Consider the following 230,686-nt stretch of genomic DNA (forward strand, 5'->3'; position numbering starts at 1 on the left):
TTTGTTGACGGTTTTAATGTTTGACCAGTTTGAGGAGTTTTTCTTTGTTTATCCAGACCAAGGACAAAGACGAGCATTTTATGATTTTTTACGAGTTTGTCTAGATATTCCTTTTGTTAAGGTAATTCTGTCTTTGCGGGAAGATTATTTACATTATTTGTTAGAATTAGACCGTCTATTTAATTTGACTGCAATTAATAATAATATTCTCGATAAAAATATTCGCTATTATTTGGGAAACTTTTCGCCAACAGATGCTAAAGCTGTTGTGCAGAGTTTAACAGAACGCTCTCACTTTTATTTAGAGCCTGCATTGATTGATGAATTAGTGCGGGATTTAGCAGACGAACTTGGCAAGATACGCCCCATTGAGTTACAAATCGTCGGAGCGCAACTCCAAACAGATAAAATTACAACTTTAGAACAATATCTTCAATCAGGAACAAAAGAAAAACTGGTTGAGCGATTTTTAGAAGAAGTTATTAAAGACTGTGGTTCTGAAAATGAACTCTGTGCCAGAGTAGTTTTATATTTACTAATAGACGAAAAAGGTACTCGTCCTATCAAAACTTTCGACAATTTAGTAGAAGATTTAAAAACAGCAGATATTGTCTCAGAAGAAAAAAAATTAAATATAGTCTTAAAGATTTTAGTTGATTCGGGGCTTGTGTTAAATATTCCAGAAGACTCTGCTGACCGATATCAACTGGTTCATGACTATTTAGTGTCTTTTATCCGGCAGTCCCAACAAGCAAGAGAATTAGAAAAACACAAAAAGGAGAAAGAAAAACGACAACACACTGAAGCAAAACTCAATCGTGTTCTCAAACGACAACGAAACTTAGCCATCGTTGGAGGCACTATGATGTCCATTCTGGCAGTTCTAGCAGTAGGATTGGGAGTGTGGGCAGAATCTGCAAGGCAAAAAACAGAATCTGAAAGGCAAAAAACAGAACAAGCTGAGACAATTGCTATTAGTAAAGCTTCGGAAGCACTTTTTGCCTCAAATCAAAGGTTTGAAGCACTTAAACAAGGCATCAGAGCAGGTAAAAAACTCCAACCTACAGCCTGGGGAAAAACCGATTTTGAAATTCGTACCCAAGTTATAACGGCATTACAGCAGCCAGTTTACTGGTTAGTAGAGCGCAATCGGTTGGAAGGGCATGAAGGTCTTATTTGGGGCATCAGTTTATCACCTGACGGTAAGATGATTGCCTCAGCTAGTTATGACAACACTGTAAAACTGTGGAAGCCTGACGGTACATTACTAAAAACCCTCAAAGGGCACAAAGATAAAGTCTTAAGCGTGAGTTTTTCACCTGATGGTAAAATGATTGCTTCAGGCGATTTCGATGGCACTGTGATACTTTGGAACCTCAACGGTATTCTATTAAAAAAGTTCAAAGCTCACGATACAAAAGATAGCAACGGAATTTATGGGCTAAGTTTTTCTCCCGATGGTAAGATTTTTGCTACAGCGAGTCGGGACAAGACTGTAAAACTTTGGCGGAGCGACGACGGTAGCTTCATAAGAAAACTCCAAGGATATAAAGATGGAGTCACAAGCGTGGCTTTCTCACCTGATAATCAGACTATTGCTACGGGTAGTCGAGACAAGACAGTGAAATTGTGGACACGCAGCGGTAAACTACTCAAAACTTTTAAGAATGCCCATGACGATTTTGTCTGGGCTGTAGCTTGGTCTCCGGATGGCAAGACAATTGCCACTGCTGGTCGGGATAACTTTGTGGAAGTTTGGAAGCCAGACGGCACACTGCTAAAACTTTTTAAGGGACATACAGACAGAGTTTTAGATGTCAGTTTTAGTCCAGATGGCAAGATAATTGCTTCTGCCAGTCAAGACAAAACAGTGAAGCTTTGGAAGCTTGACAAAAAGCCTGACGGAAAACTTGACGGTACTTTGCTGGCAACCCTTTCAGGACATACTAATGGGGTTTATGCTGTTCGTTTCTCACCTGACTGTAAAACTCTTGTTTCCGCAAGTGCTGATACTACTATAAAAATTTGGCAACTTGATGCTGGAAATTCCTCAGTCACTTGTGCTAACACTACAATTAAAGGTGGTCGGTTGGGAAGTGGCGTATTAAGTATCCTCAATTCTCATAGCAATAAGGTTAGTAAGGTGAGTTTCTCACCCGATGGCGAAATAATTGCCTCTGCCAGTTATGACAAGACGGTGAAACTTTGGAAACCTGACGGCACCTTAATCAAAACTCTTGAGGGACATAATAATGAGGTTAATAGCGTAACTTTCTCACACGATGGCAAAATAATTGCCTCTGCTAGTACAGATAAAACTGTGAAGCTCTGGAAGCGGGACGGTAGTTTTATTAAAACCCTTAGTGATTATAGCGACAAAATATTGGATGTGAGTTTCTCACCTAATGGTAAGTTCATTGCTGCGGGTGGCGTGGATAATACTGTGAAAATTTGGCAGCAAGATGGCAACGGCAATTTTGAAACCTTGCCTTACCGAACTCTCAAAGGTCATCGTGATTGGGTAAGAGGTGTAGCTTGGTCGCCGGATGGTAATTTAATTGCTTCAGCAAGTGATGACAACACAATAAAACTTTGGAAACGTAATGGCAAGGAGTTTAAAATCTACAAGACTCTGACGGGGGAGAATGGGCATAAAAGTTGGGTCTACAGCGTTAGCTTTTCACACGATGGCAAAATGATTGCCACGACCAGTAATGACAAAACGTTGATACTTTGGAAGCAGGACAGTCAGGGTGAGTTTCACTGGTACAAAAAGTTGAATGGGCATAACGATGAAGTCAAGAGTGTTAATTTCTCAGACAAGGATAAAATCATTGCTACAGCCAGTGATGATAAAACTGTGAAACTCTGGAAGCCAGATGGCACCTTGATCAGAACTCTTACTGGGCAGGGAAATGAGATATTAAGTGTGAGTTTTTCTCCCAATAGCGACATCCTTGCCTTGGGTAGTGCTGATAACACTGTGATTCTGTGGCATTTAAAGCAGCTAGATTATTTAGATAAGCTAGATAATCTATTGGCACGTGGCTGTGATTGGTTACATGATTATTTGCAGAATAACTCGAAAGTGAGTCAGAGCGATCGCCATCTCTGCGACGATATCAAGTAAAAGTCAAGGTATGTCTGGCGACAAATTGAGTCAGCGTCTACGCACCTTCTAAAATTATCTCAGGCGATCGCCATCTCTTCTCTAACCCCCTTCTCCTCTCATGGGATGATGAAGTAAAAAGGGCTGGGGATTGGGGATTGAGTAATGTAAATAAGCAGGGGGGCGGGGAGCAGGGAGCAGGAGCAGGGGAGAAAAACCACGCACAAGGGGTGGGGCTTTTACCAAGGGAGAAAAGGAGCATGGGTGCTTTCGCGCCACTTGCGGGCGAGGTTTGTACCTTTTTTCCTGCCCCCCTGCCCCTGCCTCTTATCAACAAGTGCCTAAAATTACAGCCAATCATTTTTAAAATATTCTCTAAGTAAGAGATAATAAATAGGACACCTGTTTTATGCTAATTATCCTATGAGGATATAAATACACAGATGTCTGTAACAAAGCGGCTGGAAATTAAACCTCTTGCAAAAATCCTTGAATCACCCCTCCCCAACCCTCCCCTTGTAAAGGGGAGGGGGCAAGATTTCAAGTTTCCCCCCAATATATCGGGGGGAAAAAGGGGGGTCTATTCGACTTATGCAAGAGGTCTATTTTAGATTTCATTTGGAAACTTCATCAGCAACTCAATCTTTCTCAGAAACAGTTTGCTGCTAAAGTAGGAGTTTACTTTAAAACAGTTAATCATTGGAAAAATGAGCATACAGTCCCTTCACCCATAGCACTAAAACTAATAGAAGAAATGTTACGGCAGATGGGTGAACCCGGCAAAAGGCTGCTAAACCAGTATTTTCCAGAAGCAGAGTAGAGTTATGGCTCATAAAGTCAGAACAGCTGAACCCAAAAAGATTTTTGCTGGCGGTAGAAACAAGGGCGCAATCATTCGGGAGCAACTGCTGCACTATAGTATTGCTTTGCTATCCGTTGCCTTAGCAGTGGGAATAACGCTGCCGCTCCGTCCATATTTCACCGCAGCACCTGCGGCACTATTTTTGGCTGCGGTGATGGTGAGTGCCTGGTACGGGGGTTTCGCACCAGGACTACTTGCAACTGTTTTGTCTACTTTGGTAATCAACTACTTGTTTCTTCATCCGCTCTCTCCGCTGAAGATTACAAATCTGGAGATTTTAGTGCGGCTAGTCGTGTTCATGATGACAGCGGGGTTAATCATCTGGCTCAACGAATCACGCCGCACAGCCCAAAGAAAAGCTGAAGCGAGCCTGAAGTCACTACGCGAAAGCGAGACACGGTTTGGTCGCTTAACCGAGTCTAATATTATTGGGGTAATTGTGGCCGATCTCAACGGCTTAATCATTGAAGCCAACGATGCCTTTCTACAAATGCTCAATTATACACGCGAGGATTTGCGTTCTGGTCGAATCCGCTGGGGCGAGATCGTTCCACTCGAATACATTGAGGTAAGTGAGCGATCGATTCAAGAACTGACAATTACTGGGAGTTGTAAGCCCTTTGAGCAGGAATACATCCGCAAAGACGGCTCTCTAGTTCCGGTTCTACTTGGTTTTGCTAAACAGGGAGATCGGACAATCATTGGTTTTGTTCTTGACTTAAGCGAACGCAAACAAGCCGAAGCAGAAGCCCAGCATCGCTCCCGCCAAGCAGAAGTTGCCCAGAGCATTTTGCAAATGCTCCTAGAACATGTCCCAGAGGGAATTACGATCGCTGGCGGTCCCCCTGATTTCCCAATCATTGCTAACAGCAAACTCGCGCAAGAGCTTTTGGGCAGAGCGAGTGAATCTCTCGTTGGCATATCTTCTGAGTCTTATGTTCAGCTCTACAATCTGTTTCTCGCTGATGGTGTAACGCCCCTCACCTTAGAGCAACTACCTTTATACCGTGCTACGCGCTATGGAGAAATAATCCGCGATCAAGAATACATCATTGAACGTCCAGATGGTACTACAATTACAGCGATCGCTAATGTCGTACCAATTCGAGATTCCCAAGGTCAGATTATTGGTGCAATAGATTGCTGGCGCGATATCACCAACCGTAAGCTCATAGAAGAAGCACTGCGGCAACGAGAAACAGAACTTCGTTTAATTACAGATACGCTGCCAGTTCTGATTTCCTTTGTAGATTCAGAACAACGCTACCGCTTCAACAACCGAGCTTATGAAGAGTGGTTTGGGTATCCGGCGGCAGATATCTATGGAAAGCATCTTTGGGAAGTTGTGGGTGAACCCGCTTATGAATTGCTTCGTCCTTATGTGGAACAAGTACTAGTAGGAGAGCAGGTAACATTTGAAGGTCAAATTCCCTATAAAGATGGTGGCACGCGTTACATTAATGCCATTTATGTTCCCCAGTTTAATAAACAGGGAACAGTTGAAGGGTATGTGGCATTGATCACTGACATTAGCGAACAGCAAGCTGCGCGACGCGAACGCAAGTTGGCAGAAGAAGCGCTTCGTGACAGTGAGGAGCGATACCGAATTTTAACGGAAGTGTCGCCACAAGCAATTTGGATGGGCGATCGCGATGGTGGTATTACCTATTGCAATCAATACTGGTTAGACTATACCGGACTGACAATGGAGCAGACCGCTGGCTATGGCTGGATTTATGTGATTCACCCCGATGACCGCGATCGCGTCTTAAAAACTTCGATGCAGGCTGTTGCTAACGCTACAGACTACGAAGTAGAAATTCGCTTCCGTCAAGTTTCTGATAGTAGCTATCGTTGGCATATTGTCCGGGGTTTACCATTTCGAGATCAAAGCGGACAGATTCTCAAGTGGGTGGGCATCGCTAGCGACATTCACGATCGCAAAGTTGCCGAAGCCGCCCTGCAACAACTCAATGAAATGCTAGAGCAACGAATTCAAGAGCGCACTGCCCAACTCGAAGCCGCGAATAAGGAACTCGAATCCTTCTCCTACTCAGTTTCTCACGACTTGCGGGCACCACTGCGCCACATCGCCGGATTTGTCGAATTGCTTCAGAAGCGCCATAGCTCAACAAGCTTAGATCAAACCAGTCAGCGTTATTTGAAAATAATTGCCGAAACTACCAAACAGGCAGGAATACTGATCGATGAATTGCTGACATTTTCTCGGATGGGGCGCACGGAAATGCGCTATATCAACCTGAATATGGAGGAATTGGTACAAGAAGTAAAACGCGACTCGATCGCACAAACCCTAGGACACACAATCCATTGGCACATCGAGCCACTGCCAGAAGCGCAGGGCGACCCCTCCATGCTGCGACTGGTGCTTCGCAACCTGATAGGCAATGCCGTAAAATATAGCCAGACTCGAAATCCAGCAGAAATTACTGTTGGAAGTACTGACAATGAAAACGAAGTTGTCTTTTTTGTACAAGATAACGGCATAGGCTTTAATATGCAATATGTTCACAAGCTATTCGGAGTATTTCAACGCCTGCATAGCGACCCACAATTTGAAGGAACAGGTGTTGGATTGGCAAACGTGCAACGCATTATTCATCGGCATAATGGTCAAGTTTGGGCAGAGGCTGTAGTTGACAGTGGCGCCACTTTTTATTTCTCACTGCCTAAGTTGTTGAGAAAGGAGAGTGAATGAAAGAACTCAAACGAATTCTGCTGATTGAAGACAGTGCCAACGATGCAGAGTTAATCCTCGCCGCCTTGTCAGAAAACCATCTCGCCAATGAAGTAGTGGTGGTACGTGATGGAGAGGAAGCACTGGATTATCTTTATCGCCGGGGGTTGTTTCGGTTGCGGATGGAAGGGTATCCTGTTGTAGTACTGCTCGATTTAAAACTACCTAAAATCGATGGACTAGAAGTGCTGGCAGAACTCAAATCTAACCCAATAATGCGAGTGATTCCAGTCGTGGTACTTACCTCTTCCCGTGAGGAGCCAGACCTACTTCGATGCTACGAGTTAGGGGTGAATGCATACGTTGTTAAACCAGTAGATTACCATGAGTTTGTCGATTCTATTAAAGGTGTTGGACTGTTTTGGGCAGTGATCAATCAGCCTCCCGTTGGTGCTTTACCTCCAGCGCCTCATCGTCAACAGGAGAGCAACTGATGAATGTCCTCCGTTTTCTCCTTTTGGAAGACAGTCTGTTAGATGCAGAGCTAGCCCAAGCGATGTTAACTGAAGGGGGAATTAATTGCGAACTGATCAGAGTTGAAACCGGCGCTGATTTCCTAGCTGCTCTGGAATCAGAAACTTTCGATTTAATTCTTGCCGATTATGCCCTGCCATCTTTTGATGGAATTTCTGCCTTGGAAATTGCCCGAAATCGTTGTCCAGAGGTTCCTTTTATCTTTGTTTCTGCTGCACTGGGTGAAGAATTAGCGATCGAAGCTTTGAAGAACGGTGCAACCGATTATGTATTAAAGCAACGACTAGGGCGGTTAGTTCCCTCGGTGCAACGGGCATTACGGGAAGCGAAAGAGCGGCGTAAGCGCAAGCAAGCAGAGGAGTCTTTACAGAAGAGTGAAGCCAAGTATCGCCGAATTGTTGATACCTCTTATGAGGGAATCTGGATGATTGACTCTGAAGCCCGAACAGAGTTCGTGAATCAGCGAATGTTGCAGATGTTGGGTTATCCGGCAGCAGAAATACTCGGTCGTTCTATATTTGATTTTATGGAGCGGGCTGATGATATAGCAGCAGCCGAAGCGAAACTGGAGTGGTTCAGGGGAGAAGAGAGCGATCTCAAAGAAGGGCGATTACGCTGCCAGGATGGTTCGTACATCTGGACACTGATTTCTGCGAGAGCGATTTTGAATGAACAGGGTGAGTGTTTAGGTGCGATCGCCATGCTAACTGACATCACCGATCGCAAACGCACCGAATCAGAACGCGATCGCCTTTTGCAACTTGAGCAAAGAGCCAGGGCGGAAGCTGAGGCTGCTAATCGAATCAAAGATGAGTTTTTGGCAGTACTTTCCCACGAATTGCGATCGCCATTGAATCCAATTCTCGGTTGGGCAAAACTGTTACAGAGCCGGAAATTTGATGAGGCATCGCTCAACAAAGCCCTGAAAACTATTGAGCGCAATGCCAAATTACAAGCTCAATTAATTGAAGACTTATTAGATGTTTCTCGCATTCTTCAAGGCAAACTCAGCCTTAACATGATCCCAGTCGATTTGGTATCTACCTTTGAAGCCGCAATGGAAACAGTGCATTTGGCAGCAGAGGCTAAAACCATTGCGATTGAGACGATGCTCGATCCAACTGTAGGGAAAGTTTTGGGTGATTCAGCCCGCTTACAGCAAGTTTTCTGGAACCTTCTATCGAATGCCGTCAAGTTTACTGAGACTGAGGGAAAAATAAATGTGCAATTGCAGCGCATCGATGCTGAAGCGCAGATTACCATCAGCGATACAGGTAAAGGCATTCACCCTGACTTTTTACCTCATGTATTTGACTATTTCCGTCAGGGTGATAGTACAACAACTAGAAGGTTTGGTGGATTAGGGTTAGGTTTAGCGATCGCTCGTCACTTGATTGAGATGCACGGGGGAACGGTTGGGGCGGAAAGTGCTGGCGAGGAGCAGGGAGCGATTTTCACAGTTAGGTTGCCGCTAATCAAGGACGGTGCGATGCTCGAGGATGACACAAATACTGATTCCTCAACTGTCGCTTTTCCCTCCTCTCCCCTGATGGGTTTACAAGTGCTGGTTGTGGATGACAATGATGATACCCGCGACTTTTTCAGCTTTGTACTGGAACAGTTTGGCGCGATCGTCACCGCAGTAGCATCAGGATATGAAGCATTACAAGCGCTAACCCAGTCAAAGCCAGATATCTTACTCAGCGATATTGGGATGCCAGAGATGAACGGCTATATGCTGATGCAACAGGTGCGGAATCTGGAAGCAAAAATTGGAGGAAAAAAGATGCCTGCGATCGCTCTGACTGCTTATGCAGGCGAAATCAATCAGCAGTACGCACTAAGAGCAGGGTTTCAACAGCACATCGTTAAACCCGTAGCACCAGAGGAATTGCTCATGGTGATTTCTAACTTAGTCCAATCTACTTAGGCTTTGTGATCAACCTGAGTAATTAGATGAACTGGCTTAATGTTACAGATTTTAAATTATTCTTCACAAGTAATATCATGTCCGCATAATTAGTTATGATTCCCACAGTCATTGCACCCCACACCTTAATCCCCTCCCGAAGAGTGGGGAGGGGTTCCGGTTATTATGGTTAGTTACCCAGACATCATATGATTCCATTGCTGTAAGAATTACGCATTTCCCGAAAAATCAGAGTACACGTCAGCGCTCAGGAAAAATACAGCTAATTTTTCCGGAATCTTCAGAAGTATTTAACGAAAAAGCTTGATGGTAAGCCGTTTCGTATTGTTTAAGACTCTTGCCCGTTTTTATAACACAACTTTTAGAAAATGTTCCCTATTCCCTATTCCCTCTATGGGAATAACCAACTTCCGCTATTGCTGTAGAACTGAAAGCGTCCAAAGCCAAGAAATTGACCGTGAGACTTTTCACCCACAGGGAATGCTGTAACACCCAATAAGTAAACACCAGAAAAGCTCGGATTACTTACAGGGCGGAGGGCGATGGTAATTGTCTGTCCTGGAGTTACAGGCGGGTCAAAGTTTACAGAAACCGTGCGTGTGTCGCGCTCGTTTGTGACTGGGCCTAGTTTCAGTTGTGTTTCTTTGTGAGCGCGTGTGCCGACAAATGCACGGGTATCATCAAGATGGTAGCGGATGTTTTCTGATCCCTCTTTTTGGGCGATCGTTACCTTCTGGAGGGATTCTCCAGCATTTTCTGGCACATTGATGGTGAAATAGTAAGTTGCGCTCAAAACATTAACATCTTTGTAAGTAGTTATCGCTTCAACAAGTTTCGGCGGTTGGACGAAATAGACAAGGCCATCTCTAAGCTGCACAGCTTGAGTCACCGGAAGCGTAACTTCTCCAATGCCTATTGCTAACGAGAGTGTTATTCCAAACAAAGTTGTGAGGCGCATGATTCAGATATAAAAAAACGCACTTATTCTCATTCTAGTTCCTTGGGAATCATTGACTTAGGAATGATAGAAGCATGTTTTTCCCCAAACGAAGATTTTGTGTACCACCAAGCCCAAGCAATTAAAACGGCTTGAAAAGGAAGTCTAATTACGTGTACCCAAGGTGAGTTTGGTATATGTTCTAGCTGAATGTGATTAACCGCCATATTGATATTGGCAGGGAAAACCGCAATAAAAAGAGCAATAAGTCCCCAAGCAGCAGCTTGACTTACAGGCGGAACTAATAACCCAATACCACCCAAAATTTCATAAAAGCCACTGAGATAAACTAATCCTAAAGGGTAAGGAAGTTGGGGTGGCATAATTTTGACATAAGGTTCTGGAATTACAAAGTGTGTCACTCCAACCACAATGATCGATATAGCAAGGATCACACGTAATATTTCCTTATACTTCTTCATGGTTTTTGCCTCATTATATACTTGCTCTATTACTTCAGTTTGACTGACGGATGTTAATCTGCATTGAGTCAATAGGAGTAAAAACTGAAAATACTCATTCCCTCATCTCTAAAGCCAACCAGCACAGCTGTTCCATCTTTGACGAAAAGTGGGCGTTTGAGCAGCATTGCGTCGTGAGTGAATGCATCAACCCACTGTTCATCAGCCCAAGTCTTCTTTTCATCTCCTAAAGCGCGGTAGGATTGACCAGAGGTGTTTCGCATGGGAGCAAAACCCAAAGACTTTACCCAGTTTTGAATCATCTCACGAGTCGGCGGAGTATCTTTGGTGTTGATAAACTCATGGTTAATGTTGTTGTGTTGGAGCCACCTCAAAGCTTTTTTGCAAGTGCTGCAATTGGGAATTCCGTAGACTTGAATAGACATAAAACAATTAAGCAACAATCTTCATATATGACATAGTAGGTGGAACTTCTGCCACCAATGCTCTTGTCGTAGATATTCTACGATAGAAATTTAAGGGTAGCGATCGCTTTTAGCAATCGGTAATTCCAAGCATGGAACTCTCTGAAATACCAAGGAGTAATTTTACTAACACTTTCATCCATAAAAAATATGAGCGATGCCTTTAGCCGACTTGCACCCTTCATCCAAGAATATATTTATCATCACCAGTGGACTGAATTACGTCCAGTTCAAATTGCCGCTTGTCAAGTTATATTTGACACTGAGGCTCACTTGCTAGTTACTGCTGCAACTGCTGCTGGTAAAACAGAAGCAGCCTTTCTGCCAGTTTTGACTCTATTACATGCCAACCCTTCGGCCACAATTGGCGCATTATATATTAGTCCAATCAAAGCTTTAATTAACGATCAATTTGAGCGTCTCAACGACTTACTCAAAGAAGCAGATATTCCAGTTTGGCACTGGCATGGCGATGTTTCACAAACTCGAAAAAACAAGCTTTTAAATAATCCTCAAGGCATTCTCCAAATTACCCCAGAATCTCTAGAAAGTTTGTTAATTAACAAAAATCAAGACCTACCTCGCTTATTTGGTGATTTAAGGTTTGTCATCATTGATGAAATTCACGCCTTTATGGGTTCAGAACGCGGTTGTCAAATTGTTTGCCAATTACAACGTTTAGCAAAATTGACGCAAAAACAACCGCGTCGTATTGGTTTATCAGCAACTCTTGGTGATTACTCAATAGCTGAAGAGTGGTTGCGTTCAGGAACAGATAAGCCAGTTATTACACCCAAAATTGATGGCATCAAACGGCAAATAAAACTAGCTGTAGAACATTTTTATATTACTGATGAAGTAGATGAATCAGAGGTGACAACTGATGAACAATATATTTTCAACCTTAGTAAGTCTCGCAAATGCCTGATATTTGCTAATAATCGCACACGAACCGAATCTGTAATTGCATCTTTGCGACAAATTGCCACAGAACAAGGATTACCAGATATATATCATGTGCATCATGGGAGTATATCTGCTAGCTTGCGGCAAGCTGCTGAAAATGCAATGCGTGAACCCAATAATCCAGCTGTTACCGCCGCCACTCTGACTCTAGAATTAGGCATAGATATCGGGAATTTAGAGCGAGTGATTCAGTTAGAATCACCCTTGTCTGTAGCTAGTTTTTTACAGCGCTTGGGACGCAGTGGTAGAAGAGGTGAAGCTGCTGATATGCGTTTTGTATGCGCTGAAGATAAGCCATTATCAGAAGCTTCTCTCCCAGAACAAATCCCCTGGCAACTTTTACAGTGTATTGCGATAATTCAACTTTATTTAGAGGAAAAATGGATTGAACCAATTAGACCAATTAAATATCCTTTGAGTTTGCTTTATCACCAAACAATGAGTATTTTAACAGCTGCAGGAGAAATTTCAGCTAATGCCCTAGCTAAACAAATTTTTAGCCTGCCGCCCTTTGCTGCCATTTCCAAAGAGGATTTACAACTATTACTACGCTATTTAATTGATATTGGTCATATTCAGCATACTGAACAAGGTAAATTAATTCTGGGTTTGGCAGGAGAAAAGGTGGTGAGAAAATTTCAGTTTTATGCTGTCTTTGCTGAACAGCAAGAATACATTGTTAAGCAAGGTGCAACAGAAATTGGCAGTATTGTCACACCGCTTCCTGTTGGCAATCAATTTGCTTTAGCTGGCAGAACTTGGGAAGTCGTAGAAGTTGACTTTAAAAAGAAGGCTATTTTTGTTAAGCAAGCTGAGGGTAAATCTAGTATTTATTGGCGTGGTGGTGGTGGAACTATTCATACCAAAGTTTTGCAACGAATGCAGCAAGTATTATTGGAAAATATTGAGTACAGTTACTTGCAAACAAATGCTTTGCAACGTTTACATCAAGTTCGCCAATTGGTGCAGCAAGTTGGATTAGATAAGCGGAATGTTTTGCAATTGGAAAAAGGGAAATGCTGTATTTTTTCTTGGATGGGTACGGTTGCTTATCGCACCTTAGAAAGATTACTCAACTCGTACTGCCGGGAATCGTTGGAAATTACAAGTATTGGTGGAGTAAATCCCTATTATTTGACAATTAAATTAGGCAAGGATAAATTTAAATATCTTTATCGTGAGATTACTTCCTTATGCAAACAAAGAATTACTTCAGAAGATTTAGTTAGTACTTCAGAAGCACCAGAAATTCAAAAATATGATGGTTTTATTCCTCATCCACTTTTACGGAAAGCTTTTGCTAATGATTATTTGGATATGATAGAACTGAAACAGCAAGTGGCACTGTGGAGAGATTAAATTAATCCATCTTTAAGTTGCATAATCCTTAGCCTCAGAAATACGCTCTTACGCAGAGAATGGGAGACACTAGGATGCGGAATGATTATTAGCTTAAACTCCCTATGTCTTTACATACGCCGTTCATACAGCATATCGCTCATTTATTAAGAATCTCAAAAATTCTATTTTTTCGTTTACGTATTTTTATTGATTTCAGTGCTTATTGAAGGTGACTACGATAGAGCGCATAACAAATATGACATACACTCCATTCTGTAGCGTGTTTGTTATCACTCAACTGCAAATAGGTAAACTTCTTGGTTAATTCTAATAGAAAACTAGGTTGACCAAATCTATCTTCAAAACTATCCAAGTCAAAAATTAAATAATTACTGGTGAGGTTTTTTATAAAAACCCAGTGCCATAGGTAATTATTTTTTGTTGATATCTACAATTTTCCACTTATTTGAAAGTAACAATAAACAGATTGCTTACTTGGTGCATCCATTTGCTATAAATAGGAAGAAAAAATTATGGCAGTTTCACTAACAAAAGGACAAAGAGTTTCACTTGAAAAAGTTGCTCCTGGCTTAACAGATGTCTTTATTGGACTTGGATGGGACGTTAAAGCTACAGATACAGGTTATGACTTTGATCTAGACTCCTCAGTATTCATGTTAGGTATTAACGAAAAACTTATTTCTGACAACCACTTTATTTTTTATAATAACCTCACAAGTCCTGACTCTGATAAATCACTTCAGCACTTGGGAGATAATCTTACTGGTGCAGGTGAAGGTGATGATGAAGTCATCAAAGTTGATCTTAAAAAAGTACCAGCAGATGTTCAAAAAATAGTTATTACTGTAACTATTCATGAAGCACAGCAACGTAATCAGAATTTTGGTCAAGTCAAAAACGCCTTCGTGCGTATTGTCAATGCTCAAACAAAACAAGAAGCAGTCCGCTATGACCTTGTTGAAGACTACTCTGTAGAGACAGCATTAATCATGGCAGAACTTTACCGTAAAGACAGTGAATGGCGTCTTAATGCTGTAGGCTCAGGCTATCAAGGAGGATTACAATCACTACTTGAACGCTATAGCTAAGAAAGATATTAGAGAGTTATAGTATCTTTTTGAAGATTCATGAAAATTTTAGCTTTTAAACTTATATCACTCTATATTTTATAGTTTTTAAAAAGTAGTATATTTAATACTTTTAACATTAAATATATAGAGCAAAGTTTAGATATAATCTTGTCAATTAAATATACCTTGAAATAACTTACATGGGAATCAACCTACAAAAAGGACAACGCATCTCACTTTCTAAAGAAGCTCCTGGGCTAACAAAACTGATGTGCGGACTGGGCTGGGATATAGCAAAACGTTCAGGTGGCGGTTTTTTTGGCGCTTTTAGCAACGCTTCAGACTTTGATTTAGACGCCTCTGTAATCTGTTTAGATCAAAATGGCAAAATAACAGATATAGGCAATCTTATTTACTTTGGTAATCTATCCCACAAATCAGGAGCTATTACCCATTTGGGTGATAATCTCACAGGTGCAGGAGAAGGTGATGACGAGCAGGTTCTTGTAGATTTAGCTCGTCTACCAAAAGAGATTGTAAAATTGGTTTTTACAGTTAATATTTATGATTGTATTATTCGGAAGCAAGAATTTGCACAGGTAAAAAATGCCTTTGTACGCCTAGTCAATACATCTAATAATCAAGAACTCGCTAAGTATCATCTATCGGGTTCTGAATATAAAGGAATGACCGGAATGATTATGGCTGAAATTTACAATCATAATAATGAGTGGAAATTGGCAGCTGTTGGTAATGGCATTAACGTTAATGGTTTAGAGGGACTTGTAAAAGTTTATGCTTAAGTAGATATTAAGTTACTCAAATCCATAGAAATTCAGAATCTAATTCATTTACAAAAATAGGTAATAATTATGTCAATTAACCTCAGTAAAGGTGAAAGAATCAATCTTTCAAAAGAAGCACCAAGTTTAAAAAATGCTGGAATTGGTTTAGGATGGGATATCAATGTTACAGATACAGGTTCAGCTTTTGATTTAGATGCTTCTATATTTATGTTAGGTAGTAACGGAAAAACTCCTAATGAAAAATATTTTGTATTTTATAACAACTCACAATCACCAGATGGTTCTGTAAAACACGAGGGAGATAGCAGAACTGGAGAGGGTGTAGGGGATGATGAAACGATTCAAATTGATTTGAGCAAAGTGGATGCTTCAGTTCAAGAAATAGTTTTTGTCGTCACTATCCATGAAGCAGAGCAAAGAAAGCAAAACTTTGGGCAAGTCAGAAACTCGTTTATCAGAATTTATGACAATGCCACAGAAAAACAAATTGCTAAGTATGAATTAGATGAAGATGCTTCTGCAGAAACTGCAATTGAGTTTGGTAAACTTTATCGAAAAGATGGAGAATGGAGATTCCAAGCTGTCGGTGCTGGTTATAAATCAGGGCTGCAAAGTTTTGTAGACCGATACGCTGCTTAGTATATATCTCAAAAGTTAATAAAAAGGGGGTATTCATTGTTGTTACTCCCTTTTTTCGCATAAATAATTAACAAAGTTTTAATTGATAGGATGTGTATAAAATGGAAATTGAATTAAACAAAGGTGGTAGGTTTAATCTTTCTAAAGAAGCTCCAAATTTAAAGAAAGTAGCTATTGGCTTGGGTTGGCAAGTAAATCAAGCTGGGCAAAGCTATGATATTGATGCTTCTGTGTTTATGTTAGGTGCAGATGGTAAAATCCCCAATGATAAATATTTTGTCTTTTACAATAACCTTCACTCACTTGATGGATCTTTAAAACACTCAGGAGATAATAGAACTGGGGAAGGTAATGGAGATGATGAAACAATTTATGTTGATTTGGCAAAAGTCAATCCAGCTATTCAGGAGATAGTTTTTGTTGTCACTATTCATGAGGGGCAAGAAAAAAATCAAAATTTTAGCCAAATCAAAAAGGCCTTTATCAAGATTTACAATCACGAAAGCAAAAATTCTCTGGCTCGGTACAACTTAAGAGAGGCTTTTTCTCAAGAGACAGCTTTAGAATTTGGACACTTGTATAAAAAAGAGAATGAATGGAGATTTCAAGCGGTAGGAGAAGGCTATAGTTCTGGACTACAAAGTTTTGTAGATAAATATATTACCAAGACTAAACAGGAGAAACAGAAAGAAGATTCTAAATTAACCATTTATGAAAATAGCCATAAAAATTATAATAATATGGCTATTCAACTTAGAAAAAACGGTGATTCACACAATATTGACCTCAAGAAGTTGAGTGATTCCCCACAACTGATGATTCATGTCAACCTTAACTGGAATAGGCAGGAAAGCAATATTGGTGGATTATTTAAAAATATACTTGGTGGTAACAAAGCACCAGACCTTGACTTAGGGTGTATGTATCAGATGGTTGATGGTCAAAAAGGAGTTATTCAGCCTTTGGGAAACAGCTTTGGCTCAAAAACTTCTTCACCGTATATTATTCTTGATAAAGATGACCGTACTGGAGCAGCGGCTAATGGTGAGAATATTTACATTTTTCGACCTGATTTGATTAAACGGGTCATGTTCTTTGCCTTTATCTACCAGGGGACACCCGACTTTAAATCTGTGCATGGGCGTATATTTTTCAAAATAAGCAACGGCGAAGAAGTATTCCTGGAACTCAATAACCCAGATAGTAATCGACGTTTCTGTGCTGCTGCAATGATTAAAACCATCAAATCTGAGGTTATCATCACCAAGGAAGAGAAATACTTTTTAGGACATGAACAAGCTAGTAAAAACTATAGGTTTGGTATTGATTGGACTGCTGGATCTAAATAAATGTCTCTCTACGATCGCCTGGATTTAACTAGATCCAATCGCAAGCTCAAAGTCCCGATTTGGGAACGCATAGACTTGACTAGACCTGTTAAACTCCGTTGTCAGGTATGTCGTTCGCGCATTCAGTCTCAGTGGGAGTTTTGCCCTTCCTGTGGAAGAATTCTCATAGAGAGAAATAGCGAGTTTCGCCGTTGCATCTGGGTAGACGTTTCGGGAATGGATATCGAAGAGGAAAATAGAGAAGTAATCAATAGTATTCTCAGTGATGCCTTTTCTAAGCTCTACGGTGCATTTAGAAGTGTTAAAGTATTTTTGACATCAGATCCACCTGAACCCAAGGAGTGGGGAGATAACTTTACTCACGTCTATATATTTGCTGATAACCAACCAGTTGACTATCTAGGAATAGCTACTTTTAAATTAGGAATGGTTACAAACCGTGCGATTATCCGCATCGATCAAGTATGCTATGCTTCTTACAATGCCAGTCTTCATATTAATCAATTGTCTAACTTAATTGCCAATACCATAGCCCATGAAATTGGACATACATTAGGACTCGATCATTCTGCACTATCAACAGATGTAATGCATGATGGACTTGACCATGTAATTCATAGCTCAATGCCGCCATCGTTTCACGCATCGCAAATCAACTCGATGAATCATGCCATTCGCAGAGAAGCGGGATGGAAATAATTCGTAATGATTAAAATTAGCTATTTTTTAATTAATTTTTGGAGCGATCGCAAATTATAATTTAAGATTTTTCTAGCATTCAAAAGTTGATATCCAGCGAAAAATAAAGCAGATGCTGCCACAAAAACTAAAAGATTAACTGACGCAAACACATTACCAGTAAAAGCTATGACTACAATTCCTAGCGCTATCAAAATCCATCCTAAGTTAGGGTTTATTCGCTGCTGACAAAGGACGAAAATACCGGAAATACATAGTAATAAACCAGGAATACCAAAAAATATACCAACATGAATATTTGCAGTTAAAATGATGATGCCTGCAACCATCAAAGCAAAACCTATATACCTGTTTGTTTGATTTACCAGAGTTTGTCTGCTGTTCAGAGGAATTTGAGCCTGCATTTTTGTAGAACTTGCAAGCAGAAGAAGATTTTGTTGAGATTGTATCTTATCTTGAAATATAAATGTGACTTTTTCTCCTTGACCAAGGTCTATTCTATCTCCTATATTTATTTGGCAGGGTGTTCTAGGTTCTAATCTAGTGTTGTTGACAAATGTCCTATTAGAACTTCCTAAATCTTCAATAAAGTAATTATTTATATGGACTTGAATCCGTGCATGGATGCGAGAAACTACATCTACATCTGGCAAGTTGGAAACATCAATATCCGGCGGAATTTGGTCATTGGGTTTACCGATATGAAACACCGCAGTATTTGGTGATAACTCAAAAGCAGTGTTGGTTTGGACATAAAAAAGCTCTAAACTCAATCTTATAGCGTTGGATGTACTTAAATTTTGCATAGTTTTTAGTCAATAATTTCTCTAGACTTTTGAGTCTTGCAAATTAGTAAACAATTTAAATCCGTTATGGCTTACCGATTCCCCGATCTGATGCAAACAAAGGAATCTCAATCCAAACAAAACTCTATAGTAATTGGGGATAATGTTGCTGATAAAGGTGCAAGAGAGTTAACATCTCTTGAAAGTATTCGTTAGCATAGGTTAAGTTACCATGAATAAAACTAACTGGATTGTTAATTTCATGGGCCACTCCAGCGACTAATTGTCCTAAGCTAGACATTTTTTCATTTTGGATCAGTTGAGATTGAGTTTGTTGCAATTTATGCAAGGTTTCGGTGAGTTTTTCAGCTTGAGTTTGAGCCTCTAAAGTAGCAGCGCGACTTTGGGTATAAAGTTGTGCATGATCGATAGCGATCGCTAATTGATCGCAAACAGCTTGTAGCAGGCTAATTTTACTGTTATTCCAAACGTGATCGCCACTACAATGACTGCACACAATTGCCCCAATCTCAGCAGAATTACTCTTAACTGGTAGCATTAGTTGAGATGTGATCCCAAACTCAGTTAAAAGTTCTTGCATATCATAATCAAGTGGTGATTTCCTATTAATATTTTCTATACAAATTAGCTCTTGAGAGAGAAGAGTTTGGGTTAAAAAAGTACTTTTTTGCAGTGGAATACTGCCTAACATACTTGCCAAGTTAGGGTTTCGTGCTTCATAGGTAATAGTCAGGCTTGGTTGGGATGGATGCGGTAAGTAACAAAGAAAGTAGCAACGGTCAATTTGTAATAAGCTGCGAATTTCACTCACAGCAGTTTCTAAGATCATATCTAGGTTAAGAGAACTGTGGATTTGGCTAGCTAAACGTAGTAATAAGGCTTCCCGACGGCTGAAGAGTTCTTCTCGCGCCCAGATTCGGTCAATAGCTACAGCAATATTATTAGCAATCCAATTTAATAGGTTATGAGTTGGTTCGGTAAATAATTGCTTGCTAAATAAAGCCATTATACCGATTATTTGCTGCTCTACTATCAGAGGATAAGCAGAAAATTGAGAAATTGAAAATGTCGAATCAATAAGTTTGTCTGAGTGATTAATTGATAGTTCTTCGTTAAAAATAGCTTGATGATTTTGAATCATTAAGCCAATAATATTATTGACTAAAGCGATATGTTCTGGGAAATCTTGGGTATCGCTCAAAGCACTACAAGTAATATCTGTGCAATGAACACCAGCTTGCAATTGTAGCTGCTTTGTCTGGTCTTCAAATGTCCAAATACAAACAAAGCCGATATCAAGGTATTGGGAAAAGGTTTCCCTAAAAAGCTGTAAGGTAAACAGTTAGATTTTCAACTTAAGATAAGAAGTATTACGTAAATTTTTATTTGTCATTGTCCTTAAGTAGCTAAGGTATTAAGACCGTAAAGCGTAATTCTTAGTTAAGAATTCAATTAGGAATTACGAATTATTTTAAGCAATACTCCCACGCTTTCTGGCTTCTTTGTAGGAAGTTCCCACATTTTTTAAACCAGCTTTAATCATTTGTTGTTCGAGTAGGGCAAAGAAACGCGCTTTATCGCCACCTTTTACTACTGCTTGATTATGCGCTTCAGCGATCGCTACAGGATAACCATACCCTTTTTGAACTTGTGCTAACATCAGTCCCAGTGCTTGATCTAACATGGTTGCATTCTCTGCTACCCATGCTGGAACTTCGATCCGGGCGATTTCAGTGCCAACGTGGACATAGCAAAAGTAAATAGTTTGATCGCCATAAAGTTCCAAAATGGGGGAATTACTGCGCCACAAGGTACTACGTTGTCCTGGTTTAAGTTTGGTTGCCCAAATAGAAGTATCTCGCAACTGTTCAAAAATTTTACAAGGTACTTTTTCTAGCTGATTTGGGCAATGACTTTTACAGTCTGGCACTGGATGGGGACAAGCTAATAACCGTAAAAAGTTCATTGTTTCGATGCTACGAGAGGCGCTAAGATAGCCCATCAACGGAATTCGAGCATCACGCATCTGCTGCCAAGCTTCCAGGATGGGCGGTAAAATGCGATCGCGTGCATCCATCGGCAATTGTTCTAAAAACCAGTAAATTAGCGAACCATCTACCATCGCTAGCGCTGGCGTTTCCCCTGGCGCTGCACTACACGCCAGTTCTGCTAACACCGTTGTTTCGGAAGCAGTGCGGCGAAAACTCATCCATTCCTCAGTTCTAATTCCCCACTGCCGAGACATATATAAATCTTCTGGGCGGTAAAATACTTCTGGCAAACTATCGAGTAGCGGATGGCGATTTTGTCCATAGTGCAAGACGACTCTGCCAATATTTAGCAGATAACAGTAAGCAATTTCATGATGGTTGGGGGCAATTTGGGAACCATCAGTAGCGATAACAGTATGAATTTTTGGGGGAACTGGGATATCGATGCAGGTTTCTAGCGGCTCAATTGGGGTAGCATTAGCAAAGAGAATGCGATCGCGCCATTTTTCCTGGCGATCGATTAAATCTTGTTGACACTCATAAGCATTTTTTAAATGTTGTTGTGCCAGTTCTAAACGCTGACGACTGGCAGCAGCTTCTAAGGTAAGATGCTGACTTAAACCCTGCATTTGTCGCGCCAGTTTTGTTAGGTCAAGCATAAAAGTAAGTGCGAAGTGAGGAGTGAATAGTTGTAAGTTATTATTTCACCTAAATTTACAAAATACATAATTTTATTTAGATAGATACATCCATAAATTAGATATGTATTATTCAGAACTATTGTAGAGACGTAGCACTGCTACGTCTCTTTTTCACTAGATATTTAATATATTAAAGCCAAGCTGAGAAATCTTTGGCAAACTGAGAAAGTGATAACAGCTGAATTCGCGGATCGTTTTGAGCAGCTTCCCTTTCTGCTTGGGTATTATAGCCCCAATCTGCAAGAAAAAGTTTCACATCCTCAAGGTCTGCTTGTTGTTGGACTAACTGTAATGTCTTGAGTCTATCTTCTACAAACCAGAGACTAACTGACTTGTCTCCTGTTGACTGAATTAATTCTCGCAAAATATCATATTTGGGACGCTTGACTTCTTTCCCAAAGATTGCTTCTGGTGGTAAATTCACTCCTTCTTGTTGCAACAACTGCTGTACAAAACGCCCTTCTTTAGTTGTCACAATGTATAGCTTAACTCCACTGTCAATAGTTAATTTGATTTTTTCTACTACAGCCGGATAAAATCTATGCAGACTCAGCCAACTATCTAAATCAGTAGTAATCCATTCATCTCGCTGCTTATCTAGTTTCGCACCAATTTCTTTGGCTTGTAACTTGTCATTTAACAAAATTTGTGGGGCAATACTTACCCATTCATGAAGAATCTTTTCGTCAGGAATTCCATCTATCAAGGCTTTAATTAAAATGGGCATTTCCCAACCCGTTTCAATAACAGGCCTTAGACGATAGAATCTCAAAGCTAAATCATCTGGCGGTGTGTCGTTAGCAGAAGACCAAATTTTACAGTAGGTACGCCATGCTACCTCAAAATATTCAATTAATCCGTCGCAAATCACTCCATCAAAGTCCAGGGCTAAAATTTTGGGACTACTTGCGGTCATTGGTTTGAGAATAAAACTGCTGTTGTCAGCTTACCCGACAAATTTAAATCATGCAGTAATTTTTGTTAGTCTTTTATAATTTATAACTTGCTGAAAAAGTATGGTGGAATTGTGACATTTGATTGGTTATTAGTAGATTAACGAGGATCTACAGCAGGTTTGCGATCAACTAAACGAATTTGGTTTTCCTTGACTAATACGGTGATTAGTGGTATAGAACGTTTAGCCGGGCTGCAACAACTCGACCCTGAGAATCGTATTGAGATCCATGACAAGGACAAATAAAGTGATTCTTCTCAAAATCCCACTTGACTATACATCCTAAATGGGTGCAGATTGGCTTGATAGCATACTCAGCAATTTGTGGCCCCACTTGAATAATCAGATAATCAATGCTACGGTCTGGCAAGCCTTTAACGAGAATCGGAATTTCTGGCTTTGCGGTTGTTAATAGTGCATTAGCCTCAATTTCCTTGTCGTCTTCAGCTAATGCCACCGATTCTGGAAGATAATTTTGACAGCGTGAATTCTTGGGATAAAGCGAGCAAAGGGTTTCTAGGTCTATCTCACGACTTTGGCTGACTTTGGAAATAGATATCCGATAGCTACTGATACAACGGTAGTACCTGGCATATAGGTTAAAAAATCCCGGCGCGTTTTTATCCTCGCTGGAATTTTGCTATTATTTAGTAGAAGAATGTTCCATGATAATTCGATATTTCTCAACAAAGGTCTTCTACTATACTACGGTGTGATCGCATTAGGATTAATATACATTTGTGTTTACTGTTGGTTAATTTTCAGAAAATTTGCTTTTTTTAAGAGTTGCTCCTCAACTTTAATTTTTAATTACTATTTATTTCTGGAGTATGAGGTTATTTATCAACTTCAGAGCTAGGCTATAACCTAAGATATGTTATTCAAAAAATATCTTCAAAATATATTTTCAAACTCTCTCCAGAGAGAGAATTCTTTATACCTTTAATTTTTTAAGCTGTTGTTAGTCGAGTTCCATATTTTAACAACTGAAAGCGCCATGAGTGAGAAAAATCAAGAAAATCAAATTAATCAACCAGTAACTGAAGACCGGGATTCTCGTGAGCTAGACGTAAACAAAGAAAATTTAACCGCGAATCCAGGAGATAGAATTTCTGATAAGCCTCAATCAATTGAAGAGAAGGCTAAACAGGCAGCTATTGATGATGTACCAGACATTACAGGCGAGAGAATCACAGTCCCTACTTACTTCGTTGTCGATGAACCCGATGGCGAAAAAAAGGCACTTCACCACGTTAAAGATGCTGAAGAAATTTCCGACGTAATTCGGCAGGCACGACTTGACGAAAATGGAAATCGAATTTGGTAGTTGTTGTTTATGGAAGACGCAGAGAGACGGAGAAGTTATCAAATACTTTCTCCGTTTTTTTGCATCTCCCACTCACTCGATCTTCTTTATGCTTGCACAAATTCCTAGTCTGGATAAGCTTCAGCAAATGCCCGCACATACTTGAGGTTGCGAACCGGAAATCCCTTCATCTCTAGAAAAGCTTTCTGCGAGTCATCTGTCAGACGATTAATAATCTTTGTGCCCCAACCCTGCTACTGTTGGTGATTAAGAATATCTCGAAATAATGGTTTCCATGCTCAAAGGCTGCGACGGGAACTAAAATTTACACTTTATCGGAAGGCGATCGCCAATTGCAAAATAATCATCCTGAATATGCAATTACTGCATAGGTACGGATTTACAATAGCTTCATAGATGTCATTCTAAATGAGGGAATAAAGATGGATAACCCCTGGTCAGCACCAGGGGCTTTTTATTTAGGGACTTCCAGAAATTAAATTATTCAATGAGAGTGAGCGAAGACGATCGTTAGATTCTTCCTCCCCTGCTTCCCCTGCTCACCAAAGCGATGGGTATTTTTTTAGTTGGAAGTCCCTTAGCAGCTACGCCTTAAACGTCAATACCAGACTCAACTGCGCCACAACGTCTACCATTTCTGCTTCAACTTACACATCAATATCACTTGTGGATACCCTATTTATATAGTATTTTTGTACTATATAATAGCGATCGCACCCTTGGAGCTTTTGTAAAAAGCCACGTATTGTTTTGATTTCGAGCTTAGTTAGGGAATACTAAACTAAGCACTGAATCTATCTATGACCTTTTTACACAAAATTACTAAAAAATTTTCCCGTAATAACTCTCAAAATGTTTCTGGGATAAATCCATCTGTAATCAGCCAACAACCTATAGTGCTGAAGCAATCAGCAAAACCATCAAAACCAAAAACTCTAGCTGAATTAGAACAGGAAATAGCAGCACAAGGGCAAGTTAGCAGTATATCCCATCAAAAAAGACCTATTAAAGCCAACAGAGGTATAGGTACTAAGTTGATATGGATAGCAATACTTATCGGCATTCCCACAGGTGTAATTTGGATGGCGAATCTGCCTTACCCAATAATTCGCCGGACTGTGGTGCAAAATGCGCCTTTTTTATTGCTACCCAGTTACATGAGTGTGGAACAAAACTATCGGCAGGCGTTGGTATCACTTGAGCAAGCTGAATACTTGATTGAAAAACCCACTAGTGCAGCAGATTTAGTGTTGGGTGAACAGCAACTGCAACAGACAAAAACACATTTGGATAACTTGCCAGTTGGGTTGGTTGACGATTGGCCGGAATACAAATATTGGTGGTACAACTGGCGGTTTAGCGTTTACGGTCTGAATGCAGCACGTCGTCAAGTAGGACAACTAGAAGCCAAGGTTTTTCAAGAAAAGAACGCTCAAACCTTGCTCAATGATAATAGTCAAGCATTATTGAATGCAAAACAGCAGTATCAAATTGCTACAACAGTAACCGATAAAAAGTTGGCGATCGCAGCTTGGCGTTCAGCACTGGATAAGTTAGAAGAGATTCCCGGACAAACCTTAGCCGGAAAAACTGCTCAAAATCAACTAGATGCCTACAAGCGTGATTTTAAAGAAGTTGTAGGATTAGCAGCGGGAAATGAACGCGTCAGTGCTTTAATTACCGCAGCACAGCAATTTTCTTGGCAAGCTGCAAAAGCTGGTCAAAATCCACCGCACACAGTCACCGAATGGGAACAAATAGAAAATTTATGGTCAGAAGCCATTAATCGGTTAAAACAGATTTCTTCTGAAGATTTGGTAGGTTATGCAGAGGCACAAAAGTTATTAGCAACTTATGAGACTAATTTGGGTCAAGTCAAAGTAAGACGACAAGCTGAGTCCAGTTCTGTACAGGCTTTAGCAATAGCACAACAAGAAATAGAAAGTTTAATGGCTTCAATTCCCACTGACCTAAAAAATTTGGATCGCAATCGTATAATTAGTCAGTTACACAGGATTATTAACCAATTAGAAAAGGTAGAAAAAGGTACAACTGTTTATTTAAAAGCTCAAGAGTTATTGCTATCAGCAAATAATAAATTCAAGCAACTCCAGTGAAATTTTTCAACTGTCAACAACTAACTTCATCCTTTTAGCAACAGGACAAGCACAAAGACCATTAGGAAGCGATTGAGTCAATTTAAAAATTAGAAATTTTATTCATCTGCATTCTTCGACATTCCCATTAATAATTCCGACATCTTCCACAGGTATTTATTCCTGTTTAAGTAACTAGCTGCTGATATCACTCACTGATAGCAACAATTTATCAACCAAGGGTATAAAAGCGAAGCAACCAGCGATAAAACTGACGAATTTGCTATCAGCCGTTGCCACATTGCTATTTTTAGCTCATATAGCTAAGAAACTCTGGATGACAATCTTGTTGTAGTACGTTGTATTTTTGATGGGCAACGTTACTCAGTCAAACCAAAGTTGTAAAGAAATTTGAAGTTTAACGAAAAACTTTTAAAAATCTCTAGACTCTCCAGCCGGCTGGAGAGTCTAGGATGAATTTAAGGCGACTCTCAACCAGAAATTTCTGATGTGTGAGGGATACGTCTCAGTCATCCAGCTCGATCTGGCTAGGTTGTTCATTTTATCCCGTAAATCTATGACTCTCCAACTCACAGTTCCCAACATGGCTTGTTCTGCTTGTGCAAGCACCATCACTAAAACACTTCAGGCAGTCGATGCCAATGCTAGTGTTCAGGCCGATCCAACAACCAAGCTTGTCAGTGTAGAAACTCAGGCATCAGAAACAGCAATTAAGGAAGCGTTAGCTGCTGCGGGTTATCCAGTTGCTTAATTTTTAACAAGACAGGAGGCAGAAGGAATAATGCTCTGGAGCCTCCTGGCGCGTTAAGTCCCCAATCAAAATTTATGATTTGGTGGCTTGGAATTAGATGGAGTTGAGAACAACAGATAATATACCTGCCTCCTGCCTCCTGCCTCCTGCCTTCTTCACGCTCCTCCTACACCAATCACAGGGGTTCATCTAGTTATGGATACTCTCACACTCAAACTTCGAGGCATGAGTTGTGCCGCTTGCGCCAACAATATCGAAAAGGCAATTCGCTCTGTTTCTGGGGTAATTGACTGCAACGTTAATTTTGGAGCCGAACAAGCTACCATCAAATATGATCGCTCTTTAACCAATTTAGAGAAAATCCAAGCTGCGATCGCAGCTGCGGGATACTCTTCTGACTCACTCCAGGAAGAATTACTTTCCGAAGAAGATGATGCTGAAAAAGCGAGTAGGCAAGCATTACAACGCCAACTCTCTCTCAAAGTAGTGGTGGGAGGTGTAATCAGCATTTTCCTAGTTTTGGGGTCGTTGCCCATGATGACTGGGCTGAACTTGCCCTTGATTCCAAGCTTCCTGCAAAATCCTTGGATACAGTTAGTGCTGACAACACCCGTCGTGTTCTGGTGTGGTGGATCTTTTTACCGCAATGGCTGGAAATCCCTCAAGCGCCATACGGCGACGATGGACACGCTGATTGCTTTGGGCACAAGTGCAGCATATCTATATTCTTTGTTTGTCACCATTTTCCCAAGATTTTTTATTACTCAGGGCTTGATACCTCATATTTATTATGAAGTCGCCGCCATTGTCATTACCTTAATTTTGTTGGGGCGATTGTTAGAAAATCGCGCTAGGGGACAAACTTCTGAAGCCATCCGCAAACTCATCGGACTGCAAGCTAGAGATGCCAGAGTTATCCGTGATGGTAGAGAAATTGATGTTCCCATCGCCGAAGTCAGAATCAACGATGTGATTTTAGTGCGTCCTGGTGAAAAGATTCCGGTGGATGGCGAAGTGATTGCAGGCGCTTCGACAGTAGATGAAGCGATGGTGACGGGTGAAAGTTTGCCAGTCAAAAAGCAGCCAGGAGATGAGGTAATTGGGGCGACGATTAACGGTGCGGGTGCATTTCAGTTTCGGGTGACGCGAGTCGGAAATGATACATTTTTGGCTCAAATTGTCAAACTAGTGCAACAAGCACAAGGTTCTAAAGCACCAATTCAGCGTTTGGCAGATCAAGTGACAGGATGGTTTGTACCAGCTGTAATTGCGATCGCGATCGCCACTTTCATCATTTGGTTTAATTTCACAGGCAACCTTACCCTCGCAACAATGACAACAGTGGGTGTACTGATTATCGCTTGTCCTTGTGCTTTGGGTTTAGCTACCCCCACATCTGTAATGGTGGGGACGGGCAAAGGTGCGGAAAATGGCATTTTGATTAAGGGTGCAGACAGCTTAGAACTAGCGCACAAAATTCAAACTATCGTTTTAGATAAAACGGGCACTTTGACTCAAGGGAAACCTACGGTTACAGACTTTGTAAGTGTCAACGGCACAGCTAATGGTAATGAAATCCAGCTTTTACAATTAGCAGCAACGGTAGAACGCAATTCTGAGCATCCTTTAGCTGAAGCGGTTGTAAAATACGCCCAGTCTCAAGAGGTGAGTTTAATAGATGCAAAGAACTTCGTGGCTAATGCAGGTAGTGGTGTGCAAGCAGTTGTTGCAAATCAGCTTGTGCAAATTGGTACACAACGCTGGTTAGCAGAACTTGAAATTAACACCATGAGTCTCCAGCAATATAAAGATGCTTGGGAAGCGGCTGGTAAAACAGTCATTTTGATTGCTGTAGATGGTGAACTACAAGGAATAATGGGTATTGCCGATGCCCTCAAACCTTCGTCAGCAGCAGTGGTGAAAGCCTTACAGAAGTTAGGTTTAGAAGTAGTAATGCTTACCGGAGATAATCGTAAAACTGCTGATGCGATCGCTCTACAAGTTGGCATCCAGCGAATCTTTGCCGAAGTGCGTCCAGATCAAAAAGCGGCGATTATCCAATCTCTACAAGGGGAAATAGGGTACAGAGGGGCACAGAGAAAGAATTCTCATAAATTCTCACTCCTCACTTCTGACTCCCCACTCCCCACTCCTAACTCAGCACGGGCTAAACGCCCCGCTACCGCTAACAGCACTCAGCACTCAATTGTTGCAATGGTAGGTGATGGGATAAATGATGCGCCAGCCCTAGCACAGGCTGATGTCGGAATTGCCATTGGGACGGGAACAGATGTAGCGATCGCAGCTAGCGATATCACCCTAATTTCTGGAGATTTGCAAGGAATTGTGACAGCAATTCAACTAAGCCGCGCTACCATCAACAATATTAAGCAAAATCTCTTCTTTGCCTTTATTTACAACGTCATTGGTATTCCTATTGCGGCGGGAATTTTGTTCCCCATCTTTGGTTGGTTACTCAATCCAATTATCGCTGGGGCGGCGATGGCTCTTTCTTCGCTTTCTGTTGTTAGCAATGCCCTCAGATTGCGTAACTTTCAACCAAAAACTACCTCATAATTGCAGGGTAATTTAGGAAATGTTCAGTCAAAAAACGCTTTGGGGAAGCCTGATAGCTTTAGTGCTTCTCACTGGAACGTCAGGTATAACATTAGTAGAAATACCAGCCCATTCATCAGAGCAAAGCAGCCAATTTCAACGCATTGAGCAACCTTTGGGCTTGAAAGTTGGTGTTGCGATCGCAGGTTTAGCTTTAATTGGACTAGAGTTGTGGTGGTTTCTTCTCTATAAAAGTCCTGATTCCTGATCAGTGTCAGTCCTGAGAGGTGTTTTGAATAATCGGACAAATTTTCTTCTCATGATGGTCGCTAATATTCTTCCAGCCTGAAAGTAATCCTTTTATTTCAGAGCGTAAGGTTAACAGCTGATCGATTTGGCGATCGATCTGCAAGACTTTATCTTCAAGCTTTTCTTTGATTTCACCACAGGGAGTTTGCCCTTGGTCATAAACCAGAAGAATATTTCCAATCTCTTCTAGGCTAAGACCAAGATTTTGCGCCCTTTTAATGAATGCTAGACGAGTTAGCACATCCAATGAAAACTGGCGAAAGCCTCCCTCTGTTCGTCTCAATGAATTGATTAAACCTAAACTCTCGTAATAACGAATTGTCCTGATGGGTATTCCAGTTAAATCTGTTACCTGACCAATTAAAAGCAGTTTTTTATCTTGAATTAACATAGTAGATTTTCCCAACTCTTGTAATTATTATTACATATTTTGCTAAATATCAAGTGGTTTGAGAGTTAAGCCAAATATTAGCAACAGTATTGAAACTTTTTATCTAATTAGAGATTTTACTAAGTTTTAAATTTTCAAATATCTATTCTAAATGGATGTTTGGGATTTAACTGATATTAAAATAGCATCATTTTGACATTTTTAATAATATTTGTTCAAGATTTTACCTGATGATTTTTATCAATTTATTGGGTAGCTGTTTCTCATGGTACTGAAAGTAACTGTTTTTTTGGAGTTCCCATGTTACTTCTAGATCAACTGCTTCACTTCAAGTGAAACCATAAAAATGAATCTCAACTCGCAGACTTTTAGCTCAATCCGTAAACCTAAAATTTTCAATAATCCAGAGCGTTTTATTGAGGGATGGTATTGGGTAATACCCTCTCAAAATCTGCGGGTGGGTGAAGTAAAACCTGTCACGATTTTGGGTAGAGAATTAGTAATTTACCGTGGTAAAGACAAAAGAGTAGTTACCTTTGATGCCTACTGTCCACACATGGGCGCTCACCTTGCTGAAGGCAAAGTTGAAGGTAATGCACTACGTTGTTTTTTCCACCACTGGAAGTTTGATGCTGAGGGGATGTGTATTGATATCCCATGTTTAGATGTACCACCTTCCCTAAAATTACAAACTTGGCCCACTGCTGAGAAGTATGGGATGATTTGGGTTTGGACTGGAGAAATACCGCAACAACCTCTACCTTTTGTTCCAGAGTTAGAACAAAAAGAGTGTCATGTCGCCATCCATTCCCACTTCTTGCTGAACTGTCACCCCAATGTGGTAATGATTAATGCAATTGATGCTCAACACCTCAATACAGTTCACAAATTGCCACTAGAAATTATTTTTGAAAGACAAGAACTGAACGAAAATGCAATTATCTTCAGTAATACTACACCCATCAAAGATAATTTCTTGTTCATTAAGCTCATCCGTCTTTTCTACAAAAATGTCATAACTTACAGTATTTGCTATTGGTACGGTAGCATTGGCATTGTCACAATTGGCCCTGATTTCTTCCATGTCCACATAATGGTTGCGGTTCGCCTCCACGAAGGGGGAAAAACTGAAGGTCAAGTTCTGTTGATGACTAAAAAACGTAAAGGAATTTTTGGTTGGTTATGCAATCGAGTTGTGCTATGGCTGACTAAGATTACAGCTAAATACTTTCTCATGGGTGACATCAAAATTCTCCAAACAATTCAGTTTGATTTGAAAACTCCCATCAAGCCAGATCAGTCAATTATGCAGTTTATTAACCATGTTGAAAAACAGCAATCCCTAATGTGGGGGAGTTGGCAAGAAATGCGATCACGCGATGTGGAGAGCAAGCCCAAGCGTGAGAGATGGCAAGATACAATGAGTAATGACTAACATCATGTCTATATGACCAAAATTCCGTCAGACTGCTTGGCCAATTAAACGCACGCAATATCACTAACTATTGTCAACAATCTTTGCAACAGATGAATCGTTTATAGGGGCGTATAGATGTACGCCTCTAGCAATGAATGTCTAGCATATATTTTGCGAAATCGTATAACAATTAATAAAGGTTAAAAGTTCAATAAAATTACTTTTAACTTTTAATCGATTTTTTATTGGACTACTAGATAAATAAAAAGAAGTGGCAAAGCCACTTCCTAATTCCCAGGTAGAACCTAAGTTATGAGTATAACGACTACAAAAAAGTGAAATAGTATAAACAAACACCAATTAACTGAATATCTCTATTTTCCTTGTTTCTAGGTGAGTAAATTCTGATTTTTATGTACCAAATAACTGTATATTTACATAAGTTTCATGATTGTAATGCAGACTCAAGTTTATCAAGTTCATCCTTAAGATATGCTAGTTTTGCCTCTTCATCAAGAAGTTGCTGTTCTAATTGAAACTTGATTGCTGTACCAGCCTCAATAGCTACAGCTTTCTTCATCTGCTTAAACTTCTCGCTGCGGATGTCAAATTCTGCCTGAAGTGCGTCTAGTTTTTGTTGCGATCGCCGTCGCTCTCCAACAGTTAAACTAGTAGAAATTGGACTAGTTTCCATAGTTGCTGCTTCACGAGGCAAAAATTTACTTCCACCAGGGTAATAGCAAAGGGGAAAATTATCGCCCAAATCCAGCACTTTATTTACAAACGGGTACTGTGAACTTGATGCTCTTTTTGGCACTTCCAATCACCTAAGTGATCTTAATGCAAATCTTTCTGGTGAAGGTGACCACAAGTTGTGTGGCGATGATTGCCGGAGTAACCTAATTCCCTAGCGTTCACGCCAGCAGGCGTTATATTTAATGAATTTATTTTACTTAGATAGTAGAAAGCCAGCAAATACAGTTATTTCTTTAACAAAATCTGTTGTTAATCTAACTAGTAAAGCAAAACAGGTTATTTTTAGTTAAAAAGCAACAGGAGCAACTAAAGATCCTAAAATAGAGCAAAATACACTTCTGTATCTAAAATCTTTAGAAAATTCTACTCAACATGAATTAAACAATAATTGCTCAGAAATTATCTATTCACAACTTAAGACTTTATTTATAGCTGGCAAAGAGGAGTATTTTGAAGACGGTTTTGAAAGTGATTTTTCAAGAATCACCTAATTTTTTACGTAACTCGCTCAAAGGTGTTCCTACTCAAGAGTGAGAAGTACTCATAGTTTAACTACTACAATTTCCCAATTATAGATTCCCAATTTTCAAAAAATTTTATTTTATCGCTCTAGTTGCGTTTAAAATTGCCAGCATTGCTACTCCAACATCAGCAAATACAGCTTCCCACATTGTCGCTATCCCTAAAATACCCAATCCAATAAATACACCTTTAATTGCTAAGGCAAACCCAATATTTTGCCAGACAATTTGCCTTGTTTTTCTGGCGATTTGGATTGCTTCTGCCACTTTGGATGGTGCATCTGTCACGATTACAATATCGGCAGTTTCGATCGCTGCATCTGAGCCTAATCCGCCCATTGCTATGCCAACATCTGCTCTAGCAATCACTGGTGCATCATTAATTCCATCCCCAACAAAGGCAACTTTACCATACTTGCTGGCGGTGCTGAGTAATTTCTCAATGGCATTAACTTTTTCTTCTGGTAATAACTCTGCCTCGTAGGTATTTATGCCAAGCTGTTCAGCAATTCGGGAAGCGATCGCTTGATTATCTCCTGTCAACATTACTGTTCTCTCTACACCCATTTGCTTGAGTGCTTGAATAGCAAGTCTCGCATCTTCTTTGAGTTCATCAGCAATGACAATATATCCAGCATAAGTATTATCCACTGCTAGATGAATTACTGTTCCCTCTAACTGGCAATTATCGTGAGAAATATTCTCTCTATGTAATAGGCGATCGCTTCCCGCTATTACTACCCTATTTTCAACCTTGGCTTTAATTCCATAGCCTGCTATTTCTTCATAATCTCTGATCTCAAATTCATCAAATTTTCCACCATAAGCCTTGCAGATAGATTGAGCGATGGGATGATTTGAGTGCGATTCTACTTTGGCAGCTAATAGCAGCAGTTCTTGTTCATTCCAGCCATTTAATGGGACTATTTCTACTACTTTGAATACCCCTTTAGTTAACGTTCCAGTTTTATCAAAAACAACTGTATTAACTGCATTTAAAGTATCTAAAAAAGTAGAGCCTTTAACCAAAATACCGCGTTTAGCTGCACCTCCCACACCTCCAAAGTAACCTAATGGAATACTGATAACGAGTCCACACGGACAGGAGATAACTAGTAAAATCAGGGCACGATAAACCCATTCCGAAGAAGTTGCACCCGAAATGAATAAAGGAGGTAATATTGCAACTGCTAGAGATGTAAAAACTACTATTGGGGTATAATATCGGGCAAATTTAGTAATAAACTTTTCTGTTGCTGCTTTTTTACTTTTGGCATTTTGCACCAAGTCTAAAATTTTGGCAATGGAAGATTCATCAAATAGTTTTGTGACTCTAATGACGAGCGCACCTATTTTATTGATCGTCCCAGCAAAAACTGTTTCTCCAATTCTTACCGTTCGTGGTACAGATTCTCCAGTTAATGCAGATGTATCAACTTGCGAATTACCATCTATAATTTCGCCATCTAAGGGAATCTTTTCTCCAGGCTTTACAACGATAATATCCCCAATGTTTACTGTTTCTGGTGATACTTTCTTCAGTTCTCCTTCTATTTGGATATTTGCATAGTCTGGGCGAACTTCTAATAATGATTTGATCGAATTACGGGAACGACTGATAGCAATATCTTGAAACAATTCTCCAATTTTGTAAAATAACATGACTCCGACCGCTTCGGGTAATTTATGAATTGCGATCGCGCCTAATGTTGCTACTGTCATTAAAAATGTTTCATCAAATACTCTACCTTTGACTATATTGCGCCCAGCAGTTTTTAAAACACTCCATCCACTTAATAAATAAGCAGGAATGAAAAGCAGATATTCACCTATTGAGTAGAATGTATTGTGTAATTGATTTTCAAAAATTACACCAGGCGCATATAAACTTAAAATTGCTACTAAAGGCAATACCTCATTTTTCAGATTGAATTCTTCCCCATGTTCATGATTGTGGTCATGGTTATGATTCTCATCATGATTGTGATTATGAACATGGTTATGATTCTCGTGATGGTCATGTTCACAGCTGCAACAATCTGAAGATTCTGAATGTACTTTCTGTTTCATTTTTTCTATGTAGGCTAGTAAATTAATTGAGATATGAGCTTTTTTTTAATGTAATGAAAAAAAGAAGTTTTTACAAGTTTATATTTTAAGAACGAGAATCTATCTCAAATTTATTGCTAAATACATACACTATCTTTTGATTAAAATTAAGATTTATAATCTTCTAAAGATAGCTATAGCGGCTTTCAATTGTATAAAATTATGTAAGATATAACTTTTGTTCGTAGTGAGCGATTTATTGCTCTGTATAAGAATTTAAAGGGCTAGAGCCGCTAATTACTAGCTCTAATTTAATTAAGCTCTTATACTTACATCAAGCAAATAATAACCGTCTTGGAAATATACAGGGAATTGAAATTTGCTGAATTACATAAAGTTGCGTCTAAAAGCTAGACATCAAGCCTGTTTGATTGCTGAATTATGATGTAGTAAATAATTTCCGATCAAACTGGTGAAGAGATGGAACTTTCTTGGGTAACATAGTGTCTATCTAGCTATTCTCAGGGAAAATTCACTTGAAGTTTGAAAGTTAATCGAATACTCTAATTTAGTAGACAATTTTCTCAAGGAAATCTATGAACAAAAAAATTCTCCTGAATTTGCTTTCCAGTTCCTCAATTTTTGTGTCGATGATGTCTACGCTGGTGGCATTTCATCCTGCCCATGCTAGTGGTAGCATTACACAGCGATTACTGCACACACAAGACGGTCGTACCTGTATCACTAACCCACATGGTGGACAAGATTTCGTGTGTATTCGAGATTCAGAGAGAAAGCGTCCGTATACCTCTAAAAGTTCCTCAACTATTGTCACATCAGTATCAGATCGGAATATTGCCATGTTGAACTTTACTGAAGAGGAAAGCGATGCTGCAATTAGGGTATTTGGCTGCGACTGTCCATTATGTATAAATTCTTTGCGTCAGTTGCAGGGTACTGGAAACTTAGTGTACTAAGATTGAATAGCGCTGATAGCGACTATAACTTTTGTTAGATACACGTGATTAATCACGTATATAAAGATATACGAAACCAAAAAAGCATTTTTAACTACGTACCACTACTATTATTTGGTCAAATGTAAATTGATTGTTGGGGCGGTTTGTAGTAATACTTCAAACCCCTCAAAAGTCTACCTTTACCTGTTATCGAAGATTTGAGCGAAGCACTGTTAGATTTTACTAGTATTGCTGATGTGCAGGCTTGGCTAGAAGCGCGACAATCAAATAGCTCCAAGGCAAGTCCTAGTCCTTTCAAACATTGCAACACGTTGTTCAACCGATTGCCAACACCACAGCGAGTTAAAGCTCCCAACGAATAGAGCCGATGATTGTCAAGGGCGCACCTCTTTCAAGACCTAAAGTGTAACCGTAGGTAGAACTGAAATAGTCTGTATCAAATAGATTACGAATATTGATCGCAGTGTTAAAGCGATCTCTACGGTAGAAAATCGCCGCATCGGTACGCAAGTAATTGGGTAGTTCAACCGAGTTGTCTAAAAGTGCCGCCCGCTCACCCACATAAAAAAGCCCTAAACCAAATCCCAAACCTTTGAGATTGCCCTTCTGGATTTCATAAGTTGTCCAGAGGCTAGCTTGATTTTCTGGCACACCCAGCAATTTATTACCTACAGAAATATCAATATCCTCGGTAACTTCTGCATCAGTATAGGCATAAGAACCGATCACCCTCCACCCTGGTAGAATCTCACCTGCGACATCTAACTCAATCCCTCGACTCCTTTGCTCCCCCACTTGAATCTGGGAATCACGGTCATTTTGATCCTGTATTGTAACATTTGTTTTGGTAATTTGATAAACTGCCAATGTTGTTGAAAGCTTTCCATCTAGAAAGTCAGTTTTAATGCCTGCTTCATATTGGGTTCCTTTGGTCGGCTTAAACGCTCTACCATCAGGATTGAATCCAGAGGTAGGAAGAAAAGATTGAGTATAGCTGGCTCGTGTAGAGAGAAACCGATTTACTCGGTTGATACACCAACCCAACTCGGGGGCTGAAAGCAGTATCATTCTGTTCGGGAGAATCGATTCCGCTATTTGTCACATTCTGTGAAACCCAATCTAAGCGCCCGCCAACCAATAGCTTCAGGTCATCTAAAATACTAATTTGATCCTGAAGGTAAGCACCATAAAATTGGGTAGATGAATCGAAACTATAATTTGTAATATATACGGGGTTTGAAATGTTGTAATCTGGATTGAAGATATCTAGATTAGGAAGAGCAGGATCAGCTCTCAAAGATTCAAAAGTCTGACCATTGCGATTGAAATCAAAACCCACTAAAAGTTGGTGCGAAATCGATCCCGTCTGAAGCTTTCCAAGCAAATCGATCTGTCCAAAATAGTTATCTATTGTGTATTCACGTTTTTGAGTGTCAATACCTACTAGAAAACTATCGTCGACTATATCTGATCCTGAGGCAAATCCGTCTCTAGTTCTAGTAGTAGCCACTGAAAAATTGTTACGAATCTGCCAGTTGTCGCTAAACTTATGATTCAGGGTGTAGCCAAATTTTTGAGTCGTAGCATCAATAAAGGTTAAATTAGGATAACCGAGAAACAGATTCCGAGGCAGGAAGCTACCATCACTGAAAAACCAACTGCCAGACAGATTCGGATATCCATTATAGTTCGTGTATTCATAGTATAGATTCAGGTCTGTCCGATCGCCCAATTTCAAAGTGATTGAGGGTGTGATCGTAGTTATATTTGTGTTGACGAAATCTTGAAACCCCTCCGAACTTTGATAGCTAGCAATAAAGCGATAGAGCACAGTTTTATCGACATTTAATGGGCCTGAGAAATCAATCCTGGGCTGATAATAGCCAAAATTCCCCGCTTCAAATCCGAGACTGTAGTAAGGTTCACTCAAGGGTTGTTTGGTGATAACGTTGACGATTCCACCCGGTTCTACAGCGCCAAATAGAACTGAAGCGGGGCCTTTGAGAACTTCCACTTGTTCGATCGTCCTAATGCCTGTCAGCGTAAAGCTATCATTTGTATCTCGATAGCCATTGCGGAAATTTCCGATCTGCACAAATCCTCTAATGACTCTGCCTCCTGAAGGCGCACCGAAGTTGGTTCCTCCATCAACAACGCCACTGACTGTTTCCACTGCCTCTTTTACACTTGTTACCTTGCGATCTTCCAGCACCTGTCGCGGCACCACTTGAATCGATTGGGGAATATCACGTAATGGTGTGTCAGTTTTAGTGGCAGTTGACGAATCTGGTACATTATACGTATCTTGCTCCCCCGTCACCACCAACTCAATCGGCTCATCCTGCTGTGTCTCGCTTGCTGGCTTTTTTTCGGCTTCCGATGTTTGGGGTTGCTGTGGTGGCTGTGTCGCTGTTGCAGCAGATGCTACTGCAAAAACCAGCCCTGCATTATCATCAAATAACTCAACCGTAGGCAAAGCTTTTTCACCCACCACCGTCACTCGCACAGTATTTGCATCAATGTTTGTGACTGTTATTTCAATAATTCCCGTAAGGGGTTTTTCTGATTGGAAGGTGAAACCCTCGCCCGATGGTAAACTCAATTGGGTGTTAGGAATATCGGTAATAAAATTATTACCAGCACTGCGGTTTATGAGTTGTAATTTTTCCCCTTGAGTGGTTTGTAAAATTACCTCCACACCTTTTTCTGTAGGGTTTGCTTTCACCCCTGTTATTTGTGTAATTGTTGGCGCGGGTATAGTTTGCGGTGTGGGCAACTGCACTAGCAATTGTTGAGCGCTGGCGATGGAGGTTTCTAAGTCGCTCAGTTGCCGGATTTTTTGATACCCCCCCTTTGTCAGGCGATCGCTCAGTGCAGAAGAATCTATTTGTTGAAGTAAACTATCAATAGCTTTTTGAGACAATTTATCTCTATTCTCAAGTTTCGTTTCTGCCCAAGCAGGTTGAGTTACCAAAGTACTGATAATTCCGACCACAGTTGCTGCTAGCCATAGATAGATATTGGGCTGCCAACTTTTCATACCGCTCCCCACACCGTTTTAATTAAAATGCTTATTGCATATATTTATTAATTGCAATATTGGCTGAGTATAGAGAAGCGATCGCGGGTGAGTCTATATCCAAAACGGCATTAAGAGTCGGAAATATTCTTTTTACCTGACAAACATTCACTGGGTGTAATGCTGAACTTGCGTTTGAAGGCGATCGCAAAGTGTCCCTGTTGGGCATAACCCACTAAATTGGCAATCTGAGTCACAGTTAACTATACCAGAGCGTAATAGTTTCTCGGCTTGTTCCATACGTTTACTGGTAAGATAACCAAACACCGTTGTGCCAAAGAGTTCTCTAAATCCATGACTGAGAGTGCGATGGCTCACTCCCACAAGTTGCGCCAATTCCGGTATCAATGGCGGATTCTCCAGACGGGAAAGCAAAATATCCTTAGCGTGGTGAATACGGATAATGGTTTGAGCCTTTAGTCGTGGGTATGGTTGCAGTCCATCCGACTCTGCCAGAATGGGAGCTAACTGCAACGCCATTAATTCTTGGATCTTTGCTTGCAAATACATCCGCTTTATCATCCCTTGGTAGGGACAGTTAACGATTTGCTGTGCTACTCCTTGAATAGCGGTTGTAATTTCCGGGTAAATTAATGTCTGCCAATCATTACCCTTTGTGAGAAACTTCAACTGGGGAGAAATATCTCCATCCTCTGTGGGGAAAAAGGTTCTGAGTAAATTAGGTGTCATCTCGATATCAACACTTGTGTACTGACCTTTTGGAGTAGCCACTAACCTTGTTCGTTGCACGCCGCTACCAGAAATGAGTGTGTATCCTTCCCCAACCTGTCCTCCGTATTCGTCTAGACTTTTGCCTGAAAGGGTAACTTTAAATTGCACGGGATGATCCCATTCAGTAATTTTTCTTAGCAAGTCATGGTGAAATTCTATGTCCGTAATACAAAGTGAGAGATTGGGATGCACTTTAATCTCTCGCTCATATCCTTTACCCTCCCAACTAGGCACTTGATAAATAAACTCATCTGGCTCTGGGTTTTGCAGGTTATTCATTTCAGCTTCTGCCTCCTCCTTCCAGCGCTGTCATGGTAATAGTCATGGTAGGTGGTAGAGATTAATCAAACCAAAAATTATTGAGATTAATTATTACTTGTTTCTTAACCTCATACAAGTTGAACTACTGACATTTATAAAACAAGGGCAGGGGGAGACAAGTACTAATTCGTAATTCGTAGGGGTAGGTTGGGAAGCCACTGCGCCCTTGCGTTTCCCGACTGGTTTGCTTTTAGCGTTCCCGCTTTCTTAGCAAGTGGCGTTTGAGGAACGAAACCCAACATAAAAAATCCTTGGTTTTGTTGGGTTTCACTTTGTTCAGTTCAATCCAACCTACATTTTGTCTTTTATTAGAGTCATAAAAGAGCGCTAATTGGTAATTTGTAATTCGTAGTGAAGAATTCAATTACGAATTATTTTAAATACTCTCTGTACGTCTTTGTGTAAAAGCGTAAGAGCATCCTGGTTATTCAACCACCTCATTTACAGGGAATCTATCAATCAACTGCATCGCCCGATAGGCATTACGCTGGAAAGAGTCTCGCAAATGGGGAATGTGGGGTATCTGCGACAATAAATCCAAAGTCCGGCGTAAAATTCTCACTACATCGCCTTCATCCAAGGTGGTGTTTTCGCAGAGTTCTATCCACTCCATTCCTAGTGCCCATTGTTCCACTATGGCAATTAACTCAAATTCCAACCATATAGGCAGCGCTACGTTATACCGCCGTTGTCGTTGGAACATTTGGTGGCGAATTCCCCGCAATTTTTTCAAGGCTTCTGCCACTTCATTACTAAGGTCAAAGTTAACCTTGCTATCTGGACGGGGTGTTTCCATCACCAAAGCCGCTGCTGCTGCTGCTAAATGGTGCGGATCTAAGTTGTCCAATTCACCACTAGCGAATACTAAACCCAGCCACAATTCATTTTCCCCGCGAATGGCGGCAGCGATTTGCCCTAATTGTGTGGGGACTAAGTTATCCAAAGCGTCAAAATGTTGCAGAATGGCGATTAAATTGAGAAATTCTTCCCAATGACGTTGTGACTGTTGCTCTATTTGCCCTTGCAACTGTTCGAGTTCAGCTTCTAGTTCGACATAGCGGGACCGACGTTTGAAAAGCGTTGCAGCATTGCCTGATTGATGTAGGGGATGAGCTTCTAATTGCTCTTGAACAGCGGTAACATGACTGAGTTGTTCTGCTACTTCTGGTGCTAGATGCAAAGATTCTATCGGATTGGGAATACGCACAGCGATCGCAAAGCTTTCTTCGTTACCACGGCGCGACTGTCCTGGCTTCAAAGGCATCTCTGGCGGTGGTAGTACATCAGGCGGCACTTCAATTCGCGGCAGTTCGGCATACAAATCGACTACATCCCCTGTGGTTGCCACATACCAGCGGTTATCGTGCCCCAAGCATACCAAGTAAGGAGCTTGACCAGAACCAGGCGATTTTCCCACTAACACTGCGGTTACAGGGGAAGACACTGTGATATTTTTGCCCTTGAGACTCAACAGAGTTCCTGACACTGCAAAGCCCAACATCATTACCAATTCCTCTTGGCGGTTTGACTGTGCTTGCTCTTGCAAGGTTTTCAATATCTGGCGTTCCACCTTTAGGCGTTGCCGCAATTTTTCATAAACAGCCAGTTCATTTTCATTAACTGCGGCGATTTGTTCATGAAGTTGAGCTAATTGGTTTTGCAATTCGGCAATCTCATCGTATTCTGGCCGTAAATGCAAGGTCGCCATGTACTGCCCAAAACTGCGCTCTATCAGTTCCCTGGTTTGCTCTAGGGTGTGAGTTTGCAGCAAGTTGAGTACCATGCCGTAACTGGGCGTAAACTGGCTTACTAGAGGGTCTGGCTTGGATGTTCCCAAATATGCGGCTTCTTTGGCTCCTTCAAAGGGAGTTTGGACTGTCACCACATGACCTTGCTTATCCATCCCCCGGCGGCCTGCTCGTCCAGCCATTTGCAAAAATTCGGAAGCGTTCAACAGGCGGTGTCCGGTGTCAGTCCGCTTGGAAAGGGTAGAAATTACCGTTGTCCGGGCGGGCATATTAATTCCCGCTGCTAGTGTCTCGGTAGCAAATACTACTTTAATCAGCCCTTGCTGAAATAGTTCTTCTACCAATGCTTTCCAAGCAGGTAAAATCCCAGCGTGGTGGGCAGCAATTCCCCGATACAGGGGTGCAATTTGTCCAGAACGCCCTGCTTCAGGATTGCGAGCTAAAAAGTCATCAATTTGTTCCCGTAAAATTTGGGACTCTTCACTATTTACCAGCCATAAATCACCTACTTCCGCCACTGCTTTATCACATCCTCGGCGGCTGAAGATAAAGTAAATTGCTGGGAGCATATCGCGTTGCTCTAACTGGCTCAAGGTATAAATTATGCCTGGAGCTTCAGGTCTGCCATTTCTCCCCCGATCTCTTTCTCCCCCTTTCCCCTTTTTCTTCTGAAGCCGGGGATTGATTTTGGTTTTGCTATCATTCAGTAGGGGAAATAACCCTTTAGGATTGCAGAAGTGAAATTCTAAGGGGACTGGGCGAAAATCGGAGTAAATCAGGTCTGTTGGGCCGTGAACGCGATTTAGCCAGTCGGTGAGTTGATCGCTATTGGCAACCGTTGCTGAGAGGGCTGCCAATTGCACTTCACGGGGACAATAGATAATTGATTCTTCCCAAACAGTACCGCGCTGGCGATCGTTCATGTAGTGGCATTCATCAAGTATTACCGCTTCAACGTCTACTAATGAGATGCCGATTTGCCCAATGGGTGTACCATAGAGCATATTTCGGAAAATTTCTGTGGTCATCACCAAAATCGGTGCATCTCTGTTAATGGAAGCATCTCCAGTTAACAATCCGACTCGATCGAACCCGAATTTTTCTCGAAAGTCACGTAATTTTTGATTCGACAGCGCCTTTAGGGGAGTGGTGTAAAATACACGTTTTCCTCGCGCTAGGGCGCGATAAATGGCGTATTCCCCGACTAATGTTTTGCCCGAACCTGTGGGGGCACATACGACTACGGAGCGCCCAGCGTTCAGGGACGCGATCGCTTCTTTTTGAAACTGATCCAGTTCAAAGGGAAATATAAACCCTAAGTCAAGTTCTGGAGACGGTGCAGGATAATTCACTCAATCACATTTGCAACCAGATTGTTTACTATACTAACGAGTCTTTTGTCAACTTCGTTAGGTTAAGAGTTAGGAGTTATGAGTTATGAGTTAGAAGTTAAAACTCATAACTCATAACTCCTAACTGCTAACTTTATTTTCCCAGCTCTTGCGATCGCTCTGTGGCAGCTTTGACTGCTTCAATTAAAGCGGATCGAAATCCTGCCTGTTCTAGCTTGGCAATTCCCGCAATGGTTGTACCACCAGGACTGGTAACACGATCTTTGAGTTCTGCTGGGTGCATTTTGGTTTCCTGCAACAGTTTCGCTGTTCCCAGTACGGTTTGCAAGGCTAGTTGATTGGCAATTGCTCTAGGTAAACCTGCGGCGACTCCGCCATCTGCAAGTGCTTCTACCACGAGCGCCACGTAAGCCGGGCCGCTACCAGATAGCCCTGTAACTGCATCCATCAGCACTTCTGAAACTTCCACTACTTCGCCCACAGCAGAAAAAACTTGCTGTGCTATTTGGTAATGCTTGGCATTGGTATATGCACCTAAACAAATCGCGGTAACTCCTGCTCCCACAGTGGCCGGGGTGTTGGGCATTGCTCTAATCACTGGCAATTGCACAAATGCTGCTTCTAGCTGACTTAAGGGCACACCCGCCAAAATAGAAATGATTAGAGGTGAATGTTCTCTATTAAGAATATCAATATCTGCTAATTCTTGAGCGATCGCACTAAATACCTGCGGTTTCACTGCCAAAAATAGAACTTCTTTTGCTTCGGTGAAAACCTGGCTATTATCTGTCGTCACAGCAACACCGTATTGCTGTTTTAAAAAATTTAGGCGTGAAGATAGCGGTTCGCTAACTATGACTTCTGATGATTGATAAATTCCACGCGCAATAAGGCGGGATAAGAGTGCTTCTCCCATTACCCCACCACCAATTAAGCCAAATTTTATAGTCATTAGTCACTTGTACTGAGCGAAGCCGAAGTATTGGTCATTAGTCATTAGTCGTTTGTCATTTGTCACTACGATCAAAACCCAGGACAAATGACAAAGGACAAACGACTAAAAACTAATTTAACTTTATTGTGCCATCCGGTTAGTTTCGTTGCCCCAGGTTTGATTTGGAGTACCTGTAGGACGAGATGGACGTGCTGGTGGTTGTGGTACTTCATGAAGAACACCACCTTGGGTACTAACTTGGACACAACTTGGTGTAAACAAAAAGATGCTTTCACCGATGCGCTCTTGATGTCCATCTAGTGCGTAAGTACCACCTGCAACAAAATCTACTGCTCGTTGAGCTTGATCTGGGTCCATGATTGTCAGATTTAATACCACTGACTTGCGTTCTCGCAACGCTTGAATTGCCTGGGGCATTTCTTCAAAGGTGCGTGGTTCGAGTACTAAAACTTCCGAAATTCCGTTAATTGCTCCTGGCATACCAATCACATTCCCCATTGGCTTTTGACCTGCTGTCATATCATCTCCCATTGTAGGCACTGGTTCCCGCCAGCGTCGATTTTGAGCGGCTGTACTCTCTTGTGGTGCTGGTTGGGGATTTTCTTGCTGATACAGATTTTGGTAATTATTATCTGTTTCTGGTTCTTCTTCGTAATACTCGTATTCAACTTGCTCATTTAGACCCACAAAGTCTCTGAGTTTGGAAAAAATGTTGTTCATTGCGTGTGTACTCTCCTGGTGCGAATAGCCAGTATTGACTTGGCTGAGGATTGATTGAGCTAGGAGCGATGCCTACATCAGTGCATACTTCAGCAACTGTATTGCTAGTTGTAGCCTATACTACGGGTTTTGGCGATGAACCGACACTTATTGGAAAGGTCTGTGCATCGCCTAAACATAATAATGAGTCAAGATTATATCCTACGGTTTATCCGAAGGAAACTTCTTTATACCCAATTTTCTCTTGGCGATTGCTCTTGTCAATACTATATCCTTTGTTTCAGATTGCACCAGTCTGTTACAAAATTCTTGTCATCAAATCTTTAGCTTCGATTAATACTGCCCTACAAGGCTGATGATTAATCGGCTAAGAGCGATCGCCAAACAAGATTGTTCCTAATCGCACCATTGTTGCGCCTGCTTGCACTGCCAGTTCGTAGTCGCCTGACATACCCATAGATAGGTGCTGCATTTTAATATGCGACCAGTTTTGCTCCTGGATTTCTTTGGCTAGCTGACAATTGAGATTAAACACATTGAGAATTTCGGAATCATTTAATCCTGAAGGCGGAATTGTCATCAAACCTTGAATTTGTAAATTTTTGTAAGAATTGAGTATGGGTAAATCAGCCAAAAGTTCTGGCACACTCCAACCAGACTTATTGGGATCGGGGAGAATTTTCACTTGCAAGCAAATCTGGGGACTCACTCCTAGCTGTTGCGCCAATTGGTCTAAGCGCTGTGCCAGCTTCAAATTATCCACGGAGTGAATCCAAGGGAAATGCTCGATGGCTTTTTTGGCTTTATTGCTTTGCAAATGTCCAATAAAGTGCCAGGTAATATCCGGTAAGTCTTGCAACTCGGCTTGTTTGCTGGCAGCTTCTTGGATACGACTTTCCCCAAAATCACGAATTCCTGCGTTGTATGCAGACCGAATGGCCTGGGCAGAAACTTGCTTGCTAACAGCAATCAATTTGACTGAAGTTGGCAGAGAGGAACGAATAGTAACAATACGTTCGGAAATCGAACTGTTCATTGGAAGGTGCGCTGGAAAACACTCTGAAGCTGATCGTACTCCTGAGAATGCCCACTGCGCCGCAGGGTACGTAAGCGATTTTCCAACATCATTCTCGCCTCAGTACGCCCTAGAGACTGGAATTTAACACCTTTAACGTCATTTGCCACCAAAAAAAATAAGCGCTGGGCATAAAGTGTGGTGAACAAATCCTGGTTCTCATCAACCATACAGATTTTGTAGAGTAAACCCCAAGTTGGATGGTTTATGTAAGTTTCTGCGTTTTCTGGATTCATTTAAGAGTCAAGGTGTAGTCAAGGTGGAAGTATATATATCTTTTCGCAGTGAATTCCAAACATTCAGACGATAATACCAACATTCGTCAGAATATTTGGTTAAGATGCGAAACTGCGGTTACGAAGACCTTGATCTAGTTCCTAATGGGCAGATGAAGCTAGTGGTAGTGAAGCGCAATGGTATAACAAAAGCCGCGAAGCGTAGATTCAAAGAGTAGAGGCTGTTCGACAAATATCACCATCTGCTTTGGTGACTTCAATTTACTAATCTGTGGGGACAAGGCACAAAATATTCCTGATCCTCTGGTTGAAAGTTCGACGTGGGAAGGAAAAACACCCTTTGAAGTTCCCAACAGCAACAGCGAATTTTTCAACTTCTTTCCATACTGCCACAACTGTCGCCCAATGGCACAAAATTGGGGACTGGGGGCTAGATACTGGAAAGAAAACTATCTTTTATTATTAAACTTCTTACAAAAGTCCCTAACACCCCACCCCCAACTCCTCCTCGCAGGCCTAGGGTGTATTGCTCATTGGTGTCAACTTAAGCTAAAACTCCTTTAAAACCTCGTTTCCAGCCTCTGGCTGGAGATGCACCTCATTGCGGCTCTGCTGCAAGTCAAGAGGCAGAGCCTCTTATAGGCATTCCCAGTCCGAGACTGGGAAAGAGACAGTTTTTGATTTATGCAAAAGGTCTATTGACTATCTAGCATTTTCAGTGGTGCAATATTTATGCCTGAGCGTTGTGCAGAGATTCATAAATAAATCGGTAAAAAATATTAAGATTAGTTTGTAGTGTTCGCATAACCCTGGTTAATACCAAAAATCTACGCTAAATGGTAGGGGATCAATTTTATGGCTGGGTAGCTGTTTAATTTCCCATACCACATCGTTACCTATCGCTCAATACGTTTCAATTAAGGCTTAACTCTCAAAGTCAATTTTTGAACGTAGACGCAAAGCTGCTTACCGCAAGCTACCACAGAGGCATAGAGAAAATCGAGAGAAGAAGAATGTTTTACTTCTGACCGGAGGCGGAGCGTCTCCGGCTTTGCTCCTGAATTCTGCTGTATTACCTCTTACCATTTTCTCGGTGCAAAATTAAACCTGAGTTCCTATAGCTAGCCGTATTCCCCAGAATAAAATTAAAGTTGCGATCGCCAGCCAGTCACGCCCTTTTAATCGTAAGTCGTGCCACTGGACTCGATGCTCATTGGGACTGGTAAAACCCCGCACCATCATGGCATTCGCCATTTGATCGGCTCGTAAGAGCAGATTTTCTAAAAGTCTTTCTGCGACTGTCATCCAAACCTTGAATGCTCCTTTTAATCCCAGCTTTTTCCAATTAATTGCCCTTGTCATCACGGAGCGAAATAAGTTTTGCACTTCTTCTAAAACCAGGGGAATAAAGCGTAAGGATAAGGTTAAAGTTAAAGTAATTTCTGTAACGGGCAACTTGAAGCGTCGCAAGGGTTGCATTAGACTTTCTATCCCAGATGTGATTTCTTCTGGTGCGGTTGTCAGCAGATAGAGGTTGGTGCTGTAAATGACGGTAAATATAAGTGTACTCAGGCGTACTGCCAAACTCAAGGAGTAACGAGTCACTTTGACCGGGCCTTTGTGAAATAGCACGTAGCTGTATGCTTTTTTCTCGTCTGCTGGCTCTTTAATATTATTGGAGTTGGCTGGCTGGGTTAAAATTTGTTCATTAGCTGGCAGACGTGACTGATAATCTACACCCAGACCATCAGGACTGATGGCTGCGATCGCTAACACAAAAAACGATAGCATTAATAGCCAACCCATTTGCTGCTGCCATACGCGTCGAGGAATTCTCGCAATCAAGGTGGCAATAATCAATATTACCACCAGCAGCACCCGCCAATTGTTGTTGGCTAAAACATAGCTTGTTAAAAAGCTCATCAACCAAGCGAACTTGACTCGCGGATCGATTTTATGCAGCCAAGTTTGGGGTTGTTCTAAATAAAGTCCAAGTGGCAGCGATCGCAATAAATCCATTTTAGAGTTACGAGTGAGGAATGAAGAGTTAGGAGTTTTGACTTTAACTCATAACTTTTACCTTGTGCCCCTATGAAACTCAAGTCAATAGGGTTCTGTAGTTAGTAATTTTGGCTTTAACTCATAACTCTTGTACAGACATGATTAATCGCATCTCTCTTGCACAGACGCGATGAATCGCGTCTCCTAACTTATTTTGACGCGAGTTGCTCTATTAACATTACCACTTTCAGCATCACGGACTTTTTTGCTCCGCCACAGTAAAATAATTGGTGTGCCTTTAAATCCTAGCTGTTGCCGGAATTGGCGTTCAATGTAGCGGCGGTAGTTGTCGTTGAAGCGTTTGGAGTCGTTGACAAATAGGGCGATCGTTGGTGGTTGGCTACTTACTTGTGTACCATAATAAATCTTACCCTGACGCCCACCACGAGATGCTGGGGGTGAATGCCAACTGACGGCATCTGTTAAGACTTCATTAATTACTGATGTGCTGACACGGCGTTTATGTGATTCAGCGGCCGTTTTCACCAATTCTAAAATCTTTTCTACCCGTTGTCCTGACAAGGCACTCACAAAAATTGTTTCTGCCCATTCGGTAAAATGTAACCGTGATTGCAGAGTTTTTTCGTAGTCGTAGATTGTGTAAGAGTCTTTTTCGACAGCATCCCACTTATTAACGACGATGATGCAAGCTCGACCTTCTTCGATAATCCGCCCAGCTAATTTTTGGTCTTGCTCGGTGACTCCATCTACGGCATCTATTACTAATAAAACCACATCAGCGCGGCGAATCGCTTTGAAAGCACGGTTAATACTAAAAAATTCTGTACCGTATTCGATGTGTTTCTTTTTGCGAATACCGGCGGTATCAATCAAACGGTAGGTTTGTCCGGCTCGTTCAATGACAGTATCAATAGCATCGCGCGTAGTGCCGGAAATGGGGCTGACAATTGCCCTTTCTTCCCCAACAAAAGAATTGAGTAAGCTCGATTTGCCCACATTCGGGCGTCCCACAATTGCTACTTTAATTTCATTAGTTTCTGGGATGTCTTCAATCGCAGGTATGTGATTAACTAATTCGTCGAGTAACTCTCCAGTACCACTGCCATGAATCGCGGAGATCGGGTAAGGTTCGCCCAATCCCAATTCCCAAAATTCCGCAGCTTGCATTAAGCCTTGTTCTGGCGATTCACATTTATTTACAGCTAGTAGTACAGGTACGGGTTGTTGGCGCATCCATTCGGCGATTTCTAAATCTGCCGATGTGGGGCCTGTTTGACCATCAACGACAAAAATAGCGCCACACGCTTCTGCAAGGGCTGTCATTGCCTGCTGGCGAATCAGTGGTAAAAATTCGGTATCATCATTAAAAACTAAACCACCGGTGTCTACTACTAAAAATTCGCGGCCATTCCAGAAAGCTGGCAAATAAGTGCGATCGCGTGTCACTCCCGGTTCATCATGGACAATCGCCGTTTGTTCCCCGGCGAGTCGATTAACCAGGGTGGATTTGCCCACATTTGGGCGTCCGATAATTGCAACAATTGGCAGTGCCATAAAACCAGGGTAAGTGAGAGGTGTAGTATATCACGTCCTTACATTTTACTCACTTTAAACTTGAAGTTTTAATAATTTCCCAATCATCTGAAGCGATCGCTATACTTCGGGCAAAACTGCTTTTTTGGCGCTCTGCTTCGCGCCTTTGCAACGGACATTTTGATGCTACTTGCTTCTCCCAAGGGGAGACGCTGCGCGAACAACGGAGAAAATACACACAGCAGGTGTCTTTGCCTTGGCGCGAGACAAAAAATGTTATCCGAAAAATACCCGTGAGGGTACTTTTTAAATTTAATTGAATATTTTATACTCATGATCAAGGTTTTGGTGAATGTCTTAAAACCTAGATATCCGGTTATCTTGTGCATAGAATAAAGACTTTCAACCAACATAAAAGTGGGGAAATAAACCAAAATCCCAATCATTATTATCTGAGCAGTTTAGAAATCATAGCTTCAGGAATATGAATAACCATGACTCGTAACTTATACGCTCTGCTTATTGGTATTGACAATTATCCTAATTTAAATAATCACCTCCAAGGTTGTGTAAACGACATTACAGCAATAGAAGAGTATCTTAACGAACGATTCGATCAAAAAGAATACCAATTACATTTACAAACGCTTAAGGATAACCAGGCAACCCGTAAGGCAGTCATTGATGGTTTTCGGAAGTATCTTAGTCAAGCTGGACAAGATGATATAGTTTTGTTTTACTACAGTGGTCACGGTTCTCAGGAGTTGGCACCAAAAGAATTTTGGCACTTAGAACCTGACCATCTTGATGAAACCCTAGTCTGTTATGACAGTCGTACTGAAGGCGGCTGGGATTTGGCAGATAAAGAATTAGCAAAACTTATTGCCGAAGTAGCAGAAAAAGACCCGCACATTACCATTATTTTGGATTGTTGCCACTCTGGTTCTGGCACTAAAGACCCATTGCAAGAGACAGGAATACGTCGCCTCCCTACAGACAAGCGAGAACGCCCACTGGATAGTTTTATTTTTTCGCTAGCCGACTTAACGCAACTTTCAGATTCCCGTGACCCTGAAAAACACCCCACTGGCTGGAAGATACCGAAAGGTCGTCATGTACTTCTAGCAGCTTGTCGAGACTACGAAACCGCGAAGGAATACTACGGGAGTGACAAACACCGGGGTAGTTTCTCTTATTTCTTGATGGATACACTTGCTAAAGCCAGTGGCAAATTGACTTATCGAGATTTGCTTGGGCGGACAAATGCGATCATCCGCAGTAAAATTACAGCCCAGTCTCCTCAGTTGGAAGTGAAGAATCCTGATGATGAAAACAAATTTTTCCTTGATGGAGCGATCGCAGAACGTTACCCCTACTTTATTGTTAAAAATGACCCAAACTATGGCTGGGTAATTGATGGTGATGCTGTCTGCGGAGTGCAACCGCCCAAAGACGGGGAAACCACTTTACTAGCACTGTTTGCCTTTGATGCCAATATCCAAGACCTGCGTGACCCAGCAAAGTCTGTGGGTACAGCAAAAGTGACTAGCGTACTAGCAACGCAGAGTCAGGTAGATATCAAAGATGTGCCAAACCTCACTGCTGATGATACTTCTTTTAAAGCAGTTATTACCAGCCTACCGCTACCACCTTTAGGCGTTCATATTGAGGGAGATGAAGCTGGTGTAACTCTCGCACACCAAGCACTAGCAACAGCTGGACTTGATGGTAAAGCTTCACCCTATGTACGCGAGGAGAAAGAAGTTGGTAAAGCCGAGTTTCGCCTACTTTGTCGTCATCAACAGTATTTAATTGCCCGACCTACAGATGACCGACCTTTAGTAGCTCAAATTGATGGCTATAGTCCAGATAATGCAAAACAGGCAATTCAACGTTTGGAACATATTTCCCGTTGGACAACAATTGCAGAACTCTCAAATCCAGCAACTAATATTAGAGCCAATGATGTAGAGATGAAACTCATCTTTGAAAATGAAGAATCATCTCAATTGCAGCAGATGCGTTTGCAGTACACGTATAGGGATGGTAAGTGGCAAAATCCAGAATTTAAACTGAAACTCACTAATAAAAGTCAGAACCCACTTTTCTTTGGCTTAGTCAACCTTTCAGACAGTTTCGCTATTAGCGCCCCATTTTTTGAAGCAGGTAGCATTAGGCTACAACCAGGAGAATCAGCACTGGCTCTAGACGGCGAAAACTTGATACTCGAAGTGCCAGACGAGTTGTGGTTACAGGGGATTACTGAGTACAAAGACATAATTAAATTGATTGTCAGTAACGAGGAATTTGATGCTAGATTGCTGATTCAGGATAAACTTGATGCTCCTCGTCTACCTGTCACAAGAGATTTAGAATCTGCAAATCAAAGTAGCCTTGAGCGTTTGATAAATCGAAGTCAAAATCGTGAAATCAAAGCCAAAAGTGCAGCAAAGTATGACGATTGGTATGCACAAGAAATTACCATTACCACTGTACGTCCCTTAGACTCTACACCAGTTTCTCAGACAGAACAAAAATTATTAGGAGCAGGGGTGAAATTACAGGTGCATCCTAGCTTGGTGGCAAATGCTCGCCTAACTACCACACCGCAAGTCAGCCGAGATTTAGGAAATCAAATTTTGCCCCCTATCCTGCGGGAAGATGCAGAAGTTACTCGACCTTTCCAATTTACTACCAGTCGAGGTACCGACCCTGGATTAAGTATATTGGAATTGAACGAAATTCAAGATTACACAGTTGTCACCCCAGATGCACCTTTGAAGTTATTAGTAGATGCACCGTTAGCAGACAATGAATACCTTCTTGCTGTTGGCTATGATGGGGAATTTTTCTTGCCTTTAGGTCACGGTAAAACAACTCAAGATAGCAAAATAGAAATTGACATAGAACGATTAACAGCTCCAGTTAGTCAGGGAGAACGTAGCCTACAAGGGTCTATTCGCATCTTCTTTGAAAAAGTAATCAGTCGCCATTTTGGACGGGAATTTAAGTATCCCATTTTAGCAGTGGCTGAGGTAGGAGATGATAATAAAGTAACTTATAAACGCAATGTGATTGATGTTCAGCAGCGAGTAGCAAAAGCAGAAAGAATTGCCCTCTATATACACGGTATTCTTGGCGACACTGAAAGTTTAATTAGTAGCATTAATCAAGCAGTATTGCAACCAGATGGGCAAAAGCTTTCTATCAGCGAACTTTACGACGTGGTTCTGACCTTTGACTACGAAAATCTGAATACTTCAATTAAAGAGAATGCTGAAAATTTGAAACAGCGACTAACAGAAGTGAGTTTAGGAGCAAACCACGGTAAAGAACTGCACATTATTGCTCATTCAATGGGAGGTTTAGTTTCCCGCTGGTTTATTGAACGAGAAGGAGGTAATAAAGTTGTCCAACATTTAATTATGTTAGGTACACCAAACGCCGGTTTTCCTTGGCCAGTTGTTGAAGATTGGGTCAAACTCACTTTGGGTATTGGACTCAACAGACTTTCTACAGTTGCTTGGCCTGTAACAGTGCTGACAGGTTTGATGGGAATTCTGGAAAAAAATATTAGAGTAGCTCTAGCTGAGTTAAACCCAAACTCTGATTTTCTCAAATCTTTGGCAGCAAGTGAAGATCCTGGCATTCCCTACTCAATTATCGCTGGCAACACATCTATTATTCCGGCAGCATTGGAGCAACAGCTAGAGAAAAAATCTAGTGTTTTAGAACGGTTACAGCAAAGTTTATTTAAGAAAGTTGTAAATTTACCTTTCTTTGGTGTACATAATGATATTGCAGTCACTGTAGATAGTATTGAGAATATTCCAAAAGGGCGATCGCTTGCACCCTTTGTTCAACAAGTAGCTTGCGACCACTTAAGTTACTTCAGCATCGAATTACCAGAAGTCGGGTTAGACGCTTTGATTACAGCGATCGTCGCCCAACAAAAGAAGCAAACAGTTGAAAGGCAAAAATAAGTATTTATTTTTGTTCTTGTTGCCTTGATAAATTATATACCAATACAGTTAACTTAAGGATTGTTTGTAGAGATTTGATATGTGTTGAGAGGTTGCAATGTAACGTCTTAAAGCGAAGTTATCAGTCGTACAAGTTATCTTAATCTAAAAGTATTGTGTTAAATGCATCAGATTTGATGCTGTCTCTGTGCAAGAGATTTTCATAATTATTCAACTGGAATTGATATTAGATGAGGCCTACTAATGTCTAAGCATAAGTTCAACCAGAATTTTGCGATTATTATTGGTATCAATGACTATGTAAATGGTATTAGAGAGTTAAAAACAGCAGTTCCTGATGCTCAAAAACTTGCTCAAATTCTCCAAGAGCAACATCAGAATCTCAAACAGCAATATCAAGCAGAAAATAAATATGAAGTCCAGTTGCTATTGAATAAACGTGTTACCCTTAGCAAACTCAAAGAACTGATTGAAGACTTCAAACAAGGACAAATACCTTTTGACAACGAAAAAGTGGCAATTACCGAGAGCGATCGCATCCTCTTCTATTTTGCTGGACATGGTATCGCTTTAGAGGCTCTAGAAAATCAAGAGGGGCCAGTAGGTTATTTGATTCCGCAAGATGCCACTTTAGGAGATAGTAGTACCTACTTGCCGATGCAGGAGTTACATGATGCCCTGAATGCACTCCCTTGTCGGCATCTGTTAACAATTTTAGATTGCTGTTTTGCAGGCGCTTTTCGTTGGGCAAGTCTCAAGCGAGAGATTCAGCCCAAAGTCACAGTCTATAAAGAACGCTACGATCGCTTTATCAGCGATGCCGCTTGGCAAGTAATTACTTCTGCTGCAGACGATCAAAAAGCTTTGGATTCTTTGGGTGTGCGGGGGGAAGTAAAAGAAGGTAACGAGATTCACTCTCCCTTTGCCAAAGCGCTTTTTGATGCCCTACGTGGAACTGACAAAAAAGCTGACTCGAATGATGATGGCATCGTTACGGCAACTGAACTGTACTCATATTTGCGAGATCAAGTTGAAGTTGTCACAGAAAAGAATTATAAGCGGCAAACTCCAAGTCTGTGTCCCTTGAGAAAACATGACAAAGGAGAATTCATCTTCCTACTACCTAATTTTGACCGAGATAAATTGGAGGATGCACCACCACTTAATCTCGAAAATAATCCTTATCGAGGATTGCAATCTTATGACGAAAAAGACAGTAACTTGTTTTTTGGTAGAGACAACCTAATCAAACAGCTTTATCAGCAAGTCGTTTCCAATAAACAAACGTTGACAGTGGTACTAGGCGCTTCTGGAACAGGTAAATCCAGCTTAATGAAAGCCGGGTTATTACCGTGTCTGCGTGATTCCCAGGAGCATAAATTTCAGATTTTAGACCCCATGCGTCCAGGGGAAACTCCTTTGCAGGCTTTAGCACAGGTGTGTTTAGCAATTGCAACTACAATTACTGTTGCAGAATTAGCAAAAGACGAGCAAGCTTTAGCAAACATCGTTGAACGTTGGAGCCAGACTAATCCCCAGATTAAACTATTGCTAGCAGTCGATCAGTTTGAAGAGTTGATTACCCTGTGTAAGAGTGACGAACAACGAGAGCAATTTCAGAAATTGATCGAGAATGCGATCACTAAATATCCCGACAAAATCCATGTAGTTATCACCTTGCGACTCGACTTTGAGGGTCAGTTTCAAAACTCTATACTCAAAGACTTTTGGAATGATGATACCCGATTTGTCGTCCCACCAATGACCCAAGATGAATTCCGGGAAGCAATTGAGAAACCAGCATCTGAAAAAGTGGTATATTTCGACCCTCCCAGCTTGGTGGATGAACTGATCAACGAAGTCGTACAAATGCCAGGTGCTTTACCCTTACTTTCTTTCACCCTCAGCGAATTGTACCTGAAATATTTAGAGGAACGAAGGGACAACCGCGCCTTAAAAAAGGAAGATTACGAAGAGTTGGGAAGAGTAGTTGGTTCTCTAACCAAACGTGCTAACCAAGAATACGATCGACTAGTTGCTTCATCTCCCGCTTATGAAAACACAGTACGGCGGGTAATGCTGCGAATGATTTCATTGCAGGGTGGCGACTTAGCAAGGCGACAGGTTCCCAAGTCTGAACTAATTTACGCCGATGAACAAGAAAGCGATCGCGTGCAAACAGTCATCAAACGTTTTTCTGAAGCCCGCTTAATCATTGAAGGTTCTAATTCTCAAGGCGAACCGTATGTAGAGCCAGCCCATGATGCTTTAGTGGAGGGATGGGATAAATTACTCAAGTGGAAAAAAGAAGAAGACATAATTTTACAGCGGCGGTTAACAGCAGCTGCCGAAGAGTGGGAAAGTGTCGCCAGCAAAAAACAGCCATCAGGTTTGCAAGCCAAAGCTGAAACTGTAATTGATTGGTTAGATCGCAGATTATACGTTGCTGAAAACTTATTTAGCAAAATCCCGACTCGGCTTGTTCAAGGATTACAGCAAAGACAGCATCAACAAGAGGGTTTGAGAGAGAAACCTATACAGTTTCTTTGGAATAGTAATCCTTATCTTGATGTATTGAATCAGGAACTCCAGTTAAATGACAATTGGTTTAACCAGTTAGAAACAGAATTTGTCCAACAAAGTGTTTTACAGAAACGCCGGAACATTAGTTGGCGATGGCGGATTGCGATCGCAGTTATCTTAGGTTTAAGCGGGTTGACTCTTTGGGCGCTGATTAGTCAAAGAAGTGCAAAGATTGGTGAAACCAGTGCTTCTAGAGAAACGGCAGAAGCAAAGCTACAGCAGCAAGGGTTAGATGGGTTAATTTATAGCTTACAAGCAGGAAGGTCACTGCAACACCCACTGTTGCGATTATTTAATCCAGGTGAACAGCTACAAAATCAAGTCACAGGAACGCTGCAAAAAGCAGTTTTTTCAGTCCGAGAACGCATTCGCATGGAAAGGCATAAAGGTACAGTCAGAAGCTTTCTTAGTCCAGATAATAAGTTTCTGGCTAGTGCTGGAGATGACGACACTATCCGCCTATGGGATTTAAAAGGTCAGCTTGTAAAAGAATGGCCAGCAGATCAAGGCTTGGTCAATAATCTTACTTTTAGTCCAAATAGCCAACTAATAGCTACTGCTGGCCGCGATGATACCGTCCGCCTGTGGGATTTAAAAGGTCGTCTTGTCAAAGAATGGCAAGCACAGCAAAGCTTTGTCAAAAATATCAGTTTTAGCTCCAATGGTCAGCTTTTAGCTACCGGAGGAGCAAACAATACTGTCCGCTTGTGGGACTTACAAGGCAATCCCATTGGGCAACCCTTCGGAAGGATTGTGCTTCAAAAACAAGAAGAAAAGCTGGTTTGGGGGGTAGCATTCAGCCCGGACGATAAAATCATCGCTAGCACTGGCGATGACGGTCTTGTTAGCTTGTGGAACCAGCAAGGTAAGCTGTTGAGAGAATGGAAAGGGAATCAAGACAGTATCAGCAGCATCAAATTTAGCCCGGATGGTCAGCGACTAGCAACAGCAGGAGAAAATAAGACTGTCCGCTTGTGGAATTTACAAGGTCAGCAATTGGGAGAACCATTGAGAGGGCATGAAGGCAGGGTCTGGGATGTGGCATTCAGCCACAACGGTCGGCAAGTAAGTAGCGTTGCTGGAGATGGGAGTGTCCGTGTGTGGAACTTACAAGGCAAGCAGTTAGATAAATTTCAAGGGCATGAAGGGCCAGTCAGAAGCGTCAGTATCAGCAAAGATGGACAGCTAATAGTTAGTGCTGGCGATGATGGTACTGTCCGTGTGTGGAACTTAAACGATCGGCAGGCACAATTCACAAAGCATCGAGGCAAAGTCAACAGCGTCAGTTTTAGTCGAGATGGTCAGCGAATAGCCAGCGCCGGAGATGATGGTACTGTCCGCTTGTGGAACTTGCAAGGTCAACAATTAGCACAGCCATTTCAAGGTCATCGAGGCATAGTCAACAGTGTCAGTTTTAGTCCGAATGGTCAGCAAATAGCTAGCGCCGGAGATGATGGTACTGTCCGCTTGTGGAACTTGCAAGGTCAACAATTAGCACAGCCATTTCAAGGTCATCGAGGCATAGTCAACAGTGTCAGTTTTAGTCAAGATGGTCAGCAAATAGCCAGCGCCGGAAAGGATAGTACTGTCCGTTTGTGGGACTTGCAAGGTCAACAGTTGGGAGAGCCATTTCAAGGTCATCTAGGCCCTGTTTATGCTATAGCGTTCAGTCCCAATGGTAAGCAAATAGCCAGTGCCGGAGATGATGGTACTGTTCGCTTGTGGAATTTGCAAGGTAAACAGTTGGGAGAGCCATTCCAGATATCTGGCTTCAAACTAAAAGCGGTGGCGTTTACCTCCAATGGCAAGATGATTGTTGGTAGCGGGGACAAAGGTACTGTACAGTTGTGGGATTTACAGGGTCAAAAGTTTGCAGATTGGACAGGGCATCGAGGTTCTCAAATCGAGAGCGTTAGTTTTAGCCCCAATGGAAAGTTCTTAGCTACTGCAGGTGATGATGGTATCGCTCAACTGTGGCGCATTCAATCATTCGATGAGCTGATACAAGGGGCTTGCGATCGCCTTGGTGACTATTTGCAGAATAACCCTAATGTGGAGAGCGATCGCCATCTCTGTAATAATTTACCATCAACCCCTGCAAATCCAGACAAGTAAGGTAAAAGCGATGTCTACAACGAGCTACGCCGACGCTATATTTTTATAAATAAATAAAAAAGGTAGGAAATCCTACCTTTTACCCAAAAAAAGCATTTTGTAACCAAATACCAATTTCAATATCACACAAGCTTTTGACGTATTTATTGCAAACCTATGACGAGTGTATGACGTTTAATTTGTAATTGACTTCGCTATTCCTCCCAGTTGCAACCCAGGCGGATAGCTACCTTCTTCCTTGATGCGCTTAATTTCAGCATCGGTTATCTGCAAATTTAACTTTTGTCCTAGCGATCGCACAATATCTCCTCGGTCAATTACACCAGCTACGGCACCAGCGGGAGAAAGTACGGTAATTCTAGGTAACTGCTCATTTTCTAATTTGTTAATTACCTCAGCAATCGATGTTGATTCTGCAACGGTAGGTATTTCTGTCAGCGGATGTACAATGCTATGTAAAGTTTCAGTTTCCCATTCACTCCTTTGGGTTAAACGAAAATCGTCAATGGAAACTAGACCCCGATAACGACCATCAGAAGCAGCAAAATAAACCTGTGAGGGAGTAGTTTCTAAAAGGTATAAATCGGCAAAGGAACGCAATGTCTGGTCAGCATCAATTACCCGAAAGTCACGAGTCATCGCATCGGCCGCCACCACCTTGAGTAGGCTTTCTTGCAATGTAGTCATGTTGTCATAGGTGTTAGCGTTGCGGACAGCAAACCAACCTAACAGCGCAATCCACAAACCAACTACTAACTCTCTGGTAACAAAATCTACAACAAATCCGAAAGCGATCGCACTATAACCCAATATTTGTCCCGCCTTTGCAGCCCAGTGTACGGCTTGAAAACGATTACCTGTGATTTGCCATAGTGCTGCTTTTAACACTTGCCCCCCATCTAGAGGTAAGCCGGGAATCAAGTTAAATAGAGCCACCACTAAGTTAATTCTCGCCAAATCTCCAACCATGACACTGAGGGGATTAGTATCAGGTATCACAAAAGCTGCCAGACGGAGCAGAAAAAATAGGATGATACTCACTAAAGGGCCAGCGATCGCTACTTGAAAGGCTTTGAAAGGAGTTTTAGATTCTTCTTCAATAGCAGCAATCCCGCCAAACATAAATAGGGTAATTGAATTAACTTTAATGCCTTGCGATCGGGCTACCAAGCTATGACCCAACTCATGCAATAGCACCGAACCAAAAAGCAGCAGTGCCATAACTATTCCAGCACTCCAAGCTATAACATTTCCCCATTCTTGGTAAGCTACCCCAAAATTCAGGGTTGCTAACCCTAAAATCACAAACCATAACGGGTCTAAAAACAGGGGAATTCCAAATAATGACCCAACTCTCCAATTTGTTTGCATTACACTGCCCTAAAACTAGATATTATCAGTACTTTTTATACCAAAATACTATGTATATTCGTATATACATTTATATTGAGCATCAATTCGGTAGTAACAAGTGATGAAATGCTCTTATTTCTAGAATAGACAATTAATGCCTATGAGCAAAACTCTGGAATTGGGAATTGGGATGGGCAAAACAGTTCAGAATTCCGTTAGCGGATAGCTAAGGTTTAACCCGTGCTGAGTAGGGAATCTCACTTTTTTACTCAGCACTTATTAATCAGCACTATTGAGGGGCATTGGGCATGGGTCATAAGTTATTTCTTTCCTACTCCCCCTGCCCAAAATCATTTGTAGGAGTTTTGCATTGATAGTGGGGTTACAAGTAACACCTCTGTCATTACAAAACTACAGGCGACCGATGTTAGTCAGTCCTAAAACAATGCCAACGCCAATAATATGACCAAAAGCCATTGCTGCAACGAATGTTGGAATACTAATCGGCAGGATAGGGAACTTGGGGCCAACTAAGGGTTTTTCAATCTTAGTACTTAACAAAACAACTACTAAGCTACTGACGCTGATGATGATGCCTACTATAGGATTCCACGCAGGTGTTGCGGGAACAGTTGCAGCTGCTGCTAATAAAATAGAGTTAATCAAGCTTTTATCTCCTGAATGGAAAAGTTAATGTAGACCTACAAGATTATAAAATTACAAGGCCCAAAAATTTTTTAGATAGTTTAGACTTTTCAGATGATTAGTTTAAATTTGTTAAATATTCATGCGCGTTAAGATTTGCGGCATTACTCAACCACAGCAGTCTATAGCGATCGCCTCTCTAGGCGCAACGGCACTAGGATTTATTTGTGTACCAAACTCACCTCGTTACGTAAGTACATCTCAAATTCGGGCAGCAGTGGCAGAACTCCCAAAAAATATTGACACAATTGGGGTTTTTGCCAATGCCAGTATCCTTGAAATCAGTCAGGTAGTTGCTGATTCTGGGTTGACTGGTGTGCAGTTACACGGTGATGAATCACCAAATTTTTGCTACCAAGTACGTCAAGCCTTACCAAATGTCGAAATTATTAAAGCATTGAGAATTCGTAGTCTTGAGCATCTTGACACAGCGGTTGATTACACCAAATATGTAGATACTTTGCTACTTGATGCCTACCATCCGCAACAATTGGGTGGTACAGGCAAAACTTTAGATTGGACGATGCTAGAACAATTTAGCCCTAGTTGTCCTTGGTTTTTAGCAGGAGGACTAACAGCCGATAATATTGTGGAAGCCCTAAATCAGGTTAATCCTAGCGGCGTTGATTTATCTAGTGGTGTGGAACGGACACCAGGAGATAAGGATTTAGATAAAGTAGCACTCCTATTTCACAGTCTAAAAAACATTGATTTATTTAGAAGTTAGGAGTAATGAGTTGTGAATTAACTCCTAACTCAGCACTTAAAAGAACGCTGCTTGGTGGCGAATCAAGTTAAAAAATTCTTCGCGGGTTTTGTGTTCGTCTTGAAATACACCAACCATTGCACTAGTGACAGTCCAAGAACCTGGTTTCTGAACGCCACGCATTACCATGCACATGTGGCTAGCTTCCATCACTACAGCAACGCCTTGAGGTTCAAGAACCGTCTGGATTGCTTCAGCAATTTGGCGGGTAAGTCTCTCTTGTACTTGCAAGCGACGGGAATACATCTCAACAATCCGGGCCAGCTTACTCAGTCCGACAACTTTTTGGTTGGGAATATAAGCAACGTGCGCTCTACCCATAAATGGCAGCATGTGGTGTTCGCACAGACTAAAGAAATTAATATCTCTAACTAGTACCATCTCGCTATGCCCTTCATCAAAAATGGCATCGTTAACGAGTTCTTCAAGAGATTGGTTGTAACCACTGGTAAGAAACCGCATTGCTTCAGCCACTCGCTTGGGTGTTTTCAGGAGTCCTTCGCGTTCGGGGTCTTCGCCAACTCCCAATATTAGTGTCCGCACGGCGTCCTTCATTTCCTCCAGCTGTTCCTCTGTTGGCGGGGACACATCCACTTGTCGCCCGTTATTAGTATTGCGATCGGGTCTAGGAGTTATGGCTTCTGCCAAGTCGGGAATCAGAGGCGATTGAGAGCAATTGGAACCGTTGGAACTAGCAATAGTCATGATTCAGTCTTGGTTATGGTTTTAATTTAGTTATGAGTTAAAAGTTATGAGTTAGGAGTTATAAATTTATCACTCCTAACTCATAACTTCTAACTTCTAACTTCTAACTTCGCAATTAGAGTGCGCCAGCACTGGGCATCAGGGTCAATTCATCAATAACTGCTTGTTGTGGTAACAGAACTGTGTAGAGAATTGATTCAGCCACAATTTCCGGGGTTAACATTTTGGAACGGTCTAAGTTGACATGGACTGTTTCTGTATCCCAAAGTTCGGTATTGACTGCACCGGGACAGATAGCTGTGACACGAATGCCGTGAGTGCGTTCTTCTTGTGCCAGGGTTTGAGAGAGGGCTATCAAACCAGCTTTACTGACGCTGTATGCTCCCCAACCGGGAAAGGGTTGCTTGGCGGCAATTGAGGCGACGTTGATAATTGTGCCTGTGCCTCGATCGCGCATTGAAGGTAAAATCCCCACAATGCACTGAAACACGCTGGTGAGATTCAAGTCAATTACCTGCTGCCAGCCCTCTAGGGGGATTTCGCTCAAAGTACCTGTATAGGCGATGCCAGCATTGTTTACCAGAATGTCTATATCACCAAAGTCAAGAGCGATCGCTCGGATCTTTTCTTTAACTTCCAAGATCCGCGCTAAATCTACAGCGTAAGCTTTCGCTTCCACCCCAGTATGCTGTAGAGCTTGTCTTACCGCCTCCAACTTATTCAAAGAACGGCTGACTAAGGCGACATCTATTCCCGCTTTCGCAAAGGCTAAAGCCGTTGCTTTCCCAATTCCACTACTTGCCCCTGTAATCAGGGCACGTCGTTGTCGTTTTTGCTCAACATTCATGGTGTCTCCCAATTTTTTGGCAGTTCCCAAAGCCTATTACCATCCCATTATTCACACTTCTCGGTTTGGATAGATTAAAGTAATCTAAAAATCTGATGATTTTCATTAAGCAAATGCTATGATGCAGCACAACAGTCCCCATATTGTGGGAGCAGTAAATACAAGAAATTGTTGCCTGGAAAACCACGCCGTACATTCAAATTAGATTATTTACATAATACAAAACCCACTCAATCAAATTGAGTAGATTTGCCAAATATGCAAATGCCTATGGCTAGATTGTTAAAAATCTTTAAGCACATAGGCAATTATAGCATCGCTGCTTTGCTAATCAATCATTATGCGGTGCTGTTAGTGGGCAACTTCTGTAAAAACACCAATTTTGCGGAATTTTTCATAGCGCAGTTGGCGGCGTTCTGGAGCGGTTAAACGATTGAGTTCGTCTAAATTTTCCATCAGCACTTGCTTGAGAGTGGTAGCGGCTTTTAAGGGGTCGGAATGAGCGCCACCAGTGGGTTCAGGCAGTATTTGGTCGATAATTCCCAACTTTTTCAGGTCATGGGAAATAATTTTTAGCGCCACGGCGGCTTGGGGAGCCTTACCAGCATCTTTCCACAAAATGGCGGCGCAGGCTTCGGGAGTGGCGACGGTGTAAACGGAGTGTTCAAACATGAGTAGGCGATCGCCTACACCAATACCAAGGGCGCCACCGGAACCACCTTCACCAATGACTGTGCAGATAATTGGCACATCTAAGCAAAACATTTCCCGTAAGTTGTAAGCGATCGCTTCTCCTTGACCTTGGTGTTCTGCTTCTACCCCAGACCAAGCTCCTGGCGTGTCGATAAAGGTTAGTATTGGCATACTAAACTTGTTGGCGTGTTCCATCAACCGCATGGCTTTGCGATAGCCGCCAGGGTAAGGCATTCCAAAGTTACGGGCAATATTGTCTTTAGTATCGCGTCCTTTTTGATGACCCAACATCACCACAGGTTGCCCACTCAGACGACCAACACCACCAACTAAAGCTGGATCGTCACCACCACAGCGATCGCCATGCAATTCCATCCATTCATCACTAATTGCCTGAATGTAATCGAGAGTACTGGGGCGACGCGGATGACGAGCGACTTGCAATCGCTGGGACGGGGATAGACTAGTAAAAATTTCCTCACGTAGTTGCATGGCGCGTGCTTCTAGTTGACGAATTTGACCAGAAACATCGACGCCATTTTCTTCTGCAAGTTGCCGAATTTGATCGATTCGGGTTGCAAGTTCTGCTAGGGGCTTTTCAAAATCTAACAGTAGCGGTTTACGCTCGGTAGTTGCCATCGTAGGGGTTATAAGTACGAGTTATAAATTATCTATCCTTTGTTCTTTGTCCTTTCTTTGTCTTTTGTCCTTTGTCCTTTGCAAATAACAAATGACTAATGACCAATGACTAATGACTAAACCAGCAGCGGTCTAAATCCATGCTTCACAGATACCTTACCAATCTGCTCCATTTTGTCTACGGTAATCTGATTCCGTCCCCACGAAAAGTTCGTGTATAACTTCTCAAATTCCAGCAGCATTGATTCGGCAAAACAAGCAAACAACTGGCGGGCTGGCACGTCCATATTGACGATTTTCATAATTTTCCAGTCAATATCCAGGGAATGCTCTACAATTCCACCATTTAACACATATACACCAGGATGCTGAACTTTTGTTGCTAAGTTTTTAGGATAGCCACCATCAATCAATAAACAGGGTTGTTTCAAAGTGGTGGGGTCAATTTCCACGCCTCTGGGCATACTAGCAACCCAAACTACAACGTCAGCTTCAGGCAATGCTTCTGTCAAACCCATGATTTTTCCTCGCCCCAGTTCGCCTTGCAGTTCTTTGAGGCGTTCTTGATCGCGGGCGATCAACAAAAGTTCTTTGACATCTGTTTTCGCATCTAGCCAGCGGGTAACTGCACTACCAATATCTCCAGTTGCCCCACATATTGCAACAGTCGCTTTTGACAGATCGATTCCCAGTTGTTTTGAGGCTTCTTCCACCTGTTTACAAATAATGTAGGCAGTATGTGTGTTTCCTGTGGTGAAACGTTCAAACTCTAGTTTAATGTTGCGGACTTGGCTAAACTGGTCTAACTTAAAGTTTTCAAAAATAATCGACGAAAATCCGCCTAAAGCTGTAATGTTAATGCCATGCTTTTGTGCGTGAGCCATCGCGTTGAGGATTTTGCGCGTTGCGGCTTTGATGCGCCTACTGGCCAGCATCTCCGGCAAAAAGCAAGATTCTACATACCGTCCTTCAATTTTTTGCCCAGTTACACTGGTGACAATAATGGTATCGACAATTTGCGGTGGGGCGCTGCACCAAAAGTCTAGCCCTTGATCGGCATATTCTGGGTATCCCAATTCTTTAGCTACCGATTGAGCGTGTTCTAAACTAGTCAGATGTCCAATTAGACCAAACATGTAGTGATTATTAGGCTTATGCTGTCTTGAGGGGGTGGAATTTAGTAGAGTTAGGAGTTAGGAGTTCGTTCGACTTATAATTTCTCACTGATCATTCCTCACTCCTAACTTTTTTAAGCGGCTATGAGTCCGTAGGCTGACAAGCGCATGATATCACGAGTGGTGAAACCTATGTTACTTAATGCTTCACCGTATTGGATCATAAAGTCTTCTACCAAAGCATCTTTTTCCATTGCCATTGTGTGGGCATCACCCTCTACTTTGTTAAGCATTTTCCAGACGATGGGTAGGTTCTGGCGATTTGCAAGTTCAAGTTCAGCTTTGGATTCTGTGAAATGCTCTTTCAACCAAACTTCTCCAAAGTTGAGGTGGCTGTATTCTTCTTTTACTACTCCTTCCGTGATTTTGCGGGCAAAAGCGTCGGCGACGGGGATGTAAATGTTATATGCTGCGATCGCAAAACATTCGATAATCAAAGACTGAATCAACAGACAAGTGACGACCTTCCCGGACGCTGCTGCTGTTTGGAAATTCTGGTGTAGTCCAGAGAAAAATTCCTTGGCAAATTGCAAATCTGGGGTAACATTCAAATTGCGTCCACAAGCTTCAAATCCTTTCTTATGACGGCTTTCCATCTTGGATAGGCGAATCAATTCATCATGAGATTCTGGCAGCAGTTCGGCTAATGTGATGTAATTTTCATGGGCTTCTTGTTCCCCTTCAATCACGATCGCATTAATCCGGCTATAAGCATCTTTGTATGTTTCGCTCTTGAAATCTAATTCTTTAAATTGGTCTGCAAGCTGCTGCATGGTTATGTTTACTCCTGTAAACTTGAATTATTTGACACCAGGATTGAATTTACCCTATGAACTGAGGGTAACAATTACTGTGGTTTAATTTAACTTAACAAGTAGACTATGTTTATAGATTAATTGTTGCTGGGGGCAATGCTCTAGTACTAGCGAAATAAATGCTTTGCGGCTCAAGTTATGTCGAAACCAAACCCGAATGTAAAATCTGGTGATTTTTTGAGCCTAGTAATCTTACTGCTAGGGGCATTTCTCGTTCTACTACCACTATTTGTGGTCTTTCTCACCTCCTTTGTACCGACAGCCGCCAGTCCAGAAAATTTGTCCAAAAATAACTGGTCTTTAGCAAATTACCGCGTTGCGTGGCAACAGGGTAAATTTTTGCTGGCGTTTGCTAATTCTACCTTGGTAGCGATCGCTGTGACGGCGTTTCAGATTGTCACTTCTGCTTTGGCTGGTTACGCCCTAGCACGGTTGAAGTTTCGGGGACGCCAAGCACTGCTATTATTCGTTTTAGCAACTTTAGTGATTCCCTTTCAGTTATTGGTAATTCCCATCTTTTTGGTGTTGAAGTGGGGACACCTGATAAATACATACTGGGCGCTCATTCTACCCACTGCGGTTAGCGGATTTGGGATTTTCTTATTACGTCAGTATTTCCAGACAATTCCTGTAGAGTTAGAGGAAGCAGCAGCGATAGATGGCGCGAACCGACTGCAAATTTTGTGGCGGGTGATGTTACCTTTAGCCCGTCCGGCCTTGCTAACGCTGTTTTTGTTCACCTTCATTGGTGAGTGGAATGATTTGTTTAAGCCTCTAGTATTTACAACAAGACCAGAATTAAGGACAGTACAACTAGCGTTGGCTGAGTTTCAGGAGCAATTTACGAATAATTGGCCCTTGATGATGGCAGCAGTGACAATAGCGACAGTTCCAGTGATGGTATTATTTCTCATCGGTCAGCGTCAATTTCTTCAGGGTATTGCTGCAACGGGGATTAAGAATTAGTGGGGAAACAGGCGGTCACGTCACTTCTCTACGAGACGCTGCACGTAGCAAGATCCCCAAAGGGGTACGCTCCGAATTCAAAATTCACGCATTCAAAATTCTTGCATTATTGATCCCCATAAATAAATTTAGTTGCTCTGTAAACGGACTTCGTATTTCTTGCGCTATGCCACTCGTTATATATTTTTTTGCTTCTCCATAAATAAATTTAGGGGCTTGTATCATGAGTCGTTTTTGGTAAATGGAAGCCCGATTGTAGTTACTAGACGTGATGCCCACTCTACAATAAATAATTTGAATTGGTATTATCTCAAAATAAGTTGCAAAGGAAATCCCGTCGGAAAACATGAACTTTTATGACACTCAGCGTAATCATCGCTAGCTAAACTGAAGCAATAATTATACACATACCGTCAGGAACGAAAACACTTATGAGTTCTCAACAAGTCATAGACCCTGAAATATTACAGCAGTTACAAGAAGAGATTCAGCAGAAAATGAATGAAAGCCTAGAAAACGCTGACTTGCACTCAGTGCTTGAAAAGCACGGCTTATTAGAATATAGAGTCTTGAGAATTCATTGGCAGTGTAATCTCGACCCCAATCAACTCAAATCTAATGATACAGTTGATGAACAGCAACCCAATGCATTATTGGCAGAAACTTCAACAGCTTCAATACCAGAAATTGTCTTAGTCAAAAAAGCATTGTGTATTCCTTGCCCATCAACTGGCAACCCAAGGGGCTGTAACTGCTAAATAATTTTATCTTAGGACTGCAAAGAGTTTATTCTAGTGAATGTAAAATACTAAACTTTGCATTTATGTAGTAGTTAGGTTACAGAGATAACATCAGCGTACTAACATCACTAATTAGTAAAGAGCAGTATTTTAATAAACTCTGATTTTTTGAGCGCCAGTTTTTCATGTCTCAAAATCGAAGCAGTTACCACTGGAAGTTAGGAATAGTGAGTACTTTAGTGATTGCTGGAGTACTCACTTTTGCTGAGAATTTTGCCTTAGCTCAAATTCAAACAGATACCACGCTCGGATCTGAAAGTTCAATCATTACACCAAAGCTAATCGATGGTCAGCCTACAGACCAGATCGATGGTGGAGCAGTTCGTGGAACAAGTTTGTACCACAGCTTTGAACAGTTTTCTGTCTCTGCGGGAAGGACAGCCCATTTTAACAATGCAATCAATATTCAGAACATCATCAGTCGGGTGACAGGCAATTCTGTTTCTAATATAGATGGCATTCTCAAAGCTAACGGCATAGCCAATGTATTTCTGATTAATCCTAACGGCATTGTTTTTGGGCGCAATGCTTCTTTAAATATCGGTGGTTCATTTGTGGCTAGCACGGCAAGTAGTTTGAACTTTGCTGATGGTACAAAGTTTAGTGCTATATCTCCTCAAACTGAACCTCTACTCAAAGAAAGTGTTCCTATAGGTTTACAATTCGGAACAACTGCTCGACCTATCCGCAATCAATCCCAAGCAAGTCCAAATAATGCAATTAATATCTTTGGGCAAGGTGTTGGTCTACAAGTGCAGCAAGGCAAAACCTTAGCACTTATAGGCGGTGATATAACGCTAGAGGGCGGAGATTTAACGGCAAGTAGGGGAAGAATTGAGTTAGGAAGTGTTGCTGGTAATAGTTTGGTTGGTCTAAATTCAACGAATCAAGGTTGGGCATTCGGATATGAAGGTGTTCAAAATTTTCAGAACATCGAACTAACCCAGCGAAGTGAGATTCCATCTAATGTAGATACCAGTGGCAAAGGTGGTGGTAATATCCACCTGCAAGGACAGCGTGTACTGGTAACTGACGGTTCACAAATTTTGGCTCTTACTTTGGGAGCGCAACCAGGAGGAAATTTGACAGTGAACGCTTCCGAGTCTGTAGAACTTGGAATAAATGCATTCTTGTCTACTGGAACTTTCGACACTGGAAACTCTGGAGATATAAATATCACTACCAGAAAGTTGATTGTCAAAGATGGAGCGCAAGTCTTAATGTTCAATGTTGGTTCAGGATTGGCAGGGAAATTGACCATAAACGCCTCAGATTCCGTAGAACTAATCGCAGGCATCCCCATTTCTCCTTTGCTAGATGGTAGTGATTTAATATCTAGTGGATTATTTAGTGCAACTTATGGCGCTCCAAATGCTGGCAGCATAATAATTAATACTGGAAAGTTACGTATCGAGGGAGGGGCAGCAATATCAACAAGTTCTGAGGGTATACTTGGACGTTTTTCTAACCAATTTATACCAGCTACAGGAAATGGAGGTGATTTGACAGTGAACGCCTCTGAATCTGTAGAATTAATGGGAACCTCAGCAAATGGTTCTAGGCTCAGTAGCTTGTTTGCTGGCACTCAAGGGCCTGGAAATGGCGGTAACTTGACCCTAACTACAGGGCGATTGGTTATCAAAGATGGGGCGGCAATAACTGTGAGCAGTGAAGCTCGAAAAAATGCTAACTATCAAGGGGGTGTACCCAATTTAGGTCTAGCAGGCGAACTCAATATAAGTGCTCGTTCCATCCTGCTGGATAAAGGAAAACTCACATCTGATAGTGAGTCAGGTAAGGGCGGTGACATTGCGGTACAGGTGCAGGACTTATTACTGATGCGTCGCAACAGTCAAATCTCTACTAATGCCGGAGGTGATAAAACTGGCGGTAACATCACCATCAATACACCTAATGGCTTTCTCGTCGCCACTCCTTTCGGAAATAGCGATATTACCGCCAACGCCAACTTTGGTTCTGGTGGTAAAATCGCAATCACCGCTAAGAATACCTTTGGGTTTGTTTCACGCACTCGTGCAGAGGTGGAGAGGCTCGATCCAAAAGATATAAACCCGAATAACATACCAACAAGTGACATTACTGCATTTTCTCAGCAAAACCCTTCATTAAGTGGCACTGTACAAATCAACTCACCAGATGCTGACCCCAGTAAAGGATTAGTGGAACTACCCGTAAATCTGGTTGATGCTTCGCAGCAAGTTGCTGCTAGTTGTAGTTCTGGTGGAAAAATAGGAAGAAGTTCATTTGTTACTACTGGGCGTGGAGGAATACAAGCCAATCCCACAGAGCCATTGATAGCTGATGATGCAGTAGTGGTAGGTTGGATCGCCCTACCTCCAAAGAGTCAGAATCGGGCTGAGGGTATTCAGAAAAGAGTGGTTATTCAGGCGCAGGAATACACAGAAGATAAATCACAGAAGATTAATTCTGTCAATGAGCCTACTCAAATTGTAGAAGCCCAAGGGTGGATTTTAGATGCCAATGGGAACGTGGTTCTGGTTGCTCAAGTACCCACTGCATCGCCCCATAACTCCTCGCTCGTCGCTACATCTTGTGTTGCTAATTAAAATTTGAGATTCTCGTAACTTCTGTTGGTGCATTGGTGTAGTTTATGTAATATTATTTACAAGCCGATCGCGAATTATTTGGAGTTGGTCTTGAGTTTTAATTGGCTCTCGCGGTGCTGGCAATTCAGTATTCGGCCAGTTAGGTAAATCATTGCAGGGACATACCAACGCCGGCATCCCGACGTTTCGCGCGGCTATTGGCATACTGCATCGGCTGCAAGGGAGCATAGCCCATGCTGGTGTCAACAATTCAGCAATGGTTTCGTATGTACCCTCAAGGTAACAATCACCCGATTCCGGTGAAATAATTTTTTGCCAGCACTCTTCAAATTCTTCACTATAGCGATCGCCATTTAGCACCGATAGCGGAGCGTTAGCGAGTCCACGTTCGCGCTGCGTCTCGTAGAGAGCGTCTTGGGGCAAAATTGCCTCACCGTTGCCCGTAATCACTTTCTTACCCAACTGAAACCAGTAGGCAAGGTATCTTTTAACTTCTTGTTTGGTTGCCATAAGACAATTCTAGATTTTAGATTTTAGATTTGGAATTAATTTGAATCAAGAGTTAAGAATCTTGACTTCTGAATGTTCCAGCATCTCCTTTATTTGGCAATGGCGAACCAAGGATGCTGAGATTGAGAACATGGCCACCAGTCACTAAATAAACAGTTTCGCTAAGTGTTGCTAGCTGGCGTACTAAAGAACCAAGGCGATCGCGGAACATCCTTCCCAGGGGATAAGCTGGTATCACACCCCAACCCACCTCTTCTGCTACAAACAGCATATCAGCAGCAACCAGTTCCACTGTCTCCAAAAACTCTGCAAGGGCATTTTTCCAGCTAGATTCGTCCTGTTCTAGGAGATTAGCAACCCAAGTTCCTAAAGAATCAACTAAAAGACAGGTATAGGGTTTGGCATCAGCAAGGGTAGCAGAAAGTTCCACAGGTACAGATAAAGTTACCCAGTCTTGGGGACGACGTTGTTGGTGTTCTAAAATGCGTTGATGCCACTCTTGGTCATCAGGGTTATCGGTGGCTGTTGCTACATAAACAACTGCTTTTCCTGACTGTATGGCTAAAGTTTCTGCCCATTCACTTTTACCAGATCGTGCTGGCCCTGTTACTAAGATGATTTTACCCAAAGTTTTTTACTGAGTATTTTAACAAGAGAGGCAGGAGGCAGAAGGAATATTGCCGTTGCCTCTTGCGGTTATTATCGCAAGTGAGCCGGCGGTTTAAGTCCTCCAGTAAAATCTACAAAATCGTAGATTGGAATTAGATGGGGTTGAGAGCAACAGATAAATTCTAACCTCCTGCCTCCTGCCTCCTGCCCTCTGCCTCCTCCACATACCCACGGTTACAATTTATCACCACAATTTTTTACTTCATCGGTGAGATTTTTGGTTTCAAATAACTTTTAAGGGATAAAATTAGCACCAGCATCATTGATGCTACAACTGGCAAAAGCCAAAAATCCCAACAACCCCATTCTCAATTATTCAATACCACTGGGGAAAGCAAACTTTAGGATATCTTTATGAACCCAGGTTTAAAACGCATTGAAGCAACTCTACACGATTTAGGGAATCGCGGCACTGCCTCTACTGCCGAAACAGGTGATTCGACGACACAACGGCCTTTCTCTTTTAGAATCAGCGTCGGAGCCAACGAACCCACAGAAAGTACACAAATTCCATCCTCTCAGGATGAGAAACTCGTTGAATTGGGCAAAGAGACTGAGAGTGATTATTCTTCTGAACAAAATTTCTTTCCTCACCATGACTCTGTGCAGACCTTTCAAGCAGAAGAAAATGGTGGCAAAACACCCAGCCTACCCAAGTTGAAAACTCCAAGCTTTAGTAGCCATCGCCACGGTGCGAATCCAGCATTGGCGATGAATCTATTACAAGAAATTCAGGAAACTGTCGCTGGTTGGCAAATAGAATTGCAAAATATTTTGAAGCAAATCCAGGATATTTACTTAGAAGGGCCAATTGTCAATGGCTGGTTAGAATCCAATCCCACCGAACCAGAATCGGGAGGAACCGCGACACTTCGCCATGCAGAAGTTGACCGCTTAATGAACTACGTAGAAGAAATTTGCGCCACTGGTGGAAAAGTATCTTATCAATCATCTATTACTGGCTATCGCCTCTGTGGTGTAGACGATACTGGTAAAGTTTGGTCACGCCCATGTCCACCGGATCAGGTTCCGAATGTTAGTATGGCGATCGCTCGTTACCAAAAGTTACGTCAACTGTTAGGGCGCAAGCAATCTTTGGAAACCCGCCTTAGTCAACTGGCACAAACTCTTGTAGTTTTACACAGTCATATTCAACAAACGTAAAGTTTTAAAGATTATTTCCGAAGAAACTCGGTTGGTAGGTCGGTAACTTTTGGTTTAGATTAACTCTCAGCAGTTATGCGTTGGATTTAGATTTTAATCTAAAATCGTTCGACTGAGCGTAGCCGTACCCCTCCGGGGAAGCAAGCTATGCGTAGCGTTCCGCAGGAAAGTCCCAAATCTCAAATCCAAAATTCAATCTATGCCAGACATCCAAATCTCTGCCATTATCTGTACTCACAATCGAGATACCTATTTAGGGGCTGCAATTGATAGTCTTTTAGCACAGGATTTTGCTGCTGACTTTGAAATTGTGATAGTTGATAATGGATCTAGCGATCGCACTTGTGAAGTTGTAGAACAAAGAACCCACAATCCGCGCCTGAAGTATGTTTTTGAACCCACCATTGGTTTATCTGTCGCCCGTAACACAGGTGCAAAGGTAGCCAGTGGTGATATTCTTGCTTATCTAGATGATGATGCCGTTGCCAGTAAGGGCTGGCTACAAGTTTTATATTCTGCCTATTACAATAATTCTAAGCTAGCGATCGCAGGTGGCAAAGTCACTCTCCTGTGGCCCTCAGGAATTCAACAACCACAGTGGCTATCTCCGGGGCTAGCTGCGAATCTGGGTGCATACGACTTAGGTGACAGTAACATCTACATTGAGCAACCTGGCTCAACACCCAGAGGCTTAAATTACTCCATCTGCCGCAGTTTCCTAGAAGAAATTGGCGGTTTCGATCCTCATCTCGGTCGAGTGGGTAAAAATTTATTATCTAATGAAGAACTGCAAATGACCGAATTCGCCCTACAGCGTGGTTGGCAAGTCGCTTATCTTCCCAAAGCACTCGTCGCTCACAATGTAGCCCCAGAGCGCCTCCAACGCTCCTGGTTTTTAAACCGAGGCTGGTGGCAGGGTATCAGTGAATGCTATCGAGAACAACTCGCTGGTAAAGCTGGGATCGCTCAATTGCAGCGAGGTAGCGAAAGGTTTGTCCGAGGCTTGTATAAGGCATTACAATATTTCTCCGATCCAGCAGAACGGTTTGACAAACTGGTGTATGCTTACGGTCAGATTGGTTACTTAAATGCTGCTATTCAAGGTCTTTTATCTACATCAAATAAGAAATAACCAGTAACATAATTTCTACTCAATATGTCATCTAAAATACCAGTTTCAGTACTAATTCCGGCAAAAAACGAACAAGCTAACTTGCCTGCTTGCCTTGCTAGCCTCAGCAGAGCAGATGAAATATTTGTAGTAGATTCTCAAAGTACCGACAACAGCATTGAAATTGCTAAAAGTCACGGTGTAAATGTCGTACAATTCAACTTCAATGGACGCTGGCCCAAAAAGAAAAATTGGTCTTTAGATAATCTACCTTTTCGTAATCAATGGGTGCTAATTGTAGATTGTGATGAGCGCATCACCCCTGAACTTTGGGAAGAAATTGACCAAGCAATTAAAAATGATGAATATACAGGTTATTATCTCAACCGCCGCGTATTTTTCTTAGGAAAATGGATTCGTTATGGTGGTAAATATCCTGATTGGAATCTACGTTTATTTCAACATAAAAAAGGTCGCTACGAAAATCTAAATACAGAAGATATTCCTAATACTGGTGATAACGAAGTTCACGAACATGTGATTTTGCAAGGAAAAGTTGGGTATCTCAAAAATGATATGCTCCACGAAGACTTCCGTGACCTTTATCACTGGTTAGAACGCCATAACCGTTATTCAAACTGGGAAGCCAGGGTTTATTTGAATATTCTTACAGGTAAAGATGATAGCGGTACTATCGGCGCTAATCTATTTGGTGATGCCGTGCAACGCAAACGATTTTTGAAAAAAGTGTGGGTACACCTACCATTTAAACCGATTTTACGATTTATTTTGTTTTATATAATTCAACGCGGTTTTTTAGATGGCAGAGCAGGATATATCTATGCACGTTTGCTGAGTCAATATGAATATCAAATTGGCGTTAAACTTTACGAATTACGCAACTGTGGTGGTCACTTAAATACTGCAACTATCCTGAAGGATGGAGCAGGGGAGCAGGGGAGCAGAGAAGCAGAAGCAAAGCTATTGACCATTGATTCCTGATAATGACTAATGACCAACCTTTTGTAGATTTACGCAAATATGACCAATCTTGGTTTGACCGGGGGCGTCCAAGTTGGTATGTTTTATTATGGTGGTTTGTACAAGCGATCGCCTTTCCTCTAACTCCTCAACCGTTAAATATTCTGCGTTGTGCTTTGCTACGATTATTTGGCGCTCATATCGGCAAAGGTGTACTAATTCGACCCACAGCCCGCTTCACTTACCCCTGGAAAGTCACTATTGGCAACTACAGTTGGATTGGAGATAACGTAGTTTTATATAGCCTCGATCAAATTCACATTGGTGAACATTGCGTAATTTCCCAAAAAAGTTACCTGTGTACTGGTACTCACGATCTCCAAGATCCTGCCTTTGGGTTGAAAACAGCGAGTATTACTATTGAAAATGGTGCATGGGTAGCGGCAGATTGTTTTGTAGGGCCAGGAGTGCAAATCGGGGCTAATGCTGTGATTGGCGCTCGGAGTAGTGTTTTTACTAATATGCCTTCTGGGCAGGTTTGTTGGGGAAGCCCCTGTCGCCCCAAAACGGCTCGGCTAAAACTTGATCCCTCCACAACGCCGTGATTTTATAGGTAAACGTAGTAAGGGCGTGCAGCTAGCTGTGCGCTCTTAACTTTTCCACATATTTATTTGTTTTTGGGAAGAGAATAAAAGTGAGATTGTCATTAGTTATTTGTCATTTGTCATTAGTGAATAACCAATGCCCCATGCCCCATGCCCCATGCCCAATACTTCGATTACGCTCAGTACAAGTGCCCAAGCAAAATGGTAAGTAGCAGTGGTAATATGTTTTCATGGCTGCTCTAATCCTTGCTATTGATGAACAAACTATTGGATGAAACGCTGTCAATCAAAATTGCTGAACAGATAAACAGCAGAGCTAGCACTCCGTTTGATAATGCTTATAAAGCAGCATTATTTACTGAGGGAGCAAGGTATATTCAGGGATTTTTAGCTTTTGCTGGGAAACCATATAGACCTATTGAACACAGTTGGATTGAGCTAGACGACGCCTCCGATATCCGCATTATTGATCCCACATTACCTTACCTGAACAAAAATCCCCAAGAAATGTGGTATTTTGCAGCACATAGTCTGACTGTTAAAAAACTGAAAGCCATCATTGAAGAATCAAAAGAAGATTATCCAGAAGACGATCCATTGCCAATTTATGGCGATCCACCTTATGAATATTACGGTGATGTAATGTTGGGTGGTCAAGACTATCTGGCAGCATATCAAGCCGCAGAGACTAAGTGCAGAGAAATCAACGAACTCAACCCTGAGAGTAACTAATAAAAATCAATTAAGTAATTCATAATTACGAATTATTTAATACGATTTACCATCGCTGCCAAAGTATTCTCTATAGCCACAAATTTTGTCTTCACGCACATCAAATGAAACCGCTACCCGATTTCTGTAAGGCTGTCCGAATAAAAGACCCTCGTCCCGAAACTCAAAGACAGCAGTCGTTTCATTACTGGTAACACGGTCTAGACCAGTCAGCTTCAACCCAGGACTAAAGGATTCAGAAACGTACTCGAAAAATTCTCTAGCTCGCTCTTTTCCCACGTTTAAACCGTGGAATTTTGCCATTGGAAACCAAAGGGTGAAATCTTCTGTGAGCATATCTAACAATGCTTCCCACTCTCCTGTTGCCATCCCATGTGTAAGATGCTCAAATGCCTGTTGAGCAACTTTTAAAGTATTTTCTGAATTTTGTGTCATTCTCACCACCCATTGAGTATAAGCTGATACCATGCTAATTAAAATTTCACAACTACTTTGCCACAATTCTGACCACTGAGAAGATATTCTACAGCGTCGGGTATTGATTGTATGCCTTGAAACTGTGTCGGGTCAACAGCAACTTTGAGTTTGTCTGTATAGAAGAGGTAAAAGATGCGATCGCGTGCCTCTGCCATATATTCTTTATAATGAGGCATGAGAAAGCCTCTCACAGAAGCAGCTTTCCAAAATAGCTGGTGATAAAGGCGTGGTTGTGTAATTTGTTCTAAATTTTTTGCGTATTCGGAGATGAAACCAACCACTACTAAGCGTCCCCGCACTGCCAAGTTTTCAACGCAGGTATCAAAAACCTCTTTACCTACACACTCAAAAATTAAATTAATCCCATTGGGGTATTCTTGCTTGAGGACTTGATTGAGGTTTTCTGTGCGATAGTTGATAATGCGATCGCACCCTAATTCTCTCAGTAACTTTGCCTTTGCCTCAGAACTGCAAGTACCAATGACATGATTACCAGCTAGCTTTGCCAATTGCACCGCAATATGACCAGTTCCCCCTGCTGCTGCTGTCACTAAAACCACTTGATTACTTTTCATCTCTCCCACTTGTTCCAATGCCATTAAAGCTGATACACCTGTAGGCATTAGTGTTAGCAACTCTGGCGTTGCTTCTTGCAGCTTCACTGCTAAGTTTGCATCGATAAGCTGATATTCTCGATAACCGCCACCACGCGCCGTAGTTATTACAGCATCATCTATTTGAAAATCTTTAACATTCTTACCCACAGCAACAACTTTTCCCACTGCTTCCACACCCAAATCAAAGGGAGGAATCAAGTTAACATAGGGAACATCACCACGACAAAGTAAAGTATCAAAGCCACCGTTAACGCCAGCAAATTTGTTTTGAATTAAAAGTTCATTAGCAGCAGGTTTAGAAAGAGGGACTTCGACAATTTCAACGGCAGATTTAAAATCTGTATTCAGTTGCTTTGCTATTAACTTTTTGTAAGTTTTTGCGTTCATTTACCAATATTATTTAATAAATATAAATATAGGGTGCGCTATGCTTTTAGCTAACGTACTATCAGCAATCTCAGCCTATAAAGCTTTATCCCACTCTAACTGATGAGCTAACCCATACTTAATATTTTTGTGCTATGGTTTGTAACCATTCAATCAGGGGTCTTAAGGTTCCTGGTAATGCTGACTCACTGACAGTCACCGTATGGTGCTTACCGTTATCTTCTATTGTTAACTTATACTGAAAGCGATCGCTCTGGGGATTTGGCGAAGTTATTTGTTCAGGTAGCCTAAATAAATCAGCAGCTTCTACTAGTCGGGAAAGTGTGCTGGCTTCGTTTGGTGGGAGATCGTCTGTATCAACGCTTGTTTTCTTGGTAATCCCAGCAAAGCCGCCCGTGCGTTCAAACGATATCCGCATTTTTTTGCTCTCTGTTGTGCTATTTAGTTGGGATAAATACAGAAACTAGGAGATGATAGTTTTCACCTCCTAGTTTAGCAACAACAAACAACACGTCTAAAAAAGTTAGGAGTTAGAAGCTAAAAAAACTCCTAACTCTAGATAACTCCTACCTTTTGCCAAGCGTTCTGCACAGCTTTTTGCTCATTACTGTCATTACCGTAGAGTTCGCCAGCAACTTGAATGGTGACGTTGGCAGCTTTTTTAAAATCTGCTTTGGGACGCAAGCGATCGCGTAAAGCCACATACCATATTTTGCCAGCTTTTTCCCACGCATACCCATCAATCTCAACAGCCGCTAGATAAAAGGCATGGTTAGGGATTCCTGAGTTTATATGCACTCCAGCATTATCTTCAACACCAGTATATTTATCTTTCATGTGGGCAGGTTGGGGATCTTTACCCAATACCGAATCATCATAAGCTGTTCCCGGTACTTTCATTGACCGGAGGGCAACACCTTTGACAGTCGGTACTAAAAGACCTTCACCAATCAGCCAGTCTGCCTCTTGTGCAGTCTGATTTTTGGACTTTTGTTTTACCAAAGAACCAAAGACATCAGAAAACGATTCATTTAGTGCCCCTGGTTCGCCATAATACTGCAAACCCGCTTCATACTGAGTTATCCCATGAGCTAACTCATGCCCAATCACATCAATTGATTTCGTGAAGCGCTGAAACATTTCTCCATCGCCATCACCATAAACCATTTGGTCACCGTTCCAAAAGGCGTTGTCATATTTAACGCCATAATGCACGGTGGAGTCTAAACGTAGTCCTTTGTCGTCAATAGAATTGCGATCGAATATTTCATGAAATAAGTCATAAGTAGCACCAGCTGCATCGTAGGCTTCATTTACTGATGCATCACTGCTTGGTGGATCTCCTTCAGCACGCACCAATGTGCCAGGGAGTTGCTGGCCATATTTGGCATCGTAGATGGTGCGGCGCTTCTCACCTGGAGAAGGTGCAAAGGAGATATTACCTATAACATCTCTGCGTCCACGAAGTTGTGCTGAAACATTTAATGTATGAAAAGCCCAACTCCGCTGCTGAGGATTGCCATTCACCACGACATTTTCCAACATGTGAGGCGGGATAATACAACAAATAGGGCATCTAGAGACAAGTGGATGCTCATACTTAAACCCGGCTGATTTCTTTTTATTTCGAGCCATCCAAGATATTCTCCTTTTGAAACTAAGTGATGGCAAACAGTGGCTTGAACTCCACTGGAGAAAGGAGCAGAAAAACGAATCCAAATCGTGTGTTTCTGGTTTCTTTTCTGAAGAAAATTTTCTACTCTGTATTTTCGGATAGGTCTTTAGAGGATTGATAGTACCCTCATGGGTACTTCTGATGTGGAAATATTGTATAAAAACACAAAGTCAGCTTAATTACCGCAAGTTTCAGCCAAAATCCTTGTGTGAGTTAGCAAAACCTCCTTTACATACCTAATGCGTTTATATATTAGTTCTTATCAAGATAAATAATATTATTTATTGCTGTTTTGTTACTATCAAGTTGTTAATGCTATAAATGCCTATTGGAGACAGGCGAATCTCAAATCTAGGCATCCAAAACCGAAAATTTTCACAAACAGCCACCAAATACCGCCGTCTTTCTTTACGAGGAGAGTTACTTGTTGTAGTTTATACATAACGTCAATTCAATATTCGCATTATCAGTTGCCGCCAAGCCACAAAAGCAGAACGGAAAGTTTATGAACAAAGTTAATTCTGAGCAGCCTGATATCACGGATAACGATATGCTTCCAGAGTACGATTTCACTGATGGTGTTCGTGGAAAGCATTACCAAGCTTATCGGCGTGGATATACTGTTACCATTCATCAAGCAGATGAGACAACTGTTGTACAGCACTTTACCCTTGAAGATGGGACAGTAATGCTTGATCCCGATGTACAGGAATATTTTCCTAATGGAGAAGCTGTCAATCAGGCTTTACGCACATTGATTAGTCTGTTCCCGAAAAATAACGAATCGATTACAACTCAATCTGTTGAATAATCTGCATTGTCTCTACGCTGACGGTGCAGACTCTTTGTAGTAAATCAATCACTTGTTCTTTGTAATCTGCAAAGCGATATGTATTGAATTTTTCAGCAATAGTAGGGTCTTTAGGTTTCTTTTCTTTGTATTGATCTAAAATCCATTCTAAAGCACAACGGTTGCCAAGGCGATATTCCCAAGCAATTTTGGGGACACCTTCTAAAGTTGTGACATCATCTAAAATAATCGTTCCATTGGCTGCATCGGCTTTGAGTTTTGCCTTTGGTCTCCTGTTATTATCTTTAGCCAAAAGTAAATCAATTCGTTTTAAAGGATAGGGTTTGACAGTTTCATAATTGATGTGCAAATCCATCAACTGTTTACCCCAATTAACCCATTGGTGAAAGTCATCATAGAAAGGTAATCGGGGAAATTCTTCTTTCAGTTTGAGTTCGTATTTAGTGCGATATGCGGGATTGTGCAAGACTGCGTATGTGTAGAGAAAAATATCTAATTTGGTAATTGTTAAGTCGTTGTAGTGAGTTTGGAATTGTGATAATCCCCAGTCGGTAATGTTGTCGATGCGGTTCCCTTCTTTGTCATAGCGGTAGAGTGATAATCCTTGAGTACCTCTTGAACCTAAACCAGCATCAAACAGACAATCTGTAGCTTGAACAACAAAAGGAACTTGTTGATGAACTGTTAAGCAGATAGTCAAGTTTTTTTTACTACAGTTTTCACCAAATAATTGAGTATGAATAGAGGTTAATCCATCACTTAAAATAAAGTCTGCATAGTAATAAGTTTTGAAGTACGGACGATAGTTTTATGAGACTATATTTTCTTCTTTAAAAGTTACTATTTTTCTATTATTAACACTATATTTTAAATACTTACTCCATTTAATGGAATAATCTAAAAAAATATTGGCTTGTAGCGAAGACCAACTATTTTTAATAATATCCTGTCTTTACTTATTGTAAATATTAGAAAACAATTCTATTTTAGCAATTAAACAATTTGGGTCGAAATCATAAACCCACTCATCTCTATTGGTAGAAACTCCAAAAGAAAATATTTTAAATACTGCTTTTTCCTCTTGCTCAAGATTAGTAGCTTTTGTTTCCTTATCAGTCAATGGTATTAAGCTATAAAAATCACTATAATTAAGGTTCATCCACTTATTGTTATTATCAGGTGTAATATGTTCAAAAGAAATTGTATTAAATTTGTTAGTTGCTATGAAATTTAATTTTTCATCACTAGTTTCAAATTCTGATCTTCGGGTGTAAAAGATTTTACAACGATTACTATCATTAAGCTCTTTCTTCACCATAAAACTTATAGCTACACCTGCTTGAATACCAAAAACATTATGCTTTGTGCCTGAAATTTTTGGATTAGACCTAACATCTCCACCTAAATCAATAATATAAATCTCACTAAATTCATCAGCTACTACCTTTCTAAAACTGTCAGCTTCTCCTGAATGGATAAAAGAAGAGTTAGTAATAAAAGCTAAAATTCCATTTTCATTCAACCTATTTGTTGCCCAACGTAAGAAACGGGAATACATATCGTAGTGTTTGGTTTTTCGAGCATTGCTATATTTGACATAACTTTCTTTAATCAATTTATCTATCTCTGAATAAGAGCGATTTTTATTATTATAGTTTTCATTAGCCTGATTTGCATTGTAAGGAGGATTGCCAATAATCACCGATATCTTACTTTCATTCTGCCTTTTAATCCTTTCAGTATTTTCTACACTCATTGCAAACAAATTCATTTGCTTGCCTGCAAACGATGTATGATCTAGGGTATCGACAAAACAAATATTTTCAAACTCCTCATATACACCCATTTTTTGTTTATAGGTGTATTCAATATTTAAGTTAGCGATGTAATAAGGCAAAATTACCACTTCATTACAATGAATCTCATGCTTATATTTATATTTCAGACTATTCTTAGGCAAATAATCAATTAATTCGGTAATAAAAGTGCCTGTTCCTGTAGCTGGATCTAAAATTTCTACATCTTTATCTGCAAGCAGCTTACCAAAATGTTTATGGGTTAAATAATCTACACTTTCAATCATAAAGCGCACAATTTCATTTGGCGTATATATGATTCCCAGTCTATCAGCTGCTTTGGGATTGTATGCTTTGTAGAAGTTTTCATAAAGCGCTTTTAAAAACTTCTGCTTTTGATGATGATTGTAGATATTTGCCGCAGTTCTTCTAATGACTCCATAGTAACGTTCAATCGTACCAAGAGTATTCTTTTTAGTGCTACCTGTAAAAAAGGTATCTATCACCCCTTTTAATTCACGAGCAATATTATTTTCTCGATGAAACTGAGATTCATTAAAGATGCTGATAAAGATATTTTCAGTCAAAATATGCTGAATCATCATTTCTCTAACATCCAGTAAAGTAACTTCAGGATTAATTGATTCTTTGCAGATACCCCAAAATTTATCCCTTGCTGTTTTAAAAGCTGTGTTTGTTTTAATTTGACTCTCAATCAAGTCACGTAAAGCATTTAAAACACTGGGTAAGTCTTCCTTAAAAGTTTCAATCGCCTCACGAAAATCCTTAACTTCTGGGCGAATATAATTTATAAAATATGTAATTATCTCATGTAGCGCGTCAGGATCTTTCATCGGGACGCGCATAGTTTCCTGTCCACGCTGAATTAAAACCGCTGTTTGCGAGTCTTCAAACAGAATGTTACTATCTGGATAACCTCTTATTAGCTTTTGGAAATTTCTTGGTCTAAATTGTCATATTCATCTTTACTTTCCCAGTATCCCCAATCCAAACGCAAAGCATCTTTAACAGTGCCATCTGGATAAACAACTTTGCCGCTAGGTGTTTTATAATCTAGTTCTGGAATAAGTCTAAATTCTCTGGGTTTGCAATATTCGTTGACTAAGTTTTGAAATGCAACCCGAATCGATTTTTCTTTACGTGAACCGCCATACTGGATAATTCTTTCTACTTCTGTGTGATATTGGCTAACTAGAAGCTTGGACATACTTTATGAAATTTTTATATTTTTTAGGTCATGCTCAATGTAACCTCAGTAAAAAAAATTACAGATTGCTGATAGCACGGATTTTATATACGGTAGTACATCTATACTCTTGTAATGATACTGATGCAAATATTTGCAAATTAGAATTATATAAAAAGTAGAAACATTGTGTTTGTTGCGTCTTTTAATAAAGTTAGATAAATAAAATAATAAGAAACTTGAGGATATTGAGTTATCTTACTCTGTAACCACAATCTACTCGGTTAAGCGATCGCTCTTACCTCTATGATGAAATAAGCTCATTTGCATTTAAATTGCAATAAACTGACTGAGCTAAACTGATTAGTTCAGCAATCAGCCGTCTTTTCACTAACCTCCATCTTCTGTCACTTGCAAACTTGACATTAAATGCACTAAGCTAGCTTTAGCGCAAGGGGCTTCGCGCTGACTGTCTTTGGTTGGGCAAAAAATGGATTTTAGTCAGACTCTAATTGCGAAAAGCGATGCCATTCTCGATCAATGGGTTGAAGCGGTTTACCAGGATGAACAAATTGAAGCTACTAATGAACTTACTTTCAAAGCTGTAAAGGATAGCTTACCTCGCGTTTTGAAAGCATTGGCAACAGTACTTTCTGAATCTGAAACGAGCGATTTGCAAACAGTAGTAGATGCAAGTTTAGAACACGGTACACTTCGCGCCCAACAGGGATTTGAACCAGAGGAAATTGCGCGAGAGTATCGTTTACTCCGGTTTGTGATTTTTTCCTTTTTAGAAGAAGATTTATTACAGGGATCTGCACAAGAGGTGCTAAGGGCTGTTCGCCTGATTGATACAGTAATTGATGAAGCGATCGCCCGTTGCTTTAACAGTTATACTCAAGGACGATTACAAGAGCTTAAACAACTCCAAAGTCAGTTGCGGTTGACTAACCAAGAGCTAACTCGTTTGGTTAGCGCTAATAAAGATAATCTCTCTCATTTGGCTCATGAACTGAAAACGCCCCTGACTTCAATCATCGGTTACGCAGACTTATTTCTGCGTCAGCAGCGTCAACAACCAGAACTCAAAGACACCTATGCAAATCTTGAAAGTATTGAGCGAGTTCTCAAGAGTGGTAGACTTCTTGTCCGCTTAATTAACGATACTTTGGAAATTTCGCGCTGTGATGCCGGACAGATGAAATTGCAGCCAACTTTAACCGATGTGCCTAGTTTAATCAACTTTGTTTTAGAGATCATAGACCCACTAGCGCGTGCTAAAGAATTATCCTTGATTGTTGAATGCGAACGCGCCCCAAGTCAAGTTATCACAGATCCTCTTCGGCTTCAACAAATTCTGACAAATCTGCTGAGTAACGCAATTCGCTACACAGAATCTGGTTCAATTCATTTGCAGTGCTGGACGTTATCTCAACAGCAGTGGGCTATCTCCGTTACTGATAGTGGTATTGGTATTTCTCCAGATGCCCAAGCACAAATCTTCAATCCTTATTTTCGGGAAGTAACTTCTCCAAAAGTGCAAAGTTCTGATGGTACAGGATTAGGTTTAGCAATAGTCTCTCGATTGGTTCAGTTAATGGATGGTGAAATTAAAGTAGATTCACAGCTAGGAAAAGGGTCTACATTTACAGTAATTTTGCCATTAGAAGCAATCGCCCAGGTATGACTAGGACTGACTATTTCAACGAAACTTTAAAGTGAAATCGCAACTAAAATTGGTGCGTTACACTGCGTGAACGCACCTTACCAATTAAGATACCTACTCGTCAATTTGACCGACGCGGCGGATATTCAAAATGTCGCTCATTTTCTTAATTTGGACGAAGACTTGCTCTAGTTGAAAGCGATCGCGTATATCTATTCCTAAGTCGATCAATGCAGGTTGACCAACAGAGGTTTTCACCTGGGCATGACGGACGTTAATCCCTTGGTCGCTTAACCGTGACAAAATATCCTTTAGCACCCCTACGCGGTCAAGGGCTTCAATTTGAACCTCTACTGGATACGTGTGCGGACGACCACTATTTTCGGCGGCTGGGTTCCATCTAACTGGTACTAAGCGCTCATACTCCACAGGTTCCAGATTATTGCAGCCTTGGCGATGAATTGAAATCCCCCTACCTCGCGTCACCACACCAATAATTGGTTCGCCAGGAATCGGGGTACAACACCCAGCTAAATAATATACCAAACCTTCCACCCCAAAAATTGGCGAATCACTGGAGCGTGAGGTAGTTGGAGGTGCATCTCGTAAAGCTTTTGATGTACTTAATTCTTTGGGAATAAATGGCGAGACAATGGAAACTGGTTGTTGTCCCTTTGCTACTTCTCGCCAGCGATTTAATACTAGGTTCAACGTAATTTCTCCGTAACCCAAACCGGCAAGTAAATCGTCCACGCTGTGGTAGTTACACTTTTCGGCGACAATCTGCATCGCATCCGACTTCAGCAGACTATCAAAACCAGTTTTACCGAGTTCCTTTTCTAACAACTCTCGTCCACGGGCGACATTTTCTTCCCGGCGCGATCGCTTGTACCATTGTTTTATGCGATATTTCGCCGCCGAAGTTCTGACAAAGTTCAACCAATCTAAACTCGGATGGCAGTTCTTTTGGGTGAGAACCTCTACAATATCGCCATTGTGTAGCCGCGTTGACAAAGATACCATCCGCCCATTCACCCGCGCCCCTGAACAATGGTTTCCCACTTCTGTATGAATGCGATAAGCAAAATCTACAGTCGTAGCACCAGGGCTTAAAGGAACAACATCCCCCTTAGGGGTGAAGACATAGACATCATCTTCAAATAGATTGTCCTTGACGCTATCAAGATATTCTTGTGCATCCTTGAGATCGGTTTGCCATTCCAGCAGCTGCCGTAGCCAAGTAAACTTGTCATCCGTCCCTGTCAAATGGCTAATACTAGAACCTCCAGTTTCTTTGTACTTCCAATGGGCGGCAATCCCATACTCAGCGATATGATGCATTTCGATTGTCCGAATTTGCACCTCTAAAGGACGGCCAGTTAGTCCAATCACCCCAGTGTGCAACGACTGGTAACGGTTAGGTTTTGGCAGTCCAATGTAATCCTTAAATCTCCCAGGAATTGGGCGAAAAGCATCATGAACAACTGCCAACGCCCGATAGCATTCTTCATTGGTTTGAACAATTATTCGCAGCGCTGCCAAATCGTAAATTTCATGAAATTCCTTTTGCTGGCGGTGCATTTTTTGGTAAATGCTATAAAGGTGCTTAGGGCGACCGCTGATCTCCTGAAAGTGGATTCCGGCTTGCTGCAAACGCTCTTGCAACATATTCGTAGCTCTAGCCAATTTCTCTTCTCGCGCCGTCCGTTTTTCAGAAACATGCTCTTGCATTTGGCGGTAAGCTTCCGGTTCCAAATACTTAAAAGCCAAATCTTCCAGTTCCCATTTAATTCGCCAAATCCCCAAGCGATTGGCTAAGGGTGCGAATATATCTCGCGTTTCTTGGGCACTGCGGCGGCGGCTGGCCTCTGACATATATTGTAAAGTTCGCATATTATGCAAACGATCTGCCAATTTCACCACAATTACCCGAATATCTTGCGCCATTGCCAAAAACATCCGCCGGAAGTTTTCGGCTTGGCTTTCGGTTTTGCTGGTGAAATTGATTTTAGAAAGCTTGGTGACACCTTCGACCAATTGCCGCACTTCTGGGCCAAAGCGTTCTTCTATGTCTTGACTTGTAACTTCTGTATCTTCAACGACATCATGGAGAAATCCAGCTGCTATCATAGCAGCACTGCCTCCCAAGTCACGCAGCAATTCAGCCACAGCAATGGGATGAGCAATGTATGGTTCTCCCGATTTGCGGTATTGACCTTCATGCAGTTGGTAAGCAAATTCAAATGCCCGACCAATTAAGACGGCATCATTATGCCTTCGATCATCTTCCGCTGCGCCGCTACTTGTTGATGACTCCTTTAAACATTTTTTCAACCATTCGGGAATGGCAAGATCAACTGATGAATTTATCGCTATACTGCTCATACAATTTGGGTTTAGAGAGGATCGGTAGATAAGTGAATGATAAATAAAACTAGCAGCATCACCCTGAAAAGATGCTGTTGCCCAAAGACGGGTGGAAAAAGCAGTGTAAGGATGATTCTCCAATTGCCAATGGTAGTCATCCAGTTTGAGTTTCAAGGATCATAAGAAAATCCATTGATGGCAAACAAAGCCCCAAATCACGATTTGAGGCTTTTAGTGCTGATAAGTCTTTAAGAAAGTTTATTGTAGAAGAAAAATTACTTGACATTAATACTATCTTAACTAGCACTGGATGTCTTTAAACCGTGAGAAATACCTGGTATTCGTAACTTTGGTAGAGCAATTACGCTCCGATGCCACAACTACCCAAATCGTTGCACCAGAACTGCGGCAGCGTGTAGCCACGTTGCAGCAATTTTTTGGGCAACAGATTGTGCCTTTGGCTGATGAAAACTGGCGAGTGCAGTCTTATCAAACCGAGATGAGCAAGCAATTGCGTCTGTTGGAAATAGATGTGATGTTTTTCCAAGGAGCGCGGCAGGCATCTACTGCACAAACGAGACTTCAAACGATTAGCGATCGCTTGACAACCCTCATTCAATACTGTGATGCCATTCTGCAACCAGAAGCGGAAGGAGAAAAATAACAATTGTTCACCTTTTTCTCTAATTTCTCCATCATCTCATTTATGACCTATGATGGAAAGTTATTTTGCTAACAAGTTGGAATTGGGCATTAGGAGTGCTGAGTGCTGTTAGCGGTAGCGGGGCGTTTAGCCCGTGCTGAGTTAGGAGTTAAGAGTTTTGTTTATCTCCTTGTCCCCTCATCTCCCTCATTTCCCTCATCTCCCCCTACTCTATGCCCCATTCCCAATCCCTTTAAGGAGAAGATTCATAGTGCGGCGCATGTATCCTTCTACTGGCTCGGTTGTGGGTTTGAAGATCAGTGCATAATATAGTGAACCGCTTACAAGGTCGATAATTAAGTCTACGTCTGCGTCCTTGTGAATTTCACCTCTAGACTTGGCACGCTCAAGTATTTTAGAAAAGGCTTCACGTCTGAGTTTCGTATATTTTGTCCAATAGACCTCGGCAAATTGAGGATTGCTAGATGCTGTACTAACAATCAGCGCAAGTGTCTGACGACCAAGGGGACTATCTATTTTTTTGGCGGCATTCTTAATCAGGATATCCATGTCTCCCCAAAAGCTGCCAGTATCGGGGATCGCTAAATCATCTCTGAGACTTTCTATCGCGTCTGCAACTAGTTCTTCTTTGGAAGTATAACGCCGATAGATGGTTGTTTTACCAACTCCAGCACGAGAAGCGATCGCTTCTATACTCATGCTTTCATATCCTACCTCTGCAAGCAGATCCAAAGTTGCTTGCAGAATAGCTTGGTCGGCGTGGATGCTGCGTGGGCGTCCAGAGGTGCTGTTGATTTGCTTACTCATAAAAATATCATTCCCAAGCAATATCTTTTTGGCCATTTGCTTCGACTTTTGGGCATAGAACATAACTTCTGGGAAACGAAATAAGCCTCATAACCCAATTCTCATGCACTAAAACAGCAGCAATGACCATCCATCTTTAGCATAGGTATTTCTGCCACATTTCAGGAAAAACTCTCTTGACCGTTTTCATATGATACGCTACCGTAGCGTATATATACAATACTTAATTTTAGCCTTGGCATTGCTTGACATCTCCCAAATATTATTTGTGCTAAATAATGGCTACCAACATTAAAGGTTCTAGTTTTGACGAATTTGGTTATGTCCACGGGCCATTGAAGTGGGCGATCGCTTTTACGGCTTCTATTGGTGCGATATTAGAAGTAATTGATACTAGTATTGTTAACGTTGCCCTGACAGATATACAGGCTAGTTTGGGTGCAACTGTCAGTGAAGTCGGCTGGGTGGTAACTGGATATGCGATCGCAAATGTCGTCTTAATTCCCTTATCTGCATGGCTGGGAGATTACTTTGGACGCAAAACCTACTTTATTTTCTCGTTAATTGGCTTTACCCTGGCCTCGGTTTTATGCGGGTTGGCATTTAATCTGCCGATGCTAGTTTTTTCTCGAATTCTTCAAGGTTTGTGTGGTGGCGGGTTACTAGCTAAAGCCCAAGCGATTTTGTTCGAGACTTTTTCACCTGCTGAACAAGGTTTAGCACAGGCAGTTTTTGGGGTAGGTGTAATTGCTGGCCCAGCTATCGGCCCAACTTTAGGAGGATTTTTGGTAGATGGTTTGGGCTGGCGTTGGATTTTCTTTGTTAATATTCCCTTCGGGATCGTTGCAGTGGCGATGTCAGTGGTATTTTTGCCCAAAGACAAAGATAAAAGCAAGACACAAAGCCAAGCCGTCGATTGGTTTGGGATTGGGTTTTTAGTTATTGCGATTGGCTGTATGCAAACTTTGTTAGAGGAAGGAGAGAAAGACGACTGGTTTTCCTCTGGTTTCATCACCACGTTGGCGATCACTAGTATTATCGGCTTGGGGTTGTTTATTTGGCGAGAAGTGAAAACAGATCACCCTGCTGTGGATTTGAGAGTTTTGCGCCACCGTTCTTTAGCTGCGGGAAGCGTTCTCTCAGCAGTGGTGGGTATGGGGCTTTATGGCACACTCTTTGCTGTACCTATATTTGCTCAGAGTGTGCTGCACTTTACGGCAACGCAGACAGGACTATTGTTAGCGCCCGGTGCTTTAGCGTCTGCGATCGTTATGGTTTTATTAGGCAAACTGGCTAGTAAAATTGATGCCCGATTTTTAATTGCAATGGGCGCTGTCGGATCGTCTGGAGTCATGTTTCAACTAGCAGCAATTACCCCACAAACTGGCATAGATGATTTATTTTGGCCATTGGTATGGCGTGGGGCTTTTACTGTGTTGATGTTTCTGCCTTTGAGTTTGGCAGTTTTAGGCCCGCTACCTAAGCAAGATATTTCTGCCGGCTCTGGTTTTTACAACCTCACCCGACAATTGGGTGGTAGTATAGGCATTGCTCTACTCACTACTTTGCTTGATCGACGAGAAGCTTTTCATCGAGCCATCTTATTAGCAAAACTTAGTCCTTATGACCCAGAAACCAGTCAGCGCCTTGATGCGCTCAACGGGGCACTCCAAGGTCAAGGCATGGATGCGACAACGGCTCAACAACAAGCACTAGCTTTATTGAGTCAAACAGTAGATACTCAAGCTGCGGTTTTGTCTTACGCAGATTGCTTTCGAGTGGTAGGGATAGGGTTCCTTTGCTCATTACCTCTGTTGCTATTTCTGGGTAAAGGCGGTGCAGGAGCGAAAGCGCCAATCGGGCACTAAGAGTAAGGTAAATAGCGATCACATCCTTATTTGAAATTCTTTGATTGCAAAACTATGTAAAAACGCCGAAAATCACAGCAGAAAGTTAATAGACACAGATTTATCTGGATGAAAAAAGTAAAAGTCCCACTCAGTTTTGAGCGGAACTATGTGAAGTCTTATTGCTAAAATGAGAAATCTTGATCTTAGAAAAAGTTCATGATTGTAATAACCCCAACGCTGGTTAACATCATTAAAGCGCCCATAATTATAGACTGGCCTAATGGATTGCTGAATTTTGCGTTGTTCATTTAAGTAAAATCCCTTTTATTAATAGTTCCTTAACCATATCAAAATCAGTATAAATATCTATGAAAATACTGTAAAACTTAAATTACCGTAACGTTTCTTAATAAATACCTGTTTAGATTAGTGTATTAATTATTACTAAATATTAAATATAGTTATTTTTCTTGTGCCCGCTCCCCATACTTCGACTGCGCTCAGTACAAGTTCCCCATTCTCAAAATGTAGTAATTTCCGCACAAAATAATTACCTTATCTCCGAGCGGAATACGTGTCTTGATGGAGTAAGATCGATCTTAATCAAGGTAGAAATATTTGAATAGAAGATTATCATGACAGTCTCCACTGCATCTAGAAATCAAGCGATCACTTTTGACTTAGACAAATTAAATGAGCAATTTGAAACTGCCACTCCCAAAGAAATACTGGCATGGTCTATAGAAAATATCCCAACGGGACTGGTGCAAACAAGCGCTTTTAACGTGGATGACATGATAATTACCCATATTCTTTACAGTGAACTCAAGCATCCCGTTCCTGTGATCTTTCTCGATACCTTGCACCACTTCCCAGAAAGCCTAGAATTAGTAGCCAAAGCCATACAAATCTATAATCTGGATCTGCAAACTTACAAAACTCCAGATGTAGACACCCGTGAAGCCTTTGAAGCCAAATACGGCGACAAACTCTGGGACAAGGATATTGCCCAATTCCACAATATTACAAAAATTGAACCATTATTACGGGGTTTAGACGAACTCAACAGTGTCGCTTGGATTACCGGACGCCGCCGTGACCAAGCAGTAACCCGTGCAAATATGCCCATATTTGAATTAGACAATAAAGATCGGCTGAAAGTAAATCCCATAGCTACCTGGACACGCCAAGACAGCTGGGTTTATGTGGCTGAACATGGAGTCATCTACAACCCCCTCCACGACCAAGGTTATCCCAGCATCGGCGACCAACCCATCACCACCAAAGTAGGTGAAGGCGAAGACGAACGCGCTGGACGCTGGCGGGGAAGTGATAAAACAGAATGCGGAATTCATATTTAGTCATTGGTCATTTGTCACTTGTACTGAGCTTGTCCTGAGCGTAGCCGTTGGCGCAGCCTCTCGTAGAGAAGGGCGAAGCCGAAGTATTTGTCATTAGTATTAGACAAAGGACAAATGACTAAGAACAAAGGACAAATATGATTAAAATCCTCCATCTCTCCGATATCCACATGGGAAGCGGCTTCTCCCACGGACGAATTAATCCCGCGACTGGATTAAATACACGGTTGGAGGATTTTGTCAATACTCTCTCTATATGTATTGACCGAGCGCTGACAGATGCTGTTGATATGGTGATATTTGGTGGTGACGCTTTCCCGGATGCTACACCACCACCTTATGTACAACAAGCTTTTGCCAGCCAGTTTCGCCGTCTCATGGATGCCAATATTCCAACAGTGCTGTTGGTAGGCAACCATGACCAACATTCCCAAGGACAGGGAGGAGCGAGTTTAAATATTTACCGCACTTTGGGAGTGCCAGGGTTTGTTGTTGGTGATACATTAACTACGCACTGTATCAAAACCCGTAATGGCAAAGTGCAAGTAATTACCCTCCCCTGGCTGACTCGTTCAACTTTGATGACTCGCCAAGAGACTGAAGGTTTATCTTTGGCGGAAGTCAACCAACTATTAACGGAACGTCTACGAGTTGTTTTAGAAGGGGAAGTTCGCCGTCTTGACCCCGATGTGCCTAGTATCCTTTTGGCTCACTTGATGGCTGACAATGCTACCTTGGGTGCAGAACGATTTTTGGCAGTAGGTAAAGGCTTTACTCTACCCCTATCTTTGCTGACGCGACCTTGTTTTGATTATGTAGCGTTGGGACATGTCCACCGCCACCAAAATCTGAATAAATCCAACAACCCACCGGTAATTTATCCAGGGAGTATTGAGCGGGTAGATTTTAGCGAAGAAAAAGAAGACAAAGGCTATGTAATGCTGGAACTTGAGCGGGGAAGCGCTGAGTGGGAATTTTGTCCTTTGACAGTTCGGACTTTCCGCACCATTGAGGTGGATATCTCGAAAGCAGATGATCCGCAAGCGGTGTTAATGAAAGCGATCGCCAAGTATGATATTCAAGATGCTGTAGTGCGGATAATTTACAAACTCCGCTCCGAACAGATGGATTTAATTGACAGTTCCTCTCTACATACTGCTTTAAGTCCCGCTCATACCTACACCATTCAAGCAGAATTAGTGAGTCAATTAGCCAGGCCCCGGATTCCTGAATTGAGTGCGAGTAGTAGCATCGACCCAATGGAAGCGTTAAAAACTTACTTGAACAACCGCGAAGACCTCAAAGACATCGCAACATCAATGATGGATGCAGCGCAGAAGTTGCTAGCAGATGATGTGGAAGTCTGGCTGGAAGCAGCAACTAATGAGTAGGATAAAATAATTCGTAATTCGTAATTCGTAATTAACAATTGTTATGGAATAACGAACCGCAAAGGCGCGGAGGGCACAGAGAAATCAGAGTTTTAGAAGTATTTTGTGTAAGCCCTATTTTCCACTCTCCAAAATCTATGAGGCAAACAATCCAAGCAAAGGTCATCGACTTACGCTATTTAATCGATAACTTTGGTATTGAGTTAGTTTTGGATGGCTCATTCTTTCATGAATGGCAAGAAGATTTACCAGAAATAAATGATTTAGATAAACAACTTTTAGATAAGGTAAAAATGGGTTATTTTAATCTTCTTAATTACCCACCTTTACTAGAAGATGTAGTCAGAATGGCAGTTGTAGACCCATTACTTTTTATTGGGGATTTTTATCTAGCTCTGTTTTATATAAAATCAGAAGAATCTATAGATATTGCTGTGCCAGATGAAGATGTAATTATCAAAGGTAGAATAGATACCTTAGTTTTAAAAGAGCAATTTTGGGTGATGATTATTAAGTCTAAAAGAGCTTCGTTTTCAGTGGAACAAGGACTCACACAAATTCTTGCTTATATGTTAGGAAATCCGTATACCAATAAACCTAGTTTTGGTATGATTACCACGAGAAGCGAGTTTATTTTCGTCAAATTAGTGAAAGTAAATCCACCACGTTATGCTTTATCAAAGGGTTTTTTGATGCGAAACCCCGGAAATGAGTTGTACGATGTGCTACGTGTATTGAGACGCCTGACTCAGTTGGTGAGTGCTTAAATCTTACTTATCGCCTGATTATATTTTCTCACTGAAGGGGCGATCGCTCTTTTAATAATGAGAGAATATACTATCTATAAATTTAGGGAAGTTCATAATGAAGCGAGAATTTAATGTAATTCTCGAACGAGATGCAGATGGCTACTTTGTTGCTTCCGTCCCAAATCTTCCTGGTTATCATACGCAAGCTAAAACTTTAGATGAGTTAGTGGAACGCATTAGAGAAGCGATTGAACTTTGTCTAGAATTTGAGGAAGAACAGCAGGATTCACTTGACTTTGTTGGTATTCAACGAGTCGCAGTTGAGATATGAGTCAATTCCAAGTGTCACAGGAAAGGAAGTTATTGCAGCCCTGAGCAAAGTTGGTTCTGAAGTGGCTAGGGTACGTGGCAGTCATCATATTATGATACATAGTGATGGGCGTAGGACAGTAGTTCCTGTACATTCAGGTGAAACAATTAGTCGTGGTTTGTAGCACAAATACTATGCGATTGCCAAATAACTCGTGAATAATTTAGAGAATTGTTGTAAGTATTGATGATTTTGAAGGTTAGATGTTATGTACAAATAATGTCGTAATCAGCGCGATCGCTAAATATGATATTCAAATTACTGTATTGCGGCTACTTTGTTTTACAAACAGCTTGACGGCTAAAAAAAGTCGAGTTTTCACTACTATTTTGTATTAAAAATTACATATTTTTTAGCAAATATTATGTATATAGCCGGTTTGTTTCGCTTTCCAGCAGAAAAACCCATTTTTTGAAATGCCTTGGGAAATCATACTTATTTGCTACTTTTGATGATAGATTGCTCACTTAATTAAAAAAATTTAATTCAGATGATAAATATTATTCTATATACCCTATAATTCTCATAATCACGGTATCCATGTAGAAATACCGTAGATTTAGGGGTGATTCTGATGAGCAAGTCGCAACAACTGACACAATTAAATAAATTCCTGAGTGAGGATATGCAGGCTTATGTCATGAAAGCTTTGCAGAGCATACAAGTCTCATCTCGACACGCAATCAAAACTTGGTTGGATGGACGCAGTATCCAAAGCTTTGTGAGTCTGTTTTTAATAAGTATTTTTTTGAGTATAGCAGTTGCCTCCTGTTCGGGAAGCAGTTCAGCTAGCAAAAATGATGTTAAGTTAAAACTCGTTTCATTCTCTGTTACCAAAGCCGCTCATGACCAGATAATTCCCAAATTTATCGAAAAGTGGAAGCAAGAACACAATCAGAATGTCACATTTGAGCAAAGTTATGGCGGTTCTGGCGCTCAAGCGGCAGCTGTGATTGCCGATTCACAAGAAGCAGATATAGTACACTTGGCACTTCCCCTGGATGTCAGTAAAATTCAGCAAGCGGGTTTGATTAAATCAGGTTGGGAAACCGAAGCTCCGAGAAATGGTATTGTTAGTAAATCGGTTGCTGCGATCGTCACCCGCGAAGGCAATCCCAAAGCCATCAATACTTGGGCAGACTTAGCAAAAGATGGCGTAAAAGTGATTGCCGCTAACCCAAAAACTTCTGGTATTGCTATCTGGGAATTCTTGGCTTTTTGGGGTTCCGTGAGTCTAACCGGAGGTGACGAAGCGACAGCGTTAGATTACGTCACCAAAGTTTATAAAAACACTCCTATTCTGACCAAAGATGCTCGTGAAGCTAGCAATTTATTTTTCCAACAAAATCAGGGTGATGTCTTAATCAACTACGAGAATGAAGTAATTTTAGCAGGAAAAAATGGGACTAAACTACCTTATGTTGTACCCCAAGTCAATATTTCCATTGATAATCCTGTAGCCGTAGTTGATAAAAACGTTGATAAACACGGTACAAGGCAAGTTGCACAAGCATTTGTTGATTTTCTTTACTCGACAGAAGCTCAACGAGAATTTGCTAAATTACAATATCGTCCTGTTAACCCCACTGTCACCCAAGAAGTAGCATCACAATATCAGCCAATTAAAACTTTATTCACATCTCAAGATTTAGGTGGCTGGGATATTATCCAGAAAAAGTTTTTTGGAGATGGGGCTATTTTTGACAAAGTTAAAGCTGCTAGCAAAGCATGATATCTATACTTTTCGTGCAGGATTATCTACTAGCAGATAGCCAAGCATAAGAATTCTTAGTCACTTTACTCAATTAATAATTTATGAGCTTTCGGAGCAGATTTAAGGATAGCTTTTTCCTGATATTTTTAATGATTATTGCCAGCAGTAGCACTGCTTGTAGCAGCAATGAGGAAAAGAAAAGTCAGGTGAGTATTGATGGTGCAGCTGTAGGTTTTCCTGTTTCTTTAGCAGTTGCAGAAGAATACGGTAAAGTAAAACCTGAAGCTAAAGTAAGCGTTGCCTCAAGTGGTACTGGTGGTGGTTTCAGTAAATTTTGTAATGGTGATATTGATATAGCTGGTGCTTCTCGCACCATTCGAGATGAAGAAATCAAAAAATGTAAAAGTAAGAATATTGAATTTGTCGAGTTGCCTGTAGCTTTAGATGGTATCGCTGTGATTGCCAACCGCCAAAATAACTTTGCCAAATGTCTAACTATTAAAGAACTAGGTAAGATTTGGGGCGGCAAATCAGACGGTAAAGTATTGAGATGGAATCAAGTTAATCCCAAGTTTCCTAATGAAAAACTGAAGCTGTATGCTCCATCCTCGGATACGGGAACATTCGATTATATGACTCAAGCTGTGACTGGTAAAGCCAAGAATGGCCGTACAGATTACACTGCTACTCAGAATCAAAACCTTCTCGTACAAGGAGTGTCAGGTGATGTAACAGCCTTGGGTTATGTAGGGATATCTTACTATATTCAAAATCAAGAAAAGCTGAATCTAGTTGCTGTAGAAAGTCTTGAAGGAAAGTGTGAAAAACCAGTGCCGGTGGATAACGTAATTAAAAATATCTATACACCTTTGTCTCGTCCTCTGTTCATCTATGTTAGTAAAAAATCCTTAGATACTAAGCCAGCAGTCAAAGAATTTGTAAATTTTTATCTGGAAAATTCTTGGAAGTGGGTAGATAGCGTTGGTTATGTAGCATTACCTGATGAAGCTTACCTCAAAGTCAAACAAAAATTTGCTACTGGTGAAACTGGGACAAAGTTTAAAAAAGCAAAACCAGGTGAACCAATCACGAACTTCATTTAAATAAAGTCCTAGTCATTGTAGTCTGAGTGTAGTTAAAACTTAACTGTTTATGCAAAATACCAATTCTCAAGACGAGCCTTATCTACTATCCAGACAGTCACTGGATAAAAATCCATCTGAAGATATTTCAGAAAAGATTGTTGCGGCAGTTTTATTTGCTTGTGCTTTAGTTTCAGTTTTAACTACCTTTGGGATTGTCATAATTATCTTTCAGGAGACATTCAATTTTTTCCAAGAAGTTTCCTTTGCCCAATTTTTTCTTGATACTAAATGGACACCTTTATTTGCCGATAAACATTTTGGCGTTTGGCCATTGATTAATGGCACTTTTTTGACTACAGCTATTGCGATGGCAGTTGCTATTCCTTTGGGTTTATCTTCTGCTATTTATTTGAGTGAATATGCTGAACCTAAAGTTGCGGCAATTTTACGTCCAGCGGTGGAACTTTTGGCAGGAATACCAACGGTAGTATATGGTTACTTTGCGCTGTTGTTCCTTACACCATTGCTGCGGAATTTTATCCCTCTGGAAATTTTCAACGCTTTGAGTGCGGGATTAATGATGGGGGTAATGATTACTCCTACTGTTGGTTCTATCAGCTTAGATGCTATCCGAGCAGTTCCTCGTTCTTTGCGAGAAGGAGCTTATGCTTTAGGTATCACTAAACTAGAAACCATTTTTAAAGTAGTTCTACCAGCTGCACTTTCTGGAATCATAGCCTCAATTATTTTGGGTATTTCTCGCGCTGTGGGTGAAACAATGACTGTCCTGATCGCCGCCGGACAACAACCAAGATTAACTGTTAATTTTATGGAATCAGTAGAAACCATGACAGCTTACATGGCGCAAATTTCTGGTGGAGATAGTCCGCGTGGTAGTCTTAATTTCAGAACATTATATGCTGTTGGCGCTGTACTGTTTTTACTTACGCTTGCTTTGAATATTGTTAGTTACTGGATTGCTAATCGCTTTAAAGAAAAATACGACTAATTATAGATATGGCTACAAGTTATCAACAAAATGATTCTTTAGAATCTGCGGCAGAATTTACCGATAATGTTGAGAGTAGGGATAAATTAGGGAAAGTATTTGAAGTCCTTTTTTTGTTAGGATTGCTAATTGGTTTATTTATCCTAGCATTGCTACTTTTTGATATTTTGAAAGACGGATTAGGCAGATTTTTATCACCCGGCTTTCTCACAGAAACTCCTTCTCGTTTTCCTGATCAAGGTGGTATTCGTCCTGCGATTATCAGCAGTATGCTTTTAGGAGCTGTTGTGATTTTAGTAACTGTCCCAATTGGTGTTGGAGCAGCTTTATATCTAGAAGAATATGCACCTAAAGCTTGGTGGACAGCGATTATTGAGATTAATATCAGTAATCTGGCGGGTGTGCCTTCTATTGTCTATGGATTGCTGGGTTTAGGAGTTTTCAATTATTTGCTTGGGTTTGGCCCCGCTTTGATTTCCGGTGCATTGACTTTATCTTTGTTGTCTTTACCAGTAATTATTGTGACAGCTAGAGAAGCAATTCGCGCTGTCCCAGATTCCCTGAGAAATGCTTCTTACGGATTAGGTGTCACAAAATGGCGAACTATCAGCAGTCATGTCATACCCTATGCTGTTCCTGGTATTTTGACGGGGGTGATTATCTCTATATCCCGCGCTATTGGTGATGCAGCCTCTCTGATTGTTGTAGGTGCTGTAGGTTTTCTCACCTTTAACCCTAGTTTGTTTCAGAGATTTATGGCATTACCCATTCAAATTTATAGTTACATCACTCGTCCTGAACCGGGTTTTGCTAGTGCAGCAGCAGCGACAATTATTGCGTTGTTACTCTTGATTTTAGTTTTAAATGGTGTAGCAATTTATATTCGACAACGCTTCTCAATAAATTAGGTAATTAAATATCTAATTCGATACATTCACGGATATTAGGAGTTCAGCCAAATGACTTATAGCAATAGTAGAAGTCAATCAGATAGCGCCACAATAGACCAAGACAAAGGCGTATTCAATGTTGAAGGGGTGAAGGTATACTATGGGGGATTTTTGGCACTTTTAGATGTCTACCTAAAGATTCCTGAGAAACAAATTATTGCTTTTATTGGGCCTTCAGGATGTGGTAAAAGTACCTTACTGCGTTGCTTCAACCGGATGAATGATTTAATCCCTGGAGCTAAGGTTGAGGGTAGATTGAATTACCGCGATCGCAACATTTATGATCCCAAGATAAATTCTGTAAAATTACGCCGCCAAGTCGGCATGGTTTTTCAAAGACCAAATCCTTTCCCCAAGTCAATCTACGAAAATATTTCCTTTGGTCCGCGGGCTAACGGTTACAAAGGTAACATTGATGAATTGGTGGAAGATTCCCTCAGACGCGCTGCTATCTGGGATGAAGTCAAAGACAAACTCAAAGAGAAGGGAACTGCATTATCTGGCGGACAACAACAACGACTTTGCATTGCTCGGGCGATCGCCATGAAGCCAGATGTATTATTAATGGATGAACCATGTTCTGCTCTTGACCCAATTTCTAGCCGTCAAGTCGAAGAACTCTGCTTAGAACTCAAGGAGCAATACACCATCATTATGGTGACACACAATATGCAGCAAGCTTCTAGAGTCGCAGATTTCACGGCTTTCTTCAATACAGAAATTGACGAGCATGGTAAACGTCGTGGCAAATTAGTTGAGTTTAATCCTACAGCTCAAATGTTCAGTTCTCCTCAAACCAAAGAAGCTGAGGATTATATCAGTGGGCGCTTCGGTTAAAGAGACATCACAGGGGAAGGGAAAGGGGAAAGGGGAAAGGAAAAAGTCAAGTTCAGTTGTGAGCGACTATTATTCCTTTGCCCTTTAAGTTTTTCCCATTGATTTAAATTTAGTCAAATCAATGTCCCCTTAAAAAATCCTTCGACCTTTTCTATAAATAAATTCACTGCTCTAAACCTTTTGGGCAGTAGAAAGCTTCACTTGGGAAAATGCCATAGTTTCAAGCGATCGCGGTAAGATTATTGAAAATAACTAGCATTAATTTTTCAATATCTACCAGTAGTCAACTATGACCATTACCCTAACGCCCGAAGAAGAAAGAGACCTTTGGGCAGAAGCTAGACAAAATAGCCAGCAAAACTCATCAGAACCATTTGAATCCTATTGTCAAGTACCCAGGCAACTGGGCAAAGGATATACGCGAAGCATAGAAGTCCATCCCCAAGTGCATCTGGGGATTGGTAACTCCGAATACTACGATGACATACTGAGTCAAAGCTGTGAATGCGATCACCCTTTGCAATTTGCTGTTCTCCTTTCAGGAACAAGTAGAGAAGAATATGGAGGGCAAATAGGAGAAGGATATACGCTCATTTCAGGTGGCGGCATTCAACGAAAAATGACTTGTTTGGATTCTAAATCAAGCATGGGTATTGGCTTCAGTATGCCTCCTGAGTTGTTGGCAACCTTTTTTCCTACAGGAGATGGAGAAATTCCACCGCAACTACATTTTTTAGCTAAAGGTAACGAGTGGCAAACATTGCTCTACCCAAAAGCTACAACAGCAATACAGACAGTGGCACAGCAAATAGTCAACTGTCCTTACCACGGGATGACGAAGCGTTTGTATTTACAGGGGAAGGTGCTAGAGTTGATGGCGTTGCAACTTGCCCCCTTCTTAGCTGAACAAGCTGGAGTGCAACCGTCACCACGATTAAAGACACAAACCATCGCCCGGATTCATCACGCCAGAGAAATTTTACTCTCCCGTTTAGAGAATCCGCCGTCGATACTGGAATTGGCGCAAATGGTGGGGATGAGCGACCGCACCCTCCAACGTGGATTTCAGGAACTCTTTGGCAAAACAGCATTTAGCTACATGACAGAAAAACGTATGGAATGGGCAGAGCAATTATTGCGTCAGGGAAACATGACTATTGCTGAGGTTGCTAACAAAATCGGCTATTCTCACTTGGGATACTTTGCAGGTGCTTTCAAGCGCAGGTTCGGGATTACGCCCAGTGAAAGTTTAATTAGTAAAAAGTCGGTTTCGAGATAGTGATGCGGTTTTTGGATAGACTCAGTTGCAAATTATTCTTTATACTCAGCTTCGTTGAATTAAAAACTATTTGCAGTAATCAAGTTTTGCTCTAAAAAACTTGATTCATCTCACCTTAGAATTCTCCTTCAACAAGGAGGGAACTGATTTTCGTGTCTCCCGTTGCAAGTATTAAGGGGTATGACTGCAAAGTGGATTAATTCAGCAAAGTTCTGCAAGCTGGTGTCAGGAGTTGTAATGAAGCGTTGGTTGTCTGGTAGTGTGCGATTGTGGTTTTTACTGAGTCTATTCGGATACTTGAGTACTATTGCTATTGAGCCTGTACAGGCAGAAATTAAATCAACGATTGAGAAGCAAGAAGTCGAAAGTCAGGAAAATTTAAGACCTCTGCTGACTCGAAAAATTCGGCAATTGAGTGAAGTTGAGCGTCCCAGCACTAGCGCTCAAATGCTAGTGCAGTCGCCAACACCAAGCAACCACCCGAACCTTGGGGGTGAAGTTGTACCAATTACGGGAGTTAAAGCTAATCGCACTGATAAAGGTGTGGAGATAATTTTAGAGACACCTGTTGGTACTCAATTGCAAGTTACAAATCGCAGTACAGGTAATAATTTTATTGCTGACGTATCTGGTGGGCAGTTGCATTTACCCAGTGGCGAAGCTTTCACATTTCGTTCGGAAAAACCAGTCGAGGGAATTACTGAAATTACAGTAACAAATATTGATGCAACTACTGTGCGAGTGGCGGTGGTGGGAGAGAAAGCTTTACCAACGGTTGAGTTATTTGATGATAATGCAGGTCTGGTTTTTGGTATAACTTCTGCTGAAATTGCGACTTCTCCACCGCAACAGCCTCAAACACCACAAACTCAAGAAAAGCCAGCACTCCCTACACCACAAAACACACCATCAGCACAAGGTGATGAGCCGATTGAGTTGGTAGTGACGGGTGAGCAAGATGGTTATCGTGTAAGAGATTCGTCAACTGCTACCAAAACTGACACACCTCTGCGCGATATTCCCCAATCGATTCAAGTCGTACCACAACAGGTATTAGAAGACCAGCAGGTGAGAAACCCAAATGAGGCACTCAGAAACATCGCTGGTGTATCGCAGGGACAAAATAGCGCCTCTCGCAGTGGGGGTGCGGACATTAACATTCGAGGCTTTGACGCCACTGCCAATATTCTTAGAAATGGGCTGAGAGACCCTACGGGTGGCTCTGGTGCTGGAGTTTTTAATCTAGCTAACATCGAACGGATTGAAGTTCTCAAGGGACCCGCTTCTGTTCTCTATGGTCAAGGTTCGTTTGGAGGTTTAATTAACTATGTTACAAAACAACCACTTACAGAACCCTACTACTCGGTAGAAGCCTCTGCGGGGAGTTTCAACTTTTATAGCGGTGCTGTTGACCTGACTGGTCCCCTCAACGACAGCAAAACGGTGTTGTATCGTTTGAATTTGGCGGCTCTCACAACAGAAAGCTTCGTTGATTTTTATGAGGAACAGCAATACTTTGTTGCACCTGTTCTCACGTGGCAAATTAGCGATCGCACTAAGCTGACTCTAGAAGCTGAGTATCTTGATCGACCCAAAGCGAATGGTAATAGCGGTGTTCCCGCTGTAGGGAGTGTGCTGCCAAATCCAAATGGAAGAATACCGCGCAACCGCACCTACACTGAGCGAGATCCAAACAAAGACGATGTATATTCTTTCGCAGTGGGCTACGACCTCCAACATCGCTTTAGTGAGAACTGGCAGCTACGTAATGCTTTCAGATTTTCGCAAGGTGGGCGAGATAGAGACCAAATCTCTTCCTCTTCGCTAGCGGAGGATCAACGCACCTTAAGTAGAACGTATGCATTATCCTCCGATCAAGAATTCGGAAGATTCTTCAATTTAGATACTTATGTTGTTGGTAAATTTGCTACAGGCAGTGTAGAGCATCAGCTACTAATGGGTTTTAATCTCACCAGGGAGGAAAGCACTTTACCTGTTATCATTGGACGAGCCGCTCCTATTAATCTGTTTAACCCTGTGTATGGTCAGCCTATTGGTGATGTCATTTTCAGATTTGATCTTGCTGGCTCAACAGATACATTAGGTATTTATGTTCAAGATCAGGTCACGCTTTTTGACAATCTCAAACTATTGTTAGGTGTACGGTTTGATACTTTCAGGAGCACTTCGGAAGATCGAATAGCCAATACCGAGGAAGAGCTATCCGATAGCGCCTTCAGCCCGCGTGTAGGAATTGTCTATCAACCCTTTGAGCCAATTTCGCTCTATGCCAGCTATAGTCGCGCCTTTAACCCCGTGACTGGAGTTACCTCCTTTGAAGGCGACGCTTTTCAACCAGAGCGCGCCACTCAGTACGAAGTTGGGATTAAGGCAGACTTGTCTGATCGACTTTCTGCAACGCTTGCCTTCTACGACATAACCCGTTCTAATGTTGTAACGGCTGATCCTGTACCGGATAGAGATGGTTTTTCCGTCCAAACAGGTGAGCAGCGCAGCCGAGGCATTGAATTCAACATTGGTGGTGAAATCTTGCCAGGATGGAACCTCATCGCAGGCTACGCCTACACCGATGCCCAAATCACCCAAGATAATGAACTTCCTGTTGGTAACTTGCTGAGAAATACCCCCAGAAATAGCTTCAACCTCTGGACAAGTTATGAATTTCAACGGGGTCCGTTGCAAGGCTTTGGAGCAGGCGTAGGTTTCTTCTTTGTGGGAGAGAGGCAAGGGGATCTGCCAAACACCTTTGAATTACCTAGTTACTTCCTCACCGATGCTGCCATCTTCTACAAGCGAGATAGATTCCGGGCATCCCTCAATTTCAGGAATTTATTTGATGTTAACTATTATGATTCTGCTAATAACAGGGTCAGTGTTAACCCGGGCGATCCATTCACGGTGCAAGGAACGATTTCATGGAAGTTTTAGGGCGTTAGATTATGAGTATTTCTTTTCGTCGCCTCACCCATCTGATACTTTTGAGTATCTTGACAGTGATACTGGTTTCGGCTTGTAACACAACCAATAACACCAGTATGACCCACTATAAGCAGCCCGTTGAGAATTGCCGAACCGTGCAACATGCGATGGGAGAAATCTGTGTTCCCAACTACCCCGAACGTCTTGTTGCCATTTCTCACTTCACTCTAGCTGATGCACTTGTTCTGGGAGTTCAACCAATTGGTAGCGCTTCAGCATCAAACGATTTGCAAAATAAATTCCCTGCGTATCTAAAGAATGAAACACAAGGAATAAAACAATTAGGTAGCCAATATGAGCCAAATCTAGAGAGAATAGCTTTCTTAAAACCTGATCTAATCTTGGGTTGGGAAGAGATTCGCAAAATTTATCCTCTTCTTTCTCAAATTAGCCCTACAGCAATTATTCCGTGGCAAGGTACGTCATCTTGGAAAGAGCACTTTAAATTTCTAGCTGAAGTATTGAGGAAAGAGGAGGAATATAAACAAGCCTGGAATTCCTATTTTCAGCGAATTGAGAAATTGAAAACAGCCTTAAATAATCAATATAAAGATAAGAAAATATCTGTTGTTTCTGTTGTTGGTGGCTATGGAATAATAAGTTGGGTGAAGAGTTCATTCATCGGTTCTATTCTTGATGATGTTGGACTGCAACGACCAAAATCACAAAATGTTATTTTAACTGATGGCGATCGGATTTTTAACATTTCTGAGGAGAGGTTAGAAGAAATAGATGGTGACATTTTGTTCATTACAATTGGTAGAGATAGTGATAGAAAAGCTCTGGAAAAATTGCAACAAAAGTCACTTTGGAGAAAACTCCGAGCAATTCAGCAAGGTCAAGTGCATTTTGTAGATACAGAGACTTGGAGCGGCTCAAACTTGCTTGCTGCCGATGCTGTCATTGATGATTTGTATAAATATTTAGTCAACGCGCCTTAAACTAATGACCAAAATATTGTTGAAAAATTAACTTGTAAGATAATTGTAAAGGAAATTTGAGAAAATGATTGAAATAATAATTTTCTAATTTGATTAATTCAACTTGATTTAGTTGATTATTATACTTGAGATTTAGAAATTTATAAAGTTTATCAAAAAATTAATTAGTATTCATAAAAATTATAGAATTAAAATAGTTCTTGACTGGTTCTTAAATTTTTGATTGACTTTCAAAAGAGTGGAGGATTATTTTCTGATTGTAATTTTTTGCCTGATTGAAACTAAGCACTCAAAATCTTTAATAATTTTGAAAAATTAAATCGTAAGGATTCAGCTATAAAACATACACATCACCATGCATTCTTCCCCAACTTATAAAAAGCATCCACTCTTGCGTTTATTGGACTACGCCAGAGACTACCACTCTCAAGTATGGAGTGCTGTAACCTTTACCATAATCAATCAAATCTTCGACCTAGCGCCATCCTATTTAATTGCCCAAACTATAGATGTCGTGGTGGAAAAAGAAAATTCCCTAATTGCCAAAGTCGGCATAACCAACATCATTGGACAACTGGCGATACTATCATTATTAGCATTATTCATTTGGAGTTCGGAGTCGCTATTTGAATTTTTATATACTCGCCTGTGGCGTAATTTAGCTCAAACCATCCAGCACGAACTGCGTCTTGATGCCTATAGCCATTTACAAGAACTAGAACTGAGCTACTTTGAGGAACACTCTACAGGCACACTCCTATCAATTTTAAACGATGATATTAATCAATTAGAACGGTTTCTCGATTCTGGGGCTGCGGAAATTCTGCAATTTATCACCACAGTTTTAGTTGTCGGCGGCTCATTTACTCTTATCGCTCCCAATGGAGCGTGGTTAGCAATACTACCCATACCCTTGATTTTCTGGGGTTCATTAGCATTCCAAAAACGACTAGCTCTGCGTTATGCAGATGTCCGAGACAAAGCTGGATTCATCAATAGCCGTTTAGCCAATAACCTCTCAGGGATTGCCACAATTAAAAGTTTCACTGCTGAAACCTACGAACAAAGTCGTGTCCTCTCTGAAAGTGAAGCTTATCGTCGCAGTAATCGTGAAGCTATCACTGTTTCTGCTGCGTTTTTCCCGGTGATTCGATTCATAGTTGTACTAGGTTTCATCGCTACACTATTTTTTGGTGGGGTTGCAGTAGCGAATAATCAGTTAACTGTAGGAAACTATAGTTTCATAGTGCTGATTGTGCAGCAATTACTGTGGCCATTTGCTACTTTGAGTTCCGTCATGGATGAGTATCAACGGGCTATGGCTTCTGTCCGTAGAGTGATGGGGTTGTTAGATACTCCTATTGCTATTCCCACAGGAAACCGTTCTTTACCAAAAGTACGTGGTGAGGTGCAATTTGACAATATCACCTTTGCATACAGCGATCGCACCAATGTACTCAAAGATTTATCATTGCATATTTCCCCAGGTGCAAATATTGGGATTGTTGGTGCAACGGGTTCTGGTAAAAGTACCCTTGTCAAACTACTGCTACGCTTTTACGAAGTCCAAGGTGGACAAATCCTGGTTGATGGTATCGATATTCGAGAGTTACAACTCTTAGAACTGCGGCGTTGTATTGGTTGGGTGAGTCAGGATGTATTTTTATTTCACGGTACGGTGGCAGAAAATATTGCTTATGGCAGTTTTGATGCAAGTAATGAAGAAATCATCGATGCTGCCAAATTAGCCCAAGCTCATGAATTTATCCTGCAACTACCCCAAGGATACAATACCATTGTCGGTGAAAGAGGTCAGAAACTTTCTGGTGGTCAAAGACAACGAATTGCGATCGCCCGTACTATTCTCAAAGATCCACCTATTTTAATTTTGGATGAAGCGACCTCTGCGGTAGATAATGAAACTGAAGCGGCTATTCAGAAATCGCTGGCTATGATTACCCAAAATCGGACAACTATAGCGATCGCTCATCGTCTTTCCACAATTCGCCACAGTCATTGTATATATGTGATGGATAACGGTCAAATTGTTGAGCAGGGTAAGCACAAGGAGTTACTGAGTCTCAATTGTATCTATGCTAGTCTGTGGCGCGTACAATCTGGGATTTAGATAGAGTTGTCCAAGCCGCTTACTCAATAGTCGAGAAATGGCATTAGCCATGACTTTTTGTCCTTCTTCTTTAATTTCTCGGTAAACTCCGATCTCAAGGCGATCGCGGTAAGATTATTGAAAATAAATATCATTAATTTTTCAAGATCTACCAGTCATGACCATCACTCTGACGATGAAAGAGGATCGGGAACTGTGGGCAGAAGCTAACTACAACAGCCCACAAAAACCAAAATTAGAGCTATTTGAAATTCTCCATCAAGTACCCAGACAACTGGGAAAAGGTTATGTACGGGATATTGAAGTGTATCCCTATCTCAAGCTGAAAATTTTAGACTGTGAATATGACGATGATGTGTTGTTGAAAATTCCTGAATGGTATCACCCGTTGCAATTTTGCGTTCTCCTTTGTGGCGTAACCACAGATGAATACAACGGGCAGAAATTAAATCAACGGTTGAGAAGCAGGAAGTCCAAGCCAGGAAAATTTCCAACCTCTGCTGACTCAAAAAATTCAGCAATTGAGTGAAGTTGAGCGTCCCAGCACCAGAAGTTGTACAGCTGACTGCGGTGAAAGCTAATCCCAAAAGGGGTGGAGGTGATTTTACAGACGACTCAGGGAGAAAAGTTACAAATCACAAATCGCAGTGCTGACAATAACTTTATTGTAGATATTCCTAATGCTCAACTGCGTTTACCCAGTGGCGATGGGTTTACATTCCGTTCCCAAAACCCGGTTGAGGGTATTACTGAGATAACTGTCACAAATCTGGATGCAAATACTATCCGGGTGACAGTTACGGGTGATGTAGGGTTGCCAACGGTTGAATTATTTGATGGTAATGAGGGTTTAATTTTAGGTTTGACACCTGCTGCAACTGCTTTTATTACAAACACAGAAACAAGCGTGTCAAGAGATGCATTCAGTCCACGTGTAGGCACTGTCTATCAACCCATTGAGCCAGTATCACTCTACGCAAACTACAGTACCTCATTTACCCCTGTGACTGGGATTGCTTTTGATAACAGTACATTCCAGCCTGAACGGGTAGGCAATATGAGATTGGGGCTAAAGTAGACTTCAATAATTGACGACTTATTTAAATACCTAGTCAACACACCTTAAATTTCATGTCCAAACACAGATTATTTGTCTCAAATATTGCCACGGGTAGTTAAGGCAAATCAAGTCTTATCCGAACCGTTTGCCTTACCTCCTTCTCCTTCTTTAACGTAAGTCTCCAACGGAGGCGCAGGTTTCTTTAGTAATTCTGGAAAATATGCTGAGGCTTGACAGTACTAAATTGAAGTAATATTTCAGTTTAGTACTTATACTGTGTATGATGTTTAAACCTCTGTCATTTGCTTTAATTACAGCTACCGTTCTAGTTGCATTAATCAATAATCCCAGTGCCACTTTAGCTCGAACTTGTGCCTCTAAGTGTGGGTCGCACCCAATTCAGTTGACACCTGGGCAACACATCCAAGTTGAAGTTATAAATAGCACACCTAACTTGATTAAAATCCAAAAACCTTCCGGGACTGATGCAATATCCTTGAGTCCAGGGCAAAAATTAAATTTAGAACAAATAGAGGGTACAGAGCCAAATACATCTCTGATATTTTGGAGCGAAAAGGGTTTATCGTTACAAGCAATTGTCTCGAAACCTAATTTTGGCACATTGCGGCTTGAACTGCGTCCGACTTGGCGCTCTCCTGGCGATCGCTCGTTGTATATTATGGATGATGGTAGGATAAACCTGTTTTAGATAGCAAATTAATGTTATTAGTTATGAGTTAAGAAATAACTTTCAATTCAACACTCATAACTCCTGTAGAGACGCTATTAATCGCCTCTCTACTCCTAACTCCTAACTTTTATTGTGCTAGACCGACCTGTATCTGAACTCTCAAAGCCTCGCAAGCGCTTACCCGATCAGCGCTGGCAGATTTATCCACAAAAACCAGAATTTGCCCAAAATCTGGCGGTTTTGACAAATATTTCCCCGATTGTCAGCCAGTTGTTGATTAATCGGGGTATGGAAACACCAGAACAGGTACAAGCATTTTTAGATCCAGAGTCTTTAATTTTGCCTTCGCCGTTAGAAGATTTCCCCGATTTGGCGATTAGTTTAGAGTTGTTGCAAAATGCGATCGCTTCTCAAACAAAAATTGCTATTTGTGGTGACTACGATGCTGATGGGATGACCAGCACTGCTCTACTTTTGCGTAGTCTCCGCACTTTAGGCGCACAAGTAGATTATGCTATCCCCAGCCGGATGCACGAAGGCTACGGTATTAATAAACGCATAGTTGAAGAATTTCACAGCGAAGGTGTGGGATTAATTCTGACTGTAGATAATGGTATCTCTGCGTTTGAACCAGTTGCTAGAGCTAGAGAACTTGGTCTTGCAGTGATTATCACCGATCATCATGATATCCCCCAAAAATTACCGCCAGCTAACGCTATCCTTAACCCCAAACTAATAGCTGAATCCTCACCTTATCGGGGTGTTGCTGGTGTTGGTGTTGCTTATATTTTGGCAGTATCTCTAGCACAACAGCTAGGGGAGACTAAGGGTTTAATTAAGCCGATGCTAGCACTGTTTACGCTGGGAACGATCGCAGATTTAGCCCCCTTAACTGGTGTAAATCGCCGCTGGGTGAAACGCGGTTTACAGCATTTACCCAAATCCCACTTACCTGGAGTGCAGGCGTTAATTCAGGTGGGTGGGGTGCAGGCGAGGGGAGATGAGAAATCAGGGGGAGATAGGGAAAAGCTTCCATCCCCAGTCCCTAGTCCCAAATCGCTAAAGCCTGAAGATATTGGGTTTCGTCTGGGGCCGCGAATTAATGCTATTGGTAGGATTGGTAATCCCCAGACTGTGATTGAATTGCTGACTACAGATGATATGGGAGTGGCGCTGGAAAGAGCAATGCAGTGCGAACAAGTCAACGCCTCTCGCCAGGAGATGTGTCAGCAAATTGAACAAGAAGCGATCGCTTATGTAGAGACAGAATTTGTTGCTTCTCTACAAGATGACCGTGTATTAATTGTTGTTCAACCCAATTGGCATCATGGTGTTATTGGCATAGTCGCCTCCCGCTTGGTAGAACGCTACGGTGTTCCCGTGTTTATCGGGACTTATGAAGATGAGGGACATATACGCGGTTCAGCACGCTCAATTCCAGAGTTTCATGTATTTGAAGCTTTGGAATATTGTCACGATTTACTAGGCAAATTTGGTGGACACAAAGCAGCCGGAGGATTCTCTCTACCAGCAGAAAATTTACAGGTGTTGCGATCGCGTTTGATTGAGTTTGCTAACCAGTGTCTTGAACCCCAACATCTTAAGCCTCTACTCAAAATTGATGCCGAAGTCAACCTCAATCATCTCAATCAGCAGCTTTATCAACAGCTTAATGCTCTACATCCCTGCGGTATGGACAACCCCGATCCAGTTTTCTGGACACCTAATGTCCAAGTGGTTGAGCAAAAAATCGTTGGCAAGGGTCACATCAAACTGACAGTTGCCCAAACTATAGATAATCAGCAGTATAAAATTAAAGCGATCGCTTGGCGTTGGGGCGACTATTTCCACCTACCATTGCGAGTGGATATCGCTTACAAACTGCGAGAAAATTACTTTAACGGTAACACCACCATCGAGCTAGAGTTAATAGGTGTCAGACTGCCAATTCAGATTCCACAATTTTTTGCTTCGCCACCTATCCAGTCAAGCACCACATTTGAGTACAACCAGCAACAATATACTTGTGGTTTCTATAAAAATGGTATTAAAGCAGAATTAAGAATTAGAAATTCTGAAGGCAAAGTTTTAGCCATCCAGCCAGGACATATAATTGGTTTGCTGGGCACTAATCGTCAAAACGCTAAAGAGGTCGATATTTCTCAACCACAGTATGACAATATTATCCAAGCTGCCCTTCAGACATTATCAGTACTGAGTGCTGAGTTATGAGTTATGAGTTATGAATTCTTAATTCACTTCTCACTCCTAACTCTTAACTGTTAATTCTTTAGTCAGCACTCAGCACTCTTATAGGTTGCCGTTGCGAAATGCCAGCAAAAAGATTACCACTGGGCCAGCAATTACAATTAGTGCCACGGACAGCAATTGGAAAATAACTTCCCAATTGATACTGGTAAAAGCGTTAAACAAAGAGTCAAACATTTTTCCTTTTCTCCTCCCAATAGTCTTAAAAAATTCAATAACTTAATTAGAAAACCCGAAATCGATCATATCTGGCTATGGCCTGTTATATTTAATTTACTTAACAAAATTATAAGAAAAGACATAAAAACGTAAAATAGGGAGATTGGGAATGGGGCATTGGGCATTGGGAATTAGGTTATTCTCTCCTTATGCCCCATTCCCTAATCCAAAATGTCAACTTGGCAATGTGTAAAACAATGTGGAGCCTGCTGTAATCTCGATCCAGCAGAGCGTCCAGATTTGGAAGAGTATCTCTCTCCACCAGAACTAGAACTCTACCTCAGCATGGTAGGCGAAGGCGGATGGTGCGTTAATTTTGACCATACCACGCGAGAATGTCGCATTTACCCTAATCGTCCGCGCTTTTGCCGTGTGGAATCAGAAGTGTTTCAAGATATGTATGGGGTTGAACCAGAAGAAGTCAACGATTTTGCTATTGACTGCTGTCGCCAGCAAATAGAAGGAGTTTATGGCGATCGCAGTTTAGAAATACTACGCTTCGACAAAGCTGTTGATCTTTGACACCCAACCTGCTTTTTTTGTGTGGGGTTGCAATTTATGACAAAAATCTGAGAAAATGATAGAAATATGAAAAGACCCTAGCAACCAAAACTACTGCTTGTGAAACTTGACTCTGTACCTTTGGAGATTTCTGGCATATCTCACACTGAGATCGAGCTAAAATTGGAAGACAGCAATGATTTTAACTTAACTCCCGCGATCGCTCCCTTGGTTCAGCCTGTAATTGCCGATAGTCCTCAAAAGCAGCAATCAGTGCTAGTAGTTTTTAGTACGACTTTTGTAACCATTTTTCTAGCAGAAATTGGAGATAAAACTCAGCTATCCACTCTGTTAATGAGCGCACAATCTCATTCGCCGTGGGTGGTATTTATCGGTTCTGCGGCGGCGCTAATAACTACCAGCTTATTAGGTGTACTTTTAGGTAGTTGGATAGCCAATCGACTCAGCCCGAAAACTGTAGAAAAATCAGCCGGCGTGATGTTGTTGGTAATTTCCCTAATGCTATTTTGGAATGTATTACAAGGTTAGTTAGGAGTTAGGAGTTAGGAGTTATTATTCTCCTCATCTCCCGCCTTACGAGAAGCTAAACTTACATCTCTCCCAATCTTTTTTTGAATACTTCGACAAGCTCAGTACAAGTTTTGAATACTTCGACAAGCTCAGTACAAGTTTTAAATTGATTTTTCCCCCCTTAAATAATATGGATTGGCATCTTTTAGGACTGAGCTTTATTACGGTTTTTTTATCAGAATTGGGTGACAAAAGTCAGCTAGCGGCGATCGCACTTTCAGGACGTTCTAATTCTCCACGTGCAGTATTTTTTGGTGCAGCAGGCGCATTGCTGTTGACAAGCCTGTTGGGATCGTTAGCAGGGGGTGCAGTAGCCGAATTATTACCTACACGTGTTTTAAAAGCGATCGCGGCTGTCGGATTTGCCATTCTTGCTGCACGCCTGCTGTTATTTAACAATGAACCATCGGCAGATTCTGAACAAACACCTTAGAGAAGAATTCAGAATCCAGGAATTAGAATTAGTCTTTGTGGGCGATTGGAACGCACCAAGGTTTTGAACCAATCTCACTCAGCCAGACTTGAATTCATACTAGACTTCTTGCATAAATCCAAAATAAGAACCCCTCCCCGCCTGCGGGGAGGGGTTTAGGGGACTTTTGCAAGAGGTTTACTGAATTCTGACTCCTGAGTTCTGAATTCTTCTTTACAAACCTTCCCAAGCAGTTCCTTTGTAGCCGTATTGAAAAATTTCTGGATGCAAAATTTCTGCCAAAATCTCTAGAGAATCTACCAGTCGCGGCCCTGGACGATTGAAGTAAGAATTGCCATCAGTAATGTAGACTCTACCAGCTTCGGTAGCATGTAGTTTTTCCCACTCTGGACGTTGAGTTAATAACTTGGCTTCTTGGCGAGTGCGATTTAAATCAAAGCCACAAGGCATAAAAACAATTACATCTGGATTCGTTGTTAATAGTGTTTCCCACGGCAAGATCGGAGAAGGCTGACCTGTAGCGCAAAACAAAGACTGTCCTCCTGCTAAGTTAACTAATTCAGGAATCCAATTAGCGGCGACCATCAGAGGATCAGTCCACTCGATACAGGCGACAGTAGGTAGTTCATCTAAAGAAAGTCCTTGGATTTTTTGCTGACAAATTTTGACGCGAGCTTCTAAATTTTCTAAGACTTTTACCGAGTCTACGCCAAAGGTGTTGCCGACTCGCTCAATGTCAGCCCAAACATCCTGGAGAATATTGGGTTGTAAAGAAATAATCTGAGGTTTACTGTCAATGAGTGTCGCAACTGCCTTTTCAACATCGTCTAAGCTAACAGCACAAACATCACACTGGTCTTGAGTGAGAATGTGAGTAGGCTGCAATTGCTCTAAAACATCTGTTTTGATTTCATAAATACTAAGAGCAGATTGCAATAAATTGTTCACTTCGTCGTGAATTTGGCTGCTGGGAGCATCACTGTTTAAACGTGCTTGGGTACAAATGGGGCGATTGAGGATTTCTGGAGGGTAATCACATTCGTGCGATCGCCCCACAATAGCATTAACCAACCCTAGTGTCGCTAAAATCTCTGTTCCACCAGGAATCAGGGAAACAATTCTTACATCACTATCTGTCATCGCTCCACCTCCACAAAAGCTGCCGTTACCTTAAGTTTGGCAGAATTTGAGTCATTAGGTATCTTTCTCTAGGAGAATCAAGGGTATTTTGTTAGTCAGTACTAAGCAAGAAATTGTACTAGTACAGCGCAGCAAATATCAAGCCACCATTTTAAACAAGCAAAAGCCTTGATATACAAACTTTTGACTTTTGACTTTTGCCTTGCGGTACTAGGGATTGGGTATTAAGAAAAGTCTTTAGCACTCCCCAGTTTCAAATTAAAAGTACTATACTACTTGTACTACTGGATAGTAGAATTACTTAATAGTGAAATTACTTTAAATGCTAATTATCCCCTGGCAAAAATCACTGGTATGAAGTAACAGAAGTAATCAGCAAAATCTAGCTTATAACTAATTAGCCAGAATTATAAAATTTAATTAGAAAAATTATACTTTCCGGTTATGAAAAACTATATCAAGTAATTGTAGTTATACAAAGACAGTTCTACTTTTACCGTAGAACTGCAAGTCCAAATTATTTCTTCTTGAGGGCAACAAATGCAGGTCGTGTCAGCTAGAGATATTACAAAGCACAACCAGGCCCAAGAGGCTTTACGAATCAGAGAAAATAGTCGGCGAAAACAAAGTCAGACACTGGTGCAACTGGCAAGAAGCAAGACATTTCAGCAAGGTAATCTCAATGCGGTGTTGAGAGAAATCACAGAAACTGCTGCTCAGACGCTGTTAGTAGAGCGAGTGGGGGTATGGTTATATAATGAAGAACGTTCAAAAATTGAATGCATTAATTTGTATGATGTCAGGACTAAGGAGCATATCTTTGGTAATTCGCTTTTAAAAACAAATTTTCCTGCTTATTTCCAGGCTTTAGAAGAGGAACGTACCATTGCCGCAGATGATGCTAGAAACGATACCAGAACCCAAGAATTATCCGAGTCTTATCTTTCAGTTTTGGGCATCACATCTATACTAGATGCACCAATTTGGCTAGAGGGTCATTTGGTAGGCGTAGTGTGTCACGAACACATAGGCGAAGGTCGCCAATGGACTTTAGAAGAAGAGAGTTTTGCTGGCTCAATTGCAGATTTTGTGACGCTGGCTATAGAAGCGAGCGAGCGAAACGTCGTACAGTCAGCACTGCGACAGAGTGAGGCACAATTTCGGGCGATTTTTGAGCGTTCCTCTATCGGCATTGGCCTGATAGATATGAAAGGGCAGATAGTCGATACTAATCTGGCACTGTGCGAGATTTTAGGATATAGCCGAGAAGAGTTATACGGCAAGTACTTTACAAATTACATTTCCATAGAAAGGGAGGATTTAAAACTTTACAAACAACTGATGTCAGGAATTCGCACAGATTTAAAGAGAACTTCGAGGGACGGTTTACAACCTTCCAAAAGTCAGGAACAACTTGTCGAAAGACATCGTATTGAGATAGAAAGACGCTGCCTGCATAAAAATGGTAACTTAGTTTGGACTCATATCTCTGTTTCTGTTATACCAGGCAGCAATGGTGAGCCTGAGTTTTTTCTAGCGATGATTGAGGATATTACTGAACGTAAGCAAACAGAGTTAAAACTACGCGCCTCTCAAGAAGCAGCAGAAGCTGCCAGTCGGGCAAAAAGTGAATTTTTAGCAACTATGAGCCATGAGTTGCGGACGCCTCTCAATGCGATTATGGGTTTGTCACAGTTACTGCAACAAGAAATAGTCGGCTCTCTGAATGAAAAGCAGAACGAATATGTAAGTTGTATATATAGTAGTGGTGAACATCTGCTGGCAGTGATTAACGATATCCTTGACTTATCTAAGGTAGAAGCAGGTAAACAGGAACTGTTACTATCATCTTTGTCAGTGGCAGATATATGTAATTATGCCATCTGGACAGTGCGCGATCGCGCCTCAGAAAAGGGATTGCAACTCACGCATAAAATTGACCTAGAAGCGGATATTTGTATTGCTGATGAGCGGCGCATCAAGCAAATGCTACTCAACTTGCTCACCAATGCCATTAAATTCACCCCAGCAGGTGAAGTATCGCTGGTAGTCAAAAAAGTGCCACAAGGGATAACGTTTACAGTTTCAGATACTGGTATTGGTATAGACTCAAGTCAGTTTCAATTTCTATTTGAACCGTTTAAACAGCTTGACAGTCGGTTAAATCGTCAGTATGAAGGCACTGGTTTGGGTTTAGCCTTAACGCGTAAATTAGCGCGTTTACATGGTGGAGATGTTACCGTAACATCAACTTTAGGAAAGGGCAGTCAGTTCACTCTGTTTTTACCAAATCCAGAGCATCTGGGAAATAAGGAAGCAAATTTTACCTTATCCTCCTTATTCTCATCTTCTCCAGTCATCCCCACAAATAAAACTATTTTGCTTGTAGAAGAAGAGGAAAACACAGCAACAGTGTTGCAAGATTATCTCCACACAATTGGCTACCAAGTCAAGTGGATAGATAATAGTAACGACTTTTTGAAACAGGTAGAAAGCTTCCAACCAGATTTAGTTTTTTTTGATTTCCAGTTAGTAAAGGATATTCATATCTGGAATTTGCTGAATATCCTTAGAAAAGAGCCTTATCGGGAACATTTACCGATTGTAATGATGACCTTTAGTGAACCTTTAGAGGAGGAAATTGTCATGCTGCCAGGTAGTGTTAATGACTACCTTGTCAAGCCAATTCAGATAGTCCAGCTAGAGTCAATCCTGATGAAATATTTGAGTTAATTGCTCATAAAAATAAATTTTTGCATGAACATTTAGTAAAAAAATATACTAAATAATTTTACTTTAACTGTGAAAATATTTTTCTCATTTTCACATGGAGAATACTAGCTTCTTCAAATATTTCTCCTTCTTCGACAAAATCGAGTTTTTTGTATAAATCTTTCACATATTCTTGAGCATGAATCACTACTTCTGGAATATTTTGGTTAGCTATCACCTGTAGGGCATTTTCCATAATTTTCTTACCAATACCTTGCCCTCTAACTGTCGATAAAACAGCTAACCTTTCTATTTTGGCAGTTTTATCATCTAAATATCTGATTCTGGCAGTACCCACAACTTCTACATTTAAATAAGCAATTAGATGATCGGATATTTCATCTTTACCATCAAATTCTAAAGCGGGATCTACCCCTTGTTCTTCTTGAAAAACTGATTTTCTAATTGCTTGAATTGCCGGAAAATCTTTAGGTAATTCAGCAACTTTTATAACTAAATTACTCATGAAACTCTCTTTTAGGTTACTACCTATTGTAGTTTAACGTGAGTTTGATGAACCTCTCCCTGCCTTGAAATAAAGTTGAAGTCTGTCCCTCTTGGAGTTGGAGAGGGAAGATTTGACGTAGTAAAATCAGGGAGAGGTGTTTTGATTGTGCTAATTAGACGGACACTATATGAGCCGTAGAATTCACGTTAGTTTAATCTGCTCCTTCAATTGGTGCAAAACCTTGACGTTGAATATTTTCTGTCAGCGCGCGTGGTTCTAAAAATTGCAGTAAGTAATCAGGGCCGCCTGCTTTAGAACCTACTCCAGAAAGTTTAAATCCACCAAAGGGTTGCCGTCCAACGATCGCTCCGGTAATATTGCGGTTGATGTACAAATTCCCGACTTCAAATTCTACCTGCGCCTGCTGAATGTGCGAAGGCGTTCGAGAATAAAGTCCGCCAGTTAAGGCGTAATTTGTACCGTTGGCGACTGCTAACGCTTCCTGGAAATCTTTCACCCGAATTACCGCCAGCACAGGGCCAAAAATTTCTTCCTGGGAAATTACCGCATTTGGCGATACTTCACTAAAAATAACTGGGCCGATAAAATATCCTTGTTCGGGTGCTGGTAATTCCAACGCTACTTCTGCTTCGGCCTTACCCTTCTCAATATACTCGCGGATGTGATCGCGGGCATTAGCATCAATTACTGGCCCAACTTGTGTACTCGGTAACTCTGCTTCCCCAATGTTCAAGGATTTTGTCGCTTCTACCAACCGTTGCACAAAGGCATCATAAATCGGTTGCAGCACAATTACCCTGGAAGCGGCAGAACATTTTTGGCCGCTATAACCAAATGCCGACTGCACTACCCCCACAACAGCTTGGTCTAAATCAGCACTTTCATCGACAATAATGGCATTCTTACCACCCATTTCAGCAATCACGCGTTTCATGTGTTTCTGTCCGGGTTTCAGCGTTGCCGCTTCTGCGTAAATTTTACAACCTACTTTCTGGGAACCTGTAAAAGCAATTACATGAGTATCTGGATGATTTACCAAATGAGCGCCGACTTGCGAACCCTTACCCGGTACGTATTGAAATACACCTTTAGGAAAACCAGCCTCTACCAAGATTTCTGTGAGTTTTGCAGCAATCACAGAAGATGTTTCCGCAGGTTTGAGGAGAGTGCAATTACCAGAAACCAAAGCTGCAACAGTCATTCCACAAGCGATCGCTAGCGGAAAATTCCAGGGAGAAATCACCACAGCAATACCCCGTGGCTGGTAAATATAATGATTAGTTTCACCAGGTATGTCGTAATTCACACCTTTATCTAACCGTTCTATCTCGTCAGCGTAGTACTGACAAAAGTCTATCGCTTCCGAAACCTCTCCATCAGCTTCCTTAACTGGTTTTCCAACTTCCAAAACTATCCAAACTGAAAGTTCGGCGCGGCGGAGTTCCATCAAATCACCCGCTTTCCGCAAAATATCAGCGCGTTGTTTAGCTGGTGTTTTCTTCCATCCAGGAAACGCCGCTTTCGCAGCTTGGATCGCCTGTTCTGCCTGTTCAACGCTAATCAATCCAACTTTACCAATTACCTCACTGAAATTAGAAGGATTGAGAGAATCAACAAATTCCGGCGGATTAACATACTCCCCATTAATCAACGGTAAATAAGTTTTACCCAACTGTTGACGAACATGTTGGAAAGCTTGTGCCACCTTCGTTCTCACCTCTTCCTCAGCGTAATCGGTATCAGCAGCACCGAGGAAATCAGAGTCAGGAGTTAAAGAGTTCTTCTCCTCTTTGACAATCGGCGGCGCCAATAATTCCTCAATTGGATGATTTTCGAGATTTTGGCGTAAAAAAGAACTATTAGCCGTATTTTCCAACAATCGGCGAATTAAATAGGCCATCCCAGGTAATAATTCACCGTAAGGACAGTAAACTCTCACCCGATAACCTTTATCAACCAACGCCTTAGCAACTTTATCTCCCATACCGTAGAGGACTTGTAATTCAAAGCGACGGCGAGGGACATTTAAACTTTCAGCTATAGCAATGGCGCGAGAGTGCGATCGCACATTATGGCTACCAATGGCAGAATAGACATATTGATGATTTTCTAGCAACAACTGAGTGATGGTTTCAAAGTTAGCATCAGTTGCCACTTTGTCGTTGTAAACTGGCTGTTTCCAGTGCTTCTGGGCTGCTTTAATAGTTTCTTGATCCCAATATGCGCCTTTCACCAAGCGAATTGTTAGGGGATAATCGCGCTGTTTCAACCAAGAAATTAGGTCTTCGGTATCTTGTTCGCTATCACGCAGATATGCTTGAATTGTGATGCCAATATCTGTGCGTTGCCGAAACTCTTCTTCTAGTAAGAGTTTTTTCAGGATGCTGAGAGTTATATCCTTATAGGCATACTGTTCCATATCAAAATGCACAGCTGCGCCCAACTCTTTAGCACGACGTAAGAGAATCCGAATGCGATCGCTAACTCGCTCCTCACTACCTTTAGCATCTAATGGGTCAAATTGGGAATAAAACGCCGTTAATTTAACAGAAACCTGAATTTTTGGTATAGGTTCGCCATCAGCCTCATCAATAGCCGGAATAACTGACCAATTCTTTGATGCTTCCACCAGTTGTTGCATTAATTCTAGATAGCGTTCTAGATAAGACTGCGCTTCCGCTTCGGTAATTACGGCTTCACCAAGTAAGTCGATGGTGAAAGCCATTTTTTCTTTTCGCAGTCGTTCAACTGTTTTGATAACTTGTTTAATATTTTCCCCAGAAATATATTTATGGGCAAGCGTCTCAACCGCTGTACCAACGGTTGTAGCAGCAACTTGTCCTGGCATAGAGTCGGGGTTAGCAAAGTTTAGCATCCCCTTCAAAGCTGCTGGTAATTCTACAGATTCATCGCCTAAATATTCTTGTAAATGTGAGGCAATTTCTGATTTACTGTGCAAAGCAGGTAGTGTATCGATAAAGCGAAATAGTTGCACCCGCAACCCAGGATTACTCATTGCCCAAGCTAGTAATTTATCATCCCAACGCATTTGATCCCGCAGGGAAGAAAAAAACGAACGATTTTCCTGCGTTGCTGCTAGAAGTTGTTTAGCAATTTCTTGGGTTTTAGCTTCGTAGGTGCTTGTTTGTACTTGTAATACCACTGATAATAAACTCCTTAATCAAGGCAAGGCTTTTTGTACAAAGCCTGTGTCTTCTATTTTGACGCTTTCATTTAGCTGTCACCATATTTAGTAATCTGTCAAGTTAAGTTTGCTGGGTTTGTAGTGACCGTTTTAGCGCTGAAATCAAGAAATAAAGTTCTGATATCATGTACGGCTAATTAGTTATAATTCCCACATCTGTGCAAAAACCGAGAAACCCTCTTTCCCCAAGCTTTGTGCCCCAGCAAGAACTGCGGTCTTAATGATAAGTCTTTAACTAGACACGATATGACTACAATACCTTCGCCAAAAAAAGAGTATGAAGAGAAAGAGCCGCGCTATTGGGAGCAATCAGCTCCCCCTCAATCCATTATAAAAAGTTTACGACACCCAGACGCAAGACTTCTCGCGTAAAGTCACAGGAATACCCGATAGTTGCATCGGCAAGAAACTTGCCAGCCAAACACTCTTTTGTCACCCCATAACCCCCAAGAATCTCAACTGCTGTTTGTGCGTTTTTGATTGCGACATCTACTGCAAAAGTCTTGGCAGATGGTGCTTTAACTGTTGCGGCAAGTTGGGGAGAAGTTTCTGCTGTACAAGCAGCATCCCATACCACTAGTCGTGCAGCCTGGGTGTTAATCATCATATCTGCTAATTTTAAAGCTACTGCCTGATGTTCAATAATGGGACGGCCCCAACTGACTCTTCGCTTGGCATAATTCAAAGCATATTCATAAGCAGCACGAGCCAAACCAACATAAGAAGCTGCCAGCCCAATAGCTACTTCTGGAAGCAACATCAGTAGTTTTCCGGCTTCGCCTTCTTGTCCAATCAGGTTTTCCACAGGCACTAAGACGTTATCCAGGCAAATCTCGGCATGATGAGAAGCTTTCCAACCAATCATCTGTGTCTTTTTGCCAAACTTAATCCCAGGCGTATCTGCTGGAACGTAGAAGATAGACAAACTTTCGTGTAATGGTTTATCCATCGCTGTACGGGCAATGATGAAGTAGGCATCCGCAATCCCACCATTTGTAACTAACGGAGATTTTGTTCCATTGAGAATGTATGCATTGCCCTCGCGTGCTGCAAAGGTTTTTATCCCAATATTGGAGTCTGGGAACGGGCAAAACAAATCTGAGGTGGCGACATGAGCTTCACTCTCTGCGGCACTGAATAGATGGGGTTTTCCAGAATTGACAAAAGATAGTATTCGTTTTTGTTGTTCTTGGGTTGTAACTCTACTGACAAACAACGACATAGCTGCGTTGAGATTAAAGTAACTACAAGCAATGCTGACATCAACAGCGCCTATTTCTTCTAACACTACAGCCAAGTCTATACATTTCCCACCTACACCTCCTAACTCTTTTGGAAGCATCAAAGATGTGAATCCTAATTCAGTCCCCTTATGGAACAAGTGTTTGCAGAAATCCCAAGGTTCTATCTCTGGATTGTTAGACTCTTCAATTATCTGAACAATAGGACTAATCTCGTTTTGAGCAAAGTCACGCGCAAGTGATTGCAACATCTGCTGTTCTTGAGTGAGACTAAAGTCAATCATGGTTTATTTTTTATTTATTCCTACTGCATAAATATACAGCTTTCTTTAAAGTATAAAAGTCTACTACTTGGTATCAAAATGTTGATTTTGTAAGCGTATTTTACTATGTTACTGTTTGTATAAAATTAGAAAAATTATTTGTATATACTAGTTCTAGAATATGCACGTCTCTTTCAACAAGAAAGTACAAAAGAAAAAAATGTCAAAAATACGTAAAAAAAAATCAATTGCTATAGCAACGCAAACGCATCTAAACTTATTTACTCATCAAAGTTTTAACAGGATTGACTTATTTTTCCAATACTCAGAATGGGTATAAGTAAGTCGGCACAATAAAACCAAACTGTGTAAAAAAAAGTAAACAAGGCTCAAACTCTCTTTCCCCCAGCTAATAGCCCCCAGTAAGAACTGCCTTATTCCAACGATAATTATTTACGCCGACCTACTTACTCACTCTATGCCTACAGAAAACTTCATGAATATTTTATTTTCTAACTGGCAATACACACTCCAACCCTTTGCAGTTGACCAAGTAGCGGCTGAGAAAGCCTTTAATCACTTGGTTGCGGCTTACTCTACCCCTGGTCGCTACTACCATACACTGAAACACATCGATCGCGTCCTCAGCATAATTCAGATTTTGCAAGGCTACACCAATAACCTAACTGCTGTTCAACTAGCTGCCTGGTTTCACGATGTAGTGTATGACACTGAAGCCAAAGATAATGAAGAACGAAGTGCAGACTATGCTTTTGAGTTGCTGAGTAATTTGGGTATTCCAGAAAGTATCATAACTACTGTCACCCGTCTGATTCTGAACACTAAAGACCACCAAGCTGCGGTCAATGACTATGATAGCCAAGTCCTAGTTGATGCAGATTTAGCGATTTTGGCTACTAACCCAGTTGATTATGAAGAATATGCCCATGCTATTCGTCAGGAATATGGCTGGGTAGCAGAGGCAGATTATATCACAGGCCGTCAGAAAATTTTAGAAAGATTTTTACAGCGATCGCATATCTACTTTACGCCTTTAATGTCAGAGTTTGCCGAACCATCTGCTCGTGGCAATATCCAGGCAGAAATTCAGTCTTTATCGCCTGGTTAGTTTTACAAAAACCAAGCTAAGAGGTACACGTCGCACGAGAAAGATTTGGATCTTGGAAACCTACGGAATTCTGAAGGCTATCCTCGATGAATTGGCAAATATAACACCATACCGCAAGCGCGGTTGGTGTCTGGTGATTTACCGTCTGCCAGCACCACGATGAGGTATTTCAGACACTTCAGTATCTTCTAGCTTTCTTTTCGGTGCAAAAACTTCTTGATGCTGTTGCTGTTGAATTTTTTGCAGTGCAAACTTTACGCGGGTGCGAACTCCCAGATCGGCATCGGTATCGAGTATTTGCTGAAGTTGATTTGTAATTCGTGACGCTTGATCGGGTAAAGTGACTGCTATAGCAATTGCTAGTGTTTCTAAACTCGTCACTGCTGCATAGCGCACTATCCACTCTGGATCTTGAGAAATTAGTAATAGTGCCTCTAATACCTGAGTTTGAACAGATTCTACTTTCTCACCAGGTAGTTGATGCCAACGCAAAGTACCTAATCCCCTAGCAGCTGCCCGCCGCACACTTAAGGAAAAATCGTTTTTTGCTGCCTCTAACAAGGTATCCAGCGCCCGAACATCGCCAATTCCCGCTAAAGCACGAATAGCCCAGGCCCTAGCACTGTAGTTGTAGTCATCAATTAGTTCCAATAGTGACGGTACTGCGGCTTCCCCGATCGCAATTAGTCCATCTACTGCCGCCACTGCCGCCCCTGGATTGTTGTAGCCCAAAGCTGCAATCAGAGTCGGAACAGATTCCTCGATACCAGCTGCCGCTAACTCCTGAACTGCGTCTAATAAGCGATCCGAGGAGTCTGCTTCTTCCACAGCACGAATTAATATTTGGGCAAGGTCACTGTTATTCATAATAATTTTTTAAGAGTCATTAAGGATCTGCCAATTGTAGCTTAAGTCCTCCGTAGTTGACATCATACATAAACCCCCTAGCCCAGATTTTGCAATTGGGTTGGAGGTTTATATGTGGTAAACATTTGCTTTAAACGTATTAATAACAACTAATTTATGGAAAATTATGACTACAACAGCGAGTCCATCAAATTTATCACTTTAATCGCACCTGCTGACAAAGTGTTTGTTGCTGTGTCCTTAATTTGATATTCTAGTAATCCTTTAAGAGAAATTAGCTTTAGACTATTTTCAGCAAGAGTTTCGGTGATCGCATCTGCTGCGGGTAAATATCCAATCGCTCCCAAGTCTGCTAACACTGCTCGACGCAATTGTAATTTTTCTCCTGCCAGAGCTTTTACTAACCTTTCTCCATAAACTGGTTCTTGGGTTAATTGATACATCGCTCGTGCGGCAGCATATTGCACCAATTCAATTGGATGCTCTAAAAATGGTTTTACCAAAGGGATGCACTCAGTCGCCCTCAAGGCTCCCAAGGCTTCTAAAATGGCCTCGTAGGGTTGAGATAAATCAGGCTGTTTTGATATCAGCTGCTCTTTTTGCAAACCTACTTTTAATAGCTCGCTCAGGGCGGGAATACAAACCGGATCGCCCAGCATATCTAAAGATTGTGCCGCTGCTTCCCGGACATAAAAATCTGAGCAGTCTAAACAGGCAATTAAAGGTGAGACTGCCTGGCGATCGCCAAGTTTCCCTAAAGCCCTAGCTGCGTTCCGTCGCAGAGGATATCCACCTTCTGGTGTTCTGTCGGCTTCATCCTCTAACGCTTTAATTAATCCTGTAACCGCAGCTGCTTCACATATCCGAAACCTACCCAACCACCAGGCAGCATAAAAGCGCAGACCTAAATCTGCACTCTCAAGATTAGCGATCGCTTGCTCTACTGTTAAAGATTCACCATCACCAGAGTTACCTGTCGGTGATAAATCTTCAAATTTCTGCGGACTAGAATTCATTATGAAGAAGGAGGATCGCTTTGTTCGCTATTTGTTTTAGCTTCAGCGTTCAATGGCTGAATGCTGACTATTTTGCCACCCAAACGAGTAATTCGCTGCATCTCTTGATTCATCCGGTTCTCAGGTACTGTGAAAAACACAGTGGCACTAGAACGAATCGGATAGTTGGTTTTTTCAGTTTCTTCGCTTTGCCGCAGACCCACTACTTCATATCGAAAGTAGCGACTACTCGTTCTACTACTAATTGGCCCAACCATAAAATTAATTCCCTATTTTAAATTGTCATTAGTCTCCGAAGTTCTGATCGGAGGAAGCCTCCGCTCAGACTTCTCTCTTTGTCTTTAATAATGACTAATGACTATTGACTATTGACAAATGAGACTAAAGAGGTTTCACACTAGCTATTTTACCACCTTGTTTTAACACTCTCTGGAAGTAACTAGATAGTTCTTCATAAGGTATAACCACCGCTTGATTGACGCGGCGTGTGCTGGGATACCCAGATCCAAAAACACCTGCCACTTCAATCCGGTAAAGTCTGCCTTCTTTACCAAAGGTTCCCGCACCACCAAAAGTACTGTTGGGGGTAACACCTTTTTCAGAAGCAACGTATGAAAAGCCTGAGGAAGCACCAGAGGGAGGAACAACGACGGATGCACTATTGCGACCTAGTTCGCTAGCAAGGCGGGTGTCTTTGCCTTTGAGTTGGGAGGTATCGCTACTGGCATAGCCGCGATAAAGTTGAAATATCCGGGTAAATCCGACAGTTTTTTGTCCTGTTTGGGTTTGAAAGCCGCGATAGTAAGGCACTATATTTTCACCAAAGCTAGATTGATACTCTGGCGAATCAATATAAGAATCAATGTCGGCTTCATATCCCTTGGTTTGATACAAGTCTAAGTGATAGACGACATCAGACTCATCATAAGGGGCACGACCTAACAAATGTTTGTAATTCAGTTCAATGACACGAGTTTGGAAGTTGTCGTAGAAAAATTTGGATTTGTACAGTTCTGATTTAGCTACTTGACGCACAAACTCTTGCACTGTATTTTTTCCATCGCGCAGGATAGATTCAGCACTTGTCAGGCGGTCAGATGCCAATATATAGTTGTTGCCTAACACCTGACGATAGACGGCAGCAATTACTCTCTCAATGTCTTCTTTGGTTGCATTCGGACGCAATTCCACAGGAGACTGATCGGTAAAAGGTTCTGTTCCCAGACGGGAAGCTGCTGTTGTAATAGCCATTGGTAATTTTCCTTTTATAATTAGTAGTTGGAAAAATTAGGAGTTAGGAGTTAAGAGTTAAAAGTTAAGGTAAGGGTATAGTTAGGAATTTAAAACTCATAACTTCTAACTCCTCACTCCTTACTCCTCACTCCTTACTCCTAACTCCTCACTTAATTCCCGATTCCCTATTTATACGGCTGTAATGCTAATAACCTTACTGCCCTTGCGATTCAACTGCTGCAATTTACTAGAAAGTTGCTCGTAGGGTACGATCAATTCCGCAGTACTGCGCCGCACTACAGCTGAGTATGGGGAAGCTGCTTGTAGCACTCTGATCCGGTATGTTTCGCCGCGACCACCTGTAGAGAGACCTGTTAAGGCTCCGGCAGAGACTGGGTAAATGGGTGAAGCAAGATTTTTAGCCACTTCCCAGGTTAGCCGTCCTTGTTTTTGTCCTTGAGCGCGATCGCTATTGGCATAACCCCGATACAGTTGGAACAGTCGGCTATAGCCAACGTTTTTCTGTCCTACTTGACTTTTAAAGCCTCGATAGTAGGGCACAATATTTTCACCAAAACTCTCTTGATATTCTAATGAGTCAATGTAGGAATTAATCTCAGCTTCATAACCTTGTGAGTTGTAAAGCTCAACATGGTACGAAATCTCTGACTCATCTTCCGGGGCACGCCCCAATAAATGCTTATAATTCAACTCGATAAACCGAGTTTGGGAGTTGGAGTAGAAAAACTTATCCCGATAGAGTTCTGATTGAGCAATGGCTAGCACAAATCCCCTAACGGTGATTGCACCTTGCTTCAACAGTGATTCTGCACTCTCTAGACGATCTGCTTCTAGTAGATATGCATTACCCAAAACCTGACGGTAAGCCGCCCGGATAACCACTGCCACATCCGCTTCTGTTCTATCAGGGCGTAGTTCTACTGGTGCTGAATTTTCAAACGCTCCAATCCCTAATCTTGCTGCTTGTCCCAAAGCTGCCATCTTTAAACCTCCTCAGTTTTTACTGCAAAACTGAAAACTTTTTAGAAAATTTTTCTAGTCTTTTAACAGTCTTTTTGAAATTGACACTCACCTTACCTAAAGCAAGGTGATTTTAAGAAATTGCTGCCTTAATATCCTGTTTCCACAGGTTCTTAGGCTCACCCTACCGATTTGGCAGTCCCTCATGGGGGAGAAAGAAACCTCCAGACGTTTTCTGCCAGACACTGCGCGTAGCTTGCTTCCCCGTAGTGGACGCGGACTCGCTCTAAGCGTTCGCGTAACGTCTCGTAAAGAAGCTATGCCGTTGGCGTTTGCGTTAGCGTCTCTGAAAGAGAAGCCTCTCGTTCGCGTTAGCGTCTTTGTTCACGCAGCGTCTCCGACAGGAGAAGGAGAAGAGAAGGCTTTACGTTGCGCTAGCGTCAAGGAAGAAAATTGCGCTCGCTGCCTCACCACATTTACCATAAGGGCGTAGTGATATCTCCTTACGTTATTTCGGGCGTATATTTTCCCCAGTGTGAGGGTAGGTTTTTAAATCTTGTACTGACAAAAATATTGTGCCAATTGACAATAGCTTAAAATAGGCACTGGGTTGCGAACTTTCCCAAAGTTGTAGCAAGTACCGTGCTACGTCGGTAGCTTTCATCCCTGTTCTAAAGCAAAAAATACAGAACTACGTTCTTCTTTCTCCAGGGTTTTCAGCTAGCTTTTCTTAAAAAACTGCCCGGAGAGGTAAACAACTCATAGAACTTACTTGTCATAAGAGCTGATTTCCTCTCCGGGCTAAAGAAACACTCTAGCTTAGAGTATTGATTACATAGTCGATGTAGGAATTTGCTTCAACACCTGGATCGCCGCTGAGACCGTGGTTAGCTTTGATGTACTTCAGAGCTTCAATGTACCAGCTAGGAGACAGATCAAAAGTCCGGTTGATTTCAGCCAAGCCAGAAATCAAGAAATCATCCAAGGGGCCTGTGCCACCAACAACTAAAGCGTATGTGATAATCCGCAAGTAGTAGCCGACATCACGTACACACTTGCCTTTGCCGCGTGCATCAGCCGCGAAGTTAGGGCCTTGTTGTTGAGTGGTGTAAGGGTACTTGTTATACACCGCTTGGGCAGCACCTTCGCTCAACCGTTGAGCATTGGCGCTCAATGCTTTTGCTGCTTGTAAGCTAGCTGGTGCTTGGCGGAAGCGACCAAAAGCAACTTGAATTTCGGTGCTGCTGAGATAGCGTCCTTGAGAATCAGCTGATGCAATTGCTTCAGTTAGAGGTGTTTTTGTCATTTTGGTATTTCCCTTTTACAAACGTTATGGTTGAAATTTTGTTTTGTCCTAATGGACAATTATTTAGTCAACATCAGCAATGCTTGCTTGGCTTAAGCTACAGCAGCAGCAGCACGATCGAAATAGCTAGCTATTTCAGATGACAAAGCACTGCAATCGCCTCTGGTGATATTGTTTGTATCGTTGACAATTGCCAAAGAAGCTTGTTTCAGTTTCTGAATACCAACAGCAACTGAAGCTCCTGGAGTTCCCAATGCTAAGTAGGTTTCCCGCAATCCATTCAGGGCACGGTCATCTAGCACGCTGGAATCACCAGCAAAGATAGCGTAGGTGATATAGCGAAGAATGATGTCCAAGTCTCTGATACAAGCAGCTGCACGACGGCTGGTGTAAGCATTACCACCGGGAGTGATCAATTGGGGTTGTTCTGCCCACAAATCACGAGCCGCAGCAGCAACAAGAGCTGACGCATTGCTGGTAATACGGTTAACAGCATCTGTACGCTTGTTACCATCTTTGACTAGTTCGCTCAAAGCATCCAATTGTGCATCGGAGAGATATTCGCCGCGTGTATCAGCTTGGGAAACTACTTTTGCAAATGCATCTAAAACCATTGCGTTAAATCTCCTAATTTGCTTGGTTAAGAATAATTGGACTGAAAACTGAATGGTTCAGTTGATTTTTGATGTCAGCACTGCCTGACGAGTTACGAAAGGTTTAAAACAGACACCCAAGAAATAAGTTTACGATCTCCAGGCTTTCAGATTAAAACTTTTGTTAAAAAACTTCAAACTTCTATGAACGACTGGAAAACCTGATTAAGATGTTGTTTTTTACTTCCAAGTTCTCTTTATACAATGCTGCTGTATCATTATTTATTACAAATTATTATTATGTTTGTGAAATTTGTTTACATAACTTCATACTTAGGTCTCTGTTAGTTTATGAGAAGTTAATACAGTACGGCGGAAATAACTATCCAGTTGAAAAAGGCTAAAAAACCGATAAAATAAGCAATATAATTTGTGTTTTTTGCAACTAAATATTTTTACAGATACGGTGATACTAGAGTACTCAGCAAGCTAACCGAACCCTACTCACTTCTCTCCACCCCAAAAGATAGGATAATTTAGTTCTGGGAAATCCTTTAAAGAATGCGTAGGCGTAGGGCGTGTTTTCAAACTATAACTACAATAGAATGGAGGCGATCGTAATCATGGCTGTATAATTTGCAGCAAGTTTTTCATATCGGGTAGCAATGCGGCGAAATTGCTTGAGTTGGTTGATAGCACGTTCAACAATGTTGCGTTGACGATAAATTTTACGGCTAAACGGGCCGTGACGCGGTTCATTAGAGAGTCGTGGGATAGTCAGACGGATACCATGGCGGCGTAGGTAATTACGGATGTGACGACCCGTGTAACCTTTGTCTCCAACCAGTCTTAAAGGGCGAATACATGGGCGACCTCGACCGCAACGCTTAACTGCTCCTTGTGACATTAACTGTTCAAGAAAAATGGACTCGTTGCGTTGACCTGGACTGAGGAGAAAAGTTATTGGTTTGCCTTTACCTTCACAACGGATGTGTATTTTTGTACTGAACCCACCGCGAGAACGACCTAGTTTCTCATCTTCGTCACCCCCTTTTTTCCACCTGCGGCGTGCTGGTGGGCGCGTACAACTGTTCCATCGACATAATGAACCTGCCAATCAAGGTTTCCCTGTTCATCTGTAATCGCTTGCAGATGTTCCAAGATTTGGTTCCAAATTCCGGCTTTTTGCCATCAGTAAAACTGCGTTGCGATACTCTCCCACTTTCCATAACGTTCTGGCATATCCCTCCACGGTGCCCCTGTTCTGAGTATCCAGAGGATGCCATTCACAACCTGTCGATGCTCATGATTTGGTTTACCCGTTTTGGGTTTTTGTGGTGGCAGTAGCAGTTTTAACCTCTCCCACTGTTCGTTACTTAAGTCTCCTCGATTCATCAACTCACCCTGTCTGCGATCGCCTATTTTTTAGGATATAACGAGTTTGAAAACACGCCCTAGCCCACCGCAGGTATCGCACGCTGAATTTGTGTAGCATTGGCTACTTTTTAGCTCTTGCAAAGGGTACGCGCCATATTGTACGACTGCATTGCAACCGTTGATTCATATTCGCAGTGAACCATGCGAGCAGCACACTTAGGGTTATCACAGGGAAACACTTTTCAAACAACCTTTAAGAAGCTCTCAATTGTTAAATTGCAGGATTTACAAACCAAAGAAAAAAGACTTGATTTTGGATAAATTTTTATGATAGTCTGCGTTCAACTATAAATACGGTTTATTGATAGATTTACCGTATTTTAAATTGCACAGCGTGTTTGTCACTTTGTAAACCCATAGTTAATGAAAACGGAAATCACTTCTGATGGTAAAAGACTGGTTTGAATGGCACGACCTCTACAAGAACGAACCGAAATTGCAACAACGCTTGCAAATTGTGCAGGAATACATTTCTCATAGCTTGAATTTGTCCCAACCAGGGTTAATCCGTGTAGTTAGCGTTTGTGCGGGGGATGGACGAGATTTGCTAGGAACGCTATCAAATCACCCACGGGCAAAAGATGTTTATGCCCGACTGGTGGAGCTAAATCCCCAACTAGTTGAACGTGGACAAGAAACAATAGAATCGTTGGGTTTGACACAACAAATTGAGTTTATCAATGGTGATGCAACTATTTCCTCTAACTATGTAGGAGTAGTACCAGCAGACATTGTGATTGTATGCGGTGTATTCGGCAATCTCGCAGACGAAGCTGAACTCAATCGCTTACTGGCAAACCTGAGTTTTCTGAGCAAACAAGGTGCTTTTGTGATTTGGACTCGTGGACACTCTAAGGGTATTGCCCACTCTGAGACTGTTCGTAAATTTTTCCGTGAATATGGATTTGAAGAAGTGAACTTCAAACTCACTGCGACAGGAGACATGGGAGTAGGTATTCATCGTTACTTGGGTGAAAGTTTGGCTGCACCCAAAGAGCAACAGTTGTTCGCGTTTATCGGTGTTCCAAGTAAAGCCAGGTAAATAATGCCTCTAAAACTTTTCTGACAAAAACCTTATGACTGCTACAGTTAAACCTCAGTATATAAACATCTTTCGCCGTTTCACGCTGCTTTTAGCACCTGGGTTGTTAACCTTGGCAACTTCGTTAACATTAGTTAGTTGCACAGCCGAAGGGCAAAAAGCTCAAACCCCATCTTCTGCTAGAAATGTATCTGAAACCAATTCATCTGGAATCAAGACCAAAGTACTTCGTATGGGGTATCAATCAGCAGGCGATTTGATCAGAACAACTAAAGTCTTAGAAAAGCGTCTGGAACCTCTGGGAGTGAAGGTCGAGTGGGCACAATTTGTCCAAGGGCCACAACTAATGGAAGCGATGAATGTCGGTAAAATCGATTTGGGTTCCGTCGGGGAAACCCCGCCCATCTTCGCCCAAGCTGCTGGCGCTCAAATCGTTTATATTGTTGGTTCCCGACGCACTGAAAAAACGGGCATATCAAGTGTAATCGCTGTCCCACCGAATTCTCCCATTAAGACCGTCAAGGATCTCAAAGGGCAAAAAATAGTCTTTCAAAAAGCTTCTGCGTCTCATTATTTTGTCTTCAGAGCTTTGGAAGATGCAGGTTTGAAACCTAGTGATCTTCAAATTTTGAGTATACCCACCGTAGAAGCTAGTAGTGCTTTTCTAGAAGGAAGAATTCCCGTTTGGGTGGCTGGCGATCCTTATCTAGCTCTGGCTGAAAAAGCAGGTAAGATCCGAGTGATCAAGACTGCCCAAGGACTTGACACCCCTGGTGCATACTATATTGGTGCGAGGCAATTTGCGGTTGACAATCCTGGAGTATTGCGGATAGTGATTGAGGAGATTGATAAAATCCAGCGCTGGGCTGAGGCACATCCCCAAGAAACAGCAAAGCTAATCGCACCATACCAAAAACTACCTCCCGACATTATGCAAACGGTAGTTAACCGCCGCACTTATGGATTAAGAGCTATTTCCCCACAGTTAATTAAAGACCAACAAAGAGTTGCAGATTACTTCTTTAAATATGGTGTGATTCCTAAACGAGTCAATATTCAGCAAGCTGTACTAACACCTGAAGAGTATGCGGCAATTACTCCTCCAACAATTAGCCAAAAATAGTTTCAAGAGGCATAAGCTAAATGCAATCTCCTGCAATGCTAATGCGTTGGCCTGCATTGTTAATGCAATTTCTAATCGAATTTATCTTGCAGAAACGCTATGATCCGCTTGAATGCTTGCGGGTCTTGGTAAAGAAAGCCATGACCGCCCTTGAAGAACTCTAAGTACGAACCTGGTATCTGTTTGTGTATCGCCTCAAGATTAGCAGGAGGACATATGCCATCGTAATGACCGCCGCAGATATAGACAGGAATATGCAGTTGAGAAAGTCGATTATACGTATCGTGAGCAGCACGAGCCTCAAGCTGGCGACGACGCCCAACTTAACGACTTGGTTCGTTTGCACCTTCTTGAGAAGCTGCTAGTGTCAGCTTCACTAGTTCCTGAAATTGTGTAGTTCGGCTAGAGAGCCAAGCTTCCTCTTTCCAACGGGTATCAGTAACTGTTATCTGCCGACGAGCCACTTCCTCAATCGGAAGGTTCACGAGTTCATGTAGTGGATATGACGACCTACCAGCACCGCCACTGCTAGTACAGGCCAAAACAAGACGTTTAACGCGGTGCGGATAGCGCAGTGCCAACTCTTGGGCTACCATACCCCCAAAGGAAATTCCGATGACATGAGCGCTCTCCCACCCGACTGCATTTAACAAAGAGTCTGCATCAGCGGCGTAATCTGGGATGGTGTAAGGAATATCAGGTTTTGAGGTTTGACCCAGACCGCGCTGATCGTAGGCTAGGATTTCAAAGTGTGGGGCTAGCGGTGAGTCAAAAATAGTCGGCGATCGCTGCAAGTCTTCTCCAGTACCACTAATACTGAGTAGGCGTTGACCTGTGCCACGAATCTCATAATACATTTGCAGGTCACGAACAGATACAAATGGCATGAGTATTTTCCCTGATTATTTTCAGCGGATTTGGCTGAGGGAACTATCGCAATATCTCTAAATAAGCATCCTCCTTTAACTCTTATCGCGTATTATTGGGCACATTTCAGTACAATCAGAATCCTTAAAGGGTGCGTAGGCGTAGCTCACCGCAGGCATCGCACCCTTTAATATGTAGTATTTACTACTTATTAGTTCCTACCAAACACACTGCCAAGAGCACGCGCCATATTTTGTGGTTGCATTGCATCCATTGCGGCGGTGGGTTCGTAGCCGCAGTGAACCATACAATCGGCACACTTGGGATTACCACTCTTCTGGCCGTATTGACTCCAGTCAGTTTGTGCGAGTAATTCCTTAAAGGTAGAGTAATAACCTTCGTTCAGCAGATAGCAAGGTTTCTGCCAACCGAGAACGCTATAACTAGGGCTACCCCAAGGTGTGCATTCGTAGTCCTTCTCACCAGTGAGAAAATCTAGGAACAACGGATTGTGATTGAAGTTCCAGTTTTTTTCACCACTTTTATATGGAGCCAGAATTTCTCGGAAGAGGGCGCGGGTTTGTTCGCGGTGGAGAAAATGATCTTGATCTGGTGCCCACTCGTAACTGTAGCCAGGAGAAATCATCATCCCGTCAGTATTTAGTGTTTCCAGAAAATTGAAGAACTCTTGCATATCTCTAGGTTCAGTACCTTTAAAGATAGTGGTGTTAGTTGTGACACGAAAGCCTTTAGCTTTAGCGGCACGAATGGCTTTGACAGCAATATCAAAAACACCTTGGCGATCAACACACTGATCGTGTAATTCCCGCATTCCATCTAAATGCACACTGAAAGTCAGGTAAGGAGAAGGTTGAAACTTATCCAAGCTTTTTTCTAACAACAAACCATTGGTACACAAGTAAATATATTTCTTGCGCTCAATTAATCCTTGAACAATCTGATCAATCTGGGGATGCAGCAGGGGTTCTCCTCCAGGAATTGAGACAACCGGTGCGCCGCACTCTTCCACGGCGGCAAAACACTGTTCTGGAGTGAGATTTTGCTTTAAAATTTCCTTTGGATGTTGGATCTTACCACAACCAGTACAAGCGAGATTACACCGAAAAAGAGGTTCCAACATCAATACTAAGGGGAAGCGTTTACGTCCTTTCAACCGCTGTGTAACAAGATACTTCCCAATATCTATAGCTTGTTGTAGATTAACTGCCATTGTTGCGATCGCTCCTCTTTTAAAGATAAATACACCACTTTCTCAACCCCAAGATTTATCTATGGGGTCTTCAATTTTGAATACTTCGACGCCGCTCAGTACAAGTTTTGAATTTTGAATTCCCCAAAGGGGTTGACATATCCCTGAGCAACAAACCAATCCACAGCATCTTTGAGTGCGGCGTTCAGCGAAGATTGGGGTAGACCCAATTCTCGTACAGCCTTTGAAGCATTGTAATACATAGGTTGTTTCGCCATCCGAACGCCATCTAATGGTACTGAGGGCGATTTCCCTAATGATGCGAGAATCTTTTCATCAACCCAGGCAACGCTCAGGGGCAACCAAGCGGGTACTGTTTGTTGAGGTGCGCTAAGACCTGTGATATCGGCGAGTTGTTCGAGTAGTTGCTTGAGACTGAGGTTTTGATGACCTAAGATATAGCGATCGCCAGATTTACCCCGTTGCAAAGCCAGTAAATGCCCCCATGCCACATCCCGCACGTCGATAAAATTTAGACCAGTATCCAAGTAAAAAGGCATTTGCCGTCGTAAAAACCGTAGTATTATATCACCCGTCGGGGTAGGTTTGATATCCAACGAGCCAATCGGGCTGCTGGGATTGACAATAACTACTTCCTGACCTGTAGCAAGAGCTTGGATGGCTTCTTGTTCAGCCAGAAACTTAGACTTTTTGTAGTCACCCACCAACTTTTCTAAGGGACTCTGATGTGTTTCATCGACGACTTGACCAGACGATCCTACCCCAATCGCTGCTACTGAACTTGTGTAGACAGTGCGCTCAATGTTAGCCTTGCGAGCTGCTGCCAACACATTGCGCGTACCCAGAACATTGTGACGATGCAGTAACTCTCGGTCTGCCTGCCATAGGGAATAATGGGCTGCCACATGAAATAGGTATTGACAACCTCGCATCTGTTGCCAGAGATTTAGATCGTTCAAATCGCCTTTGACAATTTCCACATCCAGACCGCGTAAATTATCCAAATTGCTGCTATGGCGTACCAGCACTTTGACTGCATATCCCTCTTGCAGCAACAACCGTACCAAATGAGCACCAATAAAACCTGTCCCTCCGGTGACAAAAACTTGCATCAACTTCCCCCCTGCTCCCCTGCTCCTTGGTCACTGAGCGAAGCCGAAGTGCTGCTCCCCCTCTTCTTAAACCGGGGAAACCAATCATCCAAAATGGTGTAAACTACTGGCACAACAATCAAACTGAGAATAGTTGAAGTAACTAGTCCACCTGCGATCGCTACAGCCATAGGCGATCGCAATTCCGAACCAGCACCCAAACCTAATGCGATCGGCAGCATCCCTAAAATAGTGGAGGCCGTGGTCATCATAATTGGTCTGAGGCGCACTAGTCCAGTATTGAGGATTGCCTCGGTGCGCTCTAAGCCAGCGTTGCGTAATTGATTGATGTAATCTACAAGCAAAATGGCATTTTTATTTGCCAGCCCCAGCAAAAAGACGAAACCGATCAATGAGATCATGCCAAAGTCGCTCTTGGTAATTAGTAGCGCCAACATCGCCCCCACTAGTGCTAAAGGTAAAGAGACACCGATCACCAGAGGGTCTACCCAGCTTTTGAATAGTAAAATTAGTACTACAACAATACACAGGGCAGATAGAGCTAAAGTACTGCCGAAACTGCTAAAAACCTTATTTTGGTTAGCAGAGTCTCCCCCTAAATTTAAAGAAACATTAGAGGGTAACACCGCGTTTGCTTCAGCTACCACTTTGTCCGTGGCATCACCCAAAGACAGATCCTTGCCAAGATTAGCACTGATGTAGGCCACCCGCTGATTATTCAGACGCTCGATCTGAAAAACCGTGCCTTGTGGATTCGTTTCACCTATAACTGTAACATCAGCAAATCCCGGTAGCCTTTGAATCTTTTCTTTAATTGCTTTGACTGCTTTGCTCAAAGCTTGGAGATTATCACCTTGCAATGCTATTTGCAGGGGTTTCTGACCGCCGGAATCGACAAATTGAATATCTTCAACACTAGTAGTTACCCCAGAAATAGTAGGTAATGAGGAGCGCAATTGGTCTTGTAATTCCGCAGTTGTAATTGTGCGGTTTTCCTTTAACTTTACATATAGTGTCCCTTTATTTGGTTCACCCTCACGAGAACCAACAGTGATAAATACCGTTTCAACTGCTGGTGATTTTCTGACTACATTTTCTAGTTTTTTCGCAACCTCTAGAGAATCATTTAAGGGATTAGGGATTGCAGACTGGAGACTGAGATTTCTACCCTGGCCCTCTGCTCCACTGGGAATACTCGGCAAAGGAGCTGTATAAGCAATATTAAATTCGCCGCGATCGAGTTTGGGAATAAACCCTTTAGGAATTAGTGGAATCAGTGTTATTCCTGCAATGAAACTGAGTACAGCTAACCCGATAACTATCTTCCGGTGATTTAAAGACCAACTCAGCAAGTTTCTGTAAGATTGGGTAAACGCTACCCAGATTTTTGCTTCCCGACGTGGGGAGAGCGAGGATTTAGGTTTCAGCCAGTAGATAGCCAGAACTGGAGATAAAGTCCGAGCAACTAGCATAGAAGCAAGCATTGCTGCGGATACAGTGATGCCGAAAGGCTTGAAGAACTGACCGATTACCCCACCCATCAAACCTATAGGTAGAAAAACCGCTACTGCTGTCAAAGTGGCGGCAGTAACTGTCAACCCAATCTCATTTGTAGCTAAAAGCGCTGCTTGGCGAGGAGTTTCCCCATCTTCAACGTGTCGCATGATGTTTTCCACATCGACGATCGCATCATCAACAATGCTACCAATCACCAAAGCTAAAGCCAGCAAGGTGATTGTTTCCAGGTTGAAGCCGAAAATCGCCATGACGATAAATGTCGCCAACAAAGACGTGGGAATTGCCAAGGCAGAAATGAGAGTTGCCCGCCAATTCCATAAAAAAGGAAAAATTACCACTATCGACAACAAGACTGCTTCCAGCAAAGCATCAATTGTTGACTGGGTGGCTTGGCGGATATATTCTGCTTGAGTGGCAGCTAAGGTGAGGTTAACATCCTTGAGGGTAGAGCGTAGCCTTTGAACTTCTTTCTCAACCCGACTCACGACTTCCAAGGTATTAGCACTACCGCGTTTGATTACCTGAAATGCGAGTGCATCTTCACCGTTAAACCGGACTAATGTCGCCCCACCTTGGGGGACCGTTGCACTCGCATTGGCTGGATTAACCGGAGGAGTTGCAGTTGCAGCGCCTAGTAGTGAGACTTTTAATACTCCTGGTAATTTAGCGATCGCACTGACAATCTCATCTTGCGCCAACTTCGTCAAATCTTTGAGATTCCGTGTGGGACTTTCTATGGCATAGCTAATGGCGGCTGACTCGTTCAGATTCAGAGGAATAATTTTAGAAGTTCCTCCTTGAGGTAGAGTCAACTGCTTCACGGCCGTTTCAACCTTTTTGGTCGATGTTTCTAAATTCGTCCCAACGGCAAAAGAGAGGCTAACAGCTGTTTGACTAGGATAGGTGGATGAGCGGATATTCTCCAGTCCTTCTAGAGAGCGGAGGCGTTCTTCTAAGGGTTTGGTGAGTTTTGCTTCTGTATCCAGGGCAGTTGTCAGGGGAGCTGTAGCATTTACAACCACCACTGGAAAAGTAATATCTGGAAACAAGGCATACTTAAGGGAACTGAAAGCTAGAACACCAGCTACCGTTACGGCAATCCAAAAACTCACCGTCAGCCACGAAAATTGAATCGCCAATTTGGAAATATTGAAGAGTTCTCGTGCGGATTTGGAGTTATGAAGCTTTACCATCTTGGAAAATTATCGTGTGGATGACACAATTATTTAGTCATGCTACAGCAATCATCTTCGGTTTGCGAATTTTGGTTACTACTAAACGGCAATATTACTTATTATCACTCAGATATGACCCAATCTTTAATGCAAGCAGTAGTTAGTGGTTACGCAGCAACGGTGAGCGATCCTAGTTTACAAACTGCGTTTGCCCTACCAAGGTAAAGAAGACAAGCCCATCTACTCTAAATATTAATTGACTGTTAAGGACTTCCAATGAAAAAACGTCCCATCTTAGCGCACAACTGTGCGCCACTACAAATTTACAAATAATTTGGGATAATCTATTTTTTGGAAGTCCCTTAAAACTTGAAACCATCAAGATAGCTAGTGTCTAATTTTTTGCCCATCAACACAATTCTGGTGCCTCAAGGAGCAGAATATAAAGCTGTGTGTCGCGGATTAAGCGGCATTACTGGCTTCATCCCAACGGTAGTAGCCATACCTGTTGGAATGAAACCTTTACTCAAATACCTGCAACAAGGAGAATTTCTGACTCCAAAATCCAGAGTGCTGATTATGGGTATATGTGGCAGCTTGAGCGATCGCCATACAGTTGGTGATATTGTGCTGTATCAAGATTGTATTTATCAGGGGAAACTGCAAGAATGCGATCACACTTTTACAGCACAATTGTACTCTTTATTATCAGAAAAAGTATCTTTAGTCAAGTCACTGACAAGCGATCGCGTAATTTGGTCTGCACCCGAAAAACGCTGTTTAGGTGAGACTTTAGCGGCTGATGTTGTTGATATGGAAGGATTTACCGCTTTAGAATTTTTCAATGCGGCTAGGGTGTCTGTGGCAATGCTGCGAGTAGTCAGCGACGATTGTCAGCATAATATGCCCGATCTCACACCAGCAATTAACTCTGATGGTTCCCTAAACCCTTTTATTTTAGCGATCGCCATGCTTCGACAACCTTTTGCCGCTACTCGGTTGATTCGAGGTTCATTAACAGCATTAAAGGTGTTAGAACAAGTTACAAATCTGCTTTTTTCAGGCTCTAGCAATCAATAATCTCTTGTGTCTTTACAGTAATTTTTAGGTAAATAACTATCCGCTAGGGGTATATCTGTGCCTTGAAAAAATCTAGCAATCCTAAATCATTTGTGAAAATATCTATTTGCATTCTCTGCATCTATGGCGTTAGTTATAAAAAACTATTTCTCACCAATAAAATTGAAGTTGTATATATTTTTACTCTTACATCATTTGAAGAAAAACTCATAAAAATCAACATAATTTAGGTGTTTATTGGGAAATTGTTTATGGATAAGCTTTACATAAACTTTATGGTTATACATATCAAATAGAAACCCATATTGGGAAGCATAATATATAACCTTATCAGGGTTGGGTTCCATGAAAGCTAATTGCACTGAATTGTAAATCAAAAATACCCTTTTGCCAGAATAGCTCGGAACTAATTTACCAACTATCAAACAGAATTTATGAAGCTCAATGACAAGCTCTATCTATACTCGTTTCTAGCTAGTTTTCCATTGCTCAAAAAAAGTTACACCGCTAAAATCATGTTGGTGGCATTTTTGGGTACTCACATACCACTTCTTAGCTTACTCTTGAGTTTCGTCATCTCAAACTCCTATTCCTTGGAGATGGCGATTCGAGTTATGCTTATTGCTCTGTTGGCTACCCTAACGGGTACAGCCGCCACCCTCTACGCGCTACACCACCTCCTGAAACCGGTTATTTTGACATCTGCGGCATTGCAAAATTATCTAAACACCAAATCCTTACCTGAATTACCCACAGAATTTGCTGATGAAGCCGGTACATTGATGGCGGATACTTCACAAACTCTTTACAAATTAGATGAGTTAATTCGTTACATCAGTAATTATGACGATCTAACTGGATTACCGAATCGTGATTTATTCCGCGATCGCCTCCATCAGACTCTATCTCAACCTGAAAATAATCAGCGCTTTGTAGCGGTCTTTTTAGTGGGTATTGATGATTTTACTGCTATGAGTCATGGATTAGAGCATGAAACAACAAATTTGTTGTTAAGAGCAGTTGCTCAGAGGTTATCACTCTGCATGACACAAACAGATATTCTTACCCATTTGAGTGGAGATGAATTTGCCATTGCCCGCATAGACATTGTTTCTTTTGAAAGTGTGATTAAACTATCGCAGATGCTGTTAAATACCCTAAGCAAAGCCTTTTCTATAGAAGGAAACTTGATTCATATTACCGCCAGCATCGGTATCACAATTAATGGAATAAACGAGCGTAATAGCATAGATAAACTTTTGCAGCAGGCTCATATAGCACTGTACCAGGCGAAGCGGCAAGGGCGTAGCAAATACCAATTCTATTCACCGGAAATTAATGCTCAGTTGCAGGAGCGAATAACTTTAGAAAATGAATTACATAGAGCGCTTGCTCGCAACGAAATGCTGGTTTATTATCAACCTCTAGTTGATTTACACAGCGGACAAATTACAGCTATGGAAGCGTTGGTTCGCTGGCAGCATCCTACATTAGGTTTGGTTTCTCCAACAAAGTTTATTCCCATTGCAGAAGCCAATGGTTTGATCCTACCAATTGGTGAATGGGTCTTGCGAACTGCTTGTGCCCAAAACCGTGCTTGGCAGCTTGCTGGATTTAACCCAATTCGGATATCTGTAAATCTATCAGCCCGACAGTTTGAACTAGCGAATCTGGTTGAGGTCGTCAGTCAAATTCTTGAGGAAACTGGACTCCAAGTATCTTACCTGGAATTGGAAGTCACAGAAAGCTTTTTGATGGCTGATATGGAGCGATCGGTTAAAACCTTAAAACAATTACGAGAACTAGGTATATGGTTGGCTCTAGATGACTTCGGTACTGGTTATTCCTCTCTCAACTATTTGAAGCGCTTTCCCGTGAATATGCTCAAGATCGATCGGTCATTTGTACAGGATGTCACGTCCAATGCTGATAGTGCCGCCGTCACGAATGCGATTATTGCCCTGGCAAAAAGCCTGCGGTTAAACATCACGGCAGAGGGTGTGGAAACCCAAGAACAGCTTGACTATCTGAAAATGCTGGGATGTGAAGAAGGTCAGGGTTACTACTTCAGTTGTCCTGTGCCCGCCGATTTAATTACCCCGATGTTGCAGAAAACTTCTCAGCAGATGGAGAAAATTCCAGCATAAGTGGATGCCTAAGCCAGAAAATACACCCCTGATAATGTCTCACTTCAATTTTGCTAGAAATGGTTATCAGGGGGCACGTTAAAAAGGCAGCTATGTTGGAAGAATCCCGATAAATAAATTTAGGCTTCTGCCGTGAGCACAAGCCGAACGCGGATTAAGGATGCTGTATTTCTTGCACCTACTTAATAAAATACATATTTTTTTATTTTTCATAAATAAATTTAGTTGCTCTCAGACCATTTTGCCTCCTGCCTCCTGCCTTTCTTCGGTGACATAAAAAGAAAAATCCAGGATTAATGAGGTGAATAAAAGGTCATTTATTTTGAAACTGTGGAAAGCTTTGCAACCATGTGAGCACGAGATGAAACCTCAAGCTTGCGAAACATCCTTTTTAAGGCTTGCTTGACAGAGTTTTCAGTAATCCAAAGTTCAGCACTAATTTCTGCATTGGTTTGTCCTTGAGCCACCAAGTCAGCAATTTGCATTTCACGAGGTGTTAAACACTTTGTCTGTAATAATGGTTCTTGCAACTGCGCCATTGCCACCCAAGTAGAAATGTGCAAACAAAGCGCACTCAAATCTGTAAGATTTTGTGAATCAAATGCAGGCATTCCTTGCTGACGCGTCAAACCTACCACACCCACTAACTCACCATTGTTGACAATTGGGCCTGCCATGACGTGCCAGTGATCGGCACGAGGACAAATCAACTTCCATGTTTTAGGTTCTACTACCAAAGCTTCATGAACAGGGGCATGGCGTTCTAGCAAGTAGCGTGCAACTGGATTGTGTTGAGGTGATAAAGCAATTTGCAGTGCTTTTTGAATCTTGCTGTCAACTAAAGAAATTTGGGCAAAGAAAAACAGCCCACATCGTGTAGCTGAAAAATATTCACTCATTTGAGCGGATATGTGCGATCGCAAAGTCTGTTCATCTTGAGCTTGAGCAATTCCATGAAATAGAGCTTGTAAGGCAACCATGATTTGCAAAGTGTACTCGTTCGAGGTCTAGGCGCAGTATCGCAACCAGACTTATCTTAGCTTTAGTCACACCAAACCGCTTCGCGGAGTCATTAGTTATTAGTCCTTAGTCCTTAGTTTTTTTGCCCACTTTGTTGCGAGGTATGTACCAAAAAACTCTTTATTAATGACTAATGACAAATACTTCGGCTTCTCTACGAGACGCTACGCGAACGCTCAGTACAAGTGACCAATGACCAATGACTAATTTGTTTGATTTTTTGGATTACTTTACATGACTGTAAATTCTGGCATTGATGACACACAGATATCCGGGCGCTGGATTCAAATCAGTTTTTTGATCGCAGCAGTGCTTTTCAATCTCTGTTTAATAATCCAGGTATTCAGTGTTGGACTGGCTTACTTTTACAACTCTGATTGGTGGAACCTACATATTTGGCTCGTGCGAGGATATGGCGGACTCTCACTAATTTTGTTGATATGGGTGTTTTTCATTCCGTTTCCTCGAAGAATCCAAAACCTTACAGCAAGTATGCCAGTGCTGCTAGGACTGCAATTTCTCACAATTCACTTGCATTCTTTGCCTTTAGCAGTATTCCACCCACTCATCGGCTTTTCCTTATTCTCTATTTCCACAACCCTAGTGCATCGGACATCGCACATTGTATTTCCCAACTACAACTAAATCGTTGAGTAAACACAACTAGGACTTACGCACTGAAGCCTGAAACCTAGATCCTCCCTAGCCACGCCAGTCGCTCCACTTGGGGAGACCCCAGACGCTCTCTGCGAGACGCTGCGCGAACGCAGACTCGCTAACGCTTTTAGCATCTCCCTTTGGGAGAAGACCGCGCTGGCTCCCCTTAAAAAGGGGGCTTTAGAAGTTCCCCCCTTTTTAAGGGGGTTGGGGGATCTGAGTGCGTAAGTCCTGACAAGTTTCAATTCTTTTCGTGCTATTAAAGGAGAAATACAAATGTCTCAATACGCTGATCCATCCGTTCTCGTTGATACCCAGTGGCTTGCAAATCATCTTAACGATCCAAACATCCGTATTCTTGAAGTGGATATGAGTCCAGAGCCGTGCAAAAATGCTCACATACCTGGTGCTGTCTTCTGGAACATCTTTGCAGACTTACTCTTGCCCGATTTGAAGATGAATTTGGATGCGATCGCTTTTGAAAAGCTGATGGCACGTTCAGGCATCACCAATGACACCACAGTGATTGCTTATGGCAGTTATCCGGGAACGGGAGCCTGGATTTTCTGGTTGTTGAAAGTCTTTGGACATGAGAATGCACGAGTTCTCAATGGCGGCTACCAAAAATGGAAATCAGAAGGTTGTCCACTAGCGACTGAATTATCTACGTTTGCTTCTACTGATTACCGTGCCAGAGGTATTGATGCTCATCTGCGAGTATTACACAATGAAGTTCAGGCATCGATAGGTAGAAGCAATGGTGTGTTGTTAGATGTCCGAACACCTCAAGAATATTCTGGTGAGTGGTTTTTCGATCAGCCACCACAAGCAGGTCAACTTACTGGACATATTCCCGGTGCAGTGCATCTTGAGCATACCTTAATTCTCAATGAGGACGGAACTTTTAAATCATTCAACGAATTGAAAAATCTTTATGACAGTAAGGGCATTACGGCTGATAAAGAAGTGTTTCCCTACTGTACTATCGGTGGGCGTTCTGGATATATCTGGTTTGTGTTGAAGTATTTATTGGGCTATCCGAATGTTCGGAATTACGATGGCTCTTGGAATGAATGGAGTCGCTTGCCTGATATAGCGATCGAGAGATAAAGAAAGGCAGGAGGCAGTAGGAAAAAAGTATTAACAAAAACTTTCCTTCTCTACGAGAGACTGCACCAACGACAAGTCTCATAGGTAGCTCTGTCAAACTTCTCGTAGGTTCTTTCTGCCTCCTAAATTGGGATGCTCCTAATATTCTCAATAACCGCACCTTTACGGACGGACACCACTACTGCTATCAAGATTAAAATCTCTTAACCTTTCGTTACACTAAAGACATCGAGAAGGAAGAAAGCAAACCTCTCGAAGCTGAAATCAAAGGTGAACGACATGAATGGCACAATTCGCGTTGGTAATCTCTTCGGAATTCCCTTCTATATCCATCCGTCATGGTTTTTAGTTCTGGGCTTAGTAACTTGGAGCTATAGCAGTGGACTGGCGGCGCAATTTCCCCAATTGTCTGCAGGATTAGCTTTGCTACTAGGATTGATGACAGCGCTGATGTTATTTGCCTCTGTCGTCGCCCATGAATTAGGCCACAGTTTTGTTGCGATTGGTCAGGGAATTGATGTCAAGTCGATTACGCTGTTTATATTTGGTGGTTTAGCTAGCTTAGAAAAAGAGTCGAAAACCCCAGGTGAAGCTTTTTGGGTAGCGATCGCTGGGCCAATAGTAAGCTTACTACTATGTGGCATCGTTACAGCTATTGGTGTTACTACTGCTGCATCAGGGCCGTTAGCTGCAATTCTTGGTGTTCTAGCTTCTGTTAATTTAGCATTAGCTCTGTTTAACCTGATTCCTGGCTTGCCCTTAGATGGTGGAAATATACTGAAAGCCATAGTTTGGAAAATTACAGGTAATTCTTATAAAGGTGTAACCTTTGCTAGTCGAGTTGGACAAATCTTTGGTTGGGTAGCAATTCTTTCCGGTGTACTTCCCCTATTATTATTTGGCAACTCCGGTAACTTCTGGAATTTGTTAATTGGCTTCTTCTTGTTGCAAAATGCTGGTAATTCGGCTCAATTTGCCAGAGTGCAAGAAAAACTCACAGGTTTGACAGCTGAGGATGCTGTAACTCATGACAGCCCAATTGTATCTGCTAATCTTACTCTAAGAGAGTTTGCCGATGAGCGAGTCATAAGTGGGCAAAACTGGCATCGGTTCTTAGTGACTGATGATGATGGACAATTAGTAGGTGCGATCACAGTTGATAATTTAAGAACCATCCCTACAGCACTGTGGTCAGAAACTCAAGTCAAAGAAGTCATGCGACCAATTACCGAATCTACCACAGTCCAATCAGATCAACCTCTACTGGAAGTCATGCAGTTACTCGAACAACAAAAACTATCTGTGCTTCCTGTGATTCGTGAGAATGGCGTCCTAGTTGGAATCTTAGAAAAAGCTGCAATTATCCAGCTACTTCAAAGCCAAACCCAACCTAACCCTGCATAGTAATATCAAGTTCGGGTAATTACTTATAATAAAATCTATCAATATAGGTTGGGTTGAACGGTAGTGAAACCCAACTTAACAATTCAAAATTCAAAATTCAAAATTAAAGACATTTCAAATGGGGATTTAAACCCCGACTGAAATGGATGCTACATGTAGATGTAAGGGTCTTAAACCCTTTAATTTACGATAAAGAAGGAAAATGTTGGGTCACCCTTCGGGGATCTTGCTACGTTTCTCAACCCAACCTACAGATATTATAAGTGTTTAACCGAACCTGATATAAGAGACGCGATTCATCGCGTCTCTTAAAAAATGATAAACCCTTGTAGAGATGTGACAAATCGCGTCTCTACAAGGGTTTATCGCCCAAATATTTTGATTGCGTGAAAAAACCCCGTACAACTTAAAGAGTATTCTTTCCAGTTGCCTCTTGCCTGTCCACACAAATAAGTTCAAAAATCAAATCAGATTACTATATTAGGACTCCTATTTAATTTTTAAACAAGACTCAGTACCCATCCATCCTTTTTTTTGTTCCCTATTCCCCATTGGCTATTTCTATAAATTAGACATCTGGTGAAAAATAATGTAGAGACATAACAGTGCTACGTCTCTACAAGGGTTCTGAATAAGTCATATTTATAGGCTCTTAGTATTTTTTTCCAAGAATTTTTACGAGATATCAGGTATATCCCTAGCAAGGATAGACTCGCCAGTGGCGCAGGTTCGGATATAGTTTTGATTTTGGCGTAAATTGCTGTTGTAATTGTAGCTTCTTCAAGAGCCTTAATACTTATCTGGTGACCGTCTGCATTAAAGCCGATTAACTAAGGGTATATTTATTACTTCCAAAGGTGAAACTACGATTACTTAAATTTGTATCTAAAAATGCTAAGTCTGCACTCTTTTCAGGATCTTTTGGGTCGTTAAGTGTATTTACTAAATGCAAGTTGAAGTCAAAAACTTGGCTGGTTCACACAGGGGGGCTGAAGGATACATTGACATTTAAAGGTACAAATCCAATGCCTGTATCGGTGCGTATCTTTCCATTAAAGTAAGTTAAATCAGCTATTTTGAATACAGAGTTAATGTCCGCAGCAAATGAAGTTCCATTAAAGGTTAGTTTATTTGGAAATCCTGGCGACAACTCAGTTTTACCCCAAGTAAATGTGTTACTTCCCACACCTGTATATATGGGATTAGTATCGCTGCTTCCTGGAGTAGGATTTCCCCATGTACCACTAGAAATGCCAGAAAAAGTTAGAGCTTGTGCTTGACCAGAGAAACTAAATCCTGTGGTCGAACTCACAAAAAAACTAGATATGGCAGTAGCCAAAACAAAACTTAGTTTCATAATTCTAGGTTTTAATTATCATTCTGGAGCTTCTTTCAAATAGGTATTCAGTCTACCTTAGTAAATTTACGGAAAATAGACCAATGTCTTATTGTATTTTTTATAAAAAGTTTATGTGCATTTCAAAATAATTTAATGAATAATTTATATTGATTAAGTTATAGTTATAGGTTGTTAAAATATACTTCACTAGCTTGTAATTAGTAAAACGGTAAACCTCTTGCAAAAAGTTCCCTAACACGCTAAACCTAGCAGGAGTGGGGACTTTGACGTAAGTCAAAGGCGGAGTGGGGTTATTTTTTTGATTTATGCAAGAAGTTTAGTAATTGCGTAGGCGTAGCCCGTGTAGACATCGCTACCTTAATTGACTTTCCGATAAGTTGTCAAGCTGATATCAAGTTACAATTTTTTGACATTCCCCGCGCTATGGAAAGGAATAGGATTTATAATTTTGACAAAATCTCTGGCAACAACTGGCTAGGAACTTTAGATAAAGCCAGATTTTGTCCCTGTATCCCTAACTCATTATGAAAAGCACGAATAGTTTTCACCACATAAGTGAAGGTTGTCTGATAAGCCTCTGGTTGTTTACTTAATCCGTTTAAGGCTTGCAAATGGTTATCTAATGCTACTTCTAAGTGTTGAGAGCGTATCGCTTTGTCGCCATTAAAAGACTTATCTATTACTAGCTGATAATGTGCTAGTCCCAGGTTATTATGAGAGGCAAGCAAATCAAAACTTAAAGAAATACCGCTAAGTGAGTGAGCCAAAGCGATAGCTTCTTCGTAAGCGCTGATACATAGTTGCAGATACTTTTGCCGTGCCTCTTTAGTAGTCTCAGATAGGTTTGCTAGATGCCAGTAGGCAGTACCCAGATTATTTTGTGTAGCGGCGCAGGCACTGGGAACATTAGCTGGAGTGCGATACTTGAGAGCTTCACTATAAACATCTATGGCTAACTGGAGATTTTGGGCAGGTTGTTCGTATTGTGCCAGATTCCAACACGCAGTACCGATATTGTTTTGAATCATGCCATACTTGAGCGGTTCCTCTTCAGGGTTGTAGTGTGCAAGCGCTTCATTGTAAGCTGCGATCGCTTTCCTTAAATGCACAATCGGTTGATTGTATTGCCCTAAATGCCAGTAGGCAGTACCCAAATTATTTTGGCAAGCCGCATACTTTAATGAATCCATATTAGCTGTACGGTAGCTGAGTGCTTCACTGTAAGCAAAAATTGCTTGTTGCCAATTTTCAGATGGGTGAGAGAAACGAGCTAAATCACCATAAGCTGTCCCCAAATTATTTTGTACACGAGCGTAAGTTTCCGAATGTGTCTGGGGCGAAATCATCTTTAACGCCAACTGATAAAATTCTATTGCCTGCTCTATATAAGTTTGTCCTTCCTCTGAATTGGGTGGCGTGCGGTATAGCATCCAGTAAAGTGTACCCAAGTCATTCAAGATATCTGGGAGTTGCGGTGAGCTTTCGTCATAGCTAATTGCCTCCTGATAGGCAATAATTGCTACCATCAGATTTTCTAAAGTTGACTCTCCTTGCTCAATGCGAAGGCGGTATAAAGTGCCTAAGCGATGATAAGCCTCTGCTAGTATCTGCTCTGAAGCTTGCTTTTCGTGTAATTCTTCAATCTCCAACAAAATCTGCTGTGGTTGTAAAGAATTCTCTGTATTTTTAACATCACCTGTATTTATTGTTGCTATTACTAGCTCAGTTAACTCACTGCTAATATAAGATAAAGACGACAGCGATTGATTATTACTCCCATTACCAGACCGATTTGTAGATTCCTGTTGTTGTGGCGTAGCCTTCAATAAATCCGCTGTTGATGGTAAAACTTCCTCAGCTTTGTGTACGCGATTCTCTTCTATCTCTACTGGGAAATCAGAATTCTTATCAAACTTGAATTCAGTGGCTGCGGTTCTGAGTTCTGCTTGGTTAGCTGATTCATCTAGAATTGACTGCTCAATATTCCCCAAATCTAAGCTTCTAGAACTAGAAAAACGTTCTGGATAGGCCAAATTCTGAGTTGCTGGTGTGGGTTCTCCAGCAAACACAAATACGCCAGTACGACAACGCCAAAACTGTGGTGCTGATTGCTTGATAGCCGATAACCAAGGACGTGGTATCCACAACAGCAAATTAGATTCTAGGAATCGGCTAGATTCTTGTGTAGAGAAATATTGTTCGCTTAAGCGGAGATAGTGCAAAAATAACCGCTGTGTCGCCACTGGTTGCTTCGTAAGATGTTCCACGCCGACAATCTGAAATGCTGGTACTGGAAAAGGTCTTCCAGGAGTATCTTTTGATGCCCCAACAATTGGTGGTGGATAATTAGTCAACCATTGATTAATCTGGATTATGGGATTGGGATCGTTTAAATTCAAACGCAACGTGACTAATCGCGGATAAGCTGGAGTGCTATTTTCCTGAGCATTTGATGATTGATATAGCACCTGTCCAACAGGATAAGCCAATGTAGAATGCAAACGGGCTGCTACCTGATTTCTTAAGTATAAATCATCACATATAGCTAAAAGAATTTGTCGTCGTAAGCCAAGACTTAAGGCAAGCTTCAGGCGGTGGTATACTTGCCGATTCCAAGTAGAATTATTATTGTGTGCAGTATCATTCACGCTCATAGCGGCTAAAGAGCCAAAACACAGTATATATCACCTTTCTGAGTGCATCCAAGTGGGCTAAAGTCATAATAAAAATGATTTTTAATAAGTAGATGTTGTGCTGCTCAGGGTATATTGAGCCTTCAATTATAGTAGGAATAATAAAGTATAATTATATACTTTGATTTTTAGTTCAATTTTAACAAAAAATAAAAAAGCAGGCCCCTCTTAAAATCAGAACCTGAAAAACTATAAAGAAGATGAAGTTTTCTTAAAATGTTTTACGATCAACTGCTCTTAGAAACAAAGAAGGCGACTAGAATCAAGCCGGCAACCAAAGCTGTAGCGGCAATTGCTAGTAGGATATAAGTTCGCTTTTGCCCTTCTGTGGGAGGTTCTGCTTGATAGACCTTTGGTTCCCGGGCAAAATTATTCAGAAGACCGCCTTCTTCATTGGTATAGGGCATGAATGAATTCCTTTATCTTTATCGTTAATTTAATGTTACATAAATGCTAAATCTGGCCTTAAACTGCTAGATAAATCGTTACATTGTGGATTGAGCATTGGGCATTGGGCATTGGGCATTGGGTATGGGGAAGAGGACAAGGGGAAAGACTTGTTGCAAGTTCTAACTTTTGTCACCTTGTCCTTTTGTCTGTCTTGTCTGTTTATTCCCCATGCCCCTTAACTAGTAATCGTCCCAGTTAGAGGTGAACTAGGACTGGCGTAATCTTTAATAGGCATCCTGCCAGCAAGGTATGCTAGACGACCAGCGACTGTTGCTAAATTCATCGCACGAGCCATTGCTGCTGGGTTTGGAGAAAGAGCGATCGCACTATTAATCAACAAGGCATCTGCTCCCAATTCCATTGCCTGGGCGGCTTCTGAGGGTGAACCAATACCAGCATCTACCACCACTGGCACACCTGCATTTTCGATGATAATTTGGATATTAGCAGTTGTTTTCAGCCCTTGTCCAGAACCAATTGGCGATGCCAAAGGCATTACTGTAGCACAACCTACCTCTTCTAAGCGCTTGGCTAACATGGGGTCGGCGTTGATGTAGGGCAATACTGCAAAGCCTTCTTTAACTAGTTGCTCTGCTGCTTGCAGTGTTCCAATCGGGTCTGGGAGTAAATACTTAAGGTCGGGTATTACTTCTAACTTTACAAAGTTATTATCTTCCTGTCCTAACAATTTTGCCATTTCTCGGCCCAAACGCGCCACCCGAATCGCCTCTTCAGCAGTTTGACAACCTGCGGTATTGGGTAACATCCAAATTTTTGTCCAATCCAAGGCTTCAGCTAAACCTTCATGTCCAGGAGCCTTGGTTTGTACCCGTCGTACTGCCACAGTGACAATTTGGCAATCGCTGGCGGCGATGCTTTGCTGCATTTCCTCAATGGTGCGATACTTACCAGTTCCCGTCATCAAGCGGGATTGGAAGGTTTTGCCAGCGATAATCAATGGGGAGTCTTGAGTGGGAAGTGGGGATATAGCAGAGTGATGCCCGTTAGAGAAATTGGCAGAGTGAGTCAGCATTGGGGTGGAGGTAGATGATTTGGACTGGAAGCGCGAATAGTGAAAATTAGCAAGTAGGGGGTCAGATTTTTGTTCCAAGATTAAATCGGCAATCAAAGCGGCGGTTATGGGCGCAAGTAGAATTCCGTTGCGGTAATGACCCGTAGCAAAGGTTAAATTTTGACAGTGGCTAGTGCCCAGGATGGGCAATTCATCAGGGGTAGCTGGGCGAAATCCCCACCAAAATTCCTGGATGGGATAATGCTTTAATTGGGGATACAGCCGGATTGTAGCTTGTAATAATTTTTGAATACCTTCTGGGGTGTTGTTGGGGATAAAGCCAACGTCTTCACTTGTTGCCCCAATAACCAGGCGATCGCGTCTTGGTACGATGTAAATATCCTGCCCGAACAAAACCCGCTTTAAGGGCAATTCCGGCGAAACTTCTGGTATCCGCACACTCAGCATTTGTCCTTTTCTGGGTAGCACAGGTAGTGGTAACAATTCATTTGACCAAGCACCTGAAGCTAAAACATAGTGTGCGGCGCGAATTATGCCAGCATTGGTTTGCACGCCAGCTACTTGTCCATGCTGCTGTAAAAATGCTTCTACTGTAATGCCGTCTTTGAGTTCAACACCAACAGACTCAGCTGCCGTCCGCAATACGTGAGCTAGAGCCTTATTATCAACTTGGGCGTCTTCAGGATACCACCAGCCACCAATTACCTCTGCTCCCAATCCTGGCTGATATTGATGAATTGCCTCTTTGTTTAACCAGTAAGTCGGGGATGAGGGGGATGAAGAAGATGAGAAGGAAAGACTTTCCCCTCTGCTCCTCTGCTCCTCTGCTCCCCCTGCTCCCCTGCCCCCCTGCCCTGCCTCTTCAAAGAGGGGTGCAAGGATACCACAGGGACGGTAGCCAGTATTTAAGCCGGTCAGTTCTTCTAATTTGCGCGTCCAGTCGGGATATAAGGCACGCGATCGCCAACACAAGGAACGCATTGCCTCATTAGTGATGTTTTCCGCATCTGGTGCCAACATCCCAGCGGCGGCGTGGGTAGCAGCAGCCTGAAAGTCACGACAAAACACGGTGACGTTTGTCCCGCGCAATTTTAGTTCAATGGCGATCGCTAAACCAATAACGCCGCCACCAATAATCACAGTCTCACTAATCATTAGTCATTAGTCATTAGTCATTAGTCATTAGTCATCTATCATTAGCTATTTATCATTAGTACATAACTAATAACTCATAACTTATAACTTATAACTTGCAACTAAAGACGCGTCTGAAGACGGATCTGCTCGTTACCACAAGGCGCGAATTGGTTCGTTACCTTGATTTGTATTGCTAGATGGTGTGCTTGTTTCGGAAGAATCTGTATTGCCGTCCGTTGTACTGTCAGTTGAGTCATCAGCAGAATTCTGGGCAACGTTACTCCTGTTGTCAGGTCTTGGGGCTACAATAGTGCGCCTGTTTTGATTTGTTTGAGTTGTTTCGTTTCCTTCTGTTGCAGTTTCTTCATTCTTGCTGCCAGCACTGCTATTAACATTGATATTAGCTGGCAGGACTTCTGATTTCTTGTCACTGGGAGCGTTAGCAGTTTGTACGCCCATCGGAAAGTTGATGCCCAGTAATGTACCAAGCAGAATGGCTAAACCTCCAGCCATTAAAATTAAGGGTGTCCATCTACCCATCTTGTCTTAACTCCTTTTTAACCTTTTGGTGTCCACACTATTCGAGAACCTTGTCCCCAAAATCCATCAAACTTTGTCACTTTCACATCGCCTAAAACCTGAGTTTGACAGGCTAAACGTAAGTCTGTTGTAGGAGAATGGGGAGGAAGCGAACGCCGTGCTCGATCGCGCCAATTCGCTGCTGATACTTTGCCCTCTACCTTAACCGTACAGGTACCGCAACTGCCAATGCCCCGACAGTTTATCACCTTAGCACCGTCATTGTAGAGAGCAATACTATTTTGCAGCAAAATCTTGCGGAGATTGCTTCCATGCTCGCAATCAATTGTTTTACCTTCAGCTAGTACTTTAGGCATTTTTAAATTGCCAAACTGGCTTTTTGTTGTATATTGACACATTGCCTCGAAAGTTGTCTCGTCAGTCCCAGTTTTATGACCACAAATTCTTCACCTCAACTTTGGCTCTATGACACTACATTACGGGATGGCACTCAGCGCGAGGGGCTATCTGTATCGATAGAAGATAAGTTACGCATTGCCCGTAGACTCGATCAACTGGGTATTCCTTTTATTGAAGGTGGTTGGCCTGGTGCCAATCCCAAGGATGTACAATTTTTCTGGCAACTTCAAGAAGATCCGCTTAAACAAGCTGAAATTGTCGCTTTTTGTTCGACTCGACGCCCCAACTCCACTGCCGCCACTGAACCGATGTTACAGGATATTTTGGCTGCGGGAACTCGCTGGGTAACAATTTTTGGCAAGTCTTGGGATTTACATGTGACAACAGGACTCAAGACGACATTAGAAGAAAATTTGGCGATGATTCGTGACACAATTGAGTACCTCCGTTCTCAAGGTCGTCGCATTATCTACGATGCCGAACATTGGTTTGATGGCTATAAGCACAATCGAGATTATGCTTTACAGACATTAGAGGCTGCGATCGCATCTGGTGCAGAATGGCTAGTCCTCTGTGATACCAATGGTGGCACTTTACCCCACGAAATTAGCCAAATTGTTCAAGATGTCATTAGTCATTTGTCATTTGTCACTTGTACTGAGCGAAGTCGAAGTATTTGTCAAGAACCAATGACTGAGGACATAGACGCGCTAGCGGCTACTCTTCGAGAACGCCAAGGGCGAACCCGCAGGGTAGGACAAAGGACAATGCCCCAAATTGGAATTCATACTCATAACGATTCGGAAATGGCGGTTGCTAACGCAATAGCCGCCGTGATGGCAGGGGCAAAGATGGTACAGGGCACAATTAATGGTTACGGTGAACGTTGCGGTAATGCCAACCTCTGTTCGTTAATTCCCAATTTACAACTGAAGGCGGGTTACAGTTGTATCACAGAAGACCAGCTCACACAACTTACAGAAGCTAGTCGTTTTGTGAGTGAAGTGGTCAACCTTGCGCCAGATGAACACGCTCCCTTTGTGGGACGTTCGGCTTTTGCCCACAAGGGCGGTATTCATGTATCAGCAGTGGAACGTAATCCCCTGACTTACGAACACATTCAGCCGGAACAAGTCGGGAATCGTCGCCGCATTGTGATTTCGGAACAGTCTGGACTCAGCAATGTTTTAGCCAAAGCCCGCAGTTTTGGGATTGAATTGGATCAGCAAAAGGCAGAGGCTAGAGAAATTCTCCAACGCCTCAAAGATTTGGAGAGCGAAGGATTTCAATTTGAAGCAGCAGAGGCCAGTTTTGTGCTGTTGATGCACGAAGCTTTGGGAGACCGCCAGAAGTTTTTTGAAGTCAAAGGTTTTCAAGTCCACTGCGACTTGATTGAGGGGAAAGAAACTAGCAATTCTTTAGCTACAGTCAAAGTCGCTGTTGACGGGAAAAATATTTTGGAGGCGGCGGAAGGTAACGGCCCTGTGGCAGCTTTGGATGCAGCTTTACGCAAGGCTTTGGTGAACTTTTATCCCCAAATTGCAACTTTTGATTTGACAGATTACAAAGTGCGGATTCTCAACGGACATACGGGCACTGCGGCAAAAACCCGTGTGTTGGTAGAATCAGGCAATGGTCGTCAACGCTGGACGACAGTAGGGGTTTCTACTAATATTTTGGCGGCTTCCTATCAAGCGGTAGTAGAGGGTTTAGAATACGGTTTGTTGTTACATTCCCAAGCAGAAGCAGCTTTAAAAGCTTCTAGTTGACAAAAGGGATATGTTGTGTAGGTAAAATTTGCGTTTTTCGATGACAAGAGGAAGCGATCGCCAAAATGCGATCGCTTCTTATACCAATTCAATTAATGATTGCAACACATACTTGGGTAGAGACACGATTCATCGCGTCTCTACAAATGGTCTATTTATCGCATTCTTTTTTCAAATTGGTATTTCGATCTATTAACACTTTTGTACTTACAGCAGATTGCAACTTGGTGAGGTACCTAACTTTTCACGTTATGTGGAAAAGTCCATCAAAAACCTAACCCCCTAACCCCCAACCTGTGGCGGGAAGGGGGAAAATTCAAAGTCTCTGACGCCACGTGCTTCTCCTGTCAAAGACGCTACGCGAACAAGTCGGCAGAGCGCAAGGGCGCAGTGGCTCCTCCTTTTAGGAGAGAGAAATAGAAGTGAGGTTTTCCAGATGCCGTGAAAAGTCAGGGTGAGGTACAGATAATCGTAAGGAACATGGCTGTGCCCCGACTGATGTACTTCATTTACCTGAAATACGGTGTATGTAGCGAAAAAGCGGTTGTAAATAGTAGCTCTACCAATTGCGCCATCCACCTTTGGGTGCAACTTCATTATTAGTAGACTTCAGTCCGTGACTTTGCAACAGAGTTTGATATTCTGTGCTACTTGCCCAACGGTCAATTTCTCGTGCCCGCAGTACTGGCACTGGATGCGTTAATTGGGCTGTACGGGCAGCTTTAACCATTTCACCCAGTTCTGTCTTGCTAATATCATCGTAAGCGCGGGCTTGGGCAACAAAGGCATCGAGATTCAGTTGGGGCGCTAAGGTGGGAGAACCACCTGCCAACTTCATCAACACCGACATGACCACTTTCGGGTCTTGGGTTGCTAGTAATGCAGCGCGATCGCAAGTAAACTCAGCACAACGTACCCATTCCAAAAGTTGCGCCTGTATGGCTTGAGCAACAAAAGTACCGACATTGGGCACAATCGCCGCAGCTAATATTAGTAAATTTACAGGTGTCAAGTAAACGCTATGGTCACACTTGAGATGACCCAACTCATGGGCGATTACTGCCTGTATTTCCTCTGGTGTGAGAATATCAATCAAAGAAGTGTGTAGCACAACAAAAGGCTGCTTACCTCGCACAGCAAAAGTATAAGCGTTGGGAGCCGGATGTTGCCGGACGTACAACTGGGGAGGATCTATATCCAGGATTTTACAGGCATCTAACAACAGTTTGTATAAATCAGGCAGTTGCTTTTCACCCACCAAAATGCTAGAGGCAATATTTTCCACATAGAAAACCTGCTCTGCCATTGGCCCAAGCCAATTTCGCACCAACATATCTATGCCTGGTATCTGCTTGAGCGCTCTGGTAGCTTCCAGGTCTAATGGATGACGAAATGAGTCAGCTTTTAAACCAATCAGCGGGGTTTTGAAGAAAGACATAGTGCAACAAGCTATAAAAAAACACAACTATGGAATCTGGCTGGATAGATAAACAGCCTCCCACAGTTAGTATAACGATTTCAGTAGGGGGTTTCCTTTCTTGCATACTCTTAAAACCCTTATCCATTGTTGAGAAAACTACTGTTAATGTGTCAGCTTACATTGTTAATGCGTTCCCCTGCATTAAAAACGCTACACTTTTACGCAAAACTGTACTAAGCATGAAGCCAGATTTAGTGGCACATCAAAGGAGGTGATGTTTTTCTGTTGTCACTATGAAGATATTGGTACTGAATGCCGGATCGAGCAGCCAAAAGAGTTGTCTATATGAAATTGCAAATGAAACTCTGCCCACCCAAGCACCCCAACCTCTTTGGTTCGGGAAAATCAACTGGACTCAAGATCGGGGTGTGGCAGAAATTGAGGTGAAAACTGCTACGGGTGGAACGCTGCAAAAATCAATCTCTGGTGATTCACCACAGGCGCACCTCACCTATATGCTCAATACACTTAATCATGATGCTATCAAGGTAATCGATCGCTTGTCAGAAATCGATGTGGTGGGGCATCGGATAGTACATGGTGAAGAAGATTATCGAGATAGTGTGGTCATTACGGAGGATGTCAAAAAGGCGATCGCTGATCTGTCTAACCTGGCTCCAGAACATAATCCAGTGGGTCTAGAAGGCATAGAAGCAATTGAACAAATCTTAAAAGATGTCACTCAAGTAGCAGTCTTTGATACCGGATTTCATGCTACTTTACCCGATGCAGCAGCAATCTATCCCGGCCCATATCAGTGGGTAGAGCAAGGTATTCGTCGCTACGGGTTTCATGGTATCAGTCATCAATACTGTTCTGAACGTGCTGTCCAAATTCTCGGTCGAGATGTTGCATCTGAGCGGTTAATTATTTATCTGTCATCTGGGCAATGGTTGCTCTTTAGCAGCGATTAAAAATGGTCGCAGTATTGATACCACGATGGGATTCACGCCCGTAGAAGGATTGATGATGGGTAATCGTTCTGGTTCAGTCGATCCGGGGATTCTGATTTATCTGTTGCGGCACTGCAATTACTCTATCGAAAAGTTGGATGAGGTATTAAATAAAGCTTCTGGGTTAAAGGGAATTTCGGGTGTATCTAGCGATATGCGTGAAGTGAGAGAAGCGATGTCTAGGACGGGCTACGCCTACGCTCAAGGTAATTCCCGCGCTCAACTGGCGTGGGATATCTACGTGCATCGCTTGCGTTCTGGTATTGGCGCAATGCTCACTAGTTTGGGCGGATTAGATGCTTTAGTATTCACAGCAGGTGTGGGTGAACACTCTGCGGAAATTCACCAAGCCGCCTGTGAAGCTTTTGGATTTATCGGACTGAAAATAGACCTTGAGAAAAATCAACAGCAGCCTGTGGATGAGGATATTGCTACAGCCGACTCATTAGTACGGATATTAGTTATTCATACTCAAGAAGATTGGGCGATCGCCGGGCAGTGTTGGCAGTTATTGAAACGTAATTAGAAAGTCTGATTTAATTTGGGTAAGATTGTTTTAATATTTCAGCTAACCTAATCTTTGTCTGAAAATAGTCTTTCACAAAAAAATATCTTTTTCAATGCCTCATACCCGATTTTCAAGCTAGTAACCAACGCATAAAGCCTTTACCAATTTGCCATACTATAAAACTAAAAAACCATTGTAATAATGGCCCAATTAGTGACAAAAACAGCAAAAATAAGAAATCAGTGGGAGTAAAAATAAAAATACTAGAAGTGACACAACTTAGTCCCCATGCCAGCCAATTCCGATATTGAGAATGAATAGAAGTCCATCTGGGAAGTTGATTAACAAGCCAATGGCGAATAGTAGCAAATACAAAAGATGTTACTAGCCCAACAAGTATTGATAGTGAAAGTGCTAAATGTAATTTCCAAGTGAAAAAAGCAGCAGGGAAAAGTGAAGCTAGTTCCCAAGCTAATAAATTTAATTTAGTCTGAAGATAACTTAGTATTTTTTCAATAAGCCAATAATGTATATAAACAATATTTAAACACTCAGTATTTTGGATAAAACTACTCCTGACTTTGTGAAGTATGTCACCATAAAATAAGATATTACTTTGTAAAACAATATCTTCTTCTTTCCACAAATGTAAAGTTGATGTATCTTCTCGATAATACAAATTAAAAGTAAGTCCGGACTGTAACGTTGATTTATTTTGTAATGATTTACTCCAAACTAATTTGATAAAACTTACTATAAAAGTGTCGTCAAAAATTTTTAAGTTTTTAAAGTTTTTTTTAGCAACTCCTAACTTTTGGTATTGCATAAAATTATCACTAAAGCAGTTGTAATACAAAAGATAAGCTATTAATTTCGGCGGAATGTACACAGAGCAGCCTATTTTTCGCGCTTCCTCAATTTGTTTTAAAACTGCCTTATTTAGATAAAAAGCATACTGTCCTGGCTCAACCTTAATTTCAAGTTCAATTGGAGTGCCTTGAGGTATTTGCACAAAAAAAGAGAGTTGAACATCAGCTTCACGATCTGTGTGTATTTTATCAGCGTTCATTGTCGGGATAATTTTGCGATATTTTGTATAATACCAATCAGAAAATCTAGTGTTCCACGCCACTGTTTCTCTCCAGCAACTACCCCTTCATTATGTATTTTTAGGATTAAATCTCTATCCCCTTCAGATAATTGAAATAGCTTTTTATGGTAACGACTAATAATATCTCCATCTAACTGCATAACAGTTTGAGCATAAATAATATCAATATCTACACTGGTAATGTTGTCACTATTAAGTGCCGCTTTTAGTTCAGACATTTTCCGCAGTGTACGAATAAATTTATCATTATTCAAAAGTTCTTCAATCTCTTGCCACCTTTGCCGCAATTTTTTTGGATTATTATCTTCTTGATCTGCAACAGGAGTTGGAGCAGGCAGTATTGGTCGAGCTAACTTTATGTATACCTCATCAGTTGGAACAATATTTGCTTTATGTTCTACCTGATATTTAAGACGCTCCTGATATTGTATGATTCTAGAGTCTGGCTCACTAGTCTCAGTACTTTGTTCAAGGAGAATATAAAAATATTCTCTTTCAAGTTGTGAAAATAGACTTGTATAACGCTTGCGTAGCTCTTGAGCTTGAGTTTTTTCTGGCTCTATTAAATCGTCTGGATTTGGAATTCCTTTGCTATCAAAGTAGTCTTTGTCATTTATTGAATAAATCTCTTCATACGCTTGCCAAGCGTTAAACTTTGCGCCAGTAATTTGGTCTACAACCATTGTATTTACTTCTAAAGCTGTAATATCATCAACTAATCCATGTACAGATGAAACTACTTTTTCTAGCAAATCTTTGGCTTGTTCTTGAATTTTGTTAGGCATAGTTATAATTTCCTTGATTTCTCTAAAGCAAATTAACCTACAGGTTAAGATAAGCTCATATCCTGTAAGTATTTTTGGGTTAATATCAATTAATAAATATCAACTACTGGGGACGAGATAGCGATTGTTGTGAAGTTTTACGAGATTTCATAATTTCTATAAAAAATCCATACAATTTCTGCAAACTTTCTATATTTTTTTGCATAATCTCCCGACTTTCTTTGATTTGAGTTAGATGAAATTCGCGAAGTTCTGTATATGGGCCACTACCAACAAATTGACTACCAACTTCATTATTTATATCACCATCAATTAGATTGATTATAGTGTGCATTCGATTACCTGTTTGAGCAATTTGCTGCCCTTGTGGTTGTTCTAACTGAGTAGATGATTCTGGAACCCAAGTGGTAATTTCTAGCTCGACAACTTCAACTATTGCTGTTTGAATAGCATCAATAATTTCATCAATATTGAATCCTTCTCCCTTACTATTCAGCTTTTTAACTTTTATTTTAAATTCACTACTTGGTTTGCTATATTGACTATTACTTTCCCCATTTTCTATGGCTTGACCATTAATTTCTGTGTTTTCGTTAAGAGTATTATTCACCATGATGTTTTAGAGGTTACAGATAGATTTAAATATAAACAAGATACAACTATAGGTTATGTCAAAAATTTTAAGGCTTTTACTAAAGAAAAGTAATTAAAGTCAAAACAACTTAATATTTTAAGAAATTTTTACTAAAAAAATTTATGATTTCCAAAAGCCAAATTTATCTTAGAAAAAGAATAATACCATTTTAGATTTTGGAAGAACTGCGTTGCAGTGCATCCAGCACTGCCGTAGGGTTTCCCCATTGTCCTAAGTAGCATGATTCTGAAATAATTATTTAATTAGCTTTTGGGCGTTTCGTTCCAATCGGCATAAATTAGATATTACTTTTATACAAATAACACCCAAATATATCTCAGAGCAAAGATAAATTAAAGTATCAATAGGCACTATGTAATAAAATTAGTTTATTTGAGTCAACTTTTTTTATCTTACTTAGCAAAGCTAAGACGCACAAGTAGGCCTGACTTTTCTTATACCACTATGTATACAATGATATGACTGCGATCATAAAGCCAAGGAAAATATGTTGTTATCTCGTCAAGCTTTTGCTACACCTTTTGTAATTTCTATGTGTATTTTAGGAGTTGGCTTGATTCAATTCCCCCAATTGCAAAAACTAATAAATAGAAAACAATCTGCCTCTTTGAAAACTCTAGAAAAAGAAATAAAATCTGAAGATAGCCGTCTTAATTTTCTCGAAAAAATGCCTAGCTTTGGTTATGATAACTTCATTGCAGATTTGGTATATCTCAATTTTCTCCAATATTTTGGAGATGATGAAGTTCGGGATAAAACAGGTTACAGTTTAAGTCCAGAATATTTTAAAGTTATTCTAAAACGCGATCCGCGATTTTTAGCAGCGTATCGCAGTCTTTCGATTAGTACTTCATTGTATGCTGGTATGCCAGAACGTGCGATCGCACTATCAGAGAAAGGCTTAAAATCAATATCTCCGTCAGTTCCCCAAAAGTCTTATTATATATGGCGTTTTAAAGGAGTTGATGAGTTATTATTTTTAGGCAACGCTCAAGCTGCCCAACAGTCTTTTGCAACGGCGGCAAACTGGGCAAGTAAATTTTCAGATCCAGAAAGTCAGCTTATAGCTAATACTTCCCAAAGAACTGCTAAATTTCTGAGTCTAAATCCTAACAGTAAATATGCTCAAATTTCTACATGGTCAATGGTTTTAAATAATCATGCTGATGAAAGAACTCAGAAACGCGCAATTAAGGAAATCGAAGCCTTGGGAGGAAAAATAGTTATAACTCCTGAAGGTAATTATAAAATTATATTTCCCCCTAAAGATTAAATTATTATTTATTATGAGTTGCTGCAAGTGCAGTAGAGAATTATATTCACCTAATTAGTTTCAAATTTCTCACGCATGATTGAGTAAGGTAATAGCGATGTCAATACAATTGGCAGAATCTGACTTTCAAATATTAGGGTGTTTTCCTGTTATCTCTCAGTTGCGCCCTCACCTTGAGCAGACTAGGTTTGTAGAACAAGTTCGATATCAAATGAAAGAAGGATATCAACTTGCATTCTTGGAAGTAGGAAAGCAAGCTGTAGCAGTCGCTGGATTTCGCATTTCTAATTGTTTAGCATCGGGAAAGCTTTTATACATTGATGATTTAGTTGTTGATGAGTTGAAGCGGTCACACAGCTATGGTCAACAGTTATTTCAGTGGCTAATTGAATATGCCAGAAATCATGACTGTAAACACCTGAGTCTGGATTCTAGTGTTCAGCGATTTGCAGCCCACAGGTTTTATCTCATGCAGCGTATGAGCATCACAAGTCATCATTTTTCAATGGAGTTGTAGCGATAAGCACTTTGGTTGTGACAAATAGTATTTTCTGGTATGACGGCGAATTAATTCACTCTCAAACCCTAGAATTAAACATTAACGATCCAGGTTTACTTTATGGAGCAACTGTTTTTACAACATTGCGGGTTTATGAGAACTCCCTAGATAGTAATTTAACTAATTGGCAAGCACATTGCGATCGCTTACTTTTCTCATTACAAACTTTTGGCTGGCAGCAACCCGATTGGAACCGTCTGCGTCAAGGCGCTCAAACTCTTCTGGTACACTTTCCTGTTCTCCGAATTACCCTCTTTCCCGATGGACGGGAATGGATAACTGGTAGATTCTTACCACAAAATTTGACAAAAAAACAAAATAATGGTATTTCATGCGCTATTGCCAGTTCAGAATTTTCTCGCTCTCTCCCCTCTCATAAAACTGGAAACTATTTGAGTGCTTGGTTGGCAAAAACTAGCTCAGATGCTCAAGAAGCAATATTAGTCGATGCTCAAGGAAATTGGCTAGAAACCAGTACAGGCAACCTTTGGGGATGGTGCGATCGCAGTTGGTACACGCCACCTTTGACAGCCAGAATTTTGCCAGGAATTATGCGATCGCAACTTATAAACTGGTTGCAAAACCACCACCAGCCAGTGCGAGAAGAAACTTGGAGCGTCGAGTTAGTCCAGAGATTTGAAGCGATCGCCTACACTAATAGTGTGGTAGAAATTATTCCCATTCATACCGTTCATCTGCCTTCAGGGTCGCTACAATGTAATCCCTACCATCATAGTTTTCAGCTAATAAGGGAGCTTTTTTTAGCATGACATCCACGCCAAATTTGTTATATCTTAAGATAAGTTAACATAATTCTTAATAATGACTTTTGCGAGCAGAGAAGCTAGGCGATGGCGCGAAAAATACCGGAGGATAGACCTTAGTGAATAAAAGATGGAGAAATGCAGGGCTGTACGCGTTGCTGTTTATTGTCGTAATTGCGCTGGGAACAGCATTTTTTGACAAACAACCCCAAAGCAGAGAGACATGGCGATATAGTCGCTTTATTCAAGAAGTTCAGCAAGGCAGAGTAGAAAAAGTCAGTTTGAGTGCAGACCGCTCTACAGCACTAGTTACACCCAAATATGACCCAGCTAAACGGATTGTTACCTTAGTCAACGATCCAGATTTGATTAATACTCTGACTTCTAAAGGCGTTGATATTTCTGTTTTGCCCCAAACCGACGAAGGATTTTGGTTTAAGGCACTGAGCAGCTTATTTTTCCCTGTATTGCTTTTGGTTGGCTTATTCTTCTTGCTACGTCGCGCTCAAAGTGGCCCAGGTAGCCAAGCGATGAACTTTGGCAAATCTAAAGCTAGAGTGCAAATGGAACCACAAACTCAGGTGACATTTGGCGATGTTGCTGGTATTGACCAAGCTAAGTTGGAATTAAACGAAGTCGTAGACTTTCTGAAAAACGCCGATCGCTTTACCGCCGTTGGTGCAAAAATTCCTAAAGGTGTGCTATTAGTTGGCCCTCCTGGTACAGGTAAAACTCTCCTAGCTCGTGCTGTAGCTGGTGAAGCAGGTGTACCCTTCTTCTCAATCTCCGGTTCGGAATTTGTGGAAATGTTCGTCGGTGTGGGTGCATCCCGCGTCCGCGATTTATTTGAACAAGCTAAAACCAATGCTCCTTGTATCGTCTTCATCGATGAAATTGACGCTGTAGGTCGTCAACGGGGTGCAGGTTTAGGTGGTGGTAACGATGAGCGGGAACAAACCCTCAACCAGCTGCTCACAGAAATGGATGGCTTTGAAGGCAACACTGGCATCATCATTATTGCCGCTACCAACCGTCCTGATGTTCTAGATGCAGCCTTATTGCGTCCTGGTCGCTTTGACCGTCAAGTTGTCGTAGACCGTCCTGATTATGCCGGACGCAGCGAAATCCTCAAGGTACACGCCCGTGGCAAGACCTTGGCGAAAGATGTGGATTTGGATAAAATTGCCCGTCGGACTCCTGGATTTACTGGTGCTGATTTATCCAACCTGTTGAATGAAGCCGCAATTCTGGCAGCACGCCGGAATTTGACTGAAATTTCGATGGATGAAATCAACGACGCGATTGATCGCGTATTAGCTGGGCCAGAGAAGAAAGACCGGGTAATGAGCGAAAAGCGCAAAACCTTGGTGGCATATCACGAAGCTGGTCACGCTTTAGTTGGTGCTTTGATGCCTGACTATGACCCAGTACAAAAGATTAGTATCATTCCTCGTGGTCGCGCAGGTGGTTTAACTTGGTTTACCCCCAGCGAAGACCGGATGGACACTGGTTTGTACAGCCGCGCTTATCTGGAAAATCAGATGGCTGTGGCTTTGGGTGGTCGGCTCGCTGAAGAATTAATCTTTGGTGAAGAAGAAGTTACCACTGGTGCTTCTAATGACCTCCAACAGGTAGCCCGTGTTGCCCGTCAAATGATTACCCGATTTGGGATGAGCGATCGCTTAGGCCCTGTTGCCCTTGGTCGTCAACAAGGTAACATGTTCCTCGGACGCGATATCATGTCAGAGCGCGATTTTTCTGAAGAAACCGCCGCTGCCATTGATGAAGAAGTCCGTAAACTTGTAGATGTAGCCTATACACGCGCTAAAGAAGTGTTAGTAGGCAACCGCCACGTTCTAGATCAGCTAGCACAAATGCTGGTTGATAAAGAAACAGTAGACGCCGAAGAGTTGCAAGAAATTCTCTCGAATAACGATGTGACAACTGCTGCATTTGCTTAATTTAATGAGTAGTTAGGAGTTAGGAGTTAAAAACAAGTCGTAACTTTTAAAAATTGGGGTAATTCTGGGATTTTCCAGAGTTACCCCAATTTTTTTTCTTGGCAAAAGCCCGGCCATGAAGACCGGGCTTTTAATCCGTAATGGGGTTATATTCCCCGGAGGTTCGTTATAGAGTTTCAGTATAAATCGCTTATCTGATAAAGACTACCACCTGAGCATAATCAATTCCGGAAAATTAGAAAAATTTTTTTAGATACACCAAAATCAAATTACTAACGCCGACAGAACGTGCCCAAATGCTGGCACAGAGGTTGTGCAAACTTGGTATAGATCCTGATTTTTCCCGTAAGAACTCGAAATCAGGTAATTCGGAGATTTTACGAATTACCCTAATTGCGATCAATGCAAAAGAATTTATGCATTCTATGGCGCACCCCTTATGGCATCAGATAGATAACTTTCTAAATCTTGATCGGACTAGCGTCAAGAGTGACTCGATACTAATCAGTTAGTTAACTCACACTCTGGATGTGGGTTTCAAAAATAGCCACGCCACAAAGAATGTAGCCGCTGTAAATAGTTGCGTCAAATCCAAAGCAGATAGATAGCCATCTGCAAATGAAGCAATACTGCGATCGGTAATGCCAAATACCCAGGATGACAGGCCAAATAGCCAAATCCCATTCTTGAGATTTCCGACGAATTCTTTAGAGTCTGATCGTTTTTGATCTTTCATAATCTTCTGTTGCGTTGGTGAAGAATCTGGTGATTGATGCTAAATACCTGCCATTAGGAATTTTTTCGGATTCCTGACGCTGAATTTACATTTACTATCTATTAATATTAATAAATATTTCACCTACTTGACATCCTTAACCAAAGGTACATCTCCTTATGATGACATTCCTCTTTTGGTTCTGTTATCTCCGATAGACGGCAATACGTTGAGTTTTCAGCTTTACAGCGTCAGGTTTGAATACTGAAATTAGATTATTTTTAAAAAACCATATAAAGATTTATTTATGCTTTGCATAAAATACTTCATAGGATAGATGCGTTTCCAAAATATTTTTATATTTCAATTGTGTAGAGACTTCAAAGGGGCGCATAGCTAGCTGTGCACCCCTACAAGGAAATGAAATACTTATTTTGGAGTAGATTAATCCCCATTGGTGTCAACTTAAGCTGAAACTCTTTTAAAACCTCGTTTCCAGCCTCTTGCTGGAAATGCTGCTCCTGGCGCCTCTGCCGCCAGCAAGGGAGGTGGAGCCTCTAGGACGGCATTCCCAGTCTCCGACTGGGAACGAGACAATATCTAAAAGCTGGTTCTAGGCTGGATGAAATACTTATTTTGGAGTAGATTAATTCCTTCACCCTACTCAGCACAGGCTAAACCTTAGCTATCCGCTAACAGCACTCTTCATCTCACCAACTGTGCGGCAGAATTAAAAAATTGACGACACAACCCCCTCGTGACTAAAACTGTTGTCAACAAGTTAGCAAAAGCAACCATGAACATAATCAAAATTTCATAGGAGACAGCATCTAGAGGTTTGACACCAGCTAATAACTGTCCGGTGGTAATTCCTGGTATTGCGACCATACCTATGAGTATCATTTGATTGAGAGTAGGAATCAATCCGGCTTTGATGGCGTCTTTGCGATATTGGCTAACTGCTTGCTCTGGAGTTGCACCTAAGCTTAAATGGGTTTCTATTTCGAGATGGCTGGAATTAATGGTGCTGACAAGGCGATCGCCTGCGATCGCAGCTGCATTGGTAGCATTACCTAAGACTATCCCTGCTAGAGGAATTATATACTGTGGTTCGTACCATCTCTCTGGTTGAACGATCAAGAAGTTGATGTAAAACACTGTCACGGCGGTACTAATTAAAATTGCACCCCACACCAAAGGCAACAAATGAGGAATTTTTTGGCTGATGCGATTTCGTGCGACAATCGCCGTAATTGTCAGCATTATTGTTAATAGCGCCAAAACTGCCCAAGCATTGTCTAAAGCCAAGATGAAATCTAAAATGTATCCCAATACAAGAAGTTGTAAGATGGTTCTCCCAGTAGCAAGGGCTAGGTTCAACTCTAATCCTAATTTTTCCCAGGCAGATAAACCAATGGCGATCGCCATCAATCCCACAGCAATAGCTAAATCCACAAAATCCAGCTTGATCAGATCCTGCATGGGTTCTCTATCTCCTGGTATTTTCTTCTCAAAGCAGCCCACACAAGAGGAACTTTGACCAGATGTGTTGGATCTTGGTTGATATATATCACTTTCATCAATTCAAAATTCAAAAATGGTACAACCTTAACATGGCAAACACCTAGTACGGCGGGCGCGGAAATAAACATACCATTTCAAATGCCGCAAGAGCTTGGAATACAATTCTTTTGACTTTTGACTTTTAACTTTTAACTTCCGCCTTGCAGTACTAGTATGTCTACTATCTGTAAATAAAATGTGCAGTGGTTTACTGCACCACAATTTAAGTAAAAACCCTAATAGATGCGTATCTTGGGCGATAGTCTTTTAGTAGCTCCTCTTTGATTAACAATTCAATCAGCAAAAATTGACTGTCGAAGTGCATCCTTTGTATCTTCCGATAAAATGAGAACTCATGATCCAAAGTGTAAATCCCATCCCTGCCTTTGATATTAAGCAGCAATACACCACCATCGAAGCAGAAATAAGTGCAGCCGTCTTAGAGGTTTTAGCTTCCGGCCGCTATATTGGCGGCCCCTTAGTCGAAGGCTTTGAACAACAGTTTGCCGCTTATAATACTGTTACTGAATGTGTGGCTTGTAATTCTGGTACTGATGCGCTCTACTTAGCGTTACGAGTCTTGGACATTGGTGCAGGTGATGAAGTGATTACAACGCCTTTCACCTTTATTGCGACATCTGAAGTGATTAGCGCCGTCGGTGCAAAGCCTGTTTTCGTTGATATTGACGCGACTACATTTAATTTAGATGTGGAGCAAGTCGCAGCGGCGATTACACCTAAAACTAAAGCGATTATCCCAGTTCACCTCTTTGGACAACCTGTGGATATGACATTATTGATGGCGATCGCTCAGTCTCACAATTTGTCAATAATTGAAGATTGCGCTCAGTCTACAGGCGCGATTTGGGCTGATGAAAAAGTAGGAAGTATTGGACATATTGGTTGCTTTAGTTTCTACCCTACCAAAAATCTTGGTGGTTGCGGTGATGGCGGAGCAATAACGACTAATGACCCAGCGATCGCTACTAAATTGCGAATCCTACGAGATCATGGTAGTAAGATTCGATATTTACACGAAGAAATCGGTGTAAATAGCCGATTAGACGCTCTCCAAGCAGCCATTTTGCAGATTAAGCTACGTTATTTAGATATTTGGAATGATCGCCGCCGAGATATTGCCAATTATTACTACCAGTTCCTTAGTCAAGTTTCGGGAATTGTCCCGCCCCAAGAATTACCTGGGGGTATTGGGGTGTGGAATCAATACACTATTCGCATATCTGGCGAAGGGCGAAATGGTGCTAGCGCCAAATACCGAGATTGGGTGCGTAGTCAATTGCAAGAGCAGGGCGTGAGTTCAATGATTTACTATCCCCACCCTTTACATTTGCAACCAGTTTATCAAAGTCTGGGCTATGAAATTGGCGACTTACCAATAGCAGAGCAAGCTTGCCATGAGGTTATATCCTTGCCTATGTTCCCAGAACTGACACAACAGCAGCAAGACCAGGTGATTTATGCGTTGAAAGAAGTTATGAGTTAGGAGTTAGAAGTTAGGAGTTAGAAGTTTTGAATGAATAAGTTTCTTCAACTCCTAACTCATCACTCCTAACTCATCACTCTTAACTCATTACTGCATTTGCAGTCGCTAAGGCTTCTACTAAGCCGCGCACAGCGGCAATCATTGCGACTTCGCTATTGAGTTGGTTGATGGCGGAACCAACACCAACACCAGCAGCACCAGCCGCGATCGCTAATGGTGCGGTAACGTTAGAAATGCCGGAAGCACACAATACTGGCACTGACACTACACGGGAAATCTCAAAAGCTGCTGCCAAGGTGGGAGCAGCTTTTTCAATTAATCCTAGAGTTCCGGGGTGAACTGGGTTACTGCTAGTACCGCCTTCGGTTTGGATAATATCCGCTCCAGCTTTCACCAATTCTTCTGCTAGCTGTACTTGTTGATCTAGTTCCAGGATGTGGGGAACGGTGACAGATAAGGTGATTTCCGGGAGGAGAGCGCGGGTTTGCTTAGTCAGCGCTAGCACTTCTGGAGCTTCAAAGCGGCGTCCTTGAGCATAGAAGGAATCAAAATTCCCGATTTCAATTAAATCAGCACCAGCCGCCACTGCTTGCACAAATTTATCTGGCTCTACTGATGATACACAAATTTGTAGATTTGTCAAATCTTTAGCTAGCTGAACTAAAGCTGGATCGGCGGCAATATCGACAAAAGTAGCACCGCCAAATTCAGCAGCTTTGACGGTAGCAGCGACGCTAGCGGCATCGAAGTTATTCAAACCGCTGATCACTTTTAGAACGCGGCGGTTAGTAAATGCACGTTGAAGTATGGAATGCATCGTCATAGTTTGGCTTTTGAAGCTACGAAAATTAGGTATATTCTACCGTCCCTCAGTTGATGAGAGACTAAATCACTATGGTAGTTGTCAAATATTGATAATTTTATCTTTACCGCCACTAATCAAAGTTTTGCCATCTGTACTGAAAGCGATCGCATAAACTTCTAATTCCATCCATTTATGTCTGTAGGATTTTTTACCACTATCCTAGTCAAACTCTAGAGGCCACAAATCTGCAATTGGTACTTCCCATCCTGGGAGCAGTTCGGGAACTGTTAAAACATCGCCATCACGAAGTATTATTGCCTCTTGTTCAAAGTTGTAGACTTCAACAATCCGTTCATCTGGATTGAGCAAAATTCCTACCTTAGTTCCCAAACTCAGAAATTCTTGAATTTTGGCTCTGAGATCCTCTAAATTATCGCTAGGGGACTTCACCTCCACTGTCAAATCGGGAGCCAATTGAGCAAAAGACTTCGGACTGCGACGCAAGCGTTCGGCTAAAACAAATGAGGCGTCCGGTACGCGCAAATCGGAATTAGGCAACCTGAAACCGGCGCTAGAAGCTGCTGTTCGTCCCAGTTTGCGCGGTCTAACCCAGTTAGATAACTGGGCAATCATCGCAGCTGCAACTTCATCTGATTCGTATCCTGATGGACTCATAACAATAATATTACCCTTGACTAGTTCCATGCGAAAGTCGGGATACTGTTGCTGCATTTGTTCCAAGTCTTCAAGCGTTAGGGACATAAAACCTCTAATCATCACACGCCTTGTATCTATATTAATTATGGAGACAACAGACCTCTCCAAGTGCGATCGCCCCATGAATTACCCTGACTTTTTACGGAATGTAGAAAGGGGAGATTGGTTTTACTAAGTGATTTCCTAATTACTTTCCGCGTTTACGAGCAAACTTTATTTCCTGCGACTATGACTTCAGATACCAAAACCATTTTTGATATCCTGACTGATGAAGGGTCTGCCATCGACTGGAACCAACTGCTTACCGAAATCCTGGCCGCTTTCGACTGTTCTACAGGTAGCATCCATACCCTAAATCAAGATAGCCAGTTATTGCACCTAAAGGCTTACCAAGGCATTCCAGAATTGCTTTTGCCTAAAATGACGGTAATTCCTATTGGCAAAGGAATGGCTGGTGTCGCCGCCGAACGCAAGCGACCCGTACAGATTTGCAACCTGCAAACCGATGAATCAGGAGTGGCGAGGCCCTCAGCAAAAGAAACGAAAGTAGAAGGCTCGATCGCAGTGCCACTGATGCTGAATGGTCAATTGCATGGTATCTTGGGCATTGGCAAGCCAGTTACCTACGAATTTACTCCTGAAGAGAAAGAGACACTGATGGAGATTGGAGAGGCTATTAGCGGTAAAATCGCCAGTTAAAAGCAAATAGTATTGCTTATTTTTCAAAATACTCCATTGCTGTTTGTACTTTCTCAACTTGCCTGGGTGCTTGCATTTCGTTAAAGAGTGCGACTGCTTGCACAAAACTTTCCCGACTCTGCTCAATTTCACCCATTTTTTTATGAGTCAATGCCAACTGATAATAAGCCTCAGCTAAATCTGATTTCGCACCGATTTTATCAAGAATTTCTATTGCTTGTGAATGATAAAAAATTGCTCTGGTAAATTCTCCCTGTTCTCTAAAAAGTTCAGCTAGAGAACTTATAGCTTTAGCTTTGATTTGGGTAAAGTTGTTTTCTTCAGCATGAAATATAGCTCGTTGGCATAACTCAAAGGATTTTTTAAGATTACCTAAATTCTTATAAGTTAAGCAGAGACTTACTAAACTATGCCCGATTCCCCATAAAGTTACTTTAGTTGATGATGACATCGCAGAAAAAGCAACTTCAGCAAGATGAAAGGCATCTTCTCCACTACCAGAGCGTGATTTTATCAAAGCTAGACAGCATTGACTATAAGTCATATAATCATCAAGGTTGCTATTCTGTTCAGCAAGGCTACAAACAGAATTGAAACAATCTTCGGCTGCTTCTATTTCCCATAATTCAAGCTTGCAAAGTCCTGTATTGAACAAAATAGATATTTTTGTTTGCTTGACATCTAATTTGCCTAATACTTCTTCTGATTTCTCATAGCATTCTATAGCTTCTCTAATGCAACCGATAATTCGATATGTATAGCCAAGGATATTGTAAAGTCTAATTAGTCTTTCTTGCGATTTTATATCGTCTATTATCCGTTTAATGACAGAGAAATTTTTCTGGAGCAGTCCCAGTTGGTAAAAAGAACAACCCAAAGGCAAACCTATACTCCACTGTTTACCTCGCCCTTGTAAAATTACATTACCAGCTTGCTCAAAATCACTAATTTCTACATAATGATAATAAGCTTCTAAAGCTGTTAATGCATCTGTAATATTTTTGATTTGTGTAACTCGTTGCGTCCAACATTCGGCGGCTTTTCGGTTTACTAATTCCCATTCTTCACTGGCTAATCTTAATCTACTAATTGCTTCATCACGAATTACCGGATGTAGCCAATATTGTCCTTTTTTTGCTTCTATTAAAGACAAATCTTGCAGAGCTTTAATTATACTTCTACGTTTTTGTTCTGGTACATCCCAAAGCAAACATAAAACTCCCTCGACCGATAATGAAGGAATATCTTGATAACGATAGTATCTTAAACGACATAGGAGGCTATAAACTTCTAAGTCATTTTTTTGGAGACGGGTAAGAGTAAGGTTTTGGATTTCTGTGGCCATCCACAGTTCTAGGACAAAATTAAATTTTTGACTTTTAAAATATTTGCGTGCTAATCTTGTTTTGCCAACACCACCTTCACCCTGGATGAGGATAACTTTTTCTCCCCGACTGACTAAGGTGTGGAGTTCGGCTATTTGCCGATCGCTTACGTTTTATCAAGTGGTTTGGGCATCTTACAAATCATACCCATGCTGCTGTACCTTTTACAACAGTTTTTGCTTCCATTGGGAATTATCCTATTGTGTTTAATTACAATAGCAGTCATTTTTGAATCCCTGCGTTAAAAATTGGGGGAGTGGCAAGTTAGGAGTTAAGAGTTTGGAGTTTGGAGTTTGGAGTAAAGAATTAATTGCCTTTCTTGTCTCCCTCATCCCCCTTGTCTTTCCCATCTTCCTCATCCCCCTAATCTCCATCATTTTCCCCTGGCATCTAAAAACTTCAACTGGTGATATAAACAGCTAATCTGCACTAAATCCACACCTACTGCTTGGGCTTTTCGTAATGGGTTGCCGAAAATTGCTTCTATCTCCAAGGGACGATGTTCGTCGTAGTCAATTTTCATGCTGGGGCGGTAAGGTGTCATTTTGACAGTATAATCGAGCATTGTTTGAATAAAGCGATCGCTGATAATTCGCCCATAACTTTTCGCCCCCGCCGCTACTTCATACATCAACTCTTCGACTAACTTGCGGGTGTACTCATACGCCATTAATTCATCAGTTCTAGCGTTGAGAATCACAGAAAGTCCATTGTACGGGATATTCCACACCAACTTTTTCCAACGTGCTAGTAGTAAATCTTCAGCTAATTCAATTGAGATACCAGCACTTTCAAAGTCATCAGCAATTTGCTGTATCCTCTGAGTTATCCCACTAGGCTGATAATTAGGGGTATATTCACTGAAGGCAATTTGCCCATAGTCTAAGTGGTGTATATGCCCTGGCCCCACTTTGTTAGAACATAAAAAGCACAATCCACCGATAACAGTTACATTACCAACAATTTCAGCGACTTCCTCTTCTACACCAAGTCCATTCTGTAATACCAACACCACTCCATCATCTTTAACTACAGGTGGTAACATCTTTGGTAGTAAATGGTTTTGCGTTGTCTTCAGTGCCACCACCACCACATCGCATTGTGGTATCTTTTCTACGTCGTTGTAGGCGTGGACTTCGGCAAGGGTAAAGTCACCGTCTTTGGACTCTACCACTAAACCATATTTCTTTACCTGTTCGTAATCACTCTTGAGCAAAAAGTGGACATCCAACCCAGCTTTTTGCAGTCTAGCGCCATAAAATCCACCTAATGCTCCAGTTCCCAGAATGGCATACGTGCGATCGGACATTTCTTTTATAACGGAATTTTCCTAGAAACATCATAAGGTGATGTCTGACGGGAGTACGCGTCTAGGTGTAGTTTATTCAACACCTGATTTTAAATTTATTTTGTTTAATAAAACTTAAAATAGGTTTATTATCCTTTAAAATCTTTTGCAGAGATTTAGGTAAGATATATGGCTGATATTGTTGATATTGCAGTTACGTCTGAGTCGTTTAAAACACTGGTGGCGGCTGTACAAGCTGCTGGTTTAGTAGAAACATTAAAAAGTCCTGGCCCGTTCACTGTCTTTGCACCAAATGACGATGCTTTTGCCAAGTTACCAGCGGGAACTATCCAAACTCTGTTACAAAACATTCCCCAGCTAACACGGGTTTTAAAGTATCATGTCGTTTCCGGAAAGCTGCTACAGGCTGATTTAGCACAACTCGGTACGGTTAATTCTGTAGAAGGTTCACCGATTAAAATTGATTCTTCCGATGGTTTTGAAGTTAAAAATGCCACAGTTTTAGCAGCAGATATCGAAGCTGATAATGGTGTGGTACACATTATCGATACGGTAATTTTACCGGGTTAATTCGGCTAGGGTGGGTGTTTTCCACCCTAGTTATCCAAAAATTTTATAATTAACTAACTATTGGTAGTATTAAAACGCAACTCAATAGTTTAAATTATGTTATATTTGCAATGTGATTACTCACTCATATATTAATTTTGATTTCGTTATTTTAAAATACAATAAATTAAATTCTTAAAACGCTAACATCTATCCCAACAAATTAATGCTCGATTTAAACACCTTAGCTGAGTTCTCTCGTGGCAACTGCATAAGTATTTGTGCATTTCTCGTACCAGCGAACTTGCTTGTCACAATTTTAACGATGAGCCTGGTAGCGTTACGTCGTCCATCGCATCAAGTGTGGCAGTCTGCTGGAATCGCTAGCTTTTTCGCTTCTGTAATGATACTACATGTATATACTTGGTTCATGATTGGCGTAGTGATGGCTCCTACTTATATCTTGATGTGGCTAGCAATCACTTGTTTGGTAACTAATTTTGCAGCAATTATTTTTCAAAGACGCTACAGCAACAGCCCTAGTCTTTCCAACTGAAATCTATTAGGCATCTATAGGTGATATTTTCAGAAAATCATCCATAGACGCCTCTCCATTCATGCTCAAGAATGGCATATAGCCAAGAGTCTCGCCATTCTCCCTTAATCCAATGGTGTTCTCGCAAATACCCTTCCTGCTGCATTCCGATTTTTTGCATAACTCGTGCAGAGGCAATGTTTTCTGGGTGACAAGTGGCAAAGATGCGATGTAAGCCTAACTCCTGAAAACCAAGTGAAACAACTGCTTTCACAGCTTCAGTTGCATATCCTTGTCCCCAAAACTCCTTAGTGAAAGAGTATCCAATAGAGCCTATTTGGTTGTCAGTATCCTGAACGGATATACGACAGATACCAATTAATTGCTTTTGGGCTTTCAAAGTCACTGCCAAGGCAAAATGCTGACGGGGTTCTTTGCCTTGCAATAAAGTCTCTCTTTGCAAAAAGTTTTTGGTATCTTCTTCGGTATTAGGGCCAAAAGTCAAGTAACGCACAACTTCAGCATCAGCAGCATATTGATGAACTGCTTGCCAATCTGATTCTACAAAGTCTCGCAGTATAAGACGTTCGGTTTTTAGTGGTATCATTTGGGAAATTCTGCACGTAACTGACTGACTACCCGATCTAGTCCTACAGAATGGGCGGCTTTGAACAATAAACGATCGCCTGTTTGCACAAATGTCTTCAACCTAGCCACCAACTCGGCATGAGTTGCAAAGCACTCCGATGGGATACCTTCAGCACTAAAAGCGATCGCTTCGGCATCTTGTCCATCTACCAAAACTAACAAGCCATCTAAATTCAACCTTCGCACCGTTTCTCCCACTCGTTGATGCAACTGCTGCGATCGCTCTCCCAATTCTTTCATTGCACCCAATACGGCAATCTTCCGCTTTCCAGGCGTGTCTGCCAATAATTGCAATGCTGCAATCATAGCTTCTGGTGCAGCATTATAAGTTTCATCTAAGATTACCACATCATTGGGTAAAGTAAACCGCTGCGATCGCCCTGTAGGCATATCCACGCTCACACCTGCTTTTAAGGATGCCCAATCGATCCCCAACACCTTTGCCACCGCTAAAGCTGCCAAGAAATTAGTGGCATTGTGACGACCAGGTAAAGGTAGAGGTAGTTGGATTCCTGCGACTTCCATAGTATCGTTATCAATTAACTGCCCTTGAATATCCCCACCAGAAAAGCCGTAAGTCAAAACTTCTCCGTGCCAAACTTTCGCTGCTGTGGCCATTAATAAAGGATTGTCGTGGTTGAGAATTGCCACACTATCAGTAGACATTTCGGCTAATAACTCACATTTTGCCTGAGCGATCGCTTCTTCCGAACCCAGCAACTCAATATGCGCTGTCCCCACATTGGTAATCACTCCAATTGTTGGACGCGCTATTTGCGTCAGTTCGGCAATTTGTCCTCTACCCCGCATCGCCATTTCAATCACGGCGTAGTCATTTTCAGCGCCAAGTTCTAGGAGAGTTTTCGGGACACCAATTTCGTTGTTGTAATTTCCATAAGTTTTGTGAACTCGTCCCTTTGTTCCTAAAACTGCGGCGATCAATTCTTTGGTTGTAGTTTTACCCACGGAACCGGTTACACCAATTACAGGAATATTAAAGCGATCGCGCCACCATCGGCCAAGTTTTTGATATGCCTTGAGAGTGTCTTTTACCTGTAATACAGGGAATCCCGGATTTTCGTATTCAAAATCTACAATTGCAGCTATTGCACCCTTTGCGATCGCAGTTGGCACAAATTCATGTCCATCAAACTTATCGCCTCGGAAAGCGACAAATATTTCACCCGGCTTCAAGGTACGGCTATCTGTTTGGATACCGCTAATTACTTGTGTTAAAGCAGTTTCAGATAAGTTTACAGAATGGGCCAAAATAACTTTAACTAGTTGGTTTAGGGTAGCAGAACAACGCATAAGCAATTTACAATTTAAAGTTCAAAATCATAAAATCGAATTATGACATAATATTGTTGAGATGAGATAATTTATACGATCAATATAGAGACGTTGTAATGCAATATCTCTAAACGATATTGAATTATCGCAAAGAAATAATCAAAAAATAGCAAAAAATAGTGGCAAAGAAGCTTAACTTCCGTGCCACGCTTTGTTTATAAGCTACTTATACAGTTATAATCAAGCTTTAGACAATGGGCATAACAAGTTATGTTCGATCACCCTATGCGCGATTTTTAATCAAGATTACTTGCACAATTTGTATTGCTATCTCACTCGAAACCCCTAAAGCTTGATATAAATCATTTAAGAAGTTTTTTTCTTCTTCAGGTATAATACCTTCAGCTAGGACTAAATCGGTGGCTACTGCAAAGGCTGCTTCCCGCAAGTCTTGAGATAGAGAATCTTTGGCTGCATTAAACAAAGCATTAAAGTCATCACCCTGGAAAACGCCCAAGATTTTGTCAAACAGCCTGTTCATCATTTCATTGGGATAACTTTTAAAAAGTTTCATCCGAGACAGCACAGAAATGATAGAATTTGCTTGCTCAACAGAAAGATAACCGTCTGAAGCCGTTGCCGTCAATATAATCACAGCAAAAGCTTCTGCTGGATTGAGTGCTGTTTGGGTTTGGCTTTCTGTACCCAGCACAGCGTCGAATAGACCCATTGTAGTAGCTCCTTGGTTAGAGTCCCAATAGCGTTACTGTTACCTGTATGTTTGGTAGATTTACAGGTTAAGACTATAACGCTATAAGACTTTCACCCTTTAGTGTTCCCAGGATTTCTTCACGGCGAACACTTGTACCCAAAGGTTTTTGGCAGGAACTACATTGCCATCTATAAACTTAGCGTTCTCCTGTCTTTTCTATTGTCTCAATTACCGCCAAACCTATACCAGAAGCTGCCATTAACAGTACTACTGATATCAAATAGGCGTTGGTCAGCATTCGTAGGGCTTCATCGAAAAAAATATAGGTGGTCATTGGTTCACCTTTTGAAATTTGTGCTGCTTGTGCTTTCTATTTCTCCACACCCCGATAGGTGAATTTCGCTGAGAAACTGCTAGCAATTGCATCTTAACAAAACTTTAGCTCTTTCAGAACCCTGCTGAAAATTTTTCTTTTTGAAGATTCTATGAAGTTTACAAAAAAAGGTATTGGGCATTGGTCAATAATCAATAGTTCTTCTTCCTCTGCTTCGGTGAAGTCTCAACTCGGTATTGGTTCAGGTTGATGAACTGGTATTTCAATCACAAATTTGGTGCCCTCTTTTAGTGTCGAATCACACCATATCTTGCCATGATGTTTTTCTATGACTATTTTGTAGCTGATGGATAAGCCCATACCAGTACCTTTGCCGATAGGTTTCGTGGTGAAAAAAGGATCAAAAATGCGCGATCGCAATGTTTCAGGTATCCCACAACCATTGTCAGCGATCGCAACTGCACCAACTACACTCGTTAATAAGGAAACATCAACAAAGCTTGCAACCAGTTTGTGAGAAATTTTCATAACTGTATGTCAGCTATAACCGCGTCAGTATTCAGTGTTCCCAAATCTTCGCAGAGAGTTGAGGCTATTACCCTTGGTAACTGCGATCGTCAGTATCTATATCAGGTATTTCGTCAAATGGGATAAACAAGACAAGCTTAAAGTAAACAGCGTTCAATCGTCGCTACAACTGATTGAGAAAGAGTATCAAAGTCGTAACCACCTTCTAAGCCAAACAGAATTTTACGAGTTATCCCTAGACAATAATCAGTAAATAAAGCGTAGTCTTCTGGCTGCAAATTAATACTTGCCAAAGGATCTGCAGCATTGCCATCATAACCAGCACTCACAATCAGTAAATCTGCTTGAAAGTTAACTAAAAACGGTACTACCTGTTTTTCAAATAGTGCCTGATATATTGCAATATCACTACCAGGGGGTACTGGTAAATTTAATACATTATTGTGAAAACCCCGTTCTGTCGATTTTCCCGTACCGGGATAGCATGGATACTGATGTAGAGAACAATAGGCGATGCGTGCTTCTGTTTCAACGATCGCCTGAGTACCATTACCGTGATGCACATCCCAATCAAGGATGGCGACGCGGTTAATTCCAGGTTGTTCTAGAGCAAATAAAGCAGCGATCGCGGCATTAGAAAATAGACAAAAGCCCATCCCTGCATCACTTTCAGCATGATGTCCTGGGGGACGCGCTAGTACAAAAGCTGGATTAGCCGACCCGAACACAACCTCAACTCCATCTAACCATGCACTGACTGCCAACAATGCCACATCATAACTGCGCGGCGAAACTGGCGTATCTCCATCCAAAGGGCCGCCGCCACTAGAGGCGATTTGCCAAAGTTTTTTGATGTAGGCTGGGCTATGTGCCCTAACCAACGAAGACATCAGTGATGGTTGTTCTGATACTGGTGTAGGCGATCTCCAGCTAATTTTATCTGCGAATGTAGCTGCTTTTAGGGCATTTGCGATCGCACTTAAACGTTCTGGTTTTTCGGGATGGTATTTTCCAGTCTTGTGATCTAAAAATTCGTCGGAATAAATGACTGGCAGCATAGGACGAAAAAGGTCGGCAGCAGGACAATGAATTTTATTGTATCCTCACTGGTACAAACAGTTTTCCCTTGTACTAGATCGTTGGTCGTTTACTTTCGAGGATTTCTGTTGCTTTCTCTCCAGTAAGTGGGCGGTAGAATAAAAAGCCCTGTACCTCCTCGCAGTTAATAGATTTCAAGAATTCTAATTCTTCTTCCTTCTCTACCCCTTCGGCTGTTAACTTTAATCCCAAGCTGTGTCCCAAGGTAACTATGGCTTGGATAATATGAGCTACTTTGGTATCCTGCGTCAAATATTGAATGAAAGATTTATCTATTTTCAGATTGTGGAGTGGCAAAAGCTGTAAGCGTGAAAGTGAGGAATGACCCGTACCAAAGTCATCAATGGAGATGTAAACACCCATCTGCTGTAGCTCCTCTAACACCCTTGTGGTAAAACCCAAGTCCTCAATTGCTGTGGTTTCCATAATTTCTAATTCTAAAAAGCGCGGCTCCAGACCTGTTTGTTCTAAAACCTTGGCTATAGTCTCTACCAATTTGGGTTGGCGGAACTGCTTCAAAGAAAGATTGACAGCGATCATAATCGGTGGCAATCCAGCATCTTGCCATGCTTTATTTTGGCTACAGGCCGTCTGTAGAGTCCATTCGCCGATGGGGACAATTAAGCCACTTTCTTCGACCAAGGGAATGAACACACTGGGGGCGACCAATCCCATCTCTGGGTGCTGCCAACGCAACAGAGCCTCCATACTAGTAATTTCCCCTGTGGTAATGTTCACACGAGGCTGATAGTACAGCATAAATTCATTGCGTTCTAGGGCATAGCGCAAGCTCTTTTCTAAAGTTAGGAGTTCAGGATTTTTAGCACTCAGGGAAACACTGTAGAATTGGTAGTTATTCCGCCCTTTGTCCTTGGCGTAGTATAAAGCGGCATCTGCGTGCTGGATTAGTGTTTCAGCGTCAGGACTGTTGTTATCAAGTAAGGCAATACCGAGGCTGGCAGTTACATAAAGTTCATGCCCTTGGAGATGAAAAGCATCCTCAAAGGCTTGTAAGATTCTCTGCGCCACCAAAGTTACCTCTTCAATATCATTGACTCGTGGGAGTAAAATTGTAAATTCATCGCCTCCCCAACGGGCTACAGTATCTCCGCCTCTAAGTGAATCTTTTAATCTTTGAGAGACGCTTTGTAACAATTGGTCTCCCAGAGTGTGCCCCAGAGTATCATTAATGACCTTGAAGCTATCCAGATCGAGAAAGATTACAGCTAAACTTTCGTGATTTCGAGTCGCGTTGGGCAGAGTTTTGCTGAGCAGCTCATTAAATAGTAGACGATTGGGCAACCCTGTCAGCAAGTCATGGAGGGCTTGATAGCGAATCTTTTCTTCTACTTGCTGACGCTGCCGCGCACCAATGATACTGGCGGCCATTGTCAAAAGAGTAGATTCTTCGTGCTTTGACCAATGACGCTCAAAGGTGCAGTCTGCCAAGCCAAGGTATCCCCACAACTCATTCTCCGACCGGAGGGGCACCAAGAGAAGGGATTGAATGCCATCTCGAATTAGGAATTCTTGTTCAGCGACCGGAAATTGTTGGGTGAGTCCGCTAATCAACTGGCCGCTAGAGAGAACTGTGTACCAACGGGCTAATCCAGGAGCTTGATAAGGCTGATTCTTCCAATGATCATGGGTAGATTTAATACAAGATTGTGTCCATTCAAACCGTAGGCTGACTGCTATTTCCTCTGTAACAGGATGGGGATGGTTCTCAAAGAGATAGGCACGATCTGCCTTGGCAGCTTCGCCCAGTACAACCAGAGCTCGCTCGATACCAGTTTCGTAATTCATTTCTCCTAGCAAATAATTGGCAGCTTCTGCAACTGCTTGTAACAAGCGATCGCGCTGGCGCAGTTCGGCTGTAGCTCGCTTTTGCTCAGTAATATCCCTAATAATAAAAGTTCTAATTAAATCACTTTCAGGAAGATAGAGAACAGATTGTTCAAAAACTTCTGTGTCTACTTCCACCTCCCGCACAAAAGAATTTTTTTCTAGATTGTTAACTCCAATCAAGAGTCCTGTTAAGATCGGGTGTTCTGTCCCAACTTCTCTAAGATTGGGAAACTTCATAGTTGCGGCTGGATTGAGATAAGTAATTCTTCCCTCAAAATCCATCTCAATAATTGGATTGGGGATGAGTTCAGGAAAGGATGCCAGGCGAGCTAGAGCAGACTCACTAGCTGCTTCAAAACTGGGATCGATAGCTAAGGTTTGAAAAGGATTGGCAGGACTGGCTTGCTCTGATAAGAAACCAGATAAGTCTTCAACATCAAAAGATTCAGAAAATGCTCGTTCTGAAATGTTAGAAATAGCATAATATTTAGCCTGAGCTTTATTACTACCAAAAGCAATGACATCTCCATGCCTAAGATTATGAGAAAAGCATTTATTACCATTTACAAATAAGCCATTAGTACTTCCTTTACCCTTATAGTTGCCATCAATAATCTGAAAGCCGTATTGGTCAGTTTCTGGAACAGTTACTCGCAATAAAATTGCATGTTGCATTGATACTGACCGGGAAGCCAAGACAATAGTGTTTGCAGGATGCCGCCCCAGAGAATAAGTAGTCTCTCGTAAGGGGACAGTTCGCCGCCCTTCCAGGTCTTGAATGACCAACAAATGGCGTATTTTTTCCTGCTCATTTCCTCGCATGGCTGTTCCTCAAATTCTCATATAATTAATATTTATGTCTTAGTCTAAAAAAGACTGCTCCTATAAGTCCAGAATTTCAGGCTGCACTTATGGTAAAATTTGCTCAATCAAAGTTCTCACCATCTGCGTAGGCGTAGCCCGCACTTCGGCTGCGCCCTTCGGCTACGCTCAGGACAGGCTCAGTGACCACCGCAGGCATCGCAAAATATCAGGGTGTAGACCAGTCTTTCTCTTCATTGATTGACTGCACTCAGCACTCTTCTTTTTATGGAATGAGATGGCTAATTGTTCAATCAGTTTTTGTGGTAGAAATTATAGCTTTTTCCTCTACTCATACATAATTTATAAACTTTGTTCCTTCGTCTATATCATCTAACCTTGTCTTTCTTAGGATACCCAGATTAACAATTCAAAATTAAAATTTCAAAATTGTACCCTTACAGGGATCTTGCTACGCGTAGCGTCACGTAAAGCCTGCGGCATAGCTACGCTTAGGGCGCAGCCTCTTGTAGAGAAAAGAGTTACAGTTACATGAGGGAATTTCAACCCCGACTAAAACGGAACAAAGTCGGAGCCAATTCGCCTTTGAGCTAAGTTTAGACGTTGGCGTTAGCCTCTCTCTAGGAGCTAGCTATCCATTAGTCACATCTTTACTTAAGATTTATAAAACACTTAATCTCTGACCTCATAAAGTTAGGACTTTTGATGTCCTATATATAGAGTATTAGTCCAACAACTTAGGGATATAAGATAGAGAAGTATGTTTAACTTTTCTTTTCCCTGATAATCGGGTTGAAAAAGTGAGCATTAGTTAAGCATGGTTAATGAGTAGAAATTCATACCTATTATTTACGATCAAATGCTGAAAGTCAGTGTTTTGAGCATTGGATGAGCATTTTAGAGAGAGTGAAGGCTGAAGTGTTGATATTATGTCGGTTTATCGTAATCTGCAAGAAACTCACTTAAATCGTGCCCGCGCCAGTCTCAGACAAGCGCTTTCTTGGTATGGATATCTTCGCAAGTCAGGACAGCTTTCATCTAACCCAGAATTGGTAGGTTTGGTGAAACCAGAATTGGAAGCTTTGAGAGCCACACTCAACAAGCTAGATTCAAACGTCATTAGAATAGCCGTCTTTGGTTTGGTGAGTCGGGGAAAGTCAGCAGTTTTAAATGCTTTGCTGGGAGACAAAATTCTGCAAACTGGGCCTCTAAATGGTGTCACCCAATGGCCGCGTTCCGTGCGGTGGCAGCCCGGTGGTAAGGTACTAGTAGAGTTAATTGATACTCCCGGATTAGACGAAATTGCGGGTGAGTCACGAGCGGATATGGCACGAGAAGTAGTACATCAGGCAGATTTGATTTTGTTTGTCGTATCTGGTGATATCACGCGTACTGAGTATCAAGCACTGCTGGAATTGCGACAATCACAAAAACCCCTGATTTTAGTCTTTAACAAGATAGATTTATACCCCGATACCGATCGCGGAGTGATTTACCAAAATTTGCAACAACTGGGTGCTGGGCATCCCCAAGCAAAGCCTCTACTCCCGGATGAAATTGTGATGGTGGCGGCGGAACCAGCAGCAATGGAAGTGCGGGTTGAGTGGCCTGATGGCCGTGTCAGTTATGAATGGGAAACACCACCACCGCAAGTAGACGAACTCAAAGAGACAATTCTGAATATTCTCAATCGGGAAGGGCGATCGCTTCTGGCTTTAAATGCACTGATTCAAGCACGGGATGCAGAAGCCGCGATCGCTCAAAAAACTATCGATTTACGCGAAAAGGAAGCTGAAGAAATCATTTGGCAATTTACCAAATACAAAGCTTTGGCAGTAATGCTTAATCCCATAGCCTTCTTAGATATCCTTGGCGGAACTGTTGCTGATTTAGCTTTAATTCGCGCTCTGGCTAGATTGTATGGTTTGCCGATGACTAGCTATGAAGCCGGAAAAATTTTAAAAACGATTTTATTTAGTTCTGGTGGCTTGCTACTGGGAGAATTAGGTAGTAGTTTTATTTTGGGTTTAGGTAAAAGTACGGCTGTAATAACTAGTGGTGATAATCCCAGCAATATTACTGCTTTTGCTGGCAGTGCGATCGCTCAAGCTGGTATCGCCGGTTATGGAGCATATTCGGTTGGCAAAGCCGCCCAAGTCTATCTTGAAAAAGGCTGCACTTGGGGACAATTGGGCGCTAGCAGCGTCATTCAAGAAATTCTCTCTCAAGTTGACCAAAACACAATTATGTATCGTCTGCGACAAGAGTTAAACATAAAGTATTGAGATTTTTGAGTTATGTTCCGAAAAGTTTCTGTTGACTCAAATTAACCAGTAAGTAAAAACTACCGTATCAAACTCGCTAACACGGCAGTTATAAAAATAGTCGAAGTTGTGCGCCTAGATTATGCTTTTAGCTTTGCCTTGCTGCTTAGATTTTTTGCCCAAGAATATACCAAAAGCACTAGCCGTCAATGAACCCAATATGATTGAGGGTTCGGAAACAGGATTTGGTTCCAAAACAGGTGTCAAAAGAAAAGCATGAACAGGGTAATTACGTTCAGGGTCTTGAATAGTACCAGTACCTACAATTTGTCCAGAGTTGTTGATCCTATCTGCGCTTCCCAAAAACCAACTGGAATTAGCAGGAATGAGGTTGTTTAAATTACTCATTTTACCGTCACTATAGAAGAAGGGAACGGTGACATTAGACCCTTTGATATAGCCTGCATTACCAACTATCTGCCCAAAATCATTAATATCAGTAGCGTTGCTGTTTGGCCCCCCAAGTGTACCTAAGTCTTGCAGTGTTCCACTCCCACTGTAGAGGAAGGCGTGCCTAACATTACAAGGGCATTCTTTTGGATCGTCTGGTTCAAAAGTTGCTGCGGTGTCTGCCCTACCAACAACCTGTCCTAAGTTATTGATCGCAGAAGCTACACCTTCCTCACCCCCAAGTGTGCCTAAGTCTTGTAATCCTCCACTGCTGCTGTAGAGGAAAGGATGATATTGTCCTGACTGAGTTTGTGTATAATAGCCAACTATTTGTCCTGAGTCGTTAATATCATTTGCAGAGCTTGATCCCCCAAGGGTGGTCAGGTCTTGTAATACTCTACTCCCACTGTAGAAAAAGGCGTGGAATTGTCCTTCCTTCGTTTCTGCCGAGCCAACGACCTGTCCTAAGTTATTGATAGCAGAAGCGACACTGGATTCTCCTCCGAGGGTTCCGAGATTTTGCATTCCAGTAGCATCACTCCAGAGAAAAGCATAATCACGTCCATATATAGACTTCTTTGACTCACCGACCACTTGACCAAAATCATTGATTGCGTAGCCACTGCTTGAGTTACCACCTAAAGTGCCTAAGTCATCAGTTGCTGGATTAATTGCACTGTTAGGAGCCGTGCGAAAGCCGTTAGAGCGGAAAACATCAGTACTAGGAACAATTGAGTTACCAACCACTTGACCAGCATTGTTAATGCCATATGCTGCACTAAAAGCATCAAAGCCAGTAGCAGTAGGGTTTAAGGAACCAAGATCGGTAATAGAGTACAAAGATGCAGCAGTAGCCTGTTGGGGAATTGTAACTTCTCCCATGATTAAGGCTATCAGCCCGATACCAGTAGCGCCCAGAGTATACTTCAACATATTGTTATTAAAACTTTACCTTTTTAGGTTTTATCAGTATTTGCTCTACTTAAACGCTCAAAAAATATACTTTGTTTAAAAAATATTCGTATTGGTACTTGTGTAAGGGTAGCTGCTTAGAGACAGTACAACCTGATGAATTGGGTAGTTAGTTGTACAGATGAGTAGTGTTTTAGGGAGTTTTGAGTTACTACAGACAGAAATATTGAGAATAAACAAGAATTATTTCGCCTTTGTTACTGTTTATAAGTGTTTATCAACTTCTATCAAGCTCTTCTGACAATTGACTGACATTCCCAATTTGGGATGCAAGATTGAGAACATGACCATCTCTGCTTGTTAGTGCAACTAGTAGAATTCCTTTACCTTTTTGAATCAAAGATGACAAGAGGGTAATCACACTCAATTTTGCTTAAAAGATGGCGGTGTTTACCACTACCTCTTGTGGGAAGCCTATCTAAACTAGAAATGTGAGCTTTCTGAGGTCATTAAAAGCTCACAGTTAATATCTATCTCTGTAAACTAAAGGTGAAAGTATCATGACAACTAGCCTAAACTCATTTGAAAATGCTGGGACGGCAAATCTTGAAGAAGCCATTACTAGTGCCATTACTGAAGCCCGTACAACTTGTGAGCAAGATGGCAGTAATTCTGCTGATTGTGCCGTAGCCTGGGACATTGTAGAAGAGTTGCAAGCTGAGAAAGCTGATCAACAACAAGCAAAACAAAAGAAAACCTCTCTAGAAAATTACTGCGATACCCATCCAGGTTCCGTAGAATGTCTCATCTACGACGTTTAACTTTTCCGTAAATCGGTTGTTGCTGATTGCGTTATTTGCCTAACTGCCTCTAAATTAGGTAGTGGTATCTCACTTTCCATTCCCAACCACAAAAGATATTCGATATTCCCAGCCGGGCCAGTGATCGGCGACCAAGTTAAGCCTTTGTATTTCCACCCTAATTCATGGGCGGCTTGCAACACCTGAAAAATGGCATCAGCTTGGTCGTTTGGATCTCGTACAACACCTTTTTTACCCACACGGGATCTGCCAACTTCAAACTGTGGCTTAACTAACAACACAGCTTCTCGGTTAGCTTGAGTTAGTTGCCATAAAGCAGGCAGAATTTTGGTTAAAGAAATAAACGATACATCAACTACCGCCAAATCAGGAATAGGGTCATTTTCACCATATAATTCATCTGGTCGTAGTTGGCGTAAATTGGTGCGTTCCCGCAAAATCACCCGCGAATCATTTCGCAACCGCCAGTCAACTTGTCCGTAACCGACATCAATACCGTAAACTTGTTTTGCTCCAGCTTGCAAAAGACAATCAGTAAAACCACCAGTAGAAATCCCACCATCTAGACAAATACGCTCGGCTACGGCAATGGCAAATACTGACAAAGCTTTGGAGAGTTTTTCACCGCCTCTAGAAACAAAAGGCGATCGCTCTTTAATATTTATTTGAGCCGCAATATCAACTTCAGTACCAGGTTTATCAACTAACTGCTGATTAACAGTAACTTCCCCCGCCTGAATTAACCGTTGTGCTAAGGCGCGAGAAGAACATAAATTTAGCTCTACTAATAGTGTGTCGAGTCGCTGTTTAGCCAATTAACTAGACTCTCCTGGTAAAATTAAAGCCAAAGCACGATTAATAATTTCTTCTTGGTTAACCAGCTTTTCTAATTCTTGGGCTTCATAACGACCTTCTTCTACTTCTAGGGAAGCCTGCTCAATGGCATTTAAATAGGCTTCTGCCAAGATTTCTAACAATTCTTCTGGCGTGAGATAATAGTCGCCAGCTTTGCGCCGCTTATTTTCTCGCTGAATTTCTCGAACTGAATTCCGAATTAAGACTTCCCAAGAGCGAGTCGTGCAATTTTCAGCTTGTTGTTTAATCAGATGCAACAATAAAATCACTGCATAGCTACGAATCGTCTTGATTATGTCATTTCGGCTCATTTCCTCTAATTCTTCAACTATAATCAATGCTCCTTGAACATCCCCCTTAACAAGCAAGTCTTTTAGGATTAATAATTCTTCCATAATTCAGTGCCTCAAACATCGGCAACTTCTATTGTGGCTGATGACGGTTCTGGTTCAGATAACATAAGCTAATGCGTTTAATCTAGCGATCGCTACTTAAATGTATTATTCTTTTAGAATACACGACATCAAAATAATTAAGATACAGCAAAATCCGTGTATTGCCGTAGTTCAGCCGGATGGAAACCCAAGACAATATCTTTGTGCAAAATACCCGCTTCTAATAATGCCTCTGCTACTGGCTGGGAAGTACCATCATATTGAATCCACACTTTATCATTAATAATGTCTATATGTACGACCGAACCATGTACGCGGCGCACTCCATCCCAGCCAATGTGTAACACTTCGTAGTGGTCTCGCTCCGAGTCAATGACTGCTTCTGTCTCTATTTGACCGTTAGCAGGCTTGTGACTAGCATAGTTAAATATCAACTGACGAATAATTTCACGATACCGAGCTAGCTTATCCATCTGATAATCCTTTCTAGTTGCTCGTCAAAGACAATTAGGTTTATTCCTATACTATTAAGAATTAGCTGACCAAAGCGTTCGGAAAATATACCTTCGTAAACCCGCTTGGGAACTGCTAAATAAAGTTGGCGTTTTGGTTGTAGTTCTTTAAGGACGCTACGATAAACTTCATACTGTCCTACAGCTTCCTGGAGGTCATTCACGGGAGAAGGACTCAGAAAACTTTTGATTTCAACAGCTATTTTTTGATCGTCTCTCTCAGCAGCAATGGTAACTCTTTCTGCTCCAATATCTACGTAAAGTTCTCTACCCCCGTATGCCAGGTATAAGGGATCGTTGGTTATTGTCCAACCATCTGCGATAAGTGCTTTAATGACTGCAGTGTGGTAGATGTCTCTGGCTGGCATTAGTCGAAAGATAGCTCCAAAAATACAGCTTTAATCTAGCAAATTTATTTTACAGAGGCGCGATCGCCAATTCAAAATATCACCTATTCTTCCTCATCATAATTAAACATTAAAACAAACTTTTGTTGAGGTAAAACCAACATAGGTAGATATATAGGATGACCATCCCATTTATTACTTTCTTCCCCTTTCTGATAGCAAATAATTAAAGTTGGTAGCTCAGGATATTTCTTCTGAGCTTCTATTGACCAATTGCCTGAACCAAAGCAAAACATCCATTTAAAAGGCTCTTTTCTTGGCATATCTAATCCTTGATTTTTATTTCTCTCACCTCTGCGAACATTTAAACGCCCCTTTATCATCCCCTTTGATTTCATATCTGTTAGACCTTTGATGATACGTTTATCTTCCCATTTTTCAGAGGGGACATAATAACTTTTTGTTTGACTGAGAATTTTAATGATCAGGTCTATCTCTACTTCAGCATATAAATTATTATCTTGATAATTGATTAAAAGTGTCTCTATTTCTTTAAAGTTATGCTCAATTTCCTCTTTTTTATAAGCGGGATTTTGAGGATAAATTAATGAACCTGGTACTAAGAAATTAATGACTGAAGGATCTAAAACATTAGAACGAGTTGGTTTTAGATTTCCTCCTATCCAAACAGGCTGAAGTTTAATATTATGAATATCATCTCCAATTGCTTGACGCATAGCTTCATCCGCTTCGTGAATAGAACGAAAAGCGTCTAGTATATGTTCTGCTATAAAGAGACGAGTTACGTCTTTTAGTTGTGGACGATAACCATACATTCGAGCGTGTTGATGAACCGTATCCATTACTTTTTGTTTTGCATCACGCCCATAATAAGTTACCATTAAACCATCAATTGTTACACCTCTACCTAATCTATTTCCTCCTATTAAGATATTCATGCCAGGATTATAATTAGGTTCTTTTTCGGGATTATTTGCATTAATCGTTTTAGTATGAATTGCGTTTCTTAGTTTAATTTTTAACTCATTTATTAATTCAATCAATGGAGGTAAGTTCTTAGCCGTTTGCTTTAACTCGTTATAAGCTTCTTCTAACCATTTTTGGGCTTGTTTATTTTCTGCATCTGAACTCTTTTCTCGAATTGCTTTATCTAAATTAATTACAAATTGAGTAATCACCTTTTCTAATACACTATGGATATCTTGTTTATAACAAACATGAGCAAGAAAAGAATATTTCTCATCTTCTTTTTCAGAAGATAACATTTTGTAAGTTGAACCTAAGAAGAAGAAACAAAGTGCAAGTCTTAATCCATTGGGAATTATCCATTTATTACCCGGATTTATAGCACCTTTTTGTTTCTTTAATTGGTTAATTTCTTCAGCATCTAGAATACAACAGTATTTACTGTTCTCAGCAAAAAATAACTCTCCTCCCATATAACTATCTCCCGGCTCTGGTAATGCTGCACAGAATTTTGGCTTACAAGGATGAGGGAGACTTTGTAATAATAAACTTTGGGGAGTTGCTGTGATTTGAATATAAATATGATTAGCAACCTCTTGACGAATTTTCCCTATAGTCTCAAAAATTTTACTATCATCAATCGCATCTTTTCCTTTTTTAGCTTGTTTAGATTCATTCGTATTTAAACTAGCGTTATCCGCTTCATCATCAAAAATTGAGGTAGGAACACCTTTGACTTTTGCTGCTTTTAAAACCTTCAATAAATTATCCAGGTGATGACCATTTTTTGTTGAAACTAATACAACACCTATATCTGTATCTTTGATATAAGGTGCAACTTTCGTTTCTGCAAAACCATCGGGGTGTTTTTTCCATTCTTCCCAATCAAAAAAAACAGGGCCGTCTTCAACTTGATTATTGAAACGATTAGCAGTTTGTTTTTTTTACCATGTATTATCAGAGGTTAAGACAATAAAGCAACGAAAATTATTTTCATGAGCCAGGGCTAAAGTTGCAATAGTTGTGTTAGTTTTACCACTTTGAACACGACCATAAATAAGTCCAGTTGTACCATTAGGAATAGGGTCTTGTCCCTTATAGGGTTGGCTCACTAAACCCGTACTATTTTCCCCTACATCACCATAACCGAAATTTTCTGAATAAAATTTGACACAATTTTGTACAACTTAAATAGCCGTTTCTTTAAGCTTACTTGCTTCTTTTTGTCCGATTTGTTTCTCTAATCTCTTAATTAATCTGTCAATACAGTCGCCATTAGTTTTAATCTGAGTGGGTGTCATAGGTTATTTTTGTTGATAAAATTACGCCAGGCCAATTATTTTGAGGGACTGTCTGCTCTAAGGGAACTCTCCCTGTACCTTTAACATAATAACTCCCTCTTAGTTCTCTTTTTACAGAAACACGCTGCTTGGCTAAACCCTCACTAGGATCAATAATTGTCCATAGTTGTTCTTCTGATAGACAACAAACGCCATCTCGATGACAAATCAATGCTATAAAAAGTTTGACATCAGGATAATTTTCACGAAATGTTGTCAATGCATTTTCTTCCTGTGAACTGAAGCTAAATGACCATGAGGAAGTCGGTTTTTTTGATATTTTAAATAGAATTGCTGATTCTTGATTTGAGCTTTTTATAGTATAAAGAGATGAATGAATATAAGATAAATAACTGATAGAGATATAAGATGTTCCTTTGAGGAGTCGAAGAAAAGCTGCACCATGCAGAAATTCTAGATCATTAATACTCATAGAACTATTGCCAAAAATTATTTATATCAATAATAAACATCATAAAAGCAGGTATAAAATTTTCCCAGTACGACTAATTAATTCATCAGATAAAAATTTTTTGCATTAATAAAAGTAAACGCACCTTGCCAATCAAGCCAAAGTGCGATAAATATTAAGTCCACTTATGCGAACTTTGTTTGTATAGTTCTGCGATTTTTAGTCACCAGGATTAGATGCTAAATATCTGTCTCGCTCAACTCGCGTGTGATGTGATCGAATGGTTCATCTACAAAAGCAGTATTAACCACACCTGCTGCTGCTACTTGTTCCTTAATCAGATCCTTGAGAATTTGGATACCGCGAACCGTAGGCCCAATAGGTACTCCTAGAGAATTGTAAGTTTCCCGCAGCCCTTGCAGCACTCGTTCATCCAATACATTGGTATTTCCAGCAACCAGCGCATAGGTGGCATAGCGCAGATAGTAGTCCATATCTCGCAGACAAGCTGCATAACGACGAGTCGTATAAGCATTTCCACCGGGGCGAATCAATTCTGGCAGTTCTTCAAATAACTGTAAACCAGCCTGCTTGACAAGTACAGCCGCATTAGAATTGATTGCTGCCGCCGCTTGTACTCTTGCTGTACCACTATCAAAGTAAGACTTCAGGCTATCGATCGCATTCCGGTCAAAATATCGACCGGCTAGGTCATAATTCTTAATTAAATTTGTTACCGCATCGCGCATTCCTTCTTCTCCCAATCATTGCTATTTATGGTTTGATATTTATTTGGCTGCACTTATGCACCAGTAAAGTTTTGTGCTATTAAAAATAGATTCGGCACAAAAACAATCTATCCACTATCTATGGATTCTATGCCAAAGTTGACCCCTATATGATGAACTTTCCAGTTTTGTACAGATGATCGCCGAAAGGTTAATATAACCTGATAATCCAGATAGCTGTAACATAAGCTACAAAATCCGCTTATGTCTAGTATTTAAGATATTTCTGGTGTGTCACGGCCTGATTGAGATCAGTAGGGTTAGGATGCTTTGGAAGATTCTGGTTTACTTTAGGAAATTGGTAGAGAAGGAGTAACAATGACAACACCACAAGAAGTCTTGAAGAGAATTCAAGATGAAAAAATTCAACTGATTGATCTCAAATTCATCGATACAGTAGGGACTTGGCAGCACCTCACACTGTACCAAAACCAAATTGACGAGACTGCATTCAGTGATGGCGTACCTTTTGACGGTTCCAGCATCCGAGGCTGGAAAGCAATCAACGAATCGGACATGACGATGGTACTCGACCCCAACACTGCTTGGATCGACCCATTCATGGAAGTCCCAACCCTAAGTATAATTTGTAGTATTAAGGAACCCCGCACGGGTGAATGGTACAATCGTTGCCCACGCGTTATTGCCCAAAAAGCAATAGATTACCTGGTTTCCACTGGTCTTGGTGACACAGCCTTCTTTGGCCCTGAAGCTGAGTTCTTTATCTTTGACAGTGCTAGGTTTGCTCAAACCGCCAACGAAGGCTACTACTTCATAGACTCTCAAGAAGGTGCTTGGAATTCCGGTAAAGCTGGTACAGATGAAAAACCCAACTTGGGTTATAAACCACGCTTCAAAGAAGGTTACTTCCCAGTTTCACCAACGGATTCTTTCCAAGATATCCGTACAGAGATGCTGTTGACGATGGAAAAATTAGGTGTGCCCATTGAAAAGCATCACCACGAAGTTGCTACTGGTGGTCAGTGCGAACTGGGTTTCAAGTTTGGGAAGTTGATCGAAGCGGCTGACTGGTTGATGATTTATAAATATGTCATCAAGAATGTTGCTAAGAAATACGGTAAAACCGTCACCTTCATGCCCAAACCAATTTTTGGCGATAACGGTTCGGGAATGCACTGTCACCAATCCATTTGGAGAGACGGCCAACCTCTGTTTGCAGGTGATAAGTATGCTGGTTTGAGCGATATGGGGTTGTACTACATTGGTGGTCTTCTCAAACACGCACCAGCCCTGTTGGCAATAACCAACCCTAGCACCAACTCATACAAGCGCCTAGTACCCGGTTATGAAGCTCCTGTTAACTTGGCTTACTCCCAAGGGAACCGTTCTGCTTCTATCCGTATTCCTTTATCTGGCACTAACCCCAAAGCCAAACGTTTGGAATTCCGTTGTCCAGATGCTACATCTAACCCCTACTTGGCATTTGCTGCAATGCTTTGTGCTGGTATCGATGGCATCAAGAACAAAATCCATCCTGGTGAACCCTTAGATAAGAATATCTATGAACTCTCTCCAGAAGAACTGGCAAAGGTTCCTTCAACTCCAGGTTCTTTAGAACTGGCGTTGCAAGCACTGGAAAAAGATCACGCCTTTTTGACAGAATCAGGCGTATTCACGGAAGACTTTATCGAAAATTGGATTGACTACAAGCTAGGTAACGAAGTCAAACAGTTGCAGCTGCGTCCTCATCCCTACGAATTTTACCTCTACTACGATGCTTAATCAAGAGTCGTATCTAACTAAAAAGTAATGAGTTTTGCCACCCTAAAGTAGAGGGTGGCTTTTTTTTCCAGATTTGTCAGTTGAGATATTCACTCAAAAAATCCAGATCGTAAATCCTGAAACTTAGCTCATGGAAGCATGACTGGGCCCATAAATCATCCGAGTGTTAGCATCAACCTTCCCTTGAATCGGGTTCCAGTAGTGAGATGCTTCTTCAGGAAGACCAAGTTCTTGTGCCGCCCGCATCAGCATTGATTGTTGGCGATTCTTGACTTGCTGATGTTCGCGCACCATTAACGCACGAGATTTATCTGCAATAGACATAACCATAGTCCTCTCTATTTCGTGAATATATAATTTTTTTTCTTTACAAGACTAATATAACAAAAATTCTGTAACATAAGCTACTTTTTACAAAAGTTTATATTTTATTTTGCTTACACTTTTCCGGCTTTGAGGGAAAATCTCACTAATCCACTTTTAATAACTAAAATCATCTAGCTTCAGGTTGGTCTGAGCTTAAAAACACACTTTACCCAAGACTGAACATTTATTCGTTACTTTTATTTACACTTAAGTTCAACTCAAGTGATTAATTTTTGTGACTTTTACTCTTTTTTTCGGTGAAGCGGCACAAATACAGTACTCGCAAAAATTAAGTTATTATTAAATAAAGATTTACAAAAGTTTACATAATTTATGACAGTCACTTACCCACGTAAATTTCAGAATGTTTTGAGTGCGAGAGATATATTAAAACGGGTGGTATGCGATCGCGAAATCCATCTAATTACCCTCAACCGCTACCGTTACAGCGAACAACGCAGTTGTAAAGACCTAACTGAGGTAATTGAACAACTCAATGGACAGCCACGGGAACTGGTGCGGGATTTGTCTCATCACATCTCAGATGAAGCTCGTCATGCCATGTGGCTAACTGACTTGTTGATTGATTTGGGAAGCGATATAGGAACTCCCCCTGGAACTTCCTATATTGATGAATTTGATCGGCTGCTCGACAAAGACAGCTATGACCCAAAACACAACCTAGAGGACGGCATGATTGCTGCCTTGGCCGCAATTAACGTCACCGAAAAACGTGGCTGTGAGTATTTCTCTGCCCATATTCACGCCCTCAAACAAGCACCGCAGACAGAAGAAAACATCAAAATTCGGGAAACGATTGAAAAAATTCTCCCAGAGGAAGCAGGACATGTCCGGTGGGGTAATCGTTGGCTAGGAGAACTCGCGCGTAAAAGTCCAGAACATCAGCAAAAAGTCGAGCAAGCCAAGCGAAAATATACTGCAATTGAACAAGCTGCATTTGAATCGGGAATGGATATCACCTTGGGTGCAGAACTACGGCGAGTTGCCAACCTGATGGAAGTGGCAAATACCATGCCGCTTTGGCAACGTCCCCAATACCTAATGGAACGTTTACCCCAGACTTTGCTAGCACCTGAATTGCAATTTACTAGAATTCAAACTGCACAAAAGGCATGGCAGCGCGATCCACAGACATTTATCGAAAAGTTTGTGCCAATGTTCCTCAACGGCATCCAGGGAACAGAAAATAACCGTAAGAAAACAACGGTGTAAAAGGGCATGGGGGATGGGGCACAAGAGGCAGAGGTGCACAGGGTCAGAGGGAAAAAACTTACTGAACTTCTCCCCTGCTCCCCACTCCCCACTTCCTTTCTTTAACTAAAATTCATATAAAAAGACCAAATGCAAAATTTTGCATCTGGCCTTGGGTGTAGAATAATTAAAATGACTAAGATGATCTGGCAGATCCTTCTTAATATTTATATCGTCGGGAGCCATCTGGGGGGAGAACGAACTAGGGGGCAAAAGTAGGTCAAGAATAGTAGATTTGTTAGCAAGTGCAATAAATCTATACTACTTGTGCTAATCCATACGCTAGATAAGCAAGAGATGAAACGAAAGAGATTTTATGCTTCGGCAAAGGACGTTAAACAGATGTCGGAGCTAAGATCGGTTACTTGCTTATGTAGATAACCACTTACTGAATGCATGAGAAGAAAATCTATTGGGGAATTTTGATCGGCAGGATTGAGGCCAACTATATATACAAAGTTTGCAGTTGAAATACTAAGCGATCGCTGAAGACTTTCGTGTGTCAACTGTATATATCTCTGCCAGAAAAGCTGTGTAAAAGATGTTAGCATAACATCCTGTTTTCTGGTAATTCTGTTCCTTTGGGAAAAGAGGTATTACCCTACAGTAGTTAAACCACAGCATAGATATTTCGGACTTTTTGTGTCACTTCTCTGCGCCCACTACCGCGATGACGTGGCGCATCATCTGAAGCTTGTTCAGATGCCGCCGAGAGCCACTGTTCCGAAGTAGGCGTGGAAGGCAGCCCTGTTGATAAGTGATTGACCATTGCTTGGCAGTTGAAAGCTAAGGGGCCGAACACCAGACTCGAGACTAAAAGTGAAATGGCAGCACGCATAGCAGATGTCTATTTTGGAACTCTCCTCTTCCCTGATACTTAGCTTTTCGATTAATATCCGGACAATTCATCAAAAAGTATTCTGTTTTACTGAAAATAAACTCTTCTTATCCTCCGTTTAAATGTTCGACTAATAACCAATTACCAGAGTGATTGTGACGGCCCCACAATGTAACTAATTGTTCGTGGGGATAAGCGCGTAATTGCTTGTCAATATGCGATCGCAAAGTCACAAGCTGCCAACTTTGTCCTTGATGTGCGGCTGGCGCTGTGACAGTGAATCTATATTCCTGGTCTTCCGAGCGGTAAAAGATGCCTTTAAAACAGTTACTTTCCTGAATTAATGCCTTGTCAAAAGCAGAGTCAGGGCAATCGCCACTAACTGGATATGCTTGTGGGTTATCTAAGTAATACAATTGCCAGTGGCGCCAATCCGAAAGATTGGGGGGAAGATTAAAAAAAGGAATAATTAGCGCTTTTGAGCGATTATCTTCTAATAAAGCCGTTTGCAGCGTCCTAACAGGTAAATCTCTCGGCTGGCAGTTTAACTCAACACATATCGCCGCTGCCATCCCTGCTGCTTGACCAATTGCCATAACCACAGGTTGTAATCTGGTGGCGCCATTGGCAATGTGGGAGACAGAAATATTCTTTTCACAGACCAAGAAACCATCTGTTGTGGCTGGAATTAGACAACTGTAGGGAATTGTAAAAGGAGTCCCTGTCCAACGTCCTCCCCAACGGATAGATTTAGGTTGCAGTGGGAATTGAACGCCAGGATAATGATGGTCATTGGCGTAGTTACCAACTGCGATTGCATTATTAAATATAGATGCAACTCTACCTCTGGCGATCGGCAAAATATCTTGTTCTCGGACAGTAGTTAGCCCCACTAAGCGGCGGCTTTCCCGGTAATAGGGATGCAGTGCAAAAGCTGTAGAGGTGTGAGGAAATACTTTTTCTGCTAAACCATAGCGACGACCAAGCTGTTTTTGGATAAAATGAGCAAAATTTTGGCTGTGCCAGCGAGATTCTTGGATGAATTCACCTCTGGATACATCTGACTCTATCAATCGCCCTACCCCTTCGCCATAGTCATTGCCACAGATTGGCCAATTCATCATAAACAGGCCACCAGGCAAACGTCCATAATTTAAAAATGTCTCTGCTCCATAGCCATCCCAAGCACCTGTAAACTGTGATGGATTATAGTTAGGTGCAGCCGGAATCTCTGGTGCAATTGATTCACCAAAGTCTTGCATAATCACTACATAAGTGGGCGCTTGCACGGGATATTTCTGAGTTAAAGAGTTAAAAGTCACTGGGGCGCTGGGTTCTCCCCACTCTGATTGCAATTCCCAGCCCCAGCGGTAAGGTATATCAGCTAAAGGTAATAAATCTCCTAACTCTGTGCCGTCGAGAATAATCTTGGCTGTGACAGCAAAATCAGCAAAGCGGACACCAGTAATCAAATCACCTTGTCGGAACACCTCTAAAGGTACTTGTCCAGAAATCCAGTGCAAATTGGCCAATTCCTGCACCCAATCGGCAAAAATCTCTGCTCCAATTCGGGGATCGTAACTAAAAAAGCTTACCCAGCTATGATCTAATCCTCCCGGCTGCCGTTGTCGCAATTGCTGCAAAAACGTACCCCATAACCCCGTTTGAAAGGCTTCTAATTCATTACCATCGGGTACAGATACACCAGCCGAAGTTAGCATTCCCCCCAACCAAGGAAATTCACTCACCAGAATGGTTTTGGCTCCCCGTCGCGCCGCTTGGATTGCAGCCGCAGTCCCTCCGGTTCCGCCACCCACAACTAAGACATCAGCTGTATATGTCTGATTAACCATCCTTTAACCTCACAGGAGTTCCGACATATTCTCCTAAAAAAAAGCGATCGCATTCCAGTTTTTATCTCAAACTGAGTGCGATCGCCATCGGATTCCTGAAATCAAAAGAGATTATTAGGATTATTTATCAATTGGTACTTACCTAACTAGAAGTCAAGGCAGTGTTGAGTTAGATTTACTTTGTCAAACCCTCAAACACACCCCTCAAAGCTGCAACAGCATCTTGAGTCCGTGCCCAAACTCCTTGATCTGGGTCTTGACCTGTAAGTTCTCTTGTACCCAAAACTTCCAACACACCTTTCAATTGTTCTTGATGAGCGCGATTTTCAAAGTTCACTTGATTGAGCGGCCCAATAGCTTCTTTCACGTCATCACCTACTACCTGAGCAGCTTTATGGATAATTAAACCAGTCATTACGGCTTGGTGCTTAATCCTTTCGTGAATAGAAGCTTTTTGGTATAGTGTCAGCTCATCCCCATCTATTATCCGACCTACTTGCTCAACGTACTGCCGTATAGTGTCTCTAGGCTGGGCTGAACCACCACCAAATTTTGAAATAACTCCCTCGATCACTGTGAGGTTTTCTTGGTCATCTTTGAGAAAGTCGTTTAGGCGTTTGCTAATTTCTTGATCGTTGCTTACAGCAGGTAGTACTTTTCGTTCATTAGAAATTAGCAACTCTTGTATAGCTTTCAAATCTGCTAGCTCTGTAGCGATCGCGCTACGCTTGGTATCATCTAAAGCCACAACCATTTCTAGACTTGCCTCAAATAATTTAGGATACTATTAACCTCTCACATTTGTTTTGCTCAACAAATCATTCTTGAGATGTATTATCATTATATTTATGTCTAAAGTCGCAAACAGGAATGTAGCGAGTCTGACACCCGGATAAACTTCCAGAAGTCGAGTAGCTGTTCTCCTACAAGCTGATACTGGGAAAAGTGAAAGAAATGCCCTCCTTCTAAACAAGACCAGAGGCGATCGCCCTCCTTCAAATGCGATCGCCATCCTTGCAGTGCCTCTGGTTCCACAACAATATCGTTTAAGCTACTACAAACCATCAAAGGGACTGAAACTTTGTTTGCTTTTATACTCACCCTCTCAAACAGAGAATGAGGAGAGAGCGAACAATCTAAATCTTGCTCCAGCAGATGTATCAAACTCTTGAGAGTGCGTTTATCCTGATAACCAAATAAGTTGTAAACCATATCAGTCAAAAGCTTTTGGCGACTTAAAAACTGACGGTGCATATAGTAATGAGCTTGCCAATCAACCGCTGCATCAACACCCACGGCTAATAGCGTCAAAGACTTGACTGTTTCTGGATAGCGACGGCTATAGAGTAGCCCTAGTAATCCTCCTGTACTATGACCAATCAGGTGAACAGGTCGATTGCAAGATTTGAGGTAGTGATGAAGCAGAACAACAGCAGCATCTAGTGAACTTACTTCATCTTGGCTTTGGCGATATTTCCACTCTTGGATTGTCACTAGATCAGACAGGTAACGAAGTAGTGGTTGAGCAAAGTATTGCAAACTAGGGCTTGTATTTAACCAAAGAACATCCGGCAGTTTAGACATCCTAATTTTCCTGTAAATAGAATAAACTCTCAATTAGCTAATTAAGAATTTTGTAACTACTAATCACAAGTTGCTATATCTGATTCCAGCTGATTTTTCCAGCCAGGCTTACCAGTGTGTCAAACCTCTTGTAAAAACTTATTGATAAAAATATTCAATATATTTTAGAAAAGCTTATAGCATTAGGAAAATTATTGCAAATAATTATTGTTAGTGTATCAATACCGTTTCTCTGTGAAGTTACACAAAAATTTCTCCACCTATCAGCATCTCCCTCTTTGTAAGGCTACGGTGTACACACAAGTAGAGTTGGGAATTAAATGGACGCAAAAGAACGGAAAATTTGTTTAAAATCCTTGATTTGACCTGAAACCTCTATCAATAAGCTGACACTATTGATAATAGGCTTGGTAAACTCAAAACCTTGCCTACTAAGGCTTGTATTTTACCAGGCAAGGATTTTAAGACTTGTGCATAGACTATATTTGAACAAGCTAAGACAGAGAAATCACAAATCTGATAGCTTAAGGTTGACTGCTAATGTTACATCTAGTATCGTTGAGCGGGGAAAAACCAACGTGAAAGCACAGGTATTTAGAGGCGTCAATCAACTGTCTTACGAAGATATCCCAGTTCCTACCCTGGAACCAGATGAAGTGCTGGTAGAGGTGCAGGTGGTGGGGTTGTGTCAGTCAGATATAAAAAAAATTCGTTATCCGCTATATGAACCGCCGCGCATTTTTGGACATGAAACTGCCGGCACGATCGCAGCACTAGGCAATAATGTCAAAGGTTGGCAAGTTGGACAACGGGTAGCAGTGATGCACCACATCCCCTGTATGCGTTGCGCCTACTGCCTAAATGATAATTTCTCGATGTGCGATGTTTACAAAAACATCTCCACTACCGCAGGCTTTAACGCCAGTGGCGGCGGTTTTGCTGATTATGTCAAAGTTCCCGGACATATTGTGGAAAACGGTGGGTTAATTCCCATCCCAGATAATATCAGTTTTGAAGAAGCGAGTTTTGTCGAACCAACTAACTGCTGCTTGAAGGCGGTGAAAAAAGCCCAAATTGCTCCAGGACAAACTGTGTTAGTTACTGGTGCTGGACCAATTGGGTTAATGTTTATCATGTTGGTGAAGTATTTCGGAGCTAAAGCGATCGCTACTGATTTACTACCCTCTAGAATTGATAAAGCCTTAAGTGTCGGTGCAGAGGCGGCTTTTGATGCCCGTGATGCCGATTTACCCGCCAAAATCTCTGCCTTAACTGGTGGACTAGGTGTTGATGTTACCTTGCTGGCTGTTCCTAGTGAGAAAGCCTTCTTTCAAGCACTCGATAGTACCCGCAAAGGTGGCAAAATCTTGTTTTTCGCCGAATTCCCTGATGAGGTGGAAATTCCGATCAACCCCAATATCCTCTACCGTCGGGAAATTGACTTGATAGGCAGTTACAGTTCATCTTATCGACTTCAGAATTTGTCAGCTGATATTGTATTTAATCAGCGGATAGACGTGCAAGCTTTGATTAGCGATCGCTATCCATTAAAAGATTTATCAGCAGCTGTGGAAGTTGCGATCGCACCCACACCGGATACTTATAAAATCTTAATTTATCCGTAAAAGGAAGATTAGGGAGATGGGAGAGTGTTAAAACTAGAAGTTTAAAGCTCAGAGGTTCAACGGTGAAGCTCAAAGGCTCGACGATGAAGCTCAAAGGCTCAACGATGAAGCTCAAAGGTTCAAAGTTCACCCTTAAAAGCTCAAGTTTCATCCTCATCTCTCTCACTTTCCCCTTGTCCCCAACAAAATGCTTATTACCCTACTTTTCGTAGCTCTACTAGCTTTCTACGTCGCCTGGAATCTCGGAGCAAACGATGTTGCTAACGCGATGGGAACCTCTGTAGGTTCCAAAGCTGTCACCCTCAAACAAGCACTAATCATTGCTGGGGTATTAGAGTTTACGGGTGCTGTGTTGTTTGGACATGAGGTAACGGAAACTCTAGCCACGAAAATTGCTAATCCCGCCTTATTCGCAGCTACACCCCAAATATTCGTTGTTGGGATGGTAACGGTACTAATATCGTGTGGTGTGTGGTTGCAAATTGCCACATCACGCGGTTTACCTGTATCTTCTTCTCATGCAGTTGTTGGTGCGATCGCTGGATTTAGTTGGGTAGCTTTGGGAGTAAATGCAATTGATTGGTCATCAATTGGCTTAATTACCATTGGCTGGATTTTAACGCCGTTAATTAGTGGTGCGATCGCCGCTTTACTTTACAATCAAATCAAGCACTGGATTTTAGATCAACCTAATCAAGTAGTACAGTTACAAGAGTGGATTCCCTGGTTGAGTACTGCGCTGCTAGGTGTCTTCGGCGTGATTGTCTTACCATCACTAACAGAACCGCTAACCAATTTTGTAATTGAGCAAGTTGGTTTTACAATCCCTTCTCATGACATTCCTCTGTTAACTGGTGCAGTAGCAGCAGTTGGACTCACAATCATTAGTTGGCGACAATTGGGAGAGAGGGAAGACAAGGGAGACAAGGGAGACAAGGGGGATAAGGAAGAACTACTCACCAATCCCGTGGAAAGATTATTTGCGCGATTCCAACTGCTAAGTGCTTGCTTTGTCGCCTTTGCTCACGGTTCTAATGATGTAGGAAATGCGATCGCTCCTTTAGCTGCGATCGTTTACATCAATCGCACTGGTAGCGTACCTACTGATGGTATAATTATCCCGCTTTGGATTTTAATCCTTGGTGGTGCTGGTATTGTTGGTGGTTTAGCTGTCTGGGGAAAAAAAGTCATTGCTACCATTGGCGAAAACATCATTGCCTTGCAACCCAGTAGTGGATTTTGTGCTGAACTGGCAACTGCTACCACCATCCTTATCGCTTCCCGGCTAGGTTTACCAGTCTCCACCTCCCACGCTCTCGTCGGTGGTGTAGTTGGTATTGGCCTAGTGCAAAATCTCAAGTCGATTAAGTTTCAAACACTAAAAGGCATTGCCGCCGCATGGCTAATTACAATCCCCGTGAGTGCTGCCCTTAGCGCTGCCATCTTCAGCATCGCCCGGATTTTATTCTTCTAATAATTATTAATATTTTCCCAACTTTTCCTCTACTGGCATTTACTCAAAGCAAAACCTAGACTGCAAAAACGCGTGCTTTTGCAGAATTGCTGCTAATTCATTAGAATGTTGTGCAGGGGATAGCGTAACTTGGAATTTCCACAGAAAGATACTTTAATCTCCATTTAGAGATATAAACTGTCACACAAGTTACATTCAACACAAATTTATAGCTAGTTTCGCAAGTCAGACAATTTTGTGGCGATCGCACAGGCATCTGCAAGTCTTTGACAATTATTATTGTCAGCAAAACAGTAAATATATATTTATTTGGAGTGAGATTTCTTTAAAAGTAAAAATCTCATTAGCAAATAATTTATGAAAATTAAACTGACCAAAAACAAAAAAGTCTTAGTTCAAGGGACTTGCAGGCGTAGCGATAAATCTCAAAAAATCTAATGGTTAAATACTTATCAATGCTGAAGAGAACACGGTGTAGTAAGCTGTAAAGCAAACTTAGATGCTTTGCTAACCTGTGTCTAGTATGACAGAATTACGTTGAAATGCGGAAGTGCTGTTAAAATTTTTGATTTATCTGGCAAAATACAGGAAATTAGGATGACCGTCAATAAAGTGTACCGGAAGCAGCTTTATCGTCAAAGTGTTAGAGGTTAGAAGCTAATGGGGCGATTCGAGAAGCAACCAGAAAACCCAAGAGTCAGAGGGGAGCTATCTAGAGCAGCAGAAAATGCTCTTTGGGCTGTAGTTGAAGACTTAGAAAATCTTCAGCAGAATGTCCTCAGAGCTTTGCAGGAAGACGTAAAGCGGCTTCAGTCAGAAAAAAATCGGTTATCTGATGAGATTCAAAGCTTGGTAGAGGAAAAAGAGCATTTACAACAAGTGCGCCAAATCACCGAGCAGCAAGTGTTAATTCGGCAACTGGCAGAAGTTCTGGCAAAGCATATATCTTCACAACTGCAATCCTCTCTGGCAACTTTAGCTAATCAAGGCATAGAGGGCAAATCTTACGAACAAGCTGCGCTGAAGTCTGCTGAAGTGAGCAGCAATGTAGTAGGTGAAATCAATGAAAAAGTCGAACACATGTTTGACAGTCTGGATGACACCGTTACTGTTACCTTTAATTCCCTACAACAGGAGCTGAAGAACTATCAAAGTAATCTTTCCCAACAGTTGTCACGGATGTATAGCCAGCAGCAGCAAGGGGAAACGATTTTGGCGGAGTTTGTCAACCGCCTGCATGGAGAACTAGAAAAAACTATAGAAGAAACTTCACGCAAATCAGCAACAGCAGGTATATCTACTGTTTTGCAGTTTACGGAACCACAAAAAAACAGTTCTGTTGAAACATCCCTGCCAGAATTTGAGCAAGTAGTAAGAAATTCCCTTGAGCCAATTTCCCCGATCTCCAATAAATTTTCACCAAGGGAAACAACATTAGAGCCGCCTATTGTTAAAGAAAATACCGCGAATCCAATTTCTTCTCCCAGCAAGGATTTGTCGTCAAGGGAAATAACATCAGAGACGCCTATTGTTAAAGAAAATACCGCGAATCCAATTTCTTCTCCCAGCAAGGATTTGTCGGTAAGGAAAATAACATCAGAGCCGCCTACTGTTAAAAAAAATACCGCGAATCCAATTTCTTCTCCCAGCAAGGATTTGTCGTCAAGGGAAACGCCATCAGAACCTACTGTGGCTATAGTTCCCCCACCAAAAGATAATGCCACCGAGCCAATTTCTGTCTTAAATCAAGAATCGCCGGAAAACGAAACCAAATCAGAGCCTGCGATCGGATCTTTGCTACAACCGAGAATGATCCGACCTTCTCCAAAGAATATTAATGAACCAATTTCTGTCCGTCGCAAGAACGTATCGCAAACCAAAGCTGAATCCTCATCAACCACTGCCCTAAAACCGCAGGCGGAAGCAAAACCCCCACAATCGCGATCGCCTAATTCCTCTGGCTTCTCGACACTCCAAATCGGTTTATTGTTGATCGTCTTATCGGCAGTGGTATCGTCGCTTTACAACGTAGCTATCAAGGTGATTTTCCACGAAGGTTCCCAGATTTTTGGAGTATTAGAGGTAGAGCAGTTGCTACCACCGACTTTGGGCAATACTCTGTTAATTTTGACGCTACGGTTTATGGTAGTCGTACCACTAATGGTACTTTTGTCTCCTATATTGCATCCAAGACTGTGGCAAGACTTGGAAAACTTGTCTGCTTCCGTCCGAGGAAATGCCACACCTACCAATGCAGCTACCAAGCAGATTTTGGTGTTGTCAATTGTGAGTGGGTGCTTTTTGTTTTTATCTCAGGTACTAATCTACATTGCGATCGCTCAAGTCACAACTGGAATGGCGATCGCACTGTTCTTTATCTATCCAATGGTCAGTGGTCTATTTTCGTGGTTTCTGTTTCGTGATCGCCCTACTCTATTCCGCATCGCGGCGATCGCCGCGATTTGCTGCGGTGAATTGTTGGTTTTAGGTGGTTCTCCCAGCATCGGTATCGGTAATACTTCAATGGGAAGCAGCACCGCCATTCTTTCGGGTGTAGCTTTTGCAGCCTACATAATTCTGACGCGAGTCTGTGCTAGCAAACTGCATCCTGTGACTTTTACTTTAATTAACTTCACTACCATGTTGTTGTTGAGCTTTATCTGTTTGATGCTACCTTTACCAAGCAATTGGAACTTGGTAGTAGTTGACCCCTCTAAAATGCTGGAACTAGTTTTAAGCGCGTTTATTTTGGGTGTGCTGACTCTTGCTGGCTATTTGCTTAATAATGTTGGTATTGGTAAACTAGGTGCCTCACGATCGGCGCTCATCGGTGGTAGCATCCCAGTTTTAACCGTGATTTTCGCTGGGTTAATCATTCAAGAAAATTTGGATATTGTGCAAATTCTGGGAGTATTATTTGTAACCTTTGGCGCGGCTGCTTTCAGCTTTGAAACAATGCGAAATCAGGTTAAACCCTCTAGTCCCACGAATTAAATGGCGAGTTCAATCAGCTTAAGGGTGATGGGAGCGACTTTACTCCCCATCACTCTCAGCATCAATCCTGACGCTAATGCACCCACTTGTAACTTCTCTAAATCATCTGTGACAAACAAGATCCCCGACTTCGTAAAAGTTGTCAGGGATTTAAGTTTTTACGAATGATTTCAGAATGCTGTATAGGTGCAGATAACACTTAATAGATCGGCAAGTAGTATTCAAAATAAATCGACTTGTAATATATTTTTAGGAATTTAGCCTGATACAGGTAGGGAAAACACGTATATGTAAGCAATATGAGTAGTACTGACTCTAGCAATTGAGCACGAGTACTTGCTCAGAGAGAAGATTCACAAGGAGTTAAGACCATTTTGGAACTAAGAGATGAAGAAGTCGCTGAAATGTTTAGAGTACCCCGTTTTTTTGAGGCAAGCGTATCTAAATTAATTACTTTTGATCGCAACCAATGTTAAGAACCAACGACAAAATCAGCATTTCTCGTTAGGTTTGGTAGTTTCCAAGACTCAAAGCGATGTTTACAATAGACTGCACCTACGCAATATCTGTATCAATAAGCAGTTCTTAATGCGACTATTTTGGATTTTATTGAGAATATAATCCCCTTGTTGATATTAAGCAGCCAGACTGCCTGTTTTTTCTGTGTGGGAGGATAAATAAGTGGGCAAGAATAAACTAATTTATGTTAAGCAATGTAAATTTGTCAAATTGCCTTATAGTGAGAGCTAAAGCCCTTATTTTTCGGTTTTATTGGTTGCTCATGGAGAAGTCCCCAGACGGCACTAAGTCACTACAAATCTTTAATTATTCACACCCACTTACTAATTGTGCTTCGTAAGATGGTATCTTTATTTCTGTCGTTTTATACAAGTCAACTTAATCTGCGATCGCCCAGACACCCAGAGAAAGAAGCTGATATCGTAGCTTGCTGCGGATGATCATGCTTTTATAGCAACAAACTATCTACGTAATTTAAGTCTCTCAAATATATAAAATAGCGAGGTAAAAACATACTTAAAAGTAGTCAATAAATTAGTTAAATCATGAAAATTTAAAATTCTTTCATGAAATAAATATAAATTTATTGCAAAAAAAATCTCTAAATAATTATTGGATGGAACCCAAGATGTTTTATTATATATATGGCTATTAACTAATCTTTCAGTTATTAGCACGAGCGGCAAAGCCTTATAGATACGCGATTTAGTCGTAATTAATCGCGGCTTTTTGTGTCCAACATCAATATAAAATAATAAATAAAACTTGGATTTAGAAGTAGATATAAAAATATCATCAAACCTTGATTTGAGCAGGATAAAAAATATTTAAATAGTCATCATTTAGAAATTTTAAAATGCACAATTATATTTCAAAACTAAAAAAGAGTGATATGATAATGAACAATATTTGAAAAACAACAGGTATTTTGAAATTGGAATTATTTGCTCTACTTGATGTCTACTATCTTTCCTCAAGGCAACGGCTGATACTGCCGAGACATCACTGGAGGTTGTAAACGGAATGATAGTTCACAACGAGCTGTATAGCTCAACCTCTAAATGTGGCTACACCTGGTAAGCAATTTGTTTTGAGACTATTCCCAATTATTTCTAGTCACTTGTGTACTACAAATAATTTGCCAAAGCTGAAAAAAGCATCTTTTTTTAGTAACAGATATCCCAGATTAACCGCGCAAACTAGTTTTTACTCTGAGTCGGCATAGTGCCATAATTAGGTGTAAGCAGCTTGACGTTGTTGCTCTTGAAAGATGAAAAAAACCAGAAAACTGAAAGGCTTTGTAGATTAATTGCAGCATAGTTGACTGTTGGGACATAAACCACCGTTAAGCTGGATTTGGTGGTGTCTCTAATTTTCTGGTTAGATGCAGAGACAATTATAGTGACAACTACCGACTCTGCTTTTGTACCAGGAAATATGCGAAAACGGTAGTTTGTGCTACCACCGATATCATCGTTATCGCATACTAATATAGTTTGAAGTAAAGACAGCCTTTAGCCAGGTGTATACTACCTATTTTCACTCGATTAAAAATTGTGTAAACGTGCTATTCAATTGTCTGTAATATGAGTAACGACATAGATCTGATCAAACGTCTTGACCCCAGTGCGATGGATCAGATCATGCTTTATCTGGCTTTTAGTGCCATGCGGACGAGTGGGCACAGGCATGGGGCATTTTTAGATGCAGCCGCAACAGCAGCAAAGTGTGCAATTTACATGACCTATCTAGAGCAGGGACAAAACCTGCGAATGACAGGGCATTTGCATCACTTGGAGCCGAAACGAGTAAAAATTATTGTAGAAGAAGTCAGACAGGCACTAACAGAAGGCAAACTGTTAAAAATGCTCGGTTCTCAGGAACCTCGCTATTTGATTCAATTGCCTTATATCTGGCTAGAAAAATATCCTTGGCAACCGGGGCGATCGCGCGTTCCTGGTAGCAATCTGACAAGTGAAGAAAAAAGACAAATTGAGCAGAAACTGCCCAGTAATTTACCTGATGCTCAGTTAGTTAGCTCCTTTGAGTTTCTGGATTTGATCGAGTTTTTACACAAGCGATCGCAAGAAGACTTACCACCCGAACACCAAATGCCTTTGAGTGAAGCTTTGGGTGAGCATATCAAGCGCCGTCTGCTTTACTCAGGAACGGTAACGCGGATTGATTCTCCTTGGGGAATGCCCTTCTACGCGCTTACCCGTCTTTCTTATACCCCAACAGACGATGAAGAACGTACACACATCACGGTGGAAGATACCGCTCGGTATTTCCGCATGATGAAAAATTGGGCAGAACGGCGACGAAACGCCATGCGCTTGCTGGAAGAACTTGACATACTGCCAGAAAAAATGGCTCAGGCTATGGAAGAATTGGATGAAGTTATTCGTGCTTGGGCAGATAAATATCACCAAGACGGTGGTATTGCAGTGGTTTTACAAACGGCTTTTGGTGAAAAAGAAGATTAGTACAACGAACTGTGCAAACTGTGCAAAATTCTAAATTCCCAAAGCTGAAAAACTGACGTGAGTTCAATTAACCTCTCTCCAACTCCTCTTTGCGTTGGAGAGGAGGATTATAATGTTTTTCATTTATTTGAATGCTTACCTGGTCAGTGGATACTTTGGGAACAGTGCTAGGTATCGGAACGCCCACAAGTAGCAGAAGTGGTACTGAAGTTTGTCTGAGCTAATAGAGCGTTTGACGGAAGTTGCATTAGTGTACAATCCGCTTGAAGGTTCACGTGATATTTTTGTAGTCTGCTTGTACCGACTTAGGATTAGTGTGACAACAGCAAGCGATCGCTTTATCTACGATCAAACTACGGGTAATTTTTTCTTTGATGCAGATGAGATTAGTAAAGCTGCACAAGTTCAAATCGCTCAGTTCTCGAATCAGACAATGCTGACTAATGTAAATATTACTGTCATTGCCTAATGAAAGCTATATAGTCAGCAAAGGGAGATTACCCAGTCAGGTTGAAGCATTGTAATATATAAAGTTGGGCTTCGCTGTTGCTCAACCCAACCTACAAATTAAAATCGGATGATTTATTTGTTGGTAGTCCCTGAATCAGGTTGGCAAACAGCCACTCTATATTCAACCTGAATTTTCAATCAATTACACAAAGCACTGTAATCTAATTAGTGCCCGGTTGGGTTGGAACAATTGGTTGAGTTGGAACAATTGGTTGAGTTGGAACAATTGGTTGAGTTGGAACAATTGGTTGAGTTGGAAATGGGGTAGTCTCTAAACTTGGACTTGAACCCGCAGGAATTATCGTTGGCGGTGTAGACGAAGATGAAGCACCGATAACACTATCATCTGCACTGATACAAGTATCTAGCGCTTGAGTAGCGGGAAAGTCGATTTGACTACGCAAGCCAACCACACACTGGCCAAAGCGCACGGGTAACAAACTGCGTCCACAATAATCTAAAACTGTCGGATTAGCTTCTTCCTTAGTACTTAGGCTGACGCCAACTACACAGGTTGCTAACTCTTCAGGACGCCGAGCCTTCCCACAAGAAGAAAGCGCATCCGTCGCAGCAATTTGGGTTTCCTTATCAATTTTCACCACGCAAGCAGCCAAATCTTTTGGACGTAATGCTGCTGCACAACCTTCTGATGCCGCCTCTGCCTTTACACCCACACTCAGGAGGCGACCCGCGCAGACACTATAATCATTCCTGTAGGAGGCAGCAACAGCCACATTAGGCAAGATTGTTAAACATCCAGCTATAACCAAAACTGGTAATGTTAAAATCCTGGAGGTGGAACTGCCTTGTTTATTCTTAACTCTGCTAACCACTTTTTTGCTCATTGACATTGCCATTCTCCAAACACCCAAAGTTATGCTAACTCAAATATCTTAAAAATCCTCTGTAATCTAAGAATTTCGGCGGTAGTAAAGTATAGACATAATTAATTATGTCGAAAATTGTGTTAATATAGCTGTTTGAAAGATAAGTAGGCAACGTAAAAAGTATTTCAGAGTAAGAATACTGCGTAAACCAATCTGATGATTGAGTAGCCTACGTAACTAAATAAACACAAAAAACTTATTGGCAGTAGTACGGCGGGGCACGTCGGAATTTAAGCTTGGAAGCTAGTGTGTCGGCTCAACCGACTTAAAGCAACTGGCGTAAAGGAGATGACTCTACATTGGTAGGATACGTCATACCAATGTAAGCACCTTCAAAAAACCAAGAATCCGCTGATTTATCATCAGTGGAATGTCAAAATGGAATGTTTGGGTAAAGTTTAAACAGGATTAGATTAAGGAAACTCATGTCCCGATATAGAGGGCCCCGCCTCAGAATTGTCCGCCGCTTGGGCGACTTACCAGGATTAACTCGTAAAAGTGCCAGACGCGCTTACCCACCTGGGCAGCATGGTCAGAATCGCAAGAAGCGCTCTGAGTATGCTATCCGTCTAGAGGAAAAGCAAAAGCTTCGCTTCAACTACGGTTTGACTGAAAAGCAATTGCTCCGCTATGTGCGGAAAGCCAGACGTGTTACTGGTTCTACCGGACAAGTCCTGCTGCAATTGCTAGAAATGCGTTTGGATAATACCGTTTTCCGCTTGGGTATAGCCCCGACTATCCCAGCAGCTCGTCAACTAGTAAATCACGGTCACGTAACTGTTAACGGTCGTGTGGTGAATATTGCCAGCTACCAATGCCGTCCTGGTGAAGTAATTGCGGTCAGAGATCGGGCACAATCCCGGAAGTTGGTGGAAGCCAACTTGCAATACCCCGGTTTGGCCAACCTCCCCAGTCATTTGGAGTTTGACAAAAATAAGTTGGTTGGTAAAGTCAACAGCGTTATTGAGCGCGAATGGGTGGCACTACAAGTTAATGAACTACTTGTGGTTGAATACTACTCACGACAAGCGTAAGCAGTTAGGAGTTAGGAGTTGCAAGACGATAATTCCTAACTCCTCACTTTTAACTCATAACTATTTTCATCCGCCAATTTGCGACATGGTGCGGGTATATGTACCTAGATTACCAGAATCACGTTGTTTAAAGTTAATTTCTGGCTTGATTCCGAGTAAATGTCTTACCTGCTGTTGTAATTGAGCGGTGCTGACACCAGAACGCAGAGCAGTTTTTAAATCTATTTGACCAGTTTCATTCAATAAACAGGGGCGCAGCCAGCCATCGGCACTCAGACGCATCCGATTACAACGATCGCAAAAACATTCTGACATCTGACTAATAAATCCTAGTGTCCCCTTCGCACCGGGAATTTCAAAGACATCAGCAGGGCCAGCTCCACGAACTTGTGATTCTGTCAAGCCCCAGCGAGCGCGGATTGACTCTCGTAACTCGGCTGAAGATACCCAGCCGCGATCGCCAAACAAATGCACATTACCAATGGGCATAAATTCAATAAATCGAACGTGCCATTGTTTATCAATTGTCAGGGCGGCTAAATCTAGAACTTCGTGGTCATTAACGCCAGGAATCACCACCACATTCAGCTTCAGGGGGTCGAATCCGACTTGATGGGCAGCTTGAATCCCATGCCAAACTTGTTGCCAACGAGAACGCCCCTGATTACCAATAATTTGATCAAAAATGTCGGAATCCAGAGAGTCCAGACTAATATTAATTCGTCGCAGACCAGCATTGTAGAGGTTTTGTGCCATCGGAGCTAGCAAAAAACCGTTGGTGGTCATTGAGAGGTCTTGAGTTTGGGGGAGAGTTGCGATCGCACCTACCAAATCCACCACACGTGGACGCAATAAAGGTTCACCCCCAGTCAACCGAAATCGGCTAAAGCCTACTGGAATAAATACTTCTTGAATTAAGGTGAGCAATTCCTCATCAGTTAACAGCTGTTGCTTGAGAATATAGTCCAGTTCTACTCCCTCTGGCATACAGTACTGACAACGAAAATTGCAGCGATCAATTAAGCTAATGCGGAGGTAGTCTACCTGGTTCATGGTTTTATTTTTATTGTTTCTGATTAATTAAAAACTTTACAAAGGTGCTTTACCCCTTATTACTATCTTTGTTGTAACTCAAAATACCGTACTCCCCCTTAAGTGAGAGTCCACAGATTATGGCATAATAAGCCGATCGCATCCACTAGTTAGTCATCAATCGTGCAAGATACCGACTCCATCAACGACCTTGCTGCTGCTTTACTACAGCCAGTAGATATCAGCTTTGAACTGCCCGATCCAGAAGATGAACAGATTCTAGAATCAGATTTTCAACAGCAGCTAGAAGTAGCTTGGCAGGTATGCGATCGCTTTGATTTGCAAACTGAAATCTGGCGGGGGCGAATTTTACGAGCGATCCGCGATAGAGAAAAAGTGGGTGGTGACGGACGCGGTACTGGCTTTCTGCGATGGCTAAAAGAGCGGGAAATCAGCAAAAGTCAAGCATACTCTTGGATACAATTGGCCAATAGTGCTGATACTCTGATTGAAGACGGTAAACTTGACCCCGGCTCGGTGAATAACTTCAGTAAACGGGCATTTGTCGAAACCTCTAAAGCAGTCCCAGAAGTGCAACAGATGGTGAGTGAAGCTGCCCAAAAAGGCGATCGCATCACTAGGCGGGAAGTGCGTCAACTCAATGATGAATGGACAGCCATGTCCTCAGATTTATTACCCCAAGCAGTCAAAGAAAAAGCCGCAGATAACACCCTTCCCCCGCGTTACATCGCCCCACTGGTGAAGGAAATGGAAAAACTGCCAGAATCGCATCAAAAGTTTATCCAAAAGGAAATAGCTGCCAATCCTGATATAGATACCCTGAAACAGGTAACTACCGAAGCGCGTAACTTAGCCAAATATCTCAAGGGGGCGGCTCAAGTTCAGGCGCTAACGCAGGAAGATGTTGACATTGAAACAGCCTTAGAAGAAGCGCAAAGAGTCGGCTGTTTGAGCATTGCTGCTGATTTGGTAAATCAAGCATCGCAAATTGAACAAACGATCGCTAAATTGTACATGACTTGGAAACGAATCGGTAATTTAGCAGATCGATTATATGTAGATACAGGTGCAAGTACACCCAACTTGCGATCGCTCCTCACTTGCTTGGAACCTCTAGGTGGTGAAATCATGGAATTACAACTTAGTGGTGCGACTGAACACACTGTTCGTTTGCAAATTCAGGAGACGAGTTAGGGAGTGGGGAGTGGGGAGTTATTCTCCCCCTACTTCCCCTCCTCTTTTCCCTCACTGCGGATAAAGTTTGGGTTTGTGGGTTATCAATATGACATTCACTCATCGTCTGGCTGATCAAAAAGCGCATCTAAATCACGATAGCCACTAACCACTCGCAGAACTTCAATTCCGGTTTCAATTGGGCGATAAAATATTAAATAATCATCAACTGGAAAGCTCCGCAATGAAGGCAAAAGCTCAGACCTTTTACGCCCCATGCTGGTAAACATTGCTAAATTATTACACTTACCGTTGATTTTATTGAGAAATCTATCCGCTGCATCCAAACCACTGCTATCAGCAATAAAATCGATAATACTCTCAATATCTCGACTAGCTGGAACAGTAAAAGAGCAAATATTACTCATTAACTAGCCTGTTCCCGACGCTGTTGTAGCTTCTGTTGCAGTTGGTGGAAAACTGTTTCACCATCAATAACCTCTCCTCGTTCGGAAGCTTCAACACCAATCATAATCGAGCGTTGTAACTCCTCAAATCGTCCCTTGTAGATGTTTTCTTTTACTTCCAATTGCTTGATAGCTGCCAGAATCACTTCTTCGGACGAAGAGTATTTACCGCTTTCAACCTGACTTTGGATAAACTGCTCAAGCTCTGGAGTTAATGATACATACATTAATGTTTACCATAATTTTTGCTAAATTTATTCTTATTCTATCCAAGAGACGAATTAGAGAATAGGCAATAGCGATCGCAGTTTATCTTTGGTGTAAAACAGACCAATAACAGGTGATGCCTACGGCTGGCTACGTCTACGCATTTGCTATATCGGCAATGCCTACGGCTGGCTACGCCTACACATTTGTTATTTCGGCGTACTCATTTGTTATTTCGGCGTACTCATTTGTTATTTCGGCGTACTCATTTGTTATTTTGGCGTACTCATTTGTTATTTTGGCGTACTCATTTGTTATTTCGGCGTACTCATTTGTTATTTCGGCGTACTCATTTGTTATTTCGGCGTACTCATTTGTTATTTCGGCGATCGCAGTTTATCTTTCAATCTTTGGAATTGCTGAGAGTAAGGCACGGAGAGCGTTGTTAACAGCTTCTGATGTTTTGAATATCTCAGCGACATCAGCATCAAGAGTAACTGTCAAAAGAGCTTTTTCTTGCTGACTAGCAAAACGATTGGGCAAGGCTTTGCGATAGTCAAAGTTATAGTCTGGAAGCAAGTCATCGTCTGCATTGTTGCAGAATTCAGAAGTCTGTGAATTCTTCATAATCTCTTCGTTCTTTCTTGGTTGCTAGACGTGCGCTAATGATACGGATAACGTTTGCTCTTTCTGTAAAACAGACCAATAACAGGCGATTATCTTGGTCATGTCCAATAATGATTTCTCGACGTTCACCAACAGAGTGCCATTCATCGTTGAATATGTAAGCTAGAGAGTCGTTAAAGACAGTCTTAGCCGCTTCAAAGCTGATACTGTGCTTGTTGAGATTCAAACTAGCTTTTTGGTTATCCCACTCAAATTCTAAATTCATGCCCTGATATGAGGCTACTCTACTTGCAATGAAATCCTAATTTGTGCAAAGCAGAGCGATCGCAATAAGAGCAGCAATTGCGTAGGCGTAGCCTGCCGTAAGCATTGTGCATAACAAAGTTACGAAATATCACCATATCTCAAATTTTAATGAGTAGCGCAAGATGTAGCGCTGAGTGAGGAGTTATGGGAGGATTCTGTGGGTACTTGAGCAACCAAAACTACGTTCCCATTGGCATCCATTACCCAGCCTTGGGCTTCTACAATTTGAGTCGGTTCATTGACAGAATTCACTTTCTGTGATTTTTGTTCTGTGTTCCGCTGCGCCTGAACAAGCGCTCTTTTCTGAATACCGCCAGCACGATTCTGACTCTCTGGCTTGAGTGTGATCCAATCTGCCAGCACCGCATCATCAGCTATCAATGGCTCTGTGGGATCGGCTACTAGTCCTCCACGTCCAGTCCGAATAAATGAACTTCTTGCTATTTTTCCACCAGTACTACAACTAGCAACAATTTGTCGCGAAGCATCAACCAGATTTACAGGTAGTTCAACTAATCCTTTACTGGGGTCAGCATCTGGTGAGTTGATTTGTACTGTGCCATTTAATGAAGGATTTTGCTGAGAAAATGCGGTGATGTCATTCGTTTGCAGATTATTTGGGTCGATATCCTTCGGATCAAGCCTTTCTACGTCTGCACGGGTACGTGGCACAAACCCAAAGATGCTCTTAGCGGTGATTTCGATTTTACCACCAGAGCCAAAGTTGGCATTGGCGGTGATATCACTATTTCCAAAAGGAGCAGCGACGAGGAAGCCATTAGGTGCTTTTATGGTGATATTACCGCCAGTTTTATCACCCCCGGCATTAGTAGATATTTGGCTGTTGCGACGCATCAGTAATAAGTCTCGCACCTGTAGCGTAATGTTACCGCCCCGTCCTGACAGACTACTTGATGTGAGCTTTCCTTGGTTGTCTAGAAGTATGGAGCTAGCAGTTACGTTTAGTGCGCCTGGTGTACCTGGGTTGCTTGTATCTCCTAAGTAAATTGCATTATCTGCAACTTTAACGTTCACGTTTATTCCACCTTTATCTCGGACAATCAATTGTCCTGTGGTGATATTGATTGTCCCCGCATTTCCGTAATTTAGAGTCGAAGCACTCAAGAGACTGGGAAAACCTGTTGTCGAGGTTCCAGTTATCTCTAGCGACTCCAAGGCGTTTACAGTTATATTCCCTCCTTTTCCTTCAGGTGGTATCACCTGTGAACCTTTTACTATTCCGCTAGAGTCTGCCCTTACTATTGAACTAGACTCCGCCGTTACCCTTGCTCCTCCTTGAATACTAAACCTTTTAGTGTTGATCGTAATGTCACCCGCTTTTCCTTCACCAGCGCTTGCACTAATAAATCCAGTAATAGTATTTGGCAAGGTAATGCTACCAATAAGCTCCACGGATTCAGAGGCGTTCACAATCAAATCTCCTCCATTACCCTTGTCTACTGTAGAAATTAATACTTGGGCACCATCTTGAACACTTAATTTATTAGTGTTAATAATTAATTTACCGCTATCTCCAGCACCTATTGTCTGAGTTGTTAAGTACACATCGTTACCAATTAATTTCACGGTATTGCCTTGTACCTGGATATTACCACTGTTGCTATCTTGGTTTCCGGCATCTACTTGAGATGGAATTTCTTTACCATCAATAGTTCGCTGGATTAATTGAATTTCCTGTAAGTTCTGAGCACCTTCATACCCCAAGACCCAACCTTGGTTCGTTGGGTTCAGGCTGACCAGACTATTACCAGCAACACTTCCTAGCTCAATTTGTCCCGATTCTGCTGTTAAATTTCCGCCCTCCAGGCTTATATCACCACCTACAAGTGCCAAAGTTTTGTCTGGTTTTACCTGTAGACCAACGGGTTGCCCGAAGGTATTAGTTGTTCCATCTGGATTATTTGCTTGGGATTGATTACGGATGGTTCCTGGTATAGCTCCAAATTGTAAGCCAACGGGAACACTTACTGTCAGTAGGGGCGTGGTTTGAGGATTTGTGGCACTAAATTTAGTACCATTGACAAAGTTCAGACTACTCGCCGTACTTGCAACAAATGAACCGCTAATGTCTAGAGACGCATTGGGACCAAAAATAATCCCATTGGGATTAATCAAAAACAGGTTGGCTGTGCCATTAGCTTTAAGAATGCCATCAATATTAGAAATAGACTTGCCTGTCACCCGACTTATAATATTTTGAATATTTAGCGCATTGTTAAAGTGGGCTGTGCTGCCAGTTGGCACAGAAAACTGCTCAAAGCTGTGAAACAGGTTCGTACTGCGAATTGCCCCGCCATTGATCTGGTCAGTAGGGCGGCCATTGATTAGCTGGGGTGTAACAACTGAACTTTCAGATCCTAGAGTGTCATCCTTTATAATCTCGGACAAAGCATAACTCCCTGAGAAGGCGAGTATTGCAGCAATTTCTAAAGCACTAACTACCCCGAACTTCCAGTAACGACTACCTCGGCTTTTATACATTACAGAATTTGCCCCAAAAAAAATAATTTAGTAGTGAAATACTGCCAATTACTAAATAGGATGATGATACTTTCTAGCAATCTAGCAAGTCAGCGTGGAAATCAGCACTTTCATCTCCACTGCAATAGTTTTTGGCAGCATAATGACTACAATAGACTATATGAAAACACGTAATTGGCGTTACGTTCTTTCTCATAATTTATATTGCTCAAGCTTAATTGCATGGGCAAGGAATCCATTTTTTAATATTACTCGCCCAGCAAGTACAAGTGCAGTTGGGACAATCTTGCATCGAGATATTCATATCTAAAGTTGCTAGTGAAGAATTTCGACCTTCATTGTCTTCTTCAGGATCGCTTGATTGGAGTTTATTTAGGTCGATTCTGTACTCAAATTGAAGCACTTCTTGTCTTAAGATCCCATACTTTGATAGGATTTGGCTAAAGTTAGCGTTATTAACTATCTCACACATTTCCTGCTTAAGTTCGTCTTTTAACTGCTGTAATATGTGATCATCTATGACTATTGACTGTAATGTTTTAGATTCCATAAATTTTGCTCTCCTTGCAGACTGGTAAATGTATAAACTTATCTTGTGATGTACTAAATTAACGCGAGTTTGATTAGTACAGTTTGGCAACGAAGCAATCAATAATACAAAGTCTAGAGTGGTACGAAAGCATTAGGTTTCTAACGCTCTTGTAAACTCTGATAATTATGACTTCAACTTAGCTAGTAATAATTACGCACTGTGTAACAAAACTTCATATATTTCTGCCGTATTTCTTTAAAGGATTGATGAATCTGGCTACTAACCGTTGATTGCTCAAGAGGATTGAGTAATTGATACCTCCTCAAGTCTCACACTCTGCTTACGGTTTGGATAAACCCAGAAGCTTTATTAAGGCGATCGCTTATATGCCCAATCCCCAAAATCCTAAATCTTTTACTCATTAACCGTGCCACTATAGAAAATAGAGCTGCAAATTGAGCAATAGGAAGACTAAAGAACACTGTGCAGATAACATTCTTAGGGACGAGTTCCGGTGTACCCACGCGATCGCGCAATGTTTCCAGTGTCGCTCTGAGATTACCCCAAAGGGCAGAACTGTGGTTATTCGACTGTGGCGAAGGTACTCAGCATCAAATTATGCGGAGTGAACTGAAAATCAGTCAACTCTCCCGAATTTTTATCACCCACATGCACGGCGACCACATCTTTGGCTTGATGGGACTTCTTGCTACTTGCGGCTTGGCTGGTAATGTGGAACGAATTGATATCTATGGCCCACCTGGATTAAATGATTACATTCAATCCGCCTCACGTTATTCCTACACGCACTTTTCTTACCCGATCAAAGTTCACGCCATCCGTCCAGGGATAATTTATGAAGACGATGACTTCACCGTTAGCTGCGGTAATTTGCATCATCGAATTACAGCTTTCGGCTACCGCGTGGCCGAAAAAGACCGAGCCGGACGCTTTGATGTAGAAAAAGCCAAGGCGTTGCAAATTCCTCCTGGTCGGGTTTACGGTCAACTCAAGCGCGGTGAAACAGTTACCCTTACTGACGGACGGGTGATTGATGGCACCCAATTGTGCGGCCCTACAGAAATTGGTCGAAAGATTGCCTATTGTACAGACACAATTTATTGTGATGGTGCAGTGGAATTAGCTGATGATGTTGATGTATTAATTCACGAAGCAACCTTTGCCCATCAAGATGCAGATATGGCTTTCCAGCGGTTACATTCTACAACCACAATGGCAGCGCAAACAGCTTTAGCTGCTGGGGCGCATCGACTGATTATGAGTCATTTTAGTCCCCGCTATGCTCCCGGAAATACTTTGGAGTTGAAGGATCTACTTAAAGAAGCTCGTGCTATTTTTCCCCGTACTGATATGGCTTACGATTTTATGATTCATGAAGTACCCAGACGACGGGAAGTAGAGTTAACCAAGGTAGGCGTTTAAATTTTGGACTTTCCTGCAGAACGCTACGCGAACGGCTACGCTCAGTCGAACGATTTTAGATTTTAGATTTTCTATTGAACCCTTCTAATCTAAAATCTAAAATTAACCAAGCTCTATCTTAAATTTTAATAGTCTCAATCATAATATCCAGCAAATAAACAGCAGTTGAGTTTTATGAGTAAGTCAATTAGTGAACCAACAATTTACGGTTAACTAAGTGTATCAAGAATGTACAAATAGTATGGTTTAAATATTTTTCCCAATATGCTTTTTATATTAAAAGTTATCAAAATAACTTTATTATATAGTAATATTGTGAATCAGATAATTTTATACTCAAATACTTAGGAAAAATAATTAATTTTTTGTCAAGATTTTTCTTCTTTAAATAAAATATTTATTAAAAATTTATCCTTCCAACACTGATTAAGAGTTTATATGCATGAATTGATGAACATGAAAGCACCAGTTGGCATAATATTATGCCAAATTAGCTTGTCATTGTTGGAAGAAGAATTAAGTATGCGATCGCAGCTATTATGTGTAAAAAAATCATTTCATATTTCTCATAAATCTTCCAAATAAATATAGTGTTTCGATATTAGAGGAGTTTGATAGTGGCCAAGACTAGTCTGAATCAAAAGCAACAGGTTACTACTTCAGCACAAGGCGTAGTTGACATCAGACAACTATCTACTATTTTGTTTCGCCGACGCTTTCTGATCTTGGGGGTTTCCTGTGTAGTTATGTCTGCTGCTAGCCTCTTGGCTATTATTGCTAAACCTACTTACCAAAGCAATATGCAGATATTGGTAAATTCCAATTTATCTGAAGGGGCACAATCAAATACTCAGGTTACTGATTCAAATTCTCAAGTTGTTGATTCCACTACTCAGATGAAACTCATGCTGAGTTCTAAGTTGCTTCAAAAAGCTGTAGATTTACTCCATTCTGATTATCCTGATATTACCTTACAATACATCAATGGTCAAAAAGAACATAACAGAAAAGCACCTTTAGAAGTAACTCCAGAAGCGGGAGGTATAGGAGCAAATAAAGTTTTTAATCAGGCATTTAAAGTTTCTTTTTATGATGATAATCCAGTAAAAGCACAAAGAGTACTTCAAGCGCTACAGAAAGTCTATCAAAACTATAATAAACAGCAGCAAAAAGAACGTCTAAATCAGGGATTAGCTTTTGTAAACACTCGCCTACCTGAGATAAAAAAAGAGGTGAGTAAAGCTGAGAAAAACTTAGAACAGTTTCGCAAAAAATATAAATTACTCGATCCTGAAGTCCAAAGTAAAATTTTGCTAGAATCTTTAGCCGATATTCAACAACAGCTACAAACCACTCGTGCCAACCTTCAAGATGTAAACGCTCGCTACGATAATCTAGAGCAACTAATAGCGTCTTCGTCTCAGCAAAATACACTAATTTCTTCTCGTTTAAATCAGTCAAGCCGTTATCAATCATTATTAGGTGAAATTCAAAATACTGAACTAGCATTGGCTAAGGAACGGCTCCGGTATACAGATGATTACCCATCGGTACAAAAATTAAAGCAGCAACGCCAAAGTCAACTGTCCCTCTTACGAGAAGAGGTGAAAAATATTACTAATAGCAGTAAAGAAAAACCCTTATTCAAAGGACAAATACTAGGAGTTGATCCAACGCTTGTAGATGAGTTTGTTTTGGTACAAACAAGTGTTTTAGGGCTAACTGCCAATGAAAAGAATCTAATTGCCTCAGAACAGCAACTACGCTCTGAGCTAAACAAATACCCAAGTTTAATAGCAGAGTATAATCGTTTGCTACCAAAGGTAGAAACTAGTCGCCAAAACCTTGAACAACTACTCCAAGCGCAACAGTCATTGGGATTGAAAATTGCTCAGGAAGGATATAACTGGCAAGTTTTGGCAGAACCTTCTCCCGGTACTTATATGGGTAACAACAGATTATTACTCTTGCTTGGAGGAGCGGTAATTGGCCCGATTTTAGGTATCTTAGTAGCCTTAATTTTGGAAAAGTTTAATGACGCTATTTATTATGCCGGAGATTTAAAGAAACTAACAAACCTACGTGTACTGGGATCGGTACCAAAATTACCATCAAGTGGTGTCAAAAAACGGCGGTTTGGCCTGCCTTGGAATGGCCGAGGAAGCTCAGATTCTTCTGTAATAGAAGCTAGTAATAAATTGCCTGTCCATGAAACTTTGGACATGATCTACCAAAATATTCAAATATTAAAATATCCCTTACCGTTCAAGTCGCTGATGTTTACTTCAGCACTACCAGGGGAAGGGAAGACAACATTAGTATTAGGCCTTGTAGCTAGTGCTACCCGGATGCATCGACGGGTATTAGTAATTGATGCTAACCTACATAATCCTAGCCTGCACAAAATCCTGGAACTATCCAATGACTGGGGACTATCTCTGTTATTAGTTGATGAGACAACTACTCATTTTCAAGATTATATCCAGCCGATTCACCCCTCCATTGATATTTTGACTGCTGGGCCAGAACCAGAAGACACAGTGAAGTTGCTCAGTTCTCAACGGATGAAAGAACTAATAGAGGTCTTTGAGCAAAGTTATGACCTAGTACTAATAGATGCTCCATCTATTTTAGGCACAGTTGATGCCAGGATTGTGGCATCTTTTTGCAGTGGTATTGTAATGGTAGAGCGCATGGGAAAAGTGACTCGAACTGAACTGACTCAAGCAACAGAAATTTTAAGTAAGTTGAATTTAATTGGAATTATCGCTAATGAAGTGAGCAATTCTCAAAAGGTATTGGCATCGTAAATCGAAGAATAAAAGTTTCTCTTCTACAACAGTCAGATTTGGACGATTCACTTTCCCCAATTTCTAATTTCTACCTTATAGTTAAAGCAAAATGCATAATTAGTAGGAGGTGGCAACCTCCTGCGTTGGAGAACTGTCTCATCTTAAAGTAGTAGACGCCATAATCCAGAGCGTCAATTAGATACTAGTGTGATTAGATGATCAGCATGAAATTCCAACTTTACTTAGGCTTTTTATTTTCTCAGATTAAAGTACGTTATTGGTGGGTAAGTATATTTTTGTGGATAGCTTTGGTTGCCCCAGCCCAAGCGTCTGTAATTTTACGTGTGGCAATTGAGAGGGGCGTTAATCAGGTAAAAGTGGGTAGTTCCACCACTGGGATCGTTAAGGATAGTACTGGCCGGACTCTTGGACAGTTGCCAGCAATGAGTGCATATTATGCCCAAGCCGTTCCTAGCGGAGTTGCTTTAGATAAGTGGCAGTCTGGTTTATTTTGGATTGAGCCAACTGGCAAGGGATTTGTTTATATTGGCGATCGCTGGTATCGAGGCAGAACTCTGGTTGTCCCCACAGAAAAAGGCTTAACCGCTGTTAACTGGGTGGATGACCAAGAATATCTCTACAGCGTTCTGGGTGGCGAAATGGATGCTAGCTGGCCCCAAGAAGCTTTAAAAGCCCAAGCGATCGCAGCCCGCACTTATGCCCTCTACGAACGGGAAAAACAACGGAATAATCCCGTTTACGATTTAGGCAATACCCCCGATCGTTGGCAAATTTACAAAGGTGTCATTAGTGAATCTCCTGCTACCTACACCGCAGTGGATTCCACACTAGGGCAGGTACTAACTTACAAAAATCGGATTATTCTCTCAGTCTTTCACGCTTGTTCTGGGGGACACACTGAAAACGTCGAAGATGTTTGGGGAAGCAGCGAACCTTATCTACGTGCTGTTCAAGACTACGATCAAAATATCCGCGAGTGTAATTGGGTGAAAACCTTCTCGCCCAGTGAAATTAGCGCTAAATTTCCTGAGGTGGGCACTGTGACGGCAATGATTCCAGAGACATACTCACCTTTTGGCAGTGTTAAAGTTTTAAAAATTGTCGGCAACAAGGGCACGAAGGTGCTAGAAGGCGAGAAAGTGCGAACAGCCCTCAAGTTAAAAAGTACCAAATTTAACGTTACTAAGGGGGCTGATGGTAGTTTTGTACTGCAAGGGCTTGGCTATGGTCATGCTTTAGGCATGAGTCAGTGGGGGGCTTACAATCTGGCTCGCCAAGGAGTGAACCACCTGCAAATTTTGGGACATTATTATCAAGGTGTAGCTCTAACACCAATTCAGGCGAAGTAGAGAGAAAGTTAGGAGTTAGGAGTTAGAAGTTAGGAGTTTTAAATAAATCTTAATTATTCACTCCTCACTTTTAACTCTTCACTATTATTCCTATTCCCCACTCCCACGTTCTAAGCGCCGTTGCCATTCAGCATCAATTTTTGCAGAACGTTCAACTTCTTGGTCGAGTAAGTCAGTTTCGCTAGAATATACTAAATCTTCGTTGCTAATGACTTTTTCTGTTGCAAATTGTTGGGCATAGTTGATTTTTTGTTGCAAAAGTGCATCAGGACTTGCCAATAGCCTTGCTCTGGAAAGGCGATCGCGGTTGCGATCGCCTATTTTGCGATTACGCCACTGAATCCAGAAATAACGCAATAACGGAATACCTAAAAAACCTGCTCCGTAAGCCAATAGCAGCCAATAAATTCCTTGTACAAAAGCTACCAGTCCACCTAACTGGACGGCAACAGTTCCATCTCTCAATAAACTTCCCAGTACTAAAGCACCAACAAAATTTAGTATCCCTAACCCAGCACTCAGCATAATTTGCCCGGAACTTGCGGCGCTAAAACGCCAGAGAAATTCCTCCAAGTGATCTGATATTGCATGACGGCGCTTTTTAACTGCACTCACCTGCAACTCTGGGAAGTAATAAACAATTTGCCCTTCTGGGCTTACTCCTGGTTGCCCATTAAATCGCGTCAGAACGGGCAGCATATAATCTTCGTACTCTCTTGTGTATCCCTCACCAATGTCATCCAAATATGGGGCAATTTGTTCTGCTACCACTGCACCACGGTTACTCCGAATCACCGTAGCAATTTCTTGCCAGCGACGTTCTTCTAAGTTGGCGTTCGGATTACCATCGCCAAACAAAAACGAAAAAACAGCTTCAAAGAAATTCAGATTGCTTTCTTCCCGGCTTCCACGTCGCCGTTCCTGGTAGTGGGTGTCATAATTTGGGCTAAGATACCAAAATAAATTTGGAAAATAGAAGAAGCCCCCACCGCCGGAATTACTGCCCCGATTGTCGCCGTTACGATCTGAATTGATAGAGGTAATGATAATGAAGATGGTAACAGTTATCAGAGCGATGGAAACAGTTAAGAAAATTCCAAAAGAAATGCGAATCAGGTAAAACAGAACACTCCAGACCTTTTTCCACCATTCCTGCAATCGTAGCCGGAAGTATTTATTACGCAAAATTGCTCGAAAATTTTGTGGAAAAAGGAAAACTATATCACCTGAATCCGCTACCTGTAAATGTCCGCCAGCATCAGATGCCAGGGTTAACAAGCTTTGATTAGCTTCAGCGACGTTCAATCCTGCCTGAGTTGCCACATCACCAACGGTGACACGGTAGCCCAGTTGTTCCACAGCTTGCATGATGGTGGGACTGGGAGCCATTGCTCTCCCCTCCTGTTAAAACTTATTCCCTTTTCTTAAGTATAAAGTTTTATTTTGAGCGACTTAGGAGGGGTAGAGGTAACAATTCAAAACTTGTACTGAGCTTGTCGAAGTATTCAAAATTGTTTGTGCAGCTTCTGGTAGAGAAGAGAGTTTGAAATTCTAATTTCAACTCCGACTGTAGCTTCTTTCCCACAGAGTAACTGAACAAAGTCGGAACCACTAAACTTTCCCGAACTACGTGTTGACGTTCGTTCTTAAACTCTTTAATTGACTATACAATCAACAAATGATCTGACACGCAAAATGATATAATTACTTTCCTCAACTTGATTAAATCAGCAAATTTTCTGCTCAAATATGGTTCAATACACTCTCGCTCAAAGCCCAGAAATTATCCTTACTGTTTCTGGAAAAGATTCAGCCAAAGCCCGTGATAAAGCAATGGATCAGCTAATGGAACTGATGGATGCAGGTAAGCTACCCACGGAACTGGAAGAAGGATTTGGCCCTCAACAATTAATTGAGGTAAAAGAGTCAACTATTGATACTGCTAGTGGTGAGGATACAATTACACAAGCTGTCCAGATTCTGAGTAACCTGGCGACGCTCAAGCTGAAAGTTCAGGAGTCACGAGCTGAAGCGTTGGAAATTCGGAAAGCTGTTGATGTTCTGTTTACCGATGAGTCGGTGACAGAAGAGGAAATTACTCGACTCAAGGAAGGTTTTAAAGTTCTCAAAAATTTTGCCCAAGCTAATGTGCGTTACCAGGAAGCGCGAGCTAAAGCAGAACTGGCTCGGAAGACTCTAGATCAAGCTCTCAAATCTCCTGATAAGTAACATTTACAGAATTATATGCATTGAGATACATCTTAAAAATGCAATTAAATACTCAAAAAGACAGGCTGTTATGCCTGTCTTTAGATTAACTGGGGCGCTAGGATTCGAACCCAGGGATGGCGAGACCAAAACCCGCTGCCTTACCACTTGGCGACGCCCCAACAATTTCACTATGGTTAATATAACACTTAGTCTTGGGTTAATGTCAAGTACTTTAATAGTTGATTTCAGATAATGGGTTTTTACAGTAGGACATTGATTGGTGGGAATCCTTGCACTTTGCTTCTTTCATCACTTTCAGGTGAACCCTTGAATCTTCGTGCTTCAGGCATAAAATTCTTTCCTTAGCATCTAAAATCTGGTTCTCTTGATGATGAACCGCTTAGAGTCAGTTTTAGCCTATTTCTTTTTCTTTAATCCCCAGCCTCATGAAGGAAGACCCCAGCAATCCGACTTGATGATAGTAGTTGTTTAGTAGCCAGCCATATAAAGAGTGGAATAGTCTTCGCATAGCGGCCGCAAAGTCGGCGCGGTTCTTGAATCCATCGATATAGCCATTCAAGTCCTAAGTCTCGAACTATGCGGGGTGCGCGCTTATGAATCCCGGCATAAACCGGGAAAACTCCACCCAGTCCAATCATTACAGCTTGTATTTTGCCCTTATGTTGAGCTATCCAATTTTCTTGTTTGGGACATCCCAGTGACACTAAGACAGCGCTAGCACCACTAGAGTTAATCTTTTGAACCAAGGCTTCGTCTTCAATTTCAGTTAGGGGACGAAAGGGTAGAGGTTCCATTGCCGCAATCTTTATCTGCGGAAATTCTTTCTCTAACCTGTTTTGCATCCTAGACAAAATTTCTGTTTGGGAACCTACAAAGAAAATACTCAGATTTTGTGTTTGAGTTAGCTGACACAATGCCAGAAAAATATCCATCCCTGCCACACGGTCTTGGTAAAGCGCTCCCATTTTTCGCATCATCCATACCAGAGGCATACCATCAGGAGTAACTATATCTGCATTTCGCAATACGGTGGCAAACGCTGGATTCCAATGGGCTTCAATGAGCATGTGTACATTCGCTACATATACAGTTTTACTCTCATGCCTACTCGCCCACTTCAGTATTGTTTGTATCTGCTCGTCAAACCGTAAAGCAGTAATAGGAAAATCAAGCACTTTTTTAGTAGGTAGAAGCACTCTCGCCACCATCAATAACTCCTGTATCCAAGAAAACAATTCATAGATTACCTAGACCAATCCAAATTATTTAATATTCAGATTGGATGACTCCTGACTTTTTGTAGGCTTGTGTCATTGTTGGAAGTTAACACATGGAGGTGCAATTGCCTTTTTAGTATACTTTTGGCTTAATCGCTAATACTAGAATTATTTGCTGCTGTGTCTTAGCTTACTGTTTTATGTTAAGGATTTCAGACAGTGCTTGACAAAATTCATACTTCCTTCATAATTAATTTTTGGTTAGTTCATCCAAGCATTATAATTGCGATAAATTCCTAGAGAGATGTTGTATATTAAGTAGTATACAGTACTTAATTGCTTAAGTATGAAAGTAAAATGCTAGCCACTTAGTCTGCCGATTTTATACGTAAATATGCGCTTAAGAGGTTAAATTCAAATTAGTATATTTTAAAGAATGGCTAATAACTTTTTATTATGATTTGCAAATTTATTACAGATTTAATTTAGTCTCTGTATTGATGAAAAATCTCTAAATTTTATTTTTTTCTGAAATAAAAGCCCAAAAAATAAGGGAAAGATAAACTTATCTTTCCCTGCTTTCTCGTTTTTGCTATTATCTGGCTTGTTACTTTCTTTAAGTCTTTGGCGTAACATTTGCCTTTGTTTTTTCAATTGACGCTTCCTAGCAGAACCGCCTCTACCTTTATCATTTCTGCCTTCTTTACGGGGAGATTCCCATCTTTTCAGGCGCATAAGTTTTTAACCTCTTTAGCACTTGTTTGGTAGTGGGCAGGAGGAGAATCGAACTCCTATGACCGTAAGGCCGCCACATTTTGAGTGTGGTGCGTCTACCAATTCCGCCACCCGCCCTTATATCTAACCTTAACTAGTGTACTCTAAATTAAGAGATTTTGTAACAAGTCTGAAAATTAATTCTCAAAGTTTTGCTGGAATAACAGTTTTAAGAATCTCCAGCTTAAAGGCGTGGCAGGGTCAATAAACTAGGGTCAATATCCTGTATTTTGGCACAGCCGCTAAGGGCCATTCCCACATTTAACTCATCTTGCAGCAGTGAGATGATATGAGATACGCCGATTTGTCCTGCTACCGCTAGTCCCCACAATATGGGTCGTCCGATCAGTACTGCTTTTGCTCCTAATGCCAGAGCTTTGAGAATGTCTGTGCCCCTACGAATGCCGCCATCCAACACCACTTCTACTTTACTATCCACTGCGGTTACTATTTCAGCGAGGGCATCTAAAGAAGCGATCGCACCATCGAGTTGTCTGCCACCATGATTAGAAACAACAATTGCTTTGGCTCCATATTCTACAGCCCGCACAGCATCATCTGGGCGTAAAACTCCTTTGATGACTAAAGGTAGTCCAGATAAAGACTGCAACCATTCCAAATCGTCCCAAGTGACTGCTGGGTTTAGCTGTTGGGCAAAATAGGTAAATAACCCAGATTCGCCTTTTTCATGGGAAATATCTAGCCCTGAGATACTAGCAAGATTAGCCAGATGTAAGTCTTGGGGTAAGGCAAACTCATTACGTCTATCTCTCTCACGCTGTCCGAGAACGGGTGCATCTACAGTTAGACAAAGTGCTTTGTAGCCTGCTTTATAGGCTTTTTCTACCAAAGCACGAGTTAATCCTCGGTCTTTATGGATGTAAAGCTGGAACCATCGCAGAGAATCTGGAAACTGATGACATGCAGTCGCCACTTCTTCAATGCTTTTTGTTGCCATTGTACTTAACACCATACCCACACCAGCTGATGCAGCAGCTAAAGCCGTGGCAACTTCTCCGTCTGGATGGGCTAGACATTGAAAAGCCATTGGTGCAATTAACAAAGGTAGTTGCAGGGGTTGTCCTAAAATGGAGGTGGTTAGATTGCGATCGCTCACATCGACTAATATCCGAGGTCGCAGCTTGACTCGTTCAAAGGCAGCACGATTATCTCGCAATGTGATTTCGTCCCAAGCACCACTGCTGTAGTAATCAAGTGTCGTTTGAGACAGATGTTTTTTTGCTAGCTTTTCGTACTCAAAAAGGTTGATAGGTTGAAAGCGATCGTCAGTGGATAAGTAGATAGACATAATTAAATCTAAGATAAAACTTTTGTTCGTACTCAGCGATTTATCGCTCTGCATAAGATTTTAAATGGCTAGAGCCGCTGACTACGATTATTCATTGTCAAGGCTTTCAAATGGATTTGTTGCATAGTTGTATTTATTTTTACTCACTTAGTTAGCGATCGCTCAACTTAAGTTATGTACCGAGGCGTTGTTTAAACAGCATGAAGATTGCTCCCAAAAAAAGACCTCTGGCGCAAAGCAGAGGTCTTTCCGTTTCAGAACGTTGTAAAATTCATAAGCAACGTAAAACGCTGATATGGTTAATTTAATGGCTTTTGTGCCATGAACGCAAAAATATCAACCCAATTGCCAATTCCCTACTGAACATTATTATTACTCCTATATTGAAAATGCGTAGGCGCAGCCTGCCGCAGGCATCGCCAACATTTAGGTACAGACCTAGAAATCTAATGCTGCGACCAAAACTTCATCATACACAAGGTTTTAGGAGAACTTTTCCCAGGATTGGGCGACTAATTGGCTTAACCAGCGACGTTGTTGCTGATCCAACAGTGGATCGTCTGCTAGCAACTGAGCGGTCAATTCTTCCAAAGATTGACCTTGAGCGCGGACAATTTTAATTACTCCAGCGATCGCACTGGCAACTAGTTCTTCATCAATCGGCTGCTGTCGCAGAGCAATAATTTCTTGGGGACTGTCTGGAATGGGATAATTCATGGCGTGGGTTTACAGAAATACAAAATGAACAATAAATTTGACAAACTCTTAAAATTTCTTCACTGAATCTTTACGAAACTAATAGGGCGGAGTTTACCTTACTTTGTGCTTTAAGAAAATCTGTCTAAGTGAGTAAATTGATGGGAGATGTCAGCAAAAGATGAAAGAAATCCTTTATTTAGAAATTCCAACTCCAGATATAGAAACTGTGCGTAACTGGTTACAAACAGATTTTGAACCTGGAAATGGAGAAAAAGTACTTACCTCAGAAGGTTTTCGCCTTCAAATACCCAGTGCTACTACACCTGCTGGAGTGAATCTTTCCGAAAACTTGCCTACAGAACTTTCGGTA

General features: G+C 41.6%; 196 protein-coding genes, 2 tRNA genes and 6 pseudogenes (2 of these 204 only partly in view). 94 read left to right on the plus strand and 110 right to left on the minus strand.

Features of this window, described 5'->3' with window-relative positions:
• From V7K60_RS08850 to V7K60_RS08870, 5 genes are all read left to right on the plus strand, one after another.
• A protein-coding gene (locus V7K60_RS08850) for an nSTAND1 domain-containing NTPase (protein ID WP_334924707.1) crosses the window boundary here: on the plus strand, positions 1-3,130 show its 3' portion. It extends 1,766 nt beyond the left edge of the window; the window shows 3,130 of its 4,896 coding nt (coding positions 1,767-4,896); its start codon lies beyond the left edge, outside the window; the stop codon is at positions 3,128-3,130.
• Between the two features lie 595 nt (positions 3,131-3,725).
• The gene (locus V7K60_RS08855) at positions 3,726-3,929 is read left to right on the plus strand and encodes a helix-turn-helix domain-containing protein (protein WP_334925508.1); all 204 of its coding nucleotides are present in this window, start codon (positions 3,726-3,728) and stop codon (positions 3,927-3,929) included.
• A gap of 4 nt (positions 3,930-3,933) precedes the next feature.
• Positions 3,934-6,690, plus strand: a complete 2,757-nt coding sequence (locus V7K60_RS08860) for a PAS domain S-box protein (RefSeq protein WP_334924709.1) — start codon at positions 3,934-3,936, stop codon at positions 6,688-6,690.
• A complete protein-coding gene (locus V7K60_RS08865; RefSeq protein ID WP_334924711.1) occupies positions 6,687-7,163 on the plus strand; it encodes a response regulator in 477 nt (158 codons plus the stop codon). Before V7K60_RS08860 ends, V7K60_RS08865 begins: the two co-directional genes overlap by 4 nt.
• A complete protein-coding gene (locus V7K60_RS08870; RefSeq protein ID WP_334924713.1) occupies positions 7,163-9,133 on the plus strand; it encodes a hybrid sensor histidine kinase/response regulator in 1,971 nt (656 codons plus the stop codon). Before V7K60_RS08865 ends, V7K60_RS08870 begins: the two co-directional genes overlap by 1 nt.
• Before the next feature lie 391 nt (positions 9,134-9,524).
• On the opposite strand, the gene V7K60_RS08875 is transcribed toward V7K60_RS08870, so the two are convergent.
• The 3 genes from V7K60_RS08875 to V7K60_RS08885 all read right to left on the minus strand — a co-directional run bounded on the left by V7K60_RS08875 (position 9,525) and on the right by V7K60_RS08885 (position 10,977).
• A complete protein-coding gene (locus tag V7K60_RS08875) occupies positions 9,525-10,091 on the minus strand; it encodes a DUF2808 domain-containing protein (protein ID WP_334924715.1) in 567 nt (188 codons plus the stop codon).
• Between the two features lie 29 nt (positions 10,092-10,120).
• On the minus strand, positions 10,121-10,552 hold the full coding sequence (locus V7K60_RS08880) for a DoxX family protein (RefSeq protein ID WP_334924717.1): 432 nt from the start codon (positions 10,550-10,552) through the stop codon (positions 10,121-10,123).
• A gap of 68 nt (positions 10,553-10,620) precedes the next feature.
• Complete coding sequence (locus tag V7K60_RS08885; protein ID WP_334924719.1) at positions 10,621-10,977, minus strand: Spx/MgsR family RNA polymerase-binding regulatory protein; 357 nt, start codon at positions 10,975-10,977, stop codon at positions 10,621-10,623.
• Positions 10,978-11,166: 189 nt separating this feature from the next.
• On the opposite strand from V7K60_RS08885, the gene V7K60_RS08890 reads away from it, so the two are divergent.
• The 6 genes from V7K60_RS08890 (at position 11,167) to V7K60_RS08915 (ending at position 17,907) form a co-directional block, all read left to right on the plus strand.
• Positions 11,167-13,341: a DEAD/DEAH box helicase gene (locus tag V7K60_RS08890; RefSeq protein WP_334924721.1), complete on the plus strand. Its 2,175-nt coding sequence runs from the start codon at positions 11,167-11,169 to the stop codon at positions 13,339-13,341.
• 515 nt (positions 13,342-13,856) lie between these two features.
• Entirely contained in the window at positions 13,857-14,432 is a 576-nt protein-coding gene (locus tag V7K60_RS08895) for a TerD family protein (protein ID WP_334924723.1), read from the plus strand.
• 182 nt (positions 14,433-14,614) lie between these two features.
• Positions 14,615-15,217 (plus strand): TerD family protein, encoded by a 603-nt coding sequence (locus V7K60_RS08900; RefSeq protein ID WP_334924724.1) that lies wholly within the window; start codon positions 14,615-14,617, stop codon positions 15,215-15,217.
• Positions 15,218-15,286: 69 nt separating this feature from the next.
• Positions 15,287-15,859: a TerD family protein gene (locus tag V7K60_RS08905; protein ID WP_334924726.1), complete on the plus strand. Its 573-nt coding sequence runs from the start codon at positions 15,287-15,289 to the stop codon at positions 15,857-15,859.
• Positions 15,860-15,960: 101 nt separating this feature from the next.
• Positions 15,961-17,208, plus strand: coding sequence for a TerD family protein (locus tag V7K60_RS08910; protein WP_334924728.1), 1,248 nt, complete (start codon positions 15,961-15,963; stop codon positions 17,206-17,208).
• Positions 17,209-17,907, plus strand: a complete 699-nt coding sequence (locus V7K60_RS08915) for a zinc-dependent metalloprotease family protein (protein ID WP_334924730.1) — start codon at positions 17,209-17,211, stop codon at positions 17,905-17,907. It begins immediately after the preceding gene.
• A 20-nt stretch (positions 17,908-17,927) separates the two neighbouring features.
• Here the strand turns inward: V7K60_RS08915 and V7K60_RS08920 are convergent, their stop codons facing one another.
• The 5 genes from V7K60_RS08920 to V7K60_RS08940 form a co-directional block, all read right to left on the minus strand.
• Positions 17,928-18,713, minus strand: coding sequence for an FHA domain-containing protein (locus V7K60_RS08920; RefSeq protein ID WP_334924732.1), 786 nt, complete (start codon positions 18,711-18,713; stop codon positions 17,928-17,930).
• 124 nt (positions 18,714-18,837) lie between these two features.
• On the minus strand, positions 18,838-20,055 hold the full coding sequence (locus V7K60_RS08925) for a GAF domain-containing protein (RefSeq protein WP_334925510.1): 1,218 nt from the start codon (positions 20,053-20,055) through the stop codon (positions 18,838-18,840).
• Positions 20,056-20,184: 129 nt separating this feature from the next.
• A complete protein-coding gene (locus V7K60_RS08930; RefSeq protein ID WP_334924734.1) occupies positions 20,185-21,363 on the minus strand; it encodes a DNA double-strand break repair nuclease NurA in 1,179 nt (392 codons plus the stop codon).
• A gap of 172 nt (positions 21,364-21,535) precedes the next feature.
• A complete protein-coding gene (locus V7K60_RS08935) occupies positions 21,536-22,321 on the minus strand; it encodes an HAD family hydrolase (RefSeq protein WP_334924736.1) in 786 nt (261 codons plus the stop codon).
• 205 nt (positions 22,322-22,526) lie between these two features.
• Positions 22,527-22,817, minus strand: a complete 291-nt coding sequence (locus V7K60_RS08940) for a Rieske 2Fe-2S domain-containing protein (protein ID WP_334924737.1) — start codon at positions 22,815-22,817, stop codon at positions 22,527-22,529.
• 540 nt (positions 22,818-23,357) lie between these two features.
• Between V7K60_RS08940 and V7K60_RS08945 the strand changes: the two genes are divergently transcribed.
• The 5 genes from V7K60_RS08945 (at position 23,358) to V7K60_RS08965 (ending at position 29,379) form a co-directional block, all read left to right on the plus strand.
• The gene (locus tag V7K60_RS08945; RefSeq protein WP_334924739.1) at positions 23,358-23,687 is read left to right on the plus strand and encodes a hypothetical protein; all 330 of its coding nucleotides are present in this window, start codon (positions 23,358-23,360) and stop codon (positions 23,685-23,687) included.
• An 800-nt stretch (positions 23,688-24,487) separates the two neighbouring features.
• Positions 24,488-25,804, plus strand: a complete 1,317-nt coding sequence (locus tag V7K60_RS08950) for a hypothetical protein (protein ID WP_334924741.1) — start codon at positions 24,488-24,490, stop codon at positions 25,802-25,804.
• A 556-nt stretch (positions 25,805-26,360) separates the two neighbouring features.
• A complete protein-coding gene (locus V7K60_RS08955; protein WP_094350009.1) occupies positions 26,361-26,555 on the plus strand; it encodes a heavy-metal-associated domain-containing protein in 195 nt (64 codons plus the stop codon).
• Positions 26,556-26,750: 195 nt separating this feature from the next.
• Complete coding sequence (locus V7K60_RS08960; protein ID WP_334924743.1) at positions 26,751-29,132, plus strand: heavy metal translocating P-type ATPase; 2,382 nt, start codon at positions 26,751-26,753, stop codon at positions 29,130-29,132.
• Between the two features lie 19 nt (positions 29,133-29,151).
• Positions 29,152-29,379: a hypothetical protein gene (locus V7K60_RS08965; protein WP_334924745.1), complete on the plus strand. Its 228-nt coding sequence runs from the start codon at positions 29,152-29,154 to the stop codon at positions 29,377-29,379.
• Between the two features lie 6 nt (positions 29,380-29,385).
• Here V7K60_RS08965 and V7K60_RS08970 read toward each other — a convergent pair whose 3' ends face one another.
• Positions 29,386-29,811 carry a heavy metal-responsive transcriptional regulator gene (locus V7K60_RS08970; protein WP_334924747.1) on the minus strand — a complete coding sequence of 142 codons (426 nt, stop codon included), beginning with the start codon at positions 29,809-29,811 and terminating at the stop codon, positions 29,386-29,388.
• Positions 29,812-30,157: 346 nt separating this feature from the next.
• Between V7K60_RS08970 and V7K60_RS08975 the strand changes: the two genes are divergently transcribed.
• The gene (locus V7K60_RS08975) at positions 30,158-31,246 is read left to right on the plus strand and encodes an aromatic ring-hydroxylating dioxygenase subunit alpha (protein ID WP_334924749.1); all 1,089 of its coding nucleotides are present in this window, start codon (positions 30,158-30,160) and stop codon (positions 31,244-31,246) included.
• A 427-nt stretch (positions 31,247-31,673) separates the two neighbouring features.
• Here V7K60_RS08975 and V7K60_RS08980 read toward each other — a convergent pair whose 3' ends face one another.
• Together V7K60_RS08980 and V7K60_RS08985 are read right to left on the minus strand one after the other, a co-directional pair.
• Positions 31,674-31,922, minus strand: a complete 249-nt coding sequence (locus tag V7K60_RS08980) for a hypothetical protein (RefSeq protein WP_334924751.1) — start codon at positions 31,920-31,922, stop codon at positions 31,674-31,676.
• 658 nt (positions 31,923-32,580) lie between these two features.
• Complete coding sequence (locus V7K60_RS08985; RefSeq protein ID WP_334924753.1) at positions 32,581-34,575, minus strand: heavy metal translocating P-type ATPase; 1,995 nt, start codon at positions 34,573-34,575, stop codon at positions 32,581-32,583.
• A gap of 575 nt (positions 34,576-35,150) precedes the next feature.
• Here V7K60_RS08985 and V7K60_RS08990 point away from each other — a divergent pair.
• Complete coding sequence (locus V7K60_RS08990) at positions 35,151-35,531, plus strand: hypothetical protein (RefSeq protein WP_334924755.1); 381 nt, start codon at positions 35,151-35,153, stop codon at positions 35,529-35,531.
• A gap of 167 nt (positions 35,532-35,698) precedes the next feature.
• Positions 35,699-35,791 (plus strand): annotated as a pseudogene (locus V7K60_RS08995) (DUF4351 domain-containing protein); the annotation flags it as partial.
• A gap of 85 nt (positions 35,792-35,876) precedes the next feature.
• Here the strand turns inward: V7K60_RS08995 and V7K60_RS09000 are convergent.
• The 6 genes from V7K60_RS09000 to V7K60_RS09025 form a co-directional block, all read right to left on the minus strand.
• Positions 35,877-36,578, minus strand: coding sequence for a TonB-dependent siderophore receptor (locus V7K60_RS09000; protein ID WP_334924757.1), 702 nt, complete (start codon positions 36,576-36,578; stop codon positions 35,877-35,879).
• Entirely contained in the window at positions 36,487-38,574 is a 2,088-nt protein-coding gene (locus tag V7K60_RS09005) for a TonB-dependent receptor domain-containing protein (protein ID WP_334924759.1), read from the minus strand. Before V7K60_RS09005 ends, V7K60_RS09000 begins: the two co-directional genes overlap by 92 nt.
• Before the next feature lie 110 nt (positions 38,575-38,684).
• A complete protein-coding gene (locus tag V7K60_RS09010; RefSeq protein ID WP_334924761.1) occupies positions 38,685-38,810 on the minus strand; it encodes a hypothetical protein in 126 nt (41 codons plus the stop codon).
• A 1,280-nt stretch (positions 38,811-40,090) separates the two neighbouring features.
• The gene (locus tag V7K60_RS09015) at positions 40,091-42,766 is read right to left on the minus strand and encodes a DEAD/DEAH box helicase (protein WP_334924763.1); all 2,676 of its coding nucleotides are present in this window, start codon (positions 42,764-42,766) and stop codon (positions 40,091-40,093) included.
• 133 nt (positions 42,767-42,899) lie between these two features.
• On the minus strand, positions 42,900-43,718 hold the full coding sequence (gene proC, locus V7K60_RS09020; protein WP_334924765.1) for a pyrroline-5-carboxylate reductase: 819 nt from the start codon (positions 43,716-43,718) through the stop codon (positions 42,900-42,902).
• A 123-nt stretch (positions 43,719-43,841) separates the two neighbouring features.
• Entirely contained in the window at positions 43,842-44,441 is a 600-nt protein-coding gene (locus V7K60_RS09025; RefSeq protein ID WP_190940948.1) for a cell division protein SepF, read from the minus strand.
• 68 nt (positions 44,442-44,509) lie between these two features.
• On the opposite strand from V7K60_RS09025, the gene V7K60_RS09030 reads away from it, so the two are divergent.
• On the plus strand, positions 44,510-44,797 hold the full coding sequence (locus tag V7K60_RS09030; protein WP_334924770.1) for a hypothetical protein: 288 nt from the start codon (positions 44,510-44,512) through the stop codon (positions 44,795-44,797).
• 11 nt (positions 44,798-44,808) lie between these two features.
• On the opposite strand, the gene V7K60_RS09035 is transcribed toward V7K60_RS09030, so the two are convergent.
• The 4 genes from V7K60_RS09035 to der all read right to left on the minus strand — a co-directional run bounded on the left by V7K60_RS09035 (position 44,809) and on the right by der (position 49,328).
• Positions 44,809-45,477 carry a YggS family pyridoxal phosphate-dependent enzyme gene (locus V7K60_RS09035; protein WP_334924772.1) on the minus strand — a complete coding sequence of 223 codons (669 nt, stop codon included), beginning with the start codon at positions 45,475-45,477 and terminating at the stop codon, positions 44,809-44,811.
• Positions 45,474-45,752, minus strand: coding sequence for a transcriptional coactivator PipX (gene pipX / locus V7K60_RS09040; protein WP_069068710.1), 279 nt, complete (start codon positions 45,750-45,752; stop codon positions 45,474-45,476). The genes V7K60_RS09035 and pipX overlap by 4 nt, the downstream gene beginning before the upstream one ends.
• Before the next feature lie 1,101 nt (positions 45,753-46,853).
• Entirely contained in the window at positions 46,854-47,771 is a 918-nt protein-coding gene (locus V7K60_RS09045; protein WP_334924774.1) for an energy-coupling factor transporter transmembrane component T family protein, read from the minus strand.
• 186 nt (positions 47,772-47,957) lie between these two features.
• Entirely contained in the window at positions 47,958-49,328 is a 1,371-nt protein-coding gene (gene der, locus V7K60_RS09050) for a ribosome biogenesis GTPase Der (protein WP_292872583.1), read from the minus strand.
• 473 nt (positions 49,329-49,801) lie between these two features.
• Between der and V7K60_RS09055 the strand changes: the two genes are divergently transcribed.
• Together V7K60_RS09055 and V7K60_RS09060 are read left to right on the plus strand one after the other, a co-directional pair.
• Positions 49,802-53,290, plus strand: a complete 3,489-nt coding sequence (locus V7K60_RS09055; protein WP_334924778.1) for a caspase family protein — start codon at positions 49,802-49,804, stop codon at positions 53,288-53,290.
• A 243-nt stretch (positions 53,291-53,533) separates the two neighbouring features.
• A complete protein-coding gene (locus V7K60_RS09060) occupies positions 53,534-57,988 on the plus strand; it encodes an nSTAND1 domain-containing NTPase (protein WP_334924780.1) in 4,455 nt (1,484 codons plus the stop codon).
• Between the two features lie 174 nt (positions 57,989-58,162).
• Here V7K60_RS09060 and V7K60_RS09065 read toward each other — a convergent pair whose 3' ends face one another.
• Both V7K60_RS09065 and psaK read right to left on the minus strand, forming a co-directional pair.
• On the minus strand, positions 58,163-59,359 hold the full coding sequence (locus V7K60_RS09065) for a site-2 protease family protein (RefSeq protein WP_334924782.1): 1,197 nt from the start codon (positions 59,357-59,359) through the stop codon (positions 58,163-58,165).
• Between the two features lie 393 nt (positions 59,360-59,752).
• Complete coding sequence (gene psaK, locus V7K60_RS09070; RefSeq protein ID WP_334924784.1) at positions 59,753-60,007, minus strand: photosystem I reaction center subunit PsaK; 255 nt, start codon at positions 60,005-60,007, stop codon at positions 59,753-59,755.
• A gap of 121 nt (positions 60,008-60,128) precedes the next feature.
• Between psaK and V7K60_RS09075 the strand changes: the two genes are divergently transcribed.
• Positions 60,129-60,773 carry a phosphoribosylanthranilate isomerase gene (locus V7K60_RS09075; RefSeq protein ID WP_334924786.1) on the plus strand — a complete coding sequence of 215 codons (645 nt, stop codon included), beginning with the start codon at positions 60,129-60,131 and terminating at the stop codon, positions 60,771-60,773.
• A 36-nt stretch (positions 60,774-60,809) separates the two neighbouring features.
• Here V7K60_RS09075 and folE read toward each other — a convergent pair whose 3' ends face one another.
• From folE to V7K60_RS09100, 5 genes are all read right to left on the minus strand, one after another.
• A complete protein-coding gene (gene folE, locus V7K60_RS09080) occupies positions 60,810-61,517 on the minus strand; it encodes a GTP cyclohydrolase I FolE (RefSeq protein ID WP_334924788.1) in 708 nt (235 codons plus the stop codon).
• 115 nt (positions 61,518-61,632) lie between these two features.
• Positions 61,633-62,364: an SDR family oxidoreductase gene (locus V7K60_RS09085; RefSeq protein ID WP_334925512.1), complete on the minus strand. Its 732-nt coding sequence runs from the start codon at positions 62,362-62,364 to the stop codon at positions 61,633-61,635.
• A 351-nt stretch (positions 62,365-62,715) separates the two neighbouring features.
• Positions 62,716-63,696 (minus strand): acetyl-CoA carboxylase carboxyltransferase subunit alpha, encoded by a 981-nt coding sequence (locus V7K60_RS09090; RefSeq protein ID WP_094349744.1) that lies wholly within the window; start codon positions 63,694-63,696, stop codon positions 62,716-62,718.
• A 116-nt stretch (positions 63,697-63,812) separates the two neighbouring features.
• Positions 63,813-64,832 carry a long-chain acyl-[acyl-carrier-protein] reductase gene (locus tag V7K60_RS09095; RefSeq protein WP_334818000.1) on the minus strand — a complete coding sequence of 340 codons (1,020 nt, stop codon included), beginning with the start codon at positions 64,830-64,832 and terminating at the stop codon, positions 63,813-63,815.
• A 113-nt stretch (positions 64,833-64,945) separates the two neighbouring features.
• Positions 64,946-65,644 carry an aldehyde oxygenase (deformylating) gene (locus V7K60_RS09100; protein WP_334924790.1) on the minus strand — a complete coding sequence of 233 codons (699 nt, stop codon included), beginning with the start codon at positions 65,642-65,644 and terminating at the stop codon, positions 64,946-64,948.
• 180 nt (positions 65,645-65,824) lie between these two features.
• Here V7K60_RS09100 and V7K60_RS09105 point away from each other — a divergent pair, with 180 nt between their 5' ends.
• The 3 genes from V7K60_RS09105 (at position 65,825) to V7K60_RS09115 (ending at position 70,040) form a co-directional block, all read left to right on the plus strand.
• Complete coding sequence (locus tag V7K60_RS09105; protein WP_334924792.1) at positions 65,825-66,652, plus strand: carbohydrate ABC transporter permease; 828 nt, start codon at positions 65,825-65,827, stop codon at positions 66,650-66,652.
• A gap of 431 nt (positions 66,653-67,083) precedes the next feature.
• Complete coding sequence (locus tag V7K60_RS09110; protein ID WP_334924794.1) at positions 67,084-67,410, plus strand: hypothetical protein; 327 nt, start codon at positions 67,084-67,086, stop codon at positions 67,408-67,410.
• A gap of 167 nt (positions 67,411-67,577) precedes the next feature.
• Complete coding sequence (locus V7K60_RS09115; RefSeq protein WP_334924795.1) at positions 67,578-70,040, plus strand: two-partner secretion domain-containing protein; 2,463 nt, start codon at positions 67,578-67,580, stop codon at positions 70,038-70,040.
• Between the two features lie 42 nt (positions 70,041-70,082).
• On the opposite strand, the gene V7K60_RS09120 is transcribed toward V7K60_RS09115, so the two are convergent.
• Together V7K60_RS09120 and cobU are read right to left on the minus strand one after the other, a co-directional pair.
• On the minus strand, positions 70,083-70,550 hold the full coding sequence (locus tag V7K60_RS09120; protein WP_334924797.1) for a hypothetical protein: 468 nt from the start codon (positions 70,548-70,550) through the stop codon (positions 70,083-70,085).
• 52 nt (positions 70,551-70,602) lie between these two features.
• Positions 70,603-71,178 (minus strand): bifunctional adenosylcobinamide kinase/adenosylcobinamide-phosphate guanylyltransferase, encoded by a 576-nt coding sequence (cobU, locus tag V7K60_RS09125; RefSeq protein ID WP_334924799.1) that lies wholly within the window; start codon positions 71,176-71,178, stop codon positions 70,603-70,605.
• A gap of 395 nt (positions 71,179-71,573) precedes the next feature.
• Between cobU and V7K60_RS09130 the strand changes: the two genes are divergently transcribed.
• The 5 genes from V7K60_RS09130 (at position 71,574) to V7K60_RS09150 (ending at position 75,812) form a co-directional block, all read left to right on the plus strand.
• The gene (locus tag V7K60_RS09130) at positions 71,574-72,383 is read left to right on the plus strand and encodes a hypothetical protein (RefSeq protein ID WP_334924801.1); all 810 of its coding nucleotides are present in this window, start codon (positions 71,574-71,576) and stop codon (positions 72,381-72,383) included.
• Between the two features lie 199 nt (positions 72,384-72,582).
• The gene (locus tag V7K60_RS09135; RefSeq protein ID WP_334924802.1) at positions 72,583-73,515 is read left to right on the plus strand and encodes a glycosyltransferase; all 933 of its coding nucleotides are present in this window, start codon (positions 72,583-72,585) and stop codon (positions 73,513-73,515) included.
• A 24-nt stretch (positions 73,516-73,539) separates the two neighbouring features.
• A complete protein-coding gene (locus V7K60_RS09140; protein WP_334924804.1) occupies positions 73,540-74,496 on the plus strand; it encodes a glycosyltransferase family 2 protein in 957 nt (318 codons plus the stop codon).
• A gap of 2 nt (positions 74,497-74,498) precedes the next feature.
• Positions 74,499-75,080 carry a hormogonium polysaccharide biosynthesis acetyltransferase HpsU gene (hpsU, locus tag V7K60_RS09145; RefSeq protein WP_334924806.1) on the plus strand — a complete coding sequence of 194 codons (582 nt, stop codon included), beginning with the start codon at positions 74,499-74,501 and terminating at the stop codon, positions 75,078-75,080.
• A gap of 255 nt (positions 75,081-75,335) precedes the next feature.
• Positions 75,336-75,812, plus strand: a complete 477-nt coding sequence (locus V7K60_RS09150) for a hypothetical protein (RefSeq protein WP_334924808.1) — start codon at positions 75,336-75,338, stop codon at positions 75,810-75,812.
• Positions 75,813-75,848: 36 nt separating this feature from the next.
• On the opposite strand, the gene V7K60_RS09155 is transcribed toward V7K60_RS09150, so the two are convergent.
• The 4 genes from V7K60_RS09155 to V7K60_RS09170 all read right to left on the minus strand — a co-directional run bounded on the left by V7K60_RS09155 (position 75,849) and on the right by V7K60_RS09170 (position 78,928).
• Positions 75,849-76,247, minus strand: coding sequence for a nuclear transport factor 2 family protein (locus V7K60_RS09155; RefSeq protein WP_292785027.1), 399 nt, complete (start codon positions 76,245-76,247; stop codon positions 75,849-75,851).
• 38 nt (positions 76,248-76,285) lie between these two features.
• Positions 76,286-77,293, minus strand: coding sequence for a zinc-binding dehydrogenase (locus V7K60_RS09160; protein ID WP_334924810.1), 1,008 nt, complete (start codon positions 77,291-77,293; stop codon positions 76,286-76,288).
• A gap of 118 nt (positions 77,294-77,411) precedes the next feature.
• A complete protein-coding gene (locus V7K60_RS09165) occupies positions 77,412-77,711 on the minus strand; it encodes a protealysin inhibitor emfourin (protein WP_334924811.1) in 300 nt (99 codons plus the stop codon).
• Positions 77,712-77,848: 137 nt separating this feature from the next.
• Positions 77,849-78,928 carry a M4 family metallopeptidase gene (locus tag V7K60_RS09170; RefSeq protein WP_334924813.1) on the minus strand — a complete coding sequence of 360 codons (1,080 nt, stop codon included), beginning with the start codon at positions 78,926-78,928 and terminating at the stop codon, positions 77,849-77,851.
• 545 nt (positions 78,929-79,473) lie between these two features.
• On the opposite strand from V7K60_RS09170, the gene V7K60_RS09175 reads away from it, so the two are divergent.
• A complete protein-coding gene (locus V7K60_RS09175; RefSeq protein WP_334924814.1) occupies positions 79,474-79,779 on the plus strand; it encodes a hypothetical protein in 306 nt (101 codons plus the stop codon).
• Here V7K60_RS09175 and V7K60_RS35185 read toward each other — a convergent pair.
• Positions 79,757-82,803, minus strand: a pseudogene (locus tag V7K60_RS35185) (type ISP restriction/modification enzyme). The gene V7K60_RS09175 and the pseudogene V7K60_RS35185 overlap by 23 nt on opposite strands.
• A 469-nt stretch (positions 82,804-83,272) precedes the next feature.
• Between V7K60_RS35185 and V7K60_RS09195 the strand changes: the two are divergent.
• Complete coding sequence (locus tag V7K60_RS09195) at positions 83,273-84,469, plus strand: HAMP domain-containing sensor histidine kinase (protein WP_334924820.1); 1,197 nt, start codon at positions 83,273-83,275, stop codon at positions 84,467-84,469.
• A 93-nt stretch (positions 84,470-84,562) separates the two neighbouring features.
• Here the strand turns inward: V7K60_RS09195 and V7K60_RS09200 are convergent, their stop codons facing one another.
• On the minus strand, positions 84,563-86,833 hold the full coding sequence (locus tag V7K60_RS09200) for a RelA/SpoT family protein (protein WP_334925516.1): 2,271 nt from the start codon (positions 86,831-86,833) through the stop codon (positions 84,563-84,565).
• Positions 86,834-87,125: 292 nt separating this feature from the next.
• On the opposite strand from V7K60_RS09200, the gene patD reads away from it, so the two are divergent.
• Positions 87,126-87,479, plus strand: coding sequence for a heterocyst frequency control protein PatD (gene patD / locus V7K60_RS09205; RefSeq protein WP_334924822.1), 354 nt, complete (start codon positions 87,126-87,128; stop codon positions 87,477-87,479).
• A gap of 210 nt (positions 87,480-87,689) precedes the next feature.
• On the opposite strand, the gene V7K60_RS09210 is transcribed toward patD, so the two are convergent.
• Positions 87,690-88,286, minus strand: coding sequence for a TetR/AcrR family transcriptional regulator (locus V7K60_RS09210; protein ID WP_334924824.1), 597 nt, complete (start codon positions 88,284-88,286; stop codon positions 87,690-87,692).
• Positions 88,287-88,564: 278 nt separating this feature from the next.
• Here V7K60_RS09210 and V7K60_RS09215 point away from each other — a divergent pair, with 278 nt between their 5' ends.
• The 19 genes and pseudogenes from V7K60_RS09215 (at position 88,565) to V7K60_RS09310 (ending at position 110,933) form a co-directional block, all read left to right on the plus strand.
• Positions 88,565-90,154 carry a DHA2 family efflux MFS transporter permease subunit gene (locus tag V7K60_RS09215; RefSeq protein ID WP_334924826.1) on the plus strand — a complete coding sequence of 530 codons (1,590 nt, stop codon included), beginning with the start codon at positions 88,565-88,567 and terminating at the stop codon, positions 90,152-90,154.
• A 617-nt stretch (positions 90,155-90,771) separates the two neighbouring features.
• Complete coding sequence (gene cysH, locus V7K60_RS09220) at positions 90,772-91,497, plus strand: phosphoadenosine phosphosulfate reductase (RefSeq protein WP_334924828.1); 726 nt, start codon at positions 90,772-90,774, stop codon at positions 91,495-91,497.
• Between the two features lie 137 nt (positions 91,498-91,634).
• Positions 91,635-92,888 (plus strand): exonuclease SbcCD subunit D, encoded by a 1,254-nt coding sequence (locus V7K60_RS09225; protein WP_334924830.1) that lies wholly within the window; start codon positions 91,635-91,637, stop codon positions 92,886-92,888.
• 137 nt (positions 92,889-93,025) lie between these two features.
• Positions 93,026-93,655 (plus strand): restriction endonuclease subunit R, encoded by a 630-nt coding sequence (locus V7K60_RS09230; RefSeq protein ID WP_334924832.1) that lies wholly within the window; start codon positions 93,026-93,028, stop codon positions 93,653-93,655.
• Between the two features lie 97 nt (positions 93,656-93,752).
• Positions 93,753-93,968: a type II toxin-antitoxin system HicB family antitoxin gene (locus V7K60_RS09235; RefSeq protein ID WP_334924834.1), complete on the plus strand. Its 216-nt coding sequence runs from the start codon at positions 93,753-93,755 to the stop codon at positions 93,966-93,968.
• 61 nt (positions 93,969-94,029) lie between these two features.
• Positions 94,030-94,131 (plus strand): type II toxin-antitoxin system HicA family toxin, encoded by a 102-nt coding sequence (locus V7K60_RS09240; protein ID WP_334925518.1) that lies wholly within the window; start codon positions 94,030-94,032, stop codon positions 94,129-94,131.
• A gap of 450 nt (positions 94,132-94,581) precedes the next feature.
• A complete protein-coding gene (locus V7K60_RS09245) occupies positions 94,582-95,739 on the plus strand; it encodes a sulfate ABC transporter substrate-binding protein (protein WP_334924835.1) in 1,158 nt (385 codons plus the stop codon).
• 83 nt (positions 95,740-95,822) lie between these two features.
• The gene (locus V7K60_RS09250) at positions 95,823-96,824 is read left to right on the plus strand and encodes a PstS family phosphate ABC transporter substrate-binding protein (RefSeq protein ID WP_334924837.1); all 1,002 of its coding nucleotides are present in this window, start codon (positions 95,823-95,825) and stop codon (positions 96,822-96,824) included.
• A 49-nt stretch (positions 96,825-96,873) separates the two neighbouring features.
• Entirely contained in the window at positions 96,874-97,815 is a 942-nt protein-coding gene (gene pstC / locus V7K60_RS09255) for a phosphate ABC transporter permease subunit PstC (protein WP_334924839.1), read from the plus strand.
• Positions 97,816-97,823: 8 nt separating this feature from the next.
• Complete coding sequence (pstA, locus tag V7K60_RS09260) at positions 97,824-98,723, plus strand: phosphate ABC transporter permease PstA (protein ID WP_334924841.1); 900 nt, start codon at positions 97,824-97,826, stop codon at positions 98,721-98,723.
• Positions 98,724-98,774: 51 nt separating this feature from the next.
• Positions 98,775-99,602, plus strand: coding sequence for a phosphate ABC transporter ATP-binding protein PstB (pstB, locus tag V7K60_RS09265; RefSeq protein ID WP_334817948.1), 828 nt, complete (start codon positions 98,775-98,777; stop codon positions 99,600-99,602).
• A gap of 289 nt (positions 99,603-99,891) precedes the next feature.
• Positions 99,892-100,881, plus strand: coding sequence for a helix-turn-helix transcriptional regulator (locus V7K60_RS09270; protein ID WP_334924843.1), 990 nt, complete (start codon positions 99,892-99,894; stop codon positions 100,879-100,881).
• Positions 100,882-101,118: 237 nt separating this feature from the next.
• On the plus strand, positions 101,119-103,830 hold the full coding sequence (locus tag V7K60_RS09275; protein WP_442944374.1) for a TonB-dependent siderophore receptor: 2,712 nt from the start codon (positions 101,119-101,121) through the stop codon (positions 103,828-103,830).
• 11 nt (positions 103,831-103,841) lie between these two features.
• The gene (locus V7K60_RS09280) at positions 103,842-104,822 is read left to right on the plus strand and encodes an iron-siderophore ABC transporter substrate-binding protein (protein ID WP_334924847.1); all 981 of its coding nucleotides are present in this window, start codon (positions 103,842-103,844) and stop codon (positions 104,820-104,822) included.
• Positions 104,823-105,177: 355 nt separating this feature from the next.
• On the plus strand, positions 105,178-106,950 hold the full coding sequence (locus V7K60_RS09285; protein WP_334924848.1) for an ABC transporter ATP-binding protein: 1,773 nt from the start codon (positions 105,178-105,180) through the stop codon (positions 106,948-106,950).
• A gap of 157 nt (positions 106,951-107,107) precedes the next feature.
• Entirely contained in the window at positions 107,108-107,479 is a 372-nt protein-coding gene (locus tag V7K60_RS09290; RefSeq protein WP_334924849.1) for a hypothetical protein, read from the plus strand.
• Between the two features lie 23 nt (positions 107,480-107,502).
• A pseudogene (locus tag V7K60_RS35190) lies at positions 107,503-108,028 on the plus strand (TonB-dependent receptor domain-containing protein); the annotation flags it as partial.
• A 265-nt stretch (positions 108,029-108,293) separates the two neighbouring features.
• The gene (locus V7K60_RS09305; protein WP_334925522.1) at positions 108,294-108,719 is read left to right on the plus strand and encodes a hypothetical protein; all 426 of its coding nucleotides are present in this window, start codon (positions 108,294-108,296) and stop codon (positions 108,717-108,719) included.
• A 114-nt stretch (positions 108,720-108,833) separates the two neighbouring features.
• Positions 108,834-110,933 (plus strand): single-stranded-DNA-specific exonuclease RecJ, encoded by a 2,100-nt coding sequence (locus V7K60_RS09310; RefSeq protein ID WP_334924851.1) that lies wholly within the window; start codon positions 108,834-108,836, stop codon positions 110,931-110,933.
• A 78-nt stretch (positions 110,934-111,011) separates the two neighbouring features.
• Here the strand turns inward: V7K60_RS09310 and psb30 are convergent, their stop codons facing one another.
• Positions 111,012-111,146, minus strand: a complete 135-nt coding sequence (gene psb30 / locus V7K60_RS09315) for a photosystem II reaction center protein Ycf12/Psb30 (RefSeq protein WP_199784655.1) — start codon at positions 111,144-111,146, stop codon at positions 111,012-111,014.
• A gap of 213 nt (positions 111,147-111,359) precedes the next feature.
• On the opposite strand from psb30, the gene V7K60_RS09320 reads away from it, so the two are divergent.
• From V7K60_RS09320 to V7K60_RS09330, 3 genes are all read left to right on the plus strand, one after another.
• Complete coding sequence (locus tag V7K60_RS09320) at positions 111,360-111,710, plus strand: YkgJ family cysteine cluster protein (RefSeq protein ID WP_334924853.1); 351 nt, start codon at positions 111,360-111,362, stop codon at positions 111,708-111,710.
• A gap of 99 nt (positions 111,711-111,809) precedes the next feature.
• Positions 111,810-112,238, plus strand: a complete 429-nt coding sequence (locus tag V7K60_RS09325) for a TMEM165/GDT1 family protein (protein WP_334924854.1) — start codon at positions 111,810-111,812, stop codon at positions 112,236-112,238.
• 172 nt (positions 112,239-112,410) lie between these two features.
• Positions 112,411-112,713, plus strand: coding sequence for a TMEM165/GDT1 family protein (locus tag V7K60_RS09330; RefSeq protein ID WP_099100177.1), 303 nt, complete (start codon positions 112,411-112,413; stop codon positions 112,711-112,713).
• Between the two features lie 213 nt (positions 112,714-112,926).
• Here V7K60_RS09330 and V7K60_RS09335 read toward each other — a convergent pair whose 3' ends face one another.
• Positions 112,927-113,853, minus strand: coding sequence for a cobalamin-binding protein (locus V7K60_RS09335; RefSeq protein ID WP_334924856.1), 927 nt, complete (start codon positions 113,851-113,853; stop codon positions 112,927-112,929).
• Between the two features lie 540 nt (positions 113,854-114,393).
• Here V7K60_RS09335 and V7K60_RS09340 point away from each other — a divergent pair.
• Entirely contained in the window at positions 114,394-116,586 is a 2,193-nt protein-coding gene (locus V7K60_RS09340) for a hybrid sensor histidine kinase/response regulator (protein WP_334924858.1), read from the plus strand.
• A 58-nt stretch (positions 116,587-116,644) separates the two neighbouring features.
• On the opposite strand, the gene V7K60_RS09345 is transcribed toward V7K60_RS09340, so the two are convergent.
• The 3 genes from V7K60_RS09345 to V7K60_RS09355 form a co-directional block, all read right to left on the minus strand.
• On the minus strand, positions 116,645-117,091 hold the full coding sequence (locus V7K60_RS09345; RefSeq protein ID WP_334924860.1) for a GNAT family N-acetyltransferase: 447 nt from the start codon (positions 117,089-117,091) through the stop codon (positions 116,645-116,647).
• A gap of 193 nt (positions 117,092-117,284) precedes the next feature.
• The gene (gene pruA, locus V7K60_RS09350; protein WP_334924862.1) at positions 117,285-120,257 is read right to left on the minus strand and encodes an L-glutamate gamma-semialdehyde dehydrogenase; all 2,973 of its coding nucleotides are present in this window, start codon (positions 120,255-120,257) and stop codon (positions 117,285-117,287) included.
• Between the two features lie 370 nt (positions 120,258-120,627).
• Positions 120,628-121,824, minus strand: a complete 1,197-nt coding sequence (locus V7K60_RS09355) for an acyl-CoA dehydrogenase family protein (protein WP_334924864.1) — start codon at positions 121,822-121,824, stop codon at positions 120,628-120,630.
• 457 nt (positions 121,825-122,281) lie between these two features.
• Between V7K60_RS09355 and V7K60_RS09360 the strand changes: the two genes are divergently transcribed.
• A complete protein-coding gene (locus V7K60_RS09360) occupies positions 122,282-122,932 on the plus strand; it encodes an HD domain-containing protein (protein ID WP_334924866.1) in 651 nt (216 codons plus the stop codon).
• 138 nt (positions 122,933-123,070) lie between these two features.
• Here the strand turns inward: V7K60_RS09360 and V7K60_RS09365 are convergent, their stop codons facing one another.
• The 5 genes from V7K60_RS09365 to V7K60_RS09385 form a co-directional block, all read right to left on the minus strand.
• Positions 123,071-123,799 carry a HEAT repeat domain-containing protein gene (locus tag V7K60_RS09365; protein ID WP_334924868.1) on the minus strand — a complete coding sequence of 243 codons (729 nt, stop codon included), beginning with the start codon at positions 123,797-123,799 and terminating at the stop codon, positions 123,071-123,073.
• A 170-nt stretch (positions 123,800-123,969) separates the two neighbouring features.
• Positions 123,970-124,815: a HEAT repeat domain-containing protein gene (locus V7K60_RS09370; protein ID WP_334924870.1), complete on the minus strand. Its 846-nt coding sequence runs from the start codon at positions 124,813-124,815 to the stop codon at positions 123,970-123,972.
• A complete protein-coding gene (locus V7K60_RS09375) occupies positions 124,815-125,072 on the minus strand; it encodes a phycobilisome linker polypeptide (protein WP_292741676.1) in 258 nt (85 codons plus the stop codon). Before V7K60_RS09375 ends, V7K60_RS09370 begins: the two co-directional genes overlap by 1 nt.
• Before the next feature lie 124 nt (positions 125,073-125,196).
• Positions 125,197-126,066: a phycobilisome linker polypeptide gene (locus tag V7K60_RS09380; RefSeq protein ID WP_334924872.1), complete on the minus strand. Its 870-nt coding sequence runs from the start codon at positions 126,064-126,066 to the stop codon at positions 125,197-125,199.
• A 171-nt stretch (positions 126,067-126,237) separates the two neighbouring features.
• Positions 126,238-127,050 carry a phycobilisome linker polypeptide gene (locus tag V7K60_RS09385; protein WP_334924874.1) on the minus strand — a complete coding sequence of 271 codons (813 nt, stop codon included), beginning with the start codon at positions 127,048-127,050 and terminating at the stop codon, positions 126,238-126,240.
• Positions 127,051-127,234: 184 nt separating this feature from the next.
• On the opposite strand from V7K60_RS09385, the gene V7K60_RS09390 reads away from it, so the two are divergent.
• The gene (locus tag V7K60_RS09390) at positions 127,235-127,522 is read left to right on the plus strand and encodes a hypothetical protein (protein ID WP_334924876.1); all 288 of its coding nucleotides are present in this window, start codon (positions 127,235-127,237) and stop codon (positions 127,520-127,522) included.
• Positions 127,523-127,843: 321 nt separating this feature from the next.
• On the opposite strand, the gene cpcA is transcribed toward V7K60_RS09390, so the two are convergent.
• The 3 genes and pseudogenes from cpcA to V7K60_RS09405 form a co-directional block, all read right to left on the minus strand.
• Complete coding sequence (cpcA, locus tag V7K60_RS09395) at positions 127,844-128,335, minus strand: phycocyanin subunit alpha (RefSeq protein WP_334817912.1); 492 nt, start codon at positions 128,333-128,335, stop codon at positions 127,844-127,846.
• Between the two features lie 92 nt (positions 128,336-128,427).
• Positions 128,428-128,949: a phycocyanin subunit beta gene (locus V7K60_RS09400; protein WP_322673570.1), complete on the minus strand. Its 522-nt coding sequence runs from the start codon at positions 128,947-128,949 to the stop codon at positions 128,428-128,430.
• A 574-nt stretch (positions 128,950-129,523) separates the two neighbouring features.
• Positions 129,524-130,323: pseudogene (locus V7K60_RS09405) on the minus strand (IS5 family transposase).
• Between the two features lie 427 nt (positions 130,324-130,750).
• Here V7K60_RS09405 and V7K60_RS09410 point away from each other — a divergent pair.
• Positions 130,751-131,407: a class I SAM-dependent methyltransferase family protein gene (locus tag V7K60_RS09410; RefSeq protein WP_334924879.1), complete on the plus strand. Its 657-nt coding sequence runs from the start codon at positions 130,751-130,753 to the stop codon at positions 131,405-131,407.
• Positions 131,408-131,441: 34 nt separating this feature from the next.
• Entirely contained in the window at positions 131,442-132,530 is a 1,089-nt protein-coding gene (locus tag V7K60_RS09415; RefSeq protein WP_334924881.1) for an aliphatic sulfonate ABC transporter substrate-binding protein, read from the plus strand.
• Between the two features lie 323 nt (positions 132,531-132,853).
• Here V7K60_RS09415 and V7K60_RS09420 read toward each other — a convergent pair whose 3' ends face one another.
• The 4 genes from V7K60_RS09420 to V7K60_RS09435 all read right to left on the minus strand — a co-directional run bounded on the left by V7K60_RS09420 (position 132,854) and on the right by V7K60_RS09435 (position 138,451).
• Positions 132,854-133,417 (minus strand): alpha/beta fold hydrolase, encoded by a 564-nt coding sequence (locus V7K60_RS09420; protein WP_334924883.1) that lies wholly within the window; start codon positions 133,415-133,417, stop codon positions 132,854-132,856.
• Between the two features lie 191 nt (positions 133,418-133,608).
• A complete protein-coding gene (hpnH, locus tag V7K60_RS09425; RefSeq protein ID WP_334924885.1) occupies positions 133,609-134,628 on the minus strand; it encodes an adenosyl-hopene transferase HpnH in 1,020 nt (339 codons plus the stop codon).
• A 95-nt stretch (positions 134,629-134,723) separates the two neighbouring features.
• Positions 134,724-135,740 carry a hopanoid-associated sugar epimerase gene (hpnA, locus tag V7K60_RS09430; protein WP_334924887.1) on the minus strand — a complete coding sequence of 339 codons (1,017 nt, stop codon included), beginning with the start codon at positions 135,738-135,740 and terminating at the stop codon, positions 134,724-134,726.
• Positions 135,740-138,451, minus strand: a complete 2,712-nt coding sequence (locus V7K60_RS09435; protein ID WP_334924889.1) for an efflux RND transporter permease subunit — start codon at positions 138,449-138,451, stop codon at positions 135,740-135,742. Before V7K60_RS09435 ends, hpnA begins: the two co-directional genes overlap by 1 nt.
• A 372-nt stretch (positions 138,452-138,823) precedes the next feature.
• On the opposite strand from V7K60_RS09435, the gene V7K60_RS09440 reads away from it, so the two are divergent.
• Together V7K60_RS09440 and V7K60_RS09445 are read left to right on the plus strand one after the other, a co-directional pair.
• Positions 138,824-139,513, plus strand: a complete 690-nt coding sequence (locus V7K60_RS09440) for a 5'-methylthioadenosine/S-adenosylhomocysteine nucleosidase family protein (protein WP_334924890.1) — start codon at positions 138,824-138,826, stop codon at positions 139,511-139,513.
• 434 nt (positions 139,514-139,947) lie between these two features.
• Positions 139,948-141,660 carry a putative bifunctional diguanylate cyclase/phosphodiesterase gene (locus V7K60_RS09445; protein WP_334924892.1) on the plus strand — a complete coding sequence of 571 codons (1,713 nt, stop codon included), beginning with the start codon at positions 139,948-139,950 and terminating at the stop codon, positions 141,658-141,660.
• A gap of 317 nt (positions 141,661-141,977) precedes the next feature.
• Here the strand turns inward: V7K60_RS09445 and V7K60_RS09450 are convergent, their stop codons facing one another.
• Positions 141,978-142,640, minus strand: a complete 663-nt coding sequence (locus tag V7K60_RS09450; RefSeq protein ID WP_334924894.1) for a LuxR C-terminal-related transcriptional regulator — start codon at positions 142,638-142,640, stop codon at positions 141,978-141,980.
• A gap of 274 nt (positions 142,641-142,914) precedes the next feature.
• Here V7K60_RS09450 and V7K60_RS09455 point away from each other — a divergent pair, with 274 nt between their 5' ends.
• From V7K60_RS09455 to V7K60_RS09465, 3 genes are all read left to right on the plus strand, one after another.
• On the plus strand, positions 142,915-143,325 hold the full coding sequence (locus tag V7K60_RS09455; protein ID WP_334924896.1) for a DUF6220 domain-containing protein: 411 nt from the start codon (positions 142,915-142,917) through the stop codon (positions 143,323-143,325).
• Positions 143,326-143,613: 288 nt separating this feature from the next.
• Positions 143,614-144,447, plus strand: a complete 834-nt coding sequence (locus V7K60_RS09460) for a sulfurtransferase (protein WP_334924898.1) — start codon at positions 143,614-143,616, stop codon at positions 144,445-144,447.
• A gap of 279 nt (positions 144,448-144,726) precedes the next feature.
• On the plus strand, positions 144,727-145,851 hold the full coding sequence (locus V7K60_RS09465; RefSeq protein ID WP_334924900.1) for a site-2 protease family protein: 1,125 nt from the start codon (positions 144,727-144,729) through the stop codon (positions 145,849-145,851).
• Between the two features lie 608 nt (positions 145,852-146,459).
• Here the strand turns inward: V7K60_RS09465 and V7K60_RS09470 are convergent.
• The 6 genes and pseudogenes from V7K60_RS09470 to V7K60_RS09495 form a co-directional block, all read right to left on the minus strand.
• A pseudogene (locus tag V7K60_RS09470) lies at positions 146,460-147,208 on the minus strand (choice-of-anchor K domain-containing protein).
• A gap of 443 nt (positions 147,209-147,651) precedes the next feature.
• Entirely contained in the window at positions 147,652-149,865 is a 2,214-nt protein-coding gene (locus V7K60_RS09475) for a tetratricopeptide repeat protein (RefSeq protein WP_334924901.1), read from the minus strand.
• A gap of 266 nt (positions 149,866-150,131) precedes the next feature.
• Positions 150,132-150,311: a photosystem II assembly protein Psb34 gene (gene psb34, locus V7K60_RS09480; protein ID WP_334924903.1), complete on the minus strand. Its 180-nt coding sequence runs from the start codon at positions 150,309-150,311 to the stop codon at positions 150,132-150,134.
• A gap of 218 nt (positions 150,312-150,529) precedes the next feature.
• Positions 150,530-152,542 (minus strand): glycine oxidase ThiO, encoded by a 2,013-nt coding sequence (gene thiO, locus V7K60_RS09485; protein ID WP_334924905.1) that lies wholly within the window; start codon positions 152,540-152,542, stop codon positions 150,530-150,532.
• Between the two features lie 132 nt (positions 152,543-152,674).
• Positions 152,675-153,064: a hypothetical protein gene (locus tag V7K60_RS09490; protein ID WP_334924907.1), complete on the minus strand. Its 390-nt coding sequence runs from the start codon at positions 153,062-153,064 to the stop codon at positions 152,675-152,677.
• 17 nt (positions 153,065-153,081) lie between these two features.
• Positions 153,082-153,420, minus strand: a complete 339-nt coding sequence (locus V7K60_RS09495) for a 2Fe-2S iron-sulfur cluster-binding protein (RefSeq protein ID WP_334924909.1) — start codon at positions 153,418-153,420, stop codon at positions 153,082-153,084.
• Positions 153,421-153,495: 75 nt separating this feature from the next.
• Here V7K60_RS09495 and cimA point away from each other — a divergent pair, with 75 nt between their 5' ends.
• Positions 153,496-155,232 carry a citramalate synthase gene (cimA, locus tag V7K60_RS09500; RefSeq protein WP_334924911.1) on the plus strand — a complete coding sequence of 579 codons (1,737 nt, stop codon included), beginning with the start codon at positions 153,496-153,498 and terminating at the stop codon, positions 155,230-155,232.
• 40 nt (positions 155,233-155,272) lie between these two features.
• Positions 155,273-155,428, plus strand: coding sequence for a hypothetical protein (locus V7K60_RS09505; protein WP_334924913.1), 156 nt, complete (start codon positions 155,273-155,275; stop codon positions 155,426-155,428).
• Between the two features lie 86 nt (positions 155,429-155,514).
• Here the strand turns inward: V7K60_RS09505 and V7K60_RS09510 are convergent, their stop codons facing one another.
• On the minus strand, positions 155,515-155,829 hold the full coding sequence (locus tag V7K60_RS09510; protein WP_334924915.1) for a hypothetical protein: 315 nt from the start codon (positions 155,827-155,829) through the stop codon (positions 155,515-155,517).
• Positions 155,792-156,670 carry a M48 family metallopeptidase gene (locus tag V7K60_RS09515; RefSeq protein ID WP_322729311.1) on the minus strand — a complete coding sequence of 293 codons (879 nt, stop codon included), beginning with the start codon at positions 156,668-156,670 and terminating at the stop codon, positions 155,792-155,794. The genes V7K60_RS09510 and V7K60_RS09515 overlap by 38 nt, the downstream gene beginning before the upstream one ends.
• Before the next feature lie 275 nt (positions 156,671-156,945).
• On the opposite strand from V7K60_RS09515, the pseudogene V7K60_RS09520 reads away from it, so the two are divergent.
• A pseudogene (locus V7K60_RS09520) lies at positions 156,946-158,191 on the plus strand (acetate kinase).
• Positions 158,192-158,303: 112 nt separating this feature from the next.
• Here the strand turns inward: V7K60_RS09520 and V7K60_RS09525 are convergent.
• From V7K60_RS09525 to V7K60_RS09535, 3 genes are all read right to left on the minus strand, one after another.
• Entirely contained in the window at positions 158,304-159,242 is a 939-nt protein-coding gene (locus V7K60_RS09525; RefSeq protein ID WP_334924919.1) for a hypothetical protein, read from the minus strand.
• Positions 159,239-160,069, minus strand: a complete 831-nt coding sequence (locus V7K60_RS09530) for a hypothetical protein (RefSeq protein WP_334924921.1) — start codon at positions 160,067-160,069, stop codon at positions 159,239-159,241. The genes V7K60_RS09525 and V7K60_RS09530 overlap by 4 nt, the downstream gene beginning before the upstream one ends.
• Positions 160,070-160,172: 103 nt before the next feature.
• Positions 160,173-160,682 (minus strand): hypothetical protein, encoded by a 510-nt coding sequence (locus tag V7K60_RS09535; RefSeq protein WP_334924923.1) that lies wholly within the window; start codon positions 160,680-160,682, stop codon positions 160,173-160,175.
• A gap of 529 nt (positions 160,683-161,211) precedes the next feature.
• Here V7K60_RS09535 and V7K60_RS09540 point away from each other — a divergent pair.
• The 4 genes from V7K60_RS09540 (at position 161,212) to ftsH3 (ending at position 165,281) form a co-directional block, all read left to right on the plus strand.
• Positions 161,212-161,997 carry a hypothetical protein gene (locus V7K60_RS09540; RefSeq protein WP_334924925.1) on the plus strand — a complete coding sequence of 262 codons (786 nt, stop codon included), beginning with the start codon at positions 161,212-161,214 and terminating at the stop codon, positions 161,995-161,997.
• Between the two features lie 97 nt (positions 161,998-162,094).
• Positions 162,095-162,514, plus strand: coding sequence for a GNAT family N-acetyltransferase (locus tag V7K60_RS09545; RefSeq protein ID WP_334924926.1), 420 nt, complete (start codon positions 162,095-162,097; stop codon positions 162,512-162,514).
• Positions 162,515-162,531: 17 nt separating this feature from the next.
• Positions 162,532-163,326, plus strand: a complete 795-nt coding sequence (locus V7K60_RS09550) for an aminotransferase class IV (RefSeq protein WP_334924928.1) — start codon at positions 162,532-162,534, stop codon at positions 163,324-163,326.
• 113 nt (positions 163,327-163,439) lie between these two features.
• Complete coding sequence (gene ftsH3, locus V7K60_RS09555; protein ID WP_334924929.1) at positions 163,440-165,281, plus strand: ATP-dependent zinc metalloprotease FtsH3; 1,842 nt, start codon at positions 163,440-163,442, stop codon at positions 165,279-165,281.
• Positions 165,282-165,798: 517 nt separating this feature from the next.
• Here the strand turns inward: ftsH3 and V7K60_RS09560 are convergent.
• Both V7K60_RS09560 and V7K60_RS09565 read right to left on the minus strand, forming a co-directional pair.
• Complete coding sequence (locus V7K60_RS09560) at positions 165,799-166,017, minus strand: hypothetical protein (RefSeq protein ID WP_094350008.1); 219 nt, start codon at positions 166,015-166,017, stop codon at positions 165,799-165,801.
• 684 nt (positions 166,018-166,701) lie between these two features.
• Complete coding sequence (locus V7K60_RS09565) at positions 166,702-167,478, minus strand: ABC transporter permease (RefSeq protein WP_334924931.1); 777 nt, start codon at positions 167,476-167,478, stop codon at positions 166,702-166,704.
• Positions 167,479-167,914: 436 nt separating this feature from the next.
• Between V7K60_RS09565 and V7K60_RS09570 the strand changes: the two genes are divergently transcribed.
• Positions 167,915-169,063: a DegT/DnrJ/EryC1/StrS family aminotransferase gene (locus V7K60_RS09570; protein ID WP_334924933.1), complete on the plus strand. Its 1,149-nt coding sequence runs from the start codon at positions 167,915-167,917 to the stop codon at positions 169,061-169,063.
• A 79-nt stretch (positions 169,064-169,142) separates the two neighbouring features.
• Here V7K60_RS09570 and V7K60_RS09575 read toward each other — a convergent pair whose 3' ends face one another.
• Positions 169,143-169,886 carry a DUF561 domain-containing protein gene (locus tag V7K60_RS09575; RefSeq protein WP_334924935.1) on the minus strand — a complete coding sequence of 248 codons (744 nt, stop codon included), beginning with the start codon at positions 169,884-169,886 and terminating at the stop codon, positions 169,143-169,145.
• On the opposite strand from V7K60_RS09575, the gene V7K60_RS09580 reads away from it, so the two are divergent.
• Complete coding sequence (locus V7K60_RS09580) at positions 169,870-170,040, plus strand: hypothetical protein (RefSeq protein WP_334924936.1); 171 nt, start codon at positions 169,870-169,872, stop codon at positions 170,038-170,040. The genes V7K60_RS09575 and V7K60_RS09580 overlap by 17 nt on opposite strands.
• Positions 170,041-170,087: 47 nt before the next feature.
• Here V7K60_RS09580 and V7K60_RS09585 read toward each other — a convergent pair whose 3' ends face one another.
• Positions 170,088-170,630, minus strand: a complete 543-nt coding sequence (locus V7K60_RS09585) for a Uma2 family endonuclease (protein WP_334924938.1) — start codon at positions 170,628-170,630, stop codon at positions 170,088-170,090.
• Positions 170,631-170,813: 183 nt separating this feature from the next.
• Here V7K60_RS09585 and V7K60_RS09590 point away from each other — a divergent pair, with 183 nt between their 5' ends.
• On the plus strand, positions 170,814-171,284 hold the full coding sequence (locus V7K60_RS09590) for a GAF domain-containing protein (RefSeq protein ID WP_334924940.1): 471 nt from the start codon (positions 170,814-170,816) through the stop codon (positions 171,282-171,284).
• A 16-nt stretch (positions 171,285-171,300) separates the two neighbouring features.
• Here V7K60_RS09590 and V7K60_RS09595 read toward each other — a convergent pair whose 3' ends face one another.
• Together V7K60_RS09595 and V7K60_RS09600 are read right to left on the minus strand one after the other, a co-directional pair.
• On the minus strand, positions 171,301-172,629 hold the full coding sequence (locus tag V7K60_RS09595) for a tetratricopeptide repeat protein (protein ID WP_334924942.1): 1,329 nt from the start codon (positions 172,627-172,629) through the stop codon (positions 171,301-171,303).
• Between the two features lie 413 nt (positions 172,630-173,042).
• Entirely contained in the window at positions 173,043-173,978 is a 936-nt protein-coding gene (locus tag V7K60_RS09600; RefSeq protein WP_334924944.1) for a putative 2-dehydropantoate 2-reductase, read from the minus strand.
• Positions 173,979-174,146: 168 nt separating this feature from the next.
• On the opposite strand from V7K60_RS09600, the gene V7K60_RS09605 reads away from it, so the two are divergent.
• Both V7K60_RS09605 and V7K60_RS09610 read left to right on the plus strand, forming a co-directional pair.
• Positions 174,147-174,548 (plus strand): fasciclin domain-containing protein, encoded by a 402-nt coding sequence (locus V7K60_RS09605; protein WP_334924946.1) that lies wholly within the window; start codon positions 174,147-174,149, stop codon positions 174,546-174,548.
• Between the two features lie 205 nt (positions 174,549-174,753).
• Positions 174,754-175,083, plus strand: coding sequence for a hypothetical protein (locus V7K60_RS09610; RefSeq protein WP_334924948.1), 330 nt, complete (start codon positions 174,754-174,756; stop codon positions 175,081-175,083).
• Positions 175,084-175,120: 37 nt separating this feature from the next.
• On the opposite strand, the gene V7K60_RS09615 is transcribed toward V7K60_RS09610, so the two are convergent.
• The 7 genes from V7K60_RS09615 to V7K60_RS09645 all read right to left on the minus strand — a co-directional run bounded on the left by V7K60_RS09615 (position 175,121) and on the right by V7K60_RS09645 (position 182,345).
• On the minus strand, positions 175,121-175,669 hold the full coding sequence (locus tag V7K60_RS09615) for a GNAT family N-acetyltransferase (protein WP_334924949.1): 549 nt from the start codon (positions 175,667-175,669) through the stop codon (positions 175,121-175,123).
• Positions 175,666-177,021 (minus strand): UDP-N-acetylmuramoyl-tripeptide--D-alanyl-D-alanine ligase, encoded by a 1,356-nt coding sequence (locus V7K60_RS09620; RefSeq protein ID WP_334924950.1) that lies wholly within the window; start codon positions 177,019-177,021, stop codon positions 175,666-175,668. Before V7K60_RS09620 ends, V7K60_RS09615 begins: the two co-directional genes overlap by 4 nt.
• 265 nt (positions 177,022-177,286) lie before the next feature.
• Positions 177,287-177,733 carry a tellurite resistance TerB family protein gene (locus tag V7K60_RS09625; protein ID WP_334924951.1) on the minus strand — a complete coding sequence of 149 codons (447 nt, stop codon included), beginning with the start codon at positions 177,731-177,733 and terminating at the stop codon, positions 177,287-177,289.
• A gap of 178 nt (positions 177,734-177,911) precedes the next feature.
• Entirely contained in the window at positions 177,912-178,049 is a 138-nt protein-coding gene (locus V7K60_RS09630; RefSeq protein WP_190240853.1) for a hypothetical protein, read from the minus strand.
• A gap of 225 nt (positions 178,050-178,274) precedes the next feature.
• Complete coding sequence (locus V7K60_RS09635; RefSeq protein WP_334924952.1) at positions 178,275-178,577, minus strand: sensor histidine kinase; 303 nt, start codon at positions 178,575-178,577, stop codon at positions 178,275-178,277.
• A 137-nt stretch (positions 178,578-178,714) separates the two neighbouring features.
• Positions 178,715-179,635: a histone deacetylase family protein gene (locus V7K60_RS09640; protein WP_334924954.1), complete on the minus strand. Its 921-nt coding sequence runs from the start codon at positions 179,633-179,635 to the stop codon at positions 178,715-178,717.
• A gap of 73 nt (positions 179,636-179,708) precedes the next feature.
• Entirely contained in the window at positions 179,709-182,345 is a 2,637-nt protein-coding gene (locus tag V7K60_RS09645; RefSeq protein WP_334924956.1) for an EAL domain-containing protein, read from the minus strand.
• A 929-nt stretch (positions 182,346-183,274) separates the two neighbouring features.
• Between V7K60_RS09645 and V7K60_RS09650 the strand changes: the two genes are divergently transcribed.
• On the plus strand, positions 183,275-184,630 hold the full coding sequence (locus V7K60_RS09650; RefSeq protein WP_334924958.1) for a GTP-binding protein: 1,356 nt from the start codon (positions 183,275-183,277) through the stop codon (positions 184,628-184,630).
• Positions 184,631-184,744: 114 nt separating this feature from the next.
• Here the strand turns inward: V7K60_RS09650 and V7K60_RS09655 are convergent, their stop codons facing one another.
• Positions 184,745-185,992 (minus strand): DUF3466 family protein, encoded by a 1,248-nt coding sequence (locus tag V7K60_RS09655; RefSeq protein WP_334924960.1) that lies wholly within the window; start codon positions 185,990-185,992, stop codon positions 184,745-184,747.
• A gap of 539 nt (positions 185,993-186,531) precedes the next feature.
• Here V7K60_RS09655 and V7K60_RS09660 point away from each other — a divergent pair.
• Positions 186,532-186,792, plus strand: a complete 261-nt coding sequence (locus V7K60_RS09660; protein WP_104907380.1) for a Calvin cycle protein CP12 — start codon at positions 186,532-186,534, stop codon at positions 186,790-186,792.
• Here V7K60_RS09660 and V7K60_RS09665 read toward each other — a convergent pair.
• The 8 genes from V7K60_RS09665 to apcB all read right to left on the minus strand — a co-directional run bounded on the left by V7K60_RS09665 (position 186,789) and on the right by apcB (position 192,389).
• Positions 186,789-187,607: a TlyA family RNA methyltransferase gene (locus tag V7K60_RS09665; RefSeq protein WP_334924962.1), complete on the minus strand. Its 819-nt coding sequence runs from the start codon at positions 187,605-187,607 to the stop codon at positions 186,789-186,791. The genes V7K60_RS09660 and V7K60_RS09665 overlap by 4 nt on opposite strands.
• Positions 187,608-188,042 (minus strand): DUF29 family protein, encoded by a 435-nt coding sequence (locus V7K60_RS09670; protein ID WP_334924964.1) that lies wholly within the window; start codon positions 188,040-188,042, stop codon positions 187,608-187,610.
• 137 nt (positions 188,043-188,179) lie between these two features.
• Positions 188,180-188,515, minus strand: a complete 336-nt coding sequence (locus V7K60_RS09675; protein ID WP_334924966.1) for a XisI protein — start codon at positions 188,513-188,515, stop codon at positions 188,180-188,182.
• Positions 188,503-188,922 (minus strand): XisH family protein, encoded by a 420-nt coding sequence (locus V7K60_RS09680; RefSeq protein ID WP_194043484.1) that lies wholly within the window; start codon positions 188,920-188,922, stop codon positions 188,503-188,505. Before V7K60_RS09680 ends, V7K60_RS09675 begins: the two co-directional genes overlap by 13 nt.
• A gap of 83 nt (positions 188,923-189,005) precedes the next feature.
• Entirely contained in the window at positions 189,006-190,649 is a 1,644-nt protein-coding gene (locus V7K60_RS09685; RefSeq protein WP_334924970.1) for a Z1 domain-containing protein, read from the minus strand.
• Between the two features lie 183 nt (positions 190,650-190,832).
• The gene (locus tag V7K60_RS09690) at positions 190,833-191,000 is read right to left on the minus strand and encodes a hypothetical protein (protein WP_334924972.1); all 168 of its coding nucleotides are present in this window, start codon (positions 190,998-191,000) and stop codon (positions 190,833-190,835) included.
• A gap of 169 nt (positions 191,001-191,169) precedes the next feature.
• Positions 191,170-191,661 (minus strand): hypothetical protein, encoded by a 492-nt coding sequence (locus tag V7K60_RS09695; RefSeq protein ID WP_334924973.1) that lies wholly within the window; start codon positions 191,659-191,661, stop codon positions 191,170-191,172.
• 218 nt (positions 191,662-191,879) lie between these two features.
• Positions 191,880-192,389 (minus strand): allophycocyanin subunit beta, encoded by a 510-nt coding sequence (apcB, locus tag V7K60_RS09700; RefSeq protein WP_334924975.1) that lies wholly within the window; start codon positions 192,387-192,389, stop codon positions 191,880-191,882.
• 357 nt (positions 192,390-192,746) lie between these two features.
• Between apcB and glnA the strand changes: the two genes are divergently transcribed.
• Positions 192,747-194,171 (plus strand): type I glutamate--ammonia ligase, encoded by a 1,425-nt coding sequence (gene glnA, locus V7K60_RS09705; RefSeq protein ID WP_334924977.1) that lies wholly within the window; start codon positions 192,747-192,749, stop codon positions 194,169-194,171.
• A 123-nt stretch (positions 194,172-194,294) separates the two neighbouring features.
• Here glnA and V7K60_RS09710 read toward each other — a convergent pair whose 3' ends face one another.
• A complete protein-coding gene (locus V7K60_RS09710) occupies positions 194,295-194,495 on the minus strand; it encodes a hypothetical protein (protein WP_100899525.1) in 201 nt (66 codons plus the stop codon).
• Between the two features lie 375 nt (positions 194,496-194,870).
• On the opposite strand from V7K60_RS09710, the gene V7K60_RS09715 reads away from it, so the two are divergent.
• A complete protein-coding gene (locus V7K60_RS09715) occupies positions 194,871-195,770 on the plus strand; it encodes a ferritin-like domain-containing protein (protein ID WP_334924979.1) in 900 nt (299 codons plus the stop codon).
• Positions 195,771-196,419: 649 nt separating this feature from the next.
• Here the strand turns inward: V7K60_RS09715 and patX are convergent.
• The 4 genes from patX to V7K60_RS09735 all read right to left on the minus strand — a co-directional run bounded on the left by patX (position 196,420) and on the right by V7K60_RS09735 (position 200,084).
• Positions 196,420-196,647, minus strand: a complete 228-nt coding sequence (gene patX / locus V7K60_RS09720) for a heterocyst-inhibiting protein PatX (RefSeq protein WP_292733527.1) — start codon at positions 196,645-196,647, stop codon at positions 196,420-196,422.
• Positions 196,648-196,754: 107 nt separating this feature from the next.
• The gene (locus tag V7K60_RS09725) at positions 196,755-198,500 is read right to left on the minus strand and encodes an FAD-dependent oxidoreductase (RefSeq protein WP_334924981.1); all 1,746 of its coding nucleotides are present in this window, start codon (positions 198,498-198,500) and stop codon (positions 196,755-196,757) included.
• Positions 198,501-198,675: 175 nt separating this feature from the next.
• Positions 198,676-199,254 carry a hemerythrin HHE cation-binding protein gene (locus V7K60_RS09730; protein ID WP_334924983.1) on the minus strand — a complete coding sequence of 193 codons (579 nt, stop codon included), beginning with the start codon at positions 199,252-199,254 and terminating at the stop codon, positions 198,676-198,678.
• A gap of 98 nt (positions 199,255-199,352) precedes the next feature.
• On the minus strand, positions 199,353-200,084 hold the full coding sequence (locus V7K60_RS09735) for an alpha/beta hydrolase (protein WP_334924985.1): 732 nt from the start codon (positions 200,082-200,084) through the stop codon (positions 199,353-199,355).
• Between the two features lie 578 nt (positions 200,085-200,662).
• Here V7K60_RS09735 and V7K60_RS09740 point away from each other — a divergent pair.
• Complete coding sequence (locus tag V7K60_RS09740) at positions 200,663-201,709, plus strand: zinc-dependent dehydrogenase (protein ID WP_334925524.1); 1,047 nt, start codon at positions 200,663-200,665, stop codon at positions 201,707-201,709.
• A gap of 187 nt (positions 201,710-201,896) precedes the next feature.
• Positions 201,897-203,183, plus strand: a complete 1,287-nt coding sequence (locus V7K60_RS09745) for an inorganic phosphate transporter (RefSeq protein ID WP_334924987.1) — start codon at positions 201,897-201,899, stop codon at positions 203,181-203,183.
• A gap of 100 nt (positions 203,184-203,283) precedes the next feature.
• On the opposite strand, the gene V7K60_RS09750 is transcribed toward V7K60_RS09745, so the two are convergent.
• Positions 203,284-203,472, minus strand: coding sequence for a hypothetical protein (locus V7K60_RS09750; RefSeq protein WP_334924989.1), 189 nt, complete (start codon positions 203,470-203,472; stop codon positions 203,284-203,286).
• Positions 203,473-203,843: 371 nt separating this feature from the next.
• Here V7K60_RS09750 and V7K60_RS09755 point away from each other — a divergent pair, with 371 nt between their 5' ends.
• Positions 203,844-206,177 (plus strand): EamA family transporter, encoded by a 2,334-nt coding sequence (locus tag V7K60_RS09755; RefSeq protein WP_334924991.1) that lies wholly within the window; start codon positions 203,844-203,846, stop codon positions 206,175-206,177.
• Here the strand turns inward: V7K60_RS09755 and V7K60_RS09760 are convergent.
• Entirely contained in the window at positions 206,174-206,296 is a 123-nt protein-coding gene (locus tag V7K60_RS09760) for a hypothetical protein (RefSeq protein WP_334924993.1), read from the minus strand. The genes V7K60_RS09755 and V7K60_RS09760 overlap by 4 nt on opposite strands.
• Before the next feature lie 1,986 nt (positions 206,297-208,282).
• Here V7K60_RS09760 and hetR point away from each other — a divergent pair.
• Entirely contained in the window at positions 208,283-209,182 is a 900-nt protein-coding gene (gene hetR / locus V7K60_RS09765; RefSeq protein ID WP_334924995.1) for a heterocyst differentiation master regulator HetR, read from the plus strand.
• 211 nt (positions 209,183-209,393) lie between these two features.
• Entirely contained in the window at positions 209,394-209,651 is a 258-nt protein-coding gene (locus tag V7K60_RS09770) for a hypothetical protein (protein ID WP_334924997.1), read from the plus strand.
• 202 nt (positions 209,652-209,853) lie between these two features.
• On the opposite strand, the gene V7K60_RS09775 is transcribed toward V7K60_RS09770, so the two are convergent.
• The gene (locus tag V7K60_RS09775) at positions 209,854-210,537 is read right to left on the minus strand and encodes a hypothetical protein (protein ID WP_442944375.1); all 684 of its coding nucleotides are present in this window, start codon (positions 210,535-210,537) and stop codon (positions 209,854-209,856) included.
• Between the two features lie 467 nt (positions 210,538-211,004).
• Between V7K60_RS09775 and rpsD the strand changes: the two genes are divergently transcribed.
• A complete protein-coding gene (gene rpsD, locus V7K60_RS09780) occupies positions 211,005-211,613 on the plus strand; it encodes a 30S ribosomal protein S4 (protein WP_012408407.1) in 609 nt (202 codons plus the stop codon).
• Between the two features lie 66 nt (positions 211,614-211,679).
• Here the strand turns inward: rpsD and moaA are convergent, their stop codons facing one another.
• Positions 211,680-212,666, minus strand: a complete 987-nt coding sequence (gene moaA / locus V7K60_RS09785; protein WP_334925001.1) for a GTP 3',8-cyclase MoaA — start codon at positions 212,664-212,666, stop codon at positions 211,680-211,682.
• A 162-nt stretch (positions 212,667-212,828) separates the two neighbouring features.
• Here moaA and V7K60_RS09790 point away from each other — a divergent pair, with 162 nt between their 5' ends.
• Positions 212,829-213,860, plus strand: a complete 1,032-nt coding sequence (locus V7K60_RS09790; RefSeq protein ID WP_334925002.1) for a hypothetical protein — start codon at positions 212,829-212,831, stop codon at positions 213,858-213,860.
• Positions 213,861-213,955: 95 nt separating this feature from the next.
• Here V7K60_RS09790 and V7K60_RS09795 read toward each other — a convergent pair whose 3' ends face one another.
• From V7K60_RS09795 to V7K60_RS09820, 6 genes are all read right to left on the minus strand, one after another.
• Positions 213,956-214,267, minus strand: a complete 312-nt coding sequence (locus tag V7K60_RS09795; protein ID WP_334925003.1) for a type II toxin-antitoxin system RelE/ParE family toxin — start codon at positions 214,265-214,267, stop codon at positions 213,956-213,958.
• Positions 214,267-214,533: a type II toxin-antitoxin system ParD family antitoxin gene (locus V7K60_RS09800; protein WP_334925005.1), complete on the minus strand. Its 267-nt coding sequence runs from the start codon at positions 214,531-214,533 to the stop codon at positions 214,267-214,269. Before V7K60_RS09800 ends, V7K60_RS09795 begins: the two co-directional genes overlap by 1 nt.
• A gap of 376 nt (positions 214,534-214,909) precedes the next feature.
• Positions 214,910-215,140: a hypothetical protein gene (locus tag V7K60_RS09805; RefSeq protein ID WP_334925007.1), complete on the minus strand. Its 231-nt coding sequence runs from the start codon at positions 215,138-215,140 to the stop codon at positions 214,910-214,912.
• Complete coding sequence (locus tag V7K60_RS09810) at positions 215,118-215,405, minus strand: BrnT family toxin (RefSeq protein ID WP_334925009.1); 288 nt, start codon at positions 215,403-215,405, stop codon at positions 215,118-215,120. The genes V7K60_RS09805 and V7K60_RS09810 overlap by 23 nt, the downstream gene beginning before the upstream one ends.
• Before the next feature lie 146 nt (positions 215,406-215,551).
• The gene (locus tag V7K60_RS09815) at positions 215,552-217,948 is read right to left on the minus strand and encodes a two-partner secretion domain-containing protein (protein WP_334925010.1); all 2,397 of its coding nucleotides are present in this window, start codon (positions 217,946-217,948) and stop codon (positions 215,552-215,554) included.
• A gap of 214 nt (positions 217,949-218,162) precedes the next feature.
• Positions 218,163-218,498, minus strand: coding sequence for a hypothetical protein (locus V7K60_RS09820; protein WP_334925012.1), 336 nt, complete (start codon positions 218,496-218,498; stop codon positions 218,163-218,165).
• Between the two features lie 465 nt (positions 218,499-218,963).
• Here V7K60_RS09820 and V7K60_RS09825 point away from each other — a divergent pair, with 465 nt between their 5' ends.
• From V7K60_RS09825 to V7K60_RS09835, 3 genes are all read left to right on the plus strand, one after another.
• Positions 218,964-219,923, plus strand: coding sequence for a ribonuclease Z (locus V7K60_RS09825; protein WP_334925014.1), 960 nt, complete (start codon positions 218,964-218,966; stop codon positions 219,921-219,923).
• Between the two features lie 617 nt (positions 219,924-220,540).
• Positions 220,541-222,733, plus strand: coding sequence for a GumC family protein (locus V7K60_RS09830; RefSeq protein WP_334925016.1), 2,193 nt, complete (start codon positions 220,541-220,543; stop codon positions 222,731-222,733).
• Positions 222,734-222,939: 206 nt separating this feature from the next.
• Entirely contained in the window at positions 222,940-224,085 is a 1,146-nt protein-coding gene (locus V7K60_RS09835) for a SpoIID/LytB domain-containing protein (RefSeq protein WP_334925017.1), read from the plus strand.
• Positions 224,086-224,175: 90 nt separating this feature from the next.
• Here V7K60_RS09835 and V7K60_RS09840 read toward each other — a convergent pair whose 3' ends face one another.
• The gene (locus V7K60_RS09840) at positions 224,176-225,474 is read right to left on the minus strand and encodes a hypothetical protein (RefSeq protein ID WP_334925019.1); all 1,299 of its coding nucleotides are present in this window, start codon (positions 225,472-225,474) and stop codon (positions 224,176-224,178) included.
• A gap of 360 nt (positions 225,475-225,834) precedes the next feature.
• On the opposite strand from V7K60_RS09840, the gene V7K60_RS09845 reads away from it, so the two are divergent.
• Positions 225,835-226,314, plus strand: a complete 480-nt coding sequence (locus V7K60_RS09845) for a hypothetical protein (RefSeq protein WP_334925021.1) — start codon at positions 225,835-225,837, stop codon at positions 226,312-226,314.
• Between the two features lie 89 nt (positions 226,315-226,403).
• Here the strand turns inward: V7K60_RS09845 and V7K60_RS09850 are convergent.
• The 6 genes from V7K60_RS09850 to V7K60_RS09875 form a co-directional block, all read right to left on the minus strand.
• A tRNA-Gln gene (locus tag V7K60_RS09850) sits at positions 226,404-226,475 on the minus strand.
• A 252-nt stretch (positions 226,476-226,727) separates the two neighbouring features.
• Positions 226,728-227,525, minus strand: coding sequence for a WecB/TagA/CpsF family glycosyltransferase (locus tag V7K60_RS09855; RefSeq protein WP_334925023.1), 798 nt, complete (start codon positions 227,523-227,525; stop codon positions 226,728-226,730).
• Positions 227,526-228,014: 489 nt separating this feature from the next.
• Entirely contained in the window at positions 228,015-228,269 is a 255-nt protein-coding gene (locus V7K60_RS09860; RefSeq protein ID WP_334925025.1) for a hypothetical protein, read from the minus strand.
• A gap of 33 nt (positions 228,270-228,302) precedes the next feature.
• Positions 228,303-228,386, minus strand: a tRNA-Leu gene (locus tag V7K60_RS09865).
• A gap of 106 nt (positions 228,387-228,492) precedes the next feature.
• Positions 228,493-229,617, minus strand: coding sequence for an alpha-hydroxy acid oxidase (locus tag V7K60_RS09870; RefSeq protein ID WP_334925026.1), 1,125 nt, complete (start codon positions 229,615-229,617; stop codon positions 228,493-228,495).
• Between the two features lie 483 nt (positions 229,618-230,100).
• On the minus strand, positions 230,101-230,334 hold the full coding sequence (locus tag V7K60_RS09875) for a hypothetical protein (RefSeq protein WP_094349603.1): 234 nt from the start codon (positions 230,332-230,334) through the stop codon (positions 230,101-230,103).
• Positions 230,335-230,494: 160 nt separating this feature from the next.
• Between V7K60_RS09875 and V7K60_RS09880 the strand changes: the two genes are divergently transcribed.
• Positions 230,495-230,686: the beginning of an NAD(P)/FAD-dependent oxidoreductase gene (locus tag V7K60_RS09880; protein ID WP_334925028.1), read on the plus strand. The gene runs 1,920 nt beyond the window's last position; 192 of the gene's 2,112 nt are visible here — the first part of the coding sequence; its start codon is at positions 230,495-230,497; its stop codon lies off the right edge, out of view.

It is taken from the genome of Nostoc sp. (assembly GCF_036917555.1).
GTDB lineage: Bacteria > Cyanobacteriota > Cyanobacteriia > Cyanobacteriales > Nostocaceae > Nostoc.

Excerpts from the sequence above, each read along its gene's own strand:
- V7K60_RS08860 (WP_334924709.1), top strand. The coding sequence starts at position 3,934 with ATGGCTCATAAAGTCAGAACAGCTGAACCCAAAAAGATTTTTGCTGGC.
- V7K60_RS08865 (WP_334924711.1), top strand. The coding sequence starts at position 6,687 with ATGAAAGAACTCAAACGAATTCTGCTGATTGAAGACAGTGCCAACGAT.
- V7K60_RS08870 (WP_334924713.1), top strand. The coding sequence starts at position 7,163 with ATGAATGTCCTCCGTTTTCTCCTTTTGGAAGACAGTCTGTTAGATGCA.
- V7K60_RS08875 (WP_334924715.1), bottom strand. The coding sequence starts at position 10,091 with ATGCGCCTCACAACTTTGTTTGGAATAACACTCTCGTTAGCAATAGGC.
- V7K60_RS08880 (WP_334924717.1), bottom strand. The coding sequence starts at position 10,552 with ATGAAGAAGTATAAGGAAATATTACGTGTGATCCTTGCTATATCGATC.
- V7K60_RS08885 (WP_334924719.1), bottom strand. The coding sequence starts at position 10,977 with ATGTCTATTCAAGTCTACGGAATTCCCAATTGCAGCACTTGCAAAAAA.
- V7K60_RS08890 (WP_334924721.1), top strand. The coding sequence starts at position 11,167 with ATGAGCGATGCCTTTAGCCGACTTGCACCCTTCATCCAAGAATATATT.
- V7K60_RS08895 (WP_334924723.1), top strand. The coding sequence starts at position 13,857 with ATGGCAGTTTCACTAACAAAAGGACAAAGAGTTTCACTTGAAAAAGTT.
- V7K60_RS08900 (WP_334924724.1), top strand. The coding sequence starts at position 14,615 with ATGGGAATCAACCTACAAAAAGGACAACGCATCTCACTTTCTAAAGAA.
- V7K60_RS08905 (WP_334924726.1), top strand. The coding sequence starts at position 15,287 with ATGTCAATTAACCTCAGTAAAGGTGAAAGAATCAATCTTTCAAAAGAA.
- V7K60_RS08910 (WP_334924728.1), top strand. The coding sequence starts at position 15,961 with ATGGAAATTGAATTAAACAAAGGTGGTAGGTTTAATCTTTCTAAAGAA.
- V7K60_RS08915 (WP_334924730.1), top strand. The coding sequence starts at position 17,209 with ATGTCTCTCTACGATCGCCTGGATTTAACTAGATCCAATCGCAAGCTC.
- V7K60_RS08920 (WP_334924732.1), bottom strand. The coding sequence starts at position 18,713 with ATGCAAAATTTAAGTACATCCAACGCTATAAGATTGAGTTTAGAGCTT.
- V7K60_RS08930 (WP_334924734.1), bottom strand. The coding sequence starts at position 21,363 with ATGCTTGACCTAACAAAACTGGCGCGACAAATGCAGGGTTTAAGTCAG.
- V7K60_RS08935 (WP_334924736.1), bottom strand. The coding sequence starts at position 22,321 with ATGACCGCAAGTAGTCCCAAAATTTTAGCCCTGGACTTTGATGGAGTG.
- V7K60_RS08945 (WP_334924739.1), top strand. The coding sequence starts at position 23,358 with ATGAGTGAGAAAAATCAAGAAAATCAAATTAATCAACCAGTAACTGAA.
- V7K60_RS08950 (WP_334924741.1), top strand. The coding sequence starts at position 24,488 with ATGACCTTTTTACACAAAATTACTAAAAAATTTTCCCGTAATAACTCT.
- V7K60_RS08955 (WP_094350009.1), top strand. The coding sequence starts at position 26,361 with ATGACTCTCCAACTCACAGTTCCCAACATGGCTTGTTCTGCTTGTGCA.
- V7K60_RS08960 (WP_334924743.1), top strand. The coding sequence starts at position 26,751 with ATGGATACTCTCACACTCAAACTTCGAGGCATGAGTTGTGCCGCTTGC.
- V7K60_RS08965 (WP_334924745.1), top strand. The coding sequence starts at position 29,152 with ATGTTCAGTCAAAAAACGCTTTGGGGAAGCCTGATAGCTTTAGTGCTT.
- V7K60_RS08970 (WP_334924747.1), bottom strand. The coding sequence starts at position 29,811 with ATGTTAATTCAAGATAAAAAACTGCTTTTAATTGGTCAGGTAACAGAT.
- V7K60_RS08975 (WP_334924749.1), top strand. The coding sequence starts at position 30,158 with ATGAATCTCAACTCGCAGACTTTTAGCTCAATCCGTAAACCTAAAATT.
- V7K60_RS08980 (WP_334924751.1), bottom strand. The coding sequence starts at position 31,922 with ATGGAAACTAGTCCAATTTCTACTAGTTTAACTGTTGGAGAGCGACGG.
- V7K60_RS08985 (WP_334924753.1), bottom strand. The coding sequence starts at position 34,575 with ATGAAACAGAAAGTACATTCAGAATCTTCAGATTGTTGCAGCTGTGAA.
- V7K60_RS08990 (WP_334924755.1), top strand. The coding sequence starts at position 35,151 with ATGAACAAAAAAATTCTCCTGAATTTGCTTTCCAGTTCCTCAATTTTT.
- V7K60_RS09005 (WP_334924759.1), bottom strand. The coding sequence starts at position 38,574 with ATGAAAAGTTGGCAGCCCAATATCTATCTATGGCTAGCAGCAACTGTG.
- proC (WP_334924765.1), bottom strand. The coding sequence starts at position 43,718 with ATGACTATAAAATTTGGCTTAATTGGTGGTGGGGTAATGGGAGAAGCA.
- V7K60_RS09025 (WP_190940948.1), bottom strand. The coding sequence starts at position 44,441 with ATGAACAACATTTTTTCCAAACTCAGAGACTTTGTGGGTCTAAATGAG.
- V7K60_RS09030 (WP_334924770.1), top strand. The coding sequence starts at position 44,510 with ATGCCTACATCAGTGCATACTTCAGCAACTGTATTGCTAGTTGTAGCC.
- V7K60_RS09035 (WP_334924772.1), bottom strand. The coding sequence starts at position 45,477 with ATGAACAGTTCGATTTCCGAACGTATTGTTACTATTCGTTCCTCTCTG.
- pipX (WP_069068710.1), bottom strand. The coding sequence starts at position 45,752 with ATGAATCCAGAAAACGCAGAAACTTACATAAACCATCCAACTTGGGGT.
- V7K60_RS09045 (WP_334924774.1), bottom strand. The coding sequence starts at position 47,771 with ATGGATTTATTGCGATCGCTGCCACTTGGACTTTATTTAGAACAACCC.
- der (WP_292872583.1), bottom strand. The coding sequence starts at position 49,328 with ATGGCACTGCCAATTGTTGCAATTATCGGACGCCCAAATGTGGGCAAA.
- V7K60_RS09055 (WP_334924778.1), top strand. The coding sequence starts at position 49,802 with ATGACTCGTAACTTATACGCTCTGCTTATTGGTATTGACAATTATCCT.
- V7K60_RS09060 (WP_334924780.1), top strand. The coding sequence starts at position 53,534 with ATGTCTAAGCATAAGTTCAACCAGAATTTTGCGATTATTATTGGTATC.
- V7K60_RS09065 (WP_334924782.1), bottom strand. The coding sequence starts at position 59,359 with ATGCAAACAAATTGGAGAGTTGGGTCATTATTTGGAATTCCCCTGTTT.
- V7K60_RS09075 (WP_334924786.1), top strand. The coding sequence starts at position 60,129 with ATGCGCGTTAAGATTTGCGGCATTACTCAACCACAGCAGTCTATAGCG.
- folE (WP_334924788.1), bottom strand. The coding sequence starts at position 61,517 with ATGACTATTGCTAGTTCCAACGGTTCCAATTGCTCTCAATCGCCTCTG.
- V7K60_RS09085 (WP_334925512.1), bottom strand. The coding sequence starts at position 62,364 with ATGAATGTTGAGCAAAAACGACAACGACGTGCCCTGATTACAGGGGCA.
- V7K60_RS09090 (WP_094349744.1), bottom strand. The coding sequence starts at position 63,696 with ATGGCAACTACCGAGCGTAAACCGCTACTGTTAGATTTTGAAAAGCCC.
- V7K60_RS09095 (WP_334818000.1), bottom strand. The coding sequence starts at position 64,832 with ATGTTTGGTCTAATTGGACATCTGACTAGTTTAGAACACGCTCAATCG.
- V7K60_RS09100 (WP_334924790.1), bottom strand. The coding sequence starts at position 65,644 with ATGCAGCAGCTTGCAGACCAATTTAAAGAATTAGATTTCAAGAGCGAA.
- V7K60_RS09105 (WP_334924792.1), top strand. The coding sequence starts at position 65,825 with ATGTCGAAACCAAACCCGAATGTAAAATCTGGTGATTTTTTGAGCCTA.
- V7K60_RS09110 (WP_334924794.1), top strand. The coding sequence starts at position 67,084 with ATGAGTTCTCAACAAGTCATAGACCCTGAAATATTACAGCAGTTACAA.
- V7K60_RS09115 (WP_334924795.1), top strand. The coding sequence starts at position 67,578 with ATGTCTCAAAATCGAAGCAGTTACCACTGGAAGTTAGGAATAGTGAGT.
- V7K60_RS09120 (WP_334924797.1), bottom strand. The coding sequence starts at position 70,550 with ATGGCAACCAAACAAGAAGTTAAAAGATACCTTGCCTACTGGTTTCAG.
- V7K60_RS09130 (WP_334924801.1), top strand. The coding sequence starts at position 71,574 with ATGAACCCAGGTTTAAAACGCATTGAAGCAACTCTACACGATTTAGGG.
- V7K60_RS09135 (WP_334924802.1), top strand. The coding sequence starts at position 72,583 with ATGCCAGACATCCAAATCTCTGCCATTATCTGTACTCACAATCGAGAT.
- V7K60_RS09140 (WP_334924804.1), top strand. The coding sequence starts at position 73,540 with ATGTCATCTAAAATACCAGTTTCAGTACTAATTCCGGCAAAAAACGAA.
- hpsU (WP_334924806.1), top strand. The coding sequence starts at position 74,499 with ATGACTAATGACCAACCTTTTGTAGATTTACGCAAATATGACCAATCT.
- V7K60_RS09150 (WP_334924808.1), top strand. The coding sequence starts at position 75,336 with ATGAACAAACTATTGGATGAAACGCTGTCAATCAAAATTGCTGAACAG.
- V7K60_RS09155 (WP_292785027.1), bottom strand. The coding sequence starts at position 76,247 with ATGACACAAAATTCAGAAAATACTTTAAAAGTTGCTCAACAGGCATTT.
- V7K60_RS09160 (WP_334924810.1), bottom strand. The coding sequence starts at position 77,293 with ATGAACGCAAAAACTTACAAAAAGTTAATAGCAAAGCAACTGAATACA.
- V7K60_RS09165 (WP_334924811.1), bottom strand. The coding sequence starts at position 77,711 with ATGCGGATATCGTTTGAACGCACGGGCGGCTTTGCTGGGATTACCAAG.
- V7K60_RS09170 (WP_334924813.1), bottom strand. The coding sequence starts at position 78,928 with ATGGCTCGAAATAAAAAGAAATCAGCCGGGTTTAAGTATGAGCATCCA.
- V7K60_RS09175 (WP_334924814.1), top strand. The coding sequence starts at position 79,474 with ATGAACAAAGTTAATTCTGAGCAGCCTGATATCACGGATAACGATATG.
- V7K60_RS09195 (WP_334924820.1), top strand. The coding sequence starts at position 83,273 with ATGGATTTTAGTCAGACTCTAATTGCGAAAAGCGATGCCATTCTCGAT.
- V7K60_RS09200 (WP_334925516.1), bottom strand. The coding sequence starts at position 86,833 with ATGAGCAGTATAGCGATAAATTCATCAGTTGATCTTGCCATTCCCGAA.
- patD (WP_334924822.1), top strand. The coding sequence starts at position 87,126 with ATGTCTTTAAACCGTGAGAAATACCTGGTATTCGTAACTTTGGTAGAG.
- V7K60_RS09210 (WP_334924824.1), bottom strand. The coding sequence starts at position 88,286 with ATGAGTAAGCAAATCAACAGCACCTCTGGACGCCCACGCAGCATCCAC.
- V7K60_RS09215 (WP_334924826.1), top strand. The coding sequence starts at position 88,565 with ATGGCTACCAACATTAAAGGTTCTAGTTTTGACGAATTTGGTTATGTC.
- cysH (WP_334924828.1), top strand. The coding sequence starts at position 90,772 with ATGACAGTCTCCACTGCATCTAGAAATCAAGCGATCACTTTTGACTTA.
- V7K60_RS09225 (WP_334924830.1), top strand. The coding sequence starts at position 91,635 with ATGATTAAAATCCTCCATCTCTCCGATATCCACATGGGAAGCGGCTTC.
- V7K60_RS09230 (WP_334924832.1), top strand. The coding sequence starts at position 93,026 with ATGAGGCAAACAATCCAAGCAAAGGTCATCGACTTACGCTATTTAATC.
- V7K60_RS09235 (WP_334924834.1), top strand. The coding sequence starts at position 93,753 with ATGAAGCGAGAATTTAATGTAATTCTCGAACGAGATGCAGATGGCTAC.
- V7K60_RS09245 (WP_334924835.1), top strand. The coding sequence starts at position 94,582 with ATGAGCAAGTCGCAACAACTGACACAATTAAATAAATTCCTGAGTGAG.
- V7K60_RS09250 (WP_334924837.1), top strand. The coding sequence starts at position 95,823 with ATGAGCTTTCGGAGCAGATTTAAGGATAGCTTTTTCCTGATATTTTTA.
- pstC (WP_334924839.1), top strand. The coding sequence starts at position 96,874 with ATGCAAAATACCAATTCTCAAGACGAGCCTTATCTACTATCCAGACAG.
- pstA (WP_334924841.1), top strand. The coding sequence starts at position 97,824 with ATGGCTACAAGTTATCAACAAAATGATTCTTTAGAATCTGCGGCAGAA.
- pstB (WP_334817948.1), top strand. The coding sequence starts at position 98,775 with ATGACTTATAGCAATAGTAGAAGTCAATCAGATAGCGCCACAATAGAC.
- V7K60_RS09270 (WP_334924843.1), top strand. The coding sequence starts at position 99,892 with ATGACCATTACCCTAACGCCCGAAGAAGAAAGAGACCTTTGGGCAGAA.
- V7K60_RS09275 (WP_442944374.1), top strand. The coding sequence starts at position 101,119 with ATGAAGCGTTGGTTGTCTGGTAGTGTGCGATTGTGGTTTTTACTGAGT.
- V7K60_RS09280 (WP_334924847.1), top strand. The coding sequence starts at position 103,842 with ATGAGTATTTCTTTTCGTCGCCTCACCCATCTGATACTTTTGAGTATC.
- V7K60_RS09285 (WP_334924848.1), top strand. The coding sequence starts at position 105,178 with ATGCATTCTTCCCCAACTTATAAAAAGCATCCACTCTTGCGTTTATTG.
- V7K60_RS09290 (WP_334924849.1), top strand. The coding sequence starts at position 107,108 with ATGACCATCACTCTGACGATGAAAGAGGATCGGGAACTGTGGGCAGAA.
- V7K60_RS09305 (WP_334925522.1), top strand. The coding sequence starts at position 108,294 with ATGTTTAAACCTCTGTCATTTGCTTTAATTACAGCTACCGTTCTAGTT.
- psb30 (WP_199784655.1), bottom strand. The coding sequence starts at position 111,146 with ATGTTTGACTCTTTGTTTAACGCTTTTACCAGTATCAATTGGGAAGTT.
- V7K60_RS09320 (WP_334924853.1), top strand. The coding sequence starts at position 111,360 with ATGTCAACTTGGCAATGTGTAAAACAATGTGGAGCCTGCTGTAATCTC.
- V7K60_RS09330 (WP_099100177.1), top strand. The coding sequence starts at position 112,411 with ATGGATTGGCATCTTTTAGGACTGAGCTTTATTACGGTTTTTTTATCA.
- V7K60_RS09335 (WP_334924856.1), bottom strand. The coding sequence starts at position 113,853 with ATGACAGATAGTGATGTAAGAATTGTTTCCCTGATTCCTGGTGGAACA.
- V7K60_RS09340 (WP_334924858.1), top strand. The coding sequence starts at position 114,394 with ATGCAGGTCGTGTCAGCTAGAGATATTACAAAGCACAACCAGGCCCAA.
- V7K60_RS09345 (WP_334924860.1), bottom strand. The coding sequence starts at position 117,091 with ATGAGTAATTTAGTTATAAAAGTTGCTGAATTACCTAAAGATTTTCCG.
- V7K60_RS09355 (WP_334924864.1), bottom strand. The coding sequence starts at position 121,824 with ATGATTGACTTTAGTCTCACTCAAGAACAGCAGATGTTGCAATCACTT.
- V7K60_RS09360 (WP_334924866.1), top strand. The coding sequence starts at position 122,282 with ATGCCTACAGAAAACTTCATGAATATTTTATTTTCTAACTGGCAATAC.
- V7K60_RS09365 (WP_334924868.1), bottom strand. The coding sequence starts at position 123,799 with ATGAATAACAGTGACCTTGCCCAAATATTAATTCGTGCTGTGGAAGAA.
- V7K60_RS09370 (WP_334924870.1), bottom strand. The coding sequence starts at position 124,815 with ATGAATTCTAGTCCGCAGAAATTTGAAGATTTATCACCGACAGGTAAC.
- V7K60_RS09375 (WP_292741676.1), bottom strand. The coding sequence starts at position 125,072 with ATGGTTGGGCCAATTAGTAGTAGAACGAGTAGTCGCTACTTTCGATAT.
- V7K60_RS09380 (WP_334924872.1), bottom strand. The coding sequence starts at position 126,066 with ATGGCTATTACAACAGCAGCTTCCCGTCTGGGAACAGAACCTTTTACC.
- V7K60_RS09385 (WP_334924874.1), bottom strand. The coding sequence starts at position 127,050 with ATGGCAGCTTTGGGACAAGCAGCAAGATTAGGGATTGGAGCGTTTGAA.
- V7K60_RS09390 (WP_334924876.1), top strand. The coding sequence starts at position 127,235 with ATGGGGGAGAAAGAAACCTCCAGACGTTTTCTGCCAGACACTGCGCGT.
- cpcA (WP_334817912.1), bottom strand. The coding sequence starts at position 128,335 with ATGACAAAAACACCTCTAACTGAAGCAATTGCATCAGCTGATTCTCAA.
- V7K60_RS09400 (WP_322673570.1), bottom strand. The coding sequence starts at position 128,949 with ATGGTTTTAGATGCATTTGCAAAAGTAGTTTCCCAAGCTGATACACGC.
- V7K60_RS09410 (WP_334924879.1), top strand. The coding sequence starts at position 130,751 with ATGGTAAAAGACTGGTTTGAATGGCACGACCTCTACAAGAACGAACCG.
- V7K60_RS09415 (WP_334924881.1), top strand. The coding sequence starts at position 131,442 with ATGACTGCTACAGTTAAACCTCAGTATATAAACATCTTTCGCCGTTTC.
- V7K60_RS09420 (WP_334924883.1), bottom strand. The coding sequence starts at position 133,417 with ATGCCATTTGTATCTGTTCGTGACCTGCAAATGTATTATGAGATTCGT.
- hpnH (WP_334924885.1), bottom strand. The coding sequence starts at position 134,628 with ATGGCAGTTAATCTACAACAAGCTATAGATATTGGGAAGTATCTTGTT.
- hpnA (WP_334924887.1), bottom strand. The coding sequence starts at position 135,740 with ATGCAAGTTTTTGTCACCGGAGGGACAGGTTTTATTGGTGCTCATTTG.
- V7K60_RS09435 (WP_334924889.1), bottom strand. The coding sequence starts at position 138,451 with ATGGTAAAGCTTCATAACTCCAAATCCGCACGAGAACTCTTCAATATT.
- V7K60_RS09445 (WP_334924892.1), top strand. The coding sequence starts at position 139,948 with ATGAAGCTCAATGACAAGCTCTATCTATACTCGTTTCTAGCTAGTTTT.
- V7K60_RS09450 (WP_334924894.1), bottom strand. The coding sequence starts at position 142,640 with ATGGTTGCCTTACAAGCTCTATTTCATGGAATTGCTCAAGCTCAAGAT.
- V7K60_RS09455 (WP_334924896.1), top strand. The coding sequence starts at position 142,915 with ATGACTGTAAATTCTGGCATTGATGACACACAGATATCCGGGCGCTGG.
- V7K60_RS09460 (WP_334924898.1), top strand. The coding sequence starts at position 143,614 with ATGTCTCAATACGCTGATCCATCCGTTCTCGTTGATACCCAGTGGCTT.
- V7K60_RS09465 (WP_334924900.1), top strand. The coding sequence starts at position 144,727 with ATGAATGGCACAATTCGCGTTGGTAATCTCTTCGGAATTCCCTTCTAT.
- V7K60_RS09475 (WP_334924901.1), bottom strand. The coding sequence starts at position 149,865 with ATGAGCGTGAATGATACTGCACACAATAATAATTCTACTTGGAATCGG.
- psb34 (WP_334924903.1), bottom strand. The coding sequence starts at position 150,311 with ATGCCCTATACCAATGAAGAAGGCGGTCTTCTGAATAATTTTGCCCGG.
- thiO (WP_334924905.1), bottom strand. The coding sequence starts at position 152,542 with ATGATTAGTGAGACTGTGATTATTGGTGGCGGCGTTATTGGTTTAGCG.
- V7K60_RS09490 (WP_334924907.1), bottom strand. The coding sequence starts at position 153,064 with ATGGGTAGATGGACACCCTTAATTTTAATGGCTGGAGGTTTAGCCATT.
- V7K60_RS09495 (WP_334924909.1), bottom strand. The coding sequence starts at position 153,420 with ATGCCTAAAGTACTAGCTGAAGGTAAAACAATTGATTGCGAGCATGGA.
- cimA (WP_334924911.1), top strand. The coding sequence starts at position 153,496 with ATGACCACAAATTCTTCACCTCAACTTTGGCTCTATGACACTACATTA.
- V7K60_RS09505 (WP_334924913.1), top strand. The coding sequence starts at position 155,273 with ATGACAAGAGGAAGCGATCGCCAAAATGCGATCGCTTCTTATACCAAT.
- V7K60_RS09510 (WP_334924915.1), bottom strand. The coding sequence starts at position 155,829 with ATGAAGTTGCACCCAAAGGTGGATGGCGCAATTGGTAGAGCTACTATT.
- V7K60_RS09515 (WP_322729311.1), bottom strand. The coding sequence starts at position 156,670 with ATGTCTTTCTTCAAAACCCCGCTGATTGGTTTAAAAGCTGACTCATTT.
- V7K60_RS09525 (WP_334924919.1), bottom strand. The coding sequence starts at position 159,242 with ATGAACGCTGATAAAATACACACAGATCGTGAAGCTGATGTTCAACTC.
- V7K60_RS09530 (WP_334924921.1), bottom strand. The coding sequence starts at position 160,069 with ATGCCTAACAAAATTCAAGAACAAGCCAAAGATTTGCTAGAAAAAGTA.
- V7K60_RS09535 (WP_334924923.1), bottom strand. The coding sequence starts at position 160,682 with ATGGTGAATAATACTCTTAACGAAAACACAGAAATTAATGGTCAAGCC.
- V7K60_RS09540 (WP_334924925.1), top strand. The coding sequence starts at position 161,212 with ATGTTGTTATCTCGTCAAGCTTTTGCTACACCTTTTGTAATTTCTATG.
- V7K60_RS09545 (WP_334924926.1), top strand. The coding sequence starts at position 162,095 with ATGTCAATACAATTGGCAGAATCTGACTTTCAAATATTAGGGTGTTTT.
- V7K60_RS09560 (WP_094350008.1), bottom strand. The coding sequence starts at position 166,017 with ATGAAAGATCAAAAACGATCAGACTCTAAAGAATTCGTCGGAAATCTC.
- V7K60_RS09565 (WP_334924931.1), bottom strand. The coding sequence starts at position 167,478 with ATGCAGGATCTGATCAAGCTGGATTTTGTGGATTTAGCTATTGCTGTG.
- V7K60_RS09570 (WP_334924933.1), top strand. The coding sequence starts at position 167,915 with ATGATCCAAAGTGTAAATCCCATCCCTGCCTTTGATATTAAGCAGCAA.
- V7K60_RS09580 (WP_334924936.1), top strand. The coding sequence starts at position 169,870 with ATGGAATGCATCGTCATAGTTTGGCTTTTGAAGCTACGAAAATTAGGT.
- V7K60_RS09575 (WP_334924935.1), bottom strand. The coding sequence starts at position 169,886 with ATGACGATGCATTCCATACTTCAACGTGCATTTACTAACCGCCGCGTT.
- V7K60_RS09585 (WP_334924938.1), bottom strand. The coding sequence starts at position 170,630 with ATGTCCCTAACGCTTGAAGACTTGGAACAAATGCAGCAACAGTATCCC.
- V7K60_RS09590 (WP_334924940.1), top strand. The coding sequence starts at position 170,814 with ATGACTTCAGATACCAAAACCATTTTTGATATCCTGACTGATGAAGGG.
- V7K60_RS09595 (WP_334924942.1), bottom strand. The coding sequence starts at position 172,629 with ATGGCCACAGAAATCCAAAACCTTACTCTTACCCGTCTCCAAAAAAAT.
- V7K60_RS09600 (WP_334924944.1), bottom strand. The coding sequence starts at position 173,978 with ATGTCCGATCGCACGTATGCCATTCTGGGAACTGGAGCATTAGGTGGA.
- V7K60_RS09605 (WP_334924946.1), top strand. The coding sequence starts at position 174,147 with ATGGCTGATATTGTTGATATTGCAGTTACGTCTGAGTCGTTTAAAACA.
- V7K60_RS09610 (WP_334924948.1), top strand. The coding sequence starts at position 174,754 with ATGCTCGATTTAAACACCTTAGCTGAGTTCTCTCGTGGCAACTGCATA.
- V7K60_RS09615 (WP_334924949.1), bottom strand. The coding sequence starts at position 175,669 with ATGATACCACTAAAAACCGAACGTCTTATACTGCGAGACTTTGTAGAA.
- V7K60_RS09620 (WP_334924950.1), bottom strand. The coding sequence starts at position 177,021 with ATGCGTTGTTCTGCTACCCTAAACCAACTAGTTAAAGTTATTTTGGCC.
- V7K60_RS09625 (WP_334924951.1), bottom strand. The coding sequence starts at position 177,733 with ATGGGTCTATTCGACGCTGTGCTGGGTACAGAAAGCCAAACCCAAACA.
- V7K60_RS09630 (WP_190240853.1), bottom strand. The coding sequence starts at position 178,049 with ATGACCACCTATATTTTTTTCGATGAAGCCCTACGAATGCTGACCAAC.
- V7K60_RS09635 (WP_334924952.1), bottom strand. The coding sequence starts at position 178,577 with ATGAAAATTTCTCACAAACTGGTTGCAAGCTTTGTTGATGTTTCCTTA.
- V7K60_RS09640 (WP_334924954.1), bottom strand. The coding sequence starts at position 179,635 with ATGCTGCCAGTCATTTATTCCGACGAATTTTTAGATCACAAGACTGGA.
- V7K60_RS09645 (WP_334924956.1), bottom strand. The coding sequence starts at position 182,345 with ATGCGAGGAAATGAGCAGGAAAAAATACGCCATTTGTTGGTCATTCAA.
- V7K60_RS09650 (WP_334924958.1), top strand. The coding sequence starts at position 183,275 with ATGTCGGTTTATCGTAATCTGCAAGAAACTCACTTAAATCGTGCCCGC.
- V7K60_RS09655 (WP_334924960.1), bottom strand. The coding sequence starts at position 185,992 with ATGTTGAAGTATACTCTGGGCGCTACTGGTATCGGGCTGATAGCCTTA.
- V7K60_RS09660 (WP_104907380.1), top strand. The coding sequence starts at position 186,532 with ATGACAACTAGCCTAAACTCATTTGAAAATGCTGGGACGGCAAATCTT.
- V7K60_RS09670 (WP_334924964.1), bottom strand. The coding sequence starts at position 188,042 with ATGGAAGAATTATTAATCCTAAAAGACTTGCTTGTTAAGGGGGATGTT.
- V7K60_RS09675 (WP_334924966.1), bottom strand. The coding sequence starts at position 188,515 with ATGGATAAGCTAGCTCGGTATCGTGAAATTATTCGTCAGTTGATATTT.
- V7K60_RS09680 (WP_194043484.1), bottom strand. The coding sequence starts at position 188,922 with ATGCCAGCCAGAGACATCTACCACACTGCAGTCATTAAAGCACTTATC.
- V7K60_RS09695 (WP_334924973.1), bottom strand. The coding sequence starts at position 191,661 with ATGAGTATTAATGATCTAGAATTTCTGCATGGTGCAGCTTTTCTTCGA.
- apcB (WP_334924975.1), bottom strand. The coding sequence starts at position 192,389 with ATGCGCGATGCGGTAACAAATTTAATTAAGAATTATGACCTAGCCGGT.
- glnA (WP_334924977.1), top strand. The coding sequence starts at position 192,747 with ATGACAACACCACAAGAAGTCTTGAAGAGAATTCAAGATGAAAAAATT.
- V7K60_RS09710 (WP_100899525.1), bottom strand. The coding sequence starts at position 194,495 with ATGTCTATTGCAGATAAATCTCGTGCGTTAATGGTGCGCGAACATCAG.
- V7K60_RS09715 (WP_334924979.1), top strand. The coding sequence starts at position 194,871 with ATGACAGTCACTTACCCACGTAAATTTCAGAATGTTTTGAGTGCGAGA.
- patX (WP_292733527.1), bottom strand. The coding sequence starts at position 196,647 with ATGCGTGCTGCCATTTCACTTTTAGTCTCGAGTCTGGTGTTCGGCCCC.
- V7K60_RS09725 (WP_334924981.1), bottom strand. The coding sequence starts at position 198,500 with ATGGTTAATCAGACATATACAGCTGATGTCTTAGTTGTGGGTGGCGGA.
- V7K60_RS09730 (WP_334924983.1), bottom strand. The coding sequence starts at position 199,254 with ATGGTTGTGGCTTTAGATGATACCAAGCGTAGCGCGATCGCTACAGAG.
- V7K60_RS09735 (WP_334924985.1), bottom strand. The coding sequence starts at position 200,084 with ATGTCTAAACTGCCGGATGTTCTTTGGTTAAATACAAGCCCTAGTTTG.
- V7K60_RS09745 (WP_334924987.1), top strand. The coding sequence starts at position 201,897 with ATGCTTATTACCCTACTTTTCGTAGCTCTACTAGCTTTCTACGTCGCC.
- V7K60_RS09755 (WP_334924991.1), top strand. The coding sequence starts at position 203,844 with ATGGGGCGATTCGAGAAGCAACCAGAAAACCCAAGAGTCAGAGGGGAG.
- hetR (WP_334924995.1), top strand. The coding sequence starts at position 208,283 with ATGAGTAACGACATAGATCTGATCAAACGTCTTGACCCCAGTGCGATG.
- V7K60_RS09775 (WP_442944375.1), bottom strand. The coding sequence starts at position 210,537 with ATGAGCAAAAAAGTGGTTAGCAGAGTTAAGAATAAACAAGGCAGTTCC.
- rpsD (WP_012408407.1), top strand. The coding sequence starts at position 211,005 with ATGTCCCGATATAGAGGGCCCCGCCTCAGAATTGTCCGCCGCTTGGGC.
- moaA (WP_334925001.1), bottom strand. The coding sequence starts at position 212,666 with ATGAACCAGGTAGACTACCTCCGCATTAGCTTAATTGATCGCTGCAAT.
- V7K60_RS09795 (WP_334925003.1), bottom strand. The coding sequence starts at position 214,267 with ATGAGTAATATTTGCTCTTTTACTGTTCCAGCTAGTCGAGATATTGAG.
- V7K60_RS09800 (WP_334925005.1), bottom strand. The coding sequence starts at position 214,533 with ATGTATGTATCATTAACTCCAGAGCTTGAGCAGTTTATCCAAAGTCAG.
- V7K60_RS09805 (WP_334925007.1), bottom strand. The coding sequence starts at position 215,140 with ATGAAGAATTCACAGACTTCTGAATTCTGCAACAATGCAGACGATGAC.
- V7K60_RS09810 (WP_334925009.1), bottom strand. The coding sequence starts at position 215,405 with ATGAATTTAGAATTTGAGTGGGATAACCAAAAAGCTAGTTTGAATCTC.
- V7K60_RS09815 (WP_334925010.1), bottom strand. The coding sequence starts at position 217,948 with ATGTATAAAAGCCGAGGTAGTCGTTACTGGAAGTTCGGGGTAGTTAGT.
- V7K60_RS09820 (WP_334925012.1), bottom strand. The coding sequence starts at position 218,498 with ATGGAATCTAAAACATTACAGTCAATAGTCATAGATGATCACATATTA.
- V7K60_RS09835 (WP_334925017.1), top strand. The coding sequence starts at position 222,940 with ATGAAATTCCAACTTTACTTAGGCTTTTTATTTTCTCAGATTAAAGTA.
- V7K60_RS09840 (WP_334925019.1), bottom strand. The coding sequence starts at position 225,474 with ATGGCTCCCAGTCCCACCATCATGCAAGCTGTGGAACAACTGGGCTAC.
- V7K60_RS09845 (WP_334925021.1), top strand. The coding sequence starts at position 225,835 with ATGGTTCAATACACTCTCGCTCAAAGCCCAGAAATTATCCTTACTGTT.
- V7K60_RS09855 (WP_334925023.1), bottom strand. The coding sequence starts at position 227,525 with ATGGTGGCGAGAGTGCTTCTACCTACTAAAAAAGTGCTTGATTTTCCT.
- V7K60_RS09860 (WP_334925025.1), bottom strand. The coding sequence starts at position 228,269 with ATGCGCCTGAAAAGATGGGAATCTCCCCGTAAAGAAGGCAGAAATGAT.
- V7K60_RS09870 (WP_334925026.1), bottom strand. The coding sequence starts at position 229,617 with ATGTCTATCTACTTATCCACTGACGATCGCTTTCAACCTATCAACCTT.
- V7K60_RS09875 (WP_094349603.1), bottom strand. The coding sequence starts at position 230,334 with ATGAATTATCCCATTCCAGACAGTCCCCAAGAAATTATTGCTCTGCGA.